At 48.7% G+C, this 230686-nt stretch carries 202 protein-coding genes and 2 tRNA genes (1 of these 204 cut by a window edge); 88 read left to right on the top strand and 116 right to left on the bottom strand.

Annotated elements, in window-relative coordinates:
* Positions 1–53 carry the 5' end (the start) of a hypothetical protein gene (locus tag H6F68_RS10100; protein WP_190558605.1) on the bottom strand. The gene continues 148 nt to the left of window position 1, outside the view, so the window shows 53 of its 201 coding nt (coding positions 1–53); its start codon is at positions 51–53; its stop codon lies beyond the left edge, outside the window.
* A gap of 141 nt (positions 54–194) precedes the next feature.
* On the opposite strand from H6F68_RS10100, the gene H6F68_RS10095 reads away from it, so the two are divergent.
* Positions 195–2495, top strand: a complete 2301-nt coding sequence (locus H6F68_RS10095; protein WP_190558603.1) for an NACHT domain-containing NTPase — start codon at positions 195–197, stop codon at positions 2493–2495.
* A gap of 24 nt (positions 2496–2519) precedes the next feature.
* Here the strand turns inward: H6F68_RS10095 and H6F68_RS10090 are convergent, their stop codons facing one another.
* Positions 2520–3119, bottom strand: coding sequence for a Uma2 family endonuclease (locus H6F68_RS10090; protein WP_199300011.1), 600 nt, complete (start codon positions 3117–3119; stop codon positions 2520–2522).
* Between the two features lie 138 nt (positions 3120–3257).
* On the opposite strand from H6F68_RS10090, the gene mutS reads away from it, so the two are divergent.
* Positions 3258–5933 (top strand): DNA mismatch repair protein MutS, encoded by a 2676-nt coding sequence (gene mutS / locus H6F68_RS10085; protein WP_190558601.1) that lies wholly within the window; start codon positions 3258–3260, stop codon positions 5931–5933.
* On the opposite strand, the gene H6F68_RS10080 is transcribed toward mutS, so the two are convergent.
* The 5 genes from H6F68_RS10080 to H6F68_RS10060 form a co-directional block, all read right to left on the bottom strand.
* The gene (locus H6F68_RS10080) at positions 5930–6643 is read right to left on the bottom strand and encodes a hypothetical protein (RefSeq protein ID WP_190558599.1); all 714 of its coding nucleotides are present in this window, start codon (positions 6641–6643) and stop codon (positions 5930–5932) included. The genes mutS and H6F68_RS10080 overlap by 4 nt on opposite strands.
* 64 nt (positions 6644–6707) lie before the next feature.
* Complete coding sequence (locus H6F68_RS10075; RefSeq protein WP_190558597.1) at positions 6708–7484, bottom strand: actin-binding WH2 domain-containing protein; 777 nt, start codon at positions 7482–7484, stop codon at positions 6708–6710.
* Positions 7485–7546: 62 nt separating this feature from the next.
* Positions 7547–8227, bottom strand: coding sequence for an actin-binding WH2 domain-containing protein (locus H6F68_RS10070; RefSeq protein WP_190558595.1), 681 nt, complete (start codon positions 8225–8227; stop codon positions 7547–7549).
* An 81-nt stretch (positions 8228–8308) separates the two neighbouring features.
* Entirely contained in the window at positions 8309–9034 is a 726-nt protein-coding gene (sfsA, locus tag H6F68_RS10065; protein WP_190558593.1) for a DNA/RNA nuclease SfsA, read from the bottom strand.
* Positions 8937–10292 (bottom strand): DUF3095 domain-containing protein, encoded by a 1356-nt coding sequence (locus H6F68_RS10060; RefSeq protein WP_190558591.1) that lies wholly within the window; start codon positions 10290–10292, stop codon positions 8937–8939. Before H6F68_RS10060 ends, sfsA begins: the two co-directional genes overlap by 98 nt.
* 382 nt (positions 10293–10674) lie before the next feature.
* Here H6F68_RS10060 and murJ point away from each other — a divergent pair, with 382 nt between their 5' ends.
* Positions 10675–12342, top strand: a complete 1668-nt coding sequence (murJ, locus tag H6F68_RS10055) for a murein biosynthesis integral membrane protein MurJ (RefSeq protein ID WP_190558589.1) — start codon at positions 10675–10677, stop codon at positions 12340–12342.
* A 56-nt stretch (positions 12343–12398) separates the two neighbouring features.
* On the opposite strand, the gene H6F68_RS10050 is transcribed toward murJ, so the two are convergent.
* The 4 genes from H6F68_RS10050 to H6F68_RS10035 form a co-directional block, all read right to left on the bottom strand.
* Positions 12399–12707, bottom strand: coding sequence for a DUF3181 family protein (locus tag H6F68_RS10050; RefSeq protein WP_190558587.1), 309 nt, complete (start codon positions 12705–12707; stop codon positions 12399–12401).
* Between the two features lie 97 nt (positions 12708–12804).
* Positions 12805–13113, bottom strand: coding sequence for a 2TM domain-containing protein (locus H6F68_RS10045; RefSeq protein ID WP_190438798.1), 309 nt, complete (start codon positions 13111–13113; stop codon positions 12805–12807).
* A gap of 50 nt (positions 13114–13163) precedes the next feature.
* Positions 13164–13883, bottom strand: coding sequence for a PspA/IM30 family protein (locus tag H6F68_RS10040; protein ID WP_190552347.1), 720 nt, complete (start codon positions 13881–13883; stop codon positions 13164–13166).
* Between the two features lie 144 nt (positions 13884–14027).
* Positions 14028–15500: a hypothetical protein gene (locus tag H6F68_RS10035; protein WP_190558585.1), complete on the bottom strand. Its 1473-nt coding sequence runs from the start codon at positions 15498–15500 to the stop codon at positions 14028–14030.
* A 299-nt stretch (positions 15501–15799) separates the two neighbouring features.
* On the opposite strand from H6F68_RS10035, the gene H6F68_RS10030 reads away from it, so the two are divergent.
* On the top strand, positions 15800–16375 hold the full coding sequence (locus H6F68_RS10030; protein ID WP_190558583.1) for a DUF721 domain-containing protein: 576 nt from the start codon (positions 15800–15802) through the stop codon (positions 16373–16375).
* 556 nt (positions 16376–16931) lie between these two features.
* Here the strand turns inward: H6F68_RS10030 and H6F68_RS10025 are convergent.
* The 5 genes from H6F68_RS10025 to H6F68_RS10005 all read right to left on the bottom strand — a co-directional run bounded on the left by H6F68_RS10025 (position 16932) and on the right by H6F68_RS10005 (position 22399).
* A complete protein-coding gene (locus H6F68_RS10025; RefSeq protein WP_190558582.1) occupies positions 16932–17276 on the bottom strand; it encodes a hypothetical protein in 345 nt (114 codons plus the stop codon).
* Between the two features lie 78 nt (positions 17277–17354).
* Positions 17355–18188 (bottom strand): 1,4-dihydroxy-2-naphthoyl-CoA synthase, encoded by an 834-nt coding sequence (menB, locus tag H6F68_RS10020; protein WP_190558581.1) that lies wholly within the window; start codon positions 18186–18188, stop codon positions 17355–17357.
* Between the two features lie 105 nt (positions 18189–18293).
* On the bottom strand, positions 18294–18890 hold the full coding sequence (locus tag H6F68_RS10015; protein ID WP_190558580.1) for a TerB family tellurite resistance protein: 597 nt from the start codon (positions 18888–18890) through the stop codon (positions 18294–18296).
* 52 nt (positions 18891–18942) lie between these two features.
* Positions 18943–20685: a 2-succinyl-5-enolpyruvyl-6-hydroxy-3-cyclohexene-1-carboxylic-acid synthase gene (gene menD / locus H6F68_RS10010; protein ID WP_190558579.1), complete on the bottom strand. Its 1743-nt coding sequence runs from the start codon at positions 20683–20685 to the stop codon at positions 18943–18945.
* 268 nt (positions 20686–20953) lie between these two features.
* Complete coding sequence (locus tag H6F68_RS10005) at positions 20954–22399, bottom strand: isochorismate synthase MenF (protein ID WP_190558578.1); 1446 nt, start codon at positions 22397–22399, stop codon at positions 20954–20956.
* 308 nt (positions 22400–22707) lie between these two features.
* Between H6F68_RS10005 and H6F68_RS10000 the strand changes: the two genes are divergently transcribed.
* The 4 genes from H6F68_RS10000 to H6F68_RS09985 all read left to right on the top strand — a co-directional run bounded on the left by H6F68_RS10000 (position 22708) and on the right by H6F68_RS09985 (position 27494).
* Positions 22708–24030, top strand: a complete 1323-nt coding sequence (locus H6F68_RS10000; RefSeq protein ID WP_190558577.1) for a sodium:proton antiporter — start codon at positions 22708–22710, stop codon at positions 24028–24030.
* Between the two features lie 129 nt (positions 24031–24159).
* Complete coding sequence (gene menA / locus H6F68_RS09995; protein ID WP_190558576.1) at positions 24160–25062, top strand: 2-carboxy-1,4-naphthoquinone phytyltransferase; 903 nt, start codon at positions 24160–24162, stop codon at positions 25060–25062.
* A 3-nt stretch (positions 25063–25065) separates the two neighbouring features.
* Complete coding sequence (locus H6F68_RS09990) at positions 25066–26055, top strand: o-succinylbenzoate synthase (RefSeq protein ID WP_190558574.1); 990 nt, start codon at positions 25066–25068, stop codon at positions 26053–26055.
* A complete protein-coding gene (locus H6F68_RS09985; protein ID WP_190558572.1) occupies positions 26040–27494 on the top strand; it encodes a 2-succinylbenzoate--CoA ligase in 1455 nt (484 codons plus the stop codon). The genes H6F68_RS09990 and H6F68_RS09985 overlap by 16 nt, the downstream gene beginning before the upstream one ends.
* Here H6F68_RS09985 and H6F68_RS09980 read toward each other — a convergent pair.
* The 3 genes from H6F68_RS09980 to H6F68_RS09970 are packed head-to-tail and all read right to left on the bottom strand — an operon-like array spanning position 27463 to position 29062.
* Positions 27463–27888: a thioesterase family protein gene (locus H6F68_RS09980; RefSeq protein WP_190558570.1), complete on the bottom strand. Its 426-nt coding sequence runs from the start codon at positions 27886–27888 to the stop codon at positions 27463–27465. The genes H6F68_RS09985 and H6F68_RS09980 overlap by 32 nt on opposite strands.
* A 17-nt stretch (positions 27889–27905) precedes the next feature.
* Entirely contained in the window at positions 27906–28523 is a 618-nt protein-coding gene (locus H6F68_RS09975) for an HD domain-containing protein (RefSeq protein ID WP_190558569.1), read from the bottom strand.
* A 44-nt stretch (positions 28524–28567) separates the two neighbouring features.
* On the bottom strand, positions 28568–29062 hold the full coding sequence (locus tag H6F68_RS09970; RefSeq protein WP_190558568.1) for a pentapeptide repeat-containing protein: 495 nt from the start codon (positions 29060–29062) through the stop codon (positions 28568–28570).
* Between the two features lie 127 nt (positions 29063–29189).
* Here H6F68_RS09970 and H6F68_RS09965 point away from each other — a divergent pair, with 127 nt between their 5' ends.
* On the top strand, positions 29190–32123 hold the full coding sequence (locus tag H6F68_RS09965) for an Ig-like domain-containing protein (protein ID WP_190558566.1): 2934 nt from the start codon (positions 29190–29192) through the stop codon (positions 32121–32123).
* 120 nt (positions 32124–32243) lie between these two features.
* Here the strand turns inward: H6F68_RS09965 and H6F68_RS09960 are convergent, their stop codons facing one another.
* The 3 genes from H6F68_RS09960 to H6F68_RS09950 all read right to left on the bottom strand — a co-directional run bounded on the left by H6F68_RS09960 (position 32244) and on the right by H6F68_RS09950 (position 33943).
* On the bottom strand, positions 32244–33002 hold the full coding sequence (locus H6F68_RS09960; RefSeq protein ID WP_190558564.1) for a fatty acid desaturase: 759 nt from the start codon (positions 33000–33002) through the stop codon (positions 32244–32246).
* Positions 33003–33168: 166 nt separating this feature from the next.
* Positions 33169–33366: an NblA/ycf18 family protein gene (locus H6F68_RS09955; RefSeq protein ID WP_190438859.1), complete on the bottom strand. Its 198-nt coding sequence runs from the start codon at positions 33364–33366 to the stop codon at positions 33169–33171.
* A gap of 184 nt (positions 33367–33550) precedes the next feature.
* Positions 33551–33943: a DUF4112 domain-containing protein gene (locus tag H6F68_RS09950; protein WP_190558562.1), complete on the bottom strand. Its 393-nt coding sequence runs from the start codon at positions 33941–33943 to the stop codon at positions 33551–33553.
* A gap of 184 nt (positions 33944–34127) precedes the next feature.
* Between H6F68_RS09950 and H6F68_RS09945 the strand changes: the two genes are divergently transcribed.
* Positions 34128–34499, top strand: a complete 372-nt coding sequence (locus tag H6F68_RS09945; protein WP_190438863.1) for a hypothetical protein — start codon at positions 34128–34130, stop codon at positions 34497–34499.
* Positions 34500–34522: 23 nt separating this feature from the next.
* Here the strand turns inward: H6F68_RS09945 and H6F68_RS09940 are convergent, their stop codons facing one another.
* The 4 genes from H6F68_RS09940 to H6F68_RS09925 form a co-directional block, all read right to left on the bottom strand.
* Positions 34523–35005, bottom strand: a complete 483-nt coding sequence (locus H6F68_RS09940) for a methylmalonic aciduria and homocystinuria type D protein (RefSeq protein WP_242065428.1) — start codon at positions 35003–35005, stop codon at positions 34523–34525.
* A gap of 146 nt (positions 35006–35151) precedes the next feature.
* The gene (locus H6F68_RS09935; protein WP_399313489.1) at positions 35152–36111 is read right to left on the bottom strand and encodes a DUF1517 domain-containing protein; all 960 of its coding nucleotides are present in this window, start codon (positions 36109–36111) and stop codon (positions 35152–35154) included.
* A 333-nt stretch (positions 36112–36444) separates the two neighbouring features.
* Positions 36445–36684, bottom strand: a complete 240-nt coding sequence (gene thiS / locus H6F68_RS09930) for a sulfur carrier protein ThiS (RefSeq protein ID WP_199300010.1) — start codon at positions 36682–36684, stop codon at positions 36445–36447.
* Positions 36677–37735, bottom strand: a complete 1059-nt coding sequence (locus tag H6F68_RS09925) for a thiamine phosphate synthase (protein WP_399313486.1) — start codon at positions 37733–37735, stop codon at positions 36677–36679. Before H6F68_RS09925 ends, thiS begins: the two co-directional genes overlap by 8 nt.
* 396 nt (positions 37736–38131) lie before the next feature.
* Here H6F68_RS09925 and H6F68_RS09920 point away from each other — a divergent pair, with 396 nt between their 5' ends.
* Complete coding sequence (locus H6F68_RS09920; RefSeq protein ID WP_199300009.1) at positions 38132–40882, top strand: DUF1565 domain-containing protein; 2751 nt, start codon at positions 38132–38134, stop codon at positions 40880–40882.
* Here the strand turns inward: H6F68_RS09920 and dapF are convergent.
* Complete coding sequence (gene dapF / locus H6F68_RS09915) at positions 40874–41740, bottom strand: diaminopimelate epimerase (protein WP_190558554.1); 867 nt, start codon at positions 41738–41740, stop codon at positions 40874–40876. The two genes, H6F68_RS09920 and dapF, sit on opposite strands and share 9 nt — an antisense overlap.
* 88 nt (positions 41741–41828) lie before the next feature.
* Here dapF and H6F68_RS09910 point away from each other — a divergent pair, with 88 nt between their 5' ends.
* On the top strand, positions 41829–42044 hold the full coding sequence (locus H6F68_RS09910; protein WP_190438881.1) for an Hfq-related RNA-binding protein: 216 nt from the start codon (positions 41829–41831) through the stop codon (positions 42042–42044).
* A 45-nt stretch (positions 42045–42089) separates the two neighbouring features.
* Here H6F68_RS09910 and H6F68_RS09905 read toward each other — a convergent pair whose 3' ends face one another.
* The gene (locus H6F68_RS09905; protein WP_190558552.1) at positions 42090–44432 is read right to left on the bottom strand and encodes a cation:proton antiporter; all 2343 of its coding nucleotides are present in this window, start codon (positions 44430–44432) and stop codon (positions 42090–42092) included.
* A 275-nt stretch (positions 44433–44707) separates the two neighbouring features.
* Between H6F68_RS09905 and H6F68_RS09900 the strand changes: the two genes are divergently transcribed.
* Both H6F68_RS09900 and H6F68_RS09895 read left to right on the top strand, forming a co-directional pair.
* Positions 44708–45604, top strand: a complete 897-nt coding sequence (locus tag H6F68_RS09900) for a M23 family metallopeptidase (protein WP_313930075.1) — start codon at positions 44708–44710, stop codon at positions 45602–45604.
* Between the two features lie 118 nt (positions 45605–45722).
* A complete protein-coding gene (locus tag H6F68_RS09895; RefSeq protein ID WP_190438885.1) occupies positions 45723–46271 on the top strand; it encodes a late competence development ComFB family protein in 549 nt (182 codons plus the stop codon).
* 71 nt (positions 46272–46342) lie between these two features.
* Here H6F68_RS09895 and H6F68_RS09890 read toward each other — a convergent pair whose 3' ends face one another.
* On the bottom strand, positions 46343–46924 hold the full coding sequence (locus H6F68_RS09890) for a L,D-transpeptidase (RefSeq protein ID WP_242065427.1): 582 nt from the start codon (positions 46922–46924) through the stop codon (positions 46343–46345).
* A 166-nt stretch (positions 46925–47090) separates the two neighbouring features.
* Entirely contained in the window at positions 47091–48953 is a 1863-nt protein-coding gene (locus H6F68_RS09885) for a bifunctional diguanylate cyclase/phosphodiesterase (protein ID WP_190558550.1), read from the bottom strand.
* A 108-nt stretch (positions 48954–49061) separates the two neighbouring features.
* On the opposite strand from H6F68_RS09885, the gene H6F68_RS09880 reads away from it, so the two are divergent.
* Entirely contained in the window at positions 49062–49829 is a 768-nt protein-coding gene (locus H6F68_RS09880) for a DUF1350 family protein (RefSeq protein ID WP_190558548.1), read from the top strand.
* Positions 49830–49841: 12 nt separating this feature from the next.
* Positions 49842–51617 carry a metallophosphoesterase gene (locus tag H6F68_RS09875; RefSeq protein WP_190558546.1) on the top strand — a complete coding sequence of 592 codons (1776 nt, stop codon included), beginning with the start codon at positions 49842–49844 and terminating at the stop codon, positions 51615–51617.
* Here the strand turns inward: H6F68_RS09875 and H6F68_RS09870 are convergent.
* Entirely contained in the window at positions 51595–53367 is a 1773-nt protein-coding gene (locus tag H6F68_RS09870) for a sensor histidine kinase (RefSeq protein WP_190558544.1), read from the bottom strand. The two genes, H6F68_RS09875 and H6F68_RS09870, sit on opposite strands and share 23 nt — an antisense overlap.
* A gap of 648 nt (positions 53368–54015) precedes the next feature.
* Here H6F68_RS09870 and lepB point away from each other — a divergent pair.
* Positions 54016–54588, top strand: coding sequence for a signal peptidase I (gene lepB, locus H6F68_RS09865; RefSeq protein WP_190551936.1), 573 nt, complete (start codon positions 54016–54018; stop codon positions 54586–54588).
* Positions 54589–54606: 18 nt separating this feature from the next.
* Here the strand turns inward: lepB and H6F68_RS09860 are convergent, their stop codons facing one another.
* A complete protein-coding gene (locus tag H6F68_RS09860; protein ID WP_190558542.1) occupies positions 54607–55167 on the bottom strand; it encodes a ComEA family DNA-binding protein in 561 nt (186 codons plus the stop codon).
* 8 nt (positions 55168–55175) lie between these two features.
* Positions 55176–55574: an SHOCT domain-containing protein gene (locus H6F68_RS09855; RefSeq protein WP_190551938.1), complete on the bottom strand. Its 399-nt coding sequence runs from the start codon at positions 55572–55574 to the stop codon at positions 55176–55178.
* Between the two features lie 554 nt (positions 55575–56128).
* Here H6F68_RS09855 and H6F68_RS09850 point away from each other — a divergent pair.
* A complete protein-coding gene (locus H6F68_RS09850) occupies positions 56129–57034 on the top strand; it encodes a J domain-containing protein (protein ID WP_190558539.1) in 906 nt (301 codons plus the stop codon).
* A gap of 127 nt (positions 57035–57161) precedes the next feature.
* A complete protein-coding gene (locus H6F68_RS09845; RefSeq protein WP_190438912.1) occupies positions 57162–57485 on the top strand; it encodes a DUF1825 family protein in 324 nt (107 codons plus the stop codon).
* Between the two features lie 23 nt (positions 57486–57508).
* Here the strand turns inward: H6F68_RS09845 and H6F68_RS09840 are convergent, their stop codons facing one another.
* The 4 genes from H6F68_RS09840 to mrdA form a co-directional block, all read right to left on the bottom strand.
* Positions 57509–59764, bottom strand: coding sequence for a PBP1A family penicillin-binding protein (locus H6F68_RS09840; protein ID WP_190551940.1), 2256 nt, complete (start codon positions 59762–59764; stop codon positions 57509–57511).
* Positions 59765–59997: 233 nt separating this feature from the next.
* Positions 59998–60501, bottom strand: coding sequence for a signal peptidase II (gene lspA / locus H6F68_RS09835; protein WP_190558537.1), 504 nt, complete (start codon positions 60499–60501; stop codon positions 59998–60000).
* 86 nt (positions 60502–60587) lie between these two features.
* The gene (locus H6F68_RS09830) at positions 60588–61169 is read right to left on the bottom strand and encodes a biotin transporter BioY (protein WP_313930073.1); all 582 of its coding nucleotides are present in this window, start codon (positions 61167–61169) and stop codon (positions 60588–60590) included.
* 288 nt (positions 61170–61457) lie between these two features.
* Positions 61458–63272: a penicillin-binding protein 2 gene (gene mrdA, locus H6F68_RS09825; protein ID WP_190558535.1), complete on the bottom strand. Its 1815-nt coding sequence runs from the start codon at positions 63270–63272 to the stop codon at positions 61458–61460.
* A 325-nt stretch (positions 63273–63597) separates the two neighbouring features.
* On the opposite strand from mrdA, the gene H6F68_RS09820 reads away from it, so the two are divergent.
* Genes H6F68_RS09820 through H6F68_RS09805 form a run of 4 tightly spaced genes read left to right on the top strand, consistent with a single transcriptional unit; the run spans position 63598 to position 67663 of the window.
* Positions 63598–64725 (top strand): ABC transporter ATP-binding protein, encoded by a 1128-nt coding sequence (locus H6F68_RS09820; protein WP_190558533.1) that lies wholly within the window; start codon positions 63598–63600, stop codon positions 64723–64725.
* A 28-nt stretch (positions 64726–64753) separates the two neighbouring features.
* The gene (locus H6F68_RS09815; protein ID WP_190558531.1) at positions 64754–65842 is read left to right on the top strand and encodes a spermidine/putrescine ABC transporter substrate-binding protein; all 1089 of its coding nucleotides are present in this window, start codon (positions 64754–64756) and stop codon (positions 65840–65842) included.
* A gap of 29 nt (positions 65843–65871) precedes the next feature.
* Entirely contained in the window at positions 65872–66768 is an 897-nt protein-coding gene (locus H6F68_RS09810; RefSeq protein ID WP_190558529.1) for an ABC transporter permease, read from the top strand.
* Positions 66743–67663: an ABC transporter permease gene (locus H6F68_RS09805; RefSeq protein ID WP_190558527.1), complete on the top strand. Its 921-nt coding sequence runs from the start codon at positions 66743–66745 to the stop codon at positions 67661–67663. Before H6F68_RS09810 ends, H6F68_RS09805 begins: the two co-directional genes overlap by 26 nt.
* A gap of 24 nt (positions 67664–67687) precedes the next feature.
* Here H6F68_RS09805 and H6F68_RS09800 read toward each other — a convergent pair whose 3' ends face one another.
* The 5 genes from H6F68_RS09800 to pdhA all read right to left on the bottom strand — a co-directional run bounded on the left by H6F68_RS09800 (position 67688) and on the right by pdhA (position 72873).
* Positions 67688–68107 (bottom strand): hypothetical protein, encoded by a 420-nt coding sequence (locus H6F68_RS09800; protein ID WP_190558525.1) that lies wholly within the window; start codon positions 68105–68107, stop codon positions 67688–67690.
* A 42-nt stretch (positions 68108–68149) separates the two neighbouring features.
* Positions 68150–69139, bottom strand: a complete 990-nt coding sequence (gene secF, locus H6F68_RS09795; RefSeq protein ID WP_190558523.1) for a protein translocase subunit SecF — start codon at positions 69137–69139, stop codon at positions 68150–68152.
* Entirely contained in the window at positions 69136–70560 is a 1425-nt protein-coding gene (gene secD / locus H6F68_RS09790; protein ID WP_190558521.1) for a protein translocase subunit SecD, read from the bottom strand. Before secD ends, secF begins: the two co-directional genes overlap by 4 nt.
* 79 nt (positions 70561–70639) lie before the next feature.
* A complete protein-coding gene (locus tag H6F68_RS09785; protein WP_190438929.1) occupies positions 70640–71623 on the bottom strand; it encodes an alpha-ketoacid dehydrogenase subunit beta in 984 nt (327 codons plus the stop codon).
* A 215-nt stretch (positions 71624–71838) separates the two neighbouring features.
* Complete coding sequence (gene pdhA / locus H6F68_RS09780) at positions 71839–72873, bottom strand: pyruvate dehydrogenase (acetyl-transferring) E1 component subunit alpha (protein WP_190438930.1); 1035 nt, start codon at positions 72871–72873, stop codon at positions 71839–71841.
* 492 nt (positions 72874–73365) lie between these two features.
* Between pdhA and H6F68_RS29600 the strand changes: the two genes are divergently transcribed.
* The 5 genes from H6F68_RS29600 (at position 73366) to H6F68_RS09755 (ending at position 80110) form a co-directional block, all read left to right on the top strand.
* A complete protein-coding gene (locus H6F68_RS29600) occupies positions 73366–75702 on the top strand; it encodes an IMS domain-containing protein (RefSeq protein ID WP_190558519.1) in 2337 nt (778 codons plus the stop codon).
* Between the two features lie 202 nt (positions 75703–75904).
* Entirely contained in the window at positions 75905–76666 is a 762-nt protein-coding gene (locus tag H6F68_RS09770; protein ID WP_399313466.1) for a winged helix-turn-helix domain-containing protein, read from the top strand.
* A gap of 74 nt (positions 76667–76740) precedes the next feature.
* On the top strand, positions 76741–78267 hold the full coding sequence (locus tag H6F68_RS09765) for a cell wall metabolism sensor histidine kinase WalK (protein ID WP_199300007.1): 1527 nt from the start codon (positions 76741–76743) through the stop codon (positions 78265–78267).
* A gap of 76 nt (positions 78268–78343) precedes the next feature.
* Positions 78344–79099, top strand: a complete 756-nt coding sequence (locus H6F68_RS09760) for a pseudouridine synthase (protein WP_190558517.1) — start codon at positions 78344–78346, stop codon at positions 79097–79099.
* 69 nt (positions 79100–79168) lie between these two features.
* Entirely contained in the window at positions 79169–80110 is a 942-nt protein-coding gene (locus tag H6F68_RS09755; protein WP_190558515.1) for a helix-turn-helix domain-containing protein, read from the top strand.
* A 57-nt stretch (positions 80111–80167) separates the two neighbouring features.
* On the opposite strand, the gene malQ (H6F68_RS09750) is transcribed toward H6F68_RS09755, so the two are convergent.
* The 4 genes from malQ (H6F68_RS09750) to malQ (H6F68_RS09735) form a co-directional block, all read right to left on the bottom strand.
* Entirely contained in the window at positions 80168–81682 is a 1515-nt protein-coding gene (gene malQ, locus H6F68_RS09750; RefSeq protein ID WP_190558513.1) for a 4-alpha-glucanotransferase, read from the bottom strand.
* Between the two features lie 79 nt (positions 81683–81761).
* Entirely contained in the window at positions 81762–82238 is a 477-nt protein-coding gene (locus tag H6F68_RS09745; RefSeq protein ID WP_190558511.1) for an N-acetyltransferase, read from the bottom strand.
* Positions 82239–82335: 97 nt separating this feature from the next.
* Positions 82336–83664: an ABC transporter substrate-binding protein gene (locus H6F68_RS09740; RefSeq protein ID WP_190558509.1), complete on the bottom strand. Its 1329-nt coding sequence runs from the start codon at positions 83662–83664 to the stop codon at positions 82336–82338.
* An 81-nt stretch (positions 83665–83745) separates the two neighbouring features.
* A complete protein-coding gene (gene malQ / locus H6F68_RS09735; RefSeq protein WP_190558506.1) occupies positions 83746–85254 on the bottom strand; it encodes a 4-alpha-glucanotransferase in 1509 nt (502 codons plus the stop codon).
* 64 nt (positions 85255–85318) lie between these two features.
* Here malQ (H6F68_RS09735) and H6F68_RS09730 point away from each other — a divergent pair, with 64 nt between their 5' ends.
* Positions 85319–85792: an NUDIX domain-containing protein gene (locus tag H6F68_RS09730; RefSeq protein ID WP_399313460.1), complete on the top strand. Its 474-nt coding sequence runs from the start codon at positions 85319–85321 to the stop codon at positions 85790–85792.
* Between the two features lie 278 nt (positions 85793–86070).
* The gene (locus H6F68_RS09725; RefSeq protein ID WP_190558504.1) at positions 86071–86460 is read left to right on the top strand and encodes a RidA family protein; all 390 of its coding nucleotides are present in this window, start codon (positions 86071–86073) and stop codon (positions 86458–86460) included.
* A 173-nt stretch (positions 86461–86633) separates the two neighbouring features.
* Here the strand turns inward: H6F68_RS09725 and H6F68_RS09720 are convergent, their stop codons facing one another.
* The 4 genes from H6F68_RS09720 to H6F68_RS09705 form a co-directional block, all read right to left on the bottom strand.
* Entirely contained in the window at positions 86634–87395 is a 762-nt protein-coding gene (locus H6F68_RS09720; RefSeq protein WP_190558502.1) for an HAD family hydrolase, read from the bottom strand.
* A 99-nt stretch (positions 87396–87494) separates the two neighbouring features.
* A complete protein-coding gene (locus H6F68_RS09715; RefSeq protein ID WP_399313456.1) occupies positions 87495–88727 on the bottom strand; it encodes an aldo/keto reductase in 1233 nt (410 codons plus the stop codon).
* Between the two features lie 21 nt (positions 88728–88748).
* Positions 88749–89459, bottom strand: a complete 711-nt coding sequence (gene rpiA, locus H6F68_RS09710; protein WP_190438955.1) for a ribose-5-phosphate isomerase RpiA — start codon at positions 89457–89459, stop codon at positions 88749–88751.
* 159 nt (positions 89460–89618) lie between these two features.
* Positions 89619–91787, bottom strand: coding sequence for a GAF domain-containing protein (locus H6F68_RS09705; RefSeq protein WP_190558500.1), 2169 nt, complete (start codon positions 91785–91787; stop codon positions 89619–89621).
* Positions 91788–92503: 716 nt separating this feature from the next.
* Here H6F68_RS09705 and H6F68_RS09700 point away from each other — a divergent pair.
* The 3 genes from H6F68_RS09700 (at position 92504) to glgB (ending at position 96268) form a co-directional block, all read left to right on the top strand.
* Positions 92504–92653, top strand: coding sequence for a hypothetical protein (locus H6F68_RS09700; RefSeq protein ID WP_190558498.1), 150 nt, complete (start codon positions 92504–92506; stop codon positions 92651–92653).
* A gap of 512 nt (positions 92654–93165) precedes the next feature.
* Positions 93166–93480, top strand: a complete 315-nt coding sequence (locus H6F68_RS09695; protein WP_199300006.1) for a hypothetical protein — start codon at positions 93166–93168, stop codon at positions 93478–93480.
* Between the two features lie 481 nt (positions 93481–93961).
* Positions 93962–96268, top strand: a complete 2307-nt coding sequence (gene glgB / locus H6F68_RS09690) for a 1,4-alpha-glucan branching protein GlgB (protein ID WP_190558496.1) — start codon at positions 93962–93964, stop codon at positions 96266–96268.
* A gap of 89 nt (positions 96269–96357) precedes the next feature.
* Here glgB and H6F68_RS09685 read toward each other — a convergent pair whose 3' ends face one another.
* From H6F68_RS09685 to htpG, 7 genes are all read right to left on the bottom strand, one after another.
* Positions 96358–96915, bottom strand: a complete 558-nt coding sequence (locus tag H6F68_RS09685) for a Tfp pilus assembly protein FimT/FimU (RefSeq protein ID WP_190558494.1) — start codon at positions 96913–96915, stop codon at positions 96358–96360.
* A gap of 111 nt (positions 96916–97026) precedes the next feature.
* Positions 97027–97752, bottom strand: a complete 726-nt coding sequence (locus H6F68_RS09680) for a Tfp pilus assembly protein FimT/FimU (protein ID WP_199300005.1) — start codon at positions 97750–97752, stop codon at positions 97027–97029.
* A gap of 58 nt (positions 97753–97810) precedes the next feature.
* The gene (hpsC, locus tag H6F68_RS09675) at positions 97811–98878 is read right to left on the bottom strand and encodes a hormogonium polysaccharide secretion pseudopilin HpsC (RefSeq protein ID WP_190558492.1); all 1068 of its coding nucleotides are present in this window, start codon (positions 98876–98878) and stop codon (positions 97811–97813) included.
* Positions 98879–98954: 76 nt separating this feature from the next.
* Positions 98955–99752, bottom strand: coding sequence for a hormogonium polysaccharide secretion pseudopilin HpsB (hpsB, locus tag H6F68_RS09670; protein WP_190558490.1), 798 nt, complete (start codon positions 99750–99752; stop codon positions 98955–98957).
* A gap of 15 nt (positions 99753–99767) precedes the next feature.
* Entirely contained in the window at positions 99768–105659 is a 5892-nt protein-coding gene (gene hpsA, locus H6F68_RS09665) for a hormogonium polysaccharide biosynthesis protein HpsA (RefSeq protein WP_190558488.1), read from the bottom strand.
* Between the two features lie 573 nt (positions 105660–106232).
* Entirely contained in the window at positions 106233–106469 is a 237-nt protein-coding gene (gene rpmB / locus H6F68_RS09660; protein WP_190551988.1) for a 50S ribosomal protein L28, read from the bottom strand.
* Positions 106470–106732: 263 nt separating this feature from the next.
* Positions 106733–108718 carry a molecular chaperone HtpG gene (htpG, locus tag H6F68_RS09655; protein ID WP_199300004.1) on the bottom strand — a complete coding sequence of 662 codons (1986 nt, stop codon included), beginning with the start codon at positions 108716–108718 and terminating at the stop codon, positions 106733–106735.
* A 294-nt stretch (positions 108719–109012) separates the two neighbouring features.
* Between htpG and H6F68_RS09650 the strand changes: the two genes are divergently transcribed.
* Positions 109013–110182, top strand: a complete 1170-nt coding sequence (locus H6F68_RS09650; protein WP_190558486.1) for a glycosyltransferase family 4 protein — start codon at positions 109013–109015, stop codon at positions 110180–110182.
* A 9-nt stretch (positions 110183–110191) separates the two neighbouring features.
* Here H6F68_RS09650 and H6F68_RS09645 read toward each other — a convergent pair whose 3' ends face one another.
* The 5 genes from H6F68_RS09645 to gloA form a co-directional block, all read right to left on the bottom strand.
* Entirely contained in the window at positions 110192–111178 is a 987-nt protein-coding gene (locus tag H6F68_RS09645) for a glycosyltransferase (protein ID WP_190558484.1), read from the bottom strand.
* Between the two features lie 19 nt (positions 111179–111197).
* A complete protein-coding gene (locus H6F68_RS09640; protein ID WP_190558482.1) occupies positions 111198–112193 on the bottom strand; it encodes a glycosyltransferase in 996 nt (331 codons plus the stop codon).
* Between the two features lie 289 nt (positions 112194–112482).
* Positions 112483–115176, bottom strand: coding sequence for an ATP-dependent chaperone ClpB (gene clpB, locus H6F68_RS09635; protein ID WP_190558480.1), 2694 nt, complete (start codon positions 115174–115176; stop codon positions 112483–112485).
* A gap of 77 nt (positions 115177–115253) precedes the next feature.
* Positions 115254–116975, bottom strand: coding sequence for an iron uptake porin (locus tag H6F68_RS09630; RefSeq protein ID WP_199300003.1), 1722 nt, complete (start codon positions 116973–116975; stop codon positions 115254–115256).
* Positions 116976–117120: 145 nt separating this feature from the next.
* Positions 117121–117558, bottom strand: a complete 438-nt coding sequence (gloA, locus tag H6F68_RS09625; RefSeq protein WP_190551999.1) for a lactoylglutathione lyase — start codon at positions 117556–117558, stop codon at positions 117121–117123.
* 241 nt (positions 117559–117799) lie between these two features.
* On the opposite strand from gloA, the gene eno reads away from it, so the two are divergent.
* Both eno and H6F68_RS09615 read left to right on the top strand, forming a co-directional pair.
* The gene (gene eno, locus H6F68_RS09620; protein WP_190552001.1) at positions 117800–119089 is read left to right on the top strand and encodes a phosphopyruvate hydratase; all 1290 of its coding nucleotides are present in this window, start codon (positions 117800–117802) and stop codon (positions 119087–119089) included.
* 494 nt (positions 119090–119583) lie between these two features.
* The gene (locus H6F68_RS09615) at positions 119584–123243 is read left to right on the top strand and encodes an EAL domain-containing protein (protein ID WP_190558478.1); all 3660 of its coding nucleotides are present in this window, start codon (positions 119584–119586) and stop codon (positions 123241–123243) included.
* Between the two features lie 28 nt (positions 123244–123271).
* Here the strand turns inward: H6F68_RS09615 and pheS are convergent, their stop codons facing one another.
* The gene (gene pheS, locus H6F68_RS09610; protein ID WP_190558476.1) at positions 123272–124273 is read right to left on the bottom strand and encodes a phenylalanine--tRNA ligase subunit alpha; all 1002 of its coding nucleotides are present in this window, start codon (positions 124271–124273) and stop codon (positions 123272–123274) included.
* 241 nt (positions 124274–124514) lie between these two features.
* Between pheS and surE the strand changes: the two genes are divergently transcribed.
* The 4 genes from surE to H6F68_RS09590 all read left to right on the top strand — a co-directional run bounded on the left by surE (position 124515) and on the right by H6F68_RS09590 (position 128712).
* On the top strand, positions 124515–125327 hold the full coding sequence (surE, locus tag H6F68_RS09605; protein ID WP_190558474.1) for a 5'/3'-nucleotidase SurE: 813 nt from the start codon (positions 124515–124517) through the stop codon (positions 125325–125327).
* Between the two features lie 239 nt (positions 125328–125566).
* A complete protein-coding gene (locus H6F68_RS09600) occupies positions 125567–126478 on the top strand; it encodes an MBL fold metallo-hydrolase (protein ID WP_190558471.1) in 912 nt (303 codons plus the stop codon).
* A gap of 79 nt (positions 126479–126557) precedes the next feature.
* Positions 126558–127607, top strand: a complete 1050-nt coding sequence (locus H6F68_RS09595) for a bifunctional riboflavin kinase/FAD synthetase (protein ID WP_190558469.1) — start codon at positions 126558–126560, stop codon at positions 127605–127607.
* A gap of 196 nt (positions 127608–127803) precedes the next feature.
* Positions 127804–128712 (top strand): MoxR family ATPase, encoded by a 909-nt coding sequence (locus tag H6F68_RS09590; protein ID WP_190439029.1) that lies wholly within the window; start codon positions 127804–127806, stop codon positions 128710–128712.
* Here the strand turns inward: H6F68_RS09590 and H6F68_RS09585 are convergent.
* Entirely contained in the window at positions 128709–130982 is a 2274-nt protein-coding gene (locus H6F68_RS09585; RefSeq protein WP_190558467.1) for a PAS domain S-box protein, read from the bottom strand. The two genes, H6F68_RS09590 and H6F68_RS09585, sit on opposite strands and share 4 nt — an antisense overlap.
* A gap of 349 nt (positions 130983–131331) precedes the next feature.
* Between H6F68_RS09585 and H6F68_RS09580 the strand changes: the two genes are divergently transcribed.
* The 4 genes from H6F68_RS09580 (at position 131332) to H6F68_RS09565 (ending at position 134184) form a co-directional block, all read left to right on the top strand.
* Positions 131332–132288, top strand: a complete 957-nt coding sequence (locus H6F68_RS09580; protein WP_190558465.1) for a hypothetical protein — start codon at positions 131332–131334, stop codon at positions 132286–132288.
* 81 nt (positions 132289–132369) lie between these two features.
* Entirely contained in the window at positions 132370–132765 is a 396-nt protein-coding gene (locus H6F68_RS09575; RefSeq protein ID WP_190558463.1) for a hypothetical protein, read from the top strand.
* Positions 132737–133207: a hypothetical protein gene (locus tag H6F68_RS09570; protein ID WP_190558461.1), complete on the top strand. Its 471-nt coding sequence runs from the start codon at positions 132737–132739 to the stop codon at positions 133205–133207. Before H6F68_RS09575 ends, H6F68_RS09570 begins: the two co-directional genes overlap by 29 nt.
* Entirely contained in the window at positions 133204–134184 is a 981-nt protein-coding gene (locus H6F68_RS09565; protein ID WP_190558459.1) for a hypothetical protein, read from the top strand. The genes H6F68_RS09570 and H6F68_RS09565 overlap by 4 nt, the downstream gene beginning before the upstream one ends.
* A 239-nt stretch (positions 134185–134423) precedes the next feature.
* On the opposite strand, the gene H6F68_RS09560 is transcribed toward H6F68_RS09565, so the two are convergent.
* The 3 genes from H6F68_RS09560 to H6F68_RS09550 all read right to left on the bottom strand — a co-directional run bounded on the left by H6F68_RS09560 (position 134424) and on the right by H6F68_RS09550 (position 137866).
* On the bottom strand, positions 134424–134717 hold the full coding sequence (locus H6F68_RS09560) for a DUF6679 family protein (RefSeq protein ID WP_190439045.1): 294 nt from the start codon (positions 134715–134717) through the stop codon (positions 134424–134426).
* Positions 134718–134997: 280 nt separating this feature from the next.
* Positions 134998–136788: a translational GTPase TypA gene (gene typA, locus H6F68_RS09555; protein WP_190439047.1), complete on the bottom strand. Its 1791-nt coding sequence runs from the start codon at positions 136786–136788 to the stop codon at positions 134998–135000.
* A 292-nt stretch (positions 136789–137080) separates the two neighbouring features.
* Positions 137081–137866, bottom strand: a complete 786-nt coding sequence (locus H6F68_RS09550) for a DUF3386 domain-containing protein (RefSeq protein WP_190558457.1) — start codon at positions 137864–137866, stop codon at positions 137081–137083.
* Positions 137867–138073: 207 nt separating this feature from the next.
* On the opposite strand from H6F68_RS09550, the gene H6F68_RS09545 reads away from it, so the two are divergent.
* Positions 138074–139180: an ABC transporter ATP-binding protein gene (locus tag H6F68_RS09545; protein WP_190558455.1), complete on the top strand. Its 1107-nt coding sequence runs from the start codon at positions 138074–138076 to the stop codon at positions 139178–139180.
* 34 nt (positions 139181–139214) lie between these two features.
* On the opposite strand, the gene H6F68_RS09540 is transcribed toward H6F68_RS09545, so the two are convergent.
* Positions 139215–139448 (bottom strand): hypothetical protein, encoded by a 234-nt coding sequence (locus H6F68_RS09540; RefSeq protein ID WP_190558453.1) that lies wholly within the window; start codon positions 139446–139448, stop codon positions 139215–139217.
* 184 nt (positions 139449–139632) lie between these two features.
* Here H6F68_RS09540 and H6F68_RS09535 point away from each other — a divergent pair, with 184 nt between their 5' ends.
* On the top strand, positions 139633–140037 hold the full coding sequence (locus H6F68_RS09535) for a hypothetical protein (protein ID WP_190558451.1): 405 nt from the start codon (positions 139633–139635) through the stop codon (positions 140035–140037).
* A 36-nt stretch (positions 140038–140073) separates the two neighbouring features.
* On the opposite strand, the gene H6F68_RS09530 is transcribed toward H6F68_RS09535, so the two are convergent.
* Positions 140074–140313, bottom strand: coding sequence for a hypothetical protein (locus tag H6F68_RS09530; protein WP_190439058.1), 240 nt, complete (start codon positions 140311–140313; stop codon positions 140074–140076).
* Positions 140314–140700: 387 nt separating this feature from the next.
* On the opposite strand from H6F68_RS09530, the gene H6F68_RS09525 reads away from it, so the two are divergent.
* On the top strand, positions 140701–140940 hold the full coding sequence (locus H6F68_RS09525; protein ID WP_190552029.1) for a hypothetical protein: 240 nt from the start codon (positions 140701–140703) through the stop codon (positions 140938–140940).
* A gap of 115 nt (positions 140941–141055) precedes the next feature.
* Here H6F68_RS09525 and H6F68_RS09520 read toward each other — a convergent pair whose 3' ends face one another.
* On the bottom strand, positions 141056–141277 hold the full coding sequence (locus H6F68_RS09520; RefSeq protein ID WP_190439069.1) for a Calvin cycle protein CP12: 222 nt from the start codon (positions 141275–141277) through the stop codon (positions 141056–141058).
* Between the two features lie 467 nt (positions 141278–141744).
* On the opposite strand from H6F68_RS09520, the gene H6F68_RS09515 reads away from it, so the two are divergent.
* Positions 141745–143145 carry a sorbosone dehydrogenase family protein gene (locus tag H6F68_RS09515; RefSeq protein WP_190439070.1) on the top strand — a complete coding sequence of 467 codons (1401 nt, stop codon included), beginning with the start codon at positions 141745–141747 and terminating at the stop codon, positions 143143–143145.
* A gap of 4 nt (positions 143146–143149) precedes the next feature.
* Here the strand turns inward: H6F68_RS09515 and H6F68_RS09510 are convergent, their stop codons facing one another.
* The gene (locus tag H6F68_RS09510) at positions 143150–143746 is read right to left on the bottom strand and encodes a TIGR02281 family clan AA aspartic protease (protein WP_190558449.1); all 597 of its coding nucleotides are present in this window, start codon (positions 143744–143746) and stop codon (positions 143150–143152) included.
* A gap of 582 nt (positions 143747–144328) precedes the next feature.
* Positions 144329–145036, bottom strand: coding sequence for a hypothetical protein (locus H6F68_RS09505; protein WP_199300002.1), 708 nt, complete (start codon positions 145034–145036; stop codon positions 144329–144331).
* 220 nt (positions 145037–145256) lie between these two features.
* Between H6F68_RS09505 and H6F68_RS09500 the strand changes: the two genes are divergently transcribed.
* A complete protein-coding gene (locus H6F68_RS09500; RefSeq protein ID WP_190558447.1) occupies positions 145257–145901 on the top strand; it encodes a GIY-YIG nuclease family protein in 645 nt (214 codons plus the stop codon).
* Between the two features lie 84 nt (positions 145902–145985).
* Here H6F68_RS09500 and H6F68_RS09495 read toward each other — a convergent pair whose 3' ends face one another.
* From H6F68_RS09495 to H6F68_RS09455, 9 genes are all read right to left on the bottom strand, one after another.
* Positions 145986–146531, bottom strand: a complete 546-nt coding sequence (locus tag H6F68_RS09495) for an RNA 2'-phosphotransferase (RefSeq protein ID WP_190558445.1) — start codon at positions 146529–146531, stop codon at positions 145986–145988.
* The gene (locus tag H6F68_RS09490; protein WP_190558443.1) at positions 146531–147739 is read right to left on the bottom strand and encodes an AAA family ATPase; all 1209 of its coding nucleotides are present in this window, start codon (positions 147737–147739) and stop codon (positions 146531–146533) included. Before H6F68_RS09490 ends, H6F68_RS09495 begins: the two co-directional genes overlap by 1 nt.
* Positions 147740–148051: 312 nt before the next feature.
* Positions 148052–148522, bottom strand: coding sequence for a DIP1984 family protein (locus tag H6F68_RS09485; protein WP_190558441.1), 471 nt, complete (start codon positions 148520–148522; stop codon positions 148052–148054).
* Positions 148523–148680: 158 nt separating this feature from the next.
* Entirely contained in the window at positions 148681–150285 is a 1605-nt protein-coding gene (gene abc-f / locus H6F68_RS09480; RefSeq protein WP_190558439.1) for a ribosomal protection-like ABC-F family protein, read from the bottom strand.
* Positions 150286–150432: 147 nt separating this feature from the next.
* Positions 150433–150846, bottom strand: a complete 414-nt coding sequence (locus H6F68_RS09475) for an ADP-ribosylation/crystallin J1 (RefSeq protein WP_190558437.1) — start codon at positions 150844–150846, stop codon at positions 150433–150435.
* Between the two features lie 82 nt (positions 150847–150928).
* A complete protein-coding gene (locus H6F68_RS09470) occupies positions 150929–151717 on the bottom strand; it encodes a DUF4886 domain-containing protein (protein ID WP_190558435.1) in 789 nt (262 codons plus the stop codon).
* On the bottom strand, positions 151695–152093 hold the full coding sequence (locus H6F68_RS09465) for a hypothetical protein (RefSeq protein ID WP_190558434.1): 399 nt from the start codon (positions 152091–152093) through the stop codon (positions 151695–151697). The genes H6F68_RS09470 and H6F68_RS09465 overlap by 23 nt, the downstream gene beginning before the upstream one ends.
* A 55-nt stretch (positions 152094–152148) precedes the next feature.
* Positions 152149–152907: an alpha/beta fold hydrolase gene (locus tag H6F68_RS09460; protein ID WP_190558432.1), complete on the bottom strand. Its 759-nt coding sequence runs from the start codon at positions 152905–152907 to the stop codon at positions 152149–152151.
* Between the two features lie 6 nt (positions 152908–152913).
* On the bottom strand, positions 152914–153177 hold the full coding sequence (locus H6F68_RS09455; protein WP_190558430.1) for a hypothetical protein: 264 nt from the start codon (positions 153175–153177) through the stop codon (positions 152914–152916).
* An 87-nt stretch (positions 153178–153264) separates the two neighbouring features.
* On the opposite strand from H6F68_RS09455, the gene H6F68_RS09450 reads away from it, so the two are divergent.
* The 3 genes from H6F68_RS09450 to H6F68_RS09440 all read left to right on the top strand — a co-directional run bounded on the left by H6F68_RS09450 (position 153265) and on the right by H6F68_RS09440 (position 156724).
* Positions 153265–153582 carry a carbohydrate porin gene (locus H6F68_RS09450; protein ID WP_190558655.1) on the top strand — a complete coding sequence of 106 codons (318 nt, stop codon included), beginning with the start codon at positions 153265–153267 and terminating at the stop codon, positions 153580–153582.
* A gap of 106 nt (positions 153583–153688) precedes the next feature.
* Complete coding sequence (locus H6F68_RS09445) at positions 153689–155917, top strand: ATP-binding protein (protein WP_190558428.1); 2229 nt, start codon at positions 153689–153691, stop codon at positions 155915–155917.
* A 111-nt stretch (positions 155918–156028) separates the two neighbouring features.
* Positions 156029–156724, top strand: a complete 696-nt coding sequence (locus H6F68_RS09440; protein ID WP_242065425.1) for a PspC domain-containing protein — start codon at positions 156029–156031, stop codon at positions 156722–156724.
* Positions 156725–156764: 40 nt separating this feature from the next.
* Here the strand turns inward: H6F68_RS09440 and H6F68_RS09435 are convergent, their stop codons facing one another.
* The 5 genes from H6F68_RS09435 to H6F68_RS09415 form a co-directional block, all read right to left on the bottom strand.
* Positions 156765–157397 (bottom strand): glutathione S-transferase family protein, encoded by a 633-nt coding sequence (locus tag H6F68_RS09435; protein ID WP_190558426.1) that lies wholly within the window; start codon positions 157395–157397, stop codon positions 156765–156767.
* Positions 157398–157740: 343 nt separating this feature from the next.
* On the bottom strand, positions 157741–159444 hold the full coding sequence (locus H6F68_RS09430) for an NAD(P)H-quinone oxidoreductase subunit 4 (protein WP_313930071.1): 1704 nt from the start codon (positions 159442–159444) through the stop codon (positions 157741–157743).
* A gap of 209 nt (positions 159445–159653) precedes the next feature.
* Positions 159654–161003 (bottom strand): sensor histidine kinase, encoded by a 1350-nt coding sequence (locus H6F68_RS09425; protein ID WP_190558648.1) that lies wholly within the window; start codon positions 161001–161003, stop codon positions 159654–159656.
* 7 nt (positions 161004–161010) lie between these two features.
* The gene (locus H6F68_RS09420) at positions 161011–161562 is read right to left on the bottom strand and encodes a heme NO-binding domain-containing protein (RefSeq protein ID WP_190439113.1); all 552 of its coding nucleotides are present in this window, start codon (positions 161560–161562) and stop codon (positions 161011–161013) included.
* Between the two features lie 295 nt (positions 161563–161857).
* Positions 161858–162439: a hypothetical protein gene (locus H6F68_RS09415; RefSeq protein WP_190558424.1), complete on the bottom strand. Its 582-nt coding sequence runs from the start codon at positions 162437–162439 to the stop codon at positions 161858–161860.
* A 300-nt stretch (positions 162440–162739) separates the two neighbouring features.
* Between H6F68_RS09415 and H6F68_RS09410 the strand changes: the two genes are divergently transcribed.
* Positions 162740–163276, top strand: a complete 537-nt coding sequence (locus H6F68_RS09410) for a hypothetical protein (RefSeq protein ID WP_190558422.1) — start codon at positions 162740–162742, stop codon at positions 163274–163276.
* A gap of 190 nt (positions 163277–163466) precedes the next feature.
* Here the strand turns inward: H6F68_RS09410 and H6F68_RS09405 are convergent, their stop codons facing one another.
* From H6F68_RS09405 to H6F68_RS09395, 3 genes are all read right to left on the bottom strand, one after another.
* Positions 163467–164234: a hypothetical protein gene (locus H6F68_RS09405; protein ID WP_190558421.1), complete on the bottom strand. Its 768-nt coding sequence runs from the start codon at positions 164232–164234 to the stop codon at positions 163467–163469.
* 402 nt (positions 164235–164636) lie between these two features.
* Positions 164637–164846, bottom strand: a complete 210-nt coding sequence (locus tag H6F68_RS09400; RefSeq protein WP_190558418.1) for a hypothetical protein — start codon at positions 164844–164846, stop codon at positions 164637–164639.
* Positions 164847–164947: 101 nt separating this feature from the next.
* Positions 164948–165700 carry a hypothetical protein gene (locus H6F68_RS09395; protein ID WP_190558416.1) on the bottom strand — a complete coding sequence of 251 codons (753 nt, stop codon included), beginning with the start codon at positions 165698–165700 and terminating at the stop codon, positions 164948–164950.
* 120 nt (positions 165701–165820) lie between these two features.
* Here H6F68_RS09395 and H6F68_RS09390 point away from each other — a divergent pair, with 120 nt between their 5' ends.
* Together H6F68_RS09390 and H6F68_RS09385 are read left to right on the top strand one after the other, a co-directional pair.
* Complete coding sequence (locus tag H6F68_RS09390; protein ID WP_190558414.1) at positions 165821–166081, top strand: hypothetical protein; 261 nt, start codon at positions 165821–165823, stop codon at positions 166079–166081.
* 5 nt (positions 166082–166086) lie between these two features.
* Complete coding sequence (locus tag H6F68_RS09385; RefSeq protein WP_190558412.1) at positions 166087–166242, top strand: hypothetical protein; 156 nt, start codon at positions 166087–166089, stop codon at positions 166240–166242.
* Positions 166243–166263: 21 nt separating this feature from the next.
* Here the strand turns inward: H6F68_RS09385 and H6F68_RS09380 are convergent, their stop codons facing one another.
* The gene (locus tag H6F68_RS09380) at positions 166264–167034 is read right to left on the bottom strand and encodes an ATP-grasp domain-containing protein (RefSeq protein WP_190558410.1); all 771 of its coding nucleotides are present in this window, start codon (positions 167032–167034) and stop codon (positions 166264–166266) included.
* Positions 167035–167157: 123 nt separating this feature from the next.
* Here H6F68_RS09380 and gntT point away from each other — a divergent pair, with 123 nt between their 5' ends.
* The gene (gene gntT, locus H6F68_RS09375) at positions 167158–168498 is read left to right on the top strand and encodes a guanitoxin biosynthesis MATE family efflux transporter GntT (RefSeq protein ID WP_199300001.1); all 1341 of its coding nucleotides are present in this window, start codon (positions 167158–167160) and stop codon (positions 168496–168498) included.
* Positions 168499–168572: 74 nt separating this feature from the next.
* Here gntT and H6F68_RS09370 read toward each other — a convergent pair whose 3' ends face one another.
* Positions 168573–168908 carry a hypothetical protein gene (locus H6F68_RS09370; RefSeq protein ID WP_190439136.1) on the bottom strand — a complete coding sequence of 112 codons (336 nt, stop codon included), beginning with the start codon at positions 168906–168908 and terminating at the stop codon, positions 168573–168575.
* Positions 168909–169339: 431 nt separating this feature from the next.
* Between H6F68_RS09370 and H6F68_RS09365 the strand changes: the two genes are divergently transcribed.
* Positions 169340–169855 (top strand): HNH endonuclease, encoded by a 516-nt coding sequence (locus tag H6F68_RS09365; RefSeq protein WP_242065424.1) that lies wholly within the window; start codon positions 169340–169342, stop codon positions 169853–169855.
* Between the two features lie 52 nt (positions 169856–169907).
* Positions 169908–170291 carry an alr0857 family protein gene (locus H6F68_RS09360; protein WP_190558406.1) on the top strand — a complete coding sequence of 128 codons (384 nt, stop codon included), beginning with the start codon at positions 169908–169910 and terminating at the stop codon, positions 170289–170291.
* Between the two features lie 130 nt (positions 170292–170421).
* Here H6F68_RS09360 and H6F68_RS09355 read toward each other — a convergent pair whose 3' ends face one another.
* From H6F68_RS09355 to H6F68_RS09345, 3 genes are all read right to left on the bottom strand, one after another.
* The gene (locus tag H6F68_RS09355) at positions 170422–170976 is read right to left on the bottom strand and encodes a GNAT family N-acetyltransferase (protein ID WP_190558403.1); all 555 of its coding nucleotides are present in this window, start codon (positions 170974–170976) and stop codon (positions 170422–170424) included.
* Positions 170977–170979: 3 nt separating this feature from the next.
* Complete coding sequence (locus H6F68_RS09350) at positions 170980–171339, bottom strand: hypothetical protein (RefSeq protein ID WP_190552076.1); 360 nt, start codon at positions 171337–171339, stop codon at positions 170980–170982.
* Between the two features lie 249 nt (positions 171340–171588).
* Positions 171589–172158 (bottom strand): DUF6438 domain-containing protein, encoded by a 570-nt coding sequence (locus H6F68_RS09345; protein WP_190558400.1) that lies wholly within the window; start codon positions 172156–172158, stop codon positions 171589–171591.
* A 253-nt stretch (positions 172159–172411) separates the two neighbouring features.
* On the opposite strand from H6F68_RS09345, the gene H6F68_RS09340 reads away from it, so the two are divergent.
* Positions 172412–173551 carry a glycosyltransferase gene (locus H6F68_RS09340; protein WP_190558398.1) on the top strand — a complete coding sequence of 380 codons (1140 nt, stop codon included), beginning with the start codon at positions 172412–172414 and terminating at the stop codon, positions 173549–173551.
* Between the two features lie 24 nt (positions 173552–173575).
* Here H6F68_RS09340 and H6F68_RS09335 read toward each other — a convergent pair whose 3' ends face one another.
* The gene (locus H6F68_RS09335; RefSeq protein ID WP_190558396.1) at positions 173576–174592 is read right to left on the bottom strand and encodes a glycosyltransferase family 2 protein; all 1017 of its coding nucleotides are present in this window, start codon (positions 174590–174592) and stop codon (positions 173576–173578) included.
* Between the two features lie 647 nt (positions 174593–175239).
* On the opposite strand from H6F68_RS09335, the gene H6F68_RS09330 reads away from it, so the two are divergent.
* Entirely contained in the window at positions 175240–176790 is a 1551-nt protein-coding gene (locus tag H6F68_RS09330; protein WP_190558394.1) for a glycosyltransferase family 39 protein, read from the top strand.
* Here H6F68_RS09330 and H6F68_RS09325 read toward each other — a convergent pair.
* Entirely contained in the window at positions 176768–177496 is a 729-nt protein-coding gene (locus H6F68_RS09325) for a C40 family peptidase (RefSeq protein WP_190558392.1), read from the bottom strand. The genes H6F68_RS09330 and H6F68_RS09325 overlap by 23 nt on opposite strands.
* A 244-nt stretch (positions 177497–177740) precedes the next feature.
* On the opposite strand from H6F68_RS09325, the gene H6F68_RS09320 reads away from it, so the two are divergent.
* On the top strand, positions 177741–178691 hold the full coding sequence (locus H6F68_RS09320) for a serine hydrolase (RefSeq protein ID WP_190558390.1): 951 nt from the start codon (positions 177741–177743) through the stop codon (positions 178689–178691).
* 243 nt (positions 178692–178934) lie between these two features.
* The gene (locus H6F68_RS09315; RefSeq protein ID WP_190558388.1) at positions 178935–179870 is read left to right on the top strand and encodes a hypothetical protein; all 936 of its coding nucleotides are present in this window, start codon (positions 178935–178937) and stop codon (positions 179868–179870) included.
* Positions 179871–180007: 137 nt separating this feature from the next.
* Here H6F68_RS09315 and H6F68_RS09310 read toward each other — a convergent pair whose 3' ends face one another.
* Together H6F68_RS09310 and H6F68_RS09305 are read right to left on the bottom strand one after the other, a co-directional pair.
* Positions 180008–181354, bottom strand: a complete 1347-nt coding sequence (locus H6F68_RS09310) for an ABC transporter substrate-binding protein (RefSeq protein WP_190558386.1) — start codon at positions 181352–181354, stop codon at positions 180008–180010.
* A gap of 138 nt (positions 181355–181492) precedes the next feature.
* Positions 181493–181584, bottom strand: a tRNA-Ser gene (locus H6F68_RS09305).
* 1158 nt (positions 181585–182742) lie between these two features.
* Here H6F68_RS09305 and H6F68_RS09300 point away from each other — a divergent pair.
* Positions 182743–184017, top strand: coding sequence for a glycosyltransferase family 1 protein (locus H6F68_RS09300; protein WP_190558384.1), 1275 nt, complete (start codon positions 182743–182745; stop codon positions 184015–184017).
* 239 nt (positions 184018–184256) lie between these two features.
* Here H6F68_RS09300 and H6F68_RS09295 read toward each other — a convergent pair whose 3' ends face one another.
* Entirely contained in the window at positions 184257–185102 is an 846-nt protein-coding gene (locus H6F68_RS09295; RefSeq protein ID WP_242024395.1) for a mechanosensitive ion channel family protein, read from the bottom strand.
* A gap of 224 nt (positions 185103–185326) precedes the next feature.
* Here H6F68_RS09295 and H6F68_RS09290 point away from each other — a divergent pair, with 224 nt between their 5' ends.
* From H6F68_RS09290 to H6F68_RS09280, 3 genes are all read left to right on the top strand, one after another.
* Positions 185327–187240, top strand: coding sequence for an OPT family oligopeptide transporter (locus H6F68_RS09290; RefSeq protein ID WP_190558382.1), 1914 nt, complete (start codon positions 185327–185329; stop codon positions 187238–187240).
* Between the two features lie 191 nt (positions 187241–187431).
* Positions 187432–187725, top strand: coding sequence for a hypothetical protein (locus H6F68_RS09285; RefSeq protein WP_190439173.1), 294 nt, complete (start codon positions 187432–187434; stop codon positions 187723–187725).
* Positions 187726–187845: 120 nt separating this feature from the next.
* The gene (locus H6F68_RS09280; protein ID WP_190558380.1) at positions 187846–188442 is read left to right on the top strand and encodes a DUF3177 family protein; all 597 of its coding nucleotides are present in this window, start codon (positions 187846–187848) and stop codon (positions 188440–188442) included.
* A gap of 13 nt (positions 188443–188455) precedes the next feature.
* Here H6F68_RS09280 and H6F68_RS09275 read toward each other — a convergent pair whose 3' ends face one another.
* Together H6F68_RS09275 and recQ are read right to left on the bottom strand one after the other, a co-directional pair.
* A complete protein-coding gene (locus tag H6F68_RS09275; RefSeq protein WP_190558379.1) occupies positions 188456–188992 on the bottom strand; it encodes a DUF2243 domain-containing protein in 537 nt (178 codons plus the stop codon).
* A 104-nt stretch (positions 188993–189096) separates the two neighbouring features.
* A complete protein-coding gene (gene recQ / locus H6F68_RS09270) occupies positions 189097–191175 on the bottom strand; it encodes a DNA helicase RecQ (RefSeq protein ID WP_399313403.1) in 2079 nt (692 codons plus the stop codon).
* Positions 191176–191220: 45 nt separating this feature from the next.
* Between recQ and H6F68_RS09265 the strand changes: the two genes are divergently transcribed.
* The gene (locus H6F68_RS09265) at positions 191221–192480 is read left to right on the top strand and encodes a lipid-A-disaccharide synthase-related protein (RefSeq protein ID WP_190558377.1); all 1260 of its coding nucleotides are present in this window, start codon (positions 191221–191223) and stop codon (positions 192478–192480) included.
* Positions 192481–192539: 59 nt separating this feature from the next.
* On the top strand, positions 192540–193304 hold the full coding sequence (locus H6F68_RS09260) for a hypothetical protein (protein ID WP_190558375.1): 765 nt from the start codon (positions 192540–192542) through the stop codon (positions 193302–193304).
* A gap of 37 nt (positions 193305–193341) precedes the next feature.
* Here the strand turns inward: H6F68_RS09260 and H6F68_RS09255 are convergent, their stop codons facing one another.
* Together H6F68_RS09255 and H6F68_RS09250 are read right to left on the bottom strand one after the other, a co-directional pair.
* A complete protein-coding gene (locus H6F68_RS09255) occupies positions 193342–193566 on the bottom strand; it encodes a hypothetical protein (protein ID WP_190439189.1) in 225 nt (74 codons plus the stop codon).
* Positions 193567–193784: 218 nt separating this feature from the next.
* Positions 193785–194519: a 2-phosphosulfolactate phosphatase family protein gene (locus tag H6F68_RS09250; protein WP_190558373.1), complete on the bottom strand. Its 735-nt coding sequence runs from the start codon at positions 194517–194519 to the stop codon at positions 193785–193787.
* A 146-nt stretch (positions 194520–194665) separates the two neighbouring features.
* Here H6F68_RS09250 and H6F68_RS09245 point away from each other — a divergent pair, with 146 nt between their 5' ends.
* The 4 genes from H6F68_RS09245 to H6F68_RS09230 all read left to right on the top strand — a co-directional run bounded on the left by H6F68_RS09245 (position 194666) and on the right by H6F68_RS09230 (position 198932).
* Entirely contained in the window at positions 194666–195247 is a 582-nt protein-coding gene (locus H6F68_RS09245; RefSeq protein WP_190558371.1) for a thioredoxin family protein, read from the top strand.
* A 492-nt stretch (positions 195248–195739) separates the two neighbouring features.
* A complete protein-coding gene (locus H6F68_RS09240; protein ID WP_190558369.1) occupies positions 195740–196423 on the top strand; it encodes a Crp/Fnr family transcriptional regulator in 684 nt (227 codons plus the stop codon).
* A gap of 117 nt (positions 196424–196540) precedes the next feature.
* The gene (locus tag H6F68_RS09235) at positions 196541–198328 is read left to right on the top strand and encodes a M61 family metallopeptidase (protein ID WP_190558367.1); all 1788 of its coding nucleotides are present in this window, start codon (positions 196541–196543) and stop codon (positions 198326–198328) included.
* Between the two features lie 124 nt (positions 198329–198452).
* Entirely contained in the window at positions 198453–198932 is a 480-nt protein-coding gene (locus H6F68_RS09230; RefSeq protein WP_190558365.1) for a TerB family tellurite resistance protein, read from the top strand.
* A 198-nt stretch (positions 198933–199130) separates the two neighbouring features.
* Here the strand turns inward: H6F68_RS09230 and nadA are convergent, their stop codons facing one another.
* Positions 199131–200102 carry a quinolinate synthase NadA gene (gene nadA / locus H6F68_RS09225; RefSeq protein ID WP_190558363.1) on the bottom strand — a complete coding sequence of 324 codons (972 nt, stop codon included), beginning with the start codon at positions 200100–200102 and terminating at the stop codon, positions 199131–199133.
* A 200-nt stretch (positions 200103–200302) separates the two neighbouring features.
* Here nadA and H6F68_RS09220 point away from each other — a divergent pair, with 200 nt between their 5' ends.
* The 5 genes from H6F68_RS09220 (at position 200303) to cobA (ending at position 204601) form a co-directional block, all read left to right on the top strand.
* Complete coding sequence (locus H6F68_RS09220) at positions 200303–201232, top strand: TIGR04168 family protein (RefSeq protein ID WP_190558361.1); 930 nt, start codon at positions 200303–200305, stop codon at positions 201230–201232.
* 107 nt (positions 201233–201339) lie between these two features.
* Positions 201340–201424 (top strand) — tRNA-Ser (locus H6F68_RS09215).
* A gap of 107 nt (positions 201425–201531) precedes the next feature.
* Entirely contained in the window at positions 201532–202386 is an 855-nt protein-coding gene (locus tag H6F68_RS09210; protein ID WP_190558359.1) for a DUF72 domain-containing protein, read from the top strand.
* Positions 202387–202406: 20 nt separating this feature from the next.
* Positions 202407–202937 (top strand): GNAT family N-acetyltransferase, encoded by a 531-nt coding sequence (locus H6F68_RS09205; RefSeq protein ID WP_190558357.1) that lies wholly within the window; start codon positions 202407–202409, stop codon positions 202935–202937.
* Positions 202934–204601, top strand: coding sequence for a uroporphyrinogen-III C-methyltransferase (gene cobA, locus H6F68_RS09200; RefSeq protein ID WP_199299999.1), 1668 nt, complete (start codon positions 202934–202936; stop codon positions 204599–204601). Before H6F68_RS09205 ends, cobA begins: the two co-directional genes overlap by 4 nt.
* Positions 204602–204621: 20 nt before the next feature.
* Here the strand turns inward: cobA and H6F68_RS09195 are convergent, their stop codons facing one another.
* A complete protein-coding gene (locus H6F68_RS09195; RefSeq protein ID WP_199295806.1) occupies positions 204622–206187 on the bottom strand; it encodes a hypothetical protein in 1566 nt (521 codons plus the stop codon).
* A 516-nt stretch (positions 206188–206703) separates the two neighbouring features.
* Between H6F68_RS09195 and H6F68_RS09190 the strand changes: the two genes are divergently transcribed.
* Entirely contained in the window at positions 206704–207534 is an 831-nt protein-coding gene (locus H6F68_RS09190; protein ID WP_190558354.1) for a tetratricopeptide repeat protein, read from the top strand.
* A gap of 18 nt (positions 207535–207552) precedes the next feature.
* On the opposite strand, the gene H6F68_RS09185 is transcribed toward H6F68_RS09190, so the two are convergent.
* Both H6F68_RS09185 and H6F68_RS09180 read right to left on the bottom strand, forming a co-directional pair.
* On the bottom strand, positions 207553–208845 hold the full coding sequence (locus H6F68_RS09185) for an ankyrin repeat domain-containing protein (protein WP_190558352.1): 1293 nt from the start codon (positions 208843–208845) through the stop codon (positions 207553–207555).
* 111 nt (positions 208846–208956) lie between these two features.
* The gene (locus H6F68_RS09180) at positions 208957–209151 is read right to left on the bottom strand and encodes a hypothetical protein (protein ID WP_190439226.1); all 195 of its coding nucleotides are present in this window, start codon (positions 209149–209151) and stop codon (positions 208957–208959) included.
* A 369-nt stretch (positions 209152–209520) separates the two neighbouring features.
* Here H6F68_RS09180 and H6F68_RS09175 point away from each other — a divergent pair, with 369 nt between their 5' ends.
* Positions 209521–210732 carry an SGNH/GDSL hydrolase family protein gene (locus H6F68_RS09175; RefSeq protein WP_190558350.1) on the top strand — a complete coding sequence of 404 codons (1212 nt, stop codon included), beginning with the start codon at positions 209521–209523 and terminating at the stop codon, positions 210730–210732.
* Here the strand turns inward: H6F68_RS09175 and H6F68_RS09170 are convergent.
* Positions 210689–211492: a creatininase family protein gene (locus H6F68_RS09170; protein ID WP_190558348.1), complete on the bottom strand. Its 804-nt coding sequence runs from the start codon at positions 211490–211492 to the stop codon at positions 210689–210691. The two genes, H6F68_RS09175 and H6F68_RS09170, sit on opposite strands and share 44 nt — an antisense overlap.
* Before the next feature lie 386 nt (positions 211493–211878).
* Between H6F68_RS09170 and H6F68_RS09165 the strand changes: the two genes are divergently transcribed.
* The 5 genes from H6F68_RS09165 (at position 211879) to H6F68_RS09145 (ending at position 217931) form a co-directional block, all read left to right on the top strand.
* Positions 211879–212493, top strand: coding sequence for a lytic transglycosylase domain-containing protein (locus H6F68_RS09165; protein WP_190439235.1), 615 nt, complete (start codon positions 211879–211881; stop codon positions 212491–212493).
* Between the two features lie 243 nt (positions 212494–212736).
* The gene (locus tag H6F68_RS09160) at positions 212737–213699 is read left to right on the top strand and encodes a polyphosphate kinase 2 family protein (RefSeq protein WP_190558346.1); all 963 of its coding nucleotides are present in this window, start codon (positions 212737–212739) and stop codon (positions 213697–213699) included.
* A 125-nt stretch (positions 213700–213824) separates the two neighbouring features.
* The gene (locus H6F68_RS09155; protein WP_190558344.1) at positions 213825–215168 is read left to right on the top strand and encodes a cytochrome P450; all 1344 of its coding nucleotides are present in this window, start codon (positions 213825–213827) and stop codon (positions 215166–215168) included.
* A 113-nt stretch (positions 215169–215281) separates the two neighbouring features.
* A complete protein-coding gene (locus H6F68_RS09150) occupies positions 215282–215863 on the top strand; it encodes an SMI1/KNR4 family protein (RefSeq protein WP_190558342.1) in 582 nt (193 codons plus the stop codon).
* A 529-nt stretch (positions 215864–216392) separates the two neighbouring features.
* Positions 216393–217931, top strand: coding sequence for a tetratricopeptide repeat protein (locus H6F68_RS09145; RefSeq protein WP_190558340.1), 1539 nt, complete (start codon positions 216393–216395; stop codon positions 217929–217931).
* 6 nt (positions 217932–217937) lie between these two features.
* On the opposite strand, the gene H6F68_RS09140 is transcribed toward H6F68_RS09145, so the two are convergent.
* The 6 genes from H6F68_RS09140 to H6F68_RS09115 form a co-directional block, all read right to left on the bottom strand.
* Positions 217938–219293, bottom strand: a complete 1356-nt coding sequence (locus tag H6F68_RS09140; protein WP_190558338.1) for an FAD-binding oxidoreductase — start codon at positions 219291–219293, stop codon at positions 217938–217940.
* The gene (locus tag H6F68_RS09135; protein WP_190558336.1) at positions 219294–220631 is read right to left on the bottom strand and encodes a cytosine deaminase; all 1338 of its coding nucleotides are present in this window, start codon (positions 220629–220631) and stop codon (positions 219294–219296) included. It abuts the gene before it with no gap.
* Between the two features lie 15 nt (positions 220632–220646).
* Complete coding sequence (locus tag H6F68_RS09130) at positions 220647–221447, bottom strand: ABC transporter permease (protein ID WP_190558334.1); 801 nt, start codon at positions 221445–221447, stop codon at positions 220647–220649.
* A gap of 185 nt (positions 221448–221632) precedes the next feature.
* Positions 221633–222508, bottom strand: coding sequence for an ABC transporter ATP-binding protein (locus tag H6F68_RS09125; RefSeq protein WP_190558332.1), 876 nt, complete (start codon positions 222506–222508; stop codon positions 221633–221635).
* An 83-nt stretch (positions 222509–222591) separates the two neighbouring features.
* Positions 222592–223647, bottom strand: coding sequence for an ABC transporter substrate-binding protein (locus H6F68_RS09120; protein ID WP_190558330.1), 1056 nt, complete (start codon positions 223645–223647; stop codon positions 222592–222594).
* 90 nt (positions 223648–223737) lie between these two features.
* A complete protein-coding gene (locus H6F68_RS09115) occupies positions 223738–224517 on the bottom strand; it encodes a sulfite exporter TauE/SafE family protein (RefSeq protein ID WP_190439263.1) in 780 nt (259 codons plus the stop codon).
* 152 nt (positions 224518–224669) lie between these two features.
* Between H6F68_RS09115 and H6F68_RS09110 the strand changes: the two genes are divergently transcribed.
* The 4 genes from H6F68_RS09110 to H6F68_RS09095 are packed head-to-tail and all read left to right on the top strand — an operon-like array spanning position 224670 to position 228912.
* Positions 224670–225980: an ABC transporter substrate-binding protein gene (locus H6F68_RS09110; protein WP_190439265.1), complete on the top strand. Its 1311-nt coding sequence runs from the start codon at positions 224670–224672 to the stop codon at positions 225978–225980.
* A gap of 22 nt (positions 225981–226002) precedes the next feature.
* Positions 226003–226917: a carbohydrate ABC transporter permease gene (locus H6F68_RS09105; RefSeq protein WP_190439268.1), complete on the top strand. Its 915-nt coding sequence runs from the start codon at positions 226003–226005 to the stop codon at positions 226915–226917.
* The gene (locus H6F68_RS09100) at positions 226914–227813 is read left to right on the top strand and encodes a carbohydrate ABC transporter permease (RefSeq protein ID WP_190439270.1); all 900 of its coding nucleotides are present in this window, start codon (positions 226914–226916) and stop codon (positions 227811–227813) included. The genes H6F68_RS09105 and H6F68_RS09100 overlap by 4 nt, the downstream gene beginning before the upstream one ends.
* Positions 227814–227826: 13 nt before the next feature.
* Positions 227827–228912, top strand: coding sequence for an ABC transporter ATP-binding protein (locus tag H6F68_RS09095; RefSeq protein ID WP_190558328.1), 1086 nt, complete (start codon positions 227827–227829; stop codon positions 228910–228912).
* A gap of 21 nt (positions 228913–228933) precedes the next feature.
* Here H6F68_RS09095 and H6F68_RS09090 read toward each other — a convergent pair whose 3' ends face one another.
* Both H6F68_RS09090 and H6F68_RS09085 read right to left on the bottom strand, forming a co-directional pair.
* Positions 228934–229800, bottom strand: a complete 867-nt coding sequence (locus H6F68_RS09090) for a bifunctional 2-polyprenyl-6-hydroxyphenol methylase/3-demethylubiquinol 3-O-methyltransferase UbiG (protein ID WP_190558326.1) — start codon at positions 229798–229800, stop codon at positions 228934–228936.
* A 119-nt stretch (positions 229801–229919) separates the two neighbouring features.
* Entirely contained in the window at positions 229920–230120 is a 201-nt protein-coding gene (locus H6F68_RS09085) for a hypothetical protein (RefSeq protein ID WP_190558324.1), read from the bottom strand.
* Between the last annotated feature and the right edge of the window lie 566 nt (positions 230121–230686).

Below are 230686 nucleotides of genomic sequence, written 5' to 3'. Positions count from 1 at the left end.
ACTACTGCAAACTCAATCACTTTAAGCCATTGCTTTTTACTAGAAAGTTTCATGGAACTGATGTCCTTGCTTAACTCTCAACAATCTGTCAAAAGTAATCTAGAAGCCTCGTTCAGATAACGACCGGGTACAAATCAAGTTGTGTCCAAGTTAAGATCGCGTGGCTAAAATTAGCGAAAGCTTGGAATGAAGAGATGGCGGAACAACTCGGGCAATCGCTAAGACTATCGGTCGAAGAACAAGCAAAAGCGAACACTGCCTTATCGAAATTTGGTAGCAAACGTGATCTAGCAGCTAGTTTGCAGATGTCTCCGACAACTATCACTAACTTCTTTGCAGGAAGGCTTGTTCAGAGAAAAAAGTTTCATGCCATCTGTAGGAGGCTCAAACTAGATTGGCAACCAGAGCCATCAAAGCAACTCCAAACAAGCATTTCAAATATCGATGTGTTGGTTCAGCAGGTGCGATCGCATATTCATAATCACATCCAAAAATTGCACGGTACGATGCCGCTTTGGGGCGTGGATCATTGGGTACCGTTGGGGGAATTGTTTGTGGATGTCAACATTTTGAAGGAGGTTAGTAGCAGTCGAAAATCAGAACTGGATGACTTATGGCAGGACTTTATTCAGAATCCGAGCTATTGCAATTTAGATCGGATTGGTTTGGGTGCAAAACAGGAACGGGTGCCTGGGTTGCAAGCGTTAGAGAAGGGCACCAATTTGATGGTGTTGGGCAAACCGGGATCAGGAAAGACGACTTATTTACAAAGGATTGTGACCGAGTGTAATGCTGGGAATTTACAGGTACAGCGAGTACCAGTATTGATCAGACTACGAGAATTTATCGACGATGGAAAACCGTTTCAGTATTCGCTGGAGCGCTATATTTCGCATTGCTGGAATATTTTGGAAACGGATGCAAAGTTGATCTTCAGTCAGGGGCGCTCGCTGGTTCTGCTAGATGGGTTAGACGAAGTGACGGGTCCGCCAGGGAAGCAAATAGCCAAGGAGATTAGGCAGTTTGCTCGAACATATCCTAACAGCCAGTTGATTATGACTTGTCGGGTGCAAAGCCCAGAATCTCGGTTTGAGCGGTTTGATTATATTGAAGTGGCAAATTTCAATGAGCCACAAGTGAAAGCATTTGCAGAACATTGGTTCAAGGTAATCGTGGGTGATGAGCCCCTTGGTTTGGAAAAGGCGCAAGTGTTTCTGGGTCAGCTATTTCAGAAAGAAAACAAACCGATTCAGGAGTTGGCCATAACACCAATTCTGCTGAGTTTAACTTGTGCGGTGTTCTACCAGACAGGCAAGTTTTACTCGAAGCGTTCCAAACTCTATGAGGAAGGGTTGGAGCTCTTGATGAAGACATGGAACAAATCACGGGAAATTGAGCAGGATAAAATTTACCGAATTTTATCGGTGGAGCAGAAAATTGAGCTATTGAGTTATTTGGCGGTAAAGAAGCTTGAGCAGCAGCAATATGTACTGTTTGAGCAGGAAGAGATTGAAGGATATATTTCAGAGTTTCTAAATATTTCGAGACGGGATAGCCATAGCGTATTGAGAGCAATTGAATCTCAACATGGATTATTGATTGAGCGGTCACAAAAGGTATGGTCATTTTCTCATCTGACATTTCAGGAATTGCTTGCAGCCAAGTATTTTATTGCTAATTCAACTTGCCCGAGAACATTAGAAAAACTGCTGTCTAATATATTTCAAGCCAATGGGCTTGAAGTTTTTGCATCAATTTCTGAGCTGTCAAAAAATATTGATACCTTAGTCAAACTGATGAAATACCAGATTGATCATCTTTTGGCAAACGACTTTGAATCGCAAGCACTTCTTGATTGGGCAGAAAAAAAATCCTGTTCTGTTCTCACTGACTACGATCTGGTGGCATTAAGAGCATTTTATTTTGTTCTACCCTTAGAACGTGCGTATGAAACCAATTTTGAAACAGCTTTTAAGCTTGCTCGTAGCCTTGAACCAAACTTCAGCCAAATCCACAGTTCTATAAATACTGATAATGAGATTTTGATTGATTTCAATCTTGGAACAATCTGTTATCTCACTCTCGAATTTACTTCTTATCCAAATTGCTCTTTTTCAAGAGATATTGATTTGCAGCCATACTGTCAACTCAACATTGATTCTGCTCTGAAAGCACAACTACAAATACTTCAAAGCCAGAAGCCTGTTCGTAATGGCAATGATGGAGAGAAGTTTGTCGACTGGTGGAAAACAACTGGTCGAAGTTGGGGCAAACAAGTAAGAACTAAAATAGCTTATTATCATAATCTTAATTTTGATTGGAAGTTCGAAGAAGAACAAATAGAAAAGCTAAATTTCTATCATGATGCTAATAAGCTGCTAGTTGATTGTCTAAACATCGGCAACGTTAGCTTGGAGGTTACAGCAGAGATTATGAAGACCTTATTGCTGCCAATTATCGAAATTGAAAAATACCAATATGAAAAAACCGAATAAGGTGCTCTTAACTTTAATTCATCTTCAAAAGTTAACTAATTCGGTTGGAAAGATTTTATCTAGTGCGATTGCCCAATTATCAAATCCAGGAATTGCAACCGTTTTATTTCGCAAGAAAATTTGCTTTTGTGCGTAGCCAAAATTACCTTGTAAATCTTGGTAGGGTTGTCTATAAACCTCTAAGCAACTTACAACTAAATTAAAAATCCAATAATGTTCAATCTCAGATTCCGCATAAAGCGCTAGCTTCACTTCCTGATCGTACTTGAGTGTAGAATCAGAAACTTCTGCTACTAGCAAAATATCGACGGGTTGGGGATGTTTCGATAAGTAATCATCAGAGCAATTTCGAGCAATCACAACATCTGGTTCTGGCTCACTATTAGGCATCAAAAGAATAGGTTCCTGACTTCGGACAATTGCCTTGCCTTGCAAGAGGACAATGAGTTGTTGAATCAATCGGGTTGTGCAGACAGTATGAGCAGTTCCCTTAGCAACCATCTGCATCAACTCTCCACGAATTAATTCAATCCGGTCCATTTCAGTCAAGAACCCCAGCTCAATTAGCTGATGATATTCCTCTAAAGTGAAGCGCTTAGGTGTAACCGCAGTGATAGGAGCCATCACAAGCAACCGATAATGCTTTTGATTCTCAGTGTAGCCAGTTTAGAGGTAGCGATCGCCCTTTAATTACGCTTGATTACAACGAGGGGGAAACCCTTGCGCTAAAGTCAGTAAAGGCTAGTGCGTATTGTTGAATTTATGACCGTGTCTCCCGCTGCATCTGCTGTTCCTGACCCTACCAATGGCTTACCAGAGCGATTAGCCAAGCACACCGTTCGCTACGCCGACCACCGCTCTGTGAATCGGGAAGAGTTGACCCCGATGTTTCGGCAGTATGTGGATGTGAAAGACCAGTATCCCCATGCCATTCTGCTGTATCGAGTAGGCGACTTCTTTGAGTGCTTTTTCCAAGATGCGATCGCTGTGGCGCGGGAATTGGAACTGGTGCTGACCAGCAAAGAAGGGGGCAAAGAGGTGGGGCGGGTGCCGATGTCTGGGATTCCTCACCATGCCCTCGATCGCTACTCTGCTCAGTTGGTGGAGAAGGGCTACGCGATCGCCATTTGTGATCAAGTAGAAGATGCCTCAGAAGCGCAAGGATTGGTGCGACGGGAAGTAACCCGTGTCCTCACACCTGGCACCGTCATCGAAGATGGGATGCTGAATGCCCGTCGCAACAACTTTCTAGCGGCAGTTGTGATTGCGGGTAGCCATTGGGGATTAGCCTACGCCGATATTTCCACAGGGGAATTCTTAACCGCGCAATCAAGTGAACTAGATCAACTGACACAAGAATTGATGCGGTTGCAGCCTTCAGAAGTTTTGCTTCCTACCAATGCCCCAGATTTGGGTGGGCTGTTGCGTCCCGGCGAAACCTCCGAACATCTGCCTGATTGCTTGCCAACTCAGTTTTGCTACACGCTGCGATCGCAAACCCCGTTCACGATTGGGGAAGCCAAGCCTCGGTTGATGCAGAAATTTAAGGTGCGATCACTGGAAGGGTTGGGTTGTGAACATTTGCCTTTGTCTATTCGTGCTGCTGGTGGCTTGCTGGAGTATCTGGAAGACACTCAGAAGGAAACTCAGATTCCGCTGCAACTTCTTCGCACCTACACGCTGACCGACTACTTGATTCTGGATCATCAAAGTCGACGCAATTTAGAAATTACCCAAACTGTTCGCGATTGCACGTTTCATGGCTCTCTGTTGTGGGCTTTGGATGAGACAGTAACAGCGATGGGTAGCCGCACGCTGCGTCGCTGGTTGCTACAACCGTTACTAGATATAAAAGGGATTCAAGCTCGACAAGATACGATTCAAGAATTGGTAGAGAACGGCGCTCTAAGGGAAGATTTGCAGCGCTTACTACGCCAAATTTACGACTTGGAACGCCTTGCAGGACGTGCGGGTTCTGGGACGGCGAATGCACGGGATTTGGTGGCTCTAGCCGACTCTTTCGAGAAGTTACCAGACTTGGCCAGCTTGGTGGCGACTGCGCGATCGCCCTACCTCAAAGCTTTACAAACAGTACCCCCGCTCCTGGAGAAGTTAGGGGAAAACCTGCACGCACATTTGGTTGATTCGCCACCGCTGTACCTGACAGAAGGCAACCTAATTCGTCCGGGTGTGGAGCCACAGTTGGACACCATGCGTCAGCAGTCAGAAGACGACGTGCAGTGGCTGAAAGATTTAGAGCAACAGGAAAGAGAGCGCACAGGTATTCCGACGCTGAAAGTTAGCTACAACAAAACCTTTGGCTACTACATCAGCATCTCCCGCGCCAAGGCCGAACAAGCGCCCAAAGATTACATCCGCAAGCAAACGCTGACCAACGAAGAGCGCTATATCACGCCAGAGCTGAAGGAACGCGAAGCTAGGATGCTGACGGCGCAGGAAGACCAAAAACGGCTGGAATACGAAATTTTCTTAGGATTGCGATCGCAAGTTGGCGAACAAGCTGACTTGATCCGCACGGTGGCGAAAGCGGTGGCAGCGGCAGATGTGTTGTCTGCGTTGGCAGAGATTGCGGTTTATCGTGGCTATTGCCGTCCTAAAATGGCTGCGGGTCGAGAAGTCACTATCGTTGAGGGTCGCCATCCTGTGGTGGAGCGATCGCTACCTGCGGGCTTTTTTGTGCCAAATTCAACCGAGTTAGGACAAGAAGCCTCAGAAGCAGCGCCTGATTTAGTGATTCTGACTGGCCCCAATGCCAGTGGCAAAAGTTGCTATTTGCGGCAAGTGGGACTAATTCAATTGATGGCGCAAGTCGGTAGTTTTGTGCCAGCCCAAGCAGCCACGTTGAGTGTGTGCGATCGCATCTTCACCCGTGTGGGAGCGGTGGATGATCTAGCCACAGGTCAATCCACGTTTATGGTGGAAATGAACGAAACGGCGAATATTCTTAATCACGCCACGCCGCGATCGCTGGTTTTATTGGATGAAATTGGTCGAGGCACCGCGACCTTTGATGGCCTCTCGATCGCTTGGGCCGTGGCTGAGCACTTAGCTAGCGAAATTCGCGCCCGCACCATTTTTGCCACTCACTATCACGAACTAAATGAACTCGCTTCTATCCTGTCTAATGTGGCGAATTATCAGGTAACGGTGAAAGAGTTGCCCGACCAAATTATCTTTCTGCATCAAGTGCGGCCAGGAGGAGCCGATCGCTCTTACGGCATTGAAGCAGGTCGTTTGGCAGGTCTCCCAGCTTCAGTGATTCAGCGGGCTAGACAGGTGATGAGCCAGATTGAAAAACATTCCCGGATCGCGATCGGACTACGCAAAGGAAGCCAAGTAGAAAATGCGAGTCGAGAGAAAAACGGCAAATCCTCAACGACTCAACCAACTGAACAACTGGATATTTTTGGTGCTTAGTTCTGCAATTTTTTGACTTCTTTATAAACACTCATGCCAATTTGAAGCGCCTCATTCAGCAGTTGGCCATACTCGCTAGCTTGACTGTTGACTTCTAATGTTCTCAAGGTGAGGAGATTATTTTCAATATTGGTAAATAACTCATGACGACGGGCAATAAAGCTTTTGTGCTGTCGCAAAATTTTTTCGGTCATCAAGGCACAAATCAAACTTTCTCTAGTCACTTGAAGCACCTGTAGTACCTCATCGCGATTAATTAAATTAGCAGGCAAATGTCCAACCGCTGCCAATTTATCAATAATCTCAACTGCCTTAATGACTTCGTTATATTTATCGACTTCATCTAACAGCTTTGCTAACGGAGCTAAACTTTTTTGCTTATTCCATAAGTAAAAATTCCACCCCAACATGAGGACCCCAGCTACACTCAGATTAATTGTGAGAAACTGTAAAGCTCGATGAATTTCCCCCATTCCTGGAGTTGGGTTCTGTGTCAGGATAAAGCCAATGGGCAGAGTAAAAACTAGAATCAAGACAAAAACAGAAATTTCTGTCAGGAAAAAGAAGAAAAGTTTTTTAGAATTTCGCCATACAGAAGGACGGTAAGTGCCACCAAAAATTCCTCCTACGAAAATATCGTTAATATCTAAACCACTTAAAGTTTCTAGCTCTCCTTCGTCAATTCTTAAATCTTTGGGATCAGATTGCATGGTGGCATAGCCCTTAGCCTGATTAATTATCTGTATAGTTTGATTGTCAAAGGAAATTATAGTTTTAATTCATTAAAATCTCTAACAGTGATTGAATCACACTGAGATAGAAATTGCCCTCACGCGGGCGAAACAGCTCAAAGGCTTGTCCGGGAGCGCCGAAGAAAGGGCGTAGTGTCCAAGCTAGTTGGCAACCGACAAACGCATATAGACCCAACCAGAAACGTAGGATATTCGTACGAGTTTTGGCTGCTGAGTCTAGACCTTTATTAGATTTTTTGCTTAACTTCTGGTCGGCATCTACTACAACAAAATCACCTTCAACATTGTCTGCAACTGGAGCAGACAGAGCAGTTTCTAGCTGCTCAGATTCAGGTCGCATAATTTGATAGAGATAGGAGATGCCGATGAATCCTGTGAGAGCAAAAATGATTACATTTAATAAAATAAAAAACTGATAGTTACGAATTGTAATCAAGAAAAATAATGTTACAGGAGCAAAACTAAACAACAGTACAGCTGTAATAGAAATCGCTGTGAGTAATAGTGCTAAATTTTGTCCAATACTTTGTTTGGAGCCAAAAAAGGCATTAAAAAAGTAAAGTGTTGGCAAACAAATGATTAGTGTAATTAGATAAAGAGCAGGCAACTTGATTGCAGAGGCAAGAACTTGGAGTGGGCTGGCAAAAGCTCCAATAATTCCCCCATAAATCGCCAGAAAAATTGAACTCGAAACTAGTAAAGCCGTAATCTTAGTTTTGAGGCGAGCTTTGTGATGAATCTCCTCAACAAAGTTTTCGCGATCGCGCAGCAGCGTAATTAATACGGTGAAGTAGTTCATATTGTTATGCCAACCAAAATCAATCCTGTAGTACGTAGCCTAATTGCTTCTAAAATCTAAAATCAACGCAGACCTAAAACTTCTAAAATTGATTGAATTACGTTCAAGTAGAAGTTTCCCTGCATATCTCGAAACAGCTCGAAGGGTTCTCCTGGTGCGCCAAAGAAGGGGCGTAGTGTCCACCCTAGCTGGCTGCCCACAAAAGCATAAAGAATCAGCCAAGACTGCAAAATTTGTGTGCGAGTTGCTTGCCCTGCTGAATCTTGAGGCGATAGCGCTTGGAGACCGTGATAGAGAAAGTTGATTCCTAAAAATCCAGTGATTCCAAAAATTACGACATTGAGTAGCTTGAAGAACTGATAGTTATTAATTGTCGCTAGGAAAAAGAGGGTGACTGGAGCAAAGCTAAATAGCAAAATGCTAATAATTGCCGCTGAACCTAGCAAAACTACAAAGTGTTGGCCCAAAGCTAGTTTGGAGCCAAAGATGATGTTGAAAAAGTATAGAGTTGGCAGACAAATAATCAGGGTAATCAGGTAAAGTGCTGGTAGTTTTACTGCAGAAGATAGCGCTTGCAAAGGTCCAGCAAAAGCACCAATTACCGCTCCGTAAATGGCAAACAAAATAGAACTGGAAATTAGCAAAGAGGTGATTTTGCTATTAAGCCGAATTCCCTGACGCACCTCATCAATAAAATCTTTGCGATCGCGTAGCAGTGTAATCAGCACCGAAAAGTAGTTCATAAACTCACCCGAAAGGGGGGTTCGCCTAACTACACAAGTGTTGTTGCCCATTACGGAAAAGCTGAGGCTGGTTGATAGAGATTACAGCACCAGCTCGGCCAAGCCCAAATAGTAAATACCTTCAGGGGTAATTTCAAAGCGGCAAGGCAACACTTCTAGCCCTTGAGCGACTGCTTCCCGCAAAAGTTTGCCATAGGCAGGATCGCGATCGTCACCGGGGGCAAAGTGCGTACAGTCTCCCCGATTGATGAAATAGAGCATAACGGGTCGTACTTCTGGAAGCAGCGCCGCCAATTCACGAATATGTTTTTGGCCCCGTGTTGTGACCGTGTCTGGGAAGCGCACCAAGCGATCGCCTTCGCACCAGGTTGTGCTTTTTACTTCCAAATAAATCGGGCGCTCTAACTTCTCACCCGTAAGCAAAAAATCCACTCGACTTTTTTCTTGGCCATAAGCCACTTCCAAGCGAATGTCACTATAGTCTCCGAGTTCGGGAATGAGTTTCTTTTCTAGGACTAGCTTGATAATGCGATTGGGCATGGCAGTATTGACTCCTACCCAAGTCGGCCCATTTTCGTACACCTCAATCAATTCCCAAGTGTAAGGCAGTTTTCGTGTTGGGCTGTCACTGCGCGATACATACACCGAGCTACCCGGTTTGGAAATGCAGCTCATCGGCCCTGTATTGGGACAGTGAGCCGTAATCACTTCACCGTTGGTCAACTCGATGTCTGCGAAGAAGCGTTTGTAGCGCTTGAGGAGAATGCCGGGGTAAAGCGTCGGATACTGGTAGATTAAAGCGGTCATCTGTATGAAATTCGAGTGAACTGCCACTTTGACGCTGGTTCACTTTTCGCAACTTCATCATCTTGACATAGGCTGACCAGTTTGCTGCTTTGCGCTGGAGTCGAGCTTTCATTGCTTTCGCGGCCAGAGCATAGCCCCCGTCTGCACCATCTATAAAATGCACTTGCTGTCCATTACGCTCAAACACCAAGCAGGTCATGAGGGCGCGATCGGACAGGTGGATTCCGTGCACCAACTTGCCCGCTTTGTATTGAGCTTCTAGATAGCTATTCAGTTGCTCCCGCTGGTCGGCAGTGCCCGCAATCACCATCCGCAGCATGTCATCAAACTTGCGGTAATCTGTGGCTGCTGTGACGATCTGTTTGTAAGCACCCCAATCTACGTCACCCACCTTAGTTTCAAATTCCATGAAGGACCAGCCGAGAAAATTTTCTAGCTTTTCCTTCAGCAAGTACATCTGCTGGGGTAGCCAAGCTTGAGAGGTGGCCCGTGCTTTTGCTTCCGATAACAAGTTGGAATGCTGGAACGAAAGCTGAAGACTCTTGGCAGCAACCGGATGTAAATCTGCATCCTCGCCAAAAATTTCTTGGATTTTTTGAATAACGGTTCGGTAGGTCAGGTATTGCTCTTTTTTGGAACCCATTGCCAGCACCAAAATGCTGAGCACTTCGCCCCGCTGGTTAGGAATATCTTGCCAACGGCACTCCAGACCCGAAAAATCAGGCTGTAGTGGTTGAGTTGAGGGTTTTAGCTGATAAGGATTATTCGGGATATCCTGCTTCACCATCTCAGTAGCGCAAGTTAAACCCCCGCCTGTAAATATTCCTTGGCTGTAGTTTTCTGAGACTTGCAACTTGGCTACTTTAATTTCAAAGCCAGCAGCCAAAACGTCGGTAACTGGAACCAGCCCTACTCTGAGATCTAAGTCAAATCTTGTTTTAGCAGCCTGTTGCGTCGCTAGTAGGGCTTGCTTCGTCTGATCTAGCAAAGCGGGGGGGATCAAAATAGAAGCTCCGTCACCCCCAAAGACAAAGGGAATCTCGGCAGATTTAGCGACGTTGAGCACCGCCACAATTGAGCAAGCACCCAACAGATTGACATCTTTATAACGCCCTGCTTCTATGGCCTGGGTCGAACCCACAATATCTGTAATCACCACATGCCAGTCGTGGGGCAAATCCACAAAATTGTGCGGCTGGGTAATCTCGATAAACTCCTTGAGGCGCGGGAGCTGGGCATAAAATTGCTCGGTGCTCATAGGCTAACTCTGCCTTGGTTTCCGTATAGTGGCATGACTTAAGCACCCTGAAGAACTGCCTGAAACAGTTCCGCATCTCCAAAGCTTGAGTGAACTCAGTTGTTAAGCTCTTTGGGTTCGGCTGCAAGTTTGGAGATGCGATCGCTAGATCTGTAGATGAATTCAGTATGACTTTGTTTTATCAGTTCTTGTAGTGAATCTTTGGCCTAAGTTACTACGCGAAATCGCTGAGTAGTCTGTAAACCATTTACTAGAACTGTTCGCTGCAAGCATCCTTATAAGGACTGTAGTAGGGACGGCGGCGTTCCATAAGATTGATCCGGGCGGAACTGGCCGATTCGCGATTAAATAGGGGATGCACGTTCGTTATTTGTAACTATTCGTGTCTGAAACTAAAAAGCCTTCTCGTTCCCTCGCTGGAATTGCTGGGATTGTGGCCGTTGCCACGATGATCAGCAAGGTATTTGGATTGGTGCGTCAGCAAGCGATCGCCGCTGCTTTTGGGGTGGGTCCTGCCGCTGGAGCTTACAACTTTGCCTATGTGATTCCAGGGTTCTTGCTGATTTTGTTGGGTGGCATCAATGGCCCCTTCCATAGTGCGATCGTCAGTGTGCTTTCCAAGCGCAAACAAAGCGAAGTCGCTCCCATTGTCGAAACGATCACAACTTTGGTCGGTGGGCTGCTCCTACTAGTCACCATTGGATTGATCGTGTTTGCCGATCCGCTGATGCATTTGGTGGCTCCCGGTTTATACATCAGCCCGGAGGTGGCGCAGGCGCAAGGGGTGAATCCAGAGCAATTTCAAGTATTGACTCAAACTAGAGCGATTGCCGTCCAGCAGTTTCGGATTATGGCTCCGATGGCGTTGCTGGCTGGGTTGATCGGGATTGGCTTTGGCACCCTCAATGCCTCCGATCAATATTGGCTACCCTCCATCAGCCCTTTGTTCTCTAGTGTGACCGTGCTGATCGGGATTGGCGTCTTGGCATTCCAGCTTGGCCCTCAAATTACTACCCCCCAGTATGCCCTGCTCGGAGGAATTGTATTAGCTTGGGGAACCTTGGCGGGTGGTGTCTTGCAATGGCTAGTGCAATTACCAGCACAGGCACGAGCGGGTATGGGTGGACTAAGGCTGCGCTTCGACTTCCATCGCCCCGAAGTCAAAGAAATCATCAAAATTATGGGGCCAGCAACCTTTTCCTCAGGCATGATGCAAATCAATGTCTGGACGGATTTATTCTTTGCTTCGTTTTTGCCCCAAGCGGCAGCGGCAGTATCAGCTTTAGGTTACGCGGGGTTGTTGGTCAACACGCCTCTGGGCATTCTTTCCAACATGATTTTGGTGCCCTTGATGCCTGTGTTCTCTCGGCTCACCGATCCGGCAGACTGGCCCGAACTGAAAGGGCGAATCCGTCAGGGTTTGTTGCTGACTGCGGTAGCTATGCTGCCTCTGAGTGCCATCATGATTGCGCTGGCGTTTCCCATTGTGCGGGTGGTGTATGAACGCTACGCTTTCGATAAATCCGCCTCCCACCTTACAGCTTCTCTCTTGATTGCCTATAGCGTTGGCATGTTTGTGTATTTGGCGCGGGACGTTCTGGTGCGGGTGTTCTACGCTTTAGGAGACGGAGACACTCCCTTCCGCATTAGCATCGTTAATATCTTTTTGAACGCGGTCTTGGACTTCTTGTTAATCAAACCTTTTGGCGCGTCTGGTCTAGTCTTAGCCACAGTTGGGGTTAACGTCACCTCCAGTATTGCTCTATTGGTGATTCTGCATCGCCGTCTACATGGCTTGCCTTGGCGAGAGCTGGGTTGGCCGATTTTAGGTCTGAGTTTGGGTAGCGCGATCGCGGGAGGATCTTCCTGGGCAACGCTACGAGCCTGCGAGCACTTTCTGGGTACCGAAGGCATCATGACTCAACTGCTAGAACTCACTACAGCTGGTTCAGTCGGCTTAGCAGTATTTGCCCTATTTGCAACTCAGTTACGGTTGCCAGAAGTGGATTTATTTATCGATCGCATTCGCCAGCGCTTACTGAGGCGCTAAGCAACAGACCATAACTCACGACAAAGGGCACGCTAGGTGCCCTTCACTTTTTAGACCTAAAGCCGATCTTGGTACTTTTCTAGGAGGTCCATGAGCGTGACTTGGCACTGCATGGGCAGGAGATCGAGCAGAGGCACTTCACGGCGGCCACCGCCCAGCTTAACTGACATGCTGCTGAGGATTTGCTGCACTCGGTTTTCATTCACTGAACTGGAGGTGAGCAAAGGATAGAGTTCCTCTGCCAAGGGAGTGCTGAGGTGAGCATCGCTTAAGTAGAGGTGCCACTTGGCAATATCCATGTAGACATTTTCGCCAATATCAGCGGCGAGGGCTTCTAAAAGCTCGGTTGTATTGGTTTTTGCCATGATAATGATTTCCTAAATGCAAAATGGGGGCTAAACCAGCTAATTTAGCCAGATTCTGCCCCCATTCTAATCAAGCGATCGCCCAGACAACTTCGCTCTATGGTTTGGTAGACTTCGCACTCGTTTTTTTAGAATCGGCAGGAGTTCCAGCAGAAAATTGAGGGTTGTAGCCAGAGTAATCTGCGATCGCAGCAATATAAATTAGATGCACTAGCAGTCCTACAGCCCACGCTCCCGTGACCCACTTAGACCAAGGCCAAGTGGCAGCTTCTAGCGTGCGCACAAACCACATGCCAGAATTGGTCGCACCAAAAACTGCTACGTGCATGGCAAAATTCATCCGATCATCCAGACGGCGATAAGCAGGATCGCGACGATCTGGTTGACGAGGCCAACGAGGCGGCATAGAAAACCCTTTAGTAAGTGATTAAGCGTCAGAGTGGCTATTGTAATCGATTAAGCGCTGGATGACTGGGACTGGGACTGAGAGGGTGGGAGTTTGACAGTGTTGTCTGTACCGCTGAGTAGTTGAGCTTTCATTGCAGCCAACTCGTCATCTACGGCGTCGCCGCCTTCTAAAGACGCAAATTTCTTTTCTAGGTCATCGGTGCCTAGTTCTGCAATCGCCTCTGACTGGGCTTCTAGTTGCAGTACCTTTTCTTCCATCCGCTCAAACGCAGACATAGCGCTACCCGTTCCCACGCGACCCAGCATGTCATTAATCTGCTGAGAAGCTTTTGCAGAGCGAGCACGAGCGATATATAAGTCCTTTTTAGTTTTGGCCTCAGAAATTTTGCTTTCCAAGGTCAACATATTTTGCTTCAGCTTGGTGACAATGCCACTTTGCTGGTCTAGCTGCGATCGCAAAGCTTCGGCAGTTTCCTGATAAGACTTACGACGGGTCAAAGCCTCCCGTGCTAAATGATCATCACCTTTTTGCAAAGCGAGTTGCGCTCGTTGATACCACTCATTAGAGGTGGATTGCGCTTGAGCACATTGTCGTTCTGTGCGCTTCTGAGTGGCGATCGCTTGAGCAACAGCTTGTCGCAGATGAATCAGGTCTTCCTGCATATCCAAGACCGTTTGCTCCAGAATCTTTTCTGGATCTTCTGCTTGCCCAACTAAGCTGTTGATGTTGGCTCGAATTACCCGCCCAATGCGGTCCAATAAGCCCATACCGATCTCCGTCCACGTTGCTACGACAGGCTTTGTGGGCCGCTAACGCATCAGCTACAAAAACGCAGTTTCAACGACCCCAGCGGAATATTAACCTCATGGTATCGCACCTTTCCGGTTCGTATGCGAGCCGAAAGCAGGAGATTAGTGCTGCTCTACCTTAGCGGGAATCCCTTGTTTTTCGAGTTCTTCTGCTAAGGCTTCCGCTTTGCCAGCCTCATCAAAGGCTCCCAATTGAATGCGGGCACCATCTGGGAAGTTCTTCACATAAGCATCCGGAATGGCCTTTTGAGCTTCCTCCAACGTCGCATCACCACTGTATTCAGTCACCACCTTATAGTCGTAGGCACTGTTACCCGCCGGAGCTGAGCTAGCAGCGCTCTCCGCTTCCGGTTCAGCCGCTCGCGATCGCGGAGCTGGAGGCTCTGGAGCAACCACTACAGGGGCAGGCTCTACTCTCGGAGGCTCTGGAGCAGGTGCATATCGTTCAACGGGCGGCTCGGCGGCAGGCGGGTTGTAAACAGGTTGGTTATAAATTGCAGCGGGTGGAGGGGGAGGTGCGATCGATAGAGGGGGTGCCACTGGCTGCACCACGTAGGGAGCCGCAGCGCGAGGAGCCGCAGCTTGGGTAGCTGGTGCAGGTGTAGTAGTTCTTCCAGCAGCAGGCCCGATGTTAGCACTTGGAACTGCTTTCACTTTAGGCACAGCAACCGACTTGCCAGGGGTAGCGCTTACCTTTCCAGCTCCTGTATTGGCCTTCAGCGTGCTCAAGGTACCCAAGTTCAAATCGACAAATTCTTTCGAGGCCAGATTGGGTGAGTTAGGCAAGCCCACTGCTGCACTATTGGGCGTGACACTCGTAGAGTTAGTGGTTGTAGTGGATGACGTGGCATTAGGCGATCGCCCTATACCTATGGGACGCAGCACCGAAGGATTCATCAACACGTAACCCAAGGTGGCGCTAGACAGCAAAAGCAGCAGCATTGAGCCTAAACCTAGCGGGGTGAGTAGGCTTTGCATAAAGCCCCGCTCAACTCTGGCTTCTGCCTCTTCTTCGGCCAAGCTGCGTAAAAGTTCCTCGGACGACTCCAGGTAATCATCTGGCGGCATTTGAGTAGCAGCCATGCTGATCAAGGTGTTAGTTTCAGAACTATTAGCTTCCGCATAGGCAGCGGTTGGTGCTTCTGATTCTGGGACGCGAGGTAGCACTGCTAGTTGGGAAGCAGAGTGGCTACGAGCAGAACTAAACGATGATTCCGAGCGCGGTTCCTGACTGGGTGACCAGGCTCTAGGTTCAACAGGTGGTGTAATTGGTGCCGTAGTGGATGGGCTGGCAGTAGTGGTATCAGTACTGGTGGCAACTCCCGAATTCATCGGCTGAGGCTGAGTTCTACCCCCTACTGCGCCCACAGAAATTAAATCCAAGGTCTTCCGGGCTTGCTGGCGACCTAGACCACGAGGCGGTGGCACAGAGCGACCTGTTCGCTGACGCCGATAGCGAACCAATTCCTCTTCTAGGTGCACGTCTAAACTGCCCAAGGCCGTTTGCAACACCGAATGTAAGGATTGGTTTGGCTGAGATTGATTTGGGGATTCAACCGAGGGGCGTTGACTCATTACAGGATTCCTACCATCTTGACTAACCACAAAATTTCCAAGTGGGTGTCCCTCAACCTACGCCATCCAGGACAGCCATAAACTTTCGCAATCCGCCCTAAATTGTTTCGGTCAAAGCCTAGCTTTAATCCTCACTCAGACGCAAGCGGGTCTTACACAGATCAACCCTAAACTAAATAGACGTGGGTGAGGGATGAGGGCGAATTAGTAGATGCATCGTATAGTACTGCTGTTGATTCTGATCCTAAAGTAGAGAACCTTTAGAAAAGGGTATACGATTTTTTACCGAGATCGGCAGCATGGCTTTTGAATCCCTTCATCATGTTTTAGGCAGCTTTGAAAATCAAGGGGGATGGCAAGAGCGACAGCAGTTCAAGCGCTTGTTGGCCTATTGGCCAGAAGTCGTAGGACTAGCGGTTGCCAGCCAAACAAAACCAGTTGCAATTCAGCGAGGCGTGCTAAAGGTAGCCACTTCTAGCCCTGCCTGGGCTCAAAACTTGATTTTTGAGCGGCAACGGATTCTAGAAAAGCTCAATACTCGGCTAACCATCGAACTCACTGATATTCGTTTTTCTACCGCTCAGTGGCACAGCAGCCGGAAAGAAAATTCTGCTGCCACTTCTGGGCCAGAAGCCAACCCTTGGCAAGACCATCCTAGCCATGTAGCTAGCCCTCAGGCACCCAATCAATCACCTCCCGCTCAGGCACCAGCGCCCAAAGACCCTCAAACCGCGTTTCAAGCTTGGTCAGCGTTAGTGCAACAGCGATCGCAGCATTTACCTGCCTGCCCTCGTTGCCACTGCGCAACTCCACCGGGAGAGTTGCAGCGCTGGACTGTTTGTGCCCTTTGTGTCGCGCAACAATGGCGAGGGTAATTCGTCACGGTTATAGCTTGTGTAGATTGGGAATTCAGCTCTGCATCTGGGTATGACTAAGCAGGGGGCAACCAACTCACTCCTATCTTTGGCGTTCTCACCCAGACGAATTACTAAGGCTCTAAGTCCTATGATGCGGCGTTGCACCTGTCAAATGGCTGAATTTACAGACTCAAACAGCAATTCAAGTTCCTTGACTTTGCTCGAGCCCTAAACTGATTTAAATGTAATTTTCTATCTTTTCTCTTGATCCCCAATTACTTTTGAGAGAAATCAGCGTGGTCGAACCAGAATCAAAACTACTGTAAATGTATCCGGTTTTTAACAGGATTATAAAGACAATCTAAAAGACCTTTTTTATCATGAATCGCTGAAAACCAGGTGCAAAAGCGATCGCAGGTTCCCGAATCAACACTCTCAAAAAAACTTTAGCTTAAAAATTAAAGACAACAGGTTACCTCCTAAAAAATCCTTCTATGAGAACCATAAACCTCGAAACTTCAGCATGTCGTCACTGTCGGTATTACACTCCCGAAGGACGACGCGGCGGCTCTTGTCAGCAGCTAAATGTACCTGTTCGAGGCAGTTGGAAAGCTTGTTCCCTGGCGATCCCCCCGTTTGCACCCTCTTGGGAGAAGTCTGAAGAGATTATGAATTGGTCAGAAAGTACATTAATTCTAGGAGATGTGATCTCATTGGATTGTTCTCCAATTAATTTCTCAGAAAGAAAAGATGATTTAGCAGTGCGATCGCTGGCCAAATAATCCCCTCTCTTCTCTAAATCGGCTCTGTAAAAATACTGAAGTAATTTCGTTTTTAGATTTGAGCTTGAAGCTAAATGCATCCTCATTTCGCTGAGTTGAGATTGAAGTTTTGGTGAAATGGCTACAATTACAGACAAAAATTTGAAACCGCACTCTTATTTCAGAAGTGCGGTTTTTTAGGTGGTTGAGTTTTAGAGGTTAGGCCACGGCTCGTCTCAAGGCAACCAAGGGTACTGGCGGAAGTTAGGTTGACGCTTTTCTAAGAACGCCTCTTTACCTTCTGCTCCTTCTTCCGTCATGTAGTAGAGCAAGGTGGCATTCCCAGCTAATTCTTGTAAGCCCGCTTGGCCGTCACAGTCGGCATTAAAGGCAGCTTTGAGGCAACGAATCGCGATCGGACTTTTTTCGAGAATCTCCTGTGCCCATTGGATGCCCTCTGCTTCCAACTGCTCCACAGGCACCACGCAGTTGACTAACCCCATTTCTAATGCCTGGGCCGCATTGTATTGACGGCAGAGGTACCAAATCTCGCGGGCTTTTTTTTGCCCCACCAACCGAGCTAAGTAGCTAGCGCCAAATCCGCCGTCAAAGCTGCCGACCTTGGGGCCAGTTTGGCCAAAAACAGCATTGTCTGCGGCGATCGTTAGGTCGCAAAGAATGTGGAGAACATGCCCGCCTCCGATCGCGTAACCCGCCACTAAAGCAATGACTACTTTGGGCATGGAACGGATCAGACGCTGCAAGTCAAGAACGTTGAGCCGAGGCACCCCTTCATCATCTACGTAACCGCCTTGACCCCGCACACTTTGGTCGCCTCCAGCACAGAAGGCATATTTGCCATCCGTATGCGGCCCCGCCCCGGTGAAGAGAACGACCCCAATGCGGCTATCTTCACGGGCATTGGCAAAGGCATCATAAAGCTCAAATACCGTTTTGGGGCGAAAGGCGTTGCGCTTGTGGGGGCGGTTGATGGTGATTTTGGCGATGCCATCCGCTTTGTGGTAAAGGATGTCTTCGTAGGTTTTGGCAACTTGCCATTCAACTTGCATAGTCTGTGCGTGAGTGTAAACAATTAGGCCATCTCTTACCCGGAAGAAATGGCCTAGGCTCAGTGGTGCCATTTTAGAGCAATTCCACGAACGGACTCTGACAAGTCAGGTCTGCGAAGATACCGATAGGCTAGTGGAAAATTGCTTGGCAATATCAACTAGGAGCGGCAGTTGAAATTGTTCTGGAACCAGCAAATCTTTAATAGTGTTTAAGGCTTCTAGGTCGTCAGGTTCCAACGAATAGCCATTTGCTAAAACCGCCACCTCAGAAGTAGACAGTGACAAACGGCTGGCGATCGCCTGCAAATACATACTCTCTCGCAAGTCTACTTCACCATCTGCTGCGGCCATCTTGTAGCCCAAGCCGATTAGCAACACTTTTTCAGACTTGGAAAGTAGCATCGTGAGCTTGAGTAGCTCATTCGGAATGATATAAATCTGATGCCGCTGCACCCCAGCGATCAGTTGTTGTGTCAGCTCATGGGTTTGGTCATCCAACGTCAGAAACGAGCTGAGTGTCTGCTGCAACTCTTGCTTCTCGGCATCCGCGATCGCCCGATCCACTAGCATGACGCCTAGGAGCACCGTGACCAGAGCCGCCAGAAACACTAGCAGGGGATTTAATTCGTCCTGCTGCAACTCTTGGCCCGTGATGCGGCAGAGAAGCTCTAGAGTTTCAGCGCTGATTTGTGATTGATCCATGCCTGAGAACCGTTGTTCGCCTTCAAGAGTAAAGCCGGGGTGCTCAGTTTTGTCAATCAGCGGCAAATTTTGCTAAGTTAGCCCGCCGCCAAGCACTGTCTACCTTGCGATCGGTCCGCACCTCCAGCACTCGGATGCCGTTTTGAGGGAGGGGGTTCAAACGCTCTACTAGCTGGGGCCAGGTTTGAATCAGTTCATACTCCACTCCATAGGCTTGGCAGAGTGGCACGAAATCAACTGCTTGCGGTGTTGCGAAGAATTCTTCAAACACCTGCTCAAATTGGGCGATTGGCAGCATCTCGAAAATGCCACCGCCATTGTTGTTGATCACAATAATGGTCAAATGTCCTACCAGCTTGTTTCTGAGTAAAAATCCATTGGTGTCGTGGAGTAGTGCCAAGTCTCCCGTCAACAGGACGCTACTTTGATTGCCGTGCACCATACCCAGAGCTGTAGACAATGTGCCATCAATCCCATTCGCTCCCCGATTAAAGTGAGGTTTGATTGCCGTATTGCCTGGTTTCCAGAAAAACTCCACATCCCGGACAGGCATGCTATTGGCAATAAACAAAGGTGTACCAGGGGGCAACTGCTGAGACAACAACCAAGCGACTTTGCCCTCAAACCACGCTTCTGTATCTGACATCGTTTGGTCTAGCTTTTGCCGCACCTTCCCTTCAGCACTACACCAATCTTTGAAATAACTACTTGATGACTGGGACGTAGGCGGCAACAGCGGAACCAACTGCTCGATCGCCAGCCGTAAATGAGTGGTGTAGCCATGCAGCGGATCTAAATTGCGATCGCCCGGATCAACAATCCACTGCTGCGGCTGCACCCGCTCCAGCCAGAGCCGTAGTTCCTTACTAGTCGGCATTTCCCCAATCCGAATCACCATTTCCGGGGCCAATTGCTCTGCTAACTGCCGATTTCGCAGCAACAAATCATAGGTAGAAATCAGATCAGGGTTGAGGTCTGCATAATTTCTCAGTGGTGACAACCCTTCCGCCAGCACAGGCCAACCCAACGCCGCCGACAGTTGCGCCACCGCTGTGCAGTACTGCAACGGCGATCGCGGCTGAGCAGGCCCCGCAATAATCACCCCCCGCTCACAAGCTTGCCAAGTCGCCAACGGCAACTGAATATTGCTTACCCCAGCCGTATCAACCTCCGTCAAAGGCTGCACCGTTGCAAAAAACTGAGCCAAGTCAAGCTGCGATCGCCACTCCTCCACCCTCGGATCAGGAATCGGAGCCAACGGGTCACGCAACGGCAAATTGAGATGCACCGGACCCGCCACAGGCCAAAGCGATCGCTCCCAAGCGTAAATCATCGTTTGGCGTAGATACCTGAGCAACCCCATCTCCAAAACAGGCGTTGCCAACTCCGCATACCAGTTGGGAAAATCCCCAAACAACTTTTGCTGATCGATTGCCTGCCCCGCATTGCAGTCGCGCAACTCTGGAGGCCGATCCGCGGTTAACACCAACAACGGCACCCGACTTTGCCGCGCCTCAATTACCGCTGGATAAAAATTCGCCCCCGCCGTCCCCGACGTACATACCAACACTACAGGTAGCCCCGACTGCCGCGCCAAGCCCAAAGCAAAGAACGCCGCCGATCGCTCATCCAGCACCGGAATCGCCTCAACTTCAAGGTGCTGAGCAAACGCGATCGCCAACGGCGTAGACCGAGACCCCGGACAAACCACCGCCATTCTTAACCCTAAACGAACCAAAGTTTCCGCCAGAATAGAAGCCCAAACAGAATTTGTATTGCGGAAATCAATGGACATGACAAAGAGGGGTGAAGAGTGAGGGGTGAGGGGTTGGGAAAGGAGGAGGGAGGAATCAGAAAGATGAAGAGGAAGGATGAAAGGGAAGGAGAGAGGAGTTGGGAGCCAAGAGGCAGAAAGTGAGGGGTAGGGAGAGAGGAGTGAGGAGTGAGAAAAAAAAAGACTCGACGCACTCACAGTTAGATTCGTCTGGAGGGGGTCTGGGGGACGCAACCGTCCCTCAGCGGGGGTTTGGGGGCGAGTGCCCCCAAGCTCTTGATTCCTAGAACTAAACCAACGCTTGCAACAACGCCTGCAACTTCAGCTTAATCTCCGTCAACTCCTTCTCCGGATCAGACCCCGCGACAATCCCTGCCCCCGCATAAAGCCTTGCAGAGCAACCATTCACCAATGCCGAGCGGATTCCTACTATAAACTCCCCATTCCCCTTGTGATCTAGCCAACCCAAAGGAGCTGCATAGAGCGATCGCTCAAACGCTTCATAGCTGCGGATTCGCTGGCAAGCAATATCCCTAGGTGCCCCCGCCACCGCCGGAGTTGGATGCAGTTCAGCCAAAATTTGGAGCAGCGACACATCTGCTGGCACCGTGGCTCGAATCGGTGTGCGTAAATGCTGAATATTCGATAGCTGTAACAAATGCGGAGAAAGCGATCGCCTGGGCATTAAGCCCAAACGAGAGAGAGATTGGGTCAAAAAGTCAATCACCACTTGGTGTTCCCGGATCTCCTTTTCACTATTGAGTAATCCTCTCGCTAGATTGGCATCTTCCAAGGCAGTTTTACCCCTGGGAAAAGAACCTGCCAAGGCATCGGTCAACAGCTCTTGATCTTGAATACTCAGTAAACGCTCAGGACTAGCACCAACAAAGTTTTGTCCCTTGCCATTACTTAAACAAAACACATAACAATCTGGATAAAAGCGTCGCAGATTGCTCAAAGAGTGAATCACATGAAATAGAGTCGGTGAAATAACATCAATTGCATGAGCCAAAACTATTTTATTAAACTGTTTTGACTCAATCGCTTCTAGAGCAGATAAGACAGCTAGCTTGAAATATTTTGTATCTGTAATGTCTCGTTGATCAAAGATTCCTCGACCCTGAAAGTTGACCTCGGGGACTCGATATTTAATTGCAGTAATTTTTTGGAAGTCACCCCACGCCCGATCGAGCAAGGATTCCAAGTTGGCACTAGCATCAATAGCAAAATTAGCTACTAACACATAGCGGTTAGCCTGGCAGGCAACTTGCCAGCGAGGTAAAAAAAGAGTTGAGTTAGGAAAGTAAGCCTCTTTAGTTGGAGTCTCTTCAAAAAAGGTAAAGCCACCGAAGAAATGTGGCCCCGAGAGCGGCAAACTCAAATCACCTGTTTTAATAGTGTTAATTAAACAGGATTCAATGAAATCTTGAGCTTGAGCAAATCGTTGAGAGCCTTCTACCTTCAGGCTAGAAACCGCACCGATCGCGGCGATCGCTCGACGGCTAGACTCTCCAACTCGTTCGTCTTGCCCTCGTTTCTCAAAGTAAAAACTAAGTTGACTTGGCTTGCTTAAGCAATGCAGTACAGCTAGCGGATCTATTGGGTCAATTTCCAGAGAAATACTTGCGATTTGGGTGCATTTTTTCTCAATTGAAACTTGTTGACAAGCTAAAAGAAATTGATAGAGATCCTTACGATCTTGAAATAGATTAGTCCGGTATGGTGTGACTGGCATGAAAGCGAAGATAGCAATTTTTTTGAAATTGAGTTCCTAAATCGTGATCAGCAAGCGTGGTATGCCCGAGGTCGTAACCTCTTCTTTCCATCTAAGCACCGCAGCGCTCGGCAGACCAATTCCGCCTCCATACCCCGCCCTCTCTCAAGTTCTCATTAATCAGGGCGTGAGTTCTAGGGTCAGCCAGAAAAGTTTACAGGTGAACCTAATTCATCCTTCTAGGGTAGCTAAACTGCCCAAAGAACTGACTCTAGGGTGAGTGGGCCGGAACGTCAGACCACTACACTCAAAAGGCGTCTCAAAGTCTTATGAGCTCTTGGTTTGTGGATACTTACATTCTTAGTTTTCTAGTTCTTGGCTTACTTCTGCTGTTGATCACTTTAGGTTCGAGCTGGATCAACCGTTTGCCTCTCTCCTATGCCTTGATTTACTTAGCTGTTGGTATTTTGCTGGGGCCTGGAGGCATCAACTTAGTTAAGCTGCGGCCTGAGGCTGAGTTTTTAGAACGAGCAACTGAGTTTGTCGTGCTGATCTCGCTGTATAGCTGCGGCTTGAAGATGAATCGTCCGCTCAAACTGTGGGCTTGGAGTTCTACAGCGCGGCTGATTGGCTTTCTGATGCCGATCTCTATTGCCGCGATCGCCCTGTTGGGTCACTGGTTTCTCAAGCTCAACTGGGGCGAGGCCATTCTCTTGGGTGCCATCCTAGCTCCGACCGACCCCGTACTCGCTTCAGAAGTGCAACTATCTGACCGAGATGACCGTAACGAGCTACGCTTCGGTTTAACGTCTGAAGGTGGCTTAAATGACGCGCTAGCCTTTCCTTTTGTCTATTTTGGGCTCCACTGGATTGAAGACAGCAACTGGGAGAGCTGGTTCAAAAATTGGGTGGCTATAGACTTGCTGTGGGCGATCGCAGCAGGACTGGTGATGGGAATTGTGGTTGCCAAAGCAGTGGCTTGGGTTGATCAGAAAATCCAGAACTACCGGAAGGTAGACGAACTCTTTGAAGACTTTACAGCCATCAGTACCATTCTCTTGACCTACGCCCTCACAGAAATGGTTAATGGCTACGGATTTCTGGCAGTTTTTGTCGCTGGAGTGGTAGCCCAACGCAGTTATCGCAATCCTGAGAAACCGCGTTCCCAACTGAGTTTCATTGAGCGGCTAGAGAAACTGGCGGAAGTTGGCGTGATTTTGCTGCTAGGGTCACTGCTACGCATCGAGCCAATTCTGCGCTTTATTGACGAAGCCCTTTTAGTGGCGGGAGCGTTAATTTTTGTCGTACGCCCTATTGGCGCTTGGATCAGCACCATCGGGGAAAAATATACCAGCCTAGTGCCTAAAGGTTCGAGACGAAATTTCCGCGAACGCTTTCGTCCCACCACTCGTTGGCTGTTAGGTTGGTTTGGTATCCGGGGCGTTGGTTCCTTGTATTACCTCGCTTACGCTTACGGTAAGGGCTTGGAAGGTGAAACAGGTGAAATGATCGGTTGGATTACTTACCTAACTGTCGTGATTTCTGTGATATTACATGGCATCAGCTCGACTCCGTTGATGAAATGGCACGACGAGAGTATTAGCGACATTTTGGAAGCCGAAGAAACGACTTCCCCGTCTTCGAGCCAATAAGCCTGAGGTTCCTGTAGGCTATGTTACGGGAGCCTTTTTGACTGGAGGAGACATCCTACGCAGAGATTGCGATCGCAGGGGTGCGGTTACAGTTTGAATGGGCTTCTGGCAACATACCAATTCTGTGGAATGACTACTAAATCTGTTGCGCCATCAAACTCAGCCAATAAGCTGTGGTTCGCGGCAATCAAACCTCCCATGTACAGTGTTGCTGTTATGCCAGTTTGGGTGGGAACGGCGGTTGCCTTTGCTGAAACCAAAGTCATTAACATTGTAATATTTATCACCTATTTATTGGCTTCAATCTTCATTCTCGCCTGGATGAATTTGAGCAATGATGTGTTCGATTCGGAAACAGGAATTGACGCCAATAAACATCATTCTTTAGTCAATCTTACAGGCAACAAATCTCTAATTTTCTGGCTCGGAAATGCTTTCTTAGCTTTAGGAATTTTAGGTAGTTCTGCGATCGCTTGGTGGCAACAAGACTTCACTCTTTTAGCCATTGTGTTGCTAGGTTGCGCGTTGGGCTACACCTATCAAGGCCCACCCTTTCGGTTGGGTTATCAAGGTGTAGGAGAAATTATTTGCTTTGTCTGCTTTGGGCCTTTAGCCGTTTCTGCCGCCTATTACAGCCAAACTCAATCTTGGTCGAGTACTAGTTTGATTGCCTCGACCATTATTGGTGTTACTACCAGCTTGATTTTATTTTGCTCCCATTTTCATCAAGTAAAAGATGATTTGGCTGCGGGTAAGCGATCGCCCATCGTCCGTCTCGGTACTGCTAGAGGAGCACAACTAATTCCTTGGTTTTGCGGCTTTATCTACGCCTTAACGCTCCTATTTATCCTTTTAGGTCTGTTTCCAATTAGAACATTGCTGATCTTTGCTAGCTTGCCTTTTGCCATTCAACTGAGTCGGCATGTGCAGGCTTATCACAACCAAGCAGACAAGGTAAGCAACTGCAAATTTATCGCTGTGGCTCTCCATTTTTGGAGCGGATTATTGTTGGGATTGGGATTTGTACTCTGAAGGATGCTTGCCACCCAAATCCATCCCTACCAATTTGAGTTCCGAGCCTATCAGCGCCTATTTCGCCAGCCTTTGAAAACTAGCCACGGGTTATGGAATGTTAGAACCGGAATTCTGCTGCGCCTAACTGACGAGACGGGCCAGGTTGGTTTTGGGGAGATTTCACCTTTGGCTTGGTTTGGTTCCGAAACCTTCGAGCAAGCATTAGCTTTCTGCCAGCAACTTCCTTCTGAAATTACTGCTGGACACGTCTCAGCCATTCCATCCACCTTGCCAGCTTGTCAGTTTGGCCTTGAATCTGCTTGGTTAGCCTTAAACTTAAACAACGTCGCAGCCAAAATCCGAAATCCAAAATCCGAAATTCCCTACAGTGCTTTGCTTCCCACTGGCCCGGACGCAGTAGAGGCTTGGCGATCGCTTTGGCAGCAGGGTTTCTACACTTTTAAGTGGAAAGTGGGAGTCGCAGCCGTGCAAGAGGAACTGGAAATTTTGCAGACATTGTGCCAATCTCTTCCACCCCAGGCTCGTTTACGACTGGATGCCAATGCAGGTTTGACCCTAGAGACGGCGATCGCTTACTTACAAGTTTGTGACCAGTTAGGCATTGAATTTTTAGAGCAACCGCTGTCCGTCAGCCAGTTTCAGACCATGTTGGAACTGAGCCAACAGTACTCTACTCCCCTAGCCTTGGATGAATCAGTTGCCACTCTGGCTCAACTCAAAACTTGCTATGCGAAAGGTTGGCGAGGCATTTTCGTGATTAAACCTGCGATCGCGGGGTTTCCCTCCCAGTTGCGACAATTTTGTCAAACGCACCAAATTGATGCAGTTTTTTCCTCAGTTTTTGAGACAGCTATTGGTCGAGATGTAGGTTTAAGCTTGGCAGCAGAACTCACTTCACGCGATCGCGCCGCTGGCTTTGGTGTGACGCACTGGTTCAGCGATGGTTGGGACCAACTTTCAGATTTTGAGCAGTTATGGAACAGCCCCTAGCTTCTGGCCTGCTTTTGCAGCATTTACAGATGCGATCGCAAACTGACTGGTTAATTGGTGTTGACCAAGTCAAACTCCCTGATCTGGCTCAGCATTTATTCCAAGAACTCACTCAACTCATCCGCCAAGAAACCACTCCTAAAATCTTTTTAGCCGAGCGATCGTCAGAGCGATTTCTGGCAGGATTCCTCGCTGCTTGTGCTGTTCAATGCCCTGTGTTTTTGTGCAACCCCAATTGGGTCCAGGCGGAATGGCAGCAAGTATTAGATTTAGTGACACCGGATTTAATTTGGGGCGATCGTGACTCTTTAGCTCTTCCCTCAAATACTTTGGCCCCCTCAGTATTAGAGGACTTTGCTCAAGTTCCCCCCAAGTGTGGGGGGCTAGGGGAGCCAGGTTCAAACCACTCGGGTTGGATCATGATTCCGACAGGGGGGTCATCTGGGCGAATTCGCTTTGCTATCCACACTTGGTCAACGCTGCTGGCTTCAGTGCGGGGTTGCCAGCAATATTTTGAGGTGCAGAAAATTAATTCTTACTGTGTCTTGCCGATTTACCACGTCAGCGGTTTGATGCAATTTCTACGCTCTTTTGTGTCAGATGGGAAATTGGTAGTGCAGCCCTTCAAACAATTAGAGGCAGGAGATTATAGCTCGATTGACCTAACTCAATTTTTCATTTCTCTGGTGCCAACTCAGTTACAGCGTTTGCTAGAAAGGCAAGAATCAAGCCATTGGTTGGCCCAGTTTCACACGGTTCTCCTTGGTGGAGCGCCCGCTTGGAATGATCTGCTAGAAACTGCGAGACGCGATCGCATTCGTCTAGCCCCCACTTACGGCATGACCGAAACCGCCTCCCAAATCGCCACCCTCCACCCAGAAGATTTTTTGGCAGGTCATCAAAATAGTGGTCGAGTTTTACCCCACGGCAACGTCAGTATCCACAGGGAGTCTGGAGAATTGCTGCTACCCGGTCAGGTCGGCCACGTCAGGATTCAAGCTGAGTCATTGACGCTGGGCTATTATCCGCAACTGTTTGAGCAACCTCAGTTTCAACCCGATGACTTGGGCTATCTCGACCAGCAAGGTTATTTGCACATCATCGGTCGCAGCAGCCACAAGATTATTACGGGGGGCGAGAATGTTTTTCCCGCCGAAGTGGAAGCAGCGATTCGAGCGACCAACTTAGTGACTGATGTTTGTGTAATTGGCCTTCCAGATGCTCACTGGGGGCAAGTTGTAACAGCCCTTTACGTCCCTGCCTATCAAACTACTTCAATTAATTTAAGCGATCATTTGCAAGCACGATTAAGCAAATTTAAACAGCCTAAATATTGGATTTCAATCGAGCATTTACCGCGAAATCTCCAAGGCAAAATCAACTACGAGCAAGCCCAAGCGATCGCCCTCAATTGGCTTCAGAATCGCTCCACTGCTTGAGCCATTCCTGCATCATTTCTGGTAGATCTTCCCGCTTTCTAATTGTTGGATTAATACAAACATGACGAGTATGCGCTCGGCTTAACGGGCGATCGCTGGAGCCTTCCGCAAAAATTTGGTAATCAATTCTGAATTCTTGCTCTGAAATTAATGTTGGTGTCAGATGAATCAATTCTTGATCACCGCAAAACATGGGTCGAAAAAAATCAACTTCTGCATGGGTGATGGGAATGGCGATCGCAGGATTACTGAAAAACTCTTTCAAATTAATTCCTGAGGCTACCAAAGAAGCTTCATAGGCTTCATGACACATCGCCAACACATTGGCAAAGTAGACTACACCCGCCGCATCAGTGTCTTGAAAGCGAATGGTTCGAGAATAGATAAAAGGCATTGATTTTCTAGTTCTAATTAAGTGCTAACAGACTCAGCTTGTGGAGCTTGTTGTAGATAACCTGCCGCCACACAATCCGCCACAATTTGCTCTACTAAGGGCCACAACTCCGGTGCTCCTTCATAAACAGGCTGCATCCGCCACAACACTTGATCTGCTCTAATGCCATGCTTTTTCCAAGAAGCTCCCCCAGTTTGCTGATTGTTTAGAATCGGTTGGAGGCGATCGAGGGCAGCCGCAAACTTAGCTTCTGGAGTCACTTGTGCTTCAAATTCTTCCCAGAGCGATCGCAACTCAGTTCCTTGGTCTGGAGGCAACAGTCCAAACAGGCGATCGGCAGCCGCCAGTTCCCGCTCCGCTTTGCTTTGGTTACCGTTGAAGTCGTAGCAAAACGTATCACCTGCATCAATCTCGACTAAATCGTGCAGCAACAGCAATTTGACAGCGTGTAATAGATTCACGCCTGCGGGCGCGTACTCAGCCAGCACGATCGCCATCAAGGCAATATGCCAGGAATGTTCTGCGCTATTTTCCTGCCGCGAAGCGTTGGTGAGCAACGTCTGCCGCAAAATTTGCTTTAGTTTGTCAATTTCGACAATAAAGGCAATTTGTTGAGTGAGTCGGTTGGATAGCACAGCAAACCCTAATCAGTTCTAACCAGGTTTCTACCACGCCTCAGTTACTTCAACCAAAACTCCAACAAAGCGCCTCGCTCTTGTAAATCTTGCCGCTGGTTATCCGTTAAACCGACTCCTACACCCAGGCGGCAACCTTCCACCCAAGCTCCAGCCCAACTGGTTTTGTTGAGGGTCGCCCCTCGCAGGTCCGCATTTCTTAAATCAGCATCTTGCAACTGAGCGTAAATCAAGTCAGCTTTCACCAGGCTACTACCGTTCAGTTTCGCTCCTGTTAGATTCGCTCGAATCAAATTCGCTCCATCTAATGTCAAACCTGCTAGCTCCACACCACGCAAATCAGGAAACTTAACTCGGCTAGGGTCAGCAAAAAAGCGCATTACACAAGCAACATTGGCATTAGTGTTGGGCATCAGCAACATGAAGTCGGCGTAGCGAGCCAACCCCAACTGTTTCAGGATTTGCAGGCGATCGCCTGCTTCTTGCTCCAGAAAACGGCTAGAGAAGGCTAACAAATCTGATGTGGTAGTTGGCAGCATAGGCTTCCTCAAAATCTCGCGATCGGCTTTTCTCATCATTTTGCACTGGTCGCAAATTTACTGGTTTAGTACGGATATTACTGAGGCACTAAATACGAAATTTTCTATCTAGGAAATGTAGTTACTCATGTCAGACCTTTACGAGAGCAAGAACGATCCCATGCCTATCAATAACGACGCAGTCACCGTCAACGAAGATACAGTCGTATCAATTAATGTACTTGGCAATGACAGCAGTACCGATGGTAGCTTGCTCACTATTGTTAACTTTAGCCAAGCCACCAACGGCTCGGTTTCAAGTAATGGAGATGGAACCTTCACCTACACCCCAAACGCTAACTTCAATGGCAGTGACAGCTATACCTACGTAGTCGATTCGGGTACAGGTACTGAGAGCGCTACGGTGGCGATCACCGTTAGCCCTATCGATGACGCACCAATCGCCAGTGATGACACTTTCACAACTAACGAGAACACAGCCATCAGTCTCTCGGTTCTTGCCAATGATTTTGATGCTGAGGGTAATGTTCTCACCATTATTAACTTCACTGACGCTGCTCACGGCACGCTGACTCAAAATGCTAGTGGAGACTTTCTCTACACCCCCAATTCTGGCTTTACTGGTGCTGACAGCTTTAGCTATATCATTAGCGATGGCAACGGAGGCACCAGCCAAGCAAGTGTCACCATTTCAGTTGGTAGTGGCTCTACTGGGGGATTGGGCAGCATCAATGGCACACCCAGCGATGACACACTATTAGGTACTAACGGCGACGACACTATTTACGGTTATGGCGGTAATGACACAGTTAACCCTGGCTTAGGATACGACTATGTCGATGGTGGCGAAGGGAAAGACACCTTAGTCATTGACTACTCCGCCCTCGACTATATGTATAGCTACCCCTCCGTCTATGGCAATGGCAGTGGCTACTACTATGGCTATAGCTACGGTGGCAATGGCTACAGCAACATCAGCTTTAGCAACATTGAACGTTTCAACATCACAGGAACTGCCAATAATGACTCGATTTTTGGTAGCTACGGTGACGATGTACTCAATGGTGGGGCTGGTGACGACTTGATTTTTAGCGATGGAGGCATCGATACAATTGATGGCGGTGCTGGCGAGGATGCTCTAAAGGACGCAGATTTCTCCACCAACACAACTAACCTCACCTTCAATGATGTCAACCCCATCAGTTCCGATTTCACTTTCACAAACGGCACTACCGTTAAGAACGTTGAGTTTTTAGATGGGCTGACTACAGGTAGTGGCAACGACACCATCAGCTTCAGCCGTCAGCGTAACAACACCGTCAACACAGGTGACGGCAACGACACCATTAACTCTGGTCTGGGGCAAGACTACGTGGATGGGGGTGAAGGAGAGGACACACTCGTCCTTGACTACTCCTCCCTCGACTATATGTATGGCGGCTACCCCTCCGTCTATGGCAGTGGCAGTGGCTACTACTATGGCTATGGGGCTAATGGATCTAGCAACATCAGCTTTAGCAATATCGAGCATCTCCGTGTATCCGGTACTGCCAACAATGACATTTTTGGTGGTGGTAGTGGCAGCGATGTTCTCAACGGCGGGGCTGGTAATGATGTGATTAGTGGCGGCGGCGGTGCAGACCTCATTGATGGTGGCGCAGGTGAAGATGGATTAGGAGATGCAGATTTCTCTGCGAATACCACTGGACTCAGCTTTAGTGATGCAACTGCGATCGCAGGCAATATCACTTTAGCCAACGGAACAGTGGCTACCAATGTCGAGTTCATTGATGGCTTGACTACAGGCAGCGGCAACGACACCATCAACTTCAGCCGTCAACGTAACAACACCATCAACACAGGGGCTGGTAACGACAAAATCAACTCTGGCTTAGGATACGACTATGTCGATGGCGGCGAAGGGGAAGACACCTTAGTCATTGACTACTCCGCCCTCAACTCCATGTCTGGAGGTTTTGACTACTACAGCCCTAGCGCTGGCTACTTTTTGGGGTATGGAACCGATAGCTACAGCAGCATCAACTTCAGCAACATCGAGCACTTGAACGTCACTGGAACTGCCAATAATGACATTTTTAGGGGTGGTAGTGGCAGTGATGTCCTCAATGGTGGGGCTGGTAACGATGTGATTAGTGGGGGTGGCGGCGCTGACAAGATTGATGGTGGTGCTGGTGAAGATGCTTTGAACGATGCTGACTTCTCAACTGCCACTAAGAATCTCACTTTTGGAGATACTGGCAGCATCAGTAAGGAACTTAAGCTAGCCAATGGCACTGTTATCACCAATATCGAGTTTTTCGATGGGCTCACTACAGGTGGTGGTAATGACACTATCAACTACAGTCGTTACCGCAACAATACGATTAACACAGGTAGTGGCAACGACAACATTAATGCGGGCTTAGGAGCAGACACTGTGGATGGTGGAGCAGGCGATGATCTGCTCCACATCGATTACTCCTCTCTCAGCTACATGTATGGCTACAACTACTCCAATGGTGGTGGCTATTACTCTGGCTACAGCGCCAATGGCTACAACTCCATCAGCTTTAGCAACATCGAGCGTCTCAATATCACTGGCACTATCAGTAGCGACTCCTTGTATGGCGGCGATGGCAACGATACCCTCAGTGATGGCTTTGGCAACGACTACATCTCCGGTGGCGCTGGCACTGACACGCTGAATGATGGGGCTGGCAGCGATACTCTCATTGGTGGTGCTGGGAATGACGCGATCGCCCTAACCAATGATGGCTTCTCTAACACCATTTTTTATACCAATGGTGATGGCAGCGATACAGTGAAGCAGTTCCGGAGAGGGGCAGGCGGAGACGTCATCTTCTTTAGCGGCATTGCTGCGGTTGATGTCGTCAAATCTGGCAACGGAACACAACTACGGCTCAGTGATGGCATCAGCAACAACGCAGGTTTCGGCAAAGGTGCTTTACTAGTGACGTTAGCAGAAACAGCAGGCTTTGCAGCAGCCGACGTTAATATAAATCTGCTTTCAAACGATGGAGGCCAGTTCCTATTTGCTTAGTTCTGCTAAAAACAAGTCTGGAATTGTAATTAGCTAGTAAAAGAGGGGACAACGGGAAAAGTTTGTCCCCTCTTTTGCGTTCGTAACGACTGTTATCAGCATTACCTCACTTTGACCCGCTTAATCTAAGCTTTTTCGGACTGCGGCCAAACCATACCAAGGGACATCTGGATGCTCGTGATGTTCCCAGTGATAGCCAAAGTGATAGCAGCTAAGAAATGACCAAACACTTGAACAATTGATGCTAGTTGCCCGATGGCGATTAGTGTATCCTGCTGAAGGCTCACGGTGGGGTAGATAAATCCCAAAGTAAAAGAGTTGCCAGGAGCTTAAAAGAAGTGGCAACAACCAAAATAACAACACATTAGCTAGGGGAACTTGAAACCCAAACAGCAAACTGTAAAAAACAATGCTCATGCCAATTAGCAAAATCCAACTTTGCTTGCCTGACAGGTAGCTTTTCATAAAGTGAAAGTACCAAGCCGCAATGCTTTGAGGCTCCTGATCGTAAAAGTCTGGATCGCGGTTGGTGGCTGGAGCGCGATGATGTAAACGATGGTTAGCTAAAAGATCTTGATAGGGCAGGAGGGCATAAAGGGCAGAAACTACGGTGCCAATACCCTCGTTAATTTTGCGGTTTTTGGAAATAGTTCCGTGCATTGCGTCATGAGCTGTAATGAACAGCCCAGTATGCAAAAAAGTTCTAATTAGAATAACTGGAATTAAACCAAAAATTTGTAAACTAGAAATATCAATCGTGAAACACCATATTAAGCTTCCTAACCATAGGCTAGTAATAGTAGCAGCGATTAAAATTCCTGCATAAGAAGCTATAGAAATCGAAGATGATTCCTTTAATCTAATATCTAAATTTTGCATAATATCCAATCAAAAATTCGGGCGATCGCTAAACAGCGATCCGATTCAATCAGGTTCGCTGCCGTACCGCAAACCGATCATCAAAAGCCGCTGTATCAAACTGCTAGCAAGAGCGCTGACTTTGCAGAGTGTCATAGTGCATCAGCGCTCTTAGCCATTTGGGAGATTAAACCCAGTTCTCTGGAGTGTCTAAGCCCCACTCATGCTTCAGAAATTCTTGGTACATCTTTTCTCGCAGCATCATTTGCTCATACAAGCTGACTAGAAACTCCTGAGCTTGTTCACGGGACATGAGTTGGACTTGATCTGCGAAACTTCTAAGACTGAATTCTTGTTCTAAAGATAATTGGGCGGGGGAATTCATAACGGGCTCCTTGCCAAGTAAAACCAAGAGAGAGTAACAGTGAGAAAAAAGCTTTGAAGTAAATTTTGTAAACCTATGTAAACAAAGATAACAAATTATTTAGAAAACGGTTTCTATCTTCTGTAGAGTCACCTCTTTACAACTCCAGGTACAGGTAGGGCACAAAGCGGCCAAGCTTAGACCTCTAGCGAGGTAGGGGCGTGACTGTTGCCACTTCCTCTAGTTCTGGATCTACCACTTGTAGGTGTTGTTCTAGCAGAGCCAGATTTCGGATGTTCGATTTATAAAAAGCATCGAACAAATCACCAATCAGCGGTATAGAACCCACTACTGCCTCCAAGCCGATGTTGAAAACCATGCGGTACAACACAGGAGAAGGCAAACTAAATCGAGCTGCCAGAAAAATGATGTAAGCCGAGAAGGCAGTGCTTACAAGATCTCCTGCCCCTGGAATTAGCCCCATAATCGGGTCTAGACCAATTCGGAAACCGATACCCGGAATTCGAATGGCGGTGTCCATCAAGCGGCTGAGCTTACGGATACGATTAAGTGTGAGGAGACGTTCAGTGTTGTTCATACCTTTGATCGTCTCAAAGGTGCCAGGCGATCGCTTGTATCAGGAGAGAGAATGCAAACAGGGCTACTGCCTCGTCCTCGTGACTGAGTTGAGGATGGCTGAATATGCAATTGGGTAGGCTGCACCAAAACGGCGATCGCTCTCCCTGCTTCAGTCTCAGTGCGAACTATGAGACAATCACACTGTGTCTGATCTCTTGCAATCTGGCGAAATTCTTTATAGTCCCGGTGGTCACTTCTGCTACCGGATTGTGGGTCCTTGCTGTCGTTTGTTTGACCGCGAGCAATTACCTTGGCCTTGTTGTCGGCTGGAATGGCGGGGCAAAGAACCGAGCTGGCGCAGGATTGGCAAACGCTACGTGCCTGATTTAGCCACCAAAACTCACCCTTCCTATGCAGTTGAGATTTTAGGTCAAGGTTGCTCTGGAAAAACAATTGAAATCACGCTCTACTCCGTCAAACTATCCCCTGTAGAGCAAGAGTGGTGGTATGCCAGCCATAAAACCCCACAGGCTGACTTTCCGCTTGAAGCGGCTATCTCCGGTCTAGTTTCTTAACCGTCTCGTTCGTGGTCTTCAATCTAATGATGCAGATCCAGTAGATAGCGATCGCTCACCTGGGCAGCTACTGTTTCTAGCAAGCTGAGAGGTGCAGATGAGACGAGCACAGAGGGATAGACAGCACTCTCCCAATCCGGATGAATGACTAAAGTACAGTCGCCTTGAGCCATTGTGGGATATTGCAATGCTGCCCGCACCACCGCAACATCATCCAAGTGCAGCCGACCGGGAGGCGATCGCAGGGGCCAACCTGTTGCTGGATCAAAAAGATCTGCCAAATGCCCCAAGGATTCAAGTTCCAGCGCAACTTGATGCCCAAACTGCAAAAACTGTTCACGTCCCTGGCGCTTTTGGGTTTCTGTTGCCAGAGTTCGGCTCAGCATCAAGCTAGAGCATTGTTGTAGCACGACCAAAATCGACAAAATCGGCTGCGACCAATCGGGCAGCAATTGGTCAGCGTAAGTCTGGATAAATTGAGTGGGCGAATGAACTGAATATTGCATTCGCATGCTGGGGATGGAATGTGAGGAGCGATCGCTTCTCCACTCTAACCGCCGTCCCTTCCAATCTAAAATTCAATTTAAACGGCAACTCCCCCAGTGAATAACCAGCGTGGGGGAGAAGGGTTTGAGCGAAAGTAGAATTGTGACTAGACGAGTTTGAGGTTGGGATACTCCGCTATCATGTCGTCTGTGGTCAGAGTGTCATCCTCAGCTTGAGGAGTCCATAGAATCTCCACTGCTAGCAATTGTTCGCTAGGGATAGCACCAATCTGGCTAAGTGCCCGTCGCAAATCTTCGGTGTTGTTGATGGCTGGGAACTGCCATTTACCTTGCGTCCCGACCAGGATGGTCACCACAATGTATTCACTGGGAGCTTGACTGGTGTTAGTCAATGCACCACCGGGTTCAGCAACAGTCAGGGCAGATGTGTCATTGGCTGACTTCAGTTGCCGACGAGTGTTGAAGTTGGTCAGAGTTTCCTCGCCAAACTTACTGCGCTCTGCTAAAGCTAAGCGATTAAACTGAGCTTCAGCCGCGCTTAGACGAGTTTGCTGACTTTCGGACCCAGCGTAGATCCAGTACTCTGGGTGACGCAGCAAGGCAAGAGAGGCTTCTTGCAGGACTTGAACCAACCCTTCCGAAGAGCTAGTATCCGCAGCTTCAGCAATGCGGTTCAGGTCAGCTTGCAGAGTTCGAGCTTCGGCCAACAGACCTACTTGCAGCTTCGCGACTGACACAGCAGGGTTGCTGGAGGAAGCATCATAGTCTAGGCTTTCGCCATCTGCGCCCGCACCGACTCGGCGGAATGTGCTGACGAGGAAGTTGGCGATCGCAAAGAAGATCAAGATACCAAACAGGCCACTTAAGCCACCCGTACCACCTAGGAACGGAATAAAGAAGAGAGGAGAAAATCCACCGCCACCACCGTATCCATATCCACCGCCATAACCACCAGGGCCAGGCGTATAGCTACGGGGAGCAGAGTAAGTGGGGCCACGACTGGGGGCTCTGAATGAACCACCGCCAATGCGTCCACCACTACGAGCTGCCAACGCACCATCGGCATTACTCAGTGCCAGAGTCAGCACTAGGCCAACCAGAAGCACGGACTTTAAAAAGGGTTTGATTACAGAAAAAAGTTTATTACGCATAAGGCGTGCCTATCCAAGCTGACGAAAAAACAATCGGCTCCGGCTAATTCCAAACTTCAATTCAAAATTTCAATTCGGAATGTTTTTAACCAGTTCATGATACTGGTGGACAACCACCTGCCTGCAAGTTTTAGAACTCGGCTTGAGGCGGCTCACCCTTTGTCAAGAGCCGTAAACCTAGGGCACACCTATACTGTACTGTCTTACTCCGGGGGTAGGTCATCAGTCTGGAGGGAGTTATCCGTACTCAAGCTGCCTAGGTATCGCGCCTAGTTAGAACAGCGATCGCTAACCGCCGCCCACAATGGTGACAATCTCCAGGCGATCGCCTTCTTGGACTTGGGTATCTGCCCAAAACTGCCGATGCAGAATCTCACCGTTATACTCAACGGCAATCAAACGTGGGTTGAGTCCGAGTTGTTCTAACAAATTTGGTAGAAGGATAGAGCGGGAACAAGTTTGGGGTTCACCGTTCACTTGCACCGTAATGGCATCAGACAAATTGGACAGACCAGACGGATCAGACATGAGGCTTGGCAATGCGTTCTTCGTAGGCGCGAATCGTTTGAATTCGGTGGAGCTGAGAGATGAAATATTGCGTAATTAAGGTAGGCTGATCGGCTTGCATAATGGCTCGCACCACTGCGACCCGCTCTGCGCCAGCGGCTAGAACATCATGAATATTATTCGTGTCAACGCCACCAATTACAAACCAAGGCACTGTGGCATGTTCTTTGGCATAGCGGACATACTCCAGACCTGCGGCGGCTTTACCTGCTTTGGTTGGCGTTTCATAAACTGGCCCCACGCCAATATAGTCAGCCCCTTCTTGAATTGCCTGCCGCATTTCGTTTGGGTTGGTGGTAGAGCGACCAATCAACCGATGCGGGCCTAACAGTTGTCGCGCCGTGGCGATCGCCATATCTTGTTGACCTAAATGCACACCATCGGCATCCACAGCCAGCGCTAAGTCTACTCGGTCATTAACGATGAATAGAGCGTTGTAATCTTGGCAAATTTGTCGCAGTTTTTTGGCATTACTGAAGCGCACATTGTCGTCTGCGGTTTTGTCGCGGTACTGCACCAGAGACAAGCCGCCTTGGAGGGCTGCTTCCACCGTGGCAAATAGATTCTCGGCGGGAGAAGTGACGAGGTAGAGGTGCGATCGCTCTAGGAGTTGCTGCCGTTGAGGTACCAGCAGATTACTTTCTAGGGTATAGACGCGATAGCGCATTTGCTTACAGGCCATGCCCATTTCTGGGGTGTAAATCTTGCCGTATTCTTCCAGCACCCGAAGGGCTTCTTCAACACGGCACAAGTTAACCTGCAAAACTTGCTCAATGCTAGAGCGCTGCTCTTCTTGCGGGTGAGTGAGTTCTGTGCCTGGATCGCCTGGTGTATCGCGAGCCGCTCGCAGTTCTGGATCATGCCAACGCGCCAATTCCTGCCGCATTTGCTTGCACTCGTCAGTCAGCGGTGCGCTGTTGAGGCCAAATCGACACCATTCTTCGACGATCCTCAAGCCTTCACGAGCCCGATCCAGATTGGCATCTAGAATGCGGTAGAGTGCGGGCTGCACGAGTTTACTCCCGGTAGGTCTATCGCCCATTAGAACAACCCCATTCCCATTCATGTTTCATCCTAGCGCCAGATTCCCCCTTCCTAGATAAAAATTTCTCGCCCGGAGAAGTCGGGTGTTTGCTGGAACTAAAACCCATTGCAAAGCACATGCGGGGGTAGGGGCAATAAAATCTTGCCATTTGTCGGTTGTTTAGTTTAACTATTCTTAAGTTTCTCAGTCAAACTTTGCAGATGGGGCAAGAGGCGGTTATTTTTAGCGGGTATCTAGGGTAAGATAGCTCCCGTTTTTATCGCTTGTTTTGTGTCGCTGATTGGTGGGCTGTGTGGAGCGCCAGCGATCGCTAAATTCAACTACTGCCTTTCACCCAGTGCGGTCAAGAGGAGATTTGTGAGTATGACCCCCGACAACTATCAATCCTTGATCCAGCCCCCCAGCGGTCATGTTGGCTGGTATGCAAGTAACCGTTTGTTTTCCCACAGCTTGATGGGCGTAGGTCTAACCATTGCTGCTTGGGCAGGTTGGTCTACGGAGCCGGCGATCGCTCAATTTGATGGATCTGATGGGTCAATGCAGCTAGCCCAGGTGCCAGCTAGAGCCAGGGCCATGTCTAGCTTAAACTTGCTCTACGTCAATCCAGTCGCAGGCGATGACGCAGTGGGCGATGGCGGTGAACGGGCTCCCTTCAAAACTATTACGCAAGCCCTCAAAGCAGCTCAACCCAACACGGTGATTGTGTTGATTCCGGGTACCTACAGCGCCCAGACTGGCGAGGTTTTTCCGCTCAAGCTGAAACCTGGTGTAACGATTCAAGGGGATACTCGCACTCGCGGCAAAGATATTTTGATTCAGGGTGGTGCTCCGTACCTCAGCCCCACCTTTGCCAGCCAGAACATTACGATTCTCGGAGTTCACCAGGCAGGTTTAGCAGGCGTTACGGTTACAAACCCCAATCCGCGAGGCTATGGTCTTTGGATTGAATCAGCCAGCCCTGTGATTCTAGAAAACACATTTACAGGCAACACTCACGATGGCATCTCCGTGGTTGGAAGTAGTGCGCCTGTGGTGCGAGGCAACTACTTCTATGCCAATGGAGCCAATGGCATCACGATCTACGGCAACTCTCGACCAGAAGTACGCGAGAATTTATTCATCAAAACTGGTTTTGGCATCAACGTCGCTCAGGATGCCGCGCCAACCATCATTGGCAACCGGATTGTGCAGAACCAAGACGGCATCGTGGTTCAAGCTAACGCCCAGCCGATTATCCGGGGCAACCTGATTGAACAAAACCTGCGGGATGGCGTGGTGGCGATCGCCCAAGCTCGGCCTGATCTGGGCAGTGTAGCTGATCCTGGCGCTAATATTTTCAGCAACAATGGTCGGTTTGACATTAACAGTAGTGCTTCGAGTCAAGCAGTTTCTGCTTTCGGTAATGAACTGAGTAGCGATCGGACTAGCGGACGCATTGATTTATCTGGCACAGCTTTAGCAAGCACGGCAAGCACAACTCCTTCGGTTAGTGTTGCCCCCACCTCCTCGCCTGCTAGCATCGCTGCCCGACCAGTCACCAATTCTGACAAAACTGCGACCATCGCTCCGTTGGAAGTGCGGGTCGAGCCTTTCAAGCCAGCTATCACGACTCAGGCGATCGCAACTGCTCCAACAACGCCAGCTTTACCCACTGTCAAAGCTGACTTTCCTGCGTTAAAGATCTTACCCAAAGCTGCCCCTCCAGCGGAGCCAACCGTTTCTGTTAAACCAACCACCGTTCCTACCCCAGTGGCAGCTTCAGCTCCCCCCAAATTACCTGTAGTTGAGGTTGCGGCCAAAGTACCACCCACAGTTCCAAAACCAACGGTTGCAACTGTGTCCGAGCCGCCACCTCCTACAGCTAACGCTACCAAATCAACGGTTTCAACTTCTTTGGCTACCCCTGCGACAGTGGTAGTGGCCAACCCGCGCCCCACTATCACCACAACTAAACCTGTCACCACTGAACCCGTTGCGATCGCGATCGAGGTACCAACCCCCGAACCCGCAACTCAGCCAGTCGCAACTCCGGTTGAGGTGCCGCGTCCAAAAGCCATCAGTCCAGTGGTACAGCCATCTCAGGCATCTCAGCCATCTGTCACCAGCCCTCCTATTAGCAGTGCGATCGCGATTGAGGTACCACCACCTGAAGCAGCTCCCGCGATCGCTACTGCGCCATCTAAACCAACAGCCCCGGCGATCGCAACTGCTTCACCTAAAGCCCCAGCGGTTCCCAGTATGACTGCCGCCGCTTTTCCAGTCCCGACCGAGTTAAAGCCGACTAGCAAGAAGACAGAAAAGCCAGCCGCCAAGGTAGTAGCCCAGCCCTCTCCCCCTTTGCGCCCTCAACCGATCGCTGCCTACTCCTTCCGAAATCGGCGACCTGTGCCACCACCCATTAGCACAGCGCCTCGCTCCAATCCATCCAACTCCAAATCTCGCCAAGCTGCTCAGCCAATCACGTTGCCCCCCATCCCCAAATCTGGGACCACCGCGATCACGATTCCAGTGCCACCGCCAGAGACAACTCGTACCAGCCCAGTCCGAGTAGCGGCTCGGCCTAGTCGTAGCCTCCAGTTACCCGTTTTGCCACCCAAGCCTGTGGTTGTTCAACCTGTCACCCCCGCGATTGTAACTGCTGCTCCTTCTACCAGCATTGAGATTCCGGTGCCTGCGCCTGAGACTAGCGCTGTTATCCCGACCATGCCTCCAGTGCCTACTTCAGCGCCAGCGATCGCGGCTATCCCTCAACCTAGCTCTCCCTCTATCAGCGGTGATGTCTTACCAGTACCGGGACCAGACATTCCGGTGGGGCGGGGAGGCGGAGATTTGCCTAGTGTATTGGTGGCGAGTAATCCCCTAGATGTCACCAATAGCCTACCTTTCCCGAACCAAGGTGTGGCTTTGGGGTCGCGCTATCGCGTGGTAGTAGAGGTTGACAGTGAGGGGGAGCAAGCGGAAGTTGCCGCGATCGCTCCCAGCGCTTTTCGCACTTTATGGAATGGGCGCATGGTGATGCAGGTTGGCTCCTACAGCAACCGCGACAATGCAGACAAAATGATGCAAACCCTCAATAGCCAAGGGTTAAAGGCAGCAATCGAACCACTAAATTGAAGATTGGCCTGCAAACACCATTTCAGCAGGCCCCGTCATATAAACCCGTTGGTCTAGCTCTGACCATTCGATTTCGAGCGGACCACCAGGAAGCTCAATCGTGGCGCGGCGATCGCAGATGCCGTTCAGCACTCCCGCGACCAGCACTGCACAAGCACCTGTCCCGCAAGCTAATGTGATACCCGCACCGCGCTCCCAGACTCGCATCTTTAAGTAGTCGCGGCGCACCACTTCAATGAATTCAGTGTTGGTACGTTGGGGAAAGACGGCGTGATGCTCGAATTTAGGGCCAATGGTTTCCAGGGCGATCGCAGCTACATCTTCAACAAACGTGATGCAGTGCGGATTGCCCATGCTGACACAAGTCACATCCCAAGTTTGTCCAGCCACTTCTAGGGGTTGGGCAATCACTTTTTGGTCTGCTGTGGCCAAGGTGGTTGGAATTTCTGCTGCGAGCAAATGGGGTTGACCCATATCTACTGTCACTTGGCCGCTCGCTTCAATCTTGGGTACCATCACACCTGCCAGGGTATGAATTTTGTAGGATCGAGGCAACAGAGACTCCGAACTCACGTTGGCATCAGCGGCTTCCAAATCTACCAGGAACTTAGCTAGGCACCGAATACCATTGCCACACATTTCTGGCTCGGAACCATCTGAGTTAAAAATCCGCATTGTGTAGTCGTGGCCATCTTGATCTGGCAACGCAAAGATCACGCCATCTGCGCCAATTCCAAAGTGGCGATCGCACCACTTCACGGCTTGTTCTGGCGTGAGGCAAGGTTCTGCGGAGGTGCGGTTATCAATCAAAATGAAATCGTTGCCTAATCCGTGGTACTTGATAAACTCAATTCCCATAAACTTCTCCTTTAAGGTCGCAACCACTGTAAGCTGAACTGGGCAATTTAATGTTTAGCAATTTTCCCATAGCAAAGGATCGGAAGTTATGAGCAGCGAACTAGAAACAGGTTTGCCGAGCATTCGCCAACTCCAAAACTTTATTCGAGATGGTAAAGAAGTAGAGCTAAAGCTCTTGACTGGAGATTTGCTCACAGGCAAAATTCGCTGGCAAGATCAACACTGCTTTTGTTTGAGCGATCAGTATGATCAGCCCACTTTAATTTGGCGGCAAGCGATCGCTTTCATCAAACCCAAAATGTAGTCCGACTACCCTCTATGGATAGGAGCCATCCTGCTACTTCTAGCTCTACAGTTCGCGGAGACTATCGGGTGGCAGGAACTCCTGTAAGGTTTCGCTAACGTTTGCCTTCACCACTGGAATTTGTAACATCGGCAGTTGCAATGCGGGAGCAATCCACTGGCGCACCTGCACCAAAGAATCTCGGTTGCCACATAGCAGCAGGCGATCGCTCACCAAAATATCGGTGTCCCCAGTAGGAAAGCGGATAAATCTACCTTCCCGGCGGATAGCTTGCACCTGTACGTCATATTGCCCTTGTAGGTCTAGCTCAGCTAACGTTTGGCCTGCCACCGGACTCTCTGCAGGCACCATTAGCCATTGGCAAGAGGAACTTTCCTTGGGAACTGCTGCTTCTCCCCTAGCTAGCTCATCAAACGCTGCCACTTCTTCTGACTGCCCCACAATCAAGAGGCGATCGCCCGGTTCTAGAATAGTTCGCGCGTCTGGGTAATCCACTTCATTGCCACCCGCGCGACGAATTGCCATCAAACTCACACCTGTGAGGCGGCGCAAATCTGTTTCCTCTAGGGTCATTCCTAGCAATGGCGAATGCTCTGGCAAGCCATACCACTTGCTGTTCATATCCTGAGCTGCCACCCGCAGGTCGCGCGAAATTTGGTTGGCGGTGCGCTCCGGTCGTAGTCCGTAGTAGTGACTATTGCGAATTTGCTGCACTTCTAGCTGAATGCTGGAGAGAGGAGCGCCCATGCTAGTAAGTAAGTGAGTTGAGAGTTCCAAACTCGCTTCAAATTCTGGCTGCACCACTTCACGCGCCCCGAGTTGGTAGAGCAATTCAATGTCTTTATCTTTATTGGCTCGCACTACCACATCTAAATCGGGCGCAATTTCTAAACAGCGTTTGAGGGATAACCGAGTACTCATGGGGTCGGGTAGCGCGATCGCCATACCCTGAGCTTTATCCACGCCTGCCTTTTCCAACACATGCAAGCTGCCCGCATTGCCATAGACGTAGGGGATTTTGGCATCTCGGAGTTGTTGAATCCTTTGTTCCGACTGCTCAATCACCAGCACTGGGTACTGGTGTTCCTGCAACAGTTGCACAATGTTGCGTCCGACTCGGCCATAGCCACAAACCACCACATGATTTTTTAGGGACACTTCTTCTGAAGCTGCCAATGGCAAATCAGTTCGGTCGAGATGCCGCTTCAGCCAAGGCCAAGATTCCGCCCAGACAAATAATTGCGGCACCAAGCGCAACAAGAAAGGGGTTACCACCAAGGTCACCGCTGTCGTGCCCAGAATCAGCAAGTAAACCCGCCGAGACACTAGCCCCAAGGCTTGTCCTTCGCTCGCGAGCACGAAAGAAAATTCACCAATTTGGGCTAATCCGAACCCGGCAATCAAAGCTGTCTTTAGTGGGTAGCGAAACAGAGTGACCAGAGGTGTGATGATGAGAAACTTGCCCACCAATACCAGCGCTACCAAGCCTAGAATCAGCTCCCAATTGTTCCAAAGAAACACCGGGTCGATCAGCATCCCGATCGCGGCAAAAAACAGGCTGGCAAAAATATCCCGCAACGGCTCGACATAAGTTAGCGTCTGGTCGGCATACTCCACCTCCGAAATCATCAGCCCCGCCACAAAGGCTCCCATTTCAATTGAAAGCCCCAAATGCTCTGTCAGCAGGGCAATCCCTAAGCAAAGCGCTACCACACCTAGCAAGAATAGTTCACGGCTCTCGGTGCGAGCCAGCAACCGCAATAGGGGAGGAATAATCCAGATACCAACCGCCACTGCCCCCGCCGCAAATAAGCCAATGCGTAACAAGGCCCATCCCACCGCAATTCCGATCGCTTCGGCAGGCTGATCGAGGGCAGGCAATACGGCTAGCATTAAGCCCAACGCCAAGTCCTGCACCACCAAAATCCCCAGCATCACCTTGCCGTGGGGGGTTTCAGTTTCGTTGCGCTCCATCAAGCACTTGAGCACCACTGCCGTAGACGACAACGACAGAATGGCTCCCAAGAAGACGCCTTGGGCAGGGGAAGTGACCCAACCCATCGTGACTGAGGCGATCGCCGTCACCAAAATCGTTAGGGCAATTTGCAACCCACCGCCGCCCAAACTGATCGCTTGGACTTTCTTTAGCTCAGCAAATGAGAACTCGACGCCTAACGCAAATAGTAAAAAGGCCACTCCAAACTGGGCCAACGTTTCTACTTGGACGAGTTCCTTAATTAGCCCTAAACCAGCAGGTCCAATAATCACTCCACCCAGCAGGTAGCCCAACAAAGCCGGCTGGCGTAGTAAAGCCGCAATCAGTCCCCCTGCCGCAGCCGCAGCCAAAACAGTCACCAGATCGACGATCAGCCTAAAGTCTTCTTGCACAGGTTCTTAAAAAAATGAGAGAAATATTAACGTCTACAAACTTCAGAATAAGAGGTTTTTACGACTCTGGGGAGAGTACAGCGGAGGTTTAGCTAAGAAAACGCCGCGATCGCACCGTTATTCGCCGCTCATCTTAAGAATTGGTTGACTCCTAGGAAGTTACTCCTCTAAAATTTGTCCCGAAATGACTGGACAGACTTGGAAACAGATACAGAAATACTTAGTCTAAGTCTGACAGTAGGTCTGACAATAGTCGTGAAGGACATCTTGAGATTGTGATTGCTTCCCCTCCATCTCACCGCTTCAGGAATTGGTTGTTTCAGCTCGGACTCGCACCGTTAGGCGTGGCTACAGGAGCGATCGCCTCAATGACTCCTGCTCAAGCCCTGCAAGTTCAGATTACGCCTACAGCCCCCCAGCTTGGAGACACCATTTCTGTAGTCGTGCGGCAAGATAACCTGGAGGTCAGCAGCAGCCCCAGAGTGACTTTAGGGCAGCAAACCTTTGATACTTATCTCATCGGCCCCAATCGCTTCCGGGCTTTGTTGCCAACTACCCCCCTTGATAAACCTGGCACGCTGAAAATTCAGGTCACTGGGGAAGGGCAGGTGAAGAATTTGGCAGTGCAGCTCCGTAATCGCTCCTTTCCGACTCAGAGCATCTGGCTCCCACCGGGCAAGGATGAGGACATTAGCGATGCCGAATTTAATCGCGTAGACGCCTTCAAGCGTTTAGTGACGCCCCAAAAATTCTGGAGCGGTCCTTTTGTGCGACCTAACCAAGGAGAAATCACCACAATTTACGGTATTCGCCGCTACTACAACGGCGTATTTGCCAAAGATTACTACCACTCAGGCGTGGATTATGCAGGAGCCACAGGCTCCCCTGTCGTTGCCGCCGCAGCGGGACGAGTCGCCCTCGTCGGTCGTGAAGCCCAAGGGTTTAAAATTAATGGCAATGTCGTTGGGGTTGACCACGGCCAAGGTGTGCAGACGATTTATTTACACCTGAGTCGCATCAATGTAAAGGAAGGTGATATGGTCCGAGCGGGCCAAGTGATTGGCGCAGTCGGTTCTAGTGGAGCTTCGACTGGGCCACATTTACACTGGGGCCTGTATGTGCAAGGAAAGGCTGTAGACCCAGTACCTTGGCGTTATCAAGGCATGGAATAATCTTGTGGGAAGTTTTGGTAAATTTCGTCCAACAGTACGATTCTGGGGCAAACTAAAGCAAGGTGCTTGCAGCAAGGTTGCCCATTTGTAAGATGGTGGCGGGGAGCGAAGAGGCGTTATGAGTATTGAGAAAATTGTAGAGCAGGCCTTGCAGGACGGTTACCTCACACCAGCGATGGAAGCTGAGGTGGGTCGCATCTGTGACACGGCTTCCGAATTATCGATTGAGGAATATATGGCCCTCGATCGCTTGATGGGAGCGTTACTAACGGGTGAAGTTGTGGCTGTACCCAGAAAGCAGTTCATCAACGTGATGGAAGAATTGGTGCTAACTGAAGCGATCGCTCGGGTCGCCGAAATTGAAGCCACGAGTGATTGCACTTTAGATTTAGGTGATATTGCTGCCTACGCCTTAAACCGTCTGCCACCCCTCTACGCCACCACTGAAGAAGGCGCTAACTATCAGCGCAACCGCGCCAAAGAAGAACTGCATGGCTTGATTGCACAACAGGTGAGTGAAGCGATCGCCCGTAACCTAGACCGACCCGAATTCTTCCCTGAGCGGCAAGCGATCGGCAAAAACTCTGGCGATGAAGTGTTAACTCAAGTCAGTACGTTGCTCCAGGTTTACGCTCCTAAGTTTGAACCCCAGCCCTCCGATAGCTAATTGCATCGATAGATTTTGGGTGGTGTAGGCTTCACGTACACCACCCAAAATCATTACCTGTGTAAACCCCTTTAAGGCTGCACCATGACTGGCGTTCCTTCGGCAACTTGCTGATAGAGCGCCACAATATCTTGGTTTCGCATCCGTACACAGCCGTGGGAAACAGCCTGACCAATTAACTCTTCCTGATTCGTACCGTGGAAGCCAATTTGGTTGTGGCCATCGGACCAAAAACCGATCCAGCGCAGTCCCAAAGGGCTATCAGGTCCAGCGGTGATGAGCTGCTCGGTAATGGGGTGCTGCCAAACTGGATTAGTTTGCATCTGAGTGATGGCAAAAGTGCCTGTAGGCGTCTCCCAGCCTGCTTGACCAATCGCAATTGGATAACTCGCTTGCAATTTTTGGCTGCGGTACAGAGAAACCTTGCGATCGCTCAAATCCACCACAAGGCGAGTTTGAGCTTGAGCTAGTGTGACAGGCTTAGGCTTCAAGGATGCAGAAGCAGTCTTAACCGGTTGCAGCGGTAGGTTAATAGCAGGTTGCTGTGGCGTGAGGGAGGCAGCATTGGTCTGCGATCGCACCAGCAACGTTAAAAAAGCTGCACCTAGGCACAGCAGCATAAAACTACGAGTGATCGATTCATCTCTAATCATGACTTCGTCACTTCATTGTGCCACAAACAGCTCCAGCACTAGCCAAAATTTGGATTCAACTTCTATTGTCAATTTACTCTGTCAAATTCCAAAGGGGCTATCTGTCTCTCAGGTGGTTTTTGTAAACCCTTTTGTCAGCAATCACTCATTCTTATCAGTAACAACTCTACTTAACTGCGATCGTTCCCTGAATCACTAAAGCTGTAGCTGCTTCGCAATTAAGAGGTCTAGCAAAGAAATAGCCTTGAGCATACTCACACTTCAAAGCTTTGAGTTGTGCCAATTGCTTAGCAGTTTCCACTCCTTCGGCAATTATGTCCATGCCTAAATTCCAAGCCAGGGTAACGATGGTGCGGACAATTTCTAAGTTCTCGCCATCAATATCAATGCGGTTAATAAAGGAGCGATCGATCTTTAGCGTGTCAATGGGGAAGCGGTGCAAATAACTGAGTGAAGAGTAGCCAGTACCAAAGTCATCAATAGCTAGCTGAATCCCTAAGCTTTTGAGCTGTTGCAGCATCGTTGTAGCCACCTCAGCATTTTCCATCACCACACTTTCAGTAATCTCCAGCTTTAAGTAGCGAGGATTCAGATTCGTTTCTTGCAGAATTTGACTAATTTGGTCTACTAAATCAGGCTGGACAAACTGACGGCTGGAGAGGTTGACGCTGACGATGAGTGGACAAGGCGAGGAGATCAGTTGGTGCCAGACAGAGAGCTGATGGCAAGCCTGACGCAATACCCACTGACCAATCGGTACAATCAGCCCAGTTTCTTCGGCCAAGGGGATAAAGTCGGCAGGCGAGATCAAACCCCGCTCTGGGTGATTCCAACGAATTAAGGCTTCAAAACCCATGATGCGATTGGTTTTGAGAGACACAATCGGTTGGTACTGTAGCCAAAATTCTGGGGCTTCTGTTTCTCCAAAAATGGCTTGATCCTGAGTCTTGGCGATCGCTCGTCGGAGGTCATGCTCTAGTTGCATATGGGCCAGCGTCCCCCGATGCATGGAAGCATCAAAGATTTCGTAGCGCGTGCGGCCCATCGCTTTCGCCTGGTATAAAGCCAAATCTGCATCGCGCAAAATTTCTTCAGGTTGGCTGTAATCGGTGCAACTGAGGGCAATGCCAATACTCGCTGTAGTAGAAATTTCGTGACCGCTGAGATAGAAGGGCAGTTGCAACTCTTGCTGTAGACGTTCTGCTACTCGAATGGCATCTTGAACGTCTTTGATATCTTCTAGCAGGATCGTAAACTCATCTCCACCAAATCGGGCAACGGTATCGCCAATTCTCAGGCAAGATTCTAAGCGCCGGGCGATCGCCACCAACAGTTGATCGCCAACCAAATGCCCTAGAGTGTCATTCAGGGTTTTGAAGTAGTCCAAATCAACAAAGAGTAAAGCAAACACAGCACCAGAACGCCGCTTTACATGCTCGATCGCTCGGCCCAAACGGGCCATAAACAAGGCTCGGTTGGGTAACCCTGTGAGGACATCATGAAACGCATCATGCCGCAGCCGTTCTTCAATGCGTTTGCGCTCAGTGATATCGAACTGAATAGCTAAATATTGAAAGGGTTGTCCTTGCTCGTTGAGGTAAGGCACGATGGTTGTGTCTACCCAATAGTAAGAACCGTCTTTGGCTTTATTGCGAATTTCTCCTTGCCAAACTTTGCCTTGGTTAATAGTGGACCATAAGCTTTGAAAAAATTCCTTAGGGTGACAGCTAGAATTAAGCATCCGATAATTTTGCTGCACCAGCTCTTCACGGGCGTACTGGGATAGCCGACAGAACTTGTCATTCACATACTGCATCACGCCAGTTGTGTCTGTCAGAGCCACAATGGCAGCTTCATCCAGCGCGAGCTTGATGTTGGACAACTCTTGCTGTACATTTTGGAGCTTTTCCTGCCATTGCTGACACTCAGGTTGCTGAGAGGCGATCGCTTCTGAATGCAGGCAGTCTGCTGAAGTTGGCGGCTGCTCACTTGCATCCTGGCTCTGTATGTCCCGCTGCTTAGTGTCCATATCTTTTCTCGGATGGGTGTCCCGCTACATTCATAGTTCCCTCCTGTTAGGAGAAAACAGAGTTTAGGATGAAGGCAGGACGTAACGTATTGTTTACATGTTGTGGGCATGGATTGGCAGGAAGTTTCTGGTAACTGGGTTTTAATTCCGCCGCGACCCATCGCGATCATCCATTTCTTGGGAGGAGCTTTTGTTGCAACTGCACCTCACGTCACTTACCGTTGGTTGCTAGAACATCTCAGCCGCCAAGGCTATGTGATTATCGCCACTCCTTTTGTCAACACGATGGATCACGGTGCGATCGCCCATCAAGTGCTGCGGAACTTTGAACGAGCCTTTGCGCAACTCCAAACCAGAGGATTGCTGCAAAAGCGCTACCTCCCCATTTATGGCTTGGGACATAGCATGGGCTGCAAGCTGCATTTACTGATTGGTAGTTCGTTTGCTGTGGAGCGAGCGGGGAATATCTTAATTTCCTTCAACAACTATGCCGCGCGCGATGCCATTCCGTTAATGGATCAGTTTTCGCCTAGCTTTGCCGTTGAGTTCACACCATCTCCGCTAGAAACGATGGCTTTAGTCTCTGAGCGCTACCAAGTACGGCGAAATTTGCTGATTAAATTTACCAACGATACGCTGGACCAAACCATAACCATGAGTGAAGTGCTGAAGGAGCGTTTTCCTGACATGGTGACGCTGCAAAAGCTACCGGGCAGCCATACCACTCCTCTGGGTCAAGATGTTGCTTGGAAAAGTGGCTCAGTTTTCACCCCGCTAGATGCGATCGCCCAATGGATGAAGCAAGAGGTATATCGAGAACTCAATCAACTCAAGCAATCAATTCTGCTTTGGCTCGATCCATTTATGAAGCTGTGAAATTATACGTTTATGGCTGTGACTCCTCGGCTATTGACTGATCCGTTTTTGCAACTGCCGACTCCTACTTCCATCCGGGTCGTCTGGTTCACAGAATTTCCTGGTTCCCAACATTTTGTGACCTACGGGCCTAACTTAACGACACCTGCCGAGAAAAGTTGCGATCGCACTGTCATGGCAACCAGTAGCCAGCTCAGTCGGACCCGTGAAGATCAAAAGTCACACTTAAATTCCCAAGTTGTTGATCTGATCAATGCTAGACCTGAGGAACGGCAGATTTGGCGGCATGAGGCGATCGTGAACAAGCTCACGCCGGGAGTGCGGGTGCCTTATCAAGTAACGAGTGTGCAGGATGAGCAAGTAATTACGAGTCGAGTTTTTAGCTTGATGGCTCAGCCCACCCCACAAACGGCCCTCAAGATTTTGCTGACGTCCGACCATCAACTCAAACCTTTGGTTTCGGCTAACTTGCAAAAAGTTGTAGAAACGGTTGGCGCCGTAGATGCGGTATTTTTTGCGGGAGACTTGGTTAACATTCCCGATCGTGCCTCCGAGTGGTTTGATGACAATCGCGGCGGAGCCTTCTTTCCAGTGTTGCAAGGCCGAGCCGCCTACAAGCTGGAGAAACAAGGGCAGGAAACCATTTACCGGGGAGGCGAGATTATTCAGCATGCGCCTCTGTTTACCACAATTGGCAATCATGAGGTAATGGGCCGCTTTTCAATAGAGAACTCCTTAAGCAGCCAATTTGATGATGCCGTCCCTCGGGCGATCGCCTCAGCTCGCTATCCAGAGCAAGCACAATCTAATCAGCCAGCAGACGACTCCACTGGTTCCACGGCGCGCGCAGCTTGGATCAAAGATCATTCCTTCAACACAGATACCTACGAAGAGATCTTTACGCTGCCTACTAGTGAGACAGGCGGCAAAACTTACTACGCGGTTACTTTTGGCGACATTCGCTTAGTGGTTCTATACGCAACCAGCATTTGGCGTGTTCCAGAAATTGGCCCTGAGATACGTGGCAAGTACAGTGATCCAGTTCCCCAGCCAAGTCAGCAGGCCAAAGAGCTATCTCAACTCGATCAAGATGCTTGGGGCTATGGGCAACACATCTTCGAGCCGATCGCCCAGGGAAGCAAGCAGTACCAGTGGTTGCAGCAGGAATTAAACAGCCCAGAATTTCAGCAAGCCAAGTACAAAGTGGTGATGTTGCACCATCCTCTCCATTCCTTAGGCGGCAATATTGTCCCGCCTTACACCGACCCTATAACTGTGAGCGATCGCGCTCCAGATAGCACGATCCAAGCGATTCGCTATGAGTACCCGCGAGAGAGCAACTACTTGATCCGAGACGTGCTGCCACTGCTAGAGGCAGCAGGCGTGCAGTTAGTGTTCTACGGTCACTGCCATTTGTGGAATCGATTTGTCAGTCCCAGTGGCATGCACTTTCTCGAAACCTCTAATGTGGGTAACTCCTACGGTGCTTATCTAGAACAGCCCAGGCCAACAGCTCCCAGCTCTGACTCAGCGACTGGTACAGCGATCGGCAATCCTAACGGTCTAGCGCCTGTGGTCCCGACGATCGCGCCACTTAAAGATGAAAATGGGCGATCGCTGCCGTATCTGTCAAGCAATGATCTCACCGCATTCAGCATTTTCAACACAGCCGATGGCACGGTTAGTAGCTATTACTTCGATACCCGTCAGCCTCAGTCGTCTGTAATTAAGTTTGATGAGTTTCAGCTCTTGCAAACTTCAACGACTAAACCAGCAACGCAGAGTTAGTCGTTGAAGCTAGTTTTTGGGCTTTAACTGGAATTTCAATCCGAAACTCTGTGCCTTGTCCAGGGGCTGAGTGACAAATTAGTTCACCGCCATGTTTGTCCGTCACAATTTGATAGCTGATTGACAATCCCAGCCCAGTCCCCTTTCCCATCGGCTTGGTGGTAAAGAACGGATCAAACAACTGTTTTTTGACAGCTTCCGTCATACCCATACCGTTGTCGGCAATTCGGATCACAACTCGATTGGAGTCCAGAACTGCGGTCTCGATGCGAATAAAGGTTGGCTGAGCTGATTGATCTGTAGTGGCTTGGTGCAACTCATCTACAGCATCGATCGCATTAGCGATCAGATTCATAAAGACTTGGTTGAGCTGTCCTGCATAGCACTCAACCATTGGCAATGGGCCATATTCCTTGATCACTTGAACGCCAAACCGCCCCACTTTTTCCTTAAAACGATGCTGTAGCAACAGTAAAGTGCTATCTAAACCTTCATGAAGATCCACAGGCTTCATCTCTGATTCTTCTAAGCGAGAGAAGTTGCGGAGAGACAGGACAATTTGCCGGATGCGCTCTGCTCCCACCTTCATGGAAGACAGCATTTTAGGTAAGTCCTCAGTTAAGAAATCAAGGTCAATTGCTTCAGCTTTGGCTTGAACTGCTGCAGCAGGATGAGGATAGCTTTGCTGATAAATCTCCAGCAAATTTAGCAAGTCTTGAGCGTACTCGTTGGTATGGCTCAGATTGCCATAGATAAAGTTAATGGGATTATTAATTTCATGCGCAATGCCAGCGACCAATTGCCCTAAGCTGGACATTTTTTCCGTATGAATGAGTTGCGACTGAGTCTTTTGTAGCTCCTTAAGGGTTTGCTCTAGTTGTTGGGTGCGTTGACGCAGATGATCCTCGGATTCTCGTAGCGCTGCGTCTGCTATTTGACGCTCTGTAATATCTTCATAAATCCCTAAAATTCCTACAACTTGACCTGCGGCATTATGCAACGGAATCTTACTACTATCTAACCAAGCTTGCTTGCCGTCCGCTTGCAGTTGCGGCTCAATGATGTGATATTCTGGCTGATTTGTTTCAATGAACTGGCGATCGCAACTTTGAAAAAACTCGGCTTCTTCTGGTTTCCACGCTAACTCATAGTCTGTGCGACCCACGATTGCTTCTGATGCCGCTAAGCCTGCATCCAGGGCAAAGCTACGATTGCAACCCAAATAAACTGACTCATGATCTTTCCAGAAGATCGCTTGTGGAATTGTGTCGATCACCAGCTTCAACATTTGTTGAGAATCACGCAAAGCGATTTCCATGCGTTGGCGTTCTACAATCTCATCTTCCAGCTTTTGATTGGCAGCTTCGAGTTGCGCTGAACTGGGTAACGATAAAACTTGAGGAATCAAAGACCTTAACTCCAAGGCAGTGTAGAAAGAAACTGCCGCAGTGATAGCTTTGAGAAAACCTGATATCCAATAATGGGGGTGCCAAAGCGTCCAGATATCCATTAAGTGGGTGGTACCACAAGCGACAATAAAAATACCAAATAAAATAAAAATCCCATTAAAAGGAATGTCCCGCCGCTTGTGGACAAAGTATACCAACATCAGCGGAATTGAATAGTAAGCTAGGGCAATAATTGAGTTAGAAGCAATATGCAGCCAAACCAGTCCGGGTTGCCAAAGATAGCAATGTCCATGCGGAATAAACTGACTTGAATCTAAAAATATTTTCAAGAATTCCGGCATAAACCTACCTCAAAAAATTGCCACAGCAAGAGATACCGAAAGGCATCCCAAGTAAAGCTTAAAAAAAGTTTTGTTGCCCCTCGAAGCAAAAATTCAATAAAACAAAATTTGAGCTTTCCAGGATTCACATAAACTCTGTGTTTCAAGTTTCACTCGACTCAACTCGATTTAGGATTCGCTACTATCCAAGCAATCAATCCACAGCGTTCTCAAGCTTCTCTCTAGTAATACTCCATTCACTTAAAAACCACCCTGATAATTATTCGGTATTAGTCAGTTCAATTCTGAGAAATCAGTCCGTGATGGCACTGAATCAATATCAATGAATTCATTAGTCCGGATATTTTTTATTAGTAAATTATGCAGTTGTAGAGTTTTTATCAATTGACAGAGCAATCAAAATCAACTATTTACAGTCTTAGAAGCTCTCTTGCCAATTCGCTCGCATTGCTTTTGATGCCCCGACAGCCTAGCCCTGCAAGAGCACGAAAAAACTAGAAGAGCGGAGTATATTAGTTGATGGCAGAGGCTCGTACAAGTGTCAGAAGGCATTGTCTCTAGGCGATCGCTGATTGATCCTTAACTGGGCTGCTAACTACTTGGCAGAGTTGCCGCTTTGTATCTGGTTCCACTCTATTCATCGTTGCTATGACATCTGAAAAACAAGATTTGGCAGATTCTTCCGGGCAGTCAGGGTTCTGGAAATCCCAACGAGAAAATTTTCAGATTCTAGCGATCGCTTTAACTTTGGCCCTTTTCATTCGTGCCTTTGTTGCAGAACCGCGTTTTATTCCGTCTGACTCAATGGTGCCAACTTTATTAGTTGGCGATCGCTTGGTGGTGGAAAAGCTTTCTTACCGCTGGCACTCACCGGAAACGGGCGATATTGTCGTCTTCGATCCACCATTGCAATTGCAGACCCAGGGCTACAGCAAAGAGCAGGCTTTTATCAAGCGCATTATTGGCCTGCCTGGTCAGATTGTGCAAGTGCAGCAGGGTAAGGTTTATGTAGATAACCAGCCGCTGAAAGAACCGTATATTGCCGAGCCACCCGCTTATGAGTGGGGGCCAAGGCAAGTCCCAGAGGGGCAGTTTTTCGTCATGGGCGACAACCGCAACAACAGCAACGACTCCCACATTTGGGGCTTCTTGCCAAAGCAAAATATTATTGGTCGAGCTTGGTGGCGCTTTTGGCCGTTCTCCCGAATTGGGCAGTTCTAGCGCAGCTAAAAAGCGCAGCTAAAAACGCAAATAGTGCATCAAATCAGTTGTTACGGTACTAGGCAGAGAAAGCCGTCGTTGCAGATCTGCCAGGTTGCGGTAAGGCCCTGTAGCTAAGCGATTTTGCACGATCGCTCTAGCCAAGAACAAATCAATCGGTGGCACTTTGAGCAAAACTTCTACAGAGGCCGTGTTGGGATTAATGGGCTCAATTGTGACCAGACTCTCAGCATCGTAATAACAAAAATTGAGAATCGGTGCAAAGGGCCGTAGTCGCTGGACGGGCACTCCTAAAACAGCGGCCATATCTTCCAGGCAGCAAAACTGCACGCCCGCTTGAGTGAGTTCTGCTAGCGATCGCGCTTGATGGATAGAAATTCCGGGCAAACGTAACCAATCGTCCACTGTGGCTTGATTGGCATCGATTTTAACTCCCAAGGAGGCGGCTAACTGCACTTCTTCTAATGATTGCAGACGGTAATAAGGATCATTGATTAACCGCGATCGCAGCGGTGTAGAGGCAGCCGCGATCGGAGAACGAGTTCGAGCAACAGAGGTTAACCAATCTAAAAATGCCATCTCAGGTTTCAAGTCACGCTATCTAATAACTGTCGGCGCTTTTGCTCAAACTCATATTCTGAAATCAAACCATCTTGGCGCAGTTGATCCAGTTGGCGCACTGCCGTTGCGATCGCGCTAACTTTCGCCGGATCAACAGTTGGCCCTGTAGGGTAACGGACGGTGGGGCTAGCTGCTATTCCATCGTTAAAGTTGCGATCGAACTGATCGGAGTCTTGGCTTAGGTACCAAACTCCTTCAATTGCACTGGCAATTTTAGGAATGGGCGTTGCCAGAGACAACAGTAGATACAGCATACCCCAGCGATATTGACCGAGATAGAGCTTGTGCAACCCCGCGATCGGCACGATCACGCCAGCGAAGGCTAGGACTGCTGCTATTTGACGATTTTTGGGCTTATTTAGCATACTCTGCTCCTTGGCGGCACCTAGATGCATCACGGTCGATCCTATGGATTAAAGGTAACAGCAGCGTTTCTGCTAGGAATAGATTTCAATTTGTGAAATAAGCCCGTAGACTTTGGACATTGTAGTTGTGATTTAAGTTACTGACACCTACCCAGGATCACCCAGGTGCCTGATGTCGAGTTCTAGCAAACACAGTACAGTAGTAAAAGAGTTTTATTTCAACGCAGGGTACTGAAACCAACCTGGAAACCGATATTAAAGTTGCTAGTAACCAAGCTCAGCAGCGTAAGTCGTCTCTAGCTTTGCTCGCAGCTTAGTCATCTCGTAACCTTAGATGCAGACCAGGTGGGCACCCTAGTTAACATCTACCTATCCTTATTTTTTGCCATTGCTAAGGCTTCTGGGCAATAACGCTTAGAACAGCTGAGCAGCTTGGTAGTTAGCAGAAACCAGTGACTAAATTGCCTGAAACGGGTGATTTATAGTTGTAACTGTTCCTTTAATCTGCTGGGATTCGTTGATTTTTTATTCAAAAATTTTAAGGCCGCTGATCAATGCCACAGACTTCTTTTTCAGCAGACTGGCTTCAGAAATTTTCCGATCCCTACGCCATTCTCGGTATTTCTGTAGCGGCTGATGATAGTCGAGTTCTGAAGCGCTACCGTAACATTGCTAAAGTTTTACATCCTGATAGTTTTGGAACTACTGAGAGTGAGACTAAGCAGTTAGCCAGCCAAATTTTTGCCCGTTTGGTTAACCCTGCTTATCAGAAGCTGAAGCAAGAGAAAGACCGCACTGAATCTTTAGGATTGCTACGGTTTCAAGTACGACGCTTGAAAAGAGAAGGAGCGATCGCCCCTAAAACCAAATTAGCTCAACAGCTTAGCCAGCTCAACCTCAAAGATGCTGAGGTATTTTATGAGCAGGCGATCGCCGAACTTGGCGCGACCCAGTTTCAGCCCATCGAGCGCTTTGCCTCAGTCACTCAACAACTGTTAGAACTAAATCTAGTCTATCTACAGTTGAAGCTAGATGACGTAATTCTGCGCGAAAAACGCACAGGGCTTGTCTCTAGCGCTCCCGCCCAAACCATTGAATTTGCGCCCGCTAGCCCGCAAGAAGCACCTGCAACGGACTATGCCTACCAACATGCTAAGCGAGCCAAGGAATACTTAAAGAAAGAAAACTTAGCTCAAGCAGTTCAGGAGTTGCGAGATGCCATTAAAATCGAACCGACTCAAGGGGAATACCATGCTTTACTAGGATTTGCCTACTTCAAGCAAAACCTTTCCGGGATGGCTACAGTTCATTTTCGCCAAGCTCTCAAACTCAATCCTAAAGAACCCTTAGCGCTGCACTATGCAGCTAAACTCAACCTCAACCTAGAAGATAAAGTGCGGCCTACCCAAACCACTAAAAAAAGTGGTCTTTTTGGCTTGTTTGGAGCCAAAAAACCTTGACCGAACCAGCTGAGGTACGGATTCGCGCAGCTATCCGCCGATCAAGCCCTGCATTAAAATTAAAGTAAGCCATGAGAAGGCGATCGTCGCTTCTCATTTTGCTTGGTAGTTGACCCAAGAAATAGCAATGGGATTTTTTGACTCTGAGATTGTGCAGCAAGAAGCAAAGCAGTTGTTTGAGGATTATCAATCCCTAGTGCAACTGGGCAGCAGCTACGGCAAATTTGACCGAGAAGGCAAAAAGCTTTTCATTGAGCGGATGGAAGGGCTGATGGAGCGCTACCGCATTTTTATGAAGCGCTTTGAGCTATCGGAAGATTTTATGGCGCAAATGACCGTGCAGCAGCTGCAAACACAGTTAGGTCAGTTTGGGATGACGCCCCAACAAATGTTTGAGCAGATGAACCTTACCCTAGAGCGCATGAAGGCTGAGGTAGAAAAAACCTCTTAGCGGCTGAAGCTGCATAGGCTAGATCAACGCACGACCTGGCCCATATACTCACCCCATAGCTGAGCTGCTTGGCCGCTGCTGCCAGTAGTGGGATCGTTGTTGTCGTTGCCCAACCAGATCCCAGTGACTAGAGAGCGGCCAGGAATGTACCCGACGAACCACAAGTCAACACTGTCGTTTGTAGTTCCTGTTTTCCCCGCTTCTCCCAAGCCTAATGAGGCACTGCGCCCCGTTCCACTCTGTACGACTCCCTGCAGCAGCCCGGTCATCGTATCTGCGACTTCTGGCGGTAGTACAGAAACGTTAGCTTCCGAATCTTGGTCGTAGGTATAGATCACTCGACAAGTTTGGAAGTTATTGCGGTCTTGACAATCACTGCTATCCAAAATGCGTTGAATAGCATGGGGACGATGGCGGACTCCACGATCGGCTAGGACGCTAAAAGCGCCTGTCATTTCCAGAGGGGTGACTTCACTTTGCCCTAAGACGAGACCTGGGACAGGATTAAGCTCAGACTGGATGCCCATTCGCCGAGCTGTTTGCACGACCTTATCTAAGCCCGCATCTTGAGCAATCCTGAGGGCGATCGGATTTTCGGAGAGGGATATGCCGCTATACATATCCAAGCTGCCACCCCCAGCATTACAGCCACTAAACGATTGGCCGCCCCAGTCTAGAGGAGCGCAGGAGTAAGGCTTTCCCGGCGAAATTCCTTGCTCCAAGGCTGCGGTGTAGCTAAAAATCTTGAAGGTAGAACCAGGCTGACGTAGAGCTTGGGTTGCTCGGTTAAATTGACTTTGCTGGTAATCGACTCCGCCGACTAAAGCTAGGATAGAGCCGTTGCTAGCATCTAGCGTGACGATCGCGCCTTGGGAAAAATTGTAGGTGGCTCCAACATTAGCGACTGAATTCCGCAAGGCAGTTTCTGCCAAGGTCTGCATTTGCAGGTCCAAGTTGGTCTCAACAATAAAGTTACCTTCTTCTGCTAGTTGCTTGCCGAGCAGAGTTTGCAACTCATCAAACACATAGCCATAGAAGTAAGGCGCACGAGTACTCTCTAGAATTTCCCTAGCTTTGGGATTAATTTCAATGCGCGATCGCCGGGCTCGCTGGGCTTCTTCCAAGCTCACCATGCCCATCGCTGCCATTCGATTAATCACGCGATCGCGGTACTCTACTGCTGCCTGGTAATCACGGATGGGGTTGAAGCTATTCGGGGCAGGCAAAATCCCTGCCAGTGTCGCTGCTTCTGAGAGGGTTAGATCTTTAGCCGACTTGCCAAAGTAAAACTGGGCCGCATCCTCAAAGCCAAAGTTACCATTGCCCAAGTACACCCGGTTCAAATACATCTTGAGAACCGCGTCCTTGCTGTAAAGCATTTCTAGCTTCAGCGCTACGATCGCTTCTCGGAGTTTGCGTCCGGCTGAATCTTGAGTGCCTACATAGTCACGGAACAAGCTGCGAGCGACTTGCTGGGTGATCGTGCTGGCACCTTCACGAATGCCTCCACCCCGGATATTGGTCAGTAAGGCTCTTAAAATTCCAATCGGATCAACGCCTAAATGCCAGTAAAATCGGCTATCTTCCGAGGCCACCACTGCCTTGGGTAAATAAGCTGAAAAATCCGAAAGTTTATTCAGCTCTAAGTGGGCGTTGTTGCGGGCAGGGCTTAGCGGTGTTTGGCGATCGCGAGCGTAGACCATGACGGGTCCTTGGATCGACTTAGGCAAGGGGCGCACCGAAAACTTAGTCCACTCAATACCCACAAATAAGGCTGTGATCGCTGTAAGGCCGCTGACTCCGTAGAGACTATAGCGAAACGCTTTGACGTACCACGGGGGAGGGTTGTGATACTGGATGCGAACCGCTGCGGCAAGCTCCGGTGGCCCCAGAGTCAGAATATCACCGTGATACAACGTGGATGTATTTACACGTCGCTTGCCCCGGTAGATGCCATTGGTCGAGTTTTCATCCTTAAGCACAAAGGGCGTTTGCTGTTGGCGATCGCGAGTCAGGGAAAGATGGATCTGACTGACAACGGGATTACGCACCACAATGTCACAGGACTTGGAACTCCGTCCCAGCAGGTAGCGATCGCCCAACAAAGGATAGACTTCTGCCTTTTCAGTCCCAGCATCTTGCACCCACAGTTCTGGCACCCTTGCATCCGGATTCAAGGCAAGTTTGGAAAAATCAATCTTAGCCTGAATGGTCTGTACAGCTTGGGTCAAGTTACCCAACAGGGTTTTAGACTGACGAGGGGGCTGAGGAGGAGTCATTCACTACCAACACAAATTTAGCTAAAGCAATCGGAAGCAGTATAAACAACATTTGACTGAAGTTGAGTCAAGGATGTTGCGCTTGTTGCAGTTATTCAGCGGCAATTCAGAGTTTAGGTGGCAACCTCATGAGTTGATAGTATTGATTGCCCAACTATCTTTACCCGCTTCATCCCCAATCATACAAGCTAGACTTAACTGCTGCTGTCAACAAACCGCTAAGTAGTCTGAGCTTACCGCTGAGTAGAATCAGGATGCGAATCTCCCTTCGTAACATCCTCCCCTCTGAAAGTAGCAATTAACAAACAAACAATCCCAACATTAATAAACACATCAGCAATGTTGAAGACCGGAAAATCAATCAGCCGAAAATCCAAAAAATCGACGACTCGACCCTCCAGAAAGCGATCGATACCGTTGCCTGCTGCACCACCCAGGATGCAGCCATAGCCAGCCTGCTCCCAGCGATTCATCCTCGGCCCGAACAAACCCAGCGCCACCAGAATTAAGCTAACTCCCAAAGATAACCAGCGCAGCCAGTCACCACCTTGACTGAACAAGCTAAAAGCAGCACCCGTGTTAGTCACATAGGTAAAGTGAAAGACATTGGGCCAAAGTGCCCAAGATTCGGGAGGAATCGTCAAGTCAAACTGAGTTACAACCCAGTACTTAGTCACACGATCTAAAATCAAGCTAATGAGAGCTGCAAGCCAAAAAAAACGATTCTTCCAATTCATAGCAACTGGGTCAGAGAATTTCAAACCAACTAGGCGCACACCAAGCACTACGAGTCAGCGAACAACGTTATTTGATTCAGTCCGCTTCAGTAAAACATTAAATGTCGAATCGTAAAGGCTATAACCGTTACTGCACAAGTGAGGGCCAATTGCTCAGGAAGAGGATTATAGGAGTACATCAGCACTGCTTTTAGCAACGGAACACTAGTATTCACCCAGCTAAAGAGATAGCCAAAGATTAAATAAACTAGACCCGCTAAGTGAATGGTTAATAGGCCGCAAAGGCAACTAAAAGTCAAAGCCTCCAAGCGGGGTGGAGCCTTAAAGGCTAGTAAACCGCAGATCCAAGCTCCTGGGACAAAACCCAGCAAGTACCCAAACATAGGCTCACGAATATAGCCAATACCACCGCCTTGGGTAAAAACTGGAAATCCTGCTAAGCCTAATGCTAAATAAGCGATTTGAGAAAGGACTCCAGCATTCCTACCTCCCAAACAACTAGCTAGTAACACCGCTCCAATTTGGCAAGAAACTCCCAGCGGGTAAGCTTGAATGCCAGAGGTGTCCCAACTCCACGGTGGACTGGTAATCGATGCCTCTACAAGGGTTCCACCAATCGTTAAGATCAGGCCAATAAAGGCCCAGAGCAGTTCAATGGGAGCAGCCACTATGGGTTCAAGAATACAGAGCGATGGGGGCGGGAATAACAAGATTATCCTCTCCTAAGCTAGAGGTTTAACGACCTCCAGGATCTAAAGCGCTGATCGCAATAAGTCTGTAAAAGCTTATTTATAACGCTTGAGAATCAACTAGCGTGAGAAGCAATATTAGTTGATTTGCCTTTAGTGTTGGCATTGTATCACTGGATTGGAAGCACCTACGCTCCTGGCCTGTGAGTACAGCCTTCAGCACCAGAGTTGTTTAATTTAGGCAGTAAGCAGCAGCTCAAAATTGCCTTAATCTGTCAAAACAGGCTCAATTGCAGCCGCCTGATTTACTGTTTTATTGGGATTAAAGTAAGCTTCTAAAACTTGCCGTACCATGGGAGCTGCAAATGAGCCACCACCGCCACCAGAGTTTTCGCCAAACGCCACAACTAATACTTGCGGCTTATCAAGGGGAGCATAAGCTCCAAACCAAGTATGAGATTCGCGGCCAAAGTCTTCAGCAGTACCACTCTTACCAGCCGTTGGCGGAATTGTTGATACATTGAGAGCAGCCCCAGTGCCACCGTCCACAACCTCTCGTAAGCCTGCCCGCAAAACATCAACGGTTTCAGGTCTGAGCTGCAAAGATTCGCGCCAATTTCGGGCGGCTTCATTGTCCTTGAACAGGTGAGGCTTAACTTTGTAACCACCATTAGCAGGCACAGCAAACATCACTGCCACTTGCAAAGGTGTGGACTGAAGAAAGCCCTGGCCGATCGACATATTAACGGTATCCCCCAGGTACCAGCCTTCCCCTAATTCCTTGCGTTTCCAGGCATCATCTGGCACTAAACCGGCTGCTTCTTCAGGTAGCTCAATACCCGTTTTCTGGCCAAATCCATATCGTCGAGTCCAGGGAATGAGGGTCTGGTCACCAATTCCCATGGCGATTTGGTAGAAGAAGGTATCGCTGCTCCATTTCAAGGCTCCCGCAAACCCTAAAACGCCAAAGCCAGCTCGGTTCCAGTCACCAAACTCGATGCCTCCCACAGTGATAGAAGGGTAGGTATTCAGGACAGTGTCCGGAGAATATTTATTAGATTCGATCGCGGCTGTAGTGGTAACAATTTTGAACGTACTTGCAGGCGGATACCCCTGCACGGCTCGGTTGACGAAGGGATGGTCTTCACTTTGCAAGCGCTGCCATTGAGCATCTGTAATTCGGGTCGAAAACAGGTTTGGATCGAAGGCAGGGCGGCTAACCATGGCCAGAACTGCACCATTGTTCGGGTCCATTGCTACGATCGCGCCTTTGCGATCGCCCAACGCCGTTTCCGCTGCTTTTTGCAACTTCAAATCCAAGGTTAAGCGGACATCTCTACCTGTCTGAGTTTGCTTCTCACCCAGAATGCGGACAACTTGACCCATGCCATCCACTTCAACCTGCTGGCCGCCCCATTCGCCCCGCAATTGTTTCTCATAGGCCGACTCTACGCCCATTTGGCCAATCACATCGCCGAGGCGGTATCCTTCATCCTTACGTTTTTCCAGCTCTTCATCGCTCATCTCACCTGTGTAGCCCAGCACATGAGCCGCCAAGTCCCCGTGAGGATAGTATCGAACGGCTTCTGCATCAACCTCCACCCCCTCCATCTCGCTGGAGTACTCGGCTAAAGCCGTAACTTGAGCTGGACTTACACCCCGCGCAATCCTGACTAAATAGGGAGAAGTATACCCTGCTTGTTCTAGCCGCTTTTGGATTTCAGCTTCGGGGATCTGCAAAATCTGAGAAAGTCGGTTTAAAGTCGCAGGCCACTCAGACTGCTTCCGCGCCAATGGCCACAAAAACACTGAGTGCGACAGGCGACTACCAGCCAAGATGCTGCCGCCTCGATCTAAAATTTTGCCGCGCTCTGGTTGCTTGGGGATCAAGCGAATGCGATTATTTTCTGCCAACTGGCGATTCCGATTCCCTTCGACCAACTGTAAGTAAGCCAACCGACCGCCAATTCCACCCAACATTAATAAACTGACAACCAACATGAAAGCTATAGACTGGTAGCTTCTGCCAACCGTACGCGCTGCGGGTTGTTGAATGATGGGAGGAGATTGTGTCAAAGTCATAAGGTCGGAAAAATTGTGTCCGGAGAAATTAGTGGCAGTGAGTTTTTACCTAGTCTACCGCTAGTCTCCCCGCCAAGCGCAAATCTTGATTTAGTGAAGAATTATTGCATGCTCACTGGGTTACCCTGTTAAAGTTATTTGCTTAACAGTGTTTAGCTTTTAATCTACAAAACCAGTTTGGGCAGGCTATAGATTAGAACAGTCCCATTCCTTAACCTTGGTTAGGTGGATAAAATAAACCAAAGCCGAATCTTGCCTCTCTCAAAGGGTAGAAATTTAATTTGGCTTTGCGTTCGTGGGGAAATCAGCGCAGGAAATCGCCACTATGTCTCAGACTGCTACACAGCGTCAGGATGCGATCGGCATCGATACTGAGTTTGATGTTGAACTTCGTAAGGTTTTCAAGGTCTTCAATAGTGAAGCAGTCGTCCGAGGCATCGATCTTAGTATTCGCAGAGGTGAATTCTTTAGCATCTTGGGTCCCTCTGGGTGTGGCAAAACGACAACCCTTCGATTAATCGCTGGCTTTGAAACTGCTACTGCTGGGGAGGTGCTGATTCGACGCCAAACCATGAATCAGATTCCACCTTACCGTCGTCCTGTCAACACAGTTTTTCAAAGTTACGCCCTATTCAATCACTTGACGGTTTGGGACAACATTGCTTTTGGCTTGAGAATTAAACGCCAAAGCCGAGGCGAAATTCGTGAACGTGTAGGCGAAGCATTGCGGTTGGTCAAGATGGAGGCTTATGCCCATCGATTCCCAGCTCAACTCTCTGGAGGGCAGCAACAACGAGTTGCTTTGGCACGGGCTTTGGTGAATCGTCCGGCTGTGGTGCTCTTGGATGAACCGCTAGGGGCGCTAGACCTGAAGCTACGAAAAGAAATGCAGGTCGAGCTGTCCAATCTACATCAAGAACTGGGCGTCACTTTTATTATGGTGACTCATGACCAAGAGGAAGCTTTGAGCTTGTCAGACCGCATCGCTGTCATGCATGAGGGCAAGATTGAGCAAATCGGTTCGCCTACTGAAATTTACGAACGACCCCGCACGCCATTTGTGGCAGATTTCATTGGAGACACAAATCTTTTCCGAGGCAAGGTTGTAGAAGCAGATACCGCTTCCTTAAAGGTAGAAACAGAAACTGGACTCAAAGTTATAGCCAAACCTTGGGAATCTGGCAATTCACCCATCACGGCTCCAGTCGTGGTGAGCGTCCGACCGGAAAAGATTCAGGTGAGTTTGTATACACCTAGCGTGTCCCATAATTGTTTTGAGGGACGACTGAAGCATGTGATGTATTTAGGAACGCATGTTCATTATGTGGTGGAACTGCTTTCCGGCGATCGCGTCACAGTCATGCAACCGAATACAGTCGGTGCCCTGCCCGATCCTGAAACTCCCATCTACATTTATTGGCCCGCTACAGACTGTCTGGCTTTAACTGCATAGGTAGCACAACAACATTTTTCGAGACAGCATGTCAACGCGACGGCAATTCTTAAACACTACAGCATCCGCGCTTTCGGGGCTGGCGCTTTCCAGTTGTGGTTGGACTCTGGCCCAAGTTAGGCAATCCGCAGCTCAGCCTGGCACCTCCAACAAGCTCTATATCTACACCTGGTCTAACTACACAGATGAGGATTTACTCAAGAGCTTTAGTGAGCAAACTGGCATTGAAGTCATTACCAATGTCTTTGACTCAAATGAGTCGATGTTGGCCAAAATCCGGGCAGGAGGTGGTTCGGAGTACAGCATTATTTCGCCATCTGACTATATGGTCCGTCAGATGAGCGAAATCGGACTCTTGAGCGAGCTGGATCACAATCGTTTAAGCGGTCTCAACCAGCTTTTGCCACGCTTTCAAAATCCTGTTTATGACCCTGGCAATCGCTATAGCATCCCGATTAGTTGGGGTACCACCGGACTGATCTATAACACGCAGAAGCTGAAAGAACCTCCTACAGATTGGAATTATCTCTGGGACAACCAAAAGCAATTAACTCAACGCATCACCTTGATTAATGATGTGCGCGAGGTGATGGGCGCGACCCTACGGATGCTGGGCTATTCTTACAACTCCACGCAACCTGCCCAGTTAGAGCAAGCTTACGAGAAGTTAGCGGCTTTGAAACCCGCGATCGCTACGTTTACTTCCGATGCTTGGCGCGACCAAATGGTGGCAGGAGATTTATGGTTAGCGATGGGGTACTCGGCTGATGCCATTAAAACAGCTCAAGACAATCCAAATCTCAAGTATGTGATTCCTCGCAGTGGCACATCTTTATGGACTGATACGATGGTGATTCCCAAGTCAGCTCCAAATCCTGAAGCCGCTTATGCTTGGCTCAATTTTATTTTGCAGCCATCGATCATGGCTCAGGTGTGTTATCGCCTGAAGTTTGCTACTCCTAACCGCGCGGCGATCGCTCAGTTACCCGCCGACATCCGCAACAACACCAACCTATTTCCGCCAGAGTCACTGCTGACTAAGTGTGAACAAATCGCTCCTATTGGGCAGTTCAGCGAAGTCTATGATCGCTACTGGACGCAGCTAACCAGCAGTTAAATAATAGTCGTCTCTTCCTAGGTCTACGCATGACACCTCTTGCTTCCAGAAATACTCCCGCTGCATCGGATATAGGTCGTCCGGAGTCAAAGTGGTTAGGGCCATTGGTCTTGCTAGGGCCATCTGGCATTTGGCTAGGTTTGTTGCTAGTGATGCCAGCCTTAGTAATTTTGGAGTTAAGCTTCGTCCCAGGCATTCGACCAGGAGATGTCGTTAACCCCTCAGGTTTAGACAACTACACTCAGATCTTTCAGCCGATTTATCTACAGGTCATCGGGCGATCGCTATTTTTTGCCATTAACACCACCATTATTTGCCTGTTATTGGGCTTCCCGGTAGCTTATTGGATTGCCCTTCTGTCTCCGGCGCGTTGGCGCAATTTATTGTTACTGTGTTTCGTGCTACCGCTTTGGACTTCGTCGTTGCTGCGCTCTTACGCCTGGATCACCATCTTGAGGCCGACAGGTGTCCTTAATACTTTGCTCGCGAGTATCGGCTTGCCGCCTTTGACTTTACTGAACAGCAGCTCGGCTGTATTAATTGGCATGAGCTACAGCTTATTGCCTTACATGGTTCTAATTCTTTACGCCTCTTTAGAAAAACTCGACCGCAGGCTATTAGAAGCGGCGGCTGATTTAGGAGCTCATCCCAGCGAAGCGTTTTGGAAGGTTACAGTACCACAGACCTTACCAGGAATTGCCGCTGGCTCCTTACTCGTGTTTATTACCGGGTTAGGCGATTTCGTGGACCCCGAACTGTTAGGCGGTGCTTCTAGCATGACTGCGGCGCGTCTCATTTACAACCAGTTTCTCGGGGCTACGCAAAATTGGGGATTTGGGTCCGCTTTGAGTATGCTGCTAATTCTGGCAGTCAGTCTGGCGATCGCTTTGCTAATTAAGTATGGCGATTCCACGTCGAAACGCTAAATTGGGCGATCGCCGGGTCATACTAAGTCATCAGGGTGCCAACATTCAGGATTCAGACACTATCGCTCGAAGGATTCATGTTTCTGTGATTGGACCGCAAGCCAAAACGAACCCCCGTGCTTCCTGGCAGGCCCTGTTCTCCCTGCTCATGTTTGGGTTCATGTATTTGCCCATTGTCGTCCTGACGTTCTATAGCTTTAATCAGTCAGCCTATAGTGCTAGTTGGACAGGGTTTACTTTGGCGTGGTATCGCAAGTTTTTCGCTGACGAGCGCATTTTAGCCGCTCTACAAACGAGCTTAATCGTGGCCTTAGTAGCGGTGGCGATCGCAGCCGTGCTAGGAACGCTGATGACAGTGGGTTTAACCCGCTATCACTTTCCAGGAAAAGGGTTGTATCGAGGGATGTCGTATTTGCCCTTGATTATTCCCGACATCGCGATCGCCGTTGCCACCTTAGTTTTCTTGGCCGTGGTGGCAATTCCCCTCAGTTTATGGACGATCGTAGCTGCCCATGTGGTGTTTTGCTTATCGTATGTGGCGATTGTCGTCTCCACTCGTTTAACTGGGCTAGATTCTCACTTAGAGGAAGCAGCGCTAGACTTAGGAGCCACGCCCACTCAAGCTTTTATGCAGGTGTTGCTACCTGAACTCATGCCAGCGATCGTCTCTGGTTGTCTGTTGGCCTTTGTGCTGAGCATGGATGACTTTCTCATTGCCAGTTTCACGGCTGGAGGGGGAGCAACTACGCTACCAATGGAAATTTTCAGCCGCATCCGCACTGGAGTGAAACCAGATATCAACGCGCTCAGCGTCGTCTTGATCTTGGCGTCCGGTTTCGTTGCCTTTGTGGCTGAATCCATTCGCTATCAAGGTTCGCAAAAGCGGTTCAAGTAGCTAAAGTCATTTGCGTACAAAAATCTACTTGCCTGGAGTAGTGCGATCGCCATAAACCCAGCGCCAGAGCGGATGGCTCGGTCCTTGCTGCTGAATTCGCTGCACTTGTCGCTCTAAGCGTTGTTTTTCTGGTGCAGGCAGCCCCAGGAGAATGTTGCGGCTTTGCCAAACCAGAGTTGCTACGGTTAAACCAAGACATAAACCCAGCCCAAATGTGGGTACTGGATTGTAAGCAAACCCATAGCGAACGGCTGACCAAGTAAAATACTGCACCCACAAAGCAAATTCTCTTCGCAATCCCCAAAGACTGAGGATGCCAATCGTCAGCCAGAGGCAGAGGACAAAACACCATCGCCCCCAAACTGTTAACTCATGCAGCCTTACCAATTCTGGCGAAAGCTTGGGGGTGTGGGTCAATTCTGGGGTGTGGTCAGACCGCTCCATAAGTTCTAGCTAGCTCGAAGCAGCAATTGCCCTGAGGTAAAGTTAGGCATCCTCAGAGCTAACAGAAGCATCGATCGCTGGAGCACTGGTGGCTAACGCTGGGATTGCTTGACCATTACGCCTGCGCCACCAAGCCAGCAGAGTACTGGCAATGAAGATGCTAGAGTAGGCTCCCATCGTGAAACCAACAATTAAAGCGAGGGCAAAGTTCTTTAGCGTTTCTCCACCAAAGAAGAAAATTGACGACAGGGTTAACAGGACGGTGAGAGTGGTGTTGATGGAGCGAGTCAAGGTTTGGTTGACTGCATCCTCAACAATATCGTCAATATGGCGTTCAGGATTGAGGATAATAGTCTCCCGGATGCGATCGTAAATCACGACGGTATCGTTAACCGAGAAGCCCACAATCGTGAGCAACGCCACAATAAACAAGCTATCCACTTCGGTCCCAAACAGTAGGCCAAAAATTGAAAACATGCCAACTGTGACCAAAACATCGTGGAACAAAGCCACGATCGCCATAAAAGCGTAGTCGAACTGAAACCGGAAGCTCATGTAAACGATAATTCCGGCAAAAGAAACAATCAGCGCCAACATCCCAGAAGTGAATAGCTGACGACCAATCGTGGGACCAACCGTGTCAATCTGAGTAGTTTTGGCATCAAACTTACCGACTGCTTGGACTAAAGCAGCTTGGAGCTGGGTCCGTTCATCTACATTCAGGGTTCTGGTGCGGATGGAAACGGCTTGCTGATTTTGCCCTACTACCTGAATACTGCTCCCACCCAGACCTTGTTTGTCCAGCACTTCACGTACTGTACCTACATTCACTGGTTGGTCACAGTTGTTGGGTACTGCACAATCCAGTTCAAATTGAATCCGAGTTCCGCCAACAAAGTCTAGGCTGGGGCGTAGAGGCGCTTTGATGTCAGGGCGCGTCCAAGAGATCGCCATTGCTATCAAGCCACTGAGGATGATGAGCAATGAAATGCTCCACCACAGCGATTGCTGCTTCATAACCTTGAGTTTCATGGAGTCACCCCTGCTTGAGGCTGATTAGACGCGGGTACTTTAGGGCAATAGAGTTCGGTTTTGCGTAGGGCGGGAAAGCTAATTGCGAGCAGCATTAGAGTGCGGCTACAAGTAACAGCGGTAAACATACTGATCATGACTCCTAGAGCCAGCGTCAAGGCAAACCCTCGCACTAAACCTGCTCCTAGCCAGAACAAAGCCCCACAAGCAATTACCGTTGTGACGTTACTATCTAGAATGCTAGAGAAAGCACGATAGAAACCAGATTCTACGGAACGATACAGGGTTTTACCTGCGCGTAATTCTTCACGGGTCCGTTCAAAAATCAAGACATTGGCGTCTACGGCCATCCCAATACTGAGGATAAATCCTGCGATTCCAGGCAGGGTGAGCGTCACACCCAGCAGGGTAAAGGTGGCAAAGGTTAGTAGCGAATAGATGACTAAGGCTAGATCGGCGATCGCACCAGGTAGGCGGTAATAAACCACCATAAAGATCAACACTAGAAACAAACCACCCAACCCAGCATAAATACTGCGCTGGATGCTATCTCTTCCTAGAGTCGCTCCCACTGTGCGGTTTTCCACGATCTCCACAGGGACAGGTAAAGCGCCACCCCGCAATTGCACTGCCAAATCGTTCGCTTCTTCAGCCGAAAAGCGGCCTTCGATTACAGCGCCGCCACCTGTAATGCCAGTTTGAGCAAACTGAACGCCGACGGTGGGGGCACTAATCAAGCGATCATCTAAGAGAATGCCAATGCTTCGTCCGGTTCCAGCCAAACTCTTGGTTAAATCTGCAAACAGCGTTGCTCCCTTAGAATCAAACTTGAGGGAGACATTCCAGTTATTCCCACTGGCTGCGGCAGGCTCAGCCGATGCATCTTGGAGGTTTTCTCCCGTTAAACCACTCCGCTCAAACAGCTCTGCGATCGCCGCATTACTGCGCTTGATCGCCGCTTGGTTTTCGGCCAGTGCTGCCTCATTACCAGCGCCTTGTTTCTGCAACTCTGCCTGCTTAGCCTGCAGTTCTTGCCGCACCTGAAACTCCACGCCTAGCTGAGCTTCTGTTCCTGGTTTCTGCTTGCGGAAGTCTAACTGGGCAGTACCACCCAGCACCCGCTCTGCCTGCTCCGGATCGCTAACTCCGGGAAGTTGCACCAACAGTTGGTCTTCTCCGACCGTCTGAACCACCGATTCAGACACGCCTAATCCGTTGATCCGTCCTTCTACCACCCGCTGCACAGCTTCCATCACGCGAGGAGTGATTTCCTTCACATTTTCGGATGGTTTTACTTGGAGGGTAAGTTGAGATCCCCCTTGTAAGTCCAACCCTAGCCGCACCGGAACTTTCGCGATCGTCACAATCGAGGCGATGACGAGGACGATAATTAAAGCCAATAATGAACGCTGTCTTTGCATAAGTCCTGAGTTTGGAATTTTGAGTGTTGAGCTTGAAGGTTAATTCAGAGTTCAACCTCAACACTCAAACCTATCTTAGCTACACCCGTAGGGCCACCATTTTTTGCACAGCTTCAACAATTTGTTGTGGCTGCACAATCGTGAGATTTTCTAGGGTGCCGTTGTAAGGAGTGGGAATGTCCTGGGAGGAAAGACGCAACACGGGAGCATCAAGTTCATCAAACAAGCGATCGTTGATTGAAGCAATCAGCTCGGCGGCAATCCCACCCGTTCTCATACACTCTTCAACAATGATCACCCGGTGAGTTTTGCGAATCGAAGCCCCGATCGTGTCAAAGTCCAATGGCTTGAGGGAGATTAAATCAATCACCTCCGGGTCATAGCCATCTTTTTCCAAGGTTTTTACGGCTTGTAAGACATGATGACGCATCCGAGAGTAGGTCAAAATCGTCACATCTTTGCCTTGCCGCACCACTTCCGCCTTGTCTAGAGGCAGCGTGTATTCTGCTTCGGGCAGATTCTCCTTCAAGTTGTACAGCAGCACATGCTCAAAGAACAAAACTGGATTGTTGTCTCGGATGGCAGACTTCAATAAACCCTTAGCGTTGTAAGGAGTTGAGCAAGCCACAATCTTCAATCCAGGTACTGCCTGGAAGTAAGCTTCTAGACGCTGGGAGTGTTCTGCCCCTAGCTGTCGGCCAACTCCACCCGGACCTCGAATCACCATCGGGATCTTGTAGTTACCACCAGATGTATAGCGCAGCATCCCAGCATTATTAGCAATCTGGTTAAAGGCCAGCAGCAAGAAGCCCATGTTCATGCCTTCAATGATCGGGCGCAGCCCTGTCATTGCCGCTCCTACTGCCATGCCTGTAAAGCTGTTCTCGGCAATGGGCGTGTCTAAAATCCGCAGCTCACCGTATTTTTTGTACAGATCTTTCGTGACTTTGTAGGAGCCGCCGTAGTGGCCTACATCTTCCCCCATCACGAGCACGGAGGGGTCGCGGGCCATTTCTTCGTCAATGGCCTCACGTAGGGCGTTAAACAAGAAAGTCTCTGCCATCGATACCTCTGAGTTGCGGCAACAGTCTACTGGTCAAAATCTAATGGTCGAAATTGCTTTGGTGATCCAAATTAATAATCATAGCTGCTGAAGTGAATCATCCGTATACTCAGATTCTGGCTATGCAGCAGGGCGATCGCCCACTCTAGGAAAACAGCAGACAAAAATCGGACAAGCTGCTCACCTGCCCGATTCCAGCCGCAAGAGTAACTAGATTATTCGTCCTCAGCAAACACAAATCGATACAGTTCGCTAGCGTCAGGTTCAGGGCTTTGCAGCGCAAACTCCACGCCCTCATCGACCGTCGATTGAATTTTGCGCTCGATTGCCTTGAGTTCTTCTTGATTTACCAAGTTTTGCTCAATTAGATAAGCCGCAAACTTCTTAATGGGGTCACGAGCCAGCCAAGCTTCTTTTTCATCCTTAGTACGAAGTTCGTCTGGGTCAGCCAAAGAGTGGCCTCGGAAGCGATAGGTCAGGGCTTCAATGAGGGTCGGGCCTTCGCCAGCCCGTGCCCGTGCCACAGCTTCTTGAGCGACAGCCCGTACTGCCATCACATCCATGCCATCCACTTCTACACCAGGCATGCCAAAGACGCTGGCTTTCTTGTAGATTTCTGGTTGAGAAGTGGCTCGCTCATGAGCCATCCCGATCGCCCACTTGTTGTTCTCGACCACAAACAGGATGGGTAACTTCCACAAAGCTGCCATGTTGAGGCACTCGAAGAATTGGCCATTGTTAGTGGTGCCGTCTCCAAAGAAGCAAGCGGCGACTTGGTCTGCCGTCTCATCTCCTAAGACTTCCCGACGGTACTTGCTCTGAAAAGCAGCTCCTAAAGCAATCGGAATCCCTTCACCAATAAAGGCAAACCCACCCAGCAGATTGTGCTCAGCTGAGAAGAGGTGCATCGAACCACCCCGCCCTTTGCTGCAACCTGTAGCTTTACCAAATAGCTCTGCCATCACTTCTCGGGCTGGAACCCCAGCACTGAGGGCATGTACGTGATCACGATAAGTGCTGCAAACATAGTCTTCGCCGGGTCGCATCGATTGAATCACCCCTGTCGATACAGCCTCTTGGCCGTTGTAGAGGTGAACAAATCCGAACATTTTGCCCCGATAGTACATCTCCGCACACTTATCTTCGAAGAAGCGGCCCAAGATCATGTCTTCGTAGAGCCTTAAACCTTCTTCTTTGGTAATTTGTGCCGAAGCAGCTTGAAATACTGGTAAAGTCCGTTCCTGAACCATTGATTTGTAGTACCCTCGCAGCAATACCCAAGCTAAATTTTATCGAGATCGTTTGACTTTCCTGCGGAAAGCCAGCTTCTTGTACCTGCCAGATTTTCCCAGTCTACTTAAAACGAAGGCATAGCGCTCTCAGTGTTTTGGCAATACCGGGTGAAGCTGCGCACTAAATATCTGATGTGCTGAAGTGCTGACGTTTTGCCACTAGCACCTGAATCAAAATAGCGTCCTCATGACCCAAAAATCAAATTTTGTCACCTTGACCTTAGCTAGCTGCATAACAACGAAGTTTGCTAGTCAAGGTTTTACTGCTTAGAGTTTCAACGTTTAGCTTGTTAAAACTTATATAAAAGTTATATTCCTTGGTACAAATTTTTCCTTATCTTGGTACACTCGCCCAGTAAGGGTCACGGGTTATGATTGTGGCACTATCTTGACAACCTCTTGGGTTTTCACAGATTAATATTTAGTTGCTTGCCGCTGGGGAAGTGAACCGTGCGAATTCCGCTCGATTACTACCGAATTTTGGGCCTACCTATCCAGGCCACTGCTGAACAGTTGCAACAGGCTCATCGCGATCGCGCCTTGCAACTTCCTCGGCGTGAATACTCTGAGGCAGCGATCGCTGCCCGAAAGCAGCTGCTTGATGAAGCATATGCTGTTCTATCCGACCCTGATCAGCGTCAGGCCTATGACGCTAATTTTCTCGCTAAAACCTACGAGCTTGAGCCCGATCGCCCTGGCACCTCGTCAACTACAACACCTGCAGAATCCACAGATACCAGTAGCGACCCCTATACCCCTAGTGTTGACATCCACGATGACCAACTTGTGGGTGCCTTGCTTATCTTGCTAGAGCTTGGTGAGTACGAATTAGTGCTGAAACTAGGGCGTACCTATCTGGGTAACAACAGCAGTCTTAAGAATGGACGCTTTGGCGAGCCAGATATTGTTTTTGCCGACATTATCCTCACCGTCGCTTTAGCCTGCTTAGAGCTAGGACGAGAGCAATGGCAACAGGGACAATATGAAAACGCCGCAGAGTCCTTAGAAGCAGGGCAGGAATTGTTATTACGCGAAGGATTATTTGCTACCGTTCGGGGTGAAGTTCAGACGGACTTATACAAGCTGCGACCTTACCGAGTGTTAGAGCTGCTAGCGCTACCTGAGGAAAGCACGACCGAACGACGGCAAGGACTGCGTTTGCTGCGGGAAATGCTGCAAGAGCGGGGTGGGATTGATGGCACTGGCACCGATCAATCTGGTCTTAACGTTGACGACTTTCTCCGCTTTATTCAGCAGCTACGGGGCTACTTAAGCGCCGCAGAGCAGCAAACCTTATTTGAGGAGGAAGCACGTCGTCCTTCGGCTGTGGCTACCTATTTAGCAGTCTACGCTTTACTCGCCCAAGGATTTGCTCAATGCGAGCCTGCCCTAATCCGACGAGCCAAGCTGATGCTAGTGCGACTGGGTAGCCGTCAAGATGTGCATCTAGAGCAAGCGGTTTGTGCGCTCCTTCTAGGTCAAACTGAAGAAGCGAGTCGAGCTTTAGAGCTAAGCCACGACTACGAGCCTTTAGCCTTTATTCGAGAGAATTCGCAGGGATCACCAGACCTGTTACCAGGTCTCTGTCTCTACAGCGAGCGCTGGCTGCAAGAGGAAGTCTTTCCTCACTTCCGTGACCTAGCTCAGCAGCAAGTTTCTTTGAAAGATTATTTTGCTAACGAACAAGTTCAAGCTTATTTGGAAGAGTTACCCAACGAATCTCCTAACAGCAATGGTTGGGCAGGCTCCTCCAAAGTTGAGACCAATGGACAATCTAGCTCGACGCGAAACGTGGGTCAGTTTAGCAATGGGCGTGAAGTTGGCAGCTACCCACAACCGCCTGCAGCCGCTACCCGCCTACAGCAAAGCGTGGAGTCAGAACCTAGAGTTGCCCCTACGACTCGGGCAGTCACCACAGTTTCTCAATTAGGGCAAGTGGGTGCAGAGCACACAACCCCAGTGCCCTCGAATTCAGTTCCAGTAACTCCGCCCTCTAGCCAGCGTCCTGCCTCGGGAATCGTTACCAGAGACGGCAATGCTCATAATTCATTGCGCCCTGCGGCGCTGGATCATTCCGGGCCACCACCTAGAGAGCGATCGCGGGGTCAGGTTGCCAATGGCCTCCGAGTTCCCGATCCGGAAGACTTACCGCCTCGGCGGGGAGGAGAGGCCACCTCAACATCTGCAAAAAAATCCAAGCCGATTTTACTGTTTGTACTTGGCTTACTAGGACTTGCAGCCCTAGGGTATCTAACGACCAAAGCCTTTGGCTGGGCCACAGGTGCCCTCCAAGACTCACGGGGACCCAAGTTAGAAGCAAATCAACCCATGATCTCGCTCGATCGCCCACTGATTGCCGTACCTGACCCTGAAGATACGGCCCAGGCTGCCGCAGGTCCCTTGACTAAAGAAGCAGCTCAGACAGTGGTACAAACTTGGTTATCTGCTAAGGCTGCGGCTCTCGGTCCCAATCACGCCACTACTCAGTTAAATCAAATTTTGACTGATGGTGCTCTAGCGCAATGGCAACAGCAAGCTGAAGACGACAAGGGTAGCAATTCCCATCGGGAGTATCAGCACGCGATTAGATCAATTGATGCGGTCGAAATGAGCGATGTTGACCCCAATCAAGCCAGGATTGATGCGGAAGTAAGTGAAGCTGCTGCCTTCTACGTCAATGGGCAACTCGATCGCAGCTTATCCTACCCTAGCGAAACCATTCGAGTGCGCTATAACCTAGTGCGCCGCGATGGTAGATGGCTGATCCGGGAAATGGATGTGCAGTAGCAGCATTAGATCTAATCCACAGCTAGATCAATGCTGCGGTTCCATTCAGACCAAGATGGCAATGAGAATTTGTTTCTAAAAACTTTCACTGCCATTTTGCCCGCTGATCAGTAAGTAGATATACCTTACTTGAGGTTATCGCTAACCGCTTGGGGGACCAATGATAAGATCAGCCTGGGTTCCCAAAAACAACTGCAACAAAATGGCAACTATGTTATCGCTAGAAGCGGCTAGGGCACAACCTAAATTGAAACTGGGACGAGTCTTAATTGTCGAAGATGAAGAGCTGATTCGTGAAACGATTGCTCTAGCGCTAACAGAAGAAGGATATGAAGTTTTAGTCGCTGAAGATGGACGCAGTGTGGCAGAGCTGACCCTAAAATCTGAAGCAGGCAGCGAAAATGAAGCGGCTCAACTCGATTTGGTCATCCTTGACCTCATGCTGCCCTACATCAACGGGCTGGATCTGTGCCGATTGATTCGCCATGAAGGCAATAGTGTCCCAATTTTAATGCTGAGTGCGAAAGGCAGCGAAACCGATCGCGTAGTGGGACTAGAAGTGGGTGCAGATGATTATTTGACTAAACCTTTTGGCATGCGAGAACTCATTGCTCGCTGTCGTGCCCTACTCCGTCGGCATCGGCATACACAACCAACCATTCCAGAACCGATTCTAAAGTTTCAAGAGATCACCCTTTATCCCCAAGAATGTCGGGTTATGGTGAGGGGTGAAGAGATTAATCTTTCGCCCAAAGAGTTTCGGATTTTAGAGCTATTCATGAGTCATCCTCGGCGAGTTTGGTCCCGCGAGCAGCTAATTGAGCGGGTTTGGGGACCAGATTTTATGGGAGACAGCAAGACGGTTGATGTACATATTCGTTGGCTACGGGAAAAACTAGAGCTTGATCCGAGCCACCCTGAGTATTTACTAACGGTACGCGGATTCGGTTATCGATTTGGCTAAAACAGGTTCGTTTGCAAACTTCGATGGCCCCTAGGTATGTCAAATTTTGGTGGAAGCGCTACGCAAAGACATGATTGCCCTCTGCGATCGCCATTGCCGTTACTGTGGAATTCCTAGGTTTTCTCCTCGGACTCGCACTTGGTCTAGCTCTGCTGGGGTGGTATCGGCTGCGGCTGAATCAGCGATTGGCGATATTAGCGCGAGATTTACAGTCAGAAATTTGGGGTTCGCCTGCTTCTCTGACTTCGCGGCTTACGCTCGCGATCGCCTACCAAAAACAACTCAGCCAGCAGCTAGAACAAGAAGTTGAAACCTGGAAGCAGGTACTTTTTAGTGCCCCTGTGGGTTACTTACAGGTAGACGAAGACAACCAATTAACTTGGTGTAACGCCCAAGCGCGCCAGATTTTAGGGATTCAGCAATGGGAATCTAGCAGACCCCGTCTGTTGCTGGAACTAGTGCGCTCCTATGAACTCGATCAACTGATCGAGCAAACTCGTGATGCCCAGCAACCCTGTGATAGCGAGTGGGTATTTCACCTGAGTAGCCCTGATCCCGTTAGCATTTCCCGCCAATCCACCTGCCCGCTGCGAGGCTATGGCTTGCCCTTGTTAGGAGGTCAGGTAGGCGTTTTTCTCGAGAATCGCCAAGAAGCCGCAACCCTCGCTCAGCAGCGCGATCGCTGGATTTCGGATGTGGCGCATGAACTCAAAACTCCTTTAACCTCAATTCGTTTGGTAGCCGAAACCTTACAAACTCGCCTAGAGCCACCGTTACGCAATTGGATCGATCGGCTGTTAAACGAAGCGATTCGGCTCAGCAATTTGGTCCAAGACCTTTTGGACCTGAAACAAATTGAGCGTGGGGCTCCTTACTGCCTGAACTTAGGCCAACTCAACCTGGCAGAGCTAATTCAGTCAGCTTGGCTTAGCCTCGAACCCCTAGCTCGTAAAAAACACGTGCAACTTTCGTACCACGGACCTGAAGTAGTGCTCATTCAGGCGGATGGTCCCCGGCTTTTCCGGGTATTGCTCAATTTGTTGGATAACAGTATCAGATATAGCCCTTCCCAAGAGGCAATTAGAGTTCAGGTCAGGGTTCAGGAGGTAGCTTTCAAGGCTACAGAATCAGTTGAATCACAGGTTTGCTTGGAGGTGATTGATTCGGGACCTGGTTTTCCAGAAAGTGCTCTACCCTACGTATTTGACAGGTTTTATCAAGTTGATCCCTCGCGATCGCGCCAGTCTGGAACTAGCCCGTCTTTAGAAGTGCAAACCCCCGTCACCCGCATCAAGGTGCCAATGCCTGAAAAATCTAATGGGCTTGGTTCTCCCACACCAACGATGCATCCGGGAAACCCACTAGAGGTAACAATTAGTCAGGCTACAACTGCCTCCCCGCGAAGAGAGCTACACAATTTTGGCCCTTCAGAGGCAGAGGTTCAACGGAGTGGTAGCAGTGGACTAGGACTCGCTATTGTCCGGCAGATTGTGGAAGCGCATCAAGGCTCTGTAAGTGCTAACAATCATCCAGAAACGGGAGGTGCATGGTTACAGGTTTTTCTGCCTTGTCAGCAATCTCACCCATTTATAAAAAGCTGAGACTCGTTTCTCTAGCCCATCTTCCTGTAATATTTGTACATATCTGATGACCGCGTAGTCTACAGAGCAGTCCCCTATGGAAGAACGGCTGCATAAAATCTTGGCCCAATGGGGCATCGCTTCTCGCCGCCATGCGGAGAAGATGATTCTTGATGGGCGAGTTCGCTTAAATGGTACTGTAGCGCAACTAGGCCAGAAAGCGGATACACAACGCGATCGCATTGAAGTGGATGGAGTCATCATCCAACCCACCCAGCGACCTCAGCATCTGTACCTCCTGCTCAACAAACCCGTAGGGGTCGTTTCTACCTGTGATGATCCGTGGCAGCGGTCTACAGTTCTGGATTTACTGCCTGAAGCCCTGCAACAAGGTCAAGGTTTGCATCCTGTCGGTCGTCTAGATTTTGACTCCACTGGAGCTTTATTGTTAACTAATGACGGTGAATTAACGTTTTTGTTAACGCACCCTCGTCATCAAATTCCTAAAACTTATAATGTTTGGGTGCAAGGTCGTCCTTCGGAGGCAGTTTTGCAGCAATGGCGTCGGGGGGTCATGCTATCGAACCGAAAAACTTCACCGGCACAAGTCCGTGTACTAGATCGGCAAATGGGGAAAACTCTCTTGGAGATTGTGCTGCATGAAGGTAGAAATCGCCAAATTCGACGAGTTGCAGAACAGCTAGGGCATCCAGTTTTAGAGTTGCACCGGGTCGCGATTGGCCCCATTCAACTCGAACAACTTCCTCCTGGCAAATACCGAACCCTGACAGATTATGAGATTAACTTTTTACAGACGGAAACTATTAGCCCCAAACAAGGCATTGGTCCTTAAGACCAGTGAGTATACAAAACTACTAGACAAATTTATAAATAGTGCGGCAGACGTCAAGGAGCATAGCGTATGAAGAAGTCAACCCTACAACTAGAGCAAGAACGAGTCAACAAACTTCAGGAAATGGGTTCCTACTTACGCCAGCTTCGCCAAGACCAAGGAATGTCGTTAGAAGAAGTTGCAGCGAAGACCAAAATCCAAATGCGCCTTCTAAATGCTATTGAGGCAGGTGATCTAGAGCAGTTGCCTGAGCCAGTTTATATTCAAGGTTTTATTAAACAGTTTGCCGATGCGTTAGGGATTAACGGGGCAGCATTTGCCAGTTCATTTCCCACGGCTCCCATCTTGCGACCGATTCAACAGCCTTGGCGCAACTTACCTGCCGCTCAATTACGGCCAGTCCACTTGTATGTGGTCTATGTCTGCTTGATTGTGTTTGCAGTCAATAGCTTGTCCTATTTGATGAACCGTTCTGGTACATCAACAATTTCCAACATAGAGGCATATCAACCACCTGGCACTCAACCAGGCCAGGCTGCTAACTCAGTGGTAGCCAATCAAGCTTTTGGGCCTTTTAGCCCCGTTAAAGCGCCTGCTCAGGGCAAGATAAAACCTGCGACTTCAGGTTTAGCGGGTCTCTTGGCCATGCCTCAAAACGCCAATGATTCTGGTAAGCCAGTCCGAGTTAGCGTCACTTTCAAGGCTCAATCTTGGATTCGAGTGGTCACTGATGGTAAGACCGAATTTGAGGGAGTTTTACCAGAAGGAACTCAACGCACTTGGATGGCTGATGAACAGTTGACCCTCAGGGCTGGTAACGCCGGGGGTGTGCTTGTAGGGCTTAACGATCAGCAGGCGAAGCAGTTGGGTGACCCAGGCTCGGTAGAGGAGGTCACTTTTGAAGCGAGTACGAATGCGGCGCAACTCTTACCCGGAGGGCCGGGAGAGGAGCCAAACAACTTGACTCCCACAGTCCTCCCGGTACCATCCGATCGCGTGGCAATCCGTTAATCGATCTATCCCTAGGCCTAGTTATCCAAGCTTGAACCCAAAGCCGCTTGGCCTGGATTAGGTTTGAGTTTGAGGAGCGCGACCGAATAACTCCGTCATCGTTCTGAGGCGATCGCGCACTTCTGGAGTCAAGGCATCTGCCTGGTATCGCCAGGTCCAGTTGCCTGCGTTGTCGCTGGGGTCATTCATGCGCCCTTGATTATCTAAGCCCAATACGTCTTGGAGTTGGATGATCGCTTGATTGGAAACCGAGGCAAGAGCTAGACGGATAAAGTCCCAGTGGACCCCCGCTTCGCTTAAACAACCCAAATACTGAGTCACAGCGTCGCGATCGCTAGAGGAAAGGCGATTAAACCAGCCCACAATCGTTTCATTGTCGTGGGTGCCTGGATAAACTACGCTATTAGCTAAGTATTTGAAGGGTAAAAAGTTTTTGTCCCCCATGTCGCCGAAGGCGAATTGCAAAATCTTCATGCTGGGGAAGCCAAAGCGATCGCGCAAGGCATCCACTTCTGGCGTGATCACACCCAAATCTTCCGCGAGTACGGGCAGTTGCCCAAATTGCTGCTTCAGGGCTTCAAATAGAGCTTCTCCGGGGGCTTCAATCCACTCCCCATTCATGGCAGTGGTTTCACCTTGCTTGACCGCCCAATAAGCCTGGAACCCTCGGAAGTGGTCAACCCGAACCATATCCACGTAGTCGAACAGGGCTTGGAACCGCTGCACCCACCACTTGAAGCCAGTTTGTTGGAGCCGCTCCCAGTTGTAAACGGGATTGCCCCAAAGCTGCCCAGTTTCACTGAAGTAATCGGGTGGAACCCCCGCCATCAACGCAGGCTCTCCCGTTTCAGGATCGAGGCAAAAGTTTTCTGGGTTGGCCCAGACATCGGCGCTGTCCTGAGACACGTAAATAGAAATATCGCCAATCACTTTGATCCCACGCAGATTCGCGTATTTTCTCAGCGCTGACCACTGCTGGAAAAACTCAAATTGCAGGAATTTGTGTAGCCAAATCTCAGCCTGAAGTTTGTCTTGCCACTGAGCGATCGCGTCTGGTTGGCGTTTGGCGATCGCGGGTTCCCAAGTGGGCCAACTGGTATCCTGGAACGCATCTTTCAGCGCCATGAATAAGGCGTAATCGTCCAGCCAGTATGCGGTCCCTTTGCAAAATCCTTCAAATTCTTTTTGCTGTACGGCTGAAGCCTTGGCTTGAAAGTTCTGCCAAGCTTTTTGCAGCAAGGGTATTTTGATTTGACGCACTTTGGCAAAGTCAACTGCCATTGGCAACTCTGGCAAATCAGCTAAATCTGTTTCTTCTAGCAACCCTTTGTCGCGCAACACTTCAAGGCTAATTATCAGATGATTGCCCGCCATCGAAGAGTAAGACGACAGATAGGGAGAATTCCAGGGCTCACCTGTCGGCCCTAGCGGTAAAATCTGCCAAAGTTGTTGGGCACTGTCGGCTAAGAAATCAATGAAGCGATAGGCTTCTAAGCCTAAGTCACCAATACCAAATCGGCTAGGAAATGAGGTGGGATGCAGTAAGATGCCGCTAGCTCTGGGAAAGGGCATAGATAACCTGAAATATAAACAGTAAGCGTCCTGAATTTAGCAACTGTTTACTATTACATCATCAGTCTCGAGTTTCGATTTATTGCTGCCAAAAGCTATCTCTTTGGCTAGATGATAGTGCTCCAAATTTAAGAGCTGGAGAGTATTGCATAATATAGTGTGTCTTCGTCTCCCCAACGCTAATAAAGCCTAGCCGCTCGTAAAGGCGCTTAGCTGGATTCTGTTTAAGCACCTGTAACTGCACAGGCAAATTTGAGGCTTGCCCTTGGTCAAGGATGCTTTGCAGGATTAGGGTGCCAATGCCACGGTTTTGAAATTTAGGCAGAATCAAGAGATTGCCAAGATACAGCTCCCCTACACACTGCAATAGCTGTAACATTCCTACCTCGATCTGATTAACAAGAATTACTCGGATCAGATGAGGATTAAAGGTTTCGCCAAATAAATCCGGATTCCAAGGATAAATGCGCTCTACATGTTCTTTGAGACAAGCTGCGTGCATTTTGTTCAGGAAATCAAAATCTGCTTCGGTTGCCTGCCGAAATTGTACTTTCATACTTTCTCGCGCCAGAAAATGTCGAGGGTGCTGAAAGCCAGGGTTCTCGGGTAATTAAGAGTAAGCGATCGCCCCTAGCTATGAAACTAATCTAAATCTACTGAGCAGGATTCACCTTACCAATGGTCTGTAGCGTGCCGTCATCCTTTACCGTCCAGACATCGTAGCTGCTAACCACATCGCCATTCTCGTCAATATCTACATTGCCGCTAGCGCCTTGGTAGTCAATCTTCTCGCCCTTTTGTAAACGGGCTAAACCATCACACACATCTGTCACAGGAGTTCCAGTTGGGCCAGCGACTTCTCGGAGTTGGCTCTTAATGCCTTCACCCGTATTGCTGTCTGCTGCTTCTGCTGCTAGTACTAAGAGCGCTGCCGCATCCCAAGCATGGGGGACAAAAGCACTCAAGGGTTTAGCTTGTTTCTGTTGCCAGAGCTTCGTGAAAGCGGCCAGAGCTTTACCGTCCGCACTTGGAATCGTCCCGATCGCCCCTGCCAGAATAAATTTGCCATCCTTGGTTTTGCCCACCTGTTCGGCAAAGTCTTCTGAATAACCGCCATCGGTCAGCATAATCTGTATCCCTTGGCTCAGACCTTGTTGATAAGCGGCTTTGAGAAACAAGCTACCTGTCTCACCATAGATAAATGCAGCAACCGCATCAGGTTTGTTGCCAAAAGCAAGTGCGGCCTCTGATTCAAAAGTCGTGGCTTTGGGGTCATAGCGGGCGGGTTTGCCCTCACCTGCTACCGTGCCTCCGCGCTGCTTAAAGGCTTGAGTAAATTCTCTCTCCAGACCCACACCGTAATCATCATTGATCACAATCGTTGAAACTTGCTGATAGTTCCGCTGCTGAGCCAATTTAGCTAAAGCTTGGGCCTGGTAAGTGTCCGGCGGGGCAGTCCGCGCCCAAAATCCCTGAAAGTCACCTTTTTTGGCGCGTTCCGTAAACGTAGGACTCGTGCTAGCCGGAGAAATCAGCATCACCTTGTTGCGTACCGCCACATCTACCGCTGCGCTCGAAACGCTACTGGGAAAGGAACCCACCACACCCGCAACTCGATCCACTTCCACCAGCTTGGCCATCGCCTCAGCCCCAGCCGCAGGTTCGGTCTGGTCATCTTCCGACACCAAACTCACAGGTGCCTGATTCACCCCACCGCATTGGTTAACGGTCTGCACTAACAAAGAAACAGCATCCAAAAGCGGTGGCCCTACCGCCGACAAGTCACCTGTGGCAGGCAGCAAGGCACCTAACTTCAGCCCTTTGGCATTATCAGTAGCGGTTGTAGCAGGAGACTGGTTTGCTCCGCCTGAATTGCTGGTGCTTTGGCAAGACGCGATCGTCAAACCTACCACACCAGCAGTAATGACCACAGCCGTTGCCGAGCTACACCTCAACTGTTTCAGCAGAGCAAATCTGTTCATCACGGTGCCGTACCAGATAGATCAAGAAAAGCTGGCAAGATAAAAATGGGTGTTCATGCCAGAGAGCGATCGCGCCTAACTCTACACCTTATCCCCTTGGCGACCGTAGATGTAAACCATCTCTTTGAGGCGGTTGCTGTAGTCTTGAGTCATTGCCTCGGCTCGGAATCGCCAAGCCCAGTTATTTTCTGATGTACCAGGCGCATTCATTCGGGCATCAGAACCCAGACTAAACAAATCTTGAATTGGAATAATGGCTTGATTGGCCACAGAACTCATAGCTAGACGGATCAAATCCCAAACAATCCCATAAGGCCCAGTGCAGGCAAGGTATTGGTGTAGGCGATCGCGCTCATAATCTGGTGCTTGCTGATACCAGCCCAGCGTCGTGTTGTTGTCGTGGGTGCCCGTGTAGATCACACTGTTCGCGTCCACATTAAAAGGTAGATAAGAATTCTTGGCATCACTACCAAAGGCAAAATGTAGAATTTTCATGCCAGGGAAGCCAAAATGATCGCGCAGATCGAGCACAGCTTGATCAATGTCCCCTAAATCCTCAGCAATAATCGGCAGACTACCAAGTTGTTGGCGAATCACTTCAAACAACTTATAACCAGGAGCCTTAACCCATTGCCCATTGATTGCTGTCTCTTCACCTGCAGGAACCGACCAGTAGGCTTCTAATCCTCGGAAGTGATCGATGCGAATCATATCTACATGGGCCAGGATTTCCCGGACTCGCTCCACCCACCAAGTAAAGTTGGTTGACTCCAGGTAACCCCAGTTGTAGAGCGGATTACCCCAAAGCTGTCCTGTCTCAGAGAAATAATCGGGTGGCACACCCGCAACTTCCAGAGGCTGACCTGTTTCAGAATTGAGTTGAAACACTTCTGGATTAGCCCAAACATCGGAACTGTTGTGGGCAACATAAATGGGAATATCACCAATAATGCGGATGTTTTGAGCATTACTGTAGGTTTTGAGCTCTCGCCACTGCCGGAAGAACTCAAACTGCAAGAATTTTTGGAAGTAGATCTGATCCGCTAGCTTGTCTCGCCACAGATCCAGCGCTTCTGGCTTGCGTAGCCGCAGTTCCTCTGGCCATTCCACCCAGCTACCACCTTCCTGAGCCTCTAGCAGCGCCATGAATAAGCTGTAGTCTTCTAGCCAAGTCGCTTTGCCCCGACAGAAACCTTCAAATTCTGTCCGTTGGATTGGGCTAGCTTTCTGCTTGAAATTCTCACAGGCTTGCCGTAGTAAAGGCATTTTCCAAGCAATTACTTGCTCGAAATCAATCTTGTCGATCGCAAAGCCAGGAGCATCGCGGAGGTCATCTTCACTCAAAAAGCCATTGTCTCTCAGAATGTCAGGGCTAATCAGCAGCGGATTCCCTGCCATCGTCGAAAAACTCATGTACGGAGAGTTGCCGTATCCTGTGGGGCCTAGAGGCAATATCTGCCACAGGCGCTGTTCGCTGCGAGCCAGAAAATCAATAAACTGGTACGCTTCCAGCCCTAGATCACCAATGCCATAACGACCGGGTAGACTCGTTGGATGTAGCAGGATACCACTGGCACGGGGAAAGGGCATAGAAATTTGCCTCCAAAAAATACTCTGTCAGTGTAGCCACCCCTCATCTTAGTGGAATCTTCCCTTGGTAGAATTACTTCTGCCTCCCTTTCAGGAGTTGAAACCTTTGGCCTACCGCAATCCAATCCCTACTGTTGACATCATTATTGAGCTGAGCGATCGCCCTCATCGCCCCATTGTGTTGATCGAGCGGCTGAATGAGCCTTACGGTTGGGCGATCCCAGGCGGGTTTGTGGACTATGGGGAGCCTGTGGAGGTCACTGCCCGACGCGAGGCCCAGGAGGAAACGGGTTTAGCGATCGAGCTAATTGAGCAGTTTCAGGTGTATTCCGACCCTAGCCGCGATCCACGCAAACATACGCTGAGTGTGGTGTTTATTGCGGTGGCGAAGGGGGAACCCCAGGCGGGGGATGATGCGAAAGGGATTGCGCTATTTGAGTCTTGGCGGGTGCCTGAGAATCTTTGTTTCGATCACGATCGGATTTTGCGGGATTATTGGCGGTATCGGCATTATGGGCTGCGACCTCGCTTGGTCTAGGTTTTTGTGAGGTGTTTGGGTTTTGACTAAAATCCGAACCCTTGAGGGCACCTGCCCTCAAACTCCCGCTGAGGGACGGCTGCGTCCCCCAGACCCCCTCCAGACGAAGTTGAGTGTGGGTATTTCGAGATTGAGGTGAGTTTTATGTGCTTTTCTTTTCTGGCCTCTGACTCCCGACTCCTGACCTTTGACTCCTGGCTCCTTCCTCCTTTCCCCTCACTCCTCTCTCCTCACTTCATGAGAAAATGCCTTGGTTTCATAGTGATGGTTGAAGGGATATGACGCGCAAGGTAATTCGGACAGAGCACGCTCCCGCTCCAGTGGGGCCATACAATCAGGCGATCGCGGCGAGTGGACAGTTGGTGTTTGTAGCAGGACAGATCGCACTTGATCCGCAAACTGGGGCGATCGTGGGTGAGGGCGATGTGGTGCGGCAGACAGAGCAGGTGATGGCCAATCTGGAAGCGATCCTCAAGGAAGCAGGAGCCACTTTTGCAGATGTGGTCAGAACTACAGTATTTCTAGCTGACATGAACGACTTTGCCGCAGTCAACGGGATCTACGCCCGCCACTTCGACGAAGCCACAGCCCCAGCCCGCGCCTGCGTCCAAGTCGCCCGCCTCCCTAAAGATGTCCAAGTTGAGATCGACTGCATCGCCGTAATCTAACCAAACCTAAACAAAACCCTCCTCAGGAGAGCCACACTTGGCCAACCAAAGCACTTTTGGAGGGGGCCTGGGGGACGCAACCGTCCCTCAGCGGGAGTTTGAGGGCAGGTGCCCTGAAGGCTCGGATTTCACAAACTCCAACTAAGACAACTCAATCAAGCAGATGCGATCGCCTAGCGACCGTGCAAATGCTGCACCAACTCCATATCCACAAAAGTCGTCCAACCCACCTCACCAGAAAGCACCGTAAACGGCATACCCAGATCACCCAGATGATCCAAAACCACTACAGCTCCTGGAAAATCTTGGTCTTTGGTGTAATCATTAATCGTCACAATCGTCTTGAGATCCGCTTTGTCAGCTGAAATCAAGCCGTTGTGCGAATCCTCAAATGCGATGCAATCCTGAGGCGCAATCTGCATTTGCTCCAAAGCATAGAAATAAATATCAGGAGCAGGTTTCTTCGCTGGCACAATATCACCCGCCGCAATCACATCAAACCAGGCAATGCTTTCATGCCCCAAAGTACTTTCCAAAAGAGCTGTGACATTGGCTGGAGTGGTCGTAGTTGCGATCGCCAGACGAAACCCTTGGGCACGCGCTTCATCCAACAACCGCTTCACCCCAGGTCGCAGGGGAATACTACCTTCGCTGAGTAGTTGCGTATAGTGCTTGGTTTTAGCCTTGTGTAACCCTGCGATAAACTCGTCCAAATTATTAGGGCGTTGGAAGTCTGAGCGATATTTGTCGAGGTAGAACTTCATTCGCTCTTTGCCGCCTGTGACGGCTAACAGTTCTCCGTATAGCTCGACAGTCCAATCCCAATCCAATTCAGCTTCGGCAAAAGCGCGATTGAAAGCGACTCGATGACCATCCCGCTCGGTATCGGCTAAGGTGCCATCGACATCAAAAATTAGTGCTTGCAGTTTGGTCATAATCAGCCGTCAACCAACGATGAGAGAATTTCCAAAGGCGAGTTTAACCCTTTGGCACTCTAGCTCAATTAGGGTCAAAGGTTAAGTAGGCAAAATCTCTCAGCTTTGCGATAACCGCTGTACCGTTGCACCACCCAAAATGTCATGAGCTTCTGCTAGGAGCGTCGGAATTTTGTCAGCGTGAGGACTATTCTCCAAACACTGTCGCAAATCGAGTTGCACAACTTTCTCCGCTCTGGCACCGGGGAACCAGTGATCTGCTTGACCCAGCAAGTTGTAGCGCATCTTGCCGTAATCCACCATGTCATAGGCGATCGCGAGATTCCGCAACCAAAGAATGGTGTGAATGTTCATGCCTCCCGGGGTTGCTTCAGGTTTAGGCAAGCCAACATGCCAAGTTCTCCACCACTCTTCACCTAGAGCAGCGATCGCAGCTTGCTCTAGACGGGACAAAATGGGGGGCAAAATTTCGTCAGCGCGATCGAGCAGGTCTAGGGTTTTCAGATGTTCGTCAAAGTCGGTGGGACGAGACGCGCCAATACTCAGCGTGTGTACCTGTGGGTGACTTAGACAAAACAGATCGTTAAAGACCATCGGGCTGAGTGGCGCACACAAATCCACCAATTTTTGAGGGGGTTTGTAGAGATCACCGCCTTTATTGGTAGGGCTGATAATAAACACGCCCATATCGTGCTTCCCAGCAGCCTCGATCGCGGGCCAATTGTTTTGGTTGATGTAGTACCAATGCAAGTTCACATAGTCGAACTGGTCCGTGGCGATCGCTTGCAAAATCACTTCTAATGGTGCGTGGGTGGAAAAGCCAATAAAGCGTACTCGACCTTGCGATCGCAGTTTTTGGGCTACTTCTAAACAACCACCTGGATGCAGGCAATCCTCCAGCAGTTCAGCATTATTCACGCCATGCAACGACAACAGCTCTACATGATCGAGTTGCAGGTAAGCCATTGATTGCTCAAAGGTTTGCAAAAACCCTTGCGGATCTGCGGTCGGAATGATTTTGGTTTGCACAATTAGCTGGTCGCGTGGCAGTTTCGGTAATACCGCTCCCAACTGCATTTCGGAGCTACCATATCCCCGCGCCGTTTCGATGTGGTTGATCCCTAGTTCTACAGCCCGTCGAACCGTTGCCTCTAAATTCTGTTGGTTATCAGCAGGAACTGTATCTTTGGGGACATCTTGCCACTTGTATTGGTAGCGCATTCCTCCACAAGAAAACACAGGCATGGATAACTCTGTCCGCCCAAACCGCCGATACTGCATCTTTAATCCCTGCGTCTCTACCACGGTAGGGGCGAACGGTCGTTCGCCCACATTGCCAGGTTAATTCCACAATTATGCTTCGCGCACAATCGGCTGCCCATCTTTAACTTCACCGACCAACACCAGATCGGTTAGGCCGACAAACAAACCATTTTCCAAAACGCCGGGAATGTTGTTGATCGTCTTTTCCATCTCAGCGGGGTTGTCGATGCTGTCAAACTTTACATCCAGCACCATATTGCCCTGATCGGTGATCACGGGGCCAGCTTTCTTGACACCCATCCGCAGTTCTGGCTTGCCCCCCAACTTCTCGATCGCCCGTGCCACTGGTGTAATTGCCATCGGGATCACTTCAACAGGCAGCTTAAAAGTAGTACCTAAGCGATCGACCAGCTTAGAGCTATCCACCACCACAATGAATTCTTTGGCTAAAGCATCCACAATTTTTTCGCGAGTATGAGCCGCGCCGCCACCCTTGATCAAATTGTGCTGCGGGTCAACTTCATCGGCTCCGTCGATCGCGATGTCGATGTACTCGATTTCATCCAGCGTCACTAAGGGGATGCCATACTGCTTCGCCAGTACCGAGGATTGGAAAGAAGTCGGCACGCCTTTGATGTCCTTGAGTTCTCCAGATTGCAGGCGATCGCCCAAATACTGAATCATCAATGCTGCAGTTGACCCGGAGCCTAACCCCACAATAGAACCGGAGTGCACACGAGCGGCTGCGGCCTTGGCAACTTCTTGCTTCATCAACTGAATGGGGTCTACTGACGCGGTCATTCCCAAAGCTCCTTGCATATCAATGGATTAATCTGCACGGTCTATAGCATGACCTAAAGTGAACTCCGTGCCTAGTCTGCTGAGTCAATTCACGTTTTTTGATCCCTGGCAAAAGTTAGGGCAGGACTCAATCGAGACATGAGTAAAAGTTGCCCTGGATTAAGCTTCTGGAGCAACAACTGTCGGCACCGATGCGATCGCTTCCGTCACCCGAGCAAATTCAGAAGCCAATGTAGAGGCTTGCTCCAAGGCTTGCGGATCTGAGAGTAGGTGAAAATATTTCACAGGTAGCTCAATCGCAAAATCGGTTCCTTGCCCTGGCTCAGAGTGGCAACGGAGTTGGCCCTGATGCTGATTGACCACAATTTGATAGCTGACAGTCAAGCCGAGTCCTGTTCCTTGACCGATTTTTTTGGTAGTAAAGAAGGGATCAAAAATTTTGGATCGGAGTTCGGCAGGAATTCCAGGACCGTTATCGGCGATCGCAATCCGGGCAAAATTTTCCTTTCCTGACGCACCTAAGACCAGTTCTGTCCGAATCGTAATGGTTTTGGGCTGGGTGGCTCCACTACTGAGCGCTTCGATCGCATTGGTGATCAAATTTAGAAAAACCTGATTGAGTTGTCGCGGATAGCACTCTAGCGGCGGCAGAGCGCCATAATCACGAATCACTTGGATTTCATTTAACTGATTTTGCAAGATCGCTAAAGTACTCTCTAAACCATCGTGCAAATTCACGGTTTTGCGGCCCGACTCATCCAGGCGAGCGAAGTTTCGCAGCGACAGCACAATTTCCCGAATCCGCGAGGAACCCACCTTCATCGACTTCAGGATGCGGACCAAATCTTTGAGCAGAAAGCCGAGTTCTACTTCGTCAATCAAAGCTTGTACTTCTGCCACTGGCTGCGGATAGTGGACTTGATAGGCAACCAAAAGGCGGTTGAGTTCCTCGATATAGCGCTCAATATAAGGAATATTGCCGTAGATAAAACTAACGGGGTTGTTAATTTCATGCGCGACCCCTGCCACCATCTGCCCCAAGCTGGACATTTTCTCACTCTGAATCAACTGGGCTTGAGTGAGTTGCAGTTCTTGTAACGTTTTTGCTAAATGTTGGGCTTGAGCTGCACTTTCTAAGGCTTGTTGCTGAGTTTGAGCATACAAATTTGCCTGTTGAATGGAGATTGCTAATTGGTCAGCAACTGCTTGAGCGAGTTGTTGGTCGTTGTCTGACCAATAGCGTGTATGAGAACACTGGTTTAAGTACAAAATGGCGTGCAGAATCCCATTGGTTTGCACTGGCACCACTAAGGATGATTGAATCTGGGCTTGTTTATATTCCTCGTTGTAGGGACCGACTCGCTCATCTTGAGCCACATCCATCATCACCACAGGTTGGCGATGCTGAATCACCCACTGAGTGATGGGGCCATGCGTATCAAAGTCATCAATGGAAGGGGAAAAGGATCCTCGGCAAATTTCGTATAAGTGTTTGCGCCGAAAAGCAACGCCAGGGATGGATTCTTGGACAAGTTGTGGCAGTACATTCAGTGGCTCTATTCCACTATGTTCCACTAAATGCACTAAACAGCGATCGGCCTCTAGCGCTTTTAGTAGCTGCGCGATCGCCTGCGTCAAAATGGTTTCCAAGTCAAAGCTTTGCCGAGTTTGGCTGGTAATCTGATTTACCAGTTGCTCACGTTGGGCCTGCCGTTGTGTCTGCTCATAAAGCCGAGCTTGGCGAATCGCAATTTCCAATTGCTGCGCCAACGACGCCATAAACTCTACCTCAGCTGTTTTCCAACGGCGAGGTTGGTCTGACAAACAAACTAAATAACCGATGGAATCGGCTCGATCCAGAACCGGAACTAACAAGTTAGCTCGTGCTTCCAGCACCTGAAAATTTAGCCCACTTTTAGAGCGTTGCCATTTCGCTAGCCACTGCCTTAGCCAGCGAGTAGTAGCAGAAGCATGAGCATCGCCACAACTCACAATTAACTGACCTTGCGTGATCGCCTCAGCCGCATCTCCGAAAGCGGTCAATGGGGTGTAGCCTAGCTGGGAGCCGCGATCGCTCCCTAGGCGTTCACAGACAACCTGCACTCGGCAAGTGTCACTGAAATACCAAAAAAAAGCACAGTAATCCAGATTCAGTAACGTGCCAACCTCATCCACCGCTGTTTGAAGTACAACGTTCAACTCCAAAGAATTACGGATGCGGTCAACAATCTTGCGCAATAGAGCGCTTTGCTGATGATACTGGCTCAGAGCTAGCCGACCAGAAAAGTTGGTAAAGGGAAACACACGGTGTAACAGGGGAAAGAGCATAAGGCACTAGAGAGTCTACCATTGGACCGATAGATGCTTCTAGGTTCAAACTGCAAATACTGACAACGAAATCCCTATGAAGATGACGCTTTTGAGCGAAAACTTCAGTAGTTTATTTGACATTTATCGAACCATCAATCAGCTAGTGCCAAAGCTTACATTTTACTGAAACACACGGACGAAAAAATAACTCAGCAACAAACGATACTTTTCAACCTTATTTTCTGTTTAGTAAGTTCTCTGCCGCCAGCCAAGACTGACACATCCCTAAACAGTATCGTTGCTTCCTTTGGTAGTTGATTTGTATCTACTTAATCTCACACCACCATACTTTTCGTGAAATGAAGAGCAGATCACTCGCAATGTCTACATCAGCTAAAGGTTTTGCCAGTTCGCTCAGAAACAGGGTTTTTGCCCTCTTGGGTTGGAAGCCATTAATTATGCTACAAATAACTCAGTACCTAAAGAAACTGGGAAACTACTAGCTTTATGGTTGGTAGGTGCTTAGGTTATCCCGGCAATCTCGGTAGACGAATTGCTAAGGTTAGGTACTACAGCCTGAACTGAACTACTTTATGTAGAGCTTTGAGGAGCAATCCTTAGGCAATCAGCGACCTAAAAATCCTGTTGTTTTACAGCAGGAGGGTCCAGCGAGCGCAGTGCTGTATTCAACTAGCAACTTGTTATCCTTGCCATAGATAGTGAAAGAGGAGTGTATGAATAAGAAAGTAATTAGCCTCGCCCTAGTACTCAGCTTGGCCGCTGCTTTGGGAGCTTGCGGTGGTGGTGGTGATACCACTACTAGCCCTTCCCCTGGTGAATCCCCCGCGGGTTCCCCAACCACCTCTCCTACTACATCTCCCTAGGCTTTTTATCCCATACTTGACAAGCTTTATCCCTCAGTCAGTGTCCAAAACTGCCTGAATGGTGGCTTTAGGCTCAAAGTATGAAACAGCCCGAGAGATTGCTCCTCACAACCTATTGCAGTCCAAGTCAAGCTTTTAGCGTCGTATTGCTCCAAGACCGATCGCTATACGAACTGGATCTAGGTTGAAGGTGGCCGTCCTCTAACAACCCTGTAATTAATTTGGTGGCTTACAAGAGCCCAGTGGTCGAGTTTGGCAACCATTCCAAGCTTTAGCAAACTGGCTCTTGTGAGCTTATTGCTATTTAATGGTGGCTAAAATTTGTGGTGGGTACTAAGTAACTTGAATCAAGGACTCAGCGATCGCCAAGTTGACTACCAACCCAACCTTATTAATTTTTTAAGAGACTTTATTCCTTGAAAAATGCTTTATCTAGTTAGGAATCGCTGCTTTGTAGCTTAGGATGACAGAAAAAGGCTGTCTGCATGAACCATAAAAGGCAAATATTCCTTATGGACTTGAAGGTCAGCGCTACTTCTATCTTAGGTTCGATTGTTTGCTCGTTTGCTTTAGCGACTGAATTTGCTTACGCATTACCCCCTGCGGAGGATACCCCTGAAGAAATTCTAAGGACGGAAATTATTACTGAAGCGCGATCGCCCGTAGATGGAAAGTCCTTGACTCCAGCACAGTACGCTGAGTTACAAGCCCAACTAGAAGCAGGACCGCCTATTGATCCCAAGTTGTCTCCTCAGGTCAGACGAACCATCACCTTACTACGCTTACGCCAGTTTATTCGAACCTTTTTTCCCTTCTTATTGCGCTGACTAGCTAGGTCTTTTCCCTCTGAGAGCGCCAATTGAGATCGCGATCGCATACCCACCTTCATAATTTTTAGCCCTAGCGGCAAGCCCAGTTTTTCCTGCTTCTCTAACAAAATTTACCCGCCTAACCCGACAAATAGCCAGAACTCATCCAGTAAACCCTACCTGACTACCGCAAACATGTCTGGATTTAGGCAGATGATTTGAGACTTTAGCTATGATTTGCTACGGTTTACTACAGTTCATTACCTGATTTTTACATTTGGGTTTTATACACCTTGACAGCTATCAGTTACACACCCCCATCCCATTCAACTTTCGAAGTGGGCGTAAGCTGTTGATGCTAATTCTTTCAAAGGTTTTCAGTGCCTTCAGTTTCTCTCAACTAAAACAAGAGCCTCTGGATTTCAGAGCACACGCGTATTACAAAACCTTTTTCCCGAGTTGGAACGCATTCAATAATCTCGTTTAGGTAGGTAGTTTCATGTCAATGACCGTTGCCCCTGAGCAAATTGAGCGGATTGTTTGGAATCAGCACCATGACCCCTTTGAAGTTTTGGGCCCTCATGCCGTACAAAGGGATGGCCAAACTGTTTGGGTCGTGCGAGCTTATCTGCCTAATGCAGACGCAGCCTGGGTGATTTTGCCAGAAGAACGGGCAGAGCATGCGATGCAACCCATTCATCATCCTCATTTCTTTGAATGCACCATTGATACTCCAGAGTTAGCTAATTATCAATTACGCATTCAAGAGGGGGATCATGAGCGTGTCATCTACGACCCCTATGCCTTTCGTTCTCCTTACCTCACAGACTTCGATCTACATTTGTTTGCTGAAGGTAACCACCATCGCCTTTACGAGAAATTAGGGGCACATCTGACAGAAGTCGAAGGGGTCAAAGGCGTTTATTTCGCAGTTTGGGCACCCAATGCTCGTAACGTTTCTGTTCTAGGTGACTTTAACCACTGGGATGGCCGTAAGCATCAAATGCGTAAAGGTCCTTCCGGGATTTGGGAACTATTCATTCCAGCCTTAACAGAGGGCGATCGCTATAAATACGAAATTAAAAACCAAGCGGGACATATCTACGAAAAATCTGATCCCTTTGGTTTTCAACAAGAAATTCGGCCTAAAACAGCTTCCATTGTCACCAACCTAGATAATTACACCTGGAATGATCAAGATTGGATGGAGCAGCGTCGCCACACAGAACCGCTCACCCAACCCATCTCGGTCTACGAAGTCCATCTGGGTTCCTGGTTACATGGCTCCTCTGCTGAACCCGCTCGCTTACCCAATGGCGAAGCGGAGCCTGTTGTTCTCGTTTCCGACCTCAAGCCTGGAGCCCGTTTTCTCACCTACCGAGAGTTGGCCGATCGCCTCATTCCTTACGTCAAAGAGTTAGGCTTTACCCACATCGAGCTTCTACCGATCGCCGAGCACCCCTTCGATGGGTCTTGGGGATATCAAGTCATTGGCTACTACGCCTGTACTTCTCGCTACGGCACCCCTCAAGACTTAATGTATTTCATCGACCAGTGCCATCAAAATGGCATCGGGGTCATTGTGGATTGGGTACCTGGTCACTTTCCCAAAGACGGTCATGGTCTAGCCAACTTTGATGGCACTTATCTCTATGAGCATGCTGACCCCCGAAAAGGTGAGCACAAAGAATGGGGCACCTTAGTTTTCAACTACGGTCGGCATGAAGTCCGGAATTATCTAGTAGCCAATGCCCTATTTTGGTTCGACAAATATCACATTGACGGTATTCGAGTAGACGCAGTCGCCTCCATGCTCTACCTCGACTACTGTCGTAATCCAGGAGAATGGCTACCCAACCAATATGGTGGCCGAGAAAACATTGAAGCCGCTGATTTTTTACGGCAAACTAATCACACCATTTTTAGTTATTTTCCTGGGGTACTCTCCATCGCTGAAGAATCTACCTCTTGGCCAATGGTGTCATGGCCTACTTATGTCGGTGGTTTAGGCTTCAACCTCAAGTGGAACATGGGGTGGATGCATGACATGCTGGACTACTTCAACATGGACCCTTGGTTTCGCCAGTTCCACCAGAACAATCTCACCTTCAGTATCATGTATGCCTTCAGCGAAAACTTTATGCTGGCGCTGTCTCACGACGAGATCGTGCATGGCAAGAGTAGCATGATTGGCAAGATGCCAGGAGACGAGTGGCAAAAATTTGCAAATCTGCGATGTCTCTATGCCTACATGTTCACGCATCCCGGCAAGAAGACTCTATTTATGAGTATGGAGTTTGGCCAATGGAGTGAGTGGAATGTTTGGGCTGACTTGGAGTGGCACCTTTTACAACACGACTCTCACCAAAAACTTAAGCAGTTTTTAGGTGACCTCAATCACCTATATCGAGGTGAACCTGCACTTTATACTCAGGACTTCTCGAATGATGGGTTTGAGTGGATTGATTGTAGCGACAATCGTCACAGTGTAGTTTCCTTCATTCGTAAAGGCAAAGACTCTGATGATTTCGTAGTTACTATCTGCAACTTCACACCGCAACCGCATGCCCACTACCGCATTGGGGTTCCTGAAGCAGGATTCTATACAGAGTTATTTAATAGTGATGCCCGCAAATACGGGGGCAGCAACATGGGTAATCTAGGTGGTAAATGGACAGAAGAATGGTCCTATCACAATCGCCCCTACTCAATAGATCTATGCCTGCCACCTTTAGGCGTTGTCATTTTGAAGCTCGATCGTGAAAAAACAAAAGCAGCTAATGCAAAACAACTAAACGCTGGTTAGTTGCTGCTTACATGTACCGACAAAATTCTCGTCGCTTGTGAAGCTGCACTTTATTGGTTCTACAAGTGATGAGAGCTTTCTTTTTCAGTTCAATAACAAAACCTACCATTCTGGGGAGAACGGTTTTCTTTGGCCGTACGAATTGCACCAATAAGTGTAGAGGTAATAATGCAACGCTTGGCTTTACCCCCATCCTTTGAAGATAAAGTTAATCGTCCAAGCTGTCCATTTACATTGCCTTTAAAGTTAAACTGAACTCGCCAAACACCACTACTTTGAGTAAATGTGGTTTCTGCATCATCAATCTGCACTTTAGAACTCAAGTCATGCCATTTTAATAGTGTTGAATTCACAGTTTGGGGATGAGCTACCCACTGCGATATTTCATTCTGTTCTCGAAAGCTAACTTGCCAGGTTAGTTTCTGGTGAACAGAGTTATTTTTTGCTTCTTGCAGCGATCGATATACTTCATTCTGAGCAGCATTAAGAGATTGAATATTTAAAAAAGCTAGCCAACTAGGAGCTGCGATCGCACTAAGGCTACCTATTATGAATACGACCACCAACAGTTCAAGTAGTGTATAGCCCTCAATAGACGATTTTTTCCTGACTCGGATTTTTGATAAATATGCACAGCTAAACCTCATATGAGCACCCTATTTTTTGAGTTTTGAGTTCAGTTTAGGGTTCCCAAAGGTTCAGTGAGATCTTGCGGATTTAATCCTTTGTCTAAATTTAATTGGAGCTAATTAAGCGATTTATGCCGATGGAAGGCAGCCTCTGCCGTCTGAAGCTCCTGTGGTACTTGTGCCTATGTATCGACCTCGATCTGTAATTAAAGAGCCTAAAAGTGTTACTACCTTAACGCAGCGCTTAGTACCAACGACGGGTAAAGTGGGGTCATCAGAGCGAGGAACAGCTACTGTAATGTCCAGACCTGTGTCACTCTGTGCTGATAGCGTTCCTAAATAATCAAAATTTACAGTACCACTAGCATAGCCCGCAGCATTTCCTACCCGATTAAAACCGCTTGATTCATTAATGTTAGTTCTCAACCAAATTTGTCTAGGTCCTAGGTTGCTAATTAGCGGTTTCCAAACAACGGTACTAGAACTAATCCGACTTTTCGACGCTTCACTGTTGGTTGTCGAGGTATCAGTTAGATAAACTGCATATTGGGGAATTCCATCAGCGCTTGTTCTAAAAGAAACACTGTAGCTTAACTTCTTTTGCTTCGCTTCACTTTGAGCAGTTCTTAAGGCAGTTAAGACAGCACCCTGAGCTGTGCTGACCCTTTGCTGATTTAAGAACGCTAACCAGCTAGGAGCTGCAATCGCACTTAAAACCCCAATGATAATAACAACAACTAATAGTTCGAGCAGTGTAAATCCTCGACTTGCTCTAGAAGATGACCTCACAAGTGGGAACCAAAAGGGTTTACCAGCTGTACTTGGTTGTTTCTGAGGGGTAATGGTGTTTAACAAGCTTTGGTCCTCCAGTGCATAGTAAGAATTTATAATTTCAGATCTTTAGTCATCAAAGCTATCTAGCATTTAAGAAGCCACGACCTTCAACTTGAATTTGTGTGGTTGGGAAATAAGCTGACTGCACTTGGCTGTAAAAAGGAGGGACTTTGTTAAAGCGAGCTAGCGCGTTACCTCGAATATAAACCTGGGCCAAATTTCTAGTAGAGTCTACGCAAGTATAAAAGCTATTAGGAATCGTTGTAGATGTAGCTGGTGGAATTCGCTGAGGCGCAGCACAAGTAAAGGGTAAAGGGGCAGTAGTGCTCTGATCAACATAGTCAGCTAAAACGTCTACGCCAGTATCGTAGGCGGCTGAATGTTTTGTCCACTGGTTCATCCGAGCTTTTAGGTCTCCTGCCAAAGAGAGGTTTGGTGGCATAAAACCTGGACTAGGAAGTAAGAGATAGTTGACAGTTCGAGAAGGTTGCGTACCAATCACTTCTACGCGAGATGGCTTACTCGTATCTGTAGTGCGAATTCCATCTCGAATTTCAAATCTACCGATGCGGGCAGCATTAGACCAGTTGGTCGTGGTGCTGTTGTCTCTAATTAGATAGTAAGCAACGAGGGAGTAGACAAACTGGTCTTGCTCGCTGCATGTCGTACCATTGGATAACTTGAACAAGCAACCTATGGTAGTGTTGTTGCTACCGCTGGTCACGGGCAAGTCTCTAGGTAAGCTTGCACGTTTCCAAAAAACTACGATTGGTTCACAAGTAGGAGTAGCATTACAGCCAGCTGTAGGCTGAGCGGGTGGAATTTGATTTCTAATTCCAGAGAGGGCGGGGTCTGTGTTGGTGTTTCGCGAAATACCATCAGCATCGTAAATATAGACTGCCTGGGCTAAGTCTCTAGCAATATAGTCGATCGCGGCTTGCAGTTCTTGTTCAGAAGTTGATTTAGCCTGCTCCTTACGATCGGTCGTGACAATATTGAGCATAAATGACAGCAGTGTGCCAATGATCAGAGCAGCGATAATCATGGCTACTAGCAGTTCAATCAGCGTAAAACCACTTGTTGAAGCGGTTTTAGAAGTCTGCTTTAGCTTTAAATACTGACTCAGAAGAAACTTTAGTGAACTCATGATTTGGCTGCTCTCTTAAGAACCAGGTTTTAGGACTGTTTGGCTGAGATTAGTGAATCTGATGATAGACAGTACTTTACTGACAACCACCAAAACGGCTGCACAAATCTCTAAACTTGGTTGCGTCAGTGACAACTTCTGTCGTTAGCTCCACTAGGGGCGCTTTGCGTTGTCCCAATCCTCCGGTGAAGGTTGATTGCTTCTGATTGCTAGTGCAGGCAGGTGATGGATTACCAACACATCCTGCACTTTTAGCGATCGGATTCGTATCTCTAAAAGCATCGGCTCGGTAAACTCTCAAGCTGAGAACGTACCCTCTATTCAGCTCTGCTTCCTTTTCTGCTGGGGTAGTTGTGGTGCGCGACACGCTTCTAAAAGCTTGGACCACAAAGTCTTTAGCATTAGTGGCAGTACACTGACTATCCCCATCGCCATCGATGCAGTAAAGACTAGCACTAGTTGTATTAGTGCAATAGGGATAGCCAACTGTAGTGGACGGACAAGTCAAACCTGAGCCACTGCTAGGTGCAGGTACAGCTGCTAATGTGGGTCTTTGTGATGTAAAGGCTTGGGTCATAGTGTCTACTTCTTGGAGAAGAACCACGTGTTCTGGAGGGGTAGTGGCTCCAGTACGGACACCATCAACGTAAGCCCTCGCTGCCTGGGTAGCAAGTTCTACTCGCCTAGCTTGAAGTCTTGTGCCAACTGAAAGCACAATCATTGGAGTTACAGCTGTCAGCAAAATTGCAACAACAATGATTGCTAGCAATGATTCAATCAGCGTAAAGCCAGATTCGTCGCTATTAGCGGTAGAGCGCAACTGCAAAGCTCGGATGATCCGCTTGTTTAGATAGGGAAACTGCTTCCTGCTCATAGTTTTAGTTCAGCCTCAGTTAGCGGGATAGTTTGCAGTAGCATTGGTCTGACAACGCGCCGGACGCTGGCTGCTGTCAGGAATAGCATAGTTGGTGTAAGTCGCACCAGGACCACCTTTACCGTCCCCACCTGCTGCGGCTGCACACATCAGCGCCTCTACCCAGCGATCGTCCCGACCGACTTCTCTAAAGAATTCGTCTGGCGCACCTGCGGGTGGTAGGGTGAACCGCTGAGAAAACAGGTCAGGCAGTTGAGTCAGGAGGGCAACATCAAAACCCCAGTTACGGTTAGGAGGCTCATAGAAGGGAATTTTACCTAAGTCGGCAGAGTTTCCTGCTCCTGGTGAGTTACCTGTTCTGTAGCCTTGAGGATAGCCAAACAAGCTGGAAGCATTATAGGCAGCTATGTTAAAGAGAGGCTGAGCTGGAGCTGTAACGAAGGCACTGCGCTTGAACTGAATGAACGAACCACTGATGTTGTTGTTAACACCTGACCAGTTTTCTAACAAGTGAACAAAGCTAGGTAAGCCAGGGCCAGGTTCACCTGTTGTGGGTACATTGGCCCCTACACGGCCAGGGGTATCTCCAGAAGCAACTACCACGTTGTATGTCGTTCCAGCAGGATCAGTAGGAGGCAGCCACTTTGTATTAGAGACGGTACTAGAGCCACCCATAATAGTGTCGGTGGCTTGGTTGCCAGGGCCATTCGTTGTTGCTTGCAGCTGTAGCACCGGAGTAAATCGAGGCTGATCGCTACCCACTACCGCAACGACTTTTGAAGTGGAACCATTAGTGAATTGAACTGCGTTAGCACTTCCATACAGCCGTCCTTCAATTTCTGCCTTGTTTCCCATCTGTAGGTTGTCAGCAAAAATAGTGCCCTTTAATTCATGGGGTGTTCCATCCACATCTTGAAACTTGACAGCACCGTTATCCAGGAGCCAAAAAACGTTGTTTTCGTCAATACCGCCATCCAAAACCAGTTTGACACCGTTACAACCAGTACAGTTATTAGCTCCAAAGTTAAAGCTCCCGCTAGGTGCTTTAAGGATGAAAATCGCATTGGGATCAGGACTAATAGTCCTAGGTTTGAGCGTAATGACAGCACCATTGTTGAAACCACCTGACGGCAGCGTATAAACGTTAACCCCTGCCGTTGCTGTCAGGTCACCGCCATTTGCGGTAAATGCCCCTGCATTAGCTGGGCCTGTTGCAATAGGAGCTGGGGATGTGATGGCTCCAAGGATTAGCCGAGACTGGTTGATAACCCCCGATACTGTAGAGGTATTGGTATTGTTGCCAGGGCAAGTTCCTGTGAAATTAGCTTCACCACTCTGATAGCGTTTTGTAGCCCCTGCATTATTGGCTGGTACACATACTGCATAGCTAGACGCTTTATCGGCTAAAGGTAGGTTTAGGTTTGCAACTGAGTTATCCCACGCAGTTGGACAGTCTGTTAAGCTACCCACACCAGCTGTATTCTTAACGCAAACCGTTTCAGGCAGTAGCAGTGTGCTGTCCGCACTATATTGCAATGGACGCCCAGCATCGTACTTATCCGTAGTAATGTCATTCACACGTGTGGTTGGGTCGTTGGCATCACTAGAAGTTCGATACCAAAGAGCATTACCCGCATTTCGAGGCTTATTGGCACCAGCGTACGCAAGGAAGTTGTTGGTTCCGCTGGTGTAGGTCCCTGTATAAGGGAACGCCCAGATACGACCATCTTTACCAGACGGACAATTGCTAGGACCACATACACCAAGAGGAATGGGGCTAGCTCTACCAGCAAGGGCTGGCTCTGTAAAGATCAACTTGTTGCTAGCCTTACGGAGAACTGCGATCCGGCGAGGGTAGCGTTGGTACTCTGCGGCTGCGGGCTGAGCTGTTGTACCTGCTTTGTGAATCGCAATATCAAATGGTTGATCCAGCGCAGATGAAGCTTTTAGGTTGGTTGCTGGATTGATGTTCCAGTCATTAGGACCGCACTCGGAAATAACAACTTTAGTACATACCTCCATCACATATTCTGGAAAGTCACCTCGGCGCTGAATTGGAGTGACAAAGTTGTTGAAGTAAGAGCTGTTAGGAGCGGTACTAGTCCTAGCATGGTAGGAGCTGTCAGTAATGCCAGCAGTGATACCACCACTGCTAAGGCCGTTGATCGCGAAGTCGTTGTCCCAAAAACCATTGCTCTTACGCTTAGTTTTGGCATCTGCTACGTAGTCTTGGTTATTGCGTAGATCGTAGCCTCCCTCATCACGGAAGCCATATCTAAAGCTCTCGGAGAGCAGAGAAACTGAGTCTGCCAGAATTGTTGCGGGTCGCCAAGTGTCGCCTGGAGAGCAACTACCTGGACCAAACTGGCCTGGACGGCAAGCAAACTGTGGGTTTGGAGTACTGCGATTGTAGAAGTCAGCGTCACCCCAGGCACCTGTTAGCGTTTCGTTAAACTCTTGCCCTGTACCGCCAGTGTGAAGGTTAAAGTTGCCTTTAATATACGCAGGTACATTGCTGGCTAGGATTAGTCCTTTCTCTTCAGCTCTGTAATTGTTGGTGCGACTGAGATTAGCCCCGTTCTCTAGCAATATGGCGCTAGGGCGACGGCTAGGGTCGAGCTTGAAATCGACCGGGCTTCTGGACTTCTGAGCTGCTGCCTTCTGAGCGTCACTTAAAACTGTGGCAGTAGATAAAGGTGCGCTTAAGTCAGACAGCGCGTCATCTCGGCTGGCGTAAATAATGCCGCTGTTAGGGAGTAGATATTCTTGTGCGGGAGTCGCGCCACCAATAGTTGTTGTCCGTAGCCGTTCTAGATCTAAGACTGTTGCCCGAACTTCTAGAGGTTGACGCTCCTCAATGCTCAAGTCATATTTACCTGTCAGCGCCTCCACAATTTTGGCGGAACCCGACGCTGTACCTGCTCCAATACCTGCCACATTAATGGTGTATGTAGGACCAGCTCCCGAAATTGAAGTTACTTCACCCTTAGTGGAGTTTAGTTGCTGATTAACAAAACCTCGAATCGTAATAGCTGAGCTAACTGGCAGGAGAGCTTGCAACTCCGCTAAGGTTCCAGCAAAGCTAACCGTATAAGCCTTATTGCCAGATGCTGCTGTTACACCTGTTACAGAAATATTGCTGAGGAGATCTCTGTCAATAGATTTGACTTGCTCAGCATTTAGAAATGTAGTTTCACGAATGGTGCCGTGAGGTATTTTCGATGGGTCTGGGGCCTTCCCTGCCTTGATTTCTAAGGCACAAACAGCAGAATCAATAGCTGACTGTTCTGCTAGGGTTAAATTCCGACCGGCATCCTTACTAATTAGCGCTTTACGCAATGGCTCATTGACAAAGCGGCCGCTAGGATAGACCAAATTGGCCTGGTAGTTTAGCTTGGCTCTGAGATCACCACCGCCTATGGGTTCAGCAACACTAGTAAAGACTGCATTAGTCAGAACCCCACCTGCTGCTAGAGTAGCTGCTGTTGTGCCAGGAGGTCCGTAACTAATACCGCTATTCGATCTACCGCCCGTCGGAACAGTAACACCAGATGGCAGTCCAGGAGCATTGCTAGCCGTTGTGCTAGTACTAGGATCGTAGTAACTGCTGACACAAGCGATCGGGGTTTGATAGGTAGCAGGAGCGTTGGGATTGTAGGCACTATCTTGGAAGTGATAGACAGCGGTGGCACGCATAACCAGGTCGCCCCGCTTGTCCACATTTACAAGGTCGGGTGTCCCGTTATTGTTAGTGTCTTGCCACATGGGCATTGAGTCGGGCCAAACCACAGGGAATGCTTCTACCGTGGCTGTGTTGGGGTCGTCATAGGTTGCTTGGGTAGGTGCAGGTAAGAAAGACGATTCAACACCAGCAGCTGGGTTGCGATCAGTGCTATAAATCCCTGCACCTGTCACAACTCGTAAACCACCAATATTGTCAAGCACATTCACTGGCCTTTCGGCAGCCGCCTTTTCCCAGAAACCGTCCCGGTCTGTGATCCCCAAGTCAGCGAGTTGGCTTACTAGTGCGGTTCGCTTGCGGGGGTTGTCGGCAGCAGCTGTATTGGTACCACCCGTATCATTGTTCCAGCTCACATTGGGAATGGGTTGTGTAGCACCAACGTCTAAGAATTTAGCCCCATCAAAGAGAATTTCTGCTACGTTGTTACCCACCATGAGGCGATCGCCTAGCAACAGTTCCTTGGCTACGTTGCCTTTGCGTAGTGGGGAAAGCATGGGAGGCTGCAATGTTGCACCACCATTCTGAGTTGCCAAGGTTAACCCTGTATAACCACCAGTCCCAGCCATGTTATTGGCAGGATCTGTTGGGAACATCCAGGTGTTAGGGGGTCTTAAAGGATCAACACCGGGGAAGATGGCAGCGGTAGGGGTGTTGGCGTTGTAGGTTGTGCCACCAACAAAGAGAGCATTCGCTCCAAACGGCACTTCTAAAAAGGGAACCCGCCGAGTCCGCTGTCTAAAGTAGGTTTCTAGCTCCTGCCGACGCACTTCTGCTGGATCAAGTGAGGCATCGTTGTTTAAGCGCTGCTGGATATTGTTCTTAATTTCGGTAGGATCAACGGATGTAACCGTATAGTTTCCAGGAGTACCTCCAACAGTTTGTCCACCCCTTGAGATTGCGGAATCAACTAAGAAATTGACGCGATCTATATAGGCTTGACTATTGTAAGCAATGTCTCGCGGAGCATTGGTGGTTGTCTTATTGGTGCCGTTAATAACCTTAGTTAGATCAGGATTTTCACCTTTACCCTGGAACAAATGAACATTTACATCACCAGATGCAGTTTCATCGGCTTGAGTTGAATTAATAGCGCCACTACCAACGTTACCGCCAACAACAATCTTGCCAGTCTCTTCCTCGTAGTAACAGGAATTCTTACTACTGACTTGGTAAAGCTTAACGTCTCCTGTACCTGAGCCTGTCGCTCTTCTAATCAGTAAGTTGCTATTAGTAAATACCCGTCCATTTAGCTTTAAGCCAGGACCAGGGGTAATCTGCAAATCATCCTCATAAACAACAGCATTATTGCTGAGAGGAATACGGCCCCGGTCTTGCTGGAACTCTAATGCTGAAAATCCTCTGTTACCCTTATAAGATTCAAAAGTGTTGCCCAGCCCAGCAGCACTTGTGATAGGCACCGTTGCTGTATAAACAAAGAAACTCTTCTTGAGTTTGCCACCTGCTTTATACCAACCAGAGTCTCCCACCAAGCTAGCGCTAGTTCCCAAGGCATTCGCACACTGTCCCCCCAGAGAGCTATCGTCCATGGGCGGCGTTCTAGCTTCTAGAGGAGTTCTGGCTCGATTGAAGTTGCCTGTAGCAGGGTCACGAGTAGGACTCCGAAAAAAGACACCGTACAGTGTATAGCTGTCAAACTTGCCGTTGTTATCTGTATCAACCGGAAAGCGCCATGCAGTTGTTGAAGTTTCATCGTTTTCAATAGCAGCGTTCGGCTGAATTTGAGCACCATTGTAAGGCGCAGTAGGGTTATTAAGATCAAACCCAATCTTAAGCCGCGTTTCGTCGCCGAATGTGTATTTAGTACTAGTTCTGATCGCTCGATATAGAGCTGTATCGGAAGGGGTAGCTCTAGGTAGAGTTGGATCTTCGAAGAGTGCATTTAGCTTTGCTTTGGCTCGATCGATCGCAGGGGAAGATGCGTTAAGAGAAACTTCATTCACCCTTGTGTTGCTAGCATTCCTCGAGCGATCAAAAGAGCGAATTACCAAGGCTGTAGTCAGCAGGACCACCACCAACGTCACCATAACGACAGTGGGCAAGACAAATCCCGTGTTGGATAGGCGCGATCGCTGACCAACGACGAGTAGGCTGCGTAGGAGCCAATTCGTTAACTTATTGTGGGTAGCTGGTTTGCGAGTTGGCATGGTGGCTTTCCTGTTCCAGATGAAAAGTTCTGTAAGTTAAAAGTAAAAGCGACTAAAAATAGAAGAGAGGCAAGCTTGCTGCGGCAATTGCGCGCAATTAGGCAGGCATAGATAAAGTCTTAATATTCTCAAGGCAGATTGCTCTGTCTTAGCAAGTTTGAACGGGTTGAATCAACCGGAAAATCACTAATGCAGGGATGTTTCAACATGAAGTTTCCAGTTAACTTGCTGAATGAGATGGATTTTAACTCCCCACGCTTGGAGCTGTAATCCAGAGAATAGACCTTTAATACAGACAAACATCAGGCCGGAAACACACAAGAACTATTACTTTGAGAGCATAGGGTATAACTTCATCACAACTTTGTAAAGATTGTGTATAAAGTCGCTCGTCATTATCTTACCCATTCGTATTGAAAAAATTATCAGCCTTGTGCAAAGTTTGCTGAGAACGTTGAGTTTTTATAAATTTGATAAAGCTGTAACTGTGGTCGTCAGTGTTCTCTACTAAGAAAAAAGCCTGTCAGGGTTGATGAGAAACCCTACAGGCGTACTAGATCAAAAGAACGAGCTTTAGTAATGGTTGAGGTTAAGACCTGCTTCTTTCGCCATTGCTGCCAGACCCTTGTGCTCCAAAGTTTTGATGGCTTTGGTCGATAGTCGGAGACGAACCCAGCGATTACCTTCAGCCCACCAGATGCGTTTCCACTGTAGGTTAACTTCTTGCAGCTTTTTGGTGCGACGGTGAGAGTGAGAAACGGCGTAGGCGTTGTTTGCCTTCTTGCCGGTCAGTTGGCATTTGCGAGACATGTAAACTCCAGTCCTGAACTTTGTCAATTTAGGTGCAGTCTCTTATTGTATACAACGCTTCAATTGAGTTCAAACAATTGGTAGTTTTTCGGCACTTTAGAATTTAGAAGCGCGATCGCCCGCCATCTCATTAGAATTGCCTTCTGAAGCGTTTGTCTGCCCTCCAGAGCTAGGAAGGCAGGCTTAAAAGTAAAAAGAGAGGCGATCGCCTCTCTTACAAACCACGTCGGACGTCATTTAAGTCGTAGCTTCTGGAATCTGGTCTACTTCGCTGCCTGCTCTGTTAGGCGAGTTAGCACTTGGTTAGAGCGTTCTACAAACGCCTTCATACCTTCAGCATCAAATCCTTTCTGAGACATTAAGGCTAAGTCATAGACATGCTGACATATCATATCTGCTAGTTCGTTGGAAGTAGATTGCCTTTCAGCTTGAATAATGCTGCCTTGGCTCAGATTAATTAGATTTTGAATCAAGGGGTGAGCCGTGTTCACCAGCAGGACATGCTCTTCGGGAAACTGAGCTAGTTGCTGTTGCATCAAAGCGTTCATCTCTTGCAAGCGACGCAAAGCTTCTGGCAAAAGCACGATCGCTGGGGGAGTGCCTTTGGGATCGTCCGATTTCAAACTTTCGGTGCGAATAATTAGCTTAGGCCGGTTGAGTGCTTTCTGGAATAATTCCTTCAGCTGCTCACCACGAGTCTGATTCGTTTTCGGGTCAACAATATCAGCCGCTTGATCCTTTTCAATCAGAGTGTCATCGAGGTCAGAGTCTACACGCGAGAACTTAACCTCAGAATACTCTCGCTCCAAGAAGCTAATGAAGTGGGTATCGATGAAAGAGTCCATAAAGAGGACTTCTAACCCCTGTTTCTTATGTAACTCTACATAAGTAGCTTGAGTCACTTCATCCGTGCAGTAAAAAACTCGATTCTCGTGGCGCGATTGATCACGCTCTAGATACTCTTTGATAGTGGTGTAGGAAGGTCCAGGGCTAGATTCTGAAGCAGGAGTTACTGTTTGCCAGGCGTCGCCTTCTTCAGACTGCACTTCAACCGCAGGCATTTCAGCAGTAGTTGGTTTCAACTCAGCAGTGGAGCGATAGATCAAAATATCTTCAACTTGCTTCTTGAACTTGTCGTCGTTAATGGAGCCAAACTTGACGAAAGTTCCTAAGTCTTGCCAGCAACGGACATACTCTTCCCGGTTGTCTCGGTAGAGTTCTTTCAGGCGATCGCCCACTTTCTTAGCGATATAGTCTGCAATTCTCCGGACCGTGCGATCGTTTTGTAAAAAGCTACGGGAAACATTCAGCGGAATATCAACGCTGTCAATCACACCCCGCAGAGGCAATAGGAATCGAGGAATGACTTCTTCGCAATTGTCACTAACAAATACTTGGTTGCAAAATAGCTTGATTTGGCCCTTAGTAACGTCTACATCTGGCTTTAACTTAGGAAAGTAAAGAATGCCATTGACAACAAAGGGGTAATCAGTATTGAGATGCACCCACAATAGAGGCTCTTCTTGGAAAGGATAGAGATAACGATAAAACTCTAAATAATCTTCTTTGGTCAGGTTACTAGGAGACTCTTTCCAAGGAGCTTTTTGTCGATTAATTTGCTCTCCATCCAGCTTGATGGGCACTGGCATAAAGTCGCAGTAAGTTTTTACTAACTGCTTAATTCGGTAAGGCTCCAGATACTCTAACTCCTCCTCTTGTAGGGTTAAAGTTACCGTAGTTCCCCGTTGAGCCCGATCGGATTCTTCAAGGCTAAACTCGGTTGAGCCATCGCAGGACCAATGAACGGCTTGAGAACCCTCCCGATAGGAAAGTGTGTCAACATCAACCCGCACAGCCACCATGAACGAGGAATAAAATCCCAGCCCAAAGTGACCAATGATTTGTTGATCAGTGGAGTTCTTGTACTTTTCAACGAATTCTTCAGCGCTAGAGAATGCTACTTGGTTGAGGTACTTCTTGACCTCCTCCGCAGTCATGCCAATTCCGTTATCAGAGACAGAGAGGGTTTTCTTGTCTTTATCAAGCGTGATTTGGATTTCTGGCTCTCCTGCCTCGCCAGAGAACTCTCCAGCGTAAGAAACCATCTTCAGCTTCTGAATTGCATCAACCGCATTTGAGATCAGTTCTCGCAGAAAGATTTCGTGGTCTGAGTAAAGCCACTTCTTGATAATTGGAAAGATGTTCTCAGTATGAATACTGATGTTGCCCTGTTCCAGAATGGTTGCCATGAGTCTAGTCCAGTGGACGGTTGAGTTAGTTCTATTTCAAATATAATTGTGGGCGATCGCTTCTACTTCAAGGTCAGGGATTGCACCCACGATAGATTCGGATTTCCCTACTTTAGTTTCAGATGCTCCTGGATTTGGGCATAAGAATCTTTACTCTTTGACCATGCATAAGCCGGGTATTGAGCTACAAGCGAAGTAAAGTGGGCATAAATCTGCAATTAATATATACCGTTATTCTATGCACCAAGAGCTAAAGTTATCAGGCTCATTGTTACATTTTAACTAGAAGAAGCCATGAAAATCTCTATTCTCACCCCTGATCTCTCACACAATTGTCTGGGTCGAGCCCACCTTTTAGCCAAAATTCTACAAAGACAATATGAAGTAGAAATTGTTGGTCCCATGTTTAGCAATAAAATTTGGGAGCCTTTGGCCGATATGGATAACATTAGCTACAGCACAGTTAGAATCAGTGATTCTGCGATCAAAAATTATTACCGTTCCATTTCACTGGTTGAGAAAATTAGTGGAGACGTTGTATATGCTAGCAAACCGCTCTTTACCAGTTATGGCTTAGGGATTCTCGCAAAACTAACTAAGAATAAATCTTTGGTTTTAGATATAGATGACTGGCAATTTGGCTTGGCAAAAGAAGCCCATAAGAACTCACCTTCCCTAAAATATCGCCTAAAGAATTTAGTTACTTCAGCTGTTGAGCTCTACTCAATCTATTCTTACTGGAACCATGCAATTGGAGAACAGCTAACATGGTTGGCCCAAGACATTACTGTCTCCAATAATTTCCTGCAAGAAAAGTTTGGGGGGACAATTATTTGGCATGCACGTGATGCTAACGCATTTAAGCCCGACGCTTTTGACAAAGTTGCTTTAAAAGAAAAGTTTGGCCTTAAAGAAACACAAAAAGTAGTCATGTTTCTGGGTACTCCCAGACCACATAAAGGATTAGATGATTTAGTAGAAGCGATCGCCGGAGTAGACAACCCTAATGCTTTGTTAGTTATTGTTGGTCTAGACAAAGATACTTATTCTCAGAAACTTGTAAAATTAGCCGAGAGCAAATTGGTAGGCAAATTTCGAGCGTTTGGTATGCAGAGCTTTGACAAAATCCCTGAATTTCTAGCGATCGCTGATGTAGTTGTAATTCCTCAGAGATATAACTCAGCTACAGTTGGACAAGTACCAGCTAAAGTATTTGACGCTATGGCCATGGCTAAGCCAACTATTTCCACTACTGTTTCTGACTTACCATACATACTGGAGGGATGCGGTTGGCTTGTAGAACCTGAACAGCCCCATCAACTAGCAACCTCAATACAATTTGTTCTTGACAATCCTGATGAAGCCCAGCAGATAGGAGAGAAAGCGAGAGAAAAATTTATTACTAGTTACAGCTGGAGCGCAATGGAGAAGAATTTGACCAAAATTTTTAAGCAGTATGAATAAGGCCTGAAGTTAAATTCTATCTAAATTTTTAGTTGTACTAGACATAGTTTTAATCCACCGCTTTAGTATTTGAACTTGTTGTTGAGGTAGTATGACAGCAGCTACAATTTTAGACAATACTATTAGCATAAGTTTTGTTTTTCTGAGCCACGTAGGATCATAACCAAGGGCATGTCTAAAGAATCGCATTGCTGCTAGCCCATGTCGTTGATCTACATTCCCTTCTAAAGCCTTTAAAGTTAAATATTGGTACCTCTGAGCCAAAGCTTTTCGCTTAAGTTGGGGTGATTCATGAGGGAGTAAATGCGGAGCTAAATCAAACGCTCTCTCCACAACTTGTAAACTTCCAGCTTCCATCTTCCAAACATCAGTAGATGCTGATCTGCTAGCAACTCGATATAGCACTTGCACTAGAGGAACAGCAACAAATTCATAACGTGCAGCTAAGCGCAGCCACAAGTCCCAATCCTCAGCATGGGTTAGGGCAGGGTCAAAGTTTCCAACATCCCTGAGGGCATGTTTACGAATTAAAGGATTAGAGCCACTTTCTATAAAGTCTCTTAGTAAAAGCTTTGTGTAAACACTACCCTCTGCCAAGATATGACCGCCTGGCCTTAAAGGTGTGCCAGCTTGATCGATCCAATTAGTCCAGCTATAGGCTACAGCAGCCTTCGCATTTGACTTTAACGCTTGCAACTGAGTTTCTAGCTTATCAGGTGTCCAAAGATCATCAGCATCAATGAAAGAGACATATTCACCTGTAGCGAGATCTATACCTCGATTGCGACTAGCAGAAACGCCAGAATTAGAGTAAGAAAATACTTTTATTCTTGAATCTTTGATGCTATTTAGTACTTTTAAGGTTGTATCTTGTGAGCCATCATTAATAATGAGAAATTCAAAATCAGAAAATGTTTGATTAAGGACGGACTCCGTCGTTTCTCTGACAGTCGACTCACCATTGTAGACAGGCATAATAACAGAGATAAGTGGCATAGTGTTTTAGCTCACCTACTTAATCTACTTTTGCGAGATCTAACTGTAGATACCCATGCAGAGCATAAACATTAAGACTATCTCTAAATTTGCTAATTATAGCTTGAGAAAAACTAGCTGGAAACACAAGTATTATAAATATTTTAAGAAATATTTTGATAAGTACTTTTGCTTTCAGAAGAGAAGGGTCATTCAGAATGGCAATTCCTATAAACTTAGCAGCCATTAAGCCATGTCTTTGATTAAGGTTACCCTGTAGAGTATCGGCTGTTAAGCACTTATAACGGTTAGCAATTATCACTTTCTTATATCGCCGAATAGAATCAGGAGCTTCATATAGCACTTTTTCAATTACTTGTTTAAAGCCAGACTCACGTCGTTTGATATTTGATGACCATGATTCACTAGAGTGTCGATACAAAACCTGGGGAGCTGGTACGACTGTAAACAGATAATTTGATGCTAAGCGGAGCCACATATCCCAGTCTTGACCAGCCACTAGTGATTCATCAAAACCTTGAGTTTCAAGTAAAGCTTGTTTTTTTATTAAAGGGTTAGAACCACTACCAATGAAATCAAGCAATAGTAGATCTAGGTACACATTACCAGTAGCTTTTCTATAAGAACCACGACCTATAACTTGGTCAGTGTCATTAATATAATTAGTCCAGCTATAAGCTACAGCAGCATCTGGATTTGCTCGTAGTGATTTTAACTGGGCTTCTAGTTTGTCAGGAGTCCACAAATCGTCTGCATCAAGGAAAGCAAGATACTCTCCTTGAGCTTCACAAATACCACGATTGCGGCTTTTTTGAGGACCAGAATTAGGTTGAGAAATCAACTTAATTCGAGAATCTTGAATATTTGAAACAATATCTGCTGTTGTATCTAAAGAGCCATCATTGATAACAATAAGCTCAAAGTCTGAGAACGTTTGATTTAGAACTGAGTCAATAGTTGCCTCAATTGTTTTCTCTGCATTATAGGCTGGTATCACAACAGAGATTAACGGCATGGTATATAGCTCTCAATAATTACCTAATGGAGTAATCTTTAGCTAGTTTTACGATTTCTACGTTTAAGCTACAACATTAATTCCCTTATTGATGTAGTTTTCCTTAAAGAGAGGGTAAATATTTTTATAGAATACAAATTACTCTAAGTATCAGCAAAAATTTGACGCTTAAAAATGATGCTAAATTGGCAATCGCACTGACCAACAAACCTGACTTGAAGATTTCTGTCAATGGGTTAAGACTATTGCTGGTGATTACCCATTGACAGAGTAACTTATTTTCTCAAAGTCAGGATTTGGTTTTAGCTGACTGAGCCAAACCTGAATAAGAAGATGAGGGTACAGCTTCAACCGTAGAATCTAGGTCTTTTTTGGTAAACGTTAAGGTATTGTTCGCTAAATCAATCACGATAGTATCCCCCTCTGTAAACGTGTTTTCTAGCAGCTTGTTAGCGATCGGATTTTCAAGTTCTCGCTGAATAGCACGCTTGAGGGGACGAGCACCATAAACGGGATCGTAGCCTGTATCTGCAATATAATTTTGTGCTGCTTCTGTAAGTTCTAGCGTGATTTTTTGATCGGATAGAAGTTTTTGAATCCGTTTGATCTGAATACCGACAATTTGGCGCAGTTCACCAAGATTGAGCGGATGGAACAGAATGATGTCATCCACGCGGTTGAGGAATTCGGGGCGGAAGTGCGATCGCAGGGCTTGCAGGACTAGAACCCGCATCTGTTCGTACTTAGAATCATCCCCTGAAACATCCAGGATGTGATCGCTGCCAATGTTGCTAGTCATGACTATTACGGTGTTGCGGAAGTCAACTAGCCTACCTTGAGAATCGGTAATGCGACCATCATCGAGAACTTGCAGTAAGATGTTGAATACGTCTGGATGCGCTTTTTCGACTTCATCAAGCAGCACTAAAGAGTAGGGATGACGTCGCACTGCTTCGGACAACTGCCCGCCTTCCTCGTAGCCTACGTAACCTGGAGGTGCACCAACCAATCGGGAGACTGAGTGTTTCTCCATGTATTCCGACATGTCTAGGCGTACCAAGGCATCATCGGTGTCAAACAATGATTGAGCTAAGGCACGAGCCAGTTCAGTTTTACCAACCCCAGTCGGCCCCATAAATAGGAAAGAACCAATGGGACGACCAGGATCTTTCATTCCTGCCCGTGCCCGTCGAATTGCTGAGGAGACTGACTCCACCGCTTCATCTTGGCCCACCACCCGTTGGTGCAAGTAGGACTCTAGCTGGAGCAATTTTTGTCGCTCTGATTCTAGGAGACGGTTAACAGGGATGCCAGTCCACTTGGCGACAATCTCAGCAATATCAGCATCGGTGACTTGCTCTCGCAAGAGGCCAGAGCCACGAGATTGAATCTCTAGGAGTTGCGCTTCTTTAGCTTCGCGATCGCGTTGCACCGACTCTAAACGACCATACTTGAGTTGAGCCGCTTTGTTGAGGTCATAAGCTCGCTCTGCCTGCTCAATTTGGACTCTGAGTTGGTCTTCCTCCATCTTCAGAGCTTTGATGCCTTCTAGGGCTTCTTTCTCGGTTTGCCACTGACCAGAAAGCTGTTGCTGTTTTTCACTCAGTTCTGTAATTTCTTGCTCAATTCGGGTTAGGCGTTCCCGTGAGGTTCGATAGCCGCCTGCGATCGCGCGTTGGCCCTCATTTTCTAGAGACAGCTTTTCCATCTCTAGCTGCATCAAACGCCGATCAATTGCTTCCAACTCAACGGGCTTAGAGGTGATCTCCATCCGGAGCTTGGCTGCAGCTTCATCGATTAAGTCGATTGCTTTATCGGGTAAGAAGCGATCGGCAATGTAGCGATCGGATAAAGTCGCCGCTGCCACTAAGGCAGCATCAGTGATTTTGACCCCGCCGTGGTGAGTTTCGTAGCGATCTTTAAGGCCACGCAGGATAGAAATGGTGTCTTCAACGCTAGGCTGATTGACCACAACCTGCTGGAAACGCCGTTCTAGGGCTGCATCTTTCTCGATGTATTTGCGGTATTCATCAAGCGTGGTGGCACCGATACAGCGCAATTCCCCACGAGCTAGCATCGGCTTCAGCAAGTTGCCTGCATCCATGGTGCCTTGGCTCGCTCCAGTACCGACTACGGTGTGGAGTTCATCAATGAAGAGGACAATTTGCCCGTCGGAGTCCATGACTTCGCGCAACACGGCCCGCAGACGGTCTTCAAATTCGCCGCGATACTTGGCTCCTGCAATCAAGCTGCCCATGTCGAGCGAAATTAGCTTGCGGTTTTTCAGGGATTCTGGCACATCGCCGTTGACAATGCGCTGAGCTAGTCCTTCAGCGATCGCCGTTTTACCGACGCCGGGCTCCCCAATCAGGACAGGGTTATTCTTGGTACGCCGTGACAGGACTTGAACCACTCGACGAATCTCGTCATCGCGACCAATTACAGGATCTAACTTGCCCGATTTCGCTTGTTCTGTCAGGTCTTGACCATATTTCTCTAGGGCAGCGTAGCGAGATTCAGGGCTTTGATCTGTGACTTTTTGGCTGCCTCGAACGGTCTTGATTACGGTTTCTAGCTGCTTGGCATCCAGATTGACTGCTTTGAGCAAGCGCCGACCAATGCGTTCGTCTTCGGCAAAGCCAATGAGTAGGTGCTCAACTGAGATGAATCCATCTTGCCAGGATTCTCGTGTAGCTTCGGCCCGGTCAGTCAGCAAATCTAGCCCCCGACCTAGATAAAGTTGCCCATCGTCTGTAACGCGGGGTTGGCGTTGGGCAAATTCTTCTAATTGCAGAAGGAGTCGGGCTGAATCTACACCCGCGCGATCAAACACTTTGCTCGCCAGTCCATCCTGCTGCAAGAGAGCAACGACTAAATGCTCCACCTCTAGCTGTTGGTGTTTGAAGCGACGGGCCACTTCCTGAGATTTAACGATCGCTTCCCAGGCTTTGTCGGTGAATTTGCTAGAGTCGGTGGGCTGCATGTTCTAAAAAGAATTCCTGTGAAAAGGCTTGTCCGCAGACGTTTAGTATAACAACCTGCCCTGCGCCATCTCACCTGCTAAAAGGTGAAGACAGTCCGGAGCGTACTCTGCCAAATGTCAGGATTCGTAGCGTTGTTATTAGGATTAGTCACGAGCATGAAAGTGGGTGTCACACTGAAATGCTCATTGATGGAGAGATTGTAGAACAATTCAAAATTGGTTTGCGTGGCATCTCCCAAGTTGCTGGTGATGAAAGGCTGACCCACAGCCGCCCCAGCCAATGAACCTGGAATCACAAGGTTGCGAAACACGACTCCCAAGGCCCAGGTTTGAGGATGAAGATCTAAGTTTTGGGCTAAAACCGAGTTAAACCCCTGGTACGACCCGAAGCCATAACGACCAAACACGGCAACTGTTCGGTCAATGGCCCATTGGGCATTGATCCCAGCCGCTTCAATCTGAGTGTCGTTGAGGGTAGCACTTGTATATTGCAACTGGACACTGCTAGCGGAATTAATCGAATACTCCAACTCCACGCTACCTTGATTGCGATCGCCAAATAAACCGCCTTGTTGTGGGTTGTCGCCATCCGCTGCGGCATAGAGCGATCGCAGTGCCCATGAATCAGAGAATTGCCAATCTAAGGCAATACCAGCACCCCCAAAGCGGTCAATCTGGTTTTGCACAATCAAAGGATTATTGACGAAAAAGCCAGAGCTAAAATCAACGCCTGAGTTGTTGGCGAAGGGATTGCGATCAATAAAATCGCTAGGCACGATTTTGGGGCCAATACTGACAGCCAAATTCGGTTGAGGTCGAAACGTGTAGTAAAGCTTGCGTATTCGGGGCGTCTCAGTCACTTCGGCGTACTCTACTCCCCCAGCATCAGCTAATAGACCTGTGGTTCCCAGCAAATTTTGATCGCGATTGTGCACTTCACCGATCGCATCAGTTCTACCGTTGCCCATTTCTAGTTGGGTTAACAGCAGGGCATCGGGTTGCAGAGTGGTTAATAAATCTAGCCGCACCCGCGAAACCAACTCCAGTGAGGCTTGGGTTCCTATTGTGGGCGCAAAAATGGCTTGGCCTTGCAGTTTGGTGGTGGTCGAGAACTGATTGGCTTCCAACTCGCTCGTACGCCCATCTAAATCAGCTAAGCGATCGCGCAAATCATTCAAAGCTGGACTGAAGGTACTCTGAAGCTGCCGTAAGGTCTCAATATCCTCCGGATCTAGGTCGCTAGTTTGATTGGTCGTAATTAAGTCATTAACCTTGACAAAAACAGCATTGAGAATGGCGGCAAACTCGTAGCGAGTTAGCGATCGCTGTCCTTGGAAGGTGCCATCTGAATAACCAGTAACTACGCCATAGCGCTCAACCAAAGATTTCAGGGCTTGATAAGCCCAGTCAGTCGGCTGCACATCTGACAGCTCTGACACAGAATTGACTTGAGCCATCGCAGAGTCATCTGTCTCTAAGCTATCGGTCACAGGTACGGTTGGCTTAGAGAAACTTGAGGGCAACTGGGCAATTGACTGAGTGAATTTAGCGGGGGCGATTGCTGGGTCAGGCGCAAATTTTAATAGCGTTGGGCTAGCTTCAATCTCAGCTTTTCCTAGAGCAACGGAGTTAGAGATGTTACCCCTAGATGGGAGCCGCAGAGGTGGCGAAAGTGTATCAACGGCTAAATCTAAAGATGAATTTGAGCTATGAGGTAATTCAGCCTCAGCCTTCAGCGAAAATTGTGCTAGAAGACTAAGGCTGCCAAGACCTCCAGCGACCCAATTGATTCTCCTCACTCTGCCACTCCTTCAAGGGGTTGCTATTCAGAAAGTTCCAGAACAGCAACTAAAAACCGGAACTTAACGTTGACCTTTAGCTGACCTTTACAGGTTGTTGACCCGTTATTGAATAGGCAAGGGAAGGCCGCATCCCGCCAGGTATTTAGTGAGCTGTAGTCGCAGGTTCCGTGGTTTGCTGTGCCGACGCTGCGTTCTGCGCCGCTAGTTGAATTAATTCAACTTTGTAGCCACTAGGATCTTCGACAAAAGCAATCACGGTGGAGCCATGTTTCATGGGACCTGGTTCGCGCACCACCTTACCGCCACGCTCCTTGATGGTGTTGCAGGTGGCATAAATATCATCCACACCAATGGCAATATGGCCATAAGCATCACCGAGATTGTATTGCTCTACTCCCCAGTTGTGAGTCAGCTCAATCACTGTATGGTCAATTTCGTCACCGTAGCCTACGAAGGCAAGGGTAAATTGGCCACCAGGATAGTCTTTACGACGCAGCAACTTCATGCCTAAGATGTCGCAATAGAATCTGAGTGATTCTTCCAAGTGGCCAACCCGTAGCATCGTGTGGAGTAGTCGCATAATTCTTTTCCCTGCTTCACATTTTTTATTCAAGCACTCAGCGGAATCTTTAGCAGATCCGTAAGTAAAACTACCAGTCTAAAATCCAGACCTCTCTAAGATCACTCTTGGGTGTCCGTTTGGACGTATTCTAACAATCGGGCTGTTTGCCATTTTAGGCTGAGCGCCAGCGGGTGAATCGTGAACATACCGCCCGGTTGAGGCCAGTTGCAATTCTGCTTATTCAGAGGGTACAGAGGGAATGATTGATACGCCAGAGACCGCCATTTACTCCATTCGGGCTCGCGAAATTCTAGATTCACGCGGACGCCCAACCATTGAAGCGGAAGTGTATCTGGAGAATGGTGCTGTTGGAGTTGCACAGGTTCCCAGTGGTGCTTCAACAGGGAGCTTCGAGGCGCATGAATTACGCGATGGAGACTCAAGCCGTTACGGCGGCAAGGGCGTACAGAAAGCAGTGCAAAACGTGGTGGAAGAAATTGCCCCTCGCTTAATCGGTTGCAATGCGCTAAATCAAGAAGCGATCGATCGCGCCATGATTGACCTGGATGGCTCGCAAAATAAAGCCAATCTAGGCGCAAATGCCATCTTAGGGGTCTCTCTAGCTACAGCTAAAGCGGGTGCCGAAGCTCTAGGTCTACCGCTCTACCGTTACTTGGGTGGACCACTCGCGAACTTGCTGCCTGTGCCTCTGATGAACGTGATTAATGGTGGCGCGCACGCAGACAACAATGTGGACATTCAGGAATTCATGATTGTCCCGATTGGGGCTTCCTCATTTCGTGAAGCTTTGCGCTGGGGAGCAGAAGTGTTTTCCTCGCTCAGCAACGTCTTAAAGGCCCAGGGATTATTAACTGGGGTAGGAGATGAAGGTGGTTTTGCCCCCAACTTAGCGTCTAATCAGGCGGCTTTAGATTTATTGATAGCCGCGATCGAGAAAGCGGGTTACAAGCCTGGAGAGCAAGTAGCATTGGCGCTGGATGTGGCTGCGAGCGAACTCTACAAAGACGGTCAGTACGTGTATGATGGCGCTGCTCATACGCCAGCCGAGATGGTTGATTATCTGGCTAAGTTGGCAGGTCAGTACCCGATCGTCTCGATCGAAGATGGCTTGCACGAAGATGATTGGCAGCATTGGCAGTTGCTAACTCAGAAGTTGGGCGATCGCGTGCAGCTTGTCGGAGATGATTTATTCGTCACCAACCCCACTCGGCTCCAGCAGGGGATCGACCAGAAAGCAGGCAATTCGATCTTGATTAAGCTGAATCAGATTGGCTCTTTGACCGAAACGTTACAAGCAATCGATTTAGCTACCCGCAACAGTTACCGCTCCGTCATTAGTCACCGTTCTGGTGAAACCGAAGATACGACGATCGCGGACTTGGCTGTAGCAGTTCGCGCGGGTCAAATTAAGACGGGATCGCTTTGCCGTAGTGAGCGGGTGGCGAAGTACAACCGTCTACTCCGGATTGAGGATGAGCTGGGTAAGCAGGCGCTCTATGCAGGGGCGATTGGCTTGGGGCCTCGGTAAGGAAGTAGGCTCGATCAAGTTATTGGCTTTGAGGGGTTTTGAGGGGTTATCGGATTAACTCTTTAGAACCGAACCCTTGGGGGCACCTGCCCCCAAACCCCCGCTGAGGGACGGTTGCGTCCCCCAGACCCCCTCCAAAACGGCTTTTTGAGTTAGTGTTTACAATGAAGAGGCATCTTCCTTTCAGTAGGTGGATGCCTTTTTGCTTAAGTTGGGACAAGTTAGGGCAGGGGCGATCGCGGTTCATCTTGCCAAATGCCTCATGTCATCAAAGCCTGACCTAGCAGACTTCAGGCTTTATTAGAAATCCTTAAAAAAATATAACGATATTACTTCTTATTCAACTGAAAGCTGCAATTGAAACGGTTTGCAGCCGATGTTTTGTGTAGTTTGTTGCTGACAAGTCTAAATTTTCCCGTTTGAATAGGAGTAGGGTAGGTAAAAAAAATTACACTTATCCTAATTTTCTTGGTTCGGGCATTCCAACTCTGGCAGTGAACAGCACTTCTAAAGACATGGTTGAGCAACAAAATTCTGTGGATGCAAGTCAGAGCCTGACCAAGCCAAATTTTCAACTCCACCAGGTTGAGGCAGAAGCTAAACTTCTACAAACCCTTTCGTTAGCCATTAGTGAATCTCCGGATTTGGCAACGGCTTTGCAGGTGGCACTTCAACAGGTATGCGAAGCCACGGGGTGGAGGTATGGAGAAGCTTGGCTCCCCGATCCCACACAAACCAGATTGGAATGTAGTTCGGCTTGGTATAGCGAATCTACTTCACTAGATAAATTTAGAGCACTGAGTCAAGTGATACATTTCCAGCCAGGAGTAGGGTTGCCTGGGCGGGTTTGGGCTAAGCAGAAACCAGAATGGATTCAAGATGTGTCTCAGGAAGCCTCAACGAGCTTTTTGAGGACTGAAATTGCTCTGGAGGCAAAGCTCAAAGCAGGGCTGGCAATGCCTATTCTGGCGAGAGGGGAAGTGGTTGCGGTCTTGATCTTCTTTATGTTTGAAGCTTGCTCCGAAGACCAGCGCCTAGTGGAATTGGTGACTGCTGTAACTGCTCAGTTAGGTGCAATCTTGCAACTTAAGCGAGCCGAAAGAGCCTTGAAAGAGCAACAAGAGTTTTTGCGGCTCGTTCTAGACAACATTCCTCAGTACATTTTTTGGAAGGATACTCAATCTGTTTATCTAGGCTGCAATAAGAGTTGGGCAGAGTTGGCAGGTCTGACCCAACCCGCCGCGGCAATTGGCAAGACTGACGATCAACTACCTTGGACGCCACCAGAGATTGAGTATTATTTGGAGCAAGACCGACGCATTATTGCGACTGGAGTCCCAGAGCTAGACATTGTTGAATCTAAGCAGCATCAAGATGGTCGTCAAGTCTGGATGCATGTGAATAAATTGCCCATTCATAGCGCCGAGGGTCAGGTTATTGGGCTATTGGGTCTGATGGAAGACATTACAGAGCGCAAACAAGCCGAGCAATGTCTGAGGGAGAGTGAAGCACGACATCGGGCTATTTCAGGCATGGCCTCTGACTATGTTTACTCAGTCCGGATTGAACCGAACGGCGAATTGGTGACTGAATGGGCCACTGAAGCTTTTTATCGCATCACTGACTACACACTGGATGAGATGAATGCTTTAGGCGGTTGGGTCAGCTTGATTCACCCAGAAGATTTAGCCTTGACCTACCCTTTTGCTCAGCAGATCTCAGCTAATCAGCCTAGTATTTTGGAATATCGCATTGTGAATAAAACGGGCGCGATTTGTTGGCTACGTGATTATGCTCGACCGGAATGGGATGCTGAGCAACAACGAGTCGTACGAATTTTAGGAGCAGTCAAAGATATTACCGAGCGCAAGCAAGCTGAGGAAGCCCTACGGCAAGCCGAAGCAAAGTATCGCAGCATTTTTGAAAACGCAGTTGAAGGTATTTTTCAGACCACGACGAATGGGCAATATTTAACTGCCAACCCGATGTTGGCAAAGATTTACGGCTACGATTCCTCAGAAGAGTTGATGGTCACCTTAACGGATATCCAGCATCAACTTTATGTCGATCCCAGCAGTCGAGCTGAATTCATGCAGCGGATTCAAACTCAAGAAGCTGTGTGGGGATTTGAGTCTCAGATCTACCGCAAGGACGGCACAATTATTTGGATTTCCGAAAATGCTCGAACCATTCGAGATGACCAAGGCCAACTCATTGGCTATGAAGGAACGGTTGAAGATATCAGTGCTCGGAAACAAGCAGACGCAGAACTACACAAGCGCGAAAGTCTGCTGCTAGGCGTAGCAGAAGCGACTCAGCACTTATTGACCAATCCTAATTGCGACGCCGCGATCGCAGCAGCACTAGCAACTCTAGGCACGGCAGCAGGAGTTGATCGCGTTTATATCTATGAAAATCATCCGCATCCCATTACTGCTGAGGTGGCGATGAGTATGCGATTTGAATGGACTCACGAGGCGATCGCTCCGACGATTCACCAAGCCTATTGGCAAAATCAACCTTACCGAGAATCTGGTCTTAGCCGCTGGCACGAAGCTTTATCTACAGGCCAATCGATTAGCGGGATTACTCGTGATTTTCCCCTAGTGGAGCAGAACCTCTTAGAGCGGGATCAAATTCTGGCGATTTTAATGGTACCAATTCTGATTGATCAGCACTTTTGGGGTTACATCGGCTTTGACGACTGTACGACAGAACGCTGCTGGTCGAAGAGTGAAGAATCCATTTTGATTGCAATGGCTGCCAGTATTGGTGGAGCTTTGAAGCGGGAGCAAGCAGCGGCCACAATTCGTTATCAAGCCTTTCACGACTTACTGACTGGGCTACCCAATCGCATTTGCTTCAACAACTGGTTATTGCCATCACTCACGCAAGCGCGGTGCAGTGACAAAAACGTAGCCGTGATGTTTCTGGATTTAGATCGCTTCAAAGCAATCAACGACACTCTAGGGCATGCGGTAGGAGATCAGATTTTGCAGTTGTCGGCGCAGCGCATTGCCAGTTGTCTACGCGAGGAAGATATTGTGGCTCGTTGGGGCGGCGATGAGTTTACGCTGCTACTGCCAGATTTGAGCTGTCCTGAAGACGCCAGCAGAATTGCCCGACGAGTGCTAGAAGCGCTTAGACCTGCTTTTACCCTGGAGGGACATGAGCTATACATCACTAGCAGCATTGGCATCGCCCTGTATCCGCAAGATGGCGAAGACGTTCCTACGCTCCTAAGAAACGCCGATGCTGCCCTTTATCAAGCTAAAGGCCAAGGGCGGAACAACTACCAGTTCTATACTGCGGCCCTCAACGCTCAGGCATCGGCTCGGTTGGAGCTAGAAAGTAATCTCCACCATGCCCTAGAGCGGGGGGAGTTTGTAGTCTACTACCAACCGCAAATCAACCTAACCAACCAGCAAATTACTTGCATGGAAGCTTTGGTGCGGTGGCAACATCCAGAACTGGGGTTACTAGACCCGAAAGCATTTATTCCATTGGCCGAAGAAAATGGTTTAATCGTTGCCATTGGAGAGTGGGTGCTGCGAACCGCTTGTCAGCAAGCAAAGCAATGGCATCAGGCAGGCTTCATGCGATCGCGGGTTTCTGTCAACCTATCAGCGCGGCAATTTCAGCAACCTGAACTGGTCGGAATCGTCGCTCGCACTCTCGCAGAAACTGAGCTTGGGCCAGAATTCTTAGAACTTGAGATTACTGAAACGACCGTCATGCAAAATGCCGACTCTACCTGTGAAGTTTTGCATGACTTAAACAAAATGGGAGTTTCCCTGGCGATGGATGACTTTGGCGCGGGTTACTCTTCATTAGGGTATCTGAAGAAATTTCCCCTCCATACGCTCAAAATCGATCAGTCTTTCATTCGAGATTTATCGCTTAGTCCCCAGGATGCTGCCATTGTCAGTGCGGTAATTGCTTTAGGGCAGGGGCTAAATCTTAATGTAATTGCCGAGGGAGTCGAAACTCAAGCTCAACTGGAACGGTTGCGATCGCTACAGTGCCAGACCATCCAGGGTTACTTGCTCAGTGCTCCCTTAGCAGTCTCAGAAGCCACAGTCTTCTTGCGAAACCATCGGCTGCAATGTCCACCTCCAATGATTTCGCAAGATCGAGTTACTGCTCAAGTTTAAAGCGCTGAGTTTAACGATCCCTATCTAGCTAGAACTGGCGTAAAAATCGCAGATCGCTGTTGTAAAGCCGCCGGATATCGTCAATCTGGTGCAGTACCATCGCTAAACGCTCCACCCCAAAGCCAGCCGCAAAACCCGTGTAAACTTCCGGATCATAACCGACAGCTTTGAGCACGTTAGGGTCAACCATCCCACAACCCAGAACTTCTAACCAGCGACCTTTCCACTGCACATCTACTTCTGCCGAAGGTTCGGTAAAGGGGAAGAAACTGGGACGAAAACGGATGGGCACATCACCAAACATGGCTTCCAGAAAGACTTTAATTGTGCCTCGGAGATCCGAGAAGGTTAGTCCTTCATCCACTGCCAGAATTTCAATTTGGTGGAAGACGGCAGAGTGAGTTGCATCCACTGTGTCACGACGATACACCCGTCCCGGTACTGCCACGCGGATAGGAGGGTCGTTTTCTTCCATGTAGCGAATTTGCACCGTTGAGGTGTGGGTCCGCAACAAATTTCCATCCGTCAAATACAGCGTATCCTGCATATCCCGAGCGGGATGGTCTGGCTGGAAGTTCAGAGCTTCAAAGTTGTAGTAGTCTGTGTCCATCTCTGGGCCTTGAGCCACGGTGTAGCCCAAACCCGTAAAAATATCTAAGGCGCGATCAATCGTGCTATTCAGCGGGTGCATTCGCCCTTGAGGCCGATACATCCCTGGCATCGTCACATCCAGGGTTTCAGCTTCCAACTGGGCTTGAATTTGAGCTGCTTGCAGTGCTGTGCGCTTAGTGTCTAAATCGTTTTGCAAAGCTTCTTTGACCTCATTGGTCAAAGCTCCAATCCGAGGACGCTCCTCAGGTGGTAACTTACCCATACCCCCGAGGGCTTGGGAGAGTTGGCCTTTTTTCCCCAGGTACTTGACACGGAGTTGATCTAATTGATCCAGAGTTTCGGCAGTGGCGATCGCCTGTTGCGCTTCTTGGCGCAGCGCATCTAATTGGGCTTCCAGATCGCTAGTCTGATGAGTCATGCTAGGGGTTGTTCGTAAAACAATAATCTTGAGCGCAGCGCTTACCCGTGAAACGTTGCTCTACATAATGCCAGTTTAGAGGCTAGCGTTCTGTTTTGGACAAGGTTTTCCCAGGTAGTGTTTCGTCAACCGATCGTCAAAATCATCTCTTCGGCTCGTCATTGCAGTTGCACAATCTGCGATGTCAGGCACAATCAAAGTCTGGTAGACCATTGACAATACTATTGCGTCGAATTACTCCATGAGACTCCTTGTTAGTAACGACGATGGCATTTATGCCCTCGGCATTCGTAGCCTAGCGAATGGGATGGCTGAGGCAGGCCATAAAGTCACAGTTGTTTGCCCCGATCGAGAGCGATCGGCTACAGGCCACGGCTTAACTTTGCATAGCCCCATCCGAGCAGAAGAAGTTGAATCAGTCTTTCATCCCAGCATTAAAGCTTGGGCTTGTTCGGGCACCCCTTCAGATTGTGTTAAGTTGGCTTTAGGAGCCCTCCTGGACCATCCACCAGATTTTGTGCTCTCCGGCATTAATCACGGCTCTAATCTTGGCACTGATGTGCTCTACTCAGGCACAGTCTCAGCAGCCATGGAAGGGGTGCTCGAAGGAATTCCTAGCATTGCTTTTAGCTTGACCAGCTTTAGCTGTAGAGAATTTCAACCAGCTGTACGCTTCGCCCAAACCTTATTAACCCAACTGACTCAACACCCTTTGCCCAAGCTTGTCCTGCTTAACGTGAACGTACCCGCCGTCACGCAACCAGACATTATGGGTGTTGCCATCACTCGCCAAGGAGTTCGCCGTTACACAGACATTTTTCAGAAACGCCTAGACCCTAGAGGCAAAACTTATTACTGGTTGGCGGGTGAGTTGCTGGAGGATGTCACGGATGAAGTCGATCTTAAGGAGGGCAACGAAGCAATTACGGATGTGCAAGCCATTCGGAACAATTACATTACTGTTACGCCCCTCCAGTACAACTTAACTTCTGTAGACGGGCTCACCAATTTGCAGAAGTGGCAACTAAATTTCCCGGACTACCCATTGCTTTAACAGCAGAAATAAAAAGCTACTTGCGGTTCAAAGTTCTGAGTTAAGTGCTGAGAATCTCTTAAAAATAGGGCTTCGATCACTACCAGAGGGAACAATTTTGATTAAGTTGGAATCATAGGGAGTTTCTCCAAACTAAATTATTTATAGATTTCACTGTTCGCAGTATCCAGGGTGAGGGTTAGTGAGCCATCGGGCGTGAGAGGACTCCGCATTAATCGGCAATCAAGTTCAGCTAGAGCATGCACAACCAATTTACAGTTAATTTTTGGGGAGTCAGGGGCAGTATTGCTTGCCCTGGATCTGAAACGGTTCGTTACGGCGGCAATACACCTTGCGTTGAAATGCGCATCAATGGTCAGCGCTTGATTTTTGATGGCGGCACTGGCCTCCGGGTTCTAGGGCAAAGCATGTTATCCGCTATGCCTGTAGAAGCCTACATGTTTTTTACACACTCCCATTGGGACCATATTCAGGGCTTTCCGTTCTTTACCCCTGCCTTTATTAAAGGCAATCGCTTTCATATCTATGGAGCGATCGCCCCGAATGGCTCAGACGTGGAGCAGCGATTGAATGATCAAATGTTGCATCCCAACTTTCCAGTGCCATTACAAGTGATGGGAGCAGAGCTTGATTTTCAAAGCATTGAAGTTGGTCAGCCTCTGCAAATCGACGATATTACGATCGAAAATGCGCCGCTCAATCACCCTGGGGAAGCCATTGGTTACCGGGTTTCTTGGAAAGATCATGCAGTCGCTTACGTCACCGATACGGAGCATTTTCCAGACCGCTTAGATGAGAATGTGCTCTGGCTGGCTAGAGAAGCGGATGTTCTGATTTACGACGCCACTTATACCGACGAAGAATACCACTCACCCAAGACCAGTAAGGTTGGCTGGGGCCATTCCACTTGGCAAGAAGCCGTCAAAATTGCCAAAGCAGCAGGCGTCAAAAAGCTGGTCATCTTCCACCACGACCCAGTCCACAGCGATGATTTTCTTGATCAGGTGGGTGAACAGGTCGCACGAGTTTTTCCGAATAGTCTCATGGCTTGGGAAGGCTTATCAATTCAGATCACCACTGCGGTTACGTTGCCCGAAGCAGAGTTAGAACCAGAATCAGTCGCCGAAGCAACCATTTCTGCCTCCGCTTAACGGCCTCTACTGCGAGACCCCTGAAGTTAGCTAAAATCTTTGCGTTCACAAGCTCTCGCTACGTGTAAAAATGTAAAGCGTGTGGGTTACTTCTTCGCTAACATCCGTTTTAACACCAACCGCTGTTGCCCTAGGAAACTTTGATGGCGTTCATCGAGGGCATCGGCAGGTTATTCAGCCTGTCTTAAATTCCGTTGCATCCGCTCAGCCACTAACTTCCTTTGTTAAGGATGATTTGTTTACGACCGATGAGCCGAACGAGAGTCTGTTGCTCAGGCCTAGCGCAGCGATCGCGGCGGAAACTAACTCTGAGCTGCCTTACCCTACAGTCGTCACCTTCAATCCCCACCCTCAAGAATTCTTTTCTGGACAACCTAGAGCTTTGCTGACTCCCCTAAACGAGAAGGTTTTGCAACTCCAGGCAATGGGGGTTCGTCAACTTGTACTACTACCGTTCGATCGCGAGTTAGCAGATTTATGCCCCCAAGCATTCGTCGAAGAAATTCTGGTTCAACGCCTCCAAGCCCAACAAATTAGTGTAGGAGTTGATTTTCGCTTTGGACGGCAACGCGCTGGAACTGCCGTAGATTTACAAGCGATCGCCGCCACGTATGGCATTGCAGTTAGTACGGTGCCACTGTGCACTTGTGCAGACGAGCGAATCAGTAGTTCCAATATTCGTACAGCTTTGCAAGCCGGAGATCTGCAACGAGCCAATCGCCTCTTGGGGCGGCCCTACAGCTTGATGGGTCAGGTTGTATGGGGGCAGCAATTGGGTAGAACGATTGGATTTCCCACCGCTAACCTCCAACTACCACCCGAAAAATTTCTTCCCAGCCACGGAGTCTATGCAGTGCAGGTTCAAAGCTCCACCTTGAGCGGCCTACAGACCCCTTGCTCAGCAGTGATGAATATTGGTCACCGTCCTACAGTGAATGGCATTAGTCGCACTGTCGAAATCCATTTGTTAGATTGGGACGGGGATTTATATGGACAGACGTTGATCGTCAGCTTGAAGCACTTTTTACGTCCGGAGCAAAAGTTTGCTTCCTTAGAGGCGCTAAAGACTCAGATTCAAGCAGATTGCTTATCAGCGCGATCGCTCTTGGCTACTGCACCAAGTGTTTAGAACCTAGGCTTCTAAGACCTAGGCTTTTAAAACTCAGTTTTAAGGCGAGTGCCTAAGCCAATCTCTGAGCGCCAACGTCTATCGATCAGCCCTGAGTGAGCATTGAGGCAGTAAATCCAGTAAACTTCCCATCCTCACTTAAGGAAAATCCTGACATGATCAATCAAGGGTCATCCTTAGGGAGCAACAACCAGTCATGCGAGAGCGTATCGAACGGCTAACTCAAAATCTCAGTCAGACGATTGTCGGGAAAGCCGAAGCTATCCGATTAGTTTTAGTCGCGCTCATTTCTGGAGGTCATGCCTTGCTAGAGGATGTTCCGGGGGTGGGTAAAACCCTGCTGGCTAAGTCTTTAGCTCGCTCCATCGACGGCAAATTTCAGCGCTTGCAATGCACCCCGGATTTGTTGCCCAGCGATGTCACAGGCACTAATATTTGGAATCCCCGCTCTGGTGAATTTGAGTTTCTGCCAGGACCTGTCTTTGCGAACGTGCTACTGACTGACGAAATTAACCGGGCCACGCCGCGTACTCAATCAGCGCTGCTAGAAGTGATGGAAGAACGGCAAGTAACAGTAGATGGGACTTCTCGACCTGTTCCTAGCCCGTTTTTTGTCATTGCCACCCAAAACCCAGTTGAGTACCAAGGTACATTTCCACTCCCCGAAGCCCAGATGGACCGCTTTGCCCTCTCCCTGACCCTGGGTTATCCGAGTGAACAAGAAGAATTGCAGATGCTACAACGCTTGCAATCTGGAGTTAGCGTCAACGAATTGCAACCTTGTTTATCGCTAGAAGATATTCAGGAGTTACGACGGTTATGTTCTGCGGTCAAAGTAGAGCCTTCTTTGCAGCAATACATTTTGAACTTGGTACGAGCGACCCGCGAAGATGAGGAAATTACTTTGGGGGTAAGTCCACGAGGAACTGTCGCCCTGCAACGGGCCGCACAAGCTCTAGCCTTTCTAGATGACCGTGATTATGTGATTCCTGACGATGTCAAGTTTTTGGCCCCCTACGTCCTGTCACATCGCATCATTCCTGCTAGGGGTCAACGAGGACGGGCGATCGTCGATCGCTTACTCTACTCTATTTCCATTCCTTAGGCTAAATCTGGGGCCTGATCAAACTCTGGGATATCCAAAGGAATTGTGCAGGCAGGCGCTGAGCTATGTAGCGGCAACGTGACAGTAAACTTGGTTCCTGCATCTAATTGACTGGTGACCTCAACTTGACCGTGATGAGCATCTACACATTTCTTCACGATCGCCAGCCCTAGCCCTGTTCCTGGAATTGTTCCTACATTAGTGGCTCGATAAAATGAGTCAAACAGCCGTTGTTGGTCTTCTTCCGGAATCCCAATCCCTTGATCTTGGATCTGAAAAACTACGAGGTCATTCTTGTAAATCAAGTTCAAGTGAATCGTGCTGTTCGCAGGAGAGTATTTAGCAGCATTAGAAATTAAATTCCCCAAGATATGCCGCAGCAAATTTTCATCCATACAAGCCTCGGTTGCATGACGGCCTGTACTAGTGAACACGAGCTGGTACTGTTGACCAATACTGAGGCGCAGCTCATCTACCAACTCTTGACAGAATTCTTCTAATAACAACGGCATCGGCTGGCACTTCAGTTGGCCCGCTTCAGCTCGACCAATGATTAAAACCTCGTCCAGCAACTCAGTCATCCGTTTAGTAGCCGCATGAATTCGCTTGAAATATTTCGTCTTCTGCTCTTCACTCGCTTTTTGGGTATAACGTTCCAGTAATTCGCTCGATAAGACGATCGCGCTAAGTGGATTGCGGAATTCGTGCGAAACCATAGAGACAAAACTAGACTTAAGCTGGCTCAGCTCTTTTTCCTTGGCTAGAGCGTTATAAATATCAACTTCTGCCCGCTTACGTTCGGTAATATCACGAGAAGAAATTTGGATTTCTTGAATGGTTTGAGTTTCTGAGGATCGAATGGTTTTAGCGGTAGATTCTAGCCAGAGGTAATGTCCTTGCTGATGCCGAAAGCGATAAGACACTGAGTAAGTTTCTGGCAGCTCTAGAATATTGGTATGGACGACACGTACGGCATCAACATCATCCGGATGATGATAATTGTAGGCAGATTTGCCTAATAATTCTTCAGGTTCATACCCTAGCAGCGTACGGCAGGCAGGCGAAACATAGAGAAACGTACCGTCAGGGGTGTGCTGCGAAATCATATCGGTTGAGTTCTCTGCTAGCAACCGAAATCGCTGTTCACTCTCCCGCAAAGCTTGCTCAAATTGTTTGCGCTGGGTAATGTCGCGCATGAAGGCACAGTTATACTCTCGGCCGCGAAATTCTAGGTAGTTCCGAGTCACTTCAACCGCAAATACATGCCCGTCTTTACGGCGGTTCCACGCCTCTAGGGTATAGGAGCCTTGCTGTTTTAGCTGGGACCAATCTTCTTGCCAACTCTCAGGCGAGGCATCAAGGGCAATATCAAAGACTGTCATCACTAACAGTTCGCTCTGGGAGTAGCCGAGCATTTGGCACGCTGCTTCATTGACGTATACAAAGCCAGCATCCGGGCCAGTCCAAACTACGGCTTCCGCCGCATGGTTCACCGTAAATTGCGTAAATTGTAGTGCTTCCTCTACCCGCTTGCGTTCGGTGACATCTCGGACGATGCAAATGAAACCATCCTTGTCGATTGCGGTTAGTGACAACTCTTGATAGAACTTCTCACCATCTTGCTTTTTGGCGATTACCTCGCCCCGCCAAGACCCTTTAGCTTGTAGATCTAAAGCGGCGCGACGAGCCATCCCTTTCAAGTCATCGTCATCGTAGACAAGTCTCCAAGTCTGGCCGAGTAGTTCCGCGGGGCTGTCGTAGCCATAGATCTCGGCATAGGCTTGGTTGAGGTAGATGAATTGCTCATCTTGATTGAGAATTGCCACCCCATCACTCGCGGCTTCAATGGCTGCTGACTGCCGCTGCATAATCTTTAGAGTTTGACTGCGCTCAATGGCGTAGCGAATTGCTCGTACCAGTAAGTTAACTTCAATTTGACCCTTAACGAGATAGTCTTGAGCGCCTTGCCGCAGCGTCTCAATCGCGATCGCTTCATCATCAAGTCCTGTCAAGACCACAATTGGGGTATTGGGAGCAGTGGCATGAACTTGTTGTAGAGTAGCCAAGCCTTGCTCGTCGGGCAGGAAAAGATCTAGGAGTACGACGTCACATTCGTCTTCGCGTAAATAGGTGAGCGTATCGCTCAGTTGCGTTACATGCACTACTTCCCAAGCAGCAACACTGGTTTCAATTTGCAAAATCTTTTGTAAGAAGGTCGCGTCAGTCAGACTGTCTTCTACGAGCAGAATTTTGATGGCTTGAGCATACATAGCGCTGGTGACTTAATCTCAGGAGCAACGTTAGGAAAGCTATAGCTAAGGTTCCCGTTCTAGAAGCGGATCTGCGACTGATCAAGCATAGTTTTTCCACACAGGGTTAAGAATGCTCTTAATTTTGCGCCTAATGTCACTATCAGTACTGTATTTAGCAGCACTCAGAACCGTTTTAGGGTTGAAAACCATAGGTTTTACTCGCCAAAATTCATAAAAACAGCGATCGCAGGCTGAAATACGGCTGACATTGCCCCAGGTTTCATAGTATATTCTTGTCATTTAATAGTACAAAGGTACTATTAAAGCGTTTATCCTAATAATGTGCAGTCAGCTACCCCCTAGTGCCATGAAAGAGCCTGCTCCTATTCGAAAAACTAGAACCTGGACCGGACGCAGCCAACTGAAGCAATCTCCATCGCTCCCAGCGAGTCGGATGATTCAGCTAGCTCATGCAGTGAGCCGAGCTACTGCGATCGAAAAATCCCAAAGTCAGAGGGTTGAATCTGTGCCGCCTCTGGCCGAAATGTCTCCCTCAACTGTAACCTCATCCAATCCGCTGCATAGTTCGCGCGTTAAGCCCAAAGTTTCGGGTGCAGATCCAGCTTTATCAGCGGATGTAGCGAGGCAAATTGAGGCGCAAGCAGTTCTAGTTGAGCAGTTATCTGCTGAGCTAAGAGCGGCGATGGCCCAGCTCAAAACCATGACTCAGAAAACCTACCTAGAGTCTCCTGAAACCATGGACCAAGAGCCGAACCACGCAGTCACTCTGAGTCAAACGCAGTCTGAACAGGCGCTCGCAGCGGTTCCTCAGGATATTGCTTTAGCCAATTCGCCAGAAGCCAGCTTAACCCAATCTCAGCAAAATGCTGCTTCAACCGCTCAGCTATTGCGACGGCTGAGGCATCGGCGGAAACCGAGCGATCGCCTCCGTCCTCGTTGTGTAGAACCAGCTACCACAGCGACTAAACCTCAGATGCGCCACAAACAGTTAAAGGCAATTCGGCGCTATCGTTGGCTGCGCCAAGTGCGTCGTTGGCTCAGTGCTGCCGTCAAGCTACCCATCGGTATGCCTGCTCTACTCAGTGATGCAGCGATGTGGGTAGCGATCGCCGCAGCCGTGAGAGTGGGACTGCAAATGCTCATCCGTACATACCCCGTTCTTTGGTTTCCCGTAGTGCTGCTAGTGGCAGGGGCAGCCATGCTAACCACTCATCAAGCTGTTTTCAAGTCAGCGGTTAGCTCTGTTTGGGGCTATCGGTTGTTGTTGGTTGTCATTGGTTTGCTGCTAGGAGGCCGACTTTAATGCCTGAAATAACAGGGCAGGTGGCGTGGTGAGAAGCAATCGACGTTCCAGAGTCAACCCGTTACCAGTGCCGGAGAAGAGATGAAACGCAATCCTTTTCAGAGGCCAGATTTGAAATCCCTGTTCAAGCCCTTGCTCTTCAGTGGATTTGTGGTTGCAGTTCTTAGTTTGTTACTAGATTTGCACGGAGCCGTTAAAGCCAAAAATCATGGTGAAGTTTGTCAAGAAATTGTGCAATCCAGGGCGGCCCTCTCTAGAGAGCAATTAGCCAAACTCCTCACCGTTCCAGAGCGTGACTCGAAAAGCAAAGTGCAAGGTATTCTTAAAGCTCCCTTCTGCAAGCTGCCCAAGCTAGAAGTGCGTGCGGGTGTGAATGCCGAGCGGGAAGCTTATCCCTTAGAGTTTGACCCGCAAACTTGGTTAGTGATTTTGTACGAGGGCAATGAGTATGCGGGGTATCGGTTTAGTTTTCGTTAGGTTTGCTGTGGCGATCGCCATTTTGGTTCTCTTGCGCCTCGGATGCTCACGGCAGCAAACGACAGAGTTAACCCCTAAAAAAATCCAGTTGGCCCAAACCTGGGAACTCCAACCAGGCAGCGCGATCGCAGGCTACTCGGTCACAGGAGGGCTGGGCGATATTTCGATCGCGCTGAGGGGCAAAACCGTGTTCGCTCCTTTTACCGGATCAACCCAACCTTACCAAGGCAGCTGTGTGTTGTTTTCCAGCGATGAAGTACCTGCCTATCTATTTCGCCTATGTGGACTAAAGCAGCCTCGATTCGGAGAGGTACGGCAAGGCCAACCTCTAGGCAGCGGAGATTATTTACAATTTGCCGCTCTACGCAAACAACCTAACGGTACTTGGGCCTTTGTAGAACCTTCTCGCAACATCCTAGAACGAACGCTTAAACAACCATGAAACAACACCCTTTGGTTGCGGCCAGCTTGCTTGTGGTTACGCTGGGGACAGCTCAGGCTGCACAAGCAGATGATACCAACCTAGACTTTAGCCTTTCCGCCAATCAGTTATCCTCCCCCGCAGTCCTGCACCACGCCGAGCAACCTGTAATCGCGATCGGCCCTCCAGCGGAATTTACAGACTCCAGTGAGTTAAGTTTTGCTCTGGCACCCCCCACAAACACGACTCAAGCCCAGACTAGCCAACCAGCACCTACAGTAGAACCTCCGGCAGCTTCTTCGAGCATTGCCACTGCGGCGCAATCAGCTCCTGTAGATGCAGGTAGCTTGTTCACTGGGGGAGCCAATTCCTTAGTCGCCAAAGCGGTGGGTAGCGCCGAAGGTACCCGAACTCCCGCAGGCGATCGCACCAGTGCTTATTACGGACACGTCGATCCAGGTAATGGCGTTTGGAATCTTGGCTCTTTTTCTTACCAGCATGGTGCTCGCTCTCCCGAAGAAGCTGATGAAAAGCAGCTCAAGCGGTTAGCCAAACAAACAAAGATGGTCCGACAGCAAGCGGCAGCTAAAGGCATGCAGTTAACGCTAGAAGAGGAACTAAACGCGATCGATTTAGCCAATCAAGCTCCCTTAGCAGCTCTCGATCGCGGCGGGTATATTGACTGGCTAGAAGCTGCTCACAAAATGGGCCTACGCGGTTCGGAAGCCGTATTGTGGGCTAGGACGCGATCGTTCCTGAACCCAAATACAGGTCAGTGGAATGCTCCTGGCCTAGGCAACAACGTCTACAGCATTTCGAGCGATCAAGAACGGCGGCAGCAAGCCATTGCCAAAGCGATCGCCCTGCACCAACAACAATTCCAGAGAGCCGAAACAGCCACTACACCGCCCAAGCCAGCCGAAACCGTAGCCGCCGCACCACCTCCAACTCCAGAAGAAGTCGCGACCCAAATTATTTTTCAAGACTTGAACCCGTAACGTTTGTAGCTCCTTCCGCAGCTTCCAAACAATGCAAAAAGTCGAGGGGATTGATCCTACCTCGACTTTTTTAATAGCTTTCTAGAGAGTTTGTACAGAGATCGAAAATCTGTAAGTCAGCGCGATCGCTCAGTCAGAAATATACTTTGAGGTGGAATTGAGACAGGTAAGCCCTAGCCCAAGCGTGAACTTTTCACGGCATAGATCCAGCTATGTAGAAACTGGAGAGCAGTGCTCTTTTATTCCTGCTCTAGCTCTTGCTGTAGAAGATTGGAGAGCTTCCCTCTGATGTGAGCCACTCTTTGGGTATCTTTGGGATACGCCACCAGTTTGACTTCTACTTCAGTAATATTCTTAATTCGAGTCGTCTTTTCCCAGAGCCGCTTTTCTCTCTCGGTCTCATCCTCGTATCGGAACGTAACCGTCTTGTTCGTGACGTCAAGAATTTGGACGTTTTTGATCCAAGTATTCGTACCGCCGAGACAGAGCCAAACATTGGGCTGCCCAATAAGCTCTCGAAGCTTGTCTCTCATAGATTGGCTTTTCCTTGGTAGTGAACTGGGGTGCTGTTCAGTGTCGTTCTCGGTTACTGACAGTTAAACTATTTCTGACCGTGACTATAGAATTCACTAACTTAGTTCCTAAAGTTACCGAGAAAACACGTAATCTAGCAAATTAGCATCTACCTATTTATATAAATTCATGGAGGCAGCTCACCTGATCGTATTTTCTCTGACTACTGCATAGAAAAAAGGCGTACAGCTGACTGCACGCCCTTCAATGGTTTTTGTTGGTTTAGCGATCGCCTGGAAATTAGCGCTTGGCTAGCTTCTTGGTGACTTTACGGAGCCGAATCGATTTAGGGGTGACTTCCACCAATTCGTCGGGACCAATATATTCCAATGCCCGCTCTAGGCTCATATCGATCGGCGCTTGCAACTGCACCAATTCTTCACCGCCTGAAGCTCGGTGGTTGGTAAGCTGCTTGCTTTTACAGATATTGAGATCTAGGTCTTGCTGGCGGTTGTGCTCACCCACAATCATGCCCTTGTACACCTTGGTACCCGGCGTGATGAAGAATGAACCCCGATCTTCTGCGTTCTTCATGGCGTAGAAGGTAGCCGTTCCTTCTTCAAACGCAATTAGTACTCCGTTGCGGCGGGCTTCAATATCGCCACCCAAAGGACGATAATCGAGGAAGCTGTGGTTCATGATGCCTTCGCCACGAGTCAGCCGCATGAACTCACCCCGGAAGCCTACTAGACCGCGCGCTGGAACGACGAACTCTAGCTGAGTGCGACCGTTGGGGCTGACCATCATATTTTGCATTTCAGCTCGGCGCTGGCCCAAACGCTCGATACAGCTACCGACGGCTTCTTCGGGCACGTCAAGCACCAAGTTCTCAAACGGCTCGCAGGGTTGACCGCTGACTTCGCGGTAAATTACCTGTGGTTGAGATACTTGGAACTCATAGCCTTCCCGGCGCATGGTTTCGATCAAGATGCCGAGGTGTAGTTCACCCCGACCCGAAACTAAGAAGCGATCGGGAGAGTCGGTTTCTTCGACTCGAAGAGCTACGTTGGTTTCTAATTCGCGCATCAGGCGATCGCGCACCTGACGAGAGGTGACAAAGTTGCCTTCCTGACCTGCAAACGGTGAGTCGTTCACCGAAAAGGTCATCTGTAAGGTAGGTTCGTCTACCTTGATCAGCGGCAGTGCTTGAGGTTCGTTGGGGCAAGTAATGGTTTCACCGATGTTGGCATTGGCAAAGCCCGCAACTGCTACAAGGTTACCTGCGGTGGCTTCTTCAATATCAATCCGCTTCAGACCTTCAAAGCCCATCAACTTGCTGATTTTGGCCTTAACGATCTCACCCGTCTCTGTTACCAGTGCAGCTTGCTGCCCAACGCGAATCGTACCGTTGTGGATTTTGCCAATTACAATTCGTCCCACGTACTCAGAGTAGTCCAGCGTGGTGACTTGCAACTGCAGAGACTTGCTGGCATCGCCAACCGGAGGTGGAACGTGGCGCAAGAAGGCATTGAAGAGAGGCTGCATGTCTACGCCTTCTTCTTCTAGGGTTTCTTTGGCGTAACCTTCCAAGCCTGAAGCGAACAGGTAAGGGAAGTCGCACTGATCGTCATCTGCACCGAGTTCTAGGAACAGATCCAATACTTTATCGACTGCAGCGTGGGGGTCAGCCCGTGGACGGTCGATTTTGTTGACTAGTACGATGGGGCGCAAGCCTTTTTCCAGGGCTTTCTTCAGAACGAAGCGGGTTTGAGGCATGGGGCCTTCGTTAGCATCTACGATCAGCAGACAACCATCCACCATGCCCAAGACGCGTTCAACTTCACCGCCAAAGTCGGCGTGACCTGGGGTGTCAACAATATTGATCAGAGTTTCTTTGTAGCGAACCGCAGTGTTCTTCGACAAAATGGTAATACCACGCTCTCGCTCCAAGTCGTTGGAGTCCATGACGCAATCCGGAACGTCTTCTCCTTCACGGAATGTGCCAGCTTGTTTGAGCAGTGCATCGACAAGGGTAGTTTTGCCGTGGTCAACGTGGGCAATGATGGCGACATTGCGGATGGGGAGAGACATAGAGGAGTTCCAGCGTTAAGGAATAAAGAGCTAGGATTCTAGAAATTCAAGGCTTCTTGTATTAATTTTTCCCGCAAGAAGCTTAAATCTTCCTGTAAAGAAGATGTAATAATTCTAGCTTACCCGACTGAGGCATGAAAGTTTTATTGAGGTGAGGACGTGGTGAGAAAGCCGCCCACCTTTATGAGAGGTTGGCATCGAAATGCTTGGACAAGGGGCGATCGCAGCTCTCAACGCTTAGGATCACCCCTAAAAATCTTGAGTTTCGCTCTACTTCTATTCGAAGAGACTGCTACGCTCGGCGCAAAGGCTGAATGTTGTTGAACCGAATCAGAGTGTCCGCCTCGTTTAGTTGCTCTGGTTGTTTGGGATCAGAACTACGAATCGTGCGATTGGTCAGCAGATAATAATTGCCGATCCTCTCGTGGGAATCGGTGACATCTTGGGTCAGCAACACTTCTTTCCCTTTAGGATCGCGGAAAGTGGTTTGGAAGTGCTCGGTGAGGTAGCCTCCGGCAGGTGTAATGAACTCCAAGCTATCGACCGTCACTGCCATGCTGCCAAGGGTGCGATTCACCTGGACAATTTTTTTGTCACGGACTTTGTATCGAGACTCGCCGTTATCACCCGTTTCTTGAATTTCAAACGCTCCGTCTTTGTCCGTTCCGGCGAGAGCATAAGTATCCTGGTCATGGCGATCGCCAAAAGCAATCTGCCTACGATGAATGATCTCCATTTGCAATTGATTTTTAACCAACTGACTCACATCTGGGTCATCCATATTTTTCACGGTAACTTGGAAGTCTGGACTGACCTGCGCTAACCCGTGATACAACTGCCCGCCATATTTCAAAGAAACTTCCGCTTGATATCCTGGGAATTTTTCGTTCCAGGTATAGCGCTGTTCATAAGCGTCCCGAAAAATATCGCGAGCTGAAAGTTGAGTTTTGGGCTGGCCTTGGTCGTCAATGGGCATTGGGCCAGCTTGAACAGGGGCTAACCAGGAAAAGCTAGCGATCGCCAGTAGCAAACTAACGCTCCATGCCAAGAGGAAGCGCTTTAATTTTCGCATCATCATGAATCAGTTTTTAAGTGCTAAAGAACGGTCTGAAGTACTTACAAGGAAACAACTCTGTGACTAAAAAGCATCATCCAGAAGAAGCACAATAAAGCGCATGGGTTCCAGCCAGACTTCTCATGATTCAACAAAGTAGATTTTGAAAAGTGATTTTGAGCTAAAGTGCGATCGCAATGGGGCAAGTCGAAGAGGAAAGTTGGGCAGACAATGGCAAAGGTGCGCTTAGAGGGAATTACTCGACAATTTAAAGAGGCGGTGGCGATCGCAGACATCACCTTTGAGGTGCCTGATGGTGAATTCTGGATAATGGTGGGGCCATCGGGCTGTGGCAAGTCTACGATTCTGCGAACCATTGCGGGTTTAGAATCAGCGACTTCAGGCAATCTCTACATTGGCGATCGCTTAGTCAATCAAGTGCCTGCTCGTCAACGCGACGTGGCAATGGTGTTCCAGAACTATGCGCTATACCCACACATGAGCGTGGCGGAGAATCTGGCTTTTGGGCTGAAAATGCGTAAAGCCGACTCCCAAACCATTCAAGAACGAGTCGAATCTGTAGCGCGATCGCTGGATATTGCCCACTTGCTCGATCGCAAGCCTAAGCAACTCTCTGGCGGTCAACAGCAACGGGTGGCATTGGGACGCGCGATCGCTCGTAAGCCGCAAGTTTTTTTACTCGATGAACCGCTTTCTAACTTGGATGCTCAGTTGCGAGATGACACACGGGCTGAACTAAAGCAACTTCATCAACGCTTGGGCATCACTACGATCTACGTCACCCACGATCAAGTGGAAGCCATGACGTTGGCTGACCAAATTGTGGTGCTAAAGCAAGGTTGCATTCAACAAATTGGCGATCCCCAAACTATTTATGCTCGCCCGACTAATCGAATGGTGGCGACGTTTCTAGGCAATCCACCCATGAACATCCTGTCTGCAACCTTCGAGGATAGTGCTTTTCACCTGGCAGGCCAATCATTTACTTGCTCTTCCGCCATTGCAGCTCATCTGCCGTTGTCTCCAGGCCAATCGGTTGAGTTAGGCATCCGTCCAGAGCATTTACAACTGGTGTCTGAACCAGAGGCTCAACACTTCACGGTTGAAGTGAGCATTGTAGAACCGCTCGGACGAGAAATTTTGATCCGAGCAGTTTTGCCAACCCAGCCTACTAGCTCAGCCGCCCAAGCGATTAACCTGCAAGTGAGCCCGGAAATTCGGGTTCGTCCGGGCGATCGCTTGAGCCTCCAAATCGACTTCACTCAACTGTTTATTTTTGATCCTGCTACAGGCGGTCGCCTCTATCCAGCCAGCTAAATCAGTTAACTCAACCAGTTAAACAACTAGACCATTAATAAACTGAGCCGCACAGTGATTTCAATTCAACTTCTGGTTGCCCAATATGGTTTTGGCGACAAAGCAACACCTGTGCCGTTCTCTGCTGGAAGTAAACTCGGTGCGCAAACCAACCGATTGGAAGGCCACCAATAATTCCAAGCAAAATACCAATGGTGAGGCTAGAAATCAAATCCTTGCGTCTAATTCTACTTTTCTCAGCACGCACGTGCTCGTGATCGGTTACCACCACACAACTCCTAAAGACTCATTCTTCTTTAAAGGAAAGCGAAATTACTTTAACTTTGCTTCTCCCTAAGTGATGAACCCTGTGGCAATTGCTGATCTCGTTGTAGCCAAAAGAGGTAGTCGCGCTGAATTTGTGCTCTCACCTAACGCTACGATCGCAGTACTAGCCAATAATTTGAGCAGTAATGGCAAAACATAAGCACCGCGTTTCAATTAAACTGTCCCCAGAACTACGACAGCACCTTAAAACTTACAAAGCGAGTCGAGGAAAGCGATCGCTTGCTGCCGCCGCAGAGGAAATTTTAGCCACCCATTTTCACCTGACCCATTTACCAACTCAGCAAGCAGCAACAAATGGTTCTATAGAGCGAATTGCCACTCTAGAAGCTAGAGTGACCTACCTGAGCGAGCAACTTGAAGCCTTGAAGCAGGCGATCGCTACGAACCAAGCTCATGACTCGGCTCCCAAACCCAATGTGATTCACCCAGCATCGTCTCCGGTAAGCATGCCCGAAGACGATGACGATGATATGTACGACGAGCCAGACGAGATTCTCTATAATTTTTTAGAGCCTGGAGTCCAGCCCTAGCACCGTTTATCTGGGGTATAACCCGTTAAAACTGGGTTATTTGTAAGCTAGCAGTTGCGGCTGAGCAGCAGATGTAGCGACTAACGTCCAGCCTGATTTCATCAACTGCTGGTAAGTAGCCCAACCCTTGGAGCCACCTGGAACCTTGTAATCAGACATCGCATATTGAGGGAAAGATTTGTAAGGTCGCCAAGGCTGAGACGGCTGCATGCGCAAGTGCAGCACTTTTTCACCATCGTCTCCGCCAATCGAGAGCCAGCACATCTGTCCAGTCATATTACTCCTAGCTATTACAATCTAGAGAACTTATGGACGCAGCTTTGCAGTCGCTTTCAGTCATAGCCGCCTAACAAAGCAAAAAGCTGCTACATGTTCAACTTAACTGCTGAACTAGCTTTCTTGTGCATAATCTAGCAAGCCAGTCAAGGTGCTGCAATGTTTATTAATAAGAAGTTTGAATTGTGATATCTCTACACATAGTTCTCAGAATTCTTTGCATATGTGCTTGCCAGAGATCAAAGCTATAAATGTGGTGGAACAGCTATTTCTTTTCACTTAATCGGTTGATAAAGCTAAGAGTTATGAGAAGATAAGCCTCAGTTTGCTGAACTTGATGCCTAGCTCAGTTGAAGCAGCCAAAAGATTCCTTGGAAGTAGTTAATAATGCGTTGTTCTATTTCAAGCCGAGCGGGCCAAGTCATCGCGCAGGGGCGTCTGATGCTGGACAAAGATGAAAATGGAGACCTAAGACTAAACTTCCAAACGGATGGAGGCCGAGTGATCCCAGGAGGTACCATTGGCCCAGATGGAGATCTCGCCTCTGCCAGTCAGGAGTTGTTCCGCCAGTTTCGCTCTACTTGGAGAATGATCGACTGTACTTTGACAGCCAAGTCGGATGGATAAGTAGCGAAAGTTCCTATTAAAAAAACTCAAACTCCCAAGATAGGGGTTTGAGTTTCTAGATGGTTTTGATTATGACAGTCTTGATTATGGAATGAACGAAGAGTGCCCAAGGCGTTTAGTTGTCGTAGACTCGGCACTCAGCAGCGTCTGGATTATCGTCGCAAAACTGTTCCAACGAGTTCTTTTGTTTTGATTGACGTTGATGGGATGCTTCAGCTTGGAGTTCTTCAACCGCATCCCAAGCAGCAGCACATTCGCCGGAAGTGCTACCGCTGGTGTCACAAACGGCACGCGCTTGTTCCCGTTCTTGTTCGATTTGCTTTTGAATATCGCTCATGGATTTTTCGGTTTCGTCTTAGTTGTCTTTGAGCTAGGGTTAGGAACTCGTCAGCTGGTTAGCTTCTGAGATTAAGTATCCTGTCAGGCTATTTAATCAGCTATTTACAGTGATACAAGAGGCTGGGACCAGACAATCAGATTGAGTCTTATTTTTTAAGATTTAGGACTCTCTGCTTAAGGACAGGTCACTCTTGCCACCTCTTAACATAACTATAATGCTAACCCGCGATCGCTTTCCATCACCCTGCTTTCATTTCTGCCTCAGGAAGTAAGTCACCATTCACTGACATGGATGCTGATGCCCCATGGAGTAGATGCTTTAGTTTCTGCAATTTCTAGACTGCAATCTTTCGCATTGATTGTTAGCCTGAGGAAGTAAGCAGATAAGTGGAAAGCGTTCACCCCCAACGCTGCATCTCTACAACTTGCTGTTAGTCCTGATCTCGCTAGATTTAGAGTTCTACTATGCCTGTGCCTCCGTTTGTACCCCCACGCCCCGCTCATTGGTTATCGTTGGCGCTACTACTGACCACCGCCACGGGTTGTAGCCAGGTGGGTACGACGCTGCCAGAGCGATCGCAACCTAGCTCACTACCTACAGAGCAGGCTCCAACGGCTCAAGCGTCAGGCTCCACAAAACAGTTAACAGCGCAGGCTGCATCACCCCAGAACTTAGTTCCTACAGAAACGCTTACACCAACCCCCATCCGCTTAACAGCGGCAGATTTGCCACAGCCCTATGCCACGAATAGCGCCTCCAAAAGCCCAAACGTGGTGGATATTCCCAGCAATCCTTTGTTACGAGTTCCGGCTGGCTTCACGGTAAATGTGTATGCCGAAGAACTCGATAGACCCCGGTGGCTAGCCCTGGCTCCTAATGGCGACGTACTGGTGACTGAGACACGGCAAAATCGCATTCGCCTACTGCGCGATAGCAACAAAGATGGCGTCGCTGATGTGAAAAAAACGTTTGCTGGGCCAAGCAATGGCTTGTTTCTGCCCCTCGGCATGGCTTTTACTCAGGACTCATTTTTCTTAGGCAATACCAATGCCGTTCTGCGCTTTCCTTACCAATCAGGTCAAGAGAAACTTACAGGGCGGGGGCAAGCGATCGCGCAACTGCCAGGAGAGGGCTACAACCAGCATTGGACTCGGAATGTCGTCGTCTCACCCGACCAACAAAAGCTGTATGTCTCTGTCGGTTCTGAAAGCAACGCTGATACCGAACCACTTCCTCGCGCCTCAGTTCAAGTCATGAACCTGGATGGCTCGAACCAGCAAACCTTTGCTTATGGATTGCGTAATCCTGTAGGACTTGATTTTCAACCTGTTACAGGGGCGCTGCATGCCACGGTGAATGAGCGAGATGGGCTAGGAGATGATTTGGTGCCTGACTACCTAACCCAAGTGCAAGCAGGCGAATTTTACGGCTGGCCTTACAGCTACCTTGCCCCCAACTTGCTCGACCCTCGTCATGCTCGCAATGGCCAGAGCGATCGCCCAGAGTTAGCCGCTCAAACCCGGACCCCTGATGTGCTGTTTCAAGCTCACTCTGCTGCTTTAGGGCTTCAGTTTTATGACGGTAAGACCTTCCCCGAAAAGTATCGTAATGGTGCTTTTGTTGCCTTCCGGGGTTCTTGGAATCGCAATCAAGGCACAGGCTACAAGGTCGTATTCGTTCCCTTCAATGCTCAGGGTCGTGCCGCAGGCTATTACGAAGACTTTTTGACAGGTTTTCTCTTAGATCCAAGTGGCCCGACAACTTGGGGTCGTCCGGTCGGCCTCTTGGTGTTACCCGACGGCAGCTTGCTAGTCACCGAAGAAGCCAATGGTCGGATCTACCGTATTCAATACCAAGACTCGTAAAACTCTAACGCACTCGGAACTCAACGACGTCTCGTTTGATAGTGATGTCGTACTTGCCGAAAAAGTCATGACCGAGCAAACCCGTTTCTAGCTGAGGGCCTGCGATCGCTACCAGCAACCCTTGGGCTGTGGCCCCATTGACTTCCATCATATGAATCTTGCCCAAGGGCAGTTCAATCCCTTTGGCACTCGCAGTATCAAACTTTAATTTAGCAACTGGAACCAAGCGCAACATCGCAGCCATGCGCTGGGTGACGACTGTACCGCTAGCCCCTGTATCCACAATCATTTCAAAAGTTTGGTTGCCATTGAAGGTAACTCCAATGATGGGAGTGCCAGCCTCACGCCGCAGAATTTTGGCTTGGAAAACTTGCCCCTCAGGTAAAGTATTGGTTCTCGTAAAGGTGGCTAGAGTGCCATTAGGAGAGTGAGTGTTGCCAGGAGTAGTTCCACAAAGCTTGGACAGATCGATCGATCGGCCAGCAGGGTTAAGCATGTAACAACCATCTAACTCCTGGGCGATCGCCGCAGTTGAGAAGCGAGGTAACAACGGCGACAGAGCAGCAGCCAACACAGCAGTTAGACAGAAGAATCTCAGCATTGCCTCAGCCTTAGAAGTTCTTTTTTAGAATCCCCATTCCAGTGCATTTTTACTCACACTCATTAAAAAATTGCAGGCTGGGCGCTGGGTTATTAAAGAACATACCTTACCGTAAAGCTACTAGAAAGTCATGTAGCCCACCGTTTGACAAGTTCCGCTTCGCGATCGCATCAGTAATATTTTTCGTTTGTTAAACATAAAAAAAGCCCGACTAAAACGCCGAGCCTCTGAGCCATAAGGCTCCTGTGATGATGAGCCTAGTATTCCCGCTCAACCTTTTCGAGTTGCATCTATATGCCTATTTATCTAGCTAGTTTACTTTGGTAGCTGGTAGCACAGCACCCCTTTAAAGGGCGAGTATAAACAGGAACTTACCGAATTAGAACACACGCTGACCTACAGTCTTCCTATGTTGTTTAACATAACCAACTAAAGAAATCAATTGCTTTCACAACTTACCGAGTCAAATCATAAGATCTCTTCATATTAATGTGAAGTATTGCTATCTTTAGCGGTAACAAAGGAAACACCGCCTTACAAGTAACGAACGGCAAATAGCAACGCGATCGCTGTTCCATCTCTTTAGAGCTCAGAATTTAGCCGCACAATCATGGAACCAACGCGCATCCCTAAAGGTTTCCAATGAGGATCAGTAGAAGAGAGCAGGCGATCGCCTGCTATGGCACTGTAGTCATCCGGATACTTATCGCTGGCTTGGGGATTGGCCTGCATCACCAAGGTCAGTTTGCCTACATAACGAGACAACCGCGTATTGTGGAACATTACAGCCCCGCCATAATCCCAGTCCAGACCTGAGATTTGGAAGTTGCCGAGTTGTTTCTGTAAATGGGTGAGAGGAGTGCCCATGCCAATTCCTTCTGCTGTTTTCCAGGCAGAACCGAGTTCCCGGACATGCAGAGGCTTGGCTCGTTTGGTATCTTGCCAAACGACGGTGAAGGATTGTGCTAGACCTAGGTTTACGCGAGTCCCTGGCCACATCCCTATACCTTCTGGCCCGTAGACTGTGCGATCGCTCAGCCGAGACTTACCGAATAGTTTGACTAAATCTTGGTAGGTGGTGGTGCGAGTCACGGGACCAATCCGCTCTCCAGGCACGACCAAAGTATCTTTTAAGATGCTGGGTGAGCTACCCAGGGTGCGAGATGGTAGAGTTGCTGCCTGGGAAGGACGTTCGGGAGGCATGCAAGCATGAGCAGCTTGGATGATGGCCGTTAGACCAAGTGTGAATGAGAACGTTACCAGAGCTATACGGCGATCGAGTCGGAACATGAAGCGAACCTCAAAGGTATATTCTCAGAAGCTGGGTTCTCTATACCTTCAACGCCATCGCCACTTTTCTCGCATACTTAGCAAAATTTCACTCAGGCAATTTCTCAAGTGAGTAATCTCGCCAGTCTGGGAGACCTGGTCACCAATCATCTGAGTCCTAGTCTGAATAGAAGTAAGATCGTTCTTATCAAGCTTTAATTGACTCAACCGAGACTATCCTGTGGAATCCGAAAAAAACGTCCCTCTTGAAGATCAGAACGTTCCAGCCGCTCATCAGGGACTGCATGGTTTTCTGTACAGTTCTGAGGATGAGCATGGCTCAACTACCTCCTCCCTCCCAGTGGTGCCTGAGGGGGCTGAAGTAGTTCCAGTAGAAAATTGGCGATCGCACACTCACAGGGTTAAGGTGGCGGGGGTCTACGCTGTTTTAGATGCTGACCACCAAACCCAGTACATCGGCTACTCCCGCGATGTCCAGCAGTCGCTGGAAGGGCACATCGCCCAGCATGGAGTGGAAGCCTGTGCTTTTATCCGAGTTCAGACCTTTAAGTTTCCGACACGGCAAGCAATGGAAGCGTTGCGAGATGAGTGGCTTGCCGCGCTGGATCAGGTTCCGTCTGGGAATCAAATGGGAGAGGGAACTTGGGCGAAAACAATTGGCGAAGTGGCGCAAGCCAGTATGTCGGCAGCAGAGCGCCAAGCCTACGAAGAGAAAAAGCTCAAGTTACGCAAGGCTATGGCGGATAACACCCTCAGCCATGAATTAGATGCGCAGGCGGCACCGGATGAGTCCGAAGCTGAGCGTCGTCGGAAACTCAAAGCAGCGGTTGAGAATGATAATTGGAGTGGTGTAGTTGAGTCCTAATGTTTGCTCTGCTCGCCCTTGGATGAACCAAACAGGTTTGGAAACAAGCCCCGAAAGGTGCGATCGACTCTTTAATGGCATTGGCTACAAAATCGTTAAATATTCTGATGGGATCTGATCCACTAGCCAAACGCCATTTTCTGCACAGAAAAAGAGATATCCTGCTTGATGCATTGCCGCAGCATCGATCGCAAAGATAACTGGACGACCATGTCTAGAACCGACTTTTCGGGCTGTTTCCACATCTTTGGAAAGGTGAACATGATGCCGCGACATCTTGTTTAGACCTGATTGCAAAATCATTGCTACTGCGCGATCGCCTGTACCGTGATACAAAACATTCGGCGGCACCTGCGGCTCTAGTTGCAGATCAACTTCTACACTATGACCCTGATTTGCCCGGATCAGCGTACCTGTGCCATCGAAGGAGAAACGCTTTTTATCGCTCGTCGCCACTACTTCCGCCAGTTCTTCCCGGCTGAGGGGAAACTGATGTTGAGCGCAGGCTGCAAGCAATTCCTCAACCGCAACCCAGCCACCTGCACCAAGAGCTAAGCCCAGGCGCTCCGGTTGGTGGCGGAGATGTTTGCTGAGGTATTTGCTGACTTTAACTAGGCGATCGCTGTTCATTAAACAAACCGATGCATGAACTCATGAATCAAATCTACTCGTCCCTTCCGCAATAGAGCAGGATCTAAGCGTTCCATTGTGTTGCAGGTCATCAAAACCACAAATCTTTGTTGAGTTTGAATTCTGCCTTCCTCCAATACACTTTGATGCAACGTGCCGTCCAGCAAGCTTAGGATATGTTCGGTTTTGTTGCTACTTTGAGCTGCCACATTCGCGCGGTTTTGCGCCAAGTTATCCGCTTCGTTGATGATCAGACAAATGCGCTCTAGATAAGTGGGTGGAACGAAGTTCTCCACAGCATCATGATCAAGAATAAAGATGACATATCCTAATGGCATCAACACTTCTTTGGCGATCGCTTGAGTCCAAGCCGTTTTGCCTGTTCCTGGCTCTCCATGTACCAGCACTGCCAATTGGCTTTGGTCAAAAACTGCTTGCTGGACGCGATCGCTAAATTCCTGCACATCTGCTGAAAAAGAACGAATAGCGTATTGGCTCTGAATTTGACCAACTCGGCTTTGATAGCCACTCAGCATCACAGCCAGGTTGTAGGTGGCTTTGTTGATCAGGGAATTTAGTTCTCTCTCCAGTAGTGTTAGTCGTCGTCTCCCTGGACCAATGCTTTGAATCTGCAACCAAATATCTTGCTGCGGCCAGTAGGCGTTGACTGTATCAATCGTATCGACCCGCTCCCAACTAATGAACTTCTCAATTGGAAGGTAGAAGTAACGATCGAAGTAGTATTGCGTAATTAGAACAGGTTTTCCTAATAACTCCAATACTTTAAGGATCGTGAGTTCCTGAAGCCGATTTAAAACATAATCAATCGGGATATTGGTGCGGCTGACCTGCTGAAGCACCGGGGTTTCTACCGTCAGTGATGCCACATGGCGGTAATCAGGGCTGGGAGGCTCAGGCGTGATATAGCTCCAGAACTCATCTAACTCATAGCGTGTACCGGAGGAAAAAACACTCAGCAAATTCGCCCATCCGCTATAGTTAGTGCGGCCTAAAGTATCGGCGATCGCACTGGCAATATCCACAGTTTTCTTGGATAGCTCCGCTGAATCGTGCATTGCCAAATGCCACAGAAATTGCCAGTCTAGCTCTCGGTTGAGCGGTCGCCAGCCTGCCCCCAACAAGCCCTGACTTTGGAGATTAGTAGATGTAGTTTGTCCGTCTTGATGATCAAAGTATCGAGTTGCCATATATTTAATTTCCCCAATCCCTCCCTCACCACAGTCAACAGACCAGCACGCGGTAGTAACATTCACAATGCCCGGTACGCTTGTAACCATGCTGGGCATTAGTTATAAGACGGGATTCGAACCCGTTGGCATGGCCCCCACGCCACCAATAGAGCGACTTTCCAGATCGCAAATCCAACTTGCCCAGTTGGCGGGTTGTGCTCGCTTCTGCTGGCTTTGCTACCAACTTGAAGATCCCTCCCCAACCCCTCCCCTGCGAGGAGAGGGGCTTATATTCTCCACTTTCCCTACTAGTAGGGAAGAGGCTGGGGGTTAGGTCCCTCTACTGACCTCAATCAAATCTGTTTGCCAATTGAGTGCCTGAATTTGAGCATCCAGTTCTCGATAGTTTCTTGATAGCCTATCCACTTGGTTCTGGATCTGCGCGATCGCTACTGTACTGAAGAACTTAACCTCCGAACGGGTGTAACGTTCTTGCCGAATAGAAGCTGCATCTACCAAATTGCTATAAACATTCCGCTGCATCTGCAAGGTCTCTCTTTCTGCCAAAGCATCAGAGAGAGTCACATTCTGAAAAGCAGTACGAGCATTGGTTTGGTTGATTTGCTGAATTAAAGCCCTTAGCTGGGCGATCGCAGCATCCAGCTCACTCAGCAATGTTTCTGGATTCTCAGCAGGTTGTTCTCCTTCTTGTACTTTGGCACTCCGTAGCAATCTTTGTTGCAACTGAGCAATTCGTTTTTGACAATCAGCTCTGAGGATCAATGCTTCTGCTAATTTCATTGATTCTCACCTCCTTACACACGCTAGAAATTTAGCGATCGCTCATCTCTAATGCACGGTGAGCGCGATCGCTATTAGTCTTGAGTCAATCAGCATTAATATAATACAATTTATACTACATTATAATACATGTCAAGTACAGTCAGAGGATATCTCGATTACGCAAGTAATTCACGATAAAAGTTAGCGGAGTCGCCAGGGAGATAAGTAGTTGGCTGCAAAGTCAGATGGTTTAACCGCAAGGCTTTAGTGATGCCGATTTGACTGAGAAAATCGAGGTCGTGGGAGATCACCCACAAAGCACCTTGATATTGATTAAGCGCGGCAATCATGGGCTCTACCGTCACAGTATCTAAGTTATTAGTGGGTTCATCCAGGATCAACAAATCCACTTCTGAGATGGTAATCATTGCGATCGCCAGCCGAGCCAGTTCTCCACCACTCAATACGGCGGCCGATTGATGCACCGTTTCATTGAAAAACAGAAAGTGTCCCAGTTGTTGGCGGAGCAATTGGTAGCTCAGTTGAGGATTAGCGGCTTGCATATTCTCTAAAATGGTTTTCTGGCGATCGACTACAGCATAGGTTTGATCTAAATAAGCCGCTTGCAGATCTGTAGCTAGCCGCACCTCTCCTGCTTCCAAAGCCGCTTCTGTTGCTGCTAATCCCAAGATCGCTTTTACTAAGGTCGATTTGCCAGAACCATTAGCTCCCAGCACAGCAATCCGATCGCCAGTTTTCACATGCAACCGGATGTCTTTGATCAAGGTACGATCGCCCACTCTCAAATCAGCGCCTTGGATATCAATCAGATTTCTGACTTTGCGTAGCTTCTCCTCCAGCCGAATTAGTGTGGCTTTTGAGGTTCTGATTTTGGTCTCTGCTAGCCTCTGCTGCGCTTGAACTAGAGCTATGTCATGTTTTTTGGCCGCAGTTCCCGCTGTAGCTGAGGCGCGGTTGGCAAAATAGCGTTTGGCCGCTTTGCCCATGCTGTTGTCGAGTGCTTGTAATTGTCCTTCTCGTTGCGATCGCGCTGCCCGTTGTTGCTCTTTTAGCGCCGCTTCTTTGGCTCGCTTTAGTTCTTTTTTGGCGACCTCATGGGAGCGTTGGGCATTCTCCTGGGCGATCGCTTTTTGTTCTTTGTAGAACGAGAAGTTACCTCCATAAACCTGGATACCTACTGGCGTCAATTCCCAAGTAGTGTTAGCGACTTGATCCAAAAAGAAAGGTTTATGGGAGACAATCACGAAAGCGCCAGAAAACTGATGGAGAAATTGTTTCAGGGTTTCCAGTGCTGATAGATCCATATGATTGGTTGGTTCATCTAGCAGCAATAGGCGTGGCTCTTGCGCCAAACCAACTGCTAGAAATAACTTGGTCAGCTCACCACCGCTGAGATTTGCGATTGAGAGGGAGAGATCTACAACTGTTGCTAATTTGGTTTCTAGGATGTCAGCGATCGCCCACCAGTCATCACAGATCGAGCTGAGCCATGCCAACACTGTCTGTTGTTTTTGCTCTAGGGGTAATGTGCTGATTTGCGGCAAATAGTAGATGCTGTCTTTTTGGTAAACAGAGCCAGAACTTGGTTGCACCAGTCCTGCTAAAAGCTGTAATAACGTAGACTTGCCAACACCATTCGGACCCACGAGTGCAATCCGATCGCCCGCTTGAATGCTAACGTCAATTTCCTGAAATAAGGTTCTATCTGCCGTTAAGTTGTAACTGAGATTTTCTGCCCGTAAGAGAACTCTAGATTCCATCCCAAAACCTCAACTTGGATAAAGCGATCGCGAATATTCCAAGTGAGATTCTTCATGGCTCTGTTCTCCAATCTATCTACGAAAAAAATTAGATCTAGTTGATCGATCTCGAACTACAACTCTACAATAGCCGATTCCAGATGCTCCTTATTGAGGGGCGATCGCGCTGGCAGGAATTCCTTTTGGCATGTTAGTTGCAGCATCTAACTCGCCCTGAAACTTCTCGCCATAAAAAGCCGCAGAAATTTGGATTTGCCCAATGATGTGACGGTTGAACTCTGCAAGTTCTTCGGCTGGTACCCACAGTTCTTGGCAGATCGCACTACCCACTACCTGCACTGCAAACTGCTGCACATAGGCATCCTCAACTTCAAATTGAGTCACAAAGCCCGCAAAGCTATTGCTCTTAGTATTCCAATCGCGTGCAATCTTCTCTGCATACTCAAAGTTGAGAACTGGATAGAAAATGGGTTGTTCTAGCAGGCGCGGCGGAAATGCCTTGAAGCTTGATTGAGCAATTAATTCCAGTTCTTTGAGTCCCACAGGACGATAGAGCAGCATAGTTTTGCAGTACCGAATTCACAGACCTGAATTTGACAGGCAGATTTATACTACAAATATACTACACCTTCGATAAAGAGTGTCACTGCTCCGAGTTGTTTAAGACTGTAGTCGCCGCGATCGCTTGTAAAGCCTGAGCTGTATCCTGCGGCAAACCAGCGGTGTAGTCCAATCCCTCAGGGCTTTTGCGGTAGACCACAGCGTAAAACACGCAAGCAGCCAGGTAAGAGCCCGCTAAGCTGGGATGACTGCCATCACTCTCCCACAGTTGCAGATTTGGCTGCTGTGCTAGTGCAGTTTGCCAAGCCATGCCGACAGGTGCTACTAGAAGATTACGTTCTTTGGCAATTTTGAGATAACCTGCCTGTAACTGTGACTGCATGGTGGCAAAGTCTGGGTGTCCCACTTCTGCAAATCCATCTCGGCGACCCCAAGTCATGAACAGCAGCGTGCGAGCACCTGCTTGCTGGATCTGATCGTCCAAAAGGCGGACGGCAGGATACATTTCTTGGGTTCGATTGGGTTCAACCGAAGGCACGACACTTTGCTCCTGTAAGACCACAAAGGTCCACTTTTGTTGTCCTATTTTGTACAAAGTAGAAGCTGAGGTCGCATGTTGCAACAGCTTCCAACCTCCCTCCGCCACCATATCTACAACGATCGCTTGCCCACCTGATTTCGCTAACTCCGCTAAGATTTGCGGCAAGTTATTTTGATAGGTATAGCTATTCCCAATGAATAAAATAGATGAGGTTGGTTTAGGTTCTGGCTTAGGTGTGCTGGCACATCCCATTACTAACCCGATGACTAATACCTGACAAATCAAACGACGCGCTACTAATAACCGTTTATGCTGAGGTCTCCAGTTCATAAAGTGCTCCCACAACAATCTTCCAGCCATCGTTTTCTCGCCGCATTGTGTAAGCCAAACCGAAGCGCTCTAATTTCTGTCTATTTTCTTTAAAGCGAATGACAATGCCTTTCACAGTAGCAAGGCGATCGCTCAACTGATCAACGCTGAGAGATTCAGCTTCACTGTAGGCATACCCCCGAAATTTGAGCTCCGCCATGACAGCAGTGAACACGACAAAACCTTCGATCCAGTTCTTCACAGTTACTACTTTGTCCGGCGAAATCAAGATAGCTGGGTAGTGATAAAAAGATAGAACTGATAAGGGGTTGAGGCTTTCGAAGGTTTTAGCGTATTGGTTAAATGTATTCAGAATGTTGTTTGAGTCGTCAATCATGAGCAGTTTGGGAATGAAGGATAGATAGGATGAAGCATACAGGCTGAATCAATCATTAGCTTTGTAAGAAGCTGATAATTGCGGCGGCTGTGGTTTCTGGATGACTGAAGCAGAAAGCGTGACCTGCCTCTGTAAGCACCTCTAGTTTGGCACCAGGGATATTTTTGGCTAAAAACTCACTATTTTGAGGTGGGATGATGCGATCGCTATCACCAGTAATTACTAATGTAGGAGCCATTATCTTGCCTAACAAGCTACAGGCATCATGGGTGCTCATCGCTTGATACTGGCGGATCAGCGCTTCTCCTTGGCTGTGGTAAGGTGCAGTTGCTTGAAGAAATTCACCTATACGGGATTGATGTGCTTGCAAAAATCCCAGAGGAAAAAGCTGCTCTAAAATACTGCTACTCCCAAGCCCCGCAGGAGGATTAAACTGGCTACAGGTTCCGCCCGCCATCGTACAGCCTAAAATCAGTTTTTTGAGTTGATCAGTATGATTGAGGGCAAACTGTTGAGCCACCATACCGCCCATACTGATGCCAAACACATGCGCTTTAGTCTCACCCAGCATTTTTAATAAATTTGCGGCATCTTCTGCCATTTGAGCCGTGGTGTAAGTTCCCGCAGCTTGGCTCGTTTCTCCCGCATCTCGGTTATCAAACAAAATGACTTTGTAATGCCGTGAGAGCAGTTCCGGTAGCTCAGTTCCCCAATCTAACAAACTAAAACTGAGCCCCATAATCATTAGGAGTGGATCTCCTTCACCATAAATTTTGTAGTTGATATCAAGACCATTCACATGAATTTTGGGCATATCAGCTCATCGAAAAAGTAGTGTGGAGGTCATCGCAGAACCCATGCTATGAACAATGCGATCGCCTCCATCATAAAGCCCAGCACTTAGTCCTAACTCCTCAGGCTCAATGGGACCGACACCAAAGCGATCGTGGGCTGCATCATTGCCACACCAAAACGGTGAATCACATCCCCAATCATAAAAAAATCGAATTTGGCAATGCCGCTTTGAGCTACTCACAATGTTTTTACCCAATTGAGAGGGCAAAAAGTTTACGGCAAGTTGCATTAAGTTTCATTTTGCTAATGATGTCGCCTACTTCAAGAACAAGTTTGGCAGAATACTGAGGCTTAATGTCGTTATAGCTATGGCAATATTCACCTCAAACCGATTGATGAAGCTGTTAATACCCAATCTTTCCAAGTTGGATTAGGATTTCCTAATTTAGGCAAACCAGGAGCGTTAGGGGTACTCACTTTTGTTGTGCCGATAGATATTGTCAAAGGGCGAAAATATTTTGTGGCAGGTGGGGGAGATGGCGGCACGATGTTAGAGCTAGAAACTTCCTACTATTACCCTCTCACGGATAATTTGGCGATCGCTCCAGCCTTCCATGTCATCTCTAACCCCAACAATTTCGATAGAAATCCCGGTATTTACGTAGGCAATCTTCGCGCCCAATTTAACTTTTAAATTCCCCTACAAAAAGAATCATTTCTAATTGATTGGGACGGTATATCACAGAACTTGCTGGGAACTCTGATCTGGATCACATCGGTACGAGCCGTAAATTCTGGTCATGAAAATGCGTCGTTCCAGCAAAGTCAAAGCGCTGTCTCTCCAACTAGTCCTCATTGTTCCCTTCGTGCTCCAAATCTTTGGGGCAGTGGGGCTAGTTAGCTACCTGTCCTTTAGAAACGGACAGAAGGCGGTGAATGATCTAGCGGCTCAGTTGATGGAACGCAGCAGCGGCAAGGTCAATCAGCATTTGGATTCTTATCTCTCAGTTCCTCACAAAGTAGCTCAGATTAATGCGGATGCCATTCGGATGGGGCTGCTGGATACTCGCGATCGCCAAACCGTAGGCAAGTATTTCTGGCATCAGATGCAAGCCTATGATGTGAGCTACATTGGCATTGGGTTGACGACGGGAGAAGGAGTGGGAGCCGCTCGTTATGACGGCAAAACAGTCACAATGGACGACTGGGATGCCCGCCCGCGCAACAATTGGATCAGTTACGCTCTTAATGACCAAGGCGATCGCACCCGTGTGCTAGAAACCTTGGATTGGAGCAACTTTGAACAACCGTGGTACACAGGCCCTGTCAAAGCGGGTAAACCCGTTTGGTCCCCAATCTTTGTAGTCAATTATCCCAACCAAGTCTATATTGCCACTTCAGCAGGTCGTCCGATCTACGACGCGAATAAGCAGTTGCTGGGTATGGTGAGTATCGATGTTTCTCTCCTCAAGCTGAGCGATTTCCTGCGGAGTTTAGCCATCAGTCGCTCAGGTCAAGTTTTTATTTTGGAGCGAGACGGCACACTCATTGCTAATTCTGGCCAAGCTCAACCGTTCAGCTTGGTGAAGTCAGAAATCAAGCGGTTGGAGGCAATCAACAGCCCTGATCCTGTAGTTCAGCAAGTTGCTCAACAAGTTCAACAACGCTTTAACGGCTTCCAAAATATTGCTGGGTCTCAAGAGCTACGGCTGAAATTAGAAGGAGAGCCGTATTATGTCCATGTCACTCCTTGGCGCGATGAGTATGGCTTGGATTGGTTAGTCGTCATGAGTGTGCCAGAGAACTCGTTTATGGCACAAATCAACACCAACACTCGTACCACCATTTGGCTTTGCTTCGGCGCTTTGGCAGTTGCTTCGGTGATGGGCATTATTACCTCCCGCTGGATTATCCGCCCTATCCTGCGGCTCAACCGTGCTAGCGAAGCGATGGCATCTGGCAACTTGAACCAAGCCGTCGAGCAGAATGGCATTGAAGAATTCAACATCCTCGCTACCTCTTTTAACCACATGGCTCGTCAGTTACGCGAGTCATTTACAGCTCTAGAGCAAAGCAACGAAGAACTCGAAGACCGAGTAGAGCAACGTACTCTGGAATTAAAAAACGCCCTAGGAGAGTTGCAGCGAACCCAAGCTCAAGTAGTTCAGAGCGAAAAAATGTCTAGCTTGGGACAGTTAGTTGCTGGCATTGCCCACGAAATCAACAATCCAGTCAACTTTATTCATGGCAATCTGAGCCATGTGCAGGCATACACCCAGGATCTGTTGGAGTTCATGCAACTATATCAACAGCAATACCCCAACCCTAGCCCTGAGATTCAGGCGACAGCAGAAGAGATTGATTTAGAGTTCTTGCAGGCAGACTTACCCAAAATGCTGTCCTCGATGCGGGTGGGTACCGATCGCATTCGCCAAATTGTCTTGTCTCTGCGCAACTTCTCCCGCATGGATGAATCCGAGATCAAGCCAGTCGATATTCATGAAGGGCTGGATAGTACGCTGATGATTTTGCAGCATCGCCTCAAAGCCTACCCAGAACGGCCAGAAATTGAGGTGATCAAAGAGTATAGCTCTCTACCTCACGTGGAATGCTATGCGGGGCAACTGAATCAAGTATTTATGAACATTCTCACAAATGCCATTGATGCGATGGAAGAGAGCAATGCCAGCAAGAGCTTTCAGAAGCTTCAGGTTAACCCTAATCGGATTACCATTCGCACCTCGATTGTGAGCGACCAATGGGTGCAAATCGCGATCGCGGATAATGGCCCAGGTATTCCCGACCTAATACAGCAACGTGTCTTCGACCCCTTCTTTACGACAAAATCGGTTGGGAAAGGAACAGGCATGGGAATGTCGATCAGCTATCAGATCATCACTGAAAAGCATCACGGCAAGCTGGAGTGTCTTTCCACAGTGGGACAAGGAACTGAATTTTTAATTCGAATTCCGATCTGCCAGCAGAGACAGTCAGTAGCGTTGGTGGGTGGAAGGCAAGAGAAAGGATGAGGAATAGCAAAGAACGACTAGCGATCGCTGCCTTGATCGCTCTACAGGATGACCTAACTGGGCGATTTCAGTTGGTTACAGAAAACATAAGCTGACTAGGTAGGAGCGGCTTTGCCAGGTCATCAAACCTCTTACGCTCATCCTAGACTAAATACCAACGATTCCCCAACGACTGCCGTGGTTGAAGCTTTTAACGCTTTTCTGGCTCAGGTTCTCTTTCTTGTCAGCTCCACTTTATCCTTTGGCTTGATTGGATTACTATTTTTCATTGGGCCAGCTTTGGGAGCGATCGCCGTTCGGCGTTCTCTGTCGCTGCGTTGGCATTTATTTCTGTTGAGTATTTGCATTTTTTACGGAGTTGTGCCACTGCTCATGGGCTGGGGAGGGCTAGCTTTGGCTGAACACTTTAGCTGTGATGTAGAAATCACGATCTACAAGTGCGTGGGAAATCCCCAACTAGGGAATTTAATCACAGGCATGACCTTCGCCCCTTGGGGATTGGTGCTCACCATTCCATCTAGTGTGTTGGGTACATTTGGACTCTTAATCTCTTTCGTTCTCAAAGTTACTAGGCCAAACCAAGGGATACAAACATCCCCAAGACCAACTGCTGCTTTTTATCGCAGCCACCGCCATCAGGTAATTGCAGGGGTTTGTACAGCGATCGCACAGCGTTGGCATCTACCACTTTTAGGCGTCAGGATTGCCACAGTCGCCTTAGTAGTCATCATGCCAATGCTGGGACTACCGTTGTATCTCTGGTTGTGGTTGGCATTTCCATTTGAGCCAGCGGCAGAGTCCACTTAGGCGATCGCTCTCCTTATCCCTGGCACAGGCGCGATCGCCCTTAAGCACAAACCTTCTTAACCACAGAAAGTTGGCTCACTTCCTGCCACCATGCCTGGATTTTAGGAGACTGAGCAGTAATGGTGTTAAACTCCGGAGTTTGAGAAAAGTAAATAAAGATGGGAATTAAGAAGAAATCAGCAATGCTGATCTCACTACCCAAAAGATAAGGGCTACCAACGGTCAAAGCCTCAATCGCTTCTAAAGCTGTTTTTGCAGGTGCGATCGCGGCTTGAATTTTACTTTCATCGGGTTGACCACCCTGACTAGGCACAATAAGACGCTGGATCACGATAGTACCAATCACAGGTGCGTAAAGATAGCTATCAATGATGGCCATAATCTGCTGCATGCGGGCACGAGTCAGCGGATCAGCGGGACTAAATTTATGGTTGGCAACTACGCTATCAAGATAACCCGTAATCGCAGAAGTTTCGTAAATGACTTCTCCATCTACCTGTAAAGTTGGTACTTTGCCAAAAGGATGCTTGGCAAGATACTCCGCTGATTGATTTTCACCATTGAAGATATCAACACTCTCAAGGTCATAGTCTGTGCCTGCTTGCTCTAGCAGTAGCCGAACCGTCCGCACATAAGTACTAATAGGAGTGCCGTAAAGGGTAAGCTGGGTCATAATCTGTAGAGTATTAATTAGAAATTGAACAGCAACCTGAACAATCTGGCATTAATGTAAACCGATTTCGTGCTCCTTAGGTATAGCTTTGAATCAAATATTCTATTTTTGAAGAAATTAGCCAGAGACCAACATTGCAGTGGAAGCGCGATCGCTCCCTAGATTCCTCCTAACCCAATTTTAAAAACTACGAAAAAGCGATTATTGTTTATGGCAATTGCAAAACAACAAGCCACAAAACAATAATCGCTATGTCTAACCTTAGACTTTGGTTTAAATAGATTTTGAGGAGTAAAAAAACTCAGCGCTTTATTTCACTCCTCAAAATCAAGGCAGTCAAGTATTACTGCACCACTCCCAAAAGCGGAGGTGCTTTAGATTCTGAGATAGTCGAGTTCCAAAAACCCTTGGCATAGATTTGAGGATTCGCTTGAACTGCCTGACGATAGGACTCGCGCACCTGAGCGTTCACCGCAACTGTTTTTACGTCATACATCTGCATCGCCATTTTGGGATAGAACCCAATTCCCACAATTAGCGCTAAGAAGCAAGCCGCAATAAACAGCTCACGGGGATTGGCATCCTCAAACTTAGCGTCTACAGGTAGATCGCAGTTAGTTCCAAAGCAAGAGGCTTCGTCATTCCCTTGACTCTTCAATTCGACATCGTCCAAGTCACAGGAAGGTACCAGATCGCACATCAGTTCTGAACTTGGCCCGTAAAACACCTGTCTCAGCATTGAGAGCAGATAGATAGGCGTGAGAATGAGTCCAACTGCCGAGAAAAATACCGTTCCTGTGCGGAAGGTGGAACTGTAAACATCGCTCGTCGTGATGCCCATAAAAACAGCGATCTCACTAGCAAAACCGCTCATGCCTGGCAACGCCAACGACGCCAATGCCGCGATCGTAAACAACGCAAATACCTTGGGCAATGCCTGACCGATGCCCCCCATCTGATTCATCATCATGGTGTGGGTGCGATCGTAGGTCACACCTGCCAGGAAGAACAGCACCGCTGCGATCAGCCCGTGGGAGATCATTTGCAACAGCGCCCCGCTCACCCCTACATCCGTAAAGGAGGCAATACCTAGCAAGACGAATCCCATGTGAGAAATCGACGAATAGGCAAGGCGGCGCTTCATGTTCGTCTGGGCAAAGGAGTTCAACGCGCCGTAGACAATGTTGATTACTCCTAAAATTGCCAGGATCGGCGCAAAGTAGATGTGAGCGTTAGGCAAAAGCTCAAGATTTAAGCGAATTAAGCCATAGCCGCCCATTTTCAGCAGCACGCCTGCCAACACCATCGACACTGGGGAAGAAGCTTCCCCATGAGCATCAGGTAGCCAGGTGTGGAAAGGTACGATCGCAAGCTTAACCCCAAAGGCAACTAGCAGCCCTGCATACAGTAGCAGTTCGAGCGCCAGCGGAAACTGTTTTAGGTGAAGTTCTGCGATATCGAAGGTGGTATTGCTGCCGTAAAATGCCATCGCCAGCGCCGCCACCAAAATGAAGATGGACGCGATCGCCGTATACATCAGAAACTTGGTCGCGGCATAACGACGATTTTGCCCGCCCCAGATGCAAACGAGCAGATAGACCGGAACCAGCTCGATCTCCCACATGATGAAGAACAGCAGCAGGTCTTGAGCGACAAATACGCCGACTTGGGCGGCATATAGCAATAGCATTAAGCCATAGAACAATCGCGGTCTGCGATCGACTCGCCAAGCCGCAAATATGGACAGCGTCGTCACCAGCCCAGCCAACAGCACTAACGGGGCGGACAAGCCATCAACCGAAACTGCCCAGTTCAGACCTAACTGCGGTACCCAGGCAATCTTTTCCACAATTTGGAAGGTTGCGCTGCTCGTATCGTAATGCGTCCAAAAGGTGTAGCACATCAAAACAAAGTCTATGACGCCTACAGCGAGAGCATACCAGCGCACCACTTTGCCACCTTTGTCAGGCAACAAGGGGATGAACATGGCAGCAATGAGTGGCAGTAGGACGATCGCGGTGAGCCAAGGAAATCGATCCATCATCATGTCGATAAAAACAGATACTCATCTGTGTAATGAAGGTATCTTACTAGACTTTGTGAAGCATTATTAATAAGTCTTTCTCGTAGGTATAAATTCAGCAAATTTATGCTTCATAAAAAGAAAACTTACTTACGCTCACCCATTCACAGCGCTGATTCACTGAGAGCTACGTTCATTGAATCAGCACGCGCTTCTAACTAGAGCTGTATTGATTAAGCTTTAGCTACCAAGGAAATTGGAATTTTAATGACAAATTCCGTTCCCTTGCCCAGCTCGGAGACTACCTCAATTGTGCCTTGATGCTTTTCGATAATTTGCTGGCTGATTGATAGCCCTAATCCTGTCCCTTTGCCAGCAGGCTTTGTCGTAAAGAAGGGATTAAAAATCTTTTCTTTAATTTCAGGAGAGATGCCATGTCCATTATCTTGAATGCGGATATAGACCTGATTAGAGTCATCTACACTGGTTTGGATCACAATCTGCTTTGATTTTATATCTGCTTCAAGTAAGGCATCAGCAGCATTAGAAATAATATTCATAAATAATTGATTTAACTGAGCTGGATAACACAGGACTTTTGGCAAATCTCCATATTCTTGAACCACTTCAATACCCTGCTTCAGCTTGTGGTTGAGAATTAGTAATGTGCTATCGATGCCTTCATGTAAATCTACATCTTTTTGTTCTGCTTCATCCAATCTAGAAAAGTTGCGTAATGACAGCACAATATCTCTGATCCGACAGCTTCCCATTTGCATCGATGCGACTAGACGTGGTAAATCACTCAATACAAACTCCAGGTCCATCTCTTCCATGAAATCAATGATTTCAGGAGACGCTTGCGGAAAGTACTGTTGATAAAGTTCAACTAGGGTAAGTAGATCCTGAACATACTTATCCGTGTAAGTGAGATTGCCGTTGATAAAGTTAACTGGATTATTGATCTCATGGGCAATTCCTGCCACCATTTGTCCCAGCCCAGACATCTTTTCGGCCTGAATCAGTTGTGCTTGAGTTTGCTGTAGGTTTTCGAGAGCTTGTTCTACGTCTCTAGCTCTTGCCTCAGCAAGCAGAGCAATCTCTTCCTTGCCCCTCAAGGTGTCTTTTAGTTTCAGTTCCCGTTCTGCTAGCTCATCCATTAACCGACCTTTCGCTTGCAATAGAAAGAGAAAATCGGCAGCAGAGTCGTGAATGGCAAAGTCTTTTAGTTTGATGCCAATCTGGTTTAGCTGGCTAATTTCCGTAACGACCGGAGAACCCAGGAAAAAAATAGCCCCACAGTCCTCAATAGGCATCATCTGCCCCCTGAGAGTCATTTCACTATGAAGTGATTTCAGCATGAATATGCTGTTAGATTGCCTAGTAATGCCAGCAAAGTCAGCAGCTTGAATGATCGGACGCTGAATCTGAAAGCACTTGTCAAGTTGTGTCCCAATGATGTCAGGAATCAGCCGCTGCAAAACTTCCCCAGACTGGACAATGGTGCGATCGCCTTTGAACACAAAATGGAAAGGAAATGCTTTTGCCAGCAACTGAGGTGACAAGGTGAACTGAGGCTGCATCAAAGGTTCAGTTGGGGTTGTACTGGATAGTGAACTCATCATGATCTGCACCATCAGACTTGCTTTGAGTCTGGGTGACTTCAACATCCGTATTCAAGTGTGTGCCCAAGCCTTTTACCAATCCCACCACCATCGGCGCTAGTCCGTCTCGATGAGAATGATAGTGAAGATGCAGCGTTTGTTCCTCCAATTCCTCACAGGCAAAAGATGGTGGCTGAAGTTTTGGAAAACTGACTCCGACCCGGGTATGCAGGTCGTCTAGGTTCTGTAAAAATTCGGGCAGCGTATCACCGCTCATGGCCATCAGTTCACCATACCCTTCCTCAGAAGTGTATTGCACCCAAAACTCGCCAAAGGCTTGCATGATTGCTGAAGCAGGTAAATCCAAAACCAGGCTCGCAGCCTTCACCAGTCTGTGGGTCAAGTCATCTGGGTAAGACTCCATGCTGATAAACGTATCAATCTCGACTTCCGCTTTACGCTGGATCTCATTCCAAGTTTCTTCACCGAAACGAGCACACACCATGTCGTGAATTGCTTTGTTGACTAAGCCGTACATAAAAGCTCCTGTGGTGCTGTTTCAAAACTGCTGCGTAGTTTGCCTACAATCCCTCTGAGATTAGGTTGCTCGAAAGTTGATCGACAAAATAATCTTTCTATAGATTGCCCACTTCTGAAGTGAAGAGGTCTACCCTCTATACCATGTTAAATCAGTTCTTAAGTGTCAGGAAAAACTGTGAAGCGATCGCCTCGGAATCTACTCTCATTCCTTTGAGCTAACGCCTAGCATAACCGCGCCCTAAGTTCTTGGCAGCCAAAGCACATGCTGGGTGCAAGTCAAACTCATGCTGCGGTTAGCTGCGACTTACCCAACCGAGGCTGTGCAGCACTATTTCGGCTTCTCCTTTAGAACTCAAGACATCTGCGACCCTCACCTCTACTTCCTTCACGTATCTCTCTTTCAGGTAGCTCTCCTCATTCGTCAGATCATCACCCGCCCCAACGACTACATCCCCAATGATGGCGAACGTCGTCACCATTGCCTCCAAGCTCCTGAATAACTCATTGGCATCCCAAGCTCCCCGTCCATGCAGTGCGTACAAGATCCTGCTAGAAGAACGTGAAAAGATGAAGGGATCGCCGCCCTGATAACCGACAACGAACCAATTATCCGACCAACCCTCGAACCGCTCCATTGTCTTGGGGTGGAAGCGGTACCCTGCCTGAAACTCCCATAAGCTAGCTAGAGAGGGAAGGAAGAAGGGATTGCCGTAGGCATCGATGGTCACGTTATTCGGACCTAGTTCAGCGTAGTAGCAAGCGACCTCAACGGGCAGAGAAAAATCTCCGCACCACTCTCGTTCCGGTTGCGGGACTAGCCGCTCCTGAGGGAAAGCACGGGTGATAATTTCTTTCGCTAGGCTGTATCCTGACATCCCTAATAGAAGCTGCTAACTATTTGATGGATATTTGTGGAAAAATTTCTCCAAAACAATGTTAGGCGATCGTTTCAGAATCCATCTTAGCAAAAGGGATGGCTAAGCCAGTGCCAAGACAATGTGAACAAGCTTCCGAAAAATCTGCTTGGCTTTTGTAGAGATTTATATTTGCAGCTGAGTAGATACTTTGTAAGGAGTCATGTTGAGATGCACTCGCTCTATCTGAAAAGACTGATGCTTTTAACTAGCATTTTTTTGCTTACGCTGTCCAGTTGTACCAAACAGCCTAGGGAAACCTTGCTAACGCCGTCAGTTGAAGCAAGCGCGACACCTCTTAGTCGTGTAGAACAGCCCAGTAGTGTAGAACAGCGATCGCCTGCCTCAACCGGAAATCTACTCTCTCCAGGACAAGTGGCAAAATTAACAAAATTACCGATTCCAATCGTCGCTCCGACCTATGTTCCAAAAGGCTTTCGACTTATCAGCGCTGATGGGGCTAGCGTGAAGTATGCCAATGGAGGTGATGATACAGGATATTCGATCGCCTACGAAGGAGAAGATGGCACTTGTTTTGCGATCGCTTCCCCAAAAGATAGCCCCCGCAAATTGAAGCAGATTGGGGAAGTGGAATCTGTGGTTGGCGCTGTGAAAATGTATGAGGAAACCTATGAAGGAAGAAGTTCTATACAAAGTTTCATTCCTGTCAAAGGCAATCCCGTGATGATTTCCCCAGTTTGGCAGTTGAATTCAGCAACGGGTAGCCATGAGTTCTGCAAAGCCCTCAATCGCGCTGAATATGAACGCATTCTCAAATCGATGGAGTTGGTGAAGTAAATATCGCGGTAGTTCCTAAAACCATCAATAATAGACAGCGATCGCCTCAAACCCATCTCATCAATCAAAATAGGCAATTGCCTCAAACTCTATCTCAACAACTAAAATAATGATGTTTTTCTGATGCAACTGTTTTTAGCTGCTTATAGTAGTTGCAGAAGATATATCCCATCAGTTCGGTCCTATCGTTCTATTTAATTGGCGTTGCCTTTACCCAAATTTGGTCGAAGAAGGCTCGATCCTCCACATCAGCTTCTAGTCGAACTGCCTCATTTTTATGTAAAGAGTTGAGGGATGGTCCGAGAAGCAGCGATTGGCCGCCGCTTAGAAGGAGAAAGCGGCGGTGCTCCGAGTTCCCCATGAGCCGCAACTCGCCATTGATCCCAAGTTGCGCTAACCAAGCATCAAAGCCAGCCTTAGTAAGCCGGGGAACCTTCCCAGTTGTAGTTTTAGCTGTGCTAAGTACACGAATGTTACCCGCGATAGACCCGTTTCCAAACGAGAGTATGTCAAGCAGTTCAATGAGTGATCTATTCTCTAAGTAAGGGTCGAATACGGCTTCGACGCTTGAGCCACCAATCAAAGCCGCAACTGAGGCTAGGTTCGTAGCTGGAGTACTTTCATTAAGACGTAAGCGAGTTGCATAGCTCGACCAGCGTGAGCCGATTACCTGTTGAGCTATAGCATCTGTTACACTCCGTAGCTCTGCCATATTGGATACGTTAGCTATGGCAAAAGGACTACCGTACACTTCACCCTGAATTTGACAACCTAAGGAGCCGCCGATATTAAAATTAATGCGGTGCAACTCATCAAGTAAGAGGATTAAAACGTGCTTGCGCTCGGGATCTTGAAACACATCGTAGCCACGGCGTTTTTGCTCAAGCAGATACGCAACGATCTCATCGCGGGTTAGTTGCGATTTAGTAAGAGTTGGAAACTCATCTTGGGTGGACATAGCAAATATATACTAAGCTATTTACTCTGCTTATTCGGTTCAATAACGCAACTCATCTTCCATGTTAATCTCAACTTTAGTTGTCTAGTGCGATCGCCTTCTACCTCCATCACTCACTTCCCTGGGATATCTATGGTGGAAAGTGAATAAGCGCGATCGCGCAGGATTATATCTAATGGTATCCGACTGCTCCTGTGCTTGTTCTTTTAGGCTTTATTGATGATGCGATCGCCCCAAAATCCATTCCAACAACCTAAGCAATGATATTTTTCTGATAACGCCCAGCATCACCGGGTGCGAGTGGAAGAGTTGGTTGAAGAGTAATTCCTACATCGATCGCTCCGGTGTATGCCTAAGTTTGGCGGCAAATAATATACGACATTTGCTGCTGTGATAAATCCGTTAGTGGTAATAGTCAATTTCGTCAATGAATTCACAGTATTCGGTGGGAACGGTTCTCACTCGTGGTCTGCCAAGAACCGTATCAGAAACTTGCCCATACCAAATAGCGTAATGGTCTTCCGGAATGTTTTCATCATCTGGAAGCCCCACGATAATCCCAACGGAGCCACCTACATTGACGAATTTTCCGAGCACATCCTTCTCGTTCATAGATAACGCCTAACAGTGAAAACTAACAACGGAAGTAAACTTTGCGACCTAAACCAAGAAGCAATGTTTTGATTTTAATCCGCAGTGACTTATCATTCAGCTTAAGCAGAAGTTTTCCCGAGAAGAATGCGTGGTAGATCTTCTCCAGAAAGCCATTTTCGGCATATGTTCAGTGTGTTTAGCCATTCGTCTACAAACAAGTTTTCCTTGTGCGAATGTTCGTTACGATATCCCACACTGAGATTAACGCCAGTAATCTCTCGGCACAACGTGACAATATCAGTATATGCAAAACGATCGGGCTCTGTATATCCGGTCGTACGCTGCACATAGTTCCGGAATTCATCTGTGCCAACCGAGTAACACTTAAAGTCTGAGCCATGCCGACGATCCAGTTGGATCATAAATTGGTGTTGAGTATTGATCTCGTCTGCAATATCAGAATTTTTTGGATCACTCATCAACCAACTACTTCCTAAACCTCCTGCTTCCTCGCCATCAGTTATTAATAGTGAATGGCCTAAATCCTTGAGCAACCACAATATTGCACATCCTGCTCTGTCATCAGCTCCAATCCCATAGACTGAGCTTGAAGATTGAAAAACACCGTTGGAGAAAATCAGCTCATGTTTTGCATTTTCAGGTATTTCAATAGAATTATCCCAAACTGTATCAGCATGAGCCACCAGCAAAACTTTATCCTTTCGCTGTCCTCGGATGTAAAGAAATCGCTCTGGCTGCTCGCCTCGAAAAACGATCTCCTTATCGGGAATACTTAGAAAGTATTGGAAAATAGGTTCTGAATTTTCTAATGGAACTTCTAGAAACTTTTTAAGAATTTCAATATCGTTCATTCTTGAAAGTTAGAAACTTTTGCAGAGTTTGCATTCCTAATATAACCGCAATTTACAGTAGAGCCGACACAGCACATCTTCCATGCTAATCTCGACTTTAGTTGTCTAGTGCGATCGCTTATGGGTAGCCAATCTAAAGCTAAAACCATTTTTATCCTTGCTTCTATGGTGGGCTGGCTCATTGTGGGTGCAGCACTGATCTATCTTTTTCCCGTAATTGCAGATCTAGTTGTCTCCTCCGATCGCACCCATCTTTGGATGAAAACTCTCAGCCGTGGTGATTACAACCCTATGTTGGCGGAACTTGGAGGAGGTGCTGCTCTCATTATCACCGTAGCGGCGAATATTATCTGGTATCAGCGGTTTGAAGGAAAGCTATAGAGTGTATGGCTGCCAATTCGCCATCTCCCCATTTTCTGCATCGCTTTTATTGGTTGGTGATCGCCAATCTCCCTTCTAATTTGATGGAGCTATTGCAAGCTCTTGGGCTAGGCGATCGCTTATGTTTTCGTGTGAAGGCGATTGCGGTTCGCTGCATGTAGTAGTGCAGCGATCGATCAAGTTCATCCAAAACTTTTCTCCAAAGCACCCACAAGGCAATCTACATCTGCCTCATAAAATCCTGACGAAGTTAAACAATTTATCTCGATGATCTTCGGTCCGTTTGGTGTTGTGGCTATATCTATCACGAATGCCCTGTCAGGTTGCCACACTTGCGCGGCAGACTCAGCAAAAGTTCTTGCCTCTTCATTGCAATCCCTGGAAAAACGTAGATAGTCTCCAGCTTTGTAAAGCGAACCTGTGATTACTTGCCCATCAATTACAAAGAACCTGTATTCTTCATAGATCAGTTTTGGTGTTGCTGACAAAACGAGAGTTTCAGGCGTCAACGTAGCATAGCCATCGGAAATACCCAATATCTGCTCCTGCCAAGTTTGCAGCTTATCAGGCTCAATAATGAAACCCGCAAAAGTTTTATGGTCAGAGCAAGGTCGCACAAAAATAGGTTCTTTAGGGTCAAGTTTACCGAATTCTTCGATGGTGCCATCCTCATTCAGAAGCAGCCCTTTATACGCTTCCTTCCATACAGAAAAGTCAAAGTTATCGTTAAGGAATGCACCAGGCTTCCAGCCTCGCTCCATGGCAATTTTCGAGAGCGCCGTTGAGCCGGAAACGATGACAGCGTCCTCAGTGATATGCGGTTCTGATACAAAGTCATGGGAAAATGGAATTATCTTGATGATCTCAAAAGGTAGCGATCTTAAATTAATCGCCCGAAGCAACCTTTCAAAACCAATCTCATTCTTTAAGTTTTCCTGAATAACCCAAAACATTCTGCCCTCATCCTTAATGAAATTGTTTGAATCTGTAGACGCTCGCCTAACTATTAATTAGGTGTAGTTTTTTTCTCTAAATCTATCCTTTGAAAACTGGGTTCTACTGAGTAGCTTCCATTGATGTCTACCAATTTACCAACTACTGATTTTCTACGTCGTTTTTCTCGGTTGGCGATCGTCAATATCCTTTCTAACTTGATGGTGCCATTGGCAGGATTGGTAGATGTCGCCTTTTTAGGGCATTTAGCCGAGATTCGACATTTGGCAGGAGTGGCACTGGCGACAGTATTGTTCAACTATCTCTATTGGACCTTTGGTTTTCTCCGCATGGGCACCACTGGGATGACTGCTCAAGCCATTGGACGGGGCGATCGCGATTCAGCCCTCCTAGTGGGTTTGCGGCATGGATTAGTAGCTTTAGGGATAGGACTAGTAATTCTCCTTTTACAGTTGCCATTGCGGGCGATCGGGTTTACTCTGCTCAGCGCCACAGCAGAGGTCAAACTCGCGGGCCAAGATTATTACAACGCCTTAATTTGGGGCGCTCCAGCCACACTGATTAACTTTGTGTTCATCGGTTGGTTTTTAGGACGAGAGCAGAGCGGCAAAGTTCTGTTACTCTCTGCCATTAGCAACCTGACGAACTCCTTTATGGATTATTTCTTTGTGGTGCGTTGGGGCTGGGAAAGTGCAGGAGCAGGATATTCTACCGCCTTAAGCCAATATCTCATGTTATTCACTGGCATGTGGTTTGTATGTCGAGAGTTCCATTGGTCGCAGATACAGGCGATCGCCCCTAAAATTTGGGAACCTATCGCCCTTAAAGCAGCCTTCACTCTAAATCGTGAAATTCTCATCCGCACCTTCGTGCTGATTTCTACCTTCGCTGTTTTTACCAATCTCAGTTCTACCTTTGGCACCAACGTTTTGGCAACCAATACGGTCCTGCTGCAAGTGGTAACGCTGGCGGCTTACTTTATTGATGGTCTCGCCTTTGCCACCGAGAGCTTGGCAGGAAGCTTTCGGGGTCAAGGCACCAACGAGCAATTACGGTTGTTGCTGGGGATCTCTGGTGGAACTAGTTTTGTCTTTGGGTTAGGATTTGCGATCGCCTTTATCCTCAATCCCGATCTCTTTTTTGGACTACTCACGAACCATGCAGATGTGTTAGAGCGCATCAATCAATATGTGGTGTGGCTGTTACCCGTTCTAGCTTTTGGCTCGATTGCTTATATGCTGGATGGCTATTTCATTGGCTTAACGGAAGGGAGAATACTGCGACAGTCAGTCGTGGTAGCGTCTGTAGTAGGTTTTGCCCCTGTGGCGATCGCGGCTTGGTACTTCCAGAACAGTCATTTATTGTGGTTAGCTTTGGCTTTGTTTATGGTCGTGCGGGCAGTGATGTTGGGGCAGCAAGTTCCTGCGTCTCTGCGCTCAGTCACGAAATTGAAAGGCTGCTGATTATTCGGCAGGTTGGATTGAACTTTGCGAAACCCAACCCGCCGAAAGCGATCGCCAATACACCAATATAAAATTTATCTGGATAAACTTCCTATACTCAAAGGCACCATCTCTCCTTTGGTGGTAAAGCCCAATAGCATTGCTTCTTGCGGTCGAATTACCTTGCCTGTCAGAGCGCAGCGTTCTTCCTGTTGAGCTGTGGCATCGACGCTGGCCCGAATATCCGAGAGCGCAATTTGGGGCTGAGAGTTGCCAGATTTCTGCTGGACAAAATCCCACAAAATATCCCGAATCAATGCCTGATAGCCTTGATTGCCTGACAATTCTTTCAGGTGCTCTTTTAGCTCCCGTTCTAAACGAATGCTGGTAACTTCCATTTCGGTGGTGGGGGTGCGAGTAATCGTATGCATGATTTTTTTCCTCCAAGATCTGGACATGCTTGTAATACAAGTGTAGTATGTAAACAGTCAAATGCAAATTTATCGGTTGAGCGAGCCTTCAGTGAGTCTTTTACCCACCACCCACAGTCCACGGCATACGGCCAATTGCATCAGCAGTTGGAACCCGAGCAACATGCCCGTGGAATTTTTGTTTGCGGCAGGCTATGGCCTATCGATAACAGAAACGGGTGCAGGCAAAGGATTGGCAGGATCGCAACGAGCATTTGATGGCATTAATGATCAGCTTGGCCTCCAAAACGAGGTAGAGCCACGAAGCGGGAGGTACAGGTGAGAGATGCTGTACCCATACAAAACTAGAAAACCCACCAGTAGTGTTTTCCAGCCCCCGCTTCTACCCAGCAGAAGTGGGGGTTTTTAGTATGAGGAGTCAAACCGTGAGGATGACAACGAGTGTTTTAGATCAATCGGTGGTGGTGTTCTCCAAGAACTACCTCCCCCTCAGCCGCATCAATATCAAGCGGGCAATTTCCCTCTTGGTCATCGGCAAAGCAGAACCGATGCTCTTAGAAGATACAGCAGAAGATACAGCAGGTTGGCAAGTTCGTTCTCCCAACGCGATCTTTTATGTACCTAATCACATTCGCCTCACGGTTGCCAGTACAGAACGGCTCTGGAAAATTCCTGCTGTGAGTCGCAGAGAGATATTGCGGCGAGACCACCACACCTGCCAGTATTGCGGCAGCACAAAGCATCTGACGATCGACCACATTCTTCCCCGATCAAAAGGCGGAAAACACACTTGGGACAACGTAGTTATAGCCTGCGAACGGTGTAATCAGCACAAAGGAGACCGCACTCCCCATGAAGCAGGCATGACCCTCCGAACTAAACCCAAAGCGCCTATCCATCCCACAATCGCCTTTGCCGAACAGTTCTGGCAAGCCCACACTGACTAGAACAGAGGAATCGCATCCTCGCCCCTAATGGTATGCACCAAAGGAAACCTCCATGCTGAAACTCACCTACACTGACATGGGTTTGCACTTAGAGCGGCTAGCTCAATCACCCGAAGAGCTGGTAGCCCGACGTGCCATCTTAGCGCTGCGAATGTCTCAGAACTTGCATCTGGAACCCAGCCGAGCTGCCTTTTTGCTGCCTGCGGATCTCCCTGAGTTACCAATACTAGAAGCTGCAATTCGGCGAGAAGGAAAGGCGATCGCGCTCTGCTCAGTCTGTGATGACTACGTTGAGGTCAGCCTGCGTGGGATGTGGATCGCCCCAGAAGTCGATGCTCATGAAGGTATCTTCGTTGCCGTAATGAGCGATCGCCTAGAGTTTCTACTCCACAAGCTCTGGCAAGTCAGCCAAACGCAAGTTTCGTTCTTGTTATGAGCGGCTGGTCTAAACCAACAGCAAAGCTAAACTTGTACGATTGGAGAGGGTAGCCATCTATCCTCTCTAATTTTTTGCTCTCTTTTTTCAGCCCCTAGAACAGGCAGCGCCAACTTTGCGATCGCTAATGCTACCGAAGCAACGCCAAAATCAAAGCTGCTATTAGCAAACTCATCAACACGATCAAAGGGATATAGGTAGAATGTTTTGCTGGGTTAGCAGTTGAGAAAAGCTGCTTGTCTAATACAACGCAATCAATCCACTCACATCCCTCAGCCCGAAAGCCAGTTTTGCGAAGTAGCTTGTAGCCTCTGGCTTGATAAAAAGCAACAGCTGTGAGCGATGAGATGACCCAAATGGAGGGATATCTTTTTTCGATCGCGGCTGCTTCTAGTGCTTGTAAAATTTGAGTCCCAATCCCCTGGCGAGCAAACTGAGGATGAGTATAAACTGCGGTAATTTGTGGTCTCTGCGTTGACAAACCAGAGAAACCGACTAGCTCACCTGCGGACTCCGCCAGAAAGATCACCTCATCGCGTCCCCGCCAAGCTGCTTGTCCTGTGACCAACGCCTGAATTTGCTGGGCATTGTAGTTAGCAGAACTGAGGATTTCTAGAGCTTGGGTTTGTAACTCAATCACGCGATCGAGGTCTTCTGGTCGAGCTAGACGGATCTGGATGTCCATGCCCTAGCGAGACTGATAATATTTGTACTGCCGAGTCTTAGTGAGATACTCTAAGTAGCCTTGACGTGGCTCATAACGAAAGTAGCCGTTGGCCTCGGAAGCATCATCATCAAAAGCCATCCAATAGGGGCCTAACTCTTTGCTGGCGATCTTACGAGTCAAGCAACCACGGGCATTACAGGTTTTCGTCGTGGTATTGGTGAGGGTAATGGTTTCTTTACCATCGTTTCGCATATAAGTGCCCAGCGGAATCATTTCCGATAGGGTTGCGCCTTCAGGCCACCAAGCCTGAGTCGGCGGAGCCACCACCGTACCGATCGCGAACGTAATAGCAGTTAGCGTAAGGGAGGTTAATAGTTTCATTTAGGGTTCTCGTCGTGTCGCGATCGCTGAGTTTTGAGTGCCATTTAGCACCACTTCGAGCCATAACTACCGTCTATTAGTGGCTGATTGCGGATGCTGCTCCTAAAATTCCCTAATTGCTGACGTCGCTAGCGATACGTAATGTTGATTTTATTCTTTGGCAATCGCGAATTATGGCTAAGGCATAAAGGGCGATCGCGCTATGGGTTTAGCTCAACAACTTATTTAGTTCTATTAACCGGGATACGCTCACTTTCCGTCCCAATCCACATGATGCACGTTGATAATTGCATCTAGGCCAATCCATTGCTGCACGTTGACAGTCGCATCTATTTTGGCTTCTAAATCTGTCAACGTTTGAGGCGCATCCGGTGAGGCTAGGTAATGATGTACCGTTTTGAACCTACGACCCATTTGGAAAGAAGTAATCGCAGAAGGAGCGTCCGTAGGTCCGCCTTCATATCGATCTTGCAAGTTGAAGTATTGCATTCGCTGAAACTCCAGCATTAGTTGTCTAGCCTTCAGGGGGCTGATTCGAGTAGTTTTAATTCCCTTAACTTTGACGAACTGATTACCTTCATAAATAACTCTGCCATCAGCGTAGATGGTTAGCTTGTACATTGGGCAGAATCCAAAACAAGCGGTTCGCTCTAGAGTAACTACAGATTGCCGAACTCCACGGCGAGGTTGCGAGAAGAGTTGAGCTGACAAAGTTGAATCGTCAGCTATTAAGAACGGAGACATAGCAGCAGACGTAGCTAAAGCATTGGGGCTTAAGGCTAGCAGCAAACCCAGACTCAGAAACATTGGGAATTGCATTACAGTTCCTCCATTAAAGCGATCGCTACTGATTAAGAATCCGTTTCGCGCTTGCACGTTCCGCCCAACAGGCTGCTCCAAATGGATAAATTTGGTAACGAGATTTGTCTAGCTGCTGAAGCGATCGCCCCAGCAAGGGCATGGTTCAACCTACTCGCTTTACTTCAGCTCTTGCTATAAGTAACTAAGTAACCAGGAAGCATCTGCGATCGGCGATGTTTGCTAGCAATGAAGGCGAGGGGAGTAACAGAGGATGGCAGCCAACATCAAAGTCGCTTTGGTGCATGACTACCTGCGTGAGTATGGAGATGCAGAGCGGGTGCTCCAGGTTATCCATCGTCTTTATCCAGACGCACCACTTTACACGGCTTTTGTGGACTATCAGCACTTAGGCACTGAGGCTAAACGCTTTGCAAGCTGGGATATTCGGACCACATTTGCCCAAAAGCTACCTGGCATCGCTCATCCTCATCGCTGGAGAGGCTTGCTTCCCTACCTCTGGGAAAACATAGACCTATCTGAATTTGATTTAGTGATTTCTTCGTCTGGTGATTTCGTGAGTAAATCAGTCTTGACCAGAGCCGAAACACTACACGTTAGTTATTGCCACACACCGCCCCGCCATCTATGGGAACGGTTGCGATCGCATTCCCAATCTCTTCGCTGGTATGACACTTGGCTAGATAGTCGCTTACGGCAATATGACTTTTATGCCTCACAAAGGGTCGATCGCTACATCACGAGTTCCCACACTGCCGCCCGCCGTATTAGTAAGTTTTATAACCTTACAGCAGAGGTGATTCCGCCCCCGATTAAAGTACATGGCGAAGGCCAGGTAGGCGATCGCTACTACCTCTATGTCGGCAAGCTAACTCGTCAAATGCAAGTGGATCTGGTAGTTAGAGCTTGCACGCAGCTAGATCGCCCCCTGTGGATTGTAGGCACAGGCCATGATGCGGAATATTTGGACTCACTCCGTAGTCTGGCTGGCCCTGAGGTGAAATTTCTAGGAGAGGCTCCGGAAGATGCTTTGCCCAGTCTCTATGCAGAAGCCAAAGCTTTAGTTTTTCCCTGTAGCAGTGCTGACTTTAGCCGAGAAGCGGTTGAAGCAATGGGACATGGTATTCCTGTCATTGCGTCCCAGCAAAGTGGATTGCGAGAAGTCGTGTTAGATTACCGAACTGGACTACTCTTTCCTCAACCCACAGTCGAAAGCTTGGTGGATGCCCTCAAGGAATTTGAAGGACTCCGGTTCTCCTCCGCTGCTTGTATTGAGCGGGCTGAAGAATTTGCCGAATCTGTTTTTGTAGACAGGTTGCAATGGTTTATCGCTCAAGCCCTCGATGCCCACCATGCGATCGGAGTCGAGACAGAACGCGATTCCTTTGCGTAGCAAAATTTTTTGATTTAGCGATCGCTAAACAGTTTCTGTCTCTGTGCCTACGACTTCACGCACCCGGTAGATAGGTCTATTTTGAGATTCATGATAAGTCCGCATCAGCAGTTCTGCGAGCAAACCAAAACTAAATAACTGGATTCCTGCCAGGAACAATACCACCGCCAGAATCAGCAACGGGCGATCGCCAATGCTTCGTCCCAAACCTAACTTCAGAAACGTCAAATAGCTGCCCAGTAGCACACCACCTATCATTGATGCCAAACCAAAAGTGCCGAAGACATGCATTGGGCGAGTCAAGAACTTCTTCATAAAGAAGATGGTAAACAAGTCCATCAAGACTCGAAGGGTCCGACCTAAACCATACTTACTCTGACCAAAGCGTCGCGCATGATGACGCACTGGAATTTCAGTGATGCGCGCCCCTTCAATAAAAGCTAAGGCTGGCAAGAAGCGGTGTAGCTCTCCGTAGAGATTCATGTCTGCAACGAGTTCCGCTCGATAGGCTTTCAGAGAGCAGCCGTAATCGTGCAGTTTCACGCCAGTTACATTGCCAATTAGCCAGTTAGCAATTTTGGAAGGTAAAAGTCTGGTTAAAGCCGCGTCTTGCCTTGCTTTACGCCAGCCACTTACCAAGTCATATCCTTCTTCCAAGCGAGCCAGCAAGTGAGGAATATCGGCTGGATCGTTCTGCAAATCACCATCCAAGGTAATCAGCACCTTAGCAGAAGCATGCTTGAAGCCAGCTGACATCGCTGCTGTTTGCCCATAGTTACGTCGCAGGATGACGGCCCGCAAATCAGTCCGAGCCTGGGCTAGCTGCTTGAGCAAATCAGTCGAGCCATCACTGGAGCCATCATCCACGCACACAATTTCATAACTAATCTGGCTCTCAGTGACAGCCGTGGCGATCGCTTCGATTAGGTGAGGGAGACTCTGGACTTCATTGTAAATCGGCACGATGACAGACACTTGAGGTGTCGGATCAGAGAAGGCAGGATTCGAAGCTTGAGAGCGGGTGCTAAGTAAGTTGCTCATTGTGGTAATTACTAATCCTTTTGACTCTTCAAGATACCTAAAGATGGTTTGCGGCAATGCTATCAGTATCCCGGCATTAACTGATTGGCTGTTAGCTTATTCACTACAGTCTCACAAACTTCTCAGAACGGCTAACTGAGTTAAAGAGTTAATAAAGTCATTGTGAAACTATAGAACCAATTTAATATGTTCGAATAAGATGTTTGCTTAGTTTAGTGTAAACAAGCGACTAAAACAAGCAAGAAATTGTTAAACAAAATCCAGCCAGAACATATATTGATTCGTAAATTGCATCAATCAATACAAAAACCAGAATAATAACTACTATTCTCTTGCAATCTTTAACGCCAAGATAGAAAGTTTTTTATATCTGAGCATGGATTAAGTTTTGAAATTCAGTCAATTGATAAGCATTCCTCATTAATGCAATGAAGTTACAATTTATTTCAAGCAAACTGCACGAAGAAGAAGACAGTAAATGCAATCAACTACATTTACTTTTTAATTGGCATATTCTGCTTTCAGACTTGATAGACAAAAGAATCACGAAAGACTAATACTCTCTTAAGCAGCCACTCGTTATGACTTTTTCCAAAAGGTTTTCATCATTCACTTGGTTTAAAGCTTTAATTATTCTAACTTTGAGCTTGAGTATTATTTTTCGGTTTATTAATCTTGATCAGAAGGTTTATACCGTTGATGAAGTGCGGGGTATTCTTCGGATCGAAGGTTATACTAGCCAAGAATTTACTGACCAAGTTTACAACGGCAAGATTATTAGCAATCAGGAAATCCAACGATATCAATATCCTAGTTTAGAAAAAAGCTTTTCTGATACTGTCAAGGCTTTGGCAGGTAATCCAGAGCATCCTCCTTTGTACTACTTAATTAGTCGATTTTGGATAGATTGGTTAGATCATCCTGTTGGTGCTAGAGTTCTGTCTGCTCTCGTCAGTCTCTTTATATTTCCTGCTTTATACTGGCTTTGTATAGAGTTATTCGAGAGTCCTTTGTCGGGTTGGATTGCGATCGCCCTTGTTGCAGTTTCTCCTTTTTATTTAATGCTGGCTCAAGAGGCACGCCAGTATAGCTTATGGACGGTTTTTATTCTAATATCTAGTGCCTCGCTGCTTCGAGGACTGCGTACTTTATCGAGGAATAGTTGGATAATTTATGCAGCAGCGATCGTATTAGGACTGTATACCCATTTATTTTTTGTTTTTGTTTTATTAACTCACGGATTGTACGTTTTACTAACTGAAAAACTCAAAAGCAAACCTACAATATTCTACTTAATTGCTTCTTTCTTTGGCTGTATTACTTTTACTCCTTGGGTTTGGGTGATTTTAAGTAGCTCTAGTCGGGTGAAAACTACGACTAGTTGGGTAGCTTCTTTTAAGATTGGTTTATTTAAACGCTTTACTTATTGGCAAGCTAACTTAAGTAGTATTTTTTCAGATTTCAACGATCCTAAAAACAATCAACTTGTTTCTTTTGTTTTTCTGGTTCTAGTTTTATATGCCATTTATTTTCTTTGCCGCCATGCTCCCAAGAAAGTTTGGCTATTTGTCTTACTACTAATTGGTGTTACAGCTTTAGCCCAAATAATTCCTGACTTGATTTGGGGAGGGAGGCGATCGATCCTCTCTCGGTATTTAGTGCCTTCTTACTTGGGTGTTCATCTAGCGGTTTCTTACTTATTCACTCAACAACTTTTTAGGGTCCAGGCAAAAGTAAGCCAGCAAAGACTATGGCGCTCTATTTTTGCGGTTTTACTCTCTGTTGGCATCATTTCTTGTGCCGCTAGCGCTCAGGCTAAAGACTGGTGGAAGGGTTCTAGCTCGATCAACTTACAAGTGGCACCACTAATCAATCAAGCCCCTCAACCCCTGATTATTAGCGATAGCAACCTTACTTTTGTATTGCCCTTAAGCTATCTTTTAAAGCCTGAAACTCAATTTCAACTATTTGAGAGGTCAAGACTAGAAGAGCAAAATTTTCAGACTGAGCTAAAAAACTCAGTCCAGAAATTTAAATATGTTTTTCTATACTCTCCTTCAAAACAATTGCTTCAGTTGCTAGAGCAAACGAACCAGCCAAGCGATTACAAAACTACAGTTGCAGTAGGACAGTCGCAATGGTTTCAGGATCGCAATTATCTTTACCGCATCCAACTCAACTCTGCGGTTGATAACTAGCCATTACACGGCCTGCACCTCGTAATTGTCGATAATAAGTTTGGCTCACAATATCTCCTTGCTCAGACAGGCGATCGATGCCAATACCATTTCGGCCCTGCTCTTTACCTGAGCTATGGATGTAGGAATGATCCCCAACATATAAGCCCACATGAGTTGCCTTGGCAGGAGAGCCAAAGAAAACTAAATCTCCTGGCTGCAACTCTTCGATCGCCACAGGCTGAATAAATGCTTCTTGCTGATAAGCGTCTCTTGGTAGCTGGATACCCACAGAGGTGAAAGCCGCCTGCATTAACCCAGAGCAATCATAATTCGGTCCCACAGTGCCACCCCAGAGATAATAGTTTGCTTGCTGCATCGCCGCGTAGGTAAAGGCGATCGCCTCTGGTAGTCGAGTTTGAATTTCTGCTGCGCTCAAAGCGATCGCTTGATACGCTGTGGTTGCAATTGCCAGTTCCGCAACATCTTCAACTCGCAGCCAGCCGGGGTAGTCGTCCTCGCACAAGCGCACTGGGATAGCTGTCGCACCATTAGAGCTTGTTGCTGGAATCGATAGGATCTGTAAATGCCTGCCTTTGGCCGCTTGGGTAGCTAAGCGATCGCTTTCTGGACCGTCGTAAAGGTTTAAGTGGGCTTGGCACTGATACTCTACTGGCTGAGAGGAGCTAACCTCGAAAGCTGCTTGTAAGTCGGTGAGAGAAACCATGAATCAAAAAGGGAGAGAAGCACTTAGTAGTAATCACTTAGTTTTATGCATAATCGGGTCTGAAACCAGAGGCCGCGAAAAACTGCTGATTCGTGCCGCTACCCAGAGTCAGCCAGACTGGTATAAGTGATACTGCTAGAGCAATCTCAAATGGGTTGTTATAGGCACACTCCACCAACCTGCCAAATCCTTTAGGACTGCTATATCCTATTCCTCTACTAAGTAAGTTAACCATCGAGTCACAATGGCATTTTTCCGTAAAGACGAACAGCTTGAAACCCTGGGCGATCGCGTCCTGGAAACGACCTGGGCCGAGTTTCCCGGATTGGCTCGCAACCAAATCGCGCTTACCTTGGTAGTTTATGATCCCCCAGTCCCCGTCAATACTGGAGGTGCCTTAAGTCCAGACGCCTTCTGGAACCATGCCGTGAGAGGGTTTAGCTATCGAGGAGTGGAGCGAATCTACCCAGCGAGTGTAGTGAAATTGTTCTACCTGGTGGCAATGCATGAATGGCTAGAAAAAGGCATGATTCAGCCGTCAGCCGAGCTAGAGCGAGCCGCCCGTGACATGATTGTGGATTCTAGCAATGATGCGACTAGCTTAGTAGTTGATGTTTTGACTGGCACAACTAGCGGCCCAGAACTACCCCCTGGGCCTTTTGAAACCTGGAAACAGCAGCGCAATCTAGTCAACCGCTATTTTCAATCGTTGGGTTGGTCAGAACTGGAAACCATCAATCTCAACCAGAAAACTTGGTGTGATGGTGCCTATGGCCGCGAGCGGGCGTTTTTAGGAGAACTGATGGAAAACCGCAATATGCTGACGACAGAAGCATCGGCCCGTCTGGTACACAGCATTGTGGGAGGGGTAGCAGTGTCATCCGAGCGATCGCAAGCCATGATGGCCTTAATGAAGCGCAGCCTCGACCCGAACGACTTAGCGGCTGATCCAGAAAATCAAGTTACTGGCTTCTTAGGCGGAGGTTTACCTCAGGCGGCCCAGGTTTGGTCGAAAGCAGGTTTAACCAGTCAAGTGCGCCATGACGCTGCTTATGTTGAGCTTGCGGGACAACCACCTTATCTTCTAGTTGTTTTTACGGAAGGCAAAGCCCACAGCCAGAACGAAGCGATTCTGCCATTTGTGTCGCAGCAAGTTGCCGCTGCGATCGCTTCTATCGCGGCTGACAGTGTTTAAGATTATCCCCTAGAAGTTGCTGGATGCTGGTAAAACTCGCTACAAGCTAGTAATCCTCTCAAGACGAATTAAAGCAGAATCTATGTCTTAGGAAGTGGCGAAATTGTTCAAAATTCCCTAAATTAGCGGTATGGCGGTCAATTTGCCGATACATTTACCTATAGCGAAAGATAACGAGAGCTAGCTAAAGCTTTAGGTTGGCCTAAGTTTTAGTTCAAGATACATTGAGGAGTGCTTGTGAACATGACTTTTTTTAGACGCGTTTCTTCCCTACTCAGCCTCAGCGCTCTATTGGTGATTTGTGGTACCTTGTCAGCTCAAGCCGAAACCACCACGCCCGTTGAGACAACTTTAGCAACGCCGTCTGCTCAGCCCGAAGTAGCGACCCAGCCTGATACGGCTGACACGACAGTTACTGCGACGCAAGTCTCTGAGTCTGCCAATACTTATTCTTTCAGCGCCACTGCGCCGACGTTGTTTGCCAACCACACGGAGTCTACTAGCTCTGCTACCGCTCAAGTAGAAGCTGCTGCTCCATTGGCAGCGATAGAAGCACTACCGGAAGCATCCGCAGAAATGTCTACGGAGATGTCTCCAGAGATGTCTGTAGAGACGGCTAAGACAGCCCCCGTTCCTGGAACCACTGTTACTTCTGCTCAAGTTTTGAACGAGCAACCTGCGATCGCTCCTACCACGGATGAAGCGGCAGTGCCTACCACCGAAACAGAAGCACCAAAAATTGCTCAATCTGTTGAGCCTGGTCGTGGCACTCGTTCTGGTTCTAGCTACGTCGGTGTCGGTCTTAACGTGGGCATTACTGGAGATACCGCGCTGGGTGATACGAATTTCACGGTCCTCAGCAAAATTGGTTTAACCAGAACCATTTCGGTCAGACCTTCCGTGATGATCGGGGATGATGCAGACATCTTGATCCCAGTCACACTAGACTTTCCGAGCTACACCGCTGATGAGATTGGCATCTCAGCCGCTCCTTATGTGGGTGCAGGTGTCGCGATTACAACTGGAGACAGTGATGTAGTCAGACTGTTGTTGACTGGCGGTGTTGATGTGCCTCTCACCCCACAATTCACTGCGACTGCTGCTGTCAACGCTGCCGTGTTTGATGATACGGATATTGGTCTGCTACTAGGCGTTGGCTATAACTTCACTTCTCGCTAAGGTCTTGCTCGCTGAGTGAGCCTAAGTTAATTGAACCCCCTGAAGCTGTGGTTAGCTGACAGGGGGTCCGTTTTAGGTGCTTGATTTTCTTTCAGGTTGAGGGCGATCGCTTGACTCTCCCTGACCCTGAGGCTTTCCTATTCAGGCTTCACTTTGCTGATATTGGCTAACGTGCCATCATCTTTGACACTCCAGACATCGTAGCTACCAATGACATCCCCATTTTCGTCAATATCCACGTTGCCGCTAGCACCCTGGTAGTTAATATCTTGGCCAGCACGCAATAGCTTCAACCCTTCACAAACATCCGAAACTTCTGTGCCGGGCGCATTAGCTACATCCCGCAACTTGCTCTGTACTCCCTCCCCGGTATTCGCCTTGGCTGCTTCTGCCGCTAGCATCAACAGCACTGCCGCATCCCAAGAGTGCGGTACGTAGGCGCTGACGGATTGTCCTTTCTTTTCTTGCCAAAGCTTAGCTAATGCATCCAGAGACTTGCCATCAGCTCCAGGCACTGTCCCGATCGCGTTGGTAATGATGAATTTGCCGTCACTCGTTTTGCCTACCTGTTTCGGAAATTCATCGCTCTTGACGCCGTCAGTCAACATGACTTGGACTCCTTCCGTCAAGCCTTGCTCATAAGCAGATTTCAGCAGTAGGCTTCCCGTTTCAGCGTAAAGCACAGCCACGACTGCATCGGGTTTACCGCCAAAAGCAGCGGCAGCTTCCGTTTCAAAGGTGGTGGCTTTAGGGTCATAGCGGGTAGGCTTGGCTTCATTGACCACGGTGCCACCTTGTTTTTTAAAGGCTTCCACAAATTCTTTTTCAAACCCAACGCCGTAGTCGTTGTTAATCACGACCGTTGAAACTCGCTTGAAGCCGCGATCGCTCGCCAACTTAGCCAAAGCTCTGGCTTGATAGGTGTCGGGGGGTGCAGTTCGAGCCCAATACCCTTGAAAGTCACCTTTTTTTGCCCGTTCTGTAAACACAGGGCTAGTGCTTCCCGGTGAAATCAGCATCACCTTGTTGCGAGCCGCTACATCCACAGCGGCACTAGAAACGCTACTAGCAAACGAGCCGACTACACCAGCAACTTTATCTGCTTCAGCCAGTTTGGTCATCCCTTCAGCACCTGCGGTGGGATCAGTCTGGTCATCCTCTGCTACCAGCGTCACAGGTTCACCATTCACGCCCCCACATTGGTTGGCTTGGTCCACGGCCAAGGGCACAGAAGCTAGCATGGCCTGACCGATCGGTGCTAAGTCCCCTGTAGCGGGCAGCAAGGAACCAATTTTCAAGCCCTTGGCATTAGCAGTAGAGGCAGCGGGAGTCGAATCAGTCGAGCTGTTCTGGCCTTGGTTGCCTTGATTGGTGTTAGTGGCATCTTGGCAGGCGGTCGCGAGTAAACCTGTAATTAAAGTTGTGATGGCTAAAGTGATTGCTAGGCGAGGCCTCAGACCACTTGCTGAAGCAAAATTTTTCATTTGGACCTAGTACTCTTCTATGGTGCAAATGAATCATGACTGAATTGCTGGGGAAACTCAAGTTTGTTACGAGCAGAGCGCTGCAAACAAAAAAGACCCAGATAGCTCTGAGCCTCAGTCTTGAATGTTCTTTTTGAACGGAGAGGGAGGGATTCGAACCCTCGGTACGGTCTTACGATTCGTACAACAGATTAGCAATCTGCCGCTTTCGACCACTCAGCCACCTCTCCAGGGTGACGGTAAACTATCATAGCAGACTTTTCTCAGAATGAACACAGCAACCTATAACTTTCGGTAGATAGTTTGCTGGCTCTGCGGCAAGCCGTGGCCATGAAGCTCAATCATTCTACCGTACTGTTGGAATTATTTGACTATTTTTTTGCAGAGAATGTCTAAAAAGTTCATCCTGGCCAATTACCAGGCGTTTGCCAGCAAAACTGATTGTTATTGACCTCACTGCAACTCATACCGAAGCTAAATGTCTATCGCTCATTGTTCAGAGTGATACAGTTTGGATTTGCTTGGGTGGCTATGCTGCTAAACGCCAGCGATCGCGCCTTCTATCCCTCAACTCATAATTAGAGTTGACCATGACCTAGCAAATTTAAGCAGTCTAGCGCTAGCCCACTGCATCTTCCAGCACGACTTTTCAGTTGCTAATAAACATATTTGGCTGCTCAAAAATTAATATTTTCTTTATTTATCTAAATTCTACTGAGATTATCTCTCGGCTAGCACGGATGGGCTACATTGCACCAATAAATCCTGTGTGGGCACAACTCGTTTTCACGGTTAACCAGCTAAAGGTTTGATTATGGCGTGATCCCCGCTGGATTTATTAACTGTAATTCGCCAATATGTTGCCTGGGTTTAATACGTAATGGTGAAGGCGATCGCTTTTTTAGATAACAGCAATAAAATTTAGATTCAAAATTAATTGAATTTTCATCGCAGCCAGCAATTTCACTTTTTTTTGAAAAATAATGAATTAACGTAGTATACTATCGAGCAAACTTAATAAACCTTCTGGTACCGCAATGCTGAATCACTCAATCAGTGATTCCAAGATCTGAGATAGCTCTGTGCTCAATTTGTAGTTTTTATAGGCTACATCAGGTTTTCAAGCAAGAAGTTCATTGAAGTTTAGCGAACGGGAGAGGTTCCATGCACAAGACAAAACGTGGTTCTCCGGAGCTGTTTTTATAGGAATATCCTCAGTTAGTCTTTCGATTCTATTTGCTATCAAAAGCCTGGATTTAGCAAGATATATCCTCTGACTGATGCCTTCAGCAGCCGCTAATCCTAGTATTTGAATCGTAAGAGCAAAAGCAATTTTTGAGAGCCATTTCGCTCAGTTTTTTATTAACTTTAGGTATAAGCTTAAAGCCATGTTTTCTCTGAAAAATCAGCATGTCGCCCTGATTTCCGTCCACGGCGACCCTGCAATCGAGATTGGCAAAGAAGAGGCTGGGGGACAAAACGTTTACGTACGGCAAGTGGGTGAAGCACTAGCCCGCCAAGGGTGGCAGGTAGATATGTTTACCCGCCAGAGCAGTGCCGACCAACCCGCTATTGTGGAGCATGCTCCTAACTGCCGCACCATTCGTTTAGTTGCAGGCCCTAAGGATTTTGTACCTCGGGATGAGATCTTCGAGTTTCTGCCAGAATTTTTGCAAAAGTTTCTTGATTTTCAGGCAGAGTCTGGGATTGAGTATCCGGTTGTTCACACCAACTACTGGATGTCTTCCTGGGTGGGAATGGAGCTAAAAAAACGCAAAAAAATTCAACAAGTGCATACCTACCACTCTTTAGGAGCGGTGAAGTACAAGTCAATTTCTACAATTCCTCTGATTGCTAGCACTCGTCTAGCTACAGAAAAAACTTGTCTAGAAACGGCTGAGCGCATTGTAGCAACTAGTCCTCAAGAGCGGGAGCACATGCGATCGCTGGTTTCCACTCGCGGCAAAATTGACATTATTCCTTGTGGTACTGATATTCAGCGGTTTGGCTCGTTCTCACAATTAGAAGCACGGGAAAAGCTGGGCCTTAATCCTGAAGATAAGGTGGTGTTTTATGTGGGACGATTTGACCCTCGCAAAGGCATTGAAACCTTAGTACGGGCGGTAGGTCGCTCGAAGTTTCGCGATCAAGCGAACCTGAAGTTGGTGATTGGTGGCGGTAGTCGTCCGGGACAAAGCGATGGCATGGAGCGCGATCGCATTGAGGGGATTGTCAAGGAGCTAGGTCTGAGCGACATGACTATTTTCCCTGGTCGTCTAGGTGACGACACGTTACCCGCCTTCTACGCTGCTGCGGATGTATGTGTGGTACCTAGCCACTACGAACCGTTTGGTCTCGTCGCGATTGAGGCAATGGCGAGTGGCACTCCTGTGGTTGCGAGTGATGTGGGTGGTTTGCAGTTTACGGTAGTCCCGGAAGAGACGGGTCTACTGGCACCCGCTCAAGATGATGCTGCCTTCGCTGAGGCGCTCGATCGGATCTTGAGTGATGCAACTTGGCGCAATCAGTTAGGGGTGGCGGCGAGACATCGGGTAGAAACTTACTTCAGTTGGGAAGGTGTAGCCTCACAGTTAAGTGAGCTGTACCAGAAGCTGATGAGCCAACCGGCTGCTGAGAAGGAGTTGCAAAAGGTGGGAGCGTAACCCGCAAATTCTTGAGGTGATAAGTCGCTCAAACCTGATAGCTGTGCTTTGGTGCAGTTGTCAGGTTTTTTACTTTTTTGGTTAGTTGCTCACCTCTGTGGGAAACAGCCTTGGGGGATTCTCCCCCAAACCCCCGATTGAGGGACGGCTGCGTCCCCCAACCCCCCTCCAGAGCGCATGGTGAAGGTGTTGTCTCGGATTGTTGGGAGTTTGTTGATTGAATTATTTGGCTCTTAGGTCTAGTAGTCGGTGATTTCGGCTTCTGGGTCTGTGTTTGGATCTGGGGTGGGGTCGGGTTGTTGTAGGGTTTCTTTCACCATTTGCTGAATTTCTGATCGCACTTGTTCGTAAGCTTCGGCAGCACACCAGGGTCGTAGGTACAAAATTGTGGTAGTTGGGGAAACCGAGTGGACGTGGCAGGTGGGTTTGGGATCGTTGAGGACTAAAGGGTGGGGGAGTACTAGGGCTAGCAACAGTGTGATTGTGGAGTCGATGGGGCGATCGCCAATATCTATTTCTAGATCGACGCGGCGGGTGCCCAAGGTGGTCATGTTTTTCAGGGTGCCGCTGAACAGGTTGCTGTTGGGAACGGTAATTTTGACGTTGTCGCGTGTGACTAGGGTGGTGTAGAACAGGCCGATGCTATCGACTACGCCGAATACGCCTGCGCCTTCTACATAGTCGCCGACTTCAAAGGGACGGAAGGTGATGAGCATGATGCCTGCCGCGAAGTGGGACAGGGTGTTTTGCAGCGCTAAGCCAATCGCCAAACCTGCGGCACCCACGACAGTGACTAGGGTGGCGGTGGGAATTGCTAAAGCGGTTAAAGCAGCGCTGATGCCTACGACTAACGTAATGATTTCGGAAGCCTGCACCAAAAATTTGCGAATGGTGGGTTCGGTGCGGTTGAGGGTCCGCCGCATCACCCGTCCCACCAAACCGATCGCCAAGCGAGTCAGGACCAAAATACCAATGGCCCCAAAGACTCTCGGTACGATGTCAAAAGCCAATTCAATCAGGTTTTGGGCAACCTGCGGCGTGACGGCAGCTAGCAAAACGGTCATAGGCAATGTCGAGAATGTCATGCGGATCTAACGCTCCAAAGTTTAGCGTTTTAGGGGTCTGACTGGATGCGGTCACATGGCTAGAAATTGATGGGATCAGGCGATCGCTTCGCTTCTAGAGTCAGTTCGTCACTTCCGACACCGCGATTCATCAAGAATTTTGAATAATCTATTTCGCAAAACCGAATTTGACGATTCACTAAACACAAAAATCAGTTTCTATGCCAAGCAAGACGCAGCCGAAGATGGTACTACCACGGGAAGCTTACCAGGCGTTGCCTCCAGGGGAACGTTATACACCTGTGGTGCCCAATGAATCTGAGATGCCTGAGTTGACACCCAAGTCGTTACTGGTGGGGGTGGCGGTAGGGATTCTTTTTGGCGCGGCGAATGCTTATTTGGGATTGAAGGTGGGGCTGACGGTTTCGGCTTCAATTCCGGCGGCGGTAATCGGGGTAGCAGTGTTTCGGGCGTTGCGCCAAGGCAGCTTGCTCGAAACCAATATGGTTCAAACCATTGGCTCGACTGGAGAATCTTTAGCGGCTGGGGTAATTTTTACCTTGCCAGTGCTGTACCTGTGGGGCGAAACACCAGGTTTCTGGCCGATTTTTCCGCTGTCGCTTTTGGGCGGGCTGCTGGGCGTACTATTTATGATCCCGCTGCGCCGGTTTCTAATCGTGCAGGAGCATGGACGGCTCACCTACCCAGAAGGAACTGCTTGCGCCGAAATTTTAGTGGCCTCTCAGGCGGGAGGACCGCAAGCCAAGCTGTTGTTTAGTGGTCTGGGTGTGGGTGCTTTGTACTCAGCTCTAGAGCGCTTTGGCCGACTTTGGCCTGCGGAACCGGATGTGGCGATCGCCCAAGCGGGCTTTCGGACTTCGATTGGGGCGAGTGTCACGCCAGAATTGCTAGGGGTGGGTTACATCATCGGCCCTGCGATCGCGGCGGTGATTTTGGCAGGAGGGGCGATCGGCTGGCTGGTAATCATGCCCTTGATCTACTTGTTTGGCAGTGGTGTACCGACGCCAATTCCTCCGGAGACGGTAGCTCGCATTGCCGATATGGATAGCTTCAGCATTTGGAGCCGCTACATTCGTTATATCGGCGCGGGGGCCGTGGCGTTTGGCGGCTTGTTTAGCTTGGTCAAGTCTGCCCCGACACTGTGGGAATCGGTGCGATTAACCGCGATCGCCCTCAAGCAACGCAGTACTCAGCAAGCTGAGCGAGCGGATCGTGATCTGCCCTTGTCCCTAGTGGCAGTCAGCTTAATCGTCATTGGCTTGCTCGTGGCGTTTTTACCGCTGCGAACCGGAGGAGCGGGTCCGCTAGGACTATTAGCAGGTTTAGCGGTGGTCGTGTTTTCCTTCTTTTTCGTCACGGTCTCCTCGCGGATTGTTGGCATCATCGGCAGTTCTTCTAACCCAATTTCGGGAATGACGATTGTGACAGTGCTGATTTGTGCGCTGTTGTTTGGCTCGGCCTATAGTCTTCAAGAAGCTAAAGTCGCTGTGCTCACCATCGGCGCTTTGGTTTGTATTGCCGCAGCTAATGCGGGGGATACTTCTCAAGATTTAAAGACTGGGTTTCTAATCGGAGCCAGTCCCCGGAATCAACAAATTGGCGAAATTGTCGGGGTCGTCACCACTGGGTTGGTGATGAGTGCAGTATTGGAGCTGTTCCGGGCCGATATTGTCTCTGGAGCTTTCAAAGCGCCCCAAGCCAACTTGATTCGGCTCGTGATCGATGGGGTTTTGGGTGGCAACTTACCGTGGGGCTTGGTGCTAGTTGGTGCAGCTTTAGCCGCTTGTGTGGAAATGATGCGCTTGCCCACGCTCGCGTTTGCGGTGGGGTTGTATCTACCAATTCACCTTTCAATTCCGATTATGGTGGGTGGTTTAATTCGACTGGCTGTGGAAACTTGGTCGCCCCGTCGGAGCTTAGAGCGCCGCCGGGAAGCAGGAGTTTTGTACGCCTCGGGTCTGATTGCTGGAGCCGCTTTGCTGGGTGTGGCAGGAGCTGCGATCGCTTTCTTCAACCTACCGTTCGCCCAAGCAGAACCTCCAAGTCCAACGCAATGGCGAGGAGCTGCGATCGCCTTTACTCTCCTGAGCGCCAGTCTCCTTTGGGTTATCTCTCGCTCTCCACGACGACGGAAGTAATGGCAACCCAGGATACGTCGCTCGAACTAGCTGAATTCCCTCGCAAGGCTCAGGGGACTTGCTGTTGATTTTGTTGCAATGGAGATAGGTGCAATTTTAATAAATCCTGACTTTACAGACCGCTGATTTTACAGACCAAACCATTTTTTAACCTGTTTTAGGAGAACCACCCTGATTTCAGGGAGGCACTTATGGCACAAATCACAGAATGTCCCAATTGCGGCAAAAAAGGACTCGTGCAACGTGGTAACGACGTGTTCCAATGCCTGTCTTGCAACTTTAGCCGCGACCTCTCTGAAGCAGAACGTGGCAATGATATATCTTGGGTCCTCATTGTTGGCCTAGGTGTGGCCGTTTTGTTGAAAGTATTGCAAGTATTTGATTCGTCTCAGACTCCCAACTACAACAGCCCCAATTCTAGAGCTGCGATCGCTCCTCAAGTGCTGGTTTCTAAAGTTGTAACTTCTTCTGACTTTATTACGTAGTTTGTTGCATTCGGTTCATGCGCCTGTTGAAGACCGCCAGAGGGTCTTAAGATAGGAGGGGCAAATCCTGGCCTCTACGGAGGTCATTGCTTTCTGTGTGAATTCCGCCGTAGATGAGTTATGCAAGATCAACTCTGGTTTGAACCGCTAGTTTGGACAGACTACCGACTGGCCCTTCTGTTTGCTGTCCTATTTCCTCTAATTCTGCTGATTTGGGCTTTCGTGCAAAAAAATGAAACCATTCAGCATCTGTTAACCATTTACTGGCGGGTTTCGAGCTTGCTAGCCGTCACGGTCTACTTGATGATTGCAGCAGTGCCCCTCAGTTTTATGTCAGGGCTGATGGCGCGGGTACTCATTCCCATTGCGCTGTGGTTTTGGGTTGACCTCAACGAAGAGATTAACGATCAATCCCGGACTCCTTTAAAGCTGGCATTTAATTCTTGGCGCTGGGCCATGACTGTCTATAGCGCTTTAGGAGCTTTAGCTAGCTTGCCTTTCCTACAATGTGCGATTTCTCAGACAGCCTTAAATACAAGATTTTGTCGAGTTTGGTTTGATCCACCGCTGTTGTTCAAGCAGTATTTTCACGCCAACACCAGCGTCCCCTTTCTTGGCCTTCTCGGAGTGGCGGGTCTACTCGTCTACGTAGCTTGCCTTAGCTATTTCGTCTTAGTGAAGCTGTCCAAGCAAGGCCGCTCTGCCACTCAGCAGTAAAGCTAGCGTTGCTTTATTTGTAAGTTGGTTGTTGCTGACCAGCGCGTAGCAGCAGCCAACCCAGAATGGCTAAAGTCGCTCCCAACGAGAGAAACCCCAAATCCCAGGCCAATTCATTAGGGCCTGATTTGACGTGGTGGATACCTAGAATGTGGTGATCGATGATGCCCTCTACCACATCAAATGTCCCCGCTCCAATCAGCAAGGCTCCCCCAAACACTTTTGACGACCAGGCCAAATTACCACGCTCTAAAGCCCGCCACAATACCACTAGCCCGCTGAGGGTAAAAGCGTAAGTGACGACATGAAACAGTCCGTCTGCTAGGGTATTCAGCTTTAGCCCCGCCACGGTGGTATCGGCATAGCCTGCACTAGTGAGCATGTGATGCCACTGCAAAATTTGGTGCAGAACCACACCGTCAAAAAATCCACTAAACCCCAAGCCGAACAAAACTCCAGCGGCAACAACTGATTTGCGATCGCCCTTCTGGTTTGCCCTATCTAATGGGTTTGGGCTATCCAAGGGAGTTTGGGGAGGATTGGCTGTCATGAATATCACTCTAGGCTTGTGCTGGTCGCCATCAGACTAGCCTCAGGAAATTTGCTTGTTAATCAGCACCAAGAGAGATCATCGTTCAACTTGGCCTGCTAAACTCAGCCTTGTTCTTGCCGATAAGCCCGGATTTCAGCCGTAAACTTTTCGCCATACTGCTCTAACTTGCGGCTACCCACTCCCGAAATCCTGGCGAACTCGGTCAAGGTTTGCGGTTGCTGTTGCGCCATCAGTTTCAAGCTGGAATCACTGAAAACCACGTAGGGAGGCACGGCTTGCTGGTCGGCCAATCGCTTCCGCAGCGATCGCAACCGTTGAAATAGAACTTCTACATCAGCTCTGAAGCCATCGGCATCAGTTTCATCGGCATAGGTAGGAGTGGGAGGTACAGCAATCAAGAGCGATCGCTGCTTCTTCAAGATCTCCCAGCTTTGGGCATTGAGTTTGAGTACTGAGTAGCCGTCGCTGGTTTCTTCAACCAAGCCTTGATGCAGCAAAGCCCGCCCTAAAATTCGCCATGCATCAGCGGTCTTGTCTTTGCCAATGCCGTAGGTGGAGAGTTTGTCGTGATTATTTTGTAAAACCTTTTGATTTTTCGAGCCGCGCAACACATCAATAATGTGGTTCATGCCAAAACGCTCTTGGCAGCGAGCAATGCAAGAAAGAAATTTTTGTGCTTCAATCGTCCAGTCTTCAATCGGTTGTGGGTACAGGCAATGATCACAATTGCCACAGTCGCCCGGAAAGCCTTCGCCAAAGTAGCTTAGTTGGATCGTACGGCGACAAACGGTGCCCTCGGCGTAACCGACCACCTGCCGTAACTGTTGCCGCGCGATTAACTGGTCTTGCGGATCGTTTTTTTGATCAATCAAATACTCAACAGTTTTGATGTCGCCCAAGCCAAAGAACAACGTACAGTGAGCAGGTTCTCCATCTCGCCCTGCTCGACCCGATTCCTGGTAATAGCTTTCGATGCTACGCGGCAAGTCGTAGTGAATCACAAACCGCACATCTGGCTTGTTAATGCCCATGCCAAAGGCGATCGTGGCCACCATTACCCGCACATCATCTCGAATGAACCGAGTTTGATTGGTACTGCGGGCTTCGTCGCTCAACCCCGCATGATAAGGTAACGCCTCTACTCCGTCTTGCTGCAACTTGCTGGCCAACTCTTCGACTTTGCGGCGACTGAGACAGTAAATAATTCCTGAACCATCGGTTTGTTGAACCTGGTGTAGCAACTCCTTGTAAGCTTGCTTTGGGCTGGGTTTGGGCCGTACTTCGTAGTAAAGATTGGGCCGATTGAAGCTGGCGGTGTGAATGTAAGGCTCTTGCAGCCACAACTGTTCGATAATGTCTTGCCGCACCCGCTCTGTAGCTGTGGCGGTCAGAGCCATGATGGGTAAATCCGGGTAGCGCTGCCGCAATTGCTGCAACTGGCGATATTCCGGTCGAAAGTCGTGGCCCCAATCGGAAACACAGTGAGCCTCGTCGATGGCAAACCCAGCGATGCCCAAGCGCGATCGCACGTAATCTAAAAACGGCAAGCACCGCTCATTCAACAAGCGCTCTGGAGCCAGATAGAGCAGTTTGATCTCGCCATCTAAAATCGCCACCTCCCGCGATCGCGCCTCCATCGGATGCAAGCTGCTGTTGAGAAACGTGGCCCCAATGCCGTTGTCTTGCAATGCCTGCACCTGGTCTTGCATCAAGGCGATCAGCGGTGACACCACCACCGTTAAACCAGGTTTGAGCAGAGCTGGTAACTGAAAGCAGAGGGATTTGCCGCCGCCTGTGGGCATCACAATCAAAGCATCCCGGTTTTCCAAGGCAGACTCCACAATCTCACGCTGGCCCGGACGAAACGTTTCATAGCCAAAGAAATGTTTCAGCGCTTGTTCCAGTGAGGAGAATTGAGTTGGTGTGGCTAGGAGGTTCGCTGACATTGATTCCATCTTGGCTACCCATTGCCTCGCTACCCCGCTGATGGCGATCGCAGGCGCAGAGGCGAGAACTTGGTGAGAACTTGTGAGAACTTGAAGGGGCGATCGCGGACGAGTGCGGCTCCAGAGACTCCTTAGCTTACCAAAATCTCGGTGGTCGTCTTGCAGCCAATTGGCGGTAGTTGCCAGCCCCTGAGATAGTCTAGAAGAGTTGTGAGTCTTGGCCTGCCTCTTCATAGAGAATCGCCTGCTACAATCTGCTACGCCTGCTAATTGAACCAGATGAAGATACTTTGCCTAAGTAACGGTCACGGAGAAGATGCGATCGCGGTGCGGATCTTGCAAGCCTTGCAGCAACAACCGCAAGCGCCAGAAATTGCCGCGCTTCCCCTCGTCGGCAAAGGTCAAGCTTATATCAACCACAACATTGCGATCGTTGGTCCCGTCAAACCCATGCCCTCCGGTGGCTTTGTCTATATGGATGGTCGGCAATTGGCGCGGGACGTCAAAGGCGGCTTGCTGCAACTGACGCTAGCGCAGATCAAAATCGTGAAAACTTGGGCGAAAGAAGGAGGAGTCATTCTGGCAGTGGGCGATATTGTGCCGCTGTTATTCGCTTGGCTGAGTGGTGCTCCCTACGCTTTTGTGGGCACGGCCAAGTCAGAATATTATCTGCGCGATGAAGTAGGCCCACTGCCCCGGAATTCCTGGTTTGAAAAAATGGAGGCTTGGTCAGGCTCGGTTTATTTGCCTTGGGAACGTTGGCTGATGAGCCGCCCTAAATGCCGAGCGGTTTTCCCGAGAGACAACCTAACTACTGCTGGTCTGAAGCGATGGTCAATTCCCGCTTTCGACCTCGGCAACCCGATGATGGACAGCTTGGAGCCTAGTGCCGCTGCGATCGCTACCAAAAGCCAAGAAAACCCACCCCTGACCATTGCTCTATTGCCTGGTTCTCGGCCCCCCGAAGCCTACGCCAACTGGCACCAAATCATCCAAGCGATCGCCAGAATACTCGAAACCTTTCCCAATCGCCCCCTGCTATTTCTAAGCGCGATCGCCCCTGGCTTAGATTTGGATAAGCTGCGCGAACCCTTAGAAGCTCAAGCTTGGCGACTCAGCACCACCAATCATATTTTCAGTTCCGACCCAACTGCGCTACGTTTCACCCAACGCAAAGCCACGCTAGTACTCACCCAACAAGCCTTTAATGACTGCTTGCACTTGGCAGATTTGGCGATCGCGATGGCAGGCACCGCCACCGAGCAATTTGTGGGCTTAGGCAAACCTGCGATCACGCTACCCGGACAAGGGCCACAATTTACCCCTGCCTTTGCCGAAGCTCAAACTCGCTTGTTGGGCTGTTCCATCACGCTAGTCCAGCAACCTGCTCAAGTACCAAAAGCGATCGAAGCTCTACTCAGTAACCCCGATCGCCTGCAAATCATTGCAGATAACGGCCAGCATCGCATGGGCGCTCCTGGTGCGGCCCAACGCATTGCGGCTCAGCTCATCCAACAGTTCGGGAAATTTCCTGTCTGACGTTGAATTCCTTAGGAGTAACCTGGGCACGCTGATCAAAGCCAGGCTTCTAAGTAGCCATGAAAGTTGTCAAAGAAACCCCGAATCAATTAACTCTATTGCACCGCCCCATCTGGTTATGGCTATTTGGTCTCATATTTGCCGGGGCTGGTTTAGCGGCGATCGCAACTTTTGGCAAGGTCATCACGCTCAACTGCAACCGTACTGCACCCGTACAGAGCAATTGTCAGCTCAAAGCCGCAGGACTACTGGGCTTGGCTGCTCAAGAGACGGCCCTTGATAGCTTGCAGAGCGCCAAAGTGGAACGGAGTAGCAGTAGCGATGGGGATACCTTTCGAGTCGTGCTGGTGACTAACCAAGGCGAAGTTCCTTTCACCGACTACTACAGCTCTGGAGAAAATGGCAAGCAAGAAATTGCTACCCAAATCAGTACCTTTCTCAGCAGCCCTCAAGCCTCATCCTTAACGCTTCAACAGGACGACCGCTGGTTCATGTTTATGTTCGGCAGCGTTTTTGTCATCGCGGGGCTTGCTGTCGCCATTGGCATGGGTGAAATCGTCGTCTGTGAATTTGACCGAAGCTCAGATAGCCTGATCCTCAAACGTCATGGCTTGTTTGGGACTAAAGTTTCTGAGCGCCGAATCCACGAGATTGAAGCTGTGCGAGTTGAAGAATCGCGGGATAGTGATGGCAGCACCTACCGAGTCAGCTTGATGTTTACCGTCGGCGATCGCCTCCTCCCTCTTACTTCGTACTACAGCTCTGGGAGACACTCTAAGCAATCGATCGCGGATCAGTTACGAAAGTTTCTTCAGCTCAATTAACAACAAGACCTTGCGGATTGAGTCCAAAGTACTACAACTAGCTCTTGAAGCGAAATCTACAGCGGAAGCTATCATCCCAATAGTGCTGAGCAGAGCTGAAGGTAATGGGTAGCGTTTGGACTAAAGCGGTTAGTTCCTCTAGATTGCTGTAGAGCTTGCTAGTAAAATGCGGACTCTCTAGCCAGTAAAACTCTTGATCATTAATGGTTTCTGTTTTTAAGAGACAGCCTCTAGATACAACCAAATCAGAAACATTATTCATGGTGGTTCGAACCGTCACGTAACCAGTATTGGTTTCCAATTGTCATCATCTAATGACTCATGGGTGCAACTCATCAGCAAAGCAACTGACTTCTCTGCGCTAGATGATGGATGTTTGGTTGCTCACCTTCTGATCCTCAACCACTGCCCAAAGCCGATAAATTCGATTGGCAGGCAGTGGCTAGATTGAGCCAGCCCTAGAGCTAGCACCAGATGCAGTTACTTGCTAACCAAGACTCCAATCTCTCGCTGAATTGGCAATACATCCAAAATGTCCGTTGTAGCGCAGTACTTCAGATCTTCATGGCAATTGAGACGGAGGAGACGCTGACCGTGGCTAGCGTGGTGCAGTAGTTCTAGTAAGCGGTCTTGCCATTGCGTATAAAGCGCGATCGCCGCAACCATTTCATCATTGCCCGCCAACTCATCCAGCTTGGCTCCACTTTCCGTCCAGACCGTATGCGCGATCGCCCCAGCACAGACCGTATCTTCCAACGAATAACTACCTTCCCAGCCAGAACCCGCAATCCAGACCGTTTCTGGTTGTTGTGCTAGTAGATAATTAGCCACTGCGCGACGATTGATCAGCGCCCCCGCCAATACCGTCTTCGCCTTTTGCACCTTTTGCAGACACCGAGTGCCATTAGTTGTGCTGATGAACAACCGTCGCCCCTGAACACGAGCAGCAGTGCAGTCCAACGGAGAGTTACCCATATCGAATCCTTCCACCGTTGCACCGCCCCGCTCCCCAGCACGAATTCGCTGTTCAGCAGGCCATTGCTCACTCACTTGCAGCAACTCTGACAAGTCACTAAACACTTGCACCGCCTCCGCACCCTCCGCCAAGGCCGTCGCCATTGTGCTGGTGGCTCGCAACACATCAATTGCGATCGCGCAATCGGGAATTGCGTCAGACGGAACCAACTCAGGCGTGTGATAAACAAATAGCTTCATGATCAATCGGGCTACAAAACAAAGACGACGTGGCTTCTAATTTTTACCGTTTCTCTAGAGCACATTACAAGCCATTGGCTCAACTTCCCAAGCGAAGGCGTTAAGATGCCAAGGGTGTTCAAGATGAATTGTAAGGAGTTGATCACATGGCCCGCACCGCTTCTACCATGCTGGCACTAGGCACCCAAGCCCCAGATTTTCAGTTGCCCGATGTCGTGTCTGGTCAAACCATTTCCTTATCCACCTTTGCTGACAAACAAGCCCTCCTCGTCATGTTCATTTGTCAGCACTGCCCCTTCGTCAAGCACATTCAAGACCAACTTGCTCAACTCGGCCAAGACTACGCCACCCAAAACCTCGGCATCATCGCCATCAGCGCCAACGACGCCGAGAAATACCCCGATGACGGCCCCGACTCCCTCAAAACAATGGCCCAAACCCTTGGGTTCACCTTTCCCCTGTGCTACGACGAAACCCAAGCCACAGCCAAAGCCTACACCGCCGCCTGCACCCCCGACTTCTTCCTGTTCGACGCTAACCGCCAACTGATCTATCGTGGCCAACTCGACGACAGCCGCCCCGGAAACGACAAACCCGTCACAGGCCAAGACCTACGCGCCGCGATCGACGCTGCCCTAGCCAACCAACCCATCAACCCCGACCAAACACCCAGCATCGGCTGCAACATTAAATGGAAACTAGGCAACGAACCCACTTATTACGGTTAAAGCCAAAAAGCCACTTTTGGAGGGGGTCTGGGGGACGCAACCGTCCCTCAGCGGGGGTTTGGGGGCGAGTGCCCCCAAGAGCTTGGATTTAGTCAAAGGAATCTCATCAAACCCATTGATCTTTCACACTGAGAAACCCCAACAGCCCCTCCATCGCCCACCAAACCATCAAATATTTCTATGAAAAATTATTCCTCAGGGTGCTTCATGAACCTTAGCAACAGACTCTCACTCAAGCCCTCAACCGCAAGCTGTAACATAGAGAGAACAGGTTAGACAGCAAAAACTAGGACTTTAACTCCTAAACTCTGCTACCTAGCGATCGCTAATATTACTGAAACTCACTTCTAAGAATCCGTAAATTCCCGCTTTAGCTACATCCACCCGCCCTATCATCGTAGAGAGGAACAGCATCTTCACTGCTCCCTCTAGAGCCTCGGTTTTCTAGTTTTGAATTGCTGCTAATCCTACGTCCTATCCTAAAGATCCTTCATGCAGACTGAAGCTTTTAACGAGCTTTTTCCTCTCTTTAACGCCGCCAACCCCGAAACCTTGGAATGGCTCATGTCCATTGCCACAGAACACGACTACCCAGCGGGCCGTGCGGTTTTAATGGAAGACGCTTGGGGTAACGCGGTTTATTTTGTGGTTTCCGGTTGGGTGAAAGTGCGTCGTCACGCAGGAGAAGATGTGTTGACCTTGGCAATTTTGGGTCAAGGGGACTTCTTCGGTGAAATGGCCATCTTGGACGAATCTCCCCGCTCCACCGATGTCATCGCTCTCTCAGCCGTTCAGCTAATGAGCATCTCGGCCCAGCGATTTATCCAAACATTATTCAAAGACTCCCAGCTTCACCATCGCATGCTGCAACTGATGGTGCGACGGCTGCGGCAAACCAACATCCGGTTTCAAATGCGGCATCAGCCTCCTGCCGTAAAACTCGCCAATACCCTCGTTTCTCTGGGCGAAAATTACGGTCAAGCCTCTAACAAAGGCACCGAGATCTTCAATATCCCCTTTCAAGACTTGGCAGACGTGGCTGATATTGGCGTAGAAGAAACCGCCAAGATTATGGAAAAACTCAATGACAAAGGGTGGATCAAAATTGACCCAGCGAACCAAGTAGTTCATTTGGTGCATCAGAAACAACTGGCCCATCTAGCTGGCAAAGCCTAAACCGCCAAATTTTGCAGAATGACCTACCCTGAAGGGATGGGTTGAGTAATGCCTTAGGCTCGCTAGAACTGCTAGCTCAAACCCTTGCTGACACTTCTTGCTGCTTAACTATCAACTATGACTGAAGCGACGCAGACGCGCCCTAGCAACTCATCCCGCACCAACCTGGAAATCCGCTACCAGGTGGCAATGCCCAACCCCCAAACTCACCTGTTTGAAGTCACCTTGCAACTACAAGGATGGGCCTCAGCAGTGCTGGACCTGAAGCTACCCGTCTGGACGCCTGGTTCCTACTTGGTGCGTGAGTATGCCAAACATCTGCAAAACTTTAACGCGACAGGTCAAAACGCTTTGTCTTGGCGCAAAGCCAGCAAAAACCACTGGCAAGTAGACACCCTAGGACAATCTGAAATCACCGTTCGCTATCGTGTTTTTGCTAACGAGTTGTCTGTCCGCACCAACCATCTAGATGGCACCCACGGCTACTTTAACGGAGCTGCGCTGTTCTTCTACCTGCCCGGATTTGAGCATCAGCCGATTCAAGTTGCGATCGCGCCTCCCTACCCTAACTGGCAAGTTGCCACTCCCCTCCCCACAGTGCCTGGTCAAGCCAATACCTTCTATGCAGCTGACTTTGACACCCTAGTCGATAGCCCATTTGAAATCGGCACCCACGCGCTATATGAGTTTGAATCCCAGGGCAAACCCCATCAACTCGCAGTTTGGGGCCGAGGCAACACAGACCCTGAGCAGATTATTCAAGACACCCAAAAGATTATCGACGTAGAAGCTGAGCTATTTGGTGGCTTACCGTACGACTCCTACCTGTTTTTGCTGCATTTGTCGCCTCAAGGCAACGGTGGACTAGAGCACAAAAACGCTTGCTCGCTCAACTACCCCCGCTTTGGCTTCCGCGCAAAAGAGAAGTATCAGCGGTTCATGCAGTTAGTCGCGCACGAATTCTTCCATTTGTGGAACGTCAAGCGGATTCGGCCTAAGGCGCTAGAAGTTTTTGACTACGAGCAAGAAAACTACACGACCTCGCTGTGGTTTAGCGAAGGCACCACCAGCTACTACGACCTCAATATCCCCTTCCGAGCTGAGATTTACGACGCCAAAACCCTGCTCAGCAACTTAAGCAAAGAAATTACCCGCCTGCAAACCACACCCGGTCGGCAAGTGCAGCCCGCCAGTGAATCTAGCTTTGATGCCTGGATTAAGCTGTATCGCCCCGATGCTAACAGCGCCAACTCGCAAATCTCCTATTACCTCAAAGGCGAAATGGTGTCATTCTTGCTGGATCTGCTGATTCGGCAACGGCACGCAAACCAGCGATCGCTCGACGATGTACTGCGACAAATGTGGCAGCAGTTTGGCAAAGACGAGATTGGTTTCACACCAGAGCAACTTAAAGCCACCCTAGAAACTGTCGCCGACACCGACTTGTCCGACTTCTTTGCCCGCTACATCGATGGCACCGAAGAACTCCCCTTTGACACCTTCCTAGAGCCCTTTGGCCTGCGCCTACAAGCAGAAGGCGAAAGCGACGATCAACCGCTATTCTTAGGACTGACCGTCAAAACCGAAAATAGCCGTGAGTTAATCAAGTTTGTCGAAACAGGCTCACCTGCTCAGCAAGCAGGGATTGATGCTGGAGATGAATTGCTAGCGATCAACGGCTTCCGGATCAGTGCCGATCAACTGAGTGATCGCCTTAAAGACTATCAACCCGGACAAAGCGTCGAGATTACCCACTTCCATCAAGACGAGCTACGCAGCAGCACCGTTACCTTAGCGGCACCCCGCCCTAACCGTTACCAGATTGTCGCAGTTGAAAACCCCTCAGCCGCTCAAGAACAAAACTTTGCGAGTTGGTTAGGAGTTCCACTCAAAGCGATCGCCTAGCTCAATCCCAGAACTCATTAAGAAGCACATCAACTCCTTCAGCGTCTCAGGAGTTGTATGTTAGCGTGAGGGCAAGCATTTGATGTTTGTCCACTTCTTGACGCTTCCCGATGGGAGGGAAATCATGCCGACTCAACCGCCCCCATCCATTACCCCTCGCCAGATGAATCTGTTGCGAGCTGTGGCTTCAATGGCTTGGTCTGACGGCCACCTGGCTACCGAAGAAATTGACCTCATGCTCGACCAATTCAGCCGCCTGTTTGCCAACGACCCTAAACAGCAGCAGAGATTGCAACAGGAATTGCGAGACTATCTACTTCAAAACATTCCCCTAGAAGAGATCATTCCAAAACTCGATCGACAGGAAGAACGCGAATTAGTGCTACGCCTAGGCTACGAAGTCATCCGCTCCAGCGCTCGCACCCCCAACGAACCGGAAATCAACGAAGAAGAAGCCAAAGCCTACGAATGCCTAAAAAGCCTACTAAACCTGTCACCCGACGCAGTGCAGCGAGTTGAAGCCGAAGCCCAAACCAGCCTCGAAACCCAAGACGGCATTGTCGAGTTGTTAGTCGTGCAAATTCAGCACTTTATTAATGGGTAAAGAACCTAACCCCGCAGCCCCCTTCCCTTTAGTGAAGGGGGAGCTAGAAGTTAAGAGGTAAGACCCCAAGCCTCGAAACACTACCGTTACGTTCGTTTGGAGGGGGTCTGGGGGACGCAACCGTCCCTCAGCGGGGGTTGGGGAGCGAGTGCCCCCAAGGCGCGGATTTCTCAAAGATATTTAACTAAAGAAAGACGTTTAACTCATCTCCAGCATCCGCTGAATCGGACGCAGTGCTCTTACCCGCACATCTTCCGGTAACGTAATCTCCGGCGATCGCTGCTTCATCGCCAAATACAACTTCTCCAGCGTATTCAACCGCATGTGAGGACATTCATTGCAGGCACAATTATTCATCGGCGGTGCAGGAATAAACCGCTTGTGAGGGGCTTTCTTCTCCATTTGGTGAATAATCCCCGGTTCCGTCGCCACAATAAAAGCTTGGCGATCGCTTTGCTCTGCATACTTCAGCAATGCCGTAGTCGAACCAATGTATTGAGCATGACGCAACACAGCAGGTTCACATTCCGGGTGAGCAATTACTTCCGCGTCGGGATGCTCCATCTGCAACTGCACAATCTTCTTCTCAGAAAAAGTTTCGTGTACCATGCAGCTTCCTTGCCACAACACCAAATCTCGCCCGGTTTGCTCCATCACATAACGACCTAAGTTGCGATCGGGTGCAAAGATGATCGGTTGGTCTTCCGGAATTTGGCGCACAATCTTGACTGCATTGGAGCTAGTGCAAATGATGTCACTCATCGCCTTAATCTCAGCGGTGCAGTTAATGTAAGACACCACTAAATGATTCGGGTGGGCCGCTTTGAACTCGGCAAAGGCTTGAGGTGGGCAACTATCTGCCAAGGAACAACCTGCGTTCAAGTCGGGAAGTAACACCAACTTGTTAGGGTTGAGAATTTTGGCAGTTTCCGCCATAAAGTGAACACCCGCAAACACGATCACATCCGCATCAGTTTGGGCGGCTTGTTGCGAAAGGCCCAGTGAATCCCCCAGGTAGTCAGCGACATCCTGAATGTCTGGGTCTTGGTAGTAATGAGCCAGAATAATGGCGTTTAGTTCTTGCTTCAGCGCTTGAATCGCTGCGAACAAGTCTTGAGGAAAAGCGGTGGATGGGTTGGAGCGTTGCTGAGGAAGGGCAGTGGTAAACACAGTTGCAAGCCGCCTAGAGTGCAAAGAAGTGTGAAGTAACTAATTGTACTTCAATTATAGTATTTTTTACCAAAAGCCAGGTGTGGCAGCAGTGGGTTGATGGGATAACTCTGTCCCTAAGTCCTGTTAAAAAGCTCGATGCTTGCCTATCCTGGAAAAGGGTTGTTTTAGTCAACCCCTAGCGACGACAAGGAATAGGCATGAGCAGTCAGAGCGATCGCAACCAAACTATCAAAATTGCAGTGATTGGCGATGTCCACGATGCTTGGGAAGCTGAGGATGGGCAAGCCCTGAAGCACTTAGGCGTGGATTTAGCGCTCTTTGTGGGCGACTTCGGCAATGAATCCGTGGAAGTGGTACGCGCGATCGCTGCCGTAGACTTACCCAAAGCCGCAATCATGGGTAACCACGACGCTTGGTATAGCGCCTCCGACTGGGGTAGAAAAAAGTGTCCTTACGATCGCACCAAAGAAGACTGGGTGCAAGACCAGCTAGACTTGCTCGGTGAAACCCATGTGGGCTACAGCAAGCTCGACTTTCCTGCCTTTAACTTAACCGTTGTGGGTAGTCGTCCGTTTAGCTGGGGTGGTTCCTCCTGGAAAAACGAACAGTTTTATCGCGATCGCTATGGAGTGACCAGTTTCCAGGAATCCACTGCCAAGATTTTAGAAGCAGTCCAAAGTACAGCTTACGAAACGGTGATTTTCTTAGGTCACTGCGGCCCTACCGGACTCGGCGATCGCCCAGAAGACCCTTGTGGCCGAGATTGGATGCCCATTGGGGGAGATTATGGCGATCCTGACTTTGCTGCCGCGATCGCTCAAAGCCATCTTCTTGGTAAAGCAGTTCCCTTGGTAGCTTTTGGGCACATGCACCATAATCTCCGTCACACCAAAGAGCGCTTAAGAACGTCTATCTATGAAGACGCTAAAGGTACTGTTTACCTCAATGCCGCCAATGTGCCTCGGATTAAGCCAGTTGAGGGCGATCGCTTACGCAATTTCTCTTTGGTTTCTCTGCAAGCGGGAGTGGTAGAGCAAGCGTTTTTGGTTTGGGTGAATCAAGACTTTGAGGTGGTTTCAGAGCAATTGATGTACCGCAAAACCAATGCCGTAGCCGAAGCAGTGTAGGAAAAATACCGGATTGCAACAAAAACCTAACAGTTTGCAGCCGAACGAGTTAGAATATTCTTCGGTTTGGGTTCCTCTAAATGGATTGGCACCTTAACCAAACGCCTGGAGAGGTGGCAGAGTGGTCGAATGCGCTCGACTTGAAATCGAGTGTCTCGAAAGAGACCGTGGGTTCGAATCCCACCCTCTCCGTTTTAACTACTTGCTCTAGAGATTTCGGACGCTCCAGGCTCGAAAAGCGAAAATGTGAAGCGGGTCTTAGTGAAACCGGAGGGAGGTTTCAGTCTAGGATCAAAAACATGAACTTTTTTCTAGGCTGTGCCGTTTGGGCTTACAAAGATTGGGTGGGTGACTTGTTTCCTGCCAAGAGTCGTCCTACCGATTTTCTGCAACTTTATAGTCGCCGCTTCACCACGGTTGAAGGCAACACCACGTTTTACTCGGTGCCTGATGCGGAAACAGTAGCGCGATGGGCGGCTGAAACTCCTCCTGGCTTCGAGTTTTGCCTCAAGTTACCGCGCGACATTACCCACCAAGGCTTGTTAGCACCCCAAATTTCCGCAGCCTTAGGCTTTCTAGAACACATGCAAGGATTGGGCGATCGCTTGGGGCCAATGTTTGTGCAGTTGCCACCCAGTTACAGTCCCGCTTGGCTGGACGACCTCACCGCTTTTCTCCAAGCGTGGCCGTGCGAAACCGCTCCCTTGGCCCTAGAAGTGCGCCACTTAAATTGGTTTAAGTCCACTCACGCCACGCAACTCACTGCCCTTCTGGAAGAGTTGGGCGTGGGACGAGTTTTGCTCGACACTCGCGCTGTCTACAATGGCCCTAATGATCCGCAGCTCAACTCGGAACGACGCAAACCTAAACTTCCCCTCCAACCCACTGTGACCGCTCCGTTTAGTTTGGTTCGCTTCATCAACCATCCAGAGCGCGAAGTTAATGAGGAATATTGGGCGGAGTGGGTCACGCATGTAGACCAGTGGCTGCGTCAAGGCACTCGCGTTTATTTCTTTATGCACTGTCCCCAAGAAGCGCGATCGCCCGGTTATGCCCGCGCCTTCCAACACTTGCTGGAAAAACAAGGTGTATCCGTCCCTGCCTTACCGTGGGATAGCTTTGACCAGCCTCCCGCTCAACTTAGCCTCTTTTAAGTGTGAAGTTGGAGTTTTCTTTGTTGCCCAAGTTGCTTTATACAGAACGTTTACTGCTGCGGCTTCCAAGGCTGGAGGATGCTGATGCAATCTTTCAAACTTATGCCCAAGATCCAGAAGTGACGCGCTACCTGATTTGGCAACCCCATCAGTCTATTACTGAAACCCAAGCATTCTTAACTGAGTGTTTGGCAGCTTGGCATCAAGGCGATCGCTTTCCCTGGATCATGACTCGTGCCGAGGATGGTCAACTTCTAGGCATGATTGAGCTAAGACTAGAAGGGCACCGAGCTGAGGTTGGGTACGTTTTAGCCCGTCAATTTTGGGGTCAAGGATATGTAACCGAAGCGTTGCGGGCTGTGTTGAAGGCTGGTTTAGCGCTACCACAGCTCTATCGCATTGAAGCTCAGTGTGATGTGGAAAATATTGCTTCAGCAAGAGTGATGGAGAAAGCAGGCATGATGCAAGAGGGTGTGTTGCGTCGCTTTATGATTCGGCAGAACCTCAGCCAAGAACCTCGTGATGTGTATTCCTATGCCTTAACGCGATGACCATAATTCAGAAAAACGGCAAGGTTTATCTTGTTGGTTCAGGGCCAGGAGATGTGGCTTACCTTACGGTGCGCGGCTACCAACTGCTGACGCAAGCTGAGGTGCTGGTTTACGATGCCTTGGCCGAGGAAGAGTTACTGCAATTCGTCCCAAAGAACTGCTTGAAACTGAATGTGGGCAAGCGGGGTGGGCAACCGAGTACACCCCAAACAGAAATCGATCGCCTGTTGGTGGAGCATTGCCTGCAAGGAAAACAAGTAGTGCGATTGAAAAGTGGTGATCCGTTTATCTTTGGTCGCTCTACTTCAGAAATTCAGGCTTTGGTTGCGGCTGATTGTGCATTTGAAGTCGTGCCAGGGATTTCTTCTGCGATCGCTGCCCCTCTATTTGCAGGCATTCCCCTCACCGATGTAACCTTGAGCCGCTGCTTTGCTGTCGCCACCGCTCACGACCTAGAAGCACTCAATTGGCCTGCTTTAGCTCAAATCGAAACCCTCACTTTACTAATGGGTGGCAGAAACTTAGCTGAGATTGTGGCGCAGTTGCAGCAACAAGGAAAATCATCCGACACCCCGATCGCAATCGTTCGCTGGGCAGGACGACCCCAGCAGCAAGTTTGGGTGGGCACCTTGGCAACCATGGTGGCGCAAACAGCAGGGGTGTCTCTCTCGCCTTGCGTAATTACGATTGGTGAAGTTGTGCGGCTGCGGGACTACCTGCGATCGCCCATAAACAGGCAGAATGATACACAGCCAAACTCTGTAAGCGGTTTGGTGCTGCATTCTCTGTTACCTACAACTGAAACTGTGGTTAGCACTCCTGAACAAGCCCTGACAACTCCACTGCCCCTCGCAGGTAAAACCGTTTTAGTGACTCGTTCGGTCGGCCAGGCGAGTGAGTTTTGCGATCGCTTGCAAGCCATTGGTGCCCAAGTGGTAGAAATGCCCGCTTTGGAGATTGGTCCACCGTCAAGTTGGGATGAGTTAGATCGAGCGATCGCTCAGCTCTCTACCTTTAACTGGCTGGTGCTCACCTCAACCAACGCTGTAGATTACTTTTTTGAACGCTTGGCTGCTCAAGGCAAAGATGCGCGAGCTTTAGCAGGAGTCAAAATTGCCGTCGTGGGCCAGAAAACCGCTGCCAGCCTGGGGCAACGTGGCCTGAACGCAGATTTCACTCCACCCGATTTTGTCGCGGATTCCTTGGTGGCTCACTTTCCCGAAGCTAGCCTGCAAGGTGCCAAAATTCTATTTCCCAGAGTGGAGAGTGGAGGCCGCGAAGTCCTGGTGAAAGAATTCACCGCTCAAGGTGCGGAAGTAGTGGAGGTAGCGGCCTACCAGTCGGGTTGCCCTGGTGCGATCGCCCCTGCTGCTCTCAATGCTTTACAACAGGGTTCTGTGGATATCGTCACCTTCGCTAGCTCCAAAACCGTGAAGCATTTCTGCCAGCTCGTCGAAGCAGCCCTAGGACATTCATTCCTGATTGACGAACTCCAACGAGTTTGCCTTGCTTCTATCGGCCCCCAAACCTCCAAAACTTGTCTAGAGCGCTTTGGCCGAGTCGAGGTTGAAGCACAGGAATACACTTTGCCAGGGTTGACTCAAGCGATCGCTCAATGGGCCAGCCAGGGAGCCACTGAGAGGGCCAGAGAAAACCAGCCCTAGCCCTATCTCTATCTATATCTCTACTTCGCTTTACAAGATTTGCGATCGCGGTCAGATTGGGGTTCTTGCCAGGAATAGGCAAAGTGGCTCACTGCATTAATTTGCGGAGCAGCTTGGCGAATCGCTTGCATCTGAAGTTCCAGAGACGGACGGTTGCCAAGAGACTGTCCCCACGCTCCTGCGATCGCGGGGGTAATTCTGGTCCCTGGAGGAGACATACTCACCACCCGTCGCACCAAAGACACCACACAGCTAGGGTCACCACAAACGCCATAGGACATTGGGTGCCACTCGATCGAAGTTGGAAAGCGTTCCCACGGCTGCAACCGAGAATCAAACCCTTGCCCAATCGTCTGATTGCCATCCGGGAAAAAGACAGCCCCCGACGCAATTCCTTGCTGTTGCACTTGTGAGATCGCCAGATTCAAGAAATCTACAATTCCTTGCAGCGCGTGAGCGACTGTCAAGAGCCACAACTCTTGTTGCAGCACGGGTTGGCGTTGGGCGGCGGGCAATGCCTTAAGTAAGCGAGAAGGAGTGCGCCCCTGCCACATCGGCTCTGCCTCTTGGGGATACAGCTTATCTGCCGCAGCTACATCGCCCGCCGTAATATACCCGCGACCCAAGAACCGCCGCATTAGCTCTAAACCTTTATTGTTCAAAGCGCGTTGATATAGAGCCTGTTGGGCTGAGTCGCCATAGATCCATAAGTCTTTAACTTTACTGGAAATCGAAGCGGCACCTGTGCCTCTGGGATAGCGAATGTAGTCGAACAGCACTCCGTCTGGACGGCGACGGACTACCGCTTGCACCATTTGGTAGTAATCTTGTTTGGCTTGAATACTATAAGGATCGATAAAAGTTTCATCTGCAATCACCACCCCCGTTTCCCCGTTGGGGTCAAAAATACTGCGGGTGGTCGTTGTCGTCTCGCCGCTGCCATTGCGAGCGATCGCTTGCTGACGATCGGGACGTTGCGAGTAAGAATAGCCAAAGTTCATCGTGAACATCCAGGCATAAACTTTCAGCCCCCGCTCACGGCCCTTCTGGATCGCTTGCGCTAGCAAATCAGCTTTTTCAGAACCTGGTACCCGAACCACTGAAGGCCAAGCTGTGGGATTCTCGGCCATTGGCAACAACACTTGCCCGTTGTAGAAAACTTCTACATAGACTTGGTTGTAGCCACGATTGATGATGCGATCCATGACGCTTTCTAGCGCCCCTGGCTGGAGATCGCAAGGGTAGAGGCGCAACCAAACGGCTTGTGTTTGCGGCCAAGTACGGCTACGGCACTGCTGCATTTGCGCTGCGTGCTCACGAACTAAAGCTTTGTAACGCTCTTTAGCTTTCTCTTCCCCTTTCATGGCTGCTTGGCGAGCTGCTTCTTTTTGCGCGATCGCCTCGGCTGAGAGCTGACAGTAAGCTGCTGCTTGTGCTTGAGGGGGTTGGGTCCAGACGGTTTGGCTGATGAGGCTGGTTGTCAAGGCAGCAGTAGCTACAAAACCGCGGTAGTAAGACTTCCAAGAGGGAGGCTTGGGAATTTGGCTCTGATGACATACAGAGGGCAACAGTCGCGAAAATCTCATGGAAAGGTGGAACACTCCTTCAGACGCACAAGAACAGGACTAAACAAAACTGGCTTGATGCAGCCCACGGCAGTTCAAATTCTTCAACCAATTCACTGATTGAAATAAAGTATTCCCATAAAGTTCCCTGCTCTAGGCTGAGGCACAACCCTAAGCTGGACGTTAAGAGCAATTAAATAGAATTGCATCAGCAGACATCTTAAACCATCCTGGTTCTGTGAATTGAGAAACTCGGCTTTCAGTACGTCGCGCTCCGGTTCTTAGCTGGCAAAGAACAATGGTGATTGGATAGGGTCAGTGAGCGGTTGGTGAGCAATTGGTGAGCGATCGCCTTACTTCACTTTTCCCGAGCTTTGCCTATTCCGGCGTATAACCGTGGGCTGAGTCAGAGGTTGCAACAGTCTCTCTTTTGCTCGGTGAACTAGCTGCGTGAGTTCGGTAAATTGGTAAGCAAATAATAAATATTTATCAGACGAGACATCGCAGCGAGCCGATTTTTAGCAAGTGGAGACGACTATGACTAGCAGTGGCATCCAACCTTTTAACCAACCCTCTGAGGCTGATGACCTCACGACCGCGCCATCCCACTTGGACCATGCAGAAAGTCATACTTTGGCTGAGCAACTCGGTACAGATCCAGTCACAACGACAGTTGCGGCGGCTGTGAGTGGTGGTGTCGCGGGCGCTGCGATTGGACGCTTATTTGCGGGTCGTGTCGGAGCCACGATCGGTGCTGTGGTGGGAGGTATTGCTGGAGCGGCTATTAGCAATGACGACAGCCCAAGTACCACCCATGCCATCGAAGGAGTAGTCAGCACTGTCAAGGATGCTTCTGAACAAGTTAAGACTTCTGCAACTCATATGGCTGACTCAGCTCAAGAGGTTGCTCAATCATCTCAAGCGAAGCTAGCTGACACGGCTCAGACAGCTAAACAAAAAGTGCAGGAATCTCAAGCTCAACTCACTAACGCTGCTAGAAAAGCTGCTGAGCACCTACGCCAGCAACAGCAATCGCAACAGGCAACCAATGGATCTCATCACTTCAGCTTGGAGCAAACCTACGAGCTTTCGGCTGAAATGCACTATCAGATTGGTGTTGCTCTAGGGCGGCAAGGAAAACTAGATAAGGCGATCGAGGAATTTCAAGAAGCGCTCGATCTGGCTCCTGACTCTGCGGAAACTCATTACAACCTAGGTGTAGCATTGAGCAAGCAAGGAGATGTGGATCAAGGTTTAGATCACTTGCAGCAAGCCGAAGAGCTGTGTTTAGCTCATGGTAATCCTAAGGGAGTCAGGCTGATTAAGCGGGCAATTAAGCGGATAGACCAGAGTTTGGTGTCGCATTAGTCTTGTAGGTTGCTGGCTCTATTCAATTGCGCCACGATTTCTGAGAAGGCTGATTTCTCCTTGAAGACCAGCTTTTTTAGCTAACTGTATCGGTGTATTGCCAGCGCGATCTTTAGCGTTAATTTCTGCTCCTGCGGCTAAGAGAAGCTCAAAGGCTTTTCTTTTTTCAATGGCAGGGGTGGCAGCTAAATGGTGTAGGGCTGTCTTGCCTTGGCTATCCTTGGCATTTACATCTGCCCCTTGGGCCAGCAGCAGTTTGATTTTGTCTCCTTTCGCGTCTGGAAATTGCGCGGCGATCGCTAAAGGAGTCATGGCATCTTTGCGCTTAACCCGGACATCAGCTTCTCTCGCCAAGATTAGCTTGAGAGTTTCCACCTGGCTAGATCTTGCTGCCCAATGCACCAGAGTCATGCCATAACCATCTGGCAGATTGAGATTAGTTCCTGAGCTCAGTAGCAGTTCTACCATTGCTGGCGAGGAGAATTCCACGGCTAAGGAGAGTGGGGTTCTCCCATCTCTATGTCTAGCCATTGGGTTAGCTCCCTGGCGTAGTAGCAGGTCTGCCACATCAAGCCGCATTATGGCAGCTCCATGCAAGGGAGTGTTGCCGTCCTGCGCTTTGGCTCCAGCCTCAGCACCAGAAGCTAGCAAGAGCTTCACGGTTTCTGTATTTTGGATTGTTGCTGTTGCTGCATGTAATGGCGTTTTGCCTTCGCGATCGCGGGCGTTCACCTCGGCACCTTGTGCTAAAAGTAGCTTAACGATGTTTCTGGTGGTCGCATCCGTGGCAGCTACATGCAGGGGTGTGCTGTTGTTTAAGTCTTTGGCGTTAATCTCGGCCCCTTTTGTGACTAACAACTGGGCGATCGCTTGCGTTTTAACTACATGCAGGAGCGTCTTGCCGGACTCAAATTTGTGATTGACATCAGCTCCTTTTTCAAGAAGCGTTTCTATCGTGAGCTTGCCACTGTTGCCACTATAGCGAGACACAGCATCATATAAGGCTTGATACCAATCTAAATCTGGCTGAGCCAGCAACAACTCTGCTACCTGTGGATTGGCACAGCCCAATAAAGAGACCTCCTGCCCAGTGCTTCCCTGTCCAAGGGTAGTCATTGCATTGGGATTGCCACCACTACTTAGATAGCGCCGCATGGAGGCAGCATCTTGGCAAAGATTGGGATTGGGTTGAATGGCTAGTTTGCTTAAGAGCAGCCATTGATATGGATTTGGCACAGTAGCAGTCGCAGCCGTGAAACCGATGAAGGCGATCGCCAGCCCTGCTAGAGATACCAAAAACTTATTTCTCATGACCTGTTCTAGAGCTTGGTAATTCACTGACCCTCAGGGGCCGATACTGTATTACCTACGCTCTAGAGCTTTAGTTTTTCAGGAAAGATCTGCTAGTTATGTTGGCAATGCTTAATAGCTGTCTTCACCGGGAACTGTGTCTGCACCAGGCTCGGAAAAGTCTTGCTGCATTGAGCCTTCGCAGATGGCTTGCCATTGGCAGAAAAGTTCGTAGCCGTGTAAATCGGTATTCCGATAGCGCTTAATAGCTTGATCCAACTCTTGAGGAGTTCGGGGAACTGGAACTGTGCAGGTAAGCTCAGGCATAGTTAAAACCTCGACTGACAGAACTAAATGCTGTGACTGGAAATCCCGTGACTGGAAAACCGTGGCTGAAACACGGAAGTTGAAATGTCTCTAACTCCAATGTAATCAAATTAAGACAGGAATGGTATCTAAAGTTACAATTTTTAGACTGTGGATAGGGTAAAGGGCAGGAAGCTCATCCTGGCGATCGCATTTGCGACATAACTGAGACTTCACTTCCTTAGCCCCTGTTGTAACATCGGTTTTTGATTGAGTGGTGAATTTCCTGTGAAGTTATTTCGAATACTGAGTGGTTTTACGTAAAGCTTGCTACAAACTAAAGATCGTTCTTGCAACGAATTTTCTACAAAGTTAGATTGAACAGGCTTTATGAGAACAGTACTAACAGGAATTTCGGGAGCTGCGATCGCGATCGGCAGCTTGACCTTAATTAGCCAGCCCAGCACCGCCGCCACCCTAAGCTTCAATCAAGTGTATTTTTTTGGCGATAGTCTGAGCGATCCTGGTAACGCCTATAGAGCATCAGCCGGGTTAGTGCCCCCTAGCCCTCCTTATGCCCAGCGATTTAGCAATGGCTCTGTTTGGGCGGAATACTTATCAGTTCAATTGGGTCTTAGCCCTGTCCCTAGCACTCAGCTTTCGGCTCAAAACCCGCCGCTGCAAGGAGCCAATTTTGCTTTTGGGGGTGCCACTTCAGGCACAGCCAATACCGTAGTTCCCCTTTTCCCAGCGCTGCAACAGCAAATTGCCCAGTTTCTTAACTTGCAGCTTCCTGCTAATCCGAATGCGCTCTTTGTGCTGTGGGCTGGTGCGAATGACTATCTACCAACAGAAAGTACTTTTCAACCCTTTACCAATCCCAAGCCCTCTGTCACCAACATTACTACAGCAGTTAGTGCGCTAGAGGCGGCTGGAGCACAAAATATTTTGGTGGTGAATCTACCAGATTTAGGCACTTTACCGCTAACCCGTACTACCACTGATGCCCCGAGGCTAAATGCCTTATCCAAAGCTCACAATAATTTCCTCTTCCGCCAAATGAGGCGCTTAGAGCGATCGCCTGGTTTTGATGCCAATATCATTCCGCTTGATGTCAATGCTTTGTTTCAGCAGGTCATCAACCAACCGTCTCAGTTTGGCTTGACCAATGTCACCGATTCTTGTTTTGTTCAACAACCATTCAGCATTTGTAGCAACCCCAATGAGTATCTGTTTTGGGACAGAATCCATCCCACCACAGCCGCTCACCAGTTGATTGGTAATTTCGCCTTCGATAACCTCGTTGCTCTATCTTCACCGGCAACCGCAACAGCTTTCGCCGCACCTGAACCTGCCAGCACAGATTTGGCAACTTCAACCTTTGCTGCCTTCAAATCTGCGTCAGCTCCAGACTCCGCAACTTTGACAGCCCTGCGATCTAGCAGCCAGGCTTCAGCTTCTGTCCCTGAACCCACGACTGCTTGGGGGCTTCTAGCCTTAGCGGGTTTGGGAATCAGCCAAGTGTGGCGGCGTCGAGAAGTTTTAGCAAATGGTCCTGCTAGCGTTGTTGAGGCGGCTGAAACGCATACACATCTCGGATAACTTGAACCCAACCTGCTGCCAGCGACTCTAAGAGGCGATCGCCTTTTTCGGCGCTGGCAGTGGTCGGGTCACCAATTACTCCACTTTGGCTCAAGTCTCGCGTGGTCCAAGCAAAAGGTAGTTTACCTTCTATGCTCAAAAGACTTCCTTCGGGCTGCTCTGGGGGATATTCCGCGATCGCCTTTTCCATCCGAATTTGGTTTGGTAAAATCGCCAGCATCAAGCTGGTTTCCGCATCTCCCGCATGAATGCCCAACTTCAGTTCTTGAGGACTGAGGAGTTCTTTGGCAATGTGTGGAGCTTGCCAAACGAACAAAGGAAAGATACTAAAATCCTTGTACTTGACATGCAAATCCCGCGCCGCGATTTCTAGTACTTGGGGCTGTCCACCGTGGGAGTTCAGCAGCACTAACTTACGGAATCCCGCTCTGTAGACACTTTCGGCAATTTCGCTGATTGTTGCCAATAAAGTTTGAGCACTGAGCGTAATTGTGCCCGGAAAATGCCAGTGCTCGTTGGACTTGCCATAGTACAGCGGTGGTAAGGCATAGGCAGAAACGCTGGCCTCTAGCTGCTGCAACGCTTTACCCAAAACAGCCTCCCCGATCGCCGCATCCACAATTAGCGGCAAATGCGGCCCATGCTGCTCGATCGCGCCTAGAGGTTGCACTAGCACCACATTGGCTTTATCGGGCATCGCTTGAATTTCTGTCCAGGTGAGATAGGGGAAAAACCGCTCCGGAGGAATAAAGCTATGCATAAATTAAAGTCTTTATTAAAAAATTATCCTGATTCATTCAACACCGAAGTTCACGGATTGCTTCAAGCTAATTCGCAGCCTCTCATAATCTGGAATTCCATTCAGTTCAGTATAAGCACGAAGATTCCGCTTCAGCGATCGCCCCAAACATCGCTAGCTCAATCACACGCGATCGGCTCTTGATTTAATTCTGACGCTAACTCGAACCACAGAATCAGTCTTTCAGCGATCGCAGCGTCACAAATTCCCACTAAATTCTCTCAGCAGAGAGCCAATAGCCGTAGATTTACCGATTTGCTGGTTTAGGAGCACAGGCATCGTAAGGAGACTTGAGTTTTGGTCACTCAAGTTATGCCGTGTGAAGTTGATTTTAGGAAGGTTAGATTTTGCTAAAACAGTGGACAAGTTCGCGCTCCCTCACAGCCGTAACCACTCTGGTCGTCCGAGGTTTGTTGATGGGAGGGCTAGCTCTGCCCGTGGTGGTTCCTGCGGCTCAAGCCAGCACCTATGATTTTCAGGTAGAACCATCATCAACGACCCCTTCGCTTCCTCCTCAAGTGATTGCGCTCCGCCGCGCCATTATTGGACAAGAAAGTGGCGCTAATTTTCGAGCTGTGAACCGCCATTCAGGAGCCTTGGGCTACGGTCAGGTCATGCCTGCCAACATCCCCAGTTGGACGAAAGAAGCCCTCGGTCACTCCATTACAGCTTCAGAATTTCTCAACAGTCCTGAACTCCAACTCCAAGTGATTGACTTCAAACTCAATCAATATTGGCAAGCTGCTTTAGTTGCCAGTAACGGGGATGAAGCGATCGCCGTTCGTCGGGTGGCTTCCCATTGGTACAGCGGCAAGCCTTATCGCTATAACCACACTACAGCCAGCTATTATGGCGGACACCGGTACCCCAGCGTTGCCGAGTACACGCTAGCAATCTTGCAGCGCTATGAACAGCAAAAAGGATTGTTGGGAATCGACCAGCTAGGTTACAGCCCTTGGTAAACGGTTGGGGTTATGTGGGGTGGGCAAAGCCCGTTCCACAAACCCAGTTCAGCACAATATGGAAAATGTAGATCTTGAGAAAGCTTGCTAGGTGACAGTGCGACTGAGTGTGGTCGCTAGAATAAGGCTGAGAGCGATCGCTAGATTGTAAAAGAGAAAGCGATCGCTTCACCTTAGAAAACAGACAGCCTGAAGTGATGCACTTACTCAGGTGAGTCAAGCGGGTAAGCCAGGGGAAAGCAGATGGGCAAGAAGAAGCAGGCAGCCAAGAAGGCAGCGGCAGAGAACGGCATCAGTACAGAGATGTATCAGGCTCAAAAAGCCGCCAATCAAGCCACCGATGCGATCGCAGATGTGATGACTCCGGAGGATAATGTCGGCGATCGCCATCCTAGGCCAGATTATCCTCGGTATCGCGTCCGTCCTGGGCATCCGATTGTTCTAACCGATCTCGATCCTAACGAGTCGAATGCTTACCAAAATAAAAAAGATGCAGAACAAGAATTGGAGCGGCAAAGGCAACGCCTCCAAGAACTACAAGCCCGCTTATTCGCTGAGCAAAAGCAAAGCCTATTGATCGTGCTACAAGCCATTGATACTGGCGGCAAAGACGGCACGATCAAAAGTGTGTTTCAAGGCGTGAATCCCCAAGGTTGCCAAGTTTGGTCATTTAAGCAACCTAGTGTCGAAGAACTCAATCACGACTTTCTCTGGAGATACCATCAACGGACACCGGGACGAGGCATGATCGCCATCTTCAACCGATCGCACTACGAAGATGTGCTGGTGACGCGGGTGAAGCAGTTGGTGCCAGAACAGATTTGGCGAGGGCGCTACCAGTTGATTAATGAGTTTGAGCATATGTTGGCTCTGAATCACATCACGGTGCTCAAGTTCTTTCTCCACATCTCCAAAGATGAGCAAAAGCGCCGCCTCGAATCTCGCTTAGCAGAACCCGATAAACGCTGGAAGTTCTCGATAAATGATGTCAAAGAACGTCTCCTTTGGGACGACTACCAAATAGCCTTTCAAGATGCGCTCAATTCTTGCTCGACGGAATATGCGCCTTGGTATGCAATTCCTGCTAACAAAAAGTGGTATCGAAATCTGGTAGTGGCTCGCACGATCGCAGATACTTTAGAATCCATGAATCCTCAGTATCCTGCTGAACCCCCCGGATTAAATGAGATTGTGATTCCCGATTGAGCGATCGCGCCAGATCATGAGGCGCTACTAGTCTTGGGGTTGGATGAGCTTTGCCCACTTAACCTGACAAATCCAATTGGTGAATTAGTAGCTCTAGAAATAGATCAATAATCAGCAGAGAGATCATGTCGAGCCCATTACCAAATCCGGTTAACACACCTGCTTGGTGGCAATTGCTCAATTGGATTGCCGACCCGATCCAATTTCAGCAGAAATACAGCCAGCAGTATGGAGATATGTTCACGTTGCGGCTGGGGAGTCTAGGAAGACCAATCGTGGTGGGCAATCCGCAAGCGATCCAGGACATCTTTAGCCAAGATGCCAAATTTGATATTGGTCGAGCCAATGCGATCGCGGAACCTCTGATTGGGCGTAACTCTCTGATGTTGATGGATGGCGATCGCCACCGTCGCGAACGCAAACTGTTAATGCCGCCTTTTCATGGAGAAAGGCTCCAGACCTACGCCCAACAGATCTGTTTGATCACAGAACAGGTTGCTAGCCAATGGCAAGTGGGGCAAACCTTTGTAGCTCGAACAGCAATGCAGCGAGTGAGTCTAGAGATCATTCTGCAAATTGTCTTTGGCTTGAGTGAAGGAGAGCGCTACGAGCAACTTAAACCCCTCCTCACGCAATGGCTAGACATGACAGATTCTCCACTCCGCTCTAGCTTCCTATTTCTGAAATTCTTACAAAAAGATTGGGGAACCTGGAGTCCTTGGGGCCAAATGCGGCAACGGCAACGCCAAGTGCATGCTCTCCTTCAGGCAGAAATTGAAGAGAGACGTACACAAGGAGAAACAGGTCGTAAGGATGTCCTAAGTCTGATGATGGCAGTGCGAGATGAGCAGGGGCAAGCCATGACCGATGAGGAGATCCGAGACGAACTTCTGACCATCTTGTTTGCGGGGCACGAAACAACAGCAACCACTCTGGCTTGGGCTTTCTATCAAATCCATTACAACCCTCAGGTGCGAGAGAAGTTGCTGCATGAACTAGACAGCATGGGCGATCGCTCATCTCCAATGGAGCTAGCTCAATTGCCTTACCTCAATGCCGTTTGCCAAGAAGCATTGCGAATGTACCCCGTTCTCCCAGTAATTTTCCCTCGCGTTGCCAAATCACCTGTGCAGATAGCAGGCCAGGAGTTTGCGCCTGAAACCACTTTTATCCCCAGCATTTATCTGGTGCACTACCGAGAAGAGCTGTATCCCAATGCTCAACAGTTCCAGCCAGAGCGGTTCCTAGAGCGGCAATACTCCCCTTCAGAATATCTCCCGTTTGGCGGCGGCAGTCGGCGCTGCTTAGGATACGCTTTAGCGCAGTTAGAAATGAAGTTGGTCTTGGCAACAGTTCTCTCTCAATATCAACTAACCTTGGCAGATAACGAGCCCGTGAAACTCCAACGCCGTGGCTTCACCCTCGCTCCTAAAGGTAGCGTGCGAATGGTGATGACTGGAAAGAGATGAGTTAGGGATATTGACTGGATAGAGCTGGGGAGGGGCGATCGCGCCCTTAACCCGCATTGCATTGTATAGAAGAGATGTCATTTAGAGTTGATGAAAAATATTAGATAAAGAGTATGGAAATAATTTGGAAAAAGATTGATAGTTGGTTGACAACCCATGCACCTCAAGTTATGGAAAGTCTCCATTCAGAAGCGACTGATGAGGAGATTGCTCAAGCAGAAGCATTTTTTGGCGTAGATTTTCCTGATGATTTGAGGTTGTCTTACCGGATACATAATGGTCAGGCTGAAGACTCTTATTCCTTATTCCCAGAATTGGAGTTCCTCTCTCTTCAGAGCATGATTGCAATATCTCAAAAATGGCAAGATTGCGCAAATGAAGATTTTAGATGCGCTCCAGAAGATATCTCCGAAGGAATCTGGAACGGTTGGTGGAATCGCTATTGGATTCCATTCACAAATGAAAGTAACGGTGCTTGCGAATGTGTAGATTTAGCCCCAGCAGCGGGGGGGTGTGTCGGACAAGTAGTTATTGTTGAGTGGCAAGAACCAGCTCGACAGCTAGTTGCTCCTAGTTTTCGAGCATACTTGGAGAGATTCGCAGATACCTTAGAAAGAGGAGAATATCAGTTTTCCGAAGATGGTTACGGGTTAGTTGATTTAGTTGACTTTGAGATACTAGAGTCTAATAAGTAAATCCTTGCTTAAACTCATACCGAGATTAATGATCTCATTGCATACCAAATGCATAGCTGTATAGAGTGTTATTTGACAAGAAGCCAAAAATTTCAAAAATCGCGATAAACAATTCGGATGCAGCGGCTTGACCGAGGCCGCTTGGGTTGAATGCAGGGGTATCGGCAACCACTGACCCAAACCGTTGTGCCTCTCAAAGCGATTTCAGAAATGCTAACTTCTATGGTAATTTGTCCTATCAATTGGGCAGTTTTAGACTCAGCGTTTGCATCTAGTTTGAGTGATTTTGAAGATGCTGTTCAGATAGCTTGTACTGTTCTCAAAAATTAGATGCAGTCATCAGCCGTGATCCTGATTTTTCAAGTAGTAGTGCTGATACCGTTAGGAGCGATCGCTAGTCGGACAATCTCATCTCATACTTAGAACGAGTCATCCGTCATCACTCAAACTTAATTTTTTGATAATTTCCGATATTTTTTGCAGTTGTGCTTAGACTGTGGAAAGCTCGTATCAAAAAATACTTCTACTGATGCGTCTTACCCAATTTTCAGCGATCGCCCTCACGCTTGTCTTTTCTTTCCTACCCGTTCACTTGCCTGGATGGTCGAGTTCGGTAGCAATTGCCGAGGGCAAACCCCCTAAAATCGATCGCCGAGAACGAGCAATGCTACTGCTCTCTAAAGCTGAGTGGGTATATTCTGCCAGGTTTCCAGAAGCCAGCCTGCCTCTATACGAGCAGGGATTTCGACTCTTGCAGGAAGTAGGCGATCGCACTCAAGAAGCCGATGTTTTGATGGAGCTTGCAAATAGAATTCGCTTCAGAGGACGGCTTCAAGCAGCGCTGCCCTACTATCAAAGAGTTTTGGCACTTCATCAGAAAGGCATTGTGGTTGCCGCTCCGCAGCGTTTGCCGCATCGAGGGAAAGCATCTGCCATTGCGATCGGCGATATTTATCAGGCATCAGGACAGTTTGACCAGGCGTTATCTGCCTATGAACAGGCATTAGCCTTCAAACACGAGATCGAGGGGGAATGGACGAATGCTAACATCGTCACCAAGATGGGGACAGTTCATCATCTAGCTGGACGACCCGAACGAGCGATCGCGGCTTATCAGCAAGCCCAATCTCTATATCGGCGGATGGGGGATAACTTACCGGGTGTCTTCTTTCAAAAAACCAAACTGCTCAATCGCATCGGATTGGTGTATCAATCACAAGGACAGCCTAAGTTAGCGTTAGCCGCTTATCAGCAAGGGTTAGCGGCTCTGGAAAACAGACGCGGAGAGCCTGAAAGAATTGTCGATCGGGTTTTGACGCTAGAAAATATCCGCGATCTTTATCAGGCACAAGGAGAGAAGGCGCAAGTCGCTGCCTATACACAACAAGCAAAAGAGGCGCTATCAGAACCGCTGCCAGCTTTGGATCTAGGCGGAACCGATCACTTTCGGAGAGCAGAGGTGCTGGCAACCATTGGTAGCTTTTACCTGGAAGCGGGACAGCTTAAGCGTGCCAAGTACTACTATGATCGGGCAGTGGCGATCGCCCGTGAATCCCCCTTTACGCCTGCCGAAGATAACATCCTGAGCAGGATGAGGACCGATTATCGGCAGCTAGGGCGGCTGGAACAAACTCTATCTGTGCAACAGCGACAAATGGAGATTTCTCGATCCAAGGGGCAGTCGATTAACATTGCTGCATCGCTACAGTTCTTGGGGGAGACGTATCAGCAATTGCAACAATGGCAACCTGCCCTGTCAGCCTATCAGCAGGCATTGTCCACCCTTCAGCCCAGCCAAAAATCTAACCACGAGCCTCTCACAACTGCTCTGTTACACTTTCGAATTGGTACGGTTTATCAGGCACAGGGGCAACCTGAACAGGCGTTGGCTGCCTATCAGCAGGCGTTAGCACTTTATCAAGAATTTTGGTTTCCTGAAGGACAAGTGCAGGTGCTTCAGCAAATCGGCAAACTTTACGAAGCTCAAGGTAAGGTTGAACTTGCACAACAGCATTATCAGCAAGCAGAAACGCTCCTCAATCAGCTTCTTTCATTTTTTCGAACATAGCCGCCTTTAGCGTTCTAGCCAAGCTCGCATCTTACCTGGATTGAGCAAGCCGTAGGGGTCTACCATCTCCTTAAACTTTAGTTGCTCTACGTTAATCGTCTTCATGCCTCCATCTTCCAGGATGTAAGTATGGGGATTGAAAATAAAGGCTCCCTGCGCTTCGTGGTAGGTAATAATCTCGTTGAGGCGAGCTTCTGTGGTGTAACGCACCAACTGGAGAGCGGCAGGACGAGCCACGCCACCGACGCGGAAGAATTCTAGGTGCATCATCAACTCATCGGCGAAATGATGATAGATGTGTTCTACCAACTTAAGATTTTTGTCATCTGGAAAGAGAGTTTGTAAATAGGTAAGGGAGGGATCAACACTGCGGGCATGGAGTGTTGTGTGGTTCCAGGAAAACTCTCCCAAGGGCATGCCGTGACTGGCTTCCTGGGCTGTTTTTTGCTGGCAAACAGTACCGCCATATTCTTTAACTAAATCTGCTAAAGATTCCAAGCAGGACTCCGCCACCATTAGCAACGCACAGTGAGAGCCTCCTGGGATGCAGGAACGGAGCGCTGCAAAGTAGGTAGGAACTGGCCAAGCGTGGATACTAATTAGTTTCTTGATGATGCCATCGGAGTCTGCCAAGGTTTGCCCAAAGCGAGCCGCCGTCATGAAGTCAGGGAAACTGACAATCCACTCGGCCCAAGGATAAGCAGGCCCCAGAGGAATCTCCAATTCGGTGATAATGCCATTCACGCCATAGGCATGGTTTACCTTCTGCACCTCATCGCCCCGTAGCTCGATCACACGTGGCTCGTCTTCCATTGTCACGACCCGCACTGCCAGGAGATTGCCGCGATCGCGCAGTTGCCCATAGGTAATTGAGCCAATGCCGCCGCTGCCCCCCGCAATAAACCCACCGATGGTAGCGGTGCGGTAAGTCGAGGGAGCCATGCGAATCTCCCAGCCAATTTCTCGCGTTTTCTTGTCAAGGTTGGCTAGCTTCACCCCTGGCTCCACGCAAGCTAATCCCGGTTTAATCCAACGAATCGCTTGCATCGAACTTAAATCTAGAATCACCCCACCATTGAGAGGAACACACTGCCCGTAGTTGCCAGTTCCCGCTCCCCGCACCGTTAAGGGAACTCGGAACTTGACACAAGCTGCGGCCACGCGCAACACTTCTGCCTCACCCGCCGCCCGCACGACTAAATCGCCCTTTTTACCCGCCAATTGCGGCTGTAGCACTGGGCTGAAGTTGTAGTAGTCCTGTGACAGCTTTGCGACCTGCGCGGGGTCAGTAATGATTTCTAACCCTACCAGTTCCGCAATCAGGGCATCGAGGTTCATCGTGTTGACAGGGGTCGTAGTCATCTAGCAAATCTCCGTAAAGCCGCGCAGATGATCTAATTCAGCATAATCGGGTGGGGTGGTGTCAATAGCTCGGCCCGATCGCACAACCACTCGATCGTGCTGCGATCGCGACAGTAGCTCGCTAAAAGTGCGACCTCTAAACAAAATCAAATCGGCAGGTAAGCCCGCGCCAATGCGCCCAACCTCAGGCAGTTGCATCAAATCAGCGGGGGTTGTGGCGATCGCACGGGGCCAGTCTCCATAGGGGCGATCTAAATGAGCAATCTTGGTGGAAAGTGTAAAGACTTCCAGACAATCATGATCGCCAAAACCATGAAAGGGGTCGCGGCAATTGTCACTGGCGATCGCGACGGGAATACCTTGTTGGCGTAATTCATGCAGCAAAGTCACGCCACGCCAGCGAGGAGTGCGTTCGGGTACGCGGTCTTGCAGATACAAATTGCACAGCGGCAAACTGACAATGCCAATCTGGGCTTGCTGCACCAAATTTAATGTCTCTGCCACTTCTGCTGGATCTTGTACCGCCAAACTACAACAGTGCCCACAGACAATCTGCCCCTTAAAGTCGTGGCGTAGGGCTGCTGCTGCCACTTGCCTCAGCGTTTTGCTGGCTGGATCATCGGTTTCATCGGTATGGAAATCTAAATTCAGTCCTCGCTCCTGCGCTAAAACGAACACGCGATCCAATTGAGCGTCCAGCTCCGGATGCACAGGCGCAAATCCTCCCAACACTCCTCCCAACCCTGCTATTTTGTCTGCCAGAGCTTCTCCTTCGGGGGTGAGAAACATTTCTAGAGGAGCGAGGCAAACCGCTTGCAGTATTAGGCGATCGCGCCACTCCTGCTGGAGCAACCGAAACGCTTCAAAACTCTGCTGGGAAAACTCCCCGATCGCATCAATGTGAGTCCGAATAGCTCGCGTGCCGTGGGCATAGCTGCACTTGAGACCAAACTCCATCCGCCGATACACATCTTCCAAGTCCCAATGTTGAGCGGCATCCTTCTCGACTGTGGTCAACGCACTGGCAAACGTGCCGTCAGGATTTGTTGCTCGTTCCCAAATATGCCCTTTATCAAGATGTGTGTGAATATCCACAAAGCAAGGCCAAACCTGACCTCCTCGCAGGTCTAAGGAGGGTAAGGGAGATGTTTCCTGATTGGGATTAGGCCGCGATCGCGCCAGTTGAATCGACCGCACCAGCCCAGCCTGAATTTCCAGGTCAACTAATGCTAAGCCATCGGCATTCTGTTGAGCCGTAATCTCAGGGCGATTGCCTGCTAGCAAACAAACTGGAACGTGGGCATTCAGGAGCCAGTAATGATCAGAAGTTGGCAACATGCAAGGGTTAAAGATTTAATTCTCACGTTTTATCGCACTTTCATGCCAGTGGCGCAGCAAGAAATCAGACAACAGCGTCAGCACCATAAAGATCGCCACCCCTAAACCAGTTGTCATCAGCAGCGCCGCAAACATGCGCGGAATCTGCAAGTTATAGCTCGCCATCAAAATCTGATAAGCAATTCCCGCACGTGCCCCACCTGTCCCCGCCACAAACTCAGCTACCACCGCTCCAATCAACGCCAACCCGCCACTAATCCGCAGACCACCGAGAAAATAGGGCAGCGCACTCGGCAAACGCAGATACCACAAAGTTTGCCAGCGGGAAGCTCGGTAAAGCTGAAACAGATTCAACAAATTATGGTCGGCACTATTTAACCCCAACGTCGTGTTAGCAATGATGGGAAACAGCGCCACCATCCAAGCGCAGACCACCAACGCCGCAAATGTGTTATTCCGCAACCACACAATGATTAACGGCGCGATCGCCACCACAGGCGTCGTCTGCAACAGCACCGCATAAGGAAACAGACTCCGCTCAATCCACTTACTTTGGGCAAACAAAACTGCGATGGCTACCCCAGAAACCACCGCCGCCAGAAAAGCCACCAGCGTAATTTGTAGCGTCACCAACAACGCCGGAAATAACTCAGGCCAATCCCGAACCAGCGTCTGCAACACCAAAAGTGGCCCAGGCAAAAGATAAGGTGGTATCCCTGTCACCCGCACAAAGATATCCCACCCGAATAGAGCGACTACCGCGATCGCCAATGGTGGCAGAATATCAACGCCCAGTAGCACTTTTAATCTCTGCATTTCACTTGAAACCTAACCCCCAGCCCCTTCCCTTGTAGGGAAGGGGAGCCAGATTTGTATACCAAGTAGCCCAAAAGGAGAAATAATTGAAAATACCTTTTGGAGGAGGTCTGGGGGACGCAACCGTCCCTCAGCGGGAGTTTGGGGGCGAGTGTCTCCAAGGCTCGGATTTCCAAAAACATAACTCAGAACCCCGCTCCCAAAGATAAAGCCCCCGAAACCTCCCGACAATACTCATTAAACAACGACGACAAACGAAACTCCTCCGAACGCGGATAAGGAGCCGCCACCTCCACCTCCGCTACCACTCGCCCCGGACGCGCCGCCATCACCACCACCCGATTCGACAAATACACCGCCTCATAAATGTTGTGCGTTACAAACACCACCGTCCAGCGCTTCTGACTCCACAAACTCAGTAAATCACTATTAAGCTTGCTCCGCGTCATCTCATCCAGCGCTCCAAACGGCTCATCCATCAGCAAAACATCAGGCTGCGTCACCAACGCCCGCGCGATCGAAACCCGCATCTTCATGCCGCCCGACAACTCACGGGGATAGGCTTGCTCAAAGCCCTCCAGCCCTACCAGCGCGATCGCCTCAGCCACCGCTGCCCTAGCTGCCAGCTTGGACATTCCTACCAACTGCAACGGCAACCGGACATTCTCCAGCACCGTGGCCCAGGGCATCAGCGCCGCTTCCTGAAACACAAAGGCTAACTTTGGTGCCAGTTTTGAACTGGATGGACGCTGCCAAAACTTCCTCGCCGCCTTAGCGTCCGCTTGAACTGCGCCCCACGCAATCTCCCCAGAACTCGCCTCCCCCAAGCCTGCCATGATCCGCAGCGCTGTGCTTTTACCGCATCCCGAAGGCCCCACCAAACTAATGAACTCAGACTCCGCAATCTTTAAGTTCATCTCCTTCAAGGCGGTCGTGCCATTGGAGTAGACCTTACTGACTTGGTGGAACGCGATCGCACAAGAATTCTTAGCAAAACGAGACTCAGGCAAGTCTGGCTGGTGGCAGGATTCAGGGCACTCCTGCGCTGAGGGCGTATCCATTCCCCGCAATCTCCTTATCGTATGACCACAGCCTTAAAGATATCTTGGCAAATATCACTGCTTGTAGGAACAGCTCAGACTCTTTAAGCTTGATAAGCTTGGACTCCCTTATTCACAAACTGAAGCGTATAAGCCTCTTTGTAGTTAGTATTGGGCTGATATACAGACGCCGCTACCATGCTGTCAAAAAATACCTTCCAGCGATCGTCTGTCATCGCTCCGATTCCCAACTTCTCAGCATCACCAGACACCACAATGCCATACTGCTTCATTTTCTCCAAGCTATAAGCCAGCTGAGCATCAGTCATTTCAGGGTTAGCTTTTTTAATTAACTCATTACCCAGCGCCGGATCTTGAAAGTAGCTATACCATCCCTTGATCGAAGCATCCACAAATCGCTGGACCAAATCAGGCTGCTTCTCCACTAAATCTTTGCGGGTTTCGATCGTGGTGGAGTAAGGTCTGTAGCCGTAGTCAGCCAGCAAAAATGCGACTGGTTCAAACCCGCCTTCTTGCTTGATTTCAAAGGGTTCAGAGCTTAAATATCCTTGTTGCACAAAGGTTTTATCAACTAGAAATGGCCCCACATTAAAGTTGTAAGGACGCTTTTGGTCATCTGTGAAGCCATACTTGGACTTGAGAAATGGCCAAAAGGTTGTATTAGCTGCCGCAGAAATTAGAATAGGAGCGCCTTTGAGTTTTTCTAAAGAGTCACGGCCTGTTCCAGGATGAACCAGCAGCACTTGAGGATCTTTTTGGAAAATGGCAGCCACCGTTACTTTAGGGATGCCCTCTGCGATCGCTTTAATGGCATCTGACCCATATCCCATAAAAAAGTCAACTGCTCCTCCCATCAACAGTTGAGTCCCGTTGACCTGCGGCCCTCCCATTTGAATCGTCACATCCAAGCCATGTGCTTGGTAGATGCCAGCCGCCACGGCTTGATAAAATCCCCCATGCTCGGCTTGGGCAAACCAATTTGTTCCGTAGTTGACTTTATCAAGCTGGCCGTTCCCCGCCGCTGAACCTGCACCGCTAGAAGTAGATGGCTGGTTGTTGTTGGCACAAGCGGCCACAATACCACTGCCTAGTGCCAGCGTGCTATAGCGAATAAACTTGCGGCGGTTCAGTTGCCCCATGATCACCCTACCTTGTCCCCGAAAACTTAAAAATCAACCTTGACTCCCAGGAGATTAGCATTCCCTGGCTCTAGCCTGGGTTCTGTCAATTTAAGACAGGCTACTGTAACTTTGCCAAGCTTGCCAAAAAATATAGAGCGATAGAATCCCCAAAAATCCCCGAAAGATCAGGCTGACGATCGCATCTGGTAGTTTAGGGAGAAACCGCGTGCTGATCTGTGCTCCTACTAGCCCCCCCAGCCCCAAAAGCAAACCTTCCGTTGCTAGTACGTTGCCTGCTAGCGTATGCCCGACGGAAGCTGAGATAGCGGTAAGCACAATGACCCCCAAACTAGTTTGAATCGCTGTTTTGATCGGCTCTCCCAGCAGCAAGATTTGCAAAGGCACCATAATCACGCCACCCCCGACGCCAAACAAGCCAGCCAAGATGCCAGCGGCTCCCCCAGTTCCCAAACGCGCCATGAGTGGGTTGATCCGAGTCTGGGTCGCATGCGGCTCCTTGGCAACGAGGCGTTTGCGCAGATCGACCAAGTAAATATTCAGTAACAGCAACAGTCCAAAGGCTGCCAGCAAAATGTACGGGGCAATGCGGCTCGCCAAGTAAACCCCAATTTGGGCGGTCGCCAAGGCGGGAAACCCCAAGTAAAGCACTTGCTTGGCATTAAAATACCCCATCCGCCAGTTCTGGACAGTTCCAGAAATAGACGTAATCAGAATCGCTAAGCTACTCGTCGCCACTGCTTGCACTGGGCTATATCCCAAAGCCACTAGCAATGGCACCAAAACAGTGCCGCCGCCAATCCCTAAGAGCCCAGCTAGAATCCCAGAGAACAGACCGCCACTGGCAAGAATCAACCAATTTGCTGGCATATTAACTTAGTTGAACTTACTTTTAATTTATTTTCATATACTCAAAGCTTTATCTATTCAATTGTGAAATCGAGATATCACTAGGATGTAGGCTACGTAATTATGGTGACCTATATTTTTAAGCTCAAGTTTATTTAAGTGTTCAATGATTCATGACATTCCAGCAATTCTTTAGCAAATTGAAACCTGTTTTTCAGAAATTTCGGCGATCGCGCTTCATCGCGTTGTGGGTCGCTGGCTTAGTTCTAACCTTGTTGGTCGTCGTGCCTGCGTTCTCCCAGCCAACCGTTACCCTCAGCTTTCTGATTGGCGCACCAGAGCGACCCACCTGGGAACCGATCATTAAAGACTTTGAGGCGACGCATCCAGGGATTCGGCTCAACTTTGTGGAAGGCCCGAACGCTACCAATGCGGTTGAAGATCTATACACATCTTCCTTTCTTTTAGGCAGCTCTCCCTACGACTTGGTGTACATGGACATTGTCTGGGTACCTAAGTTTGCCGCTGCTGGTTGGTTAACAGATTTGTCGGATAAAGTTGCGGATACTGATCTCGCAGACTTCTTGGAAGGAGACGTAGCGGGAGGGCGGTATCAAGGTGGGCTGTACCGAATGCCTGTGCGATCGGACGCGGGCATGCTTTACTATCGCAAAGATTTACTAGATGCAGCAGGTTTTAAGCCACCAGAAACTTTTACAGAGTTGATGCAAATCTCCCAAGCGCTACAAAAAAGCGGAGCCGTCACTTGGGGCTATGTTTGGCAAGGTCGCCAATATGAAGGGGCTGCCGCCATGTTTGTAGAAGTGCTTGCGGGTTCTGGTGGTTTCTGGATTGATCCCCAAACCAAAGCCGTTGGCTTAGATCGGCCCGAATCAGTTCAGGCTGTGAAATTTTTACTAGACACTATTAACACGGGCGTTTCCCCTCGGGGGGTTGTGACTTACCAGGAAGAAGAAACGAGACGATTGTTTCAAAGCGGTACCGTCGCCTTTCTGCGAAACTGGCCTTACGCTTGGCCGCTAGCGAATGCCGAAGATTCGTCCATTCGCGGCAAAATCGCTATTAAGCCAATGGTCCATGCTGTTGGCGCTGAGAGTGCGGCTTGTCAAGGTGGCTGGGGCTGGGGGATCGCCAAAACTACAAGACACCCCAAAGAAGCTTGGGAAGCAGTGCAATATCTCACCAGCATCCAAACCCAGCGTAAGGTGACGCTTAGCACGGGCTATTTACCATCGCGGCGATCGCTCTACAACGACCCCGAAATTGTCCGCAAATACAACTTCTTCCCCGCCATGCTAAATGTGATCGACAATGCGGCATTGCGGCCCCCGATCGCTCAATATGCTCAAGCCTCAGATATTTTGCAGCGCTACTTAAGTTCAGCTTTAACCGGACAAATGACCCCAGAACGAGCCATGCAAGCCGCTGCTAATGAAACTCGTCGATTGCTAGGAACCGCTTGAGCTGTAGGAGCACCAAGGCCCAATGACGACAGATACAATTCGTCGAAGAGAACAGACGACAGGCTGGATTCTAGCTATTCCTGCACTCCTGTTGTTGCTATTAGTATTTGCTTATCCGATTGGTCGGGCGTTTTGGGAAAGTTTTTTCACCAAAAACCTCGGCACCGAACTCCAGCCTGTGTTTTCGGGTGTTGAAAACTACACGCGCATGGTGTTTGATGGCCGCTTTTGGGAAAGTTTGCAAAACACAACTATATTTACAGTTGCTTCTGTAATCCTAGAACTGCTGATTGGCATGGGCATTGCGCTGGTCTTGAACCAGTCTTTTCGCGGTAGAGGAGCCATCCGCACGATCGCGATTCTGCCTTGGGCGCTACCAACTGCCTTAATTGCCCTTGCTTGGACCTGGATTTTCAACGATCAGTACGGCGTGGTCAACGACATCCTTCTGCGCTTAGGGCTGATCCAGACGGGAATCAACTGGTTAGGTGAACCGACGCTGGCTATGATTGCTGTGATTATTGCCGATGTTTGGAAAACCACTCCTTTCATTAGCATTCTGTTGTTGGCTGGGTTGCAATCTATTTCCAATGATTTGTACGAAGCTCATGCTCTCGATGGAGCTAGCGCTTGGCAAAGCTTTCGGCAAATTACTCTACCGCTGCTAATGCCGCAGATTCTAATCGCTGCGCTGTTCCGATTTGCTCAAGCCTTTGGGATCTTTGACCTGATTGCCGTCATGACTGGAGGGGGACCGGGAGGGGCAACCGAAACCGTTTCTCTCTATGTCTACTCTACCGTCATGCGCTATTTAGACTTTGGTTATGGCGCGGCTTTGGTCGTCGTCACCTTTTTACTGCTGGTGTTGGCAGTCGCGATCGCCAGCTTCTTGCTCAGTAAACTCAGAGCCAGAGCGGCAGGAGTGGAATCAAGATGACAACTACTGATCGTCCTACTGGCACTCCATCCGAGGAAGTAGAAGCCGCAAAGCTACCCCCATCAGGTTTTTCTCGGCGACGCTTGGGAGTCGCGATCGCCGCAGTTCTGATTGCGCTGTTTTGCTTGGCTCCCATCCTGTGGCAGCTACTCACTTCTGTCAAAGTTAATGCTGATATTTCAGCCGTACCTACGGTTTATTTCCCCACCCGCTTTACTCTGAATCACTATACAGAACTGTTTACCCGCCGCCCGTTTCTGCAATATGTCGGCAACAGTTTTCTGGTCTCGATCCTCTCCACTCTTTTAGCGTTAGGTCTGGGAGCCCCCGCCGCCTATGCCTTAGCACGTCTCCGCATTCCTGGTGAACGGGTAGTTCTAGCCGCAGTCCTAATCGTGACTCTGTTTCCCTACATTCTGCTGTTCTTAGGTCTGCTAGAAGTAGTTCGGGCTTTAAATCTAGGCAACAACTATTTAGCTTTGATCATTCCCTACACCGCCATTAACCTGCCTTTGACCATTCTGGTGATGCGGAGCTTTTTCCAGCAACTCCCCCGTGACCTAGAAGATGCCGCCAAAGTAGACGGTTTCAACACCTGGCAAATGCTGACCCAGATCGTGCTGCCCATGACCTTGCCTGCCCTCGTCACCACAGGCATTCTCACCTTCATCTCTGCCTGGAATGAATTTATCTTTGCTCTCACCTTCATCACCCGTGAGGACATGAAAACGATTCCTGTCGCCGCTGCCCAGCTCGGTGGTGCCTCCATCTTTGAAATTCCCTACGGTCCGATCGCCGCAGCCACCGTTCTCGGCACCTTACCCCTCGTCATTCTAGTGCTGTTGTTCCAACGCAAAATTGTTCAAGGACTCACTGCGGGAGCGGTGAAAGGATAAATCTGAAATCGTTATGGCTAAACTTGAACTACAAAATTTAAACAAAACCTATACTCCTAAAGTTGTTCCGGTTAAGGATGTCAGCGTGAGTGTAGAGGATGGTGAATTCTTGACACTCTTGGGGCCGTCGGGTTGCGGCAAATCTACGATTTTGCGGTTGATTGCGGGGCTAGAAGCACCAACGCGAGGTCGCATCACGATCGCAGGTCGAGATGTCAGTCGCATGAGTCCGGGCGATCGCAATATTGCAATGGTGTTTCAGAGCTACGCCCTCTACCCGCACCTCAGCGTCTACGACAACATTGCTTCTGGCCTAAAACTCCGGGGCAAGCTCTCTGGTGAGGAAATTCGCCAACGGATTAGTGAGGTGTCTCGTGTGCTGGGTTTGGATGAGTTGATGAGCCGCAAGCCAGGACAGCTTTCTGGGGGCCAGCGACAACGGGTGGCAGTAGGACGAGCTTTAGTGCGCCGACCGGATGTGTTTTTGCTAGATGAGCCACTGAGTAACTTAGATGCTTTGTTGCGTGAGCATGTGCGAGCTGAGCTGAAGCAACTGTTTGAAGCCCAAAACACGCCAGTTGTCTACGTCACCCACGACCAAACGGAAGCCATGACGCTTTCGACCAAGGTTGCCGTACTTTCCAACGGTAGTGTGCAGCAGCTTGCCTCTCCCCAACACATCTACACTCATCCCGCCAACCAGTTTGTCGCAGGGTTTGTCGGTAGTCCCCAAATGAACTTGCTGACGCTGCCTTGTCAGGGCCAGTATGCCTTGTTAGGAGACACCAAAATTCCTTTACCCGCAGGCATTACTGCCCCCAAGCAAATATCGTTGGGCATCCGACCAGAGCATGTGGCCTTAGTTGGCGATGAAGTTCCTCAAGCCGTAACGGTGCAGGGCAAGATTTTTCTAGTGGAGAATCTGGGAATGCAGAATTTGCTAAGTGTCCAGGTGCAGCATCAGCAAGCCCACCAAATTAAGCTGCGGGCTTTACTACCCGCAGATCATAAGTGGGATGGTGAGGTAGTAAGTCTCGCTTTGCCCTTGGACAGAATTCACTGGTTTGATGTGGAAACGGGCGATCGCCTCAATCCTTAAATTCTCAAACATAACTTAGGTCTAAACAGGTTCCAAAATCCAGTAATACCCCTCATAAATCACTTTGAAGCCAGCCTCCCGGAAAATTTGCTGATTCGTTTCTTGATTTTCTGGCGAGGCAGGCAGGAGAGGCACGCTGGTATATAGCAATCCTTGGGGCGAAATTGCTTTTCTGAAGTTACGGAAGAAGTCGGTGATTTGCTCGGGTGAGCTGTAGGTATAGAGAAAATCGGAACGACTAAACAGATGCAGGCAGGCAATGACATCAAACTTCTCTTCGGCAGAGGGCAGCCAGTCGCCAATCTCCGAGAACTCCATGACTTTGTGCTTGTAGGAAAGAGGGTGTGAGTACTCCTGTTTGTTGTGTGGTCTGGGTTCAATTCCAGTGACTTGTGCCCCTAGAATTTGCAGGATTTCGGCGGCGATCGGTGGGTGATCGTTGTAGAAGTGCACTAGTAAGTCTTCATCATCTGGAGAAGGTGCATAAGAGGAGAGGGCACCACAGCCAATATCTAGAACTTTAAAGCCATACAAAGGGCTGGTGTTCATGTGGTCAAAATTGCCACACAGCGTCCCAGCTAAAAATAGAATATGCGGACTCAGAATATGGTCTTTTAGATCAATCTTGAATCCCTTAAAGCTAGGATTGCTCCTCATCATTTGAATGACGATTTGCTTGCCAAAACTATTGAGGTTATAGATCTTCGGATATTCATCAATCTGGACATCAAAGTTCTCTTTGATACCAAGCTTTGTGTGAAGTAGATCCCGTGACAAAGCTTCGATTTTAGCGGCTTCGCTCACTATCAGCTTGACGGGGGGTAATATCCTACGGTTGAGGATTTTTGAACTTCCACTTGCTTGTCTTTTAGAAGCATCAAAAGACATAAGATTCGGCCTAGACGTAGATGAATTGATCCATACGGATCATATCTGACGGAATTCAATTCTGACCTGTGTTAAGTTATTTTCCTAAATTGCCAAAGTTCAAACCATGCCTCATGAGTTCAGTTGACAACTTTTAGTAAGCCTCGGTGCAGCAGTTCATAAACTTGCTTGAGTAGGTTTTCTTCTTGAGTGGTTAGAGCAGCTTGGCAAGAGGCTTTCATAAGCAGGCGCTGGTCGAGGCGGCTAATTTGGCGGGAAGCCAGGATTTTAGCGATGATTTGTTCGAGGGTAGCTTGGGGGGCAACAAGTTCAACTGACATCTGCGTGTGGGGAACATCGACATATTTAATATCGGTGATCCCTCGGTTGCCACAGGTGATGTGCAATCAGGGAGAATGTGACAATTTGAGCGGGTGTCGGTGATTTAGATTACGAAGCTAAGCGATCGCCTGCCAGAACCCCCTTTTCTGCAAGTGTTTTCGGCTAGGGAAAAGCCACGATTTGACTCAAAAGCAAATTGCTGATGCTCTGGCAGTAGCTGTTCAAACCATCAGTATGGGAAGTTGGTAGAGCAGAGCCAAAGCTAACAATCCGCCAATTCAAGGCTCTGTTGGAGGTGCTGCAATGTTCAGCAGAAGAATTACCAGATAACTTAGGGCCAAGCGATCGTTCGGGCGTTGCTGAAAGAGTAATGCTGGCTTTGGCACAATGAAGGTATGAAATGTCCTCAATGTCACTCCACTCACACGGCTAAAAACGGTCACCGTCGCGGAAGACAGTGCTATCAGTGCAAGCAGTGTGGTCGCCAATTTCTCGAGTCTTACCGTCCTTGGGCTTACTCCGATGACATCAAGCAACTGTGCATCAAAATGTATCTCAATGGCAT

This window comes from Trichocoleus sp. FACHB-262 (assembly GCF_014696035.1).
Taxonomy (GTDB): domain Bacteria; phylum Cyanobacteriota; class Cyanobacteriia; order FACHB-46; family FACHB-46; genus Trichocoleus.
Note: the sequence above shows the minus strand (reverse complement) of the source record. Positions and strands in the feature narration are given on the sequence as shown.

What these genes read in the sequence shown, in the direction of transcription:
- H6F68_RS10095 (WP_190558603.1), top strand. Translation starts at nt 195, where the DNA reads ATGGCGGAACAACTCGGGCAATCGCTAAGACTATCGGTCGAAGAACAA.
- H6F68_RS10090 (WP_199300011.1), bottom strand. Translation starts at nt 3,119, where the DNA reads ATGGCTCCTATCACTGCGGTTACACCTAAGCGCTTCACTTTAGAGGAA.
- mutS (WP_190558601.1), top strand. Translation starts at nt 3,258, where the DNA reads ATGACCGTGTCTCCCGCTGCATCTGCTGTTCCTGACCCTACCAATGGC.
- H6F68_RS10080 (WP_190558599.1), bottom strand. Translation starts at nt 6,643, where the DNA reads ATGCAATCTGATCCCAAAGATTTAAGAATTGACGAAGGAGAGCTAGAA.
- H6F68_RS10075 (WP_190558597.1), bottom strand. Translation starts at nt 7,484, where the DNA reads ATGAACTACTTCACCGTATTAATTACGCTGCTGCGCGATCGCGAAAAC.
- H6F68_RS10070 (WP_190558595.1), bottom strand. Translation starts at nt 8,227, where the DNA reads ATGAACTACTTTTCGGTGCTGATTACACTGCTACGCGATCGCAAAGAT.
- sfsA (WP_190558593.1), bottom strand. Translation starts at nt 9,034, where the DNA reads ATGACCGCTTTAATCTACCAGTATCCGACGCTTTACCCCGGCATTCTC.
- H6F68_RS10060 (WP_190558591.1), bottom strand. Translation starts at nt 10,292, where the DNA reads ATGAGCACCGAGCAATTTTATGCCCAGCTCCCGCGCCTCAAGGAGTTT.
- H6F68_RS10050 (WP_190558587.1), bottom strand. Translation starts at nt 12,707, where the DNA reads ATGGCAAAAACCAATACAACCGAGCTTTTAGAAGCCCTCGCCGCTGAT.
- H6F68_RS10045 (WP_190438798.1), bottom strand. Translation starts at nt 13,113, where the DNA reads ATGCCGCCTCGTTGGCCTCGTCAACCAGATCGTCGCGATCCTGCTTAT.
- H6F68_RS10040 (WP_190552347.1), bottom strand. Translation starts at nt 13,883, where the DNA reads ATGGGCTTATTGGACCGCATTGGGCGGGTAATTCGAGCCAACATCAAC.
- H6F68_RS10035 (WP_190558585.1), bottom strand. Translation starts at nt 15,500, where the DNA reads ATGAGTCAACGCCCCTCGGTTGAATCCCCAAATCAATCTCAGCCAAAC.
- H6F68_RS10030 (WP_190558583.1), top strand. Translation starts at nt 15,800, where the DNA reads ATGGCTTTTGAATCCCTTCATCATGTTTTAGGCAGCTTTGAAAATCAA.
- menB (WP_190558581.1), bottom strand. Translation starts at nt 18,188, where the DNA reads ATGCAAGTTGAATGGCAAGTTGCCAAAACCTACGAAGACATCCTTTAC.
- H6F68_RS10015 (WP_190558580.1), bottom strand. Translation starts at nt 18,890, where the DNA reads ATGGATCAATCACAAATCAGCGCTGAAACTCTAGAGCTTCTCTGCCGC.
- menD (WP_190558579.1), bottom strand. Translation starts at nt 20,685, where the DNA reads ATGTCCATTGATTTCCGCAATACAAATTCTGTTTGGGCTTCTATTCTG.
- H6F68_RS10005 (WP_190558578.1), bottom strand. Translation starts at nt 22,399, where the DNA reads ATGCCAGTCACACCATACCGGACTAATCTATTTCAAGATCGTAAGGAT.
- H6F68_RS10000 (WP_190558577.1), top strand. Translation starts at nt 22,708, where the DNA reads ATGAGCTCTTGGTTTGTGGATACTTACATTCTTAGTTTTCTAGTTCTT.
- menA (WP_190558576.1), top strand. Translation starts at nt 24,160, where the DNA reads ATGACTACTAAATCTGTTGCGCCATCAAACTCAGCCAATAAGCTGTGG.
- H6F68_RS09990 (WP_190558574.1), top strand. Translation starts at nt 25,066, where the DNA reads ATGCTTGCCACCCAAATCCATCCCTACCAATTTGAGTTCCGAGCCTAT.
- H6F68_RS09985 (WP_190558572.1), top strand. Translation starts at nt 26,040, where the DNA reads ATGGAACAGCCCCTAGCTTCTGGCCTGCTTTTGCAGCATTTACAGATG.
- H6F68_RS09980 (WP_190558570.1), bottom strand. Translation starts at nt 27,888, where the DNA reads ATGCCTTTTATCTATTCTCGAACCATTCGCTTTCAAGACACTGATGCG.
- H6F68_RS09970 (WP_190558568.1), bottom strand. Translation starts at nt 29,062, where the DNA reads ATGCTGCCAACTACCACATCAGATTTGTTAGCCTTCTCTAGCCGTTTT.
- H6F68_RS09965 (WP_190558566.1), top strand. Translation starts at nt 29,190, where the DNA reads ATGTCAGACCTTTACGAGAGCAAGAACGATCCCATGCCTATCAATAAC.
- H6F68_RS09960 (WP_190558564.1), bottom strand. Translation starts at nt 33,002, where the DNA reads ATGCAAAATTTAGATATTAGATTAAAGGAATCATCTTCGATTTCTATA.
- H6F68_RS09955 (WP_190438859.1), bottom strand. Translation starts at nt 33,366, where the DNA reads ATGAATTCCCCCGCCCAATTATCTTTAGAACAAGAATTCAGTCTTAGA.
- H6F68_RS09950 (WP_190558562.1), bottom strand. Translation starts at nt 33,943, where the DNA reads ATGAACAACACTGAACGTCTCCTCACACTTAATCGTATCCGTAAGCTC.
- H6F68_RS09940 (WP_242065428.1), bottom strand. Translation starts at nt 35,005, where the DNA reads ATGCAATATTCAGTTCATTCGCCCACTCAATTTATCCAGACTTACGCT.
- thiS (WP_199300010.1), bottom strand. Translation starts at nt 36,684, where the DNA reads ATGTCTGATCCGTCTGGTCTGTCCAATTTGTCTGATGCCATTACGGTG.
- H6F68_RS09920 (WP_199300009.1), top strand. Translation starts at nt 38,132, where the DNA reads ATGACCCCCGACAACTATCAATCCTTGATCCAGCCCCCCAGCGGTCAT.
- dapF (WP_190558554.1), bottom strand. Translation starts at nt 41,740, where the DNA reads ATGGGAATTGAGTTTATCAAGTACCACGGATTAGGCAACGATTTCATT.
- H6F68_RS09910 (WP_190438881.1), top strand. Translation starts at nt 41,829, where the DNA reads ATGAGCAGCGAACTAGAAACAGGTTTGCCGAGCATTCGCCAACTCCAA.
- H6F68_RS09895 (WP_190438885.1), top strand. Translation starts at nt 45,723, where the DNA reads ATGAGTATTGAGAAAATTGTAGAGCAGGCCTTGCAGGACGGTTACCTC.
- H6F68_RS09890 (WP_242065427.1), bottom strand. Translation starts at nt 46,924, where the DNA reads ATGATTAGAGATGAATCGATCACTCGTAGTTTTATGCTGCTGTGCCTA.
- H6F68_RS09885 (WP_190558550.1), bottom strand. Translation starts at nt 48,953, where the DNA reads ATGGACACTAAGCAGCGGGACATACAGAGCCAGGATGCAAGTGAGCAG.
- H6F68_RS09880 (WP_190558548.1), top strand. Translation starts at nt 49,062, where the DNA reads ATGGATTGGCAGGAAGTTTCTGGTAACTGGGTTTTAATTCCGCCGCGA.
- H6F68_RS09875 (WP_190558546.1), top strand. Translation starts at nt 49,842, where the DNA reads ATGGCTGTGACTCCTCGGCTATTGACTGATCCGTTTTTGCAACTGCCG.
- H6F68_RS09870 (WP_190558544.1), bottom strand. Translation starts at nt 53,367, where the DNA reads ATGCCGGAATTCTTGAAAATATTTTTAGATTCAAGTCAGTTTATTCCG.
- lepB (WP_190551936.1), top strand. Translation starts at nt 54,016, where the DNA reads ATGACATCTGAAAAACAAGATTTGGCAGATTCTTCCGGGCAGTCAGGG.
- H6F68_RS09860 (WP_190558542.1), bottom strand. Translation starts at nt 55,167, where the DNA reads ATGGCATTTTTAGATTGGTTAACCTCTGTTGCTCGAACTCGTTCTCCG.
- H6F68_RS09855 (WP_190551938.1), bottom strand. Translation starts at nt 55,574, where the DNA reads ATGCTAAATAAGCCCAAAAATCGTCAAATAGCAGCAGTCCTAGCCTTC.
- H6F68_RS09850 (WP_190558539.1), top strand. Translation starts at nt 56,129, where the DNA reads ATGCCACAGACTTCTTTTTCAGCAGACTGGCTTCAGAAATTTTCCGAT.
- H6F68_RS09845 (WP_190438912.1), top strand. Translation starts at nt 57,162, where the DNA reads ATGGGATTTTTTGACTCTGAGATTGTGCAGCAAGAAGCAAAGCAGTTG.
- H6F68_RS09840 (WP_190551940.1), bottom strand. Translation starts at nt 59,764, where the DNA reads ATGACTCCTCCTCAGCCCCCTCGTCAGTCTAAAACCCTGTTGGGTAAC.
- lspA (WP_190558537.1), bottom strand. Translation starts at nt 60,501, where the DNA reads ATGAATTGGAAGAATCGTTTTTTTTGGCTTGCAGCTCTCATTAGCTTG.
- mrdA (WP_190558535.1), bottom strand. Translation starts at nt 63,272, where the DNA reads ATGACTTTGACACAATCTCCTCCCATCATTCAACAACCCGCAGCGCGT.
- H6F68_RS09820 (WP_190558533.1), top strand. Translation starts at nt 63,598, where the DNA reads ATGTCTCAGACTGCTACACAGCGTCAGGATGCGATCGGCATCGATACT.
- H6F68_RS09815 (WP_190558531.1), top strand. Translation starts at nt 64,754, where the DNA reads ATGTCAACGCGACGGCAATTCTTAAACACTACAGCATCCGCGCTTTCG.
- H6F68_RS09810 (WP_190558529.1), top strand. Translation starts at nt 65,872, where the DNA reads ATGACACCTCTTGCTTCCAGAAATACTCCCGCTGCATCGGATATAGGT.
- H6F68_RS09805 (WP_190558527.1), top strand. Translation starts at nt 66,743, where the DNA reads ATGGCGATTCCACGTCGAAACGCTAAATTGGGCGATCGCCGGGTCATA.
- H6F68_RS09800 (WP_190558525.1), bottom strand. Translation starts at nt 68,107, where the DNA reads ATGGAGCGGTCTGACCACACCCCAGAATTGACCCACACCCCCAAGCTT.
- secF (WP_190558523.1), bottom strand. Translation starts at nt 69,139, where the DNA reads ATGAAACTCAAGGTTATGAAGCAGCAATCGCTGTGGTGGAGCATTTCA.
- secD (WP_190558521.1), bottom strand. Translation starts at nt 70,560, where the DNA reads ATGCAAAGACAGCGTTCATTATTGGCTTTAATTATCGTCCTCGTCATC.
- H6F68_RS09785 (WP_190438929.1), bottom strand. Translation starts at nt 71,623, where the DNA reads ATGGCAGAGACTTTCTTGTTTAACGCCCTACGTGAGGCCATTGACGAA.
- pdhA (WP_190438930.1), bottom strand. Translation starts at nt 72,873, where the DNA reads ATGGTTCAGGAACGGACTTTACCAGTATTTCAAGCTGCTTCGGCACAA.
- H6F68_RS09770 (WP_399313466.1), top strand. Translation starts at nt 75,905, where the DNA reads ATGGCAACTATGTTATCGCTAGAAGCGGCTAGGGCACAACCTAAATTG.
- H6F68_RS09760 (WP_190558517.1), top strand. Translation starts at nt 78,344, where the DNA reads ATGGAAGAACGGCTGCATAAAATCTTGGCCCAATGGGGCATCGCTTCT.
- H6F68_RS09755 (WP_190558515.1), top strand. Translation starts at nt 79,169, where the DNA reads ATGAAGAAGTCAACCCTACAACTAGAGCAAGAACGAGTCAACAAACTT.
- malQ (WP_190558513.1), bottom strand. Translation starts at nt 81,682, where the DNA reads ATGCCCTTTCCCAGAGCTAGCGGCATCTTACTGCATCCCACCTCATTT.
- H6F68_RS09745 (WP_190558511.1), bottom strand. Translation starts at nt 82,238, where the DNA reads ATGAAAGTACAATTTCGGCAGGCAACCGAAGCAGATTTTGATTTCCTG.
- H6F68_RS09740 (WP_190558509.1), bottom strand. Translation starts at nt 83,664, where the DNA reads ATGAACAGATTTGCTCTGCTGAAACAGTTGAGGTGTAGCTCGGCAACG.
- malQ (WP_190558506.1), bottom strand. Translation starts at nt 85,254, where the DNA reads ATGCCCTTTCCCCGTGCCAGTGGTATCCTGCTACATCCAACGAGTCTA.
- H6F68_RS09725 (WP_190558504.1), top strand. Translation starts at nt 86,071, where the DNA reads ATGACGCGCAAGGTAATTCGGACAGAGCACGCTCCCGCTCCAGTGGGG.
- H6F68_RS09720 (WP_190558502.1), bottom strand. Translation starts at nt 87,395, where the DNA reads ATGACCAAACTGCAAGCACTAATTTTTGATGTCGATGGCACCTTAGCC.
- rpiA (WP_190438955.1), bottom strand. Translation starts at nt 89,459, where the DNA reads ATGACCGCGTCAGTAGACCCCATTCAGTTGATGAAGCAAGAAGTTGCC.
- H6F68_RS09705 (WP_190558500.1), bottom strand. Translation starts at nt 91,787, where the DNA reads ATGCTCTTTCCCCTGTTACACCGTGTGTTTCCCTTTACCAACTTTTCT.
- H6F68_RS09700 (WP_190558498.1), top strand. Translation starts at nt 92,504, where the DNA reads ATGAATAAGAAAGTAATTAGCCTCGCCCTAGTACTCAGCTTGGCCGCT.
- H6F68_RS09695 (WP_199300006.1), top strand. Translation starts at nt 93,166, where the DNA reads ATGGACTTGAAGGTCAGCGCTACTTCTATCTTAGGTTCGATTGTTTGC.
- glgB (WP_190558496.1), top strand. Translation starts at nt 93,962, where the DNA reads ATGTCAATGACCGTTGCCCCTGAGCAAATTGAGCGGATTGTTTGGAAT.
- H6F68_RS09685 (WP_190558494.1), bottom strand. Translation starts at nt 96,915, where the DNA reads ATGAGGTTTAGCTGTGCATATTTATCAAAAATCCGAGTCAGGAAAAAA.
- hpsC (WP_190558492.1), bottom strand. Translation starts at nt 98,878, where the DNA reads ATGAGTTCACTAAAGTTTCTTCTGAGTCAGTATTTAAAGCTAAAGCAG.
- hpsB (WP_190558490.1), bottom strand. Translation starts at nt 99,752, where the DNA reads ATGAGCAGGAAGCAGTTTCCCTATCTAAACAAGCGGATCATCCGAGCT.
- hpsA (WP_190558488.1), bottom strand. Translation starts at nt 105,659, where the DNA reads ATGCCAACTCGCAAACCAGCTACCCACAATAAGTTAACGAATTGGCTC.
- rpmB (WP_190551988.1), bottom strand. Translation starts at nt 106,469, where the DNA reads ATGTCTCGCAAATGCCAACTGACCGGCAAGAAGGCAAACAACGCCTAC.
- htpG (WP_199300004.1), bottom strand. Translation starts at nt 108,718, where the DNA reads ATGGCAACCATTCTGGAACAGGGCAACATCAGTATTCATACTGAGAAC.
- H6F68_RS09650 (WP_190558486.1), top strand. Translation starts at nt 109,013, where the DNA reads ATGAAAATCTCTATTCTCACCCCTGATCTCTCACACAATTGTCTGGGT.
- H6F68_RS09645 (WP_190558484.1), bottom strand. Translation starts at nt 111,178, where the DNA reads ATGCCACTTATCTCTGTTATTATGCCTGTCTACAATGGTGAGTCGACT.
- H6F68_RS09640 (WP_190558482.1), bottom strand. Translation starts at nt 112,193, where the DNA reads ATGCCGTTAATCTCTGTTGTGATACCAGCCTATAATGCAGAGAAAACA.
- clpB (WP_190558480.1), bottom strand. Translation starts at nt 115,176, where the DNA reads ATGCAGCCCACCGACTCTAGCAAATTCACCGACAAAGCCTGGGAAGCG.
- gloA (WP_190551999.1), bottom strand. Translation starts at nt 117,558, where the DNA reads ATGCGACTACTCCACACGATGCTACGGGTTGGCCACTTGGAAGAATCA.
- eno (WP_190552001.1), top strand. Translation starts at nt 117,800, where the DNA reads ATGATTGATACGCCAGAGACCGCCATTTACTCCATTCGGGCTCGCGAA.
- pheS (WP_190558476.1), bottom strand. Translation starts at nt 124,273, where the DNA reads ATGACTCATCAGACTAGCGATCTGGAAGCCCAATTAGATGCGCTGCGC.
- surE (WP_190558474.1), top strand. Translation starts at nt 124,515, where the DNA reads ATGAGACTCCTTGTTAGTAACGACGATGGCATTTATGCCCTCGGCATT.
- H6F68_RS09600 (WP_190558471.1), top strand. Translation starts at nt 125,567, where the DNA reads ATGCACAACCAATTTACAGTTAATTTTTGGGGAGTCAGGGGCAGTATT.
- H6F68_RS09590 (WP_190439029.1), top strand. Translation starts at nt 127,804, where the DNA reads ATGCGAGAGCGTATCGAACGGCTAACTCAAAATCTCAGTCAGACGATT.
- H6F68_RS09585 (WP_190558467.1), bottom strand. Translation starts at nt 130,982, where the DNA reads ATGTATGCTCAAGCCATCAAAATTCTGCTCGTAGAAGACAGTCTGACT.
- H6F68_RS09580 (WP_190558465.1), top strand. Translation starts at nt 131,332, where the DNA reads ATGAAAGAGCCTGCTCCTATTCGAAAAACTAGAACCTGGACCGGACGC.
- H6F68_RS09575 (WP_190558463.1), top strand. Translation starts at nt 132,370, where the DNA reads ATGAAACGCAATCCTTTTCAGAGGCCAGATTTGAAATCCCTGTTCAAG.
- H6F68_RS09570 (WP_190558461.1), top strand. Translation starts at nt 132,737, where the DNA reads ATGCGGGGTATCGGTTTAGTTTTCGTTAGGTTTGCTGTGGCGATCGCC.
- H6F68_RS09565 (WP_190558459.1), top strand. Translation starts at nt 133,204, where the DNA reads ATGAAACAACACCCTTTGGTTGCGGCCAGCTTGCTTGTGGTTACGCTG.
- H6F68_RS09560 (WP_190439045.1), bottom strand. Translation starts at nt 134,717, where the DNA reads ATGAGAGACAAGCTTCGAGAGCTTATTGGGCAGCCCAATGTTTGGCTC.
- typA (WP_190439047.1), bottom strand. Translation starts at nt 136,788, where the DNA reads ATGTCTCTCCCCATCCGCAATGTCGCCATCATTGCCCACGTTGACCAC.
- H6F68_RS09550 (WP_190558457.1), bottom strand. Translation starts at nt 137,866, where the DNA reads ATGATGATGCGAAAATTAAAGCGCTTCCTCTTGGCATGGAGCGTTAGT.
- H6F68_RS09545 (WP_190558455.1), top strand. Translation starts at nt 138,074, where the DNA reads ATGGCAAAGGTGCGCTTAGAGGGAATTACTCGACAATTTAAAGAGGCG.
- H6F68_RS09535 (WP_190558451.1), top strand. Translation starts at nt 139,633, where the DNA reads ATGGCAAAACATAAGCACCGCGTTTCAATTAAACTGTCCCCAGAACTA.
- H6F68_RS09530 (WP_190439058.1), bottom strand. Translation starts at nt 140,313, where the DNA reads ATGACTGGACAGATGTGCTGGCTCTCGATTGGCGGAGACGATGGTGAA.
- H6F68_RS09525 (WP_190552029.1), top strand. Translation starts at nt 140,701, where the DNA reads ATGCGTTGTTCTATTTCAAGCCGAGCGGGCCAAGTCATCGCGCAGGGG.
- H6F68_RS09520 (WP_190439069.1), bottom strand. Translation starts at nt 141,277, where the DNA reads ATGAGCGATATTCAAAAGCAAATCGAACAAGAACGGGAACAAGCGCGT.
- H6F68_RS09515 (WP_190439070.1), top strand. Translation starts at nt 141,745, where the DNA reads ATGCCTGTGCCTCCGTTTGTACCCCCACGCCCCGCTCATTGGTTATCG.
- H6F68_RS09510 (WP_190558449.1), bottom strand. Translation starts at nt 143,746, where the DNA reads ATGCTGAGATTCTTCTGTCTAACTGCTGTGTTGGCTGCTGCTCTGTCG.
- H6F68_RS09505 (WP_199300002.1), bottom strand. Translation starts at nt 145,036, where the DNA reads ATGTTCCGACTCGATCGCCGTATAGCTCTGGTAACGTTCTCATTCACA.
- H6F68_RS09495 (WP_190558445.1), bottom strand. Translation starts at nt 146,531, where the DNA reads ATGAACAGCGATCGCCTAGTTAAAGTCAGCAAATACCTCAGCAAACAT.
- H6F68_RS09490 (WP_190558443.1), bottom strand. Translation starts at nt 147,739, where the DNA reads ATGGCAACTCGATACTTTGATCATCAAGACGGACAAACTACATCTACT.
- H6F68_RS09485 (WP_190558441.1), bottom strand. Translation starts at nt 148,522, where the DNA reads ATGAAATTAGCAGAAGCATTGATCCTCAGAGCTGATTGTCAAAAACGA.
- abc-f (WP_190558439.1), bottom strand. Translation starts at nt 150,285, where the DNA reads ATGGAATCTAGAGTTCTCTTACGGGCAGAAAATCTCAGTTACAACTTA.
- H6F68_RS09475 (WP_190558437.1), bottom strand. Translation starts at nt 150,846, where the DNA reads ATGCTGCTCTATCGTCCTGTGGGACTCAAAGAACTGGAATTAATTGCT.
- H6F68_RS09470 (WP_190558435.1), bottom strand. Translation starts at nt 151,717, where the DNA reads ATGAACTGGAGACCTCAGCATAAACGGTTATTAGTAGCGCGTCGTTTG.
- H6F68_RS09465 (WP_190558434.1), bottom strand. Translation starts at nt 152,093, where the DNA reads ATGATTGACGACTCAAACAACATTCTGAATACATTTAACCAATACGCT.
- H6F68_RS09460 (WP_190558432.1), bottom strand. Translation starts at nt 152,907, where the DNA reads ATGCCCAAAATTCATGTGAATGGTCTTGATATCAACTACAAAATTTAT.
- H6F68_RS09455 (WP_190558430.1), bottom strand. Translation starts at nt 153,177, where the DNA reads ATGCAACTTGCCGTAAACTTTTTGCCCTCTCAATTGGGTAAAAACATT.
- H6F68_RS09445 (WP_190558428.1), top strand. Translation starts at nt 153,689, where the DNA reads ATGAAAATGCGTCGTTCCAGCAAAGTCAAAGCGCTGTCTCTCCAACTA.
- H6F68_RS09435 (WP_190558426.1), bottom strand. Translation starts at nt 157,397, where the DNA reads ATGACCCAGCTTACCCTTTACGGCACTCCTATTAGTACTTATGTGCGG.
- H6F68_RS09430 (WP_313930071.1), bottom strand. Translation starts at nt 159,444, where the DNA reads ATGATGATGGATCGATTTCCTTGGCTCACCGCGATCGTCCTACTGCCA.
- H6F68_RS09425 (WP_190558648.1), bottom strand. Translation starts at nt 161,003, where the DNA reads ATGCAGCCTCAGTTCACCTTGTCACCTCAGTTGCTGGCAAAAGCATTT.
- H6F68_RS09420 (WP_190439113.1), bottom strand. Translation starts at nt 161,562, where the DNA reads ATGTACGGCTTAGTCAACAAAGCAATTCACGACATGGTGTGTGCTCGT.
- H6F68_RS09415 (WP_190558424.1), bottom strand. Translation starts at nt 162,439, where the DNA reads ATGTCAGGATACAGCCTAGCGAAAGAAATTATCACCCGTGCTTTCCCT.
- H6F68_RS09405 (WP_190558421.1), bottom strand. Translation starts at nt 164,234, where the DNA reads ATGTCCACCCAAGATGAGTTTCCAACTCTTACTAAATCGCAACTAACC.
- H6F68_RS09400 (WP_190558418.1), bottom strand. Translation starts at nt 164,846, where the DNA reads ATGAACGAGAAGGATGTGCTCGGAAAATTCGTCAATGTAGGTGGCTCC.
- H6F68_RS09395 (WP_190558416.1), bottom strand. Translation starts at nt 165,700, where the DNA reads ATGAACGATATTGAAATTCTTAAAAAGTTTCTAGAAGTTCCATTAGAA.
- H6F68_RS09390 (WP_190558414.1), top strand. Translation starts at nt 165,821, where the DNA reads ATGGGTAGCCAATCTAAAGCTAAAACCATTTTTATCCTTGCTTCTATG.
- H6F68_RS09385 (WP_190558412.1), top strand. Translation starts at nt 166,087, where the DNA reads ATGGCTGCCAATTCGCCATCTCCCCATTTTCTGCATCGCTTTTATTGG.
- H6F68_RS09380 (WP_190558410.1), bottom strand. Translation starts at nt 167,034, where the DNA reads ATGTTTTGGGTTATTCAGGAAAACTTAAAGAATGAGATTGGTTTTGAA.
- gntT (WP_199300001.1), top strand. Translation starts at nt 167,158, where the DNA reads ATGTCTACCAATTTACCAACTACTGATTTTCTACGTCGTTTTTCTCGG.
- H6F68_RS09370 (WP_190439136.1), bottom strand. Translation starts at nt 168,908, where the DNA reads ATGCATACGATTACTCGCACCCCCACCACCGAAATGGAAGTTACCAGC.
- H6F68_RS09365 (WP_242065424.1), top strand. Translation starts at nt 169,340, where the DNA reads ATGACAACGAGTGTTTTAGATCAATCGGTGGTGGTGTTCTCCAAGAAC.
- H6F68_RS09360 (WP_190558406.1), top strand. Translation starts at nt 169,908, where the DNA reads ATGCTGAAACTCACCTACACTGACATGGGTTTGCACTTAGAGCGGCTA.
- H6F68_RS09355 (WP_190558403.1), bottom strand. Translation starts at nt 170,976, where the DNA reads ATGGACATCCAGATCCGTCTAGCTCGACCAGAAGACCTCGATCGCGTG.
- H6F68_RS09350 (WP_190552076.1), bottom strand. Translation starts at nt 171,339, where the DNA reads ATGAAACTATTAACCTCCCTTACGCTAACTGCTATTACGTTCGCGATC.
- H6F68_RS09345 (WP_190558400.1), bottom strand. Translation starts at nt 172,158, where the DNA reads ATGCAATTCCCAATGTTTCTGAGTCTGGGTTTGCTGCTAGCCTTAAGC.
- H6F68_RS09340 (WP_190558398.1), top strand. Translation starts at nt 172,412, where the DNA reads ATGGCAGCCAACATCAAAGTCGCTTTGGTGCATGACTACCTGCGTGAG.
- H6F68_RS09335 (WP_190558396.1), bottom strand. Translation starts at nt 174,592, where the DNA reads ATGAGCAACTTACTTAGCACCCGCTCTCAAGCTTCGAATCCTGCCTTC.
- H6F68_RS09325 (WP_190558392.1), bottom strand. Translation starts at nt 177,496, where the DNA reads ATGGTTTCTCTCACCGACTTACAAGCAGCTTTCGAGGTTAGCTCCTCT.
- H6F68_RS09320 (WP_190558390.1), top strand. Translation starts at nt 177,741, where the DNA reads ATGGCATTTTTCCGTAAAGACGAACAGCTTGAAACCCTGGGCGATCGC.
- H6F68_RS09315 (WP_190558388.1), top strand. Translation starts at nt 178,935, where the DNA reads ATGACTTTTTTTAGACGCGTTTCTTCCCTACTCAGCCTCAGCGCTCTA.
- H6F68_RS09310 (WP_190558386.1), bottom strand. Translation starts at nt 181,354, where the DNA reads ATGAAAAATTTTGCTTCAGCAAGTGGTCTGAGGCCTCGCCTAGCAATC.
- H6F68_RS09300 (WP_190558384.1), top strand. Translation starts at nt 182,743, where the DNA reads ATGTTTTCTCTGAAAAATCAGCATGTCGCCCTGATTTCCGTCCACGGC.
- H6F68_RS09295 (WP_242024395.1), bottom strand. Translation starts at nt 185,102, where the DNA reads ATGACATTCTCGACATTGCCTATGACCGTTTTGCTAGCTGCCGTCACG.
- H6F68_RS09290 (WP_190558382.1), top strand. Translation starts at nt 185,327, where the DNA reads ATGGTACTACCACGGGAAGCTTACCAGGCGTTGCCTCCAGGGGAACGT.
- H6F68_RS09285 (WP_190439173.1), top strand. Translation starts at nt 187,432, where the DNA reads ATGGCACAAATCACAGAATGTCCCAATTGCGGCAAAAAAGGACTCGTG.
- H6F68_RS09280 (WP_190558380.1), top strand. Translation starts at nt 187,846, where the DNA reads ATGCAAGATCAACTCTGGTTTGAACCGCTAGTTTGGACAGACTACCGA.
- H6F68_RS09275 (WP_190558379.1), bottom strand. Translation starts at nt 188,992, where the DNA reads ATGACAGCCAATCCTCCCCAAACTCCCTTGGATAGCCCAAACCCATTA.
- recQ (WP_399313403.1), bottom strand. Translation starts at nt 191,175, where the DNA reads ATGAAGAGGCAGGCCAAGACTCACAACTCTTCTAGACTATCTCAGGGG.
- H6F68_RS09265 (WP_190558377.1), top strand. Translation starts at nt 191,221, where the DNA reads ATGAAGATACTTTGCCTAAGTAACGGTCACGGAGAAGATGCGATCGCG.
- H6F68_RS09260 (WP_190558375.1), top strand. Translation starts at nt 192,540, where the DNA reads ATGAAAGTTGTCAAAGAAACCCCGAATCAATTAACTCTATTGCACCGC.
- H6F68_RS09255 (WP_190439189.1), bottom strand. Translation starts at nt 193,566, where the DNA reads ATGAATAATGTTTCTGATTTGGTTGTATCTAGAGGCTGTCTCTTAAAA.
- H6F68_RS09250 (WP_190558373.1), bottom strand. Translation starts at nt 194,519, where the DNA reads ATGAAGCTATTTGTTTATCACACGCCTGAGTTGGTTCCGTCTGACGCA.
- H6F68_RS09245 (WP_190558371.1), top strand. Translation starts at nt 194,666, where the DNA reads ATGGCCCGCACCGCTTCTACCATGCTGGCACTAGGCACCCAAGCCCCA.
- H6F68_RS09240 (WP_190558369.1), top strand. Translation starts at nt 195,740, where the DNA reads ATGCAGACTGAAGCTTTTAACGAGCTTTTTCCTCTCTTTAACGCCGCC.
- H6F68_RS09235 (WP_190558367.1), top strand. Translation starts at nt 196,541, where the DNA reads ATGACTGAAGCGACGCAGACGCGCCCTAGCAACTCATCCCGCACCAAC.
- H6F68_RS09230 (WP_190558365.1), top strand. Translation starts at nt 198,453, where the DNA reads ATGCCGACTCAACCGCCCCCATCCATTACCCCTCGCCAGATGAATCTG.
- H6F68_RS09220 (WP_190558361.1), top strand. Translation starts at nt 200,303, where the DNA reads ATGAGCAGTCAGAGCGATCGCAACCAAACTATCAAAATTGCAGTGATT.
- H6F68_RS09210 (WP_190558359.1), top strand. Translation starts at nt 201,532, where the DNA reads ATGAACTTTTTTCTAGGCTGTGCCGTTTGGGCTTACAAAGATTGGGTG.
- cobA (WP_199299999.1), top strand. Translation starts at nt 202,934, where the DNA reads ATGACCATAATTCAGAAAAACGGCAAGGTTTATCTTGTTGGTTCAGGG.
- H6F68_RS09195 (WP_199295806.1), bottom strand. Translation starts at nt 206,187, where the DNA reads ATGAGATTTTCGCGACTGTTGCCCTCTGTATGTCATCAGAGCCAAATT.
- H6F68_RS09190 (WP_190558354.1), top strand. Translation starts at nt 206,704, where the DNA reads ATGACTAGCAGTGGCATCCAACCTTTTAACCAACCCTCTGAGGCTGAT.
- H6F68_RS09185 (WP_190558352.1), bottom strand. Translation starts at nt 208,845, where the DNA reads ATGAGAAATAAGTTTTTGGTATCTCTAGCAGGGCTGGCGATCGCCTTC.
- H6F68_RS09180 (WP_190439226.1), bottom strand. Translation starts at nt 209,151, where the DNA reads ATGCCTGAGCTTACCTGCACAGTTCCAGTTCCCCGAACTCCTCAAGAG.
- H6F68_RS09175 (WP_190558350.1), top strand. Translation starts at nt 209,521, where the DNA reads ATGAGAACAGTACTAACAGGAATTTCGGGAGCTGCGATCGCGATCGGC.
- H6F68_RS09170 (WP_190558348.1), bottom strand. Translation starts at nt 211,492, where the DNA reads ATGCATAGCTTTATTCCTCCGGAGCGGTTTTTCCCCTATCTCACCTGG.
- H6F68_RS09160 (WP_190558346.1), top strand. Translation starts at nt 212,737, where the DNA reads ATGGGCAAGAAGAAGCAGGCAGCCAAGAAGGCAGCGGCAGAGAACGGC.
- H6F68_RS09155 (WP_190558344.1), top strand. Translation starts at nt 213,825, where the DNA reads ATGTCGAGCCCATTACCAAATCCGGTTAACACACCTGCTTGGTGGCAA.
- H6F68_RS09150 (WP_190558342.1), top strand. Translation starts at nt 215,282, where the DNA reads ATGGAAATAATTTGGAAAAAGATTGATAGTTGGTTGACAACCCATGCA.
- H6F68_RS09145 (WP_190558340.1), top strand. Translation starts at nt 216,393, where the DNA reads ATGCGTCTTACCCAATTTTCAGCGATCGCCCTCACGCTTGTCTTTTCT.
- H6F68_RS09140 (WP_190558338.1), bottom strand. Translation starts at nt 219,293, where the DNA reads ATGACTACGACCCCTGTCAACACGATGAACCTCGATGCCCTGATTGCG.
- H6F68_RS09135 (WP_190558336.1), bottom strand. Translation starts at nt 220,631, where the DNA reads ATGTTGCCAACTTCTGATCATTACTGGCTCCTGAATGCCCACGTTCCA.
- H6F68_RS09130 (WP_190558334.1), bottom strand. Translation starts at nt 221,447, where the DNA reads ATGCAGAGATTAAAAGTGCTACTGGGCGTTGATATTCTGCCACCATTG.
- H6F68_RS09125 (WP_190558332.1), bottom strand. Translation starts at nt 222,508, where the DNA reads ATGGATACGCCCTCAGCGCAGGAGTGCCCTGAATCCTGCCACCAGCCA.
- H6F68_RS09120 (WP_190558330.1), bottom strand. Translation starts at nt 223,647, where the DNA reads ATGGGGCAACTGAACCGCCGCAAGTTTATTCGCTATAGCACGCTGGCA.
- H6F68_RS09115 (WP_190439263.1), bottom strand. Translation starts at nt 224,517, where the DNA reads ATGCCAGCAAATTGGTTGATTCTTGCCAGTGGCGGTCTGTTCTCTGGG.
- H6F68_RS09110 (WP_190439265.1), top strand. Translation starts at nt 224,670, where the DNA reads ATGACATTCCAGCAATTCTTTAGCAAATTGAAACCTGTTTTTCAGAAA.
- H6F68_RS09105 (WP_190439268.1), top strand. Translation starts at nt 226,003, where the DNA reads ATGACGACAGATACAATTCGTCGAAGAGAACAGACGACAGGCTGGATT.
- H6F68_RS09100 (WP_190439270.1), top strand. Translation starts at nt 226,914, where the DNA reads ATGACAACTACTGATCGTCCTACTGGCACTCCATCCGAGGAAGTAGAA.
- H6F68_RS09095 (WP_190558328.1), top strand. Translation starts at nt 227,827, where the DNA reads ATGGCTAAACTTGAACTACAAAATTTAAACAAAACCTATACTCCTAAA.
- H6F68_RS09090 (WP_190558326.1), bottom strand. Translation starts at nt 229,800, where the DNA reads ATGTCTTTTGATGCTTCTAAAAGACAAGCAAGTGGAAGTTCAAAAATC.
- H6F68_RS09085 (WP_190558324.1), bottom strand. Translation starts at nt 230,120, where the DNA reads ATGTCAGTTGAACTTGTTGCCCCCCAAGCTACCCTCGAACAAATCATC.